Origin of the sequence: Streptomyces coelicoflavus (assembly GCF_003112555.1) — a bacterium.
GTDB lineage: Bacteria > Actinomycetota > Actinomycetes > Streptomycetales > Streptomycetaceae > Streptomyces > Streptomyces coelicoflavus.
Window position 1 is genome coordinate 57502 of record NZ_BEWB01000012.1, and the last position, 230686, is coordinate 288187.

Annotated in this window: 207 protein-coding genes, 3 tRNA genes and 1 riboswitch (1 of these 211 cut by a window edge); of the genes, 118 read left to right on the plus strand and 92 right to left on the minus strand. The window is 72.1% G+C overall.

Annotated elements, in window-relative coordinates; translation table 11 throughout:
- Nucleotides 1-172 precede the first annotated feature (172 nt).
- The gene (locus Sco07f_RS27785; protein WP_003966491.1) at nt 173-340 is read left to right on the plus strand and encodes a DUF3117 domain-containing protein; all 168 of its coding nucleotides are present in this window, start codon (nt 173-175) and stop codon (nt 338-340) included.
- A gap of 96 nt (nt 341-436) precedes the next feature.
- On the opposite strand, the gene Sco07f_RS27790 is transcribed toward Sco07f_RS27785, so the two are convergent.
- Nucleotides 437-1135 (minus strand): O-methyltransferase, encoded by a 699-nt coding sequence (locus Sco07f_RS27790; protein WP_161337139.1) that lies wholly within the window; start codon nt 1133-1135, stop codon nt 437-439.
- 259 nt (nt 1136-1394) lie between these two features.
- On the opposite strand from Sco07f_RS27790, the gene sigE reads away from it, so the two are divergent.
- The 5 genes from sigE (at nt 1395) to Sco07f_RS27815 (ending at nt 6882) form a co-directional block, all read left to right on the plus strand.
- Nucleotides 1395-2105 (plus strand): RNA polymerase sigma factor SigE, encoded by a 711-nt coding sequence (sigE, locus tag Sco07f_RS27795; protein WP_174855424.1) that lies wholly within the window; start codon nt 1395-1397, stop codon nt 2103-2105.
- Nucleotides 2102-3094, plus strand: coding sequence for an anti-sigma factor family protein (locus Sco07f_RS27800; protein WP_087789614.1), 993 nt, complete (start codon nt 2102-2104; stop codon nt 3092-3094). Before sigE ends, Sco07f_RS27800 begins: the two co-directional genes overlap by 4 nt.
- Nucleotides 3095-3188: 94 nt before the next feature.
- The gene (locus tag Sco07f_RS27805) at nt 3189-5333 is read left to right on the plus strand and encodes a trypsin-like peptidase domain-containing protein (RefSeq protein WP_108989525.1); all 2145 of its coding nucleotides are present in this window, start codon (nt 3189-3191) and stop codon (nt 5331-5333) included.
- Nucleotides 5334-5480: 147 nt separating this feature from the next.
- Nucleotides 5481-5972 (plus strand): sec-independent translocase, encoded by a 492-nt coding sequence (locus tag Sco07f_RS27810; RefSeq protein ID WP_108989526.1) that lies wholly within the window; start codon nt 5481-5483, stop codon nt 5970-5972.
- Between the two features lie 238 nt (nt 5973-6210).
- Nucleotides 6211-6882, plus strand: a complete 672-nt coding sequence (locus Sco07f_RS27815) for a hypothetical protein (protein WP_007444416.1) — start codon at nt 6211-6213, stop codon at nt 6880-6882.
- Between the two features lie 93 nt (nt 6883-6975).
- On the opposite strand, the gene Sco07f_RS27820 is transcribed toward Sco07f_RS27815, so the two are convergent.
- The 3 genes from Sco07f_RS27820 to Sco07f_RS27830 are packed head-to-tail and all read right to left on the minus strand — an operon-like array spanning nt 6976 to nt 10044.
- Nucleotides 6976-8109: an Mrp/NBP35 family ATP-binding protein gene (locus Sco07f_RS27820; RefSeq protein ID WP_087789613.1), complete on the minus strand. Its 1134-nt coding sequence runs from the start codon at nt 8107-8109 to the stop codon at nt 6976-6978.
- A 44-nt stretch (nt 8110-8153) separates the two neighbouring features.
- Nucleotides 8154-8753, minus strand: a complete 600-nt coding sequence (locus Sco07f_RS27825) for a DUF1003 domain-containing protein (RefSeq protein WP_007444406.1) — start codon at nt 8751-8753, stop codon at nt 8154-8156.
- Nucleotides 8743-10044 carry a magnesium transporter MgtE N-terminal domain-containing protein gene (locus Sco07f_RS27830; protein ID WP_007444407.1) on the minus strand — a complete coding sequence of 434 codons (1302 nt, stop codon included), beginning with the start codon at nt 10042-10044 and terminating at the stop codon, nt 8743-8745. Before Sco07f_RS27830 ends, Sco07f_RS27825 begins: the two co-directional genes overlap by 11 nt.
- A 291-nt stretch (nt 10045-10335) precedes the next feature.
- Between Sco07f_RS27830 and Sco07f_RS27835 the strand changes: the two genes are divergently transcribed.
- On the plus strand, nt 10336-11073 hold the full coding sequence (locus Sco07f_RS27835; protein WP_007444418.1) for a hypothetical protein: 738 nt from the start codon (nt 10336-10338) through the stop codon (nt 11071-11073).
- Between the two features lie 16 nt (nt 11074-11089).
- On the opposite strand, the gene Sco07f_RS27840 is transcribed toward Sco07f_RS27835, so the two are convergent.
- Nucleotides 11090-11602 (minus strand): hypothetical protein, encoded by a 513-nt coding sequence (locus Sco07f_RS27840; protein WP_108989527.1) that lies wholly within the window; start codon nt 11600-11602, stop codon nt 11090-11092.
- 33 nt (nt 11603-11635) lie between these two features.
- Entirely contained in the window at nt 11636-12751 is a 1116-nt protein-coding gene (locus Sco07f_RS27845; protein ID WP_007444409.1) for a magnesium and cobalt transport protein CorA, read from the minus strand.
- 511 nt (nt 12752-13262) lie between these two features.
- Here Sco07f_RS27845 and Sco07f_RS27850 point away from each other — a divergent pair.
- Nucleotides 13263-13859: a suppressor of fused domain protein gene (locus Sco07f_RS27850; protein WP_108989528.1), complete on the plus strand. Its 597-nt coding sequence runs from the start codon at nt 13263-13265 to the stop codon at nt 13857-13859.
- 52 nt (nt 13860-13911) lie between these two features.
- Here Sco07f_RS27850 and Sco07f_RS27855 read toward each other — a convergent pair whose 3' ends face one another.
- On the minus strand, nt 13912-15135 hold the full coding sequence (locus Sco07f_RS27855; RefSeq protein ID WP_087789611.1) for an MFS transporter: 1224 nt from the start codon (nt 15133-15135) through the stop codon (nt 13912-13914).
- 151 nt (nt 15136-15286) lie between these two features.
- On the opposite strand from Sco07f_RS27855, the gene Sco07f_RS27860 reads away from it, so the two are divergent.
- From Sco07f_RS27860 to Sco07f_RS27870, 3 genes are all read left to right on the plus strand, one after another.
- Nucleotides 15287-15937, plus strand: coding sequence for a DUF6758 family protein (locus Sco07f_RS27860; protein ID WP_007444420.1), 651 nt, complete (start codon nt 15287-15289; stop codon nt 15935-15937).
- A gap of 149 nt (nt 15938-16086) precedes the next feature.
- Entirely contained in the window at nt 16087-16944 is an 858-nt protein-coding gene (locus Sco07f_RS27865; protein ID WP_108989529.1) for a PHP domain-containing protein, read from the plus strand.
- A gap of 87 nt (nt 16945-17031) precedes the next feature.
- A complete protein-coding gene (locus Sco07f_RS27870; RefSeq protein ID WP_087789609.1) occupies nt 17032-17637 on the plus strand; it encodes a MarC family protein in 606 nt (201 codons plus the stop codon).
- A gap of 68 nt (nt 17638-17705) precedes the next feature.
- On the opposite strand, the gene Sco07f_RS27875 is transcribed toward Sco07f_RS27870, so the two are convergent.
- The gene (locus Sco07f_RS27875) at nt 17706-17858 is read right to left on the minus strand and encodes a DUF8834 family protein (protein ID WP_007444413.1); all 153 of its coding nucleotides are present in this window, start codon (nt 17856-17858) and stop codon (nt 17706-17708) included.
- Between the two features lie 262 nt (nt 17859-18120).
- Here Sco07f_RS27875 and Sco07f_RS27880 point away from each other — a divergent pair, with 262 nt between their 5' ends.
- Nucleotides 18121-19017: an NYN domain-containing protein gene (locus tag Sco07f_RS27880; RefSeq protein ID WP_007444424.1), complete on the plus strand. Its 897-nt coding sequence runs from the start codon at nt 18121-18123 to the stop codon at nt 19015-19017.
- Between the two features lie 11 nt (nt 19018-19028).
- Here the strand turns inward: Sco07f_RS27880 and Sco07f_RS27885 are convergent, their stop codons facing one another.
- On the minus strand, nt 19029-19925 hold the full coding sequence (locus tag Sco07f_RS27885; RefSeq protein ID WP_087789608.1) for an alpha/beta fold hydrolase: 897 nt from the start codon (nt 19923-19925) through the stop codon (nt 19029-19031).
- A gap of 115 nt (nt 19926-20040) precedes the next feature.
- Nucleotides 20041-22623 carry a DEAD/DEAH box helicase gene (locus Sco07f_RS27890; protein ID WP_108989611.1) on the minus strand — a complete coding sequence of 861 codons (2583 nt, stop codon included), beginning with the start codon at nt 22621-22623 and terminating at the stop codon, nt 20041-20043.
- A gap of 494 nt (nt 22624-23117) precedes the next feature.
- Here Sco07f_RS27890 and Sco07f_RS27895 point away from each other — a divergent pair, with 494 nt between their 5' ends.
- Entirely contained in the window at nt 23118-23891 is a 774-nt protein-coding gene (locus Sco07f_RS27895) for a ferritin-like domain-containing protein (protein WP_007444439.1), read from the plus strand.
- A gap of 186 nt (nt 23892-24077) precedes the next feature.
- Here the strand turns inward: Sco07f_RS27895 and Sco07f_RS27900 are convergent, their stop codons facing one another.
- From Sco07f_RS27900 to Sco07f_RS27915, 4 genes are all read right to left on the minus strand, one after another.
- A complete protein-coding gene (locus Sco07f_RS27900; RefSeq protein ID WP_108989530.1) occupies nt 24078-24347 on the minus strand; it encodes a hypothetical protein in 270 nt (89 codons plus the stop codon).
- A gap of 188 nt (nt 24348-24535) precedes the next feature.
- Nucleotides 24536-24763 carry a DUF3107 domain-containing protein gene (locus tag Sco07f_RS27905; protein ID WP_007444428.1) on the minus strand — a complete coding sequence of 76 codons (228 nt, stop codon included), beginning with the start codon at nt 24761-24763 and terminating at the stop codon, nt 24536-24538.
- Nucleotides 24764-24905: 142 nt separating this feature from the next.
- A complete protein-coding gene (locus tag Sco07f_RS27910) occupies nt 24906-25547 on the minus strand; it encodes a TetR/AcrR family transcriptional regulator (protein ID WP_042825084.1) in 642 nt (213 codons plus the stop codon).
- Nucleotides 25548-25733: 186 nt separating this feature from the next.
- Nucleotides 25734-25955: a hypothetical protein gene (locus tag Sco07f_RS27915; protein ID WP_007444437.1), complete on the minus strand. Its 222-nt coding sequence runs from the start codon at nt 25953-25955 to the stop codon at nt 25734-25736.
- 289 nt (nt 25956-26244) lie between these two features.
- Here Sco07f_RS27915 and Sco07f_RS27920 point away from each other — a divergent pair, with 289 nt between their 5' ends.
- From Sco07f_RS27920 to moeZ, 7 genes are all read left to right on the plus strand, one after another.
- Complete coding sequence (locus tag Sco07f_RS27920) at nt 26245-27321, plus strand: alpha/beta fold hydrolase (RefSeq protein ID WP_087789607.1); 1077 nt, start codon at nt 26245-26247, stop codon at nt 27319-27321.
- Nucleotides 27322-27329: 8 nt separating this feature from the next.
- Nucleotides 27330-29015, plus strand: a complete 1686-nt coding sequence (locus Sco07f_RS27925) for a DUF3152 domain-containing protein (RefSeq protein WP_108989531.1) — start codon at nt 27330-27332, stop codon at nt 29013-29015.
- A gap of 215 nt (nt 29016-29230) precedes the next feature.
- Complete coding sequence (locus Sco07f_RS27930) at nt 29231-31009, plus strand: DUF3492 domain-containing protein (protein WP_108989532.1); 1779 nt, start codon at nt 29231-29233, stop codon at nt 31007-31009.
- Nucleotides 31010-31401: 392 nt separating this feature from the next.
- Nucleotides 31402-32592, plus strand: coding sequence for a hypothetical protein (locus tag Sco07f_RS27935; protein ID WP_439959699.1), 1191 nt, complete (start codon nt 31402-31404; stop codon nt 32590-32592).
- A 111-nt stretch (nt 32593-32703) separates the two neighbouring features.
- Nucleotides 32704-33762, plus strand: coding sequence for an SDR family oxidoreductase (locus tag Sco07f_RS27940; protein WP_007444458.1), 1059 nt, complete (start codon nt 32704-32706; stop codon nt 33760-33762).
- On the plus strand, nt 33750-34499 hold the full coding sequence (locus Sco07f_RS27945) for a spherulation-specific family 4 protein (RefSeq protein ID WP_087789604.1): 750 nt from the start codon (nt 33750-33752) through the stop codon (nt 34497-34499). The genes Sco07f_RS27940 and Sco07f_RS27945 overlap by 13 nt, the downstream gene beginning before the upstream one ends.
- A gap of 63 nt (nt 34500-34562) precedes the next feature.
- Nucleotides 34563-35741: an adenylyltransferase/sulfurtransferase MoeZ gene (moeZ, locus tag Sco07f_RS27950; protein WP_007444460.1), complete on the plus strand. Its 1179-nt coding sequence runs from the start codon at nt 34563-34565 to the stop codon at nt 35739-35741.
- Nucleotides 35742-35812: 71 nt separating this feature from the next.
- On the opposite strand, the gene Sco07f_RS27955 is transcribed toward moeZ, so the two are convergent.
- From Sco07f_RS27955 to Sco07f_RS27965, 3 genes are all read right to left on the minus strand, one after another.
- Nucleotides 35813-37354: an alpha/beta hydrolase gene (locus Sco07f_RS27955; protein ID WP_108989533.1), complete on the minus strand. Its 1542-nt coding sequence runs from the start codon at nt 37352-37354 to the stop codon at nt 35813-35815.
- A gap of 171 nt (nt 37355-37525) precedes the next feature.
- Entirely contained in the window at nt 37526-39079 is a 1554-nt protein-coding gene (locus Sco07f_RS27960; RefSeq protein ID WP_108989534.1) for an alpha/beta hydrolase, read from the minus strand.
- Between the two features lie 154 nt (nt 39080-39233).
- A complete protein-coding gene (locus Sco07f_RS27965) occupies nt 39234-42011 on the minus strand; it encodes a lysylphosphatidylglycerol synthase transmembrane domain-containing protein (RefSeq protein WP_108989535.1) in 2778 nt (925 codons plus the stop codon).
- 185 nt (nt 42012-42196) lie between these two features.
- On the opposite strand from Sco07f_RS27965, the gene Sco07f_RS27970 reads away from it, so the two are divergent.
- From Sco07f_RS27970 to nudC, 5 genes are all read left to right on the plus strand, one after another.
- Nucleotides 42197-42625: an MGMT family protein gene (locus Sco07f_RS27970; RefSeq protein ID WP_280524573.1), complete on the plus strand. Its 429-nt coding sequence runs from the start codon at nt 42197-42199 to the stop codon at nt 42623-42625.
- A gap of 266 nt (nt 42626-42891) precedes the next feature.
- Entirely contained in the window at nt 42892-46596 is a 3705-nt protein-coding gene (locus Sco07f_RS27975) for an ATP-dependent helicase (RefSeq protein ID WP_108989537.1), read from the plus strand.
- A 177-nt stretch (nt 46597-46773) separates the two neighbouring features.
- Entirely contained in the window at nt 46774-50298 is a 3525-nt protein-coding gene (locus Sco07f_RS27980; RefSeq protein WP_108989538.1) for an ATP-dependent helicase, read from the plus strand.
- A gap of 10 nt (nt 50299-50308) precedes the next feature.
- A complete protein-coding gene (locus Sco07f_RS27985; protein ID WP_108989539.1) occupies nt 50309-51721 on the plus strand; it encodes a dipeptidase in 1413 nt (470 codons plus the stop codon).
- A gap of 160 nt (nt 51722-51881) precedes the next feature.
- Nucleotides 51882-52826, plus strand: a complete 945-nt coding sequence (gene nudC / locus Sco07f_RS27990; protein ID WP_108989540.1) for an NAD(+) diphosphatase — start codon at nt 51882-51884, stop codon at nt 52824-52826.
- Between the two features lie 89 nt (nt 52827-52915).
- Here nudC and Sco07f_RS27995 read toward each other — a convergent pair whose 3' ends face one another.
- Nucleotides 52916-53158: a mycoredoxin gene (locus Sco07f_RS27995; protein WP_007444445.1), complete on the minus strand. Its 243-nt coding sequence runs from the start codon at nt 53156-53158 to the stop codon at nt 52916-52918.
- A 193-nt stretch (nt 53159-53351) separates the two neighbouring features.
- On the opposite strand from Sco07f_RS27995, the gene Sco07f_RS28000 reads away from it, so the two are divergent.
- From Sco07f_RS28000 to Sco07f_RS28015, 4 genes are all read left to right on the plus strand, one after another.
- Nucleotides 53352-55565, plus strand: coding sequence for an ATP-dependent DNA helicase UvrD2 (locus Sco07f_RS28000; RefSeq protein ID WP_167468246.1), 2214 nt, complete (start codon nt 53352-53354; stop codon nt 55563-55565).
- A gap of 164 nt (nt 55566-55729) precedes the next feature.
- Nucleotides 55730-56062, plus strand: coding sequence for a hypothetical protein (locus Sco07f_RS28005; RefSeq protein WP_007444515.1), 333 nt, complete (start codon nt 55730-55732; stop codon nt 56060-56062).
- Between the two features lie 175 nt (nt 56063-56237).
- On the plus strand, nt 56238-56606 hold the full coding sequence (locus Sco07f_RS28010) for a WhiB family transcriptional regulator (RefSeq protein WP_003973786.1): 369 nt from the start codon (nt 56238-56240) through the stop codon (nt 56604-56606).
- Nucleotides 56603-56926 (plus strand): putative WhiB-interacting protein, encoded by a 324-nt coding sequence (locus tag Sco07f_RS28015; RefSeq protein WP_054099084.1) that lies wholly within the window; start codon nt 56603-56605, stop codon nt 56924-56926. Before Sco07f_RS28010 ends, Sco07f_RS28015 begins: the two co-directional genes overlap by 4 nt.
- A 106-nt stretch (nt 56927-57032) precedes the next feature.
- Here the strand turns inward: Sco07f_RS28015 and Sco07f_RS28020 are convergent, their stop codons facing one another.
- Nucleotides 57033-58448, minus strand: coding sequence for an ABC1 kinase family protein (locus Sco07f_RS28020; RefSeq protein ID WP_108989542.1), 1416 nt, complete (start codon nt 58446-58448; stop codon nt 57033-57035).
- Nucleotides 58441-59655, minus strand: a complete 1215-nt coding sequence (locus tag Sco07f_RS28025) for a TOMM precursor leader peptide-binding protein (protein ID WP_087789596.1) — start codon at nt 59653-59655, stop codon at nt 58441-58443. The genes Sco07f_RS28020 and Sco07f_RS28025 overlap by 8 nt, the downstream gene beginning before the upstream one ends.
- 230 nt (nt 59656-59885) lie before the next feature.
- Between Sco07f_RS28025 and Sco07f_RS28030 the strand changes: the two genes are divergently transcribed.
- The 4 genes from Sco07f_RS28030 to Sco07f_RS28045 all read left to right on the plus strand — a co-directional run bounded on the left by Sco07f_RS28030 (nt 59886) and on the right by Sco07f_RS28045 (nt 63857).
- Nucleotides 59886-60482 carry a M48 metallopeptidase family protein gene (locus tag Sco07f_RS28030; RefSeq protein WP_167468247.1) on the plus strand — a complete coding sequence of 199 codons (597 nt, stop codon included), beginning with the start codon at nt 59886-59888 and terminating at the stop codon, nt 60480-60482.
- A gap of 138 nt (nt 60483-60620) precedes the next feature.
- Nucleotides 60621-62390 (plus strand): TerD family protein, encoded by a 1770-nt coding sequence (locus Sco07f_RS28035; protein WP_108989544.1) that lies wholly within the window; start codon nt 60621-60623, stop codon nt 62388-62390.
- A 13-nt stretch (nt 62391-62403) separates the two neighbouring features.
- The gene (locus Sco07f_RS28040; RefSeq protein ID WP_007444540.1) at nt 62404-63084 is read left to right on the plus strand and encodes an AIM24 family protein; all 681 of its coding nucleotides are present in this window, start codon (nt 62404-62406) and stop codon (nt 63082-63084) included.
- A 17-nt stretch (nt 63085-63101) separates the two neighbouring features.
- Complete coding sequence (locus Sco07f_RS28045; RefSeq protein WP_108989545.1) at nt 63102-63857, plus strand: AIM24 family protein; 756 nt, start codon at nt 63102-63104, stop codon at nt 63855-63857.
- Between the two features lie 62 nt (nt 63858-63919).
- Here Sco07f_RS28045 and Sco07f_RS28050 read toward each other — a convergent pair whose 3' ends face one another.
- On the minus strand, nt 63920-64435 hold the full coding sequence (locus Sco07f_RS28050) for an NUDIX hydrolase (RefSeq protein WP_108989546.1): 516 nt from the start codon (nt 64433-64435) through the stop codon (nt 63920-63922).
- Nucleotides 64432-65895, minus strand: coding sequence for a zinc-dependent metalloprotease (locus Sco07f_RS28055; RefSeq protein WP_108989547.1), 1464 nt, complete (start codon nt 65893-65895; stop codon nt 64432-64434). The genes Sco07f_RS28050 and Sco07f_RS28055 overlap by 4 nt, the downstream gene beginning before the upstream one ends.
- A 192-nt stretch (nt 65896-66087) precedes the next feature.
- Here Sco07f_RS28055 and Sco07f_RS28060 point away from each other — a divergent pair, with 192 nt between their 5' ends.
- From Sco07f_RS28060 to Sco07f_RS28070, 4 genes are all read left to right on the plus strand, one after another.
- Nucleotides 66088-67209, plus strand: coding sequence for an SDR family oxidoreductase (locus Sco07f_RS28060; protein ID WP_054099080.1), 1122 nt, complete (start codon nt 66088-66090; stop codon nt 67207-67209).
- Between the two features lie 108 nt (nt 67210-67317).
- Nucleotides 67318-67776 carry a molybdenum cofactor biosynthesis protein MoaE gene (locus tag Sco07f_RS28065; RefSeq protein WP_007444544.1) on the plus strand — a complete coding sequence of 153 codons (459 nt, stop codon included), beginning with the start codon at nt 67318-67320 and terminating at the stop codon, nt 67774-67776.
- Between the two features lie 216 nt (nt 67777-67992).
- Nucleotides 67993-68157 (plus strand): hypothetical protein, encoded by a 165-nt coding sequence (locus tag Sco07f_RS40235; protein ID WP_007444545.1) that lies wholly within the window; start codon nt 67993-67995, stop codon nt 68155-68157.
- 74 nt (nt 68158-68231) lie between these two features.
- Entirely contained in the window at nt 68232-69326 is a 1095-nt protein-coding gene (locus Sco07f_RS28070) for a YlbL family protein (protein WP_054099079.1), read from the plus strand.
- Between the two features lie 39 nt (nt 69327-69365).
- Here Sco07f_RS28070 and Sco07f_RS28075 read toward each other — a convergent pair whose 3' ends face one another.
- A complete protein-coding gene (locus Sco07f_RS28075; protein ID WP_167468248.1) occupies nt 69366-69908 on the minus strand; it encodes a PPA1309 family protein in 543 nt (180 codons plus the stop codon).
- Between the two features lie 164 nt (nt 69909-70072).
- On the opposite strand from Sco07f_RS28075, the gene Sco07f_RS28080 reads away from it, so the two are divergent.
- The 3 genes from Sco07f_RS28080 to Sco07f_RS28090 all read left to right on the plus strand — a co-directional run bounded on the left by Sco07f_RS28080 (nt 70073) and on the right by Sco07f_RS28090 (nt 75318).
- Nucleotides 70073-73090 carry a UPF0182 family membrane protein gene (locus tag Sco07f_RS28080; RefSeq protein WP_054099078.1) on the plus strand — a complete coding sequence of 1006 codons (3018 nt, stop codon included), beginning with the start codon at nt 70073-70075 and terminating at the stop codon, nt 73088-73090.
- An 87-nt stretch (nt 73091-73177) separates the two neighbouring features.
- Nucleotides 73178-73251: transfer RNA gene (locus Sco07f_RS28085), tRNA-Met, on the plus strand.
- A 231-nt stretch (nt 73252-73482) separates the two neighbouring features.
- Complete coding sequence (locus tag Sco07f_RS28090; protein ID WP_174855425.1) at nt 73483-75318, plus strand: tetratricopeptide repeat protein; 1836 nt, start codon at nt 73483-73485, stop codon at nt 75316-75318.
- Between the two features lie 227 nt (nt 75319-75545).
- Here Sco07f_RS28090 and Sco07f_RS28095 read toward each other — a convergent pair.
- From Sco07f_RS28095 to hisN, 4 genes are all read right to left on the minus strand, one after another.
- Nucleotides 75546-75619 (minus strand) — tRNA-Met (locus Sco07f_RS28095).
- A gap of 53 nt (nt 75620-75672) precedes the next feature.
- The gene (locus tag Sco07f_RS28100) at nt 75673-76089 is read right to left on the minus strand and encodes a Fur family transcriptional regulator (protein ID WP_042825116.1); all 417 of its coding nucleotides are present in this window, start codon (nt 76087-76089) and stop codon (nt 75673-75675) included.
- A 148-nt stretch (nt 76090-76237) separates the two neighbouring features.
- Entirely contained in the window at nt 76238-76645 is a 408-nt protein-coding gene (locus Sco07f_RS28105; RefSeq protein WP_007444538.1) for a CBS domain-containing protein, read from the minus strand.
- A gap of 131 nt (nt 76646-76776) precedes the next feature.
- Nucleotides 76777-77577, minus strand: a complete 801-nt coding sequence (hisN, locus tag Sco07f_RS28110; RefSeq protein ID WP_087789586.1) for a histidinol-phosphatase — start codon at nt 77575-77577, stop codon at nt 76777-76779.
- A gap of 391 nt (nt 77578-77968) precedes the next feature.
- On the opposite strand from hisN, the gene Sco07f_RS28115 reads away from it, so the two are divergent.
- Complete coding sequence (locus tag Sco07f_RS28115; RefSeq protein ID WP_108989549.1) at nt 77969-78580, plus strand: TetR/AcrR family transcriptional regulator; 612 nt, start codon at nt 77969-77971, stop codon at nt 78578-78580.
- An 11-nt stretch (nt 78581-78591) separates the two neighbouring features.
- Here the strand turns inward: Sco07f_RS28115 and Sco07f_RS28120 are convergent, their stop codons facing one another.
- The 4 genes from Sco07f_RS28120 to Sco07f_RS28135 form a co-directional block, all read right to left on the minus strand.
- A complete protein-coding gene (locus Sco07f_RS28120; RefSeq protein WP_007444521.1) occupies nt 78592-78915 on the minus strand; it encodes a DMT family transporter in 324 nt (107 codons plus the stop codon).
- A gap of 177 nt (nt 78916-79092) precedes the next feature.
- Nucleotides 79093-80106 (minus strand): ribosome small subunit-dependent GTPase A, encoded by a 1014-nt coding sequence (gene rsgA, locus Sco07f_RS28125; protein ID WP_007444522.1) that lies wholly within the window; start codon nt 80104-80106, stop codon nt 79093-79095.
- Nucleotides 80107-80118: 12 nt separating this feature from the next.
- Nucleotides 80119-81435: a 3-phosphoshikimate 1-carboxyvinyltransferase gene (gene aroA, locus Sco07f_RS28130; RefSeq protein ID WP_007444523.1), complete on the minus strand. Its 1317-nt coding sequence runs from the start codon at nt 81433-81435 to the stop codon at nt 80119-80121.
- Nucleotides 81436-81567: 132 nt separating this feature from the next.
- Nucleotides 81568-82290 carry a M50 family metallopeptidase gene (locus tag Sco07f_RS28135; protein WP_007444524.1) on the minus strand — a complete coding sequence of 241 codons (723 nt, stop codon included), beginning with the start codon at nt 82288-82290 and terminating at the stop codon, nt 81568-81570.
- 50 nt (nt 82291-82340) lie between these two features.
- Here Sco07f_RS28135 and Sco07f_RS28140 point away from each other — a divergent pair, with 50 nt between their 5' ends.
- From Sco07f_RS28140 to Sco07f_RS28185, 10 genes are all read left to right on the plus strand, one after another.
- Nucleotides 82341-83156, plus strand: a complete 816-nt coding sequence (locus Sco07f_RS28140; RefSeq protein ID WP_087789583.1) for an SOS response-associated peptidase — start codon at nt 82341-82343, stop codon at nt 83154-83156.
- Nucleotides 83157-83178: 22 nt separating this feature from the next.
- Nucleotides 83179-83814, plus strand: coding sequence for an alpha/beta hydrolase family protein (locus Sco07f_RS28145; protein WP_087789582.1), 636 nt, complete (start codon nt 83179-83181; stop codon nt 83812-83814).
- Nucleotides 83815-84092: 278 nt separating this feature from the next.
- Complete coding sequence (gene sigR, locus Sco07f_RS28150; RefSeq protein ID WP_003973756.1) at nt 84093-84776, plus strand: RNA polymerase sigma factor SigR; 684 nt, start codon at nt 84093-84095, stop codon at nt 84774-84776.
- Complete coding sequence (rsrA, locus tag Sco07f_RS28155) at nt 84773-85084, plus strand: mycothiol system anti-sigma-R factor (protein ID WP_007444529.1); 312 nt, start codon at nt 84773-84775, stop codon at nt 85082-85084. The genes sigR and rsrA overlap by 4 nt, the downstream gene beginning before the upstream one ends.
- A 125-nt stretch (nt 85085-85209) precedes the next feature.
- On the plus strand, nt 85210-86526 hold the full coding sequence (locus Sco07f_RS28160; RefSeq protein ID WP_108989550.1) for an HD-GYP domain-containing protein: 1317 nt from the start codon (nt 85210-85212) through the stop codon (nt 86524-86526).
- 130 nt (nt 86527-86656) lie between these two features.
- Nucleotides 86657-88009: an HD-GYP domain-containing protein gene (locus Sco07f_RS28165; RefSeq protein WP_244942158.1), complete on the plus strand. Its 1353-nt coding sequence runs from the start codon at nt 86657-86659 to the stop codon at nt 88007-88009.
- A 113-nt stretch (nt 88010-88122) separates the two neighbouring features.
- Nucleotides 88123-89103 (plus strand): tetratricopeptide repeat protein, encoded by a 981-nt coding sequence (locus Sco07f_RS28170; RefSeq protein ID WP_007444570.1) that lies wholly within the window; start codon nt 88123-88125, stop codon nt 89101-89103.
- Between the two features lie 80 nt (nt 89104-89183).
- Entirely contained in the window at nt 89184-89834 is a 651-nt protein-coding gene (def, locus tag Sco07f_RS28175) for a peptide deformylase (protein WP_007444571.1), read from the plus strand.
- Nucleotides 89835-90093: 259 nt separating this feature from the next.
- Nucleotides 90094-91179, plus strand: a complete 1086-nt coding sequence (gene cyc1 / locus Sco07f_RS28180; RefSeq protein WP_108989613.1) for an epi-isozizaene synthase — start codon at nt 90094-90096, stop codon at nt 91177-91179.
- Nucleotides 91176-92561, plus strand: coding sequence for a bifunctional albaflavenone monooxygenase/terpene synthase (locus tag Sco07f_RS28185; protein WP_108989551.1), 1386 nt, complete (start codon nt 91176-91178; stop codon nt 92559-92561). Before cyc1 ends, Sco07f_RS28185 begins: the two co-directional genes overlap by 4 nt.
- A 15-nt stretch (nt 92562-92576) precedes the next feature.
- Here Sco07f_RS28185 and Sco07f_RS28190 read toward each other — a convergent pair whose 3' ends face one another.
- Nucleotides 92577-93545: a GlxA family transcriptional regulator gene (locus tag Sco07f_RS28190; protein ID WP_007444558.1), complete on the minus strand. Its 969-nt coding sequence runs from the start codon at nt 93543-93545 to the stop codon at nt 92577-92579.
- A gap of 92 nt (nt 93546-93637) precedes the next feature.
- On the opposite strand from Sco07f_RS28190, the gene Sco07f_RS28195 reads away from it, so the two are divergent.
- The gene (locus Sco07f_RS28195; protein ID WP_087789579.1) at nt 93638-93895 is read left to right on the plus strand and encodes a hypothetical protein; all 258 of its coding nucleotides are present in this window, start codon (nt 93638-93640) and stop codon (nt 93893-93895) included.
- Here Sco07f_RS28195 and Sco07f_RS28200 read toward each other — a convergent pair.
- The 6 genes from Sco07f_RS28200 to Sco07f_RS28225 form a co-directional block, all read right to left on the minus strand.
- The gene (locus Sco07f_RS28200; protein WP_108989552.1) at nt 93808-94839 is read right to left on the minus strand and encodes a ribonucleotide-diphosphate reductase subunit beta; all 1032 of its coding nucleotides are present in this window, start codon (nt 94837-94839) and stop codon (nt 93808-93810) included. The genes Sco07f_RS28195 and Sco07f_RS28200 overlap by 88 nt on opposite strands.
- A complete protein-coding gene (locus tag Sco07f_RS28205; protein WP_108989553.1) occupies nt 94839-97214 on the minus strand; it encodes a ribonucleoside-diphosphate reductase subunit alpha in 2376 nt (791 codons plus the stop codon). Before Sco07f_RS28205 ends, Sco07f_RS28200 begins: the two co-directional genes overlap by 1 nt.
- A 127-nt stretch (nt 97215-97341) precedes the next feature.
- Nucleotides 97342-97485: riboswitch (cobalamin riboswitch) on the minus strand.
- Between the two features lie 78 nt (nt 97486-97563).
- Nucleotides 97564-98070, minus strand: a complete 507-nt coding sequence (locus Sco07f_RS28210) for a GNAT family N-acetyltransferase (RefSeq protein ID WP_108989614.1) — start codon at nt 98068-98070, stop codon at nt 97564-97566.
- Nucleotides 98071-98142: 72 nt separating this feature from the next.
- Nucleotides 98143-99753 carry a monocarboxylate uptake permease MctP gene (mctP, locus tag Sco07f_RS28215; RefSeq protein WP_164383284.1) on the minus strand — a complete coding sequence of 537 codons (1611 nt, stop codon included), beginning with the start codon at nt 99751-99753 and terminating at the stop codon, nt 98143-98145.
- Complete coding sequence (locus Sco07f_RS28220) at nt 99750-100007, minus strand: DUF3311 domain-containing protein (RefSeq protein WP_167468249.1); 258 nt, start codon at nt 100005-100007, stop codon at nt 99750-99752. The genes mctP and Sco07f_RS28220 overlap by 4 nt, the downstream gene beginning before the upstream one ends.
- 161 nt (nt 100008-100168) lie before the next feature.
- Nucleotides 100169-100933: a GntR family transcriptional regulator gene (locus Sco07f_RS28225; protein WP_003973740.1), complete on the minus strand. Its 765-nt coding sequence runs from the start codon at nt 100931-100933 to the stop codon at nt 100169-100171.
- 452 nt (nt 100934-101385) lie between these two features.
- On the opposite strand from Sco07f_RS28225, the gene Sco07f_RS28230 reads away from it, so the two are divergent.
- The 4 genes from Sco07f_RS28230 to Sco07f_RS28245 all read left to right on the plus strand — a co-directional run bounded on the left by Sco07f_RS28230 (nt 101386) and on the right by Sco07f_RS28245 (nt 106191).
- Nucleotides 101386-102687 carry a sugar ABC transporter substrate-binding protein gene (locus Sco07f_RS28230; protein ID WP_007444577.1) on the plus strand — a complete coding sequence of 434 codons (1302 nt, stop codon included), beginning with the start codon at nt 101386-101388 and terminating at the stop codon, nt 102685-102687.
- Between the two features lie 137 nt (nt 102688-102824).
- The gene (locus Sco07f_RS28235) at nt 102825-103817 is read left to right on the plus strand and encodes a carbohydrate ABC transporter permease (protein ID WP_007444579.1); all 993 of its coding nucleotides are present in this window, start codon (nt 102825-102827) and stop codon (nt 103815-103817) included.
- Entirely contained in the window at nt 103814-104689 is an 876-nt protein-coding gene (locus Sco07f_RS28240) for a carbohydrate ABC transporter permease (RefSeq protein WP_007444580.1), read from the plus strand. The genes Sco07f_RS28235 and Sco07f_RS28240 overlap by 4 nt, the downstream gene beginning before the upstream one ends.
- 8 nt (nt 104690-104697) lie before the next feature.
- On the plus strand, nt 104698-106191 hold the full coding sequence (locus Sco07f_RS28245) for a glycoside hydrolase family 3 protein (protein ID WP_087789576.1): 1494 nt from the start codon (nt 104698-104700) through the stop codon (nt 106189-106191).
- A gap of 216 nt (nt 106192-106407) precedes the next feature.
- Here Sco07f_RS28245 and nagB read toward each other — a convergent pair whose 3' ends face one another.
- Complete coding sequence (nagB, locus tag Sco07f_RS28250; RefSeq protein ID WP_108989555.1) at nt 106408-107193, minus strand: glucosamine-6-phosphate deaminase; 786 nt, start codon at nt 107191-107193, stop codon at nt 106408-106410.
- Between the two features lie 618 nt (nt 107194-107811).
- On the opposite strand from nagB, the gene Sco07f_RS28255 reads away from it, so the two are divergent.
- The gene (locus Sco07f_RS28255; RefSeq protein WP_087789574.1) at nt 107812-109287 is read left to right on the plus strand and encodes a sensor histidine kinase; all 1476 of its coding nucleotides are present in this window, start codon (nt 107812-107814) and stop codon (nt 109285-109287) included.
- Nucleotides 109288-109519: 232 nt separating this feature from the next.
- Here Sco07f_RS28255 and Sco07f_RS28260 read toward each other — a convergent pair whose 3' ends face one another.
- Nucleotides 109520-109777, minus strand: a complete 258-nt coding sequence (locus tag Sco07f_RS28260; RefSeq protein ID WP_003973730.1) for a WhiB family transcriptional regulator — start codon at nt 109775-109777, stop codon at nt 109520-109522.
- A 320-nt stretch (nt 109778-110097) separates the two neighbouring features.
- Entirely contained in the window at nt 110098-111066 is a 969-nt protein-coding gene (locus tag Sco07f_RS28265) for a diacylglycerol/lipid kinase family protein (RefSeq protein WP_087789573.1), read from the minus strand.
- A 134-nt stretch (nt 111067-111200) separates the two neighbouring features.
- Here Sco07f_RS28265 and Sco07f_RS28270 point away from each other — a divergent pair, with 134 nt between their 5' ends.
- Nucleotides 111201-111653 carry a hypothetical protein gene (locus Sco07f_RS28270; protein ID WP_007444616.1) on the plus strand — a complete coding sequence of 151 codons (453 nt, stop codon included), beginning with the start codon at nt 111201-111203 and terminating at the stop codon, nt 111651-111653.
- Nucleotides 111654-111691: 38 nt separating this feature from the next.
- Here the strand turns inward: Sco07f_RS28270 and Sco07f_RS28275 are convergent, their stop codons facing one another.
- The 3 genes from Sco07f_RS28275 to Sco07f_RS28285 form a co-directional block, all read right to left on the minus strand.
- Nucleotides 111692-112756: an RNA polymerase sigma factor SigF gene (locus Sco07f_RS28275; RefSeq protein ID WP_161337078.1), complete on the minus strand. Its 1065-nt coding sequence runs from the start codon at nt 112754-112756 to the stop codon at nt 111692-111694.
- A 17-nt stretch (nt 112757-112773) separates the two neighbouring features.
- Nucleotides 112774-113187, minus strand: coding sequence for an ATP-binding protein (locus Sco07f_RS28280; RefSeq protein WP_003973726.1), 414 nt, complete (start codon nt 113185-113187; stop codon nt 112774-112776).
- A 250-nt stretch (nt 113188-113437) separates the two neighbouring features.
- Nucleotides 113438-113698, minus strand: a complete 261-nt coding sequence (locus tag Sco07f_RS28285; RefSeq protein ID WP_007444602.1) for a UBP-type zinc finger domain-containing protein — start codon at nt 113696-113698, stop codon at nt 113438-113440.
- Between the two features lie 61 nt (nt 113699-113759).
- Between Sco07f_RS28285 and Sco07f_RS28290 the strand changes: the two genes are divergently transcribed.
- Nucleotides 113760-115352, plus strand: coding sequence for a Na+/H+ antiporter (locus Sco07f_RS28290; RefSeq protein WP_042825147.1), 1593 nt, complete (start codon nt 113760-113762; stop codon nt 115350-115352).
- 30 nt (nt 115353-115382) lie between these two features.
- On the opposite strand, the gene Sco07f_RS28295 is transcribed toward Sco07f_RS28290, so the two are convergent.
- Complete coding sequence (locus Sco07f_RS28295) at nt 115383-116291, minus strand: 1-aminocyclopropane-1-carboxylate deaminase/D-cysteine desulfhydrase (RefSeq protein ID WP_108989616.1); 909 nt, start codon at nt 116289-116291, stop codon at nt 115383-115385.
- 107 nt (nt 116292-116398) lie between these two features.
- Nucleotides 116399-116977: an N-acetylmuramoyl-L-alanine amidase gene (locus tag Sco07f_RS28300; protein WP_108989556.1), complete on the minus strand. Its 579-nt coding sequence runs from the start codon at nt 116975-116977 to the stop codon at nt 116399-116401.
- Nucleotides 116978-117315: 338 nt separating this feature from the next.
- Here Sco07f_RS28300 and Sco07f_RS28305 point away from each other — a divergent pair, with 338 nt between their 5' ends.
- From Sco07f_RS28305 to Sco07f_RS28320, 4 genes are all read left to right on the plus strand, one after another.
- Entirely contained in the window at nt 117316-118722 is a 1407-nt protein-coding gene (locus Sco07f_RS28305; RefSeq protein WP_007444618.1) for a family 2B encapsulin nanocompartment shell protein, read from the plus strand.
- Between the two features lie 85 nt (nt 118723-118807).
- Nucleotides 118808-119968 (plus strand): family 2 encapsulin nanocompartment cargo protein polyprenyl transferase, encoded by a 1161-nt coding sequence (locus Sco07f_RS28310; RefSeq protein WP_007444619.1) that lies wholly within the window; start codon nt 118808-118810, stop codon nt 119966-119968.
- A gap of 237 nt (nt 119969-120205) precedes the next feature.
- Nucleotides 120206-120841: a GNAT family N-acetyltransferase gene (locus Sco07f_RS28315; protein ID WP_108989557.1), complete on the plus strand. Its 636-nt coding sequence runs from the start codon at nt 120206-120208 to the stop codon at nt 120839-120841.
- 76 nt (nt 120842-120917) lie between these two features.
- Nucleotides 120918-121502: a dihydrofolate reductase family protein gene (locus Sco07f_RS28320; protein ID WP_108989558.1), complete on the plus strand. Its 585-nt coding sequence runs from the start codon at nt 120918-120920 to the stop codon at nt 121500-121502.
- A 354-nt stretch (nt 121503-121856) separates the two neighbouring features.
- Here the strand turns inward: Sco07f_RS28320 and sodN are convergent, their stop codons facing one another.
- Nucleotides 121857-122252, minus strand: a complete 396-nt coding sequence (gene sodN / locus Sco07f_RS28330; RefSeq protein ID WP_003973716.1) for a superoxide dismutase, Ni — start codon at nt 122250-122252, stop codon at nt 121857-121859.
- A 145-nt stretch (nt 122253-122397) separates the two neighbouring features.
- Here sodN and sodX point away from each other — a divergent pair, with 145 nt between their 5' ends.
- Nucleotides 122398-122835: a nickel-type superoxide dismutase maturation protease gene (sodX, locus tag Sco07f_RS28335; protein ID WP_167468250.1), complete on the plus strand. Its 438-nt coding sequence runs from the start codon at nt 122398-122400 to the stop codon at nt 122833-122835.
- Here sodX and Sco07f_RS28340 read toward each other — a convergent pair.
- Nucleotides 122739-123368, minus strand: a complete 630-nt coding sequence (locus Sco07f_RS28340) for a CGNR zinc finger domain-containing protein (RefSeq protein ID WP_007444606.1) — start codon at nt 123366-123368, stop codon at nt 122739-122741. The genes sodX and Sco07f_RS28340 overlap by 97 nt on opposite strands.
- Nucleotides 123369-123468: 100 nt before the next feature.
- Here Sco07f_RS28340 and Sco07f_RS28345 point away from each other — a divergent pair, with 100 nt between their 5' ends.
- Complete coding sequence (locus tag Sco07f_RS28345) at nt 123469-124272, plus strand: class I SAM-dependent methyltransferase (protein ID WP_054099060.1); 804 nt, start codon at nt 123469-123471, stop codon at nt 124270-124272.
- A 74-nt stretch (nt 124273-124346) separates the two neighbouring features.
- Here Sco07f_RS28345 and Sco07f_RS28350 read toward each other — a convergent pair whose 3' ends face one another.
- Genes Sco07f_RS28350 through Sco07f_RS28360 form a run of 3 tightly spaced genes read right to left on the minus strand, consistent with a single transcriptional unit; the run spans nt 124347 to nt 127048 of the window.
- Nucleotides 124347-125108 (minus strand): amino acid ABC transporter ATP-binding protein, encoded by a 762-nt coding sequence (locus Sco07f_RS28350; protein WP_054099059.1) that lies wholly within the window; start codon nt 125106-125108, stop codon nt 124347-124349.
- A complete protein-coding gene (locus Sco07f_RS28355) occupies nt 125105-126055 on the minus strand; it encodes an amino acid ABC transporter permease (RefSeq protein ID WP_087789566.1) in 951 nt (316 codons plus the stop codon). The genes Sco07f_RS28350 and Sco07f_RS28355 overlap by 4 nt, the downstream gene beginning before the upstream one ends.
- Before the next feature lie 30 nt (nt 126056-126085).
- Nucleotides 126086-127048 (minus strand): ABC transporter substrate-binding protein, encoded by a 963-nt coding sequence (locus Sco07f_RS28360; protein ID WP_087789565.1) that lies wholly within the window; start codon nt 127046-127048, stop codon nt 126086-126088.
- Nucleotides 127049-127686: 638 nt separating this feature from the next.
- On the opposite strand from Sco07f_RS28360, the gene Sco07f_RS28365 reads away from it, so the two are divergent.
- The 4 genes from Sco07f_RS28365 to Sco07f_RS28385 all read left to right on the plus strand — a co-directional run bounded on the left by Sco07f_RS28365 (nt 127687) and on the right by Sco07f_RS28385 (nt 131109).
- On the plus strand, nt 127687-128916 hold the full coding sequence (locus Sco07f_RS28365; RefSeq protein ID WP_007444624.1) for an NAD(P)-dependent malic enzyme: 1230 nt from the start codon (nt 127687-127689) through the stop codon (nt 128914-128916).
- A 317-nt stretch (nt 128917-129233) separates the two neighbouring features.
- The gene (locus Sco07f_RS28375; protein ID WP_108989561.1) at nt 129234-130199 is read left to right on the plus strand and encodes a zinc-binding dehydrogenase; all 966 of its coding nucleotides are present in this window, start codon (nt 129234-129236) and stop codon (nt 130197-130199) included.
- A 134-nt stretch (nt 130200-130333) separates the two neighbouring features.
- Nucleotides 130334-130543 (plus strand): helix-turn-helix domain-containing protein, encoded by a 210-nt coding sequence (locus Sco07f_RS28380; protein WP_042825163.1) that lies wholly within the window; start codon nt 130334-130336, stop codon nt 130541-130543.
- A complete protein-coding gene (locus tag Sco07f_RS28385) occupies nt 130543-131109 on the plus strand; it encodes a Clp protease N-terminal domain-containing protein (protein WP_007444627.1) in 567 nt (188 codons plus the stop codon). Before Sco07f_RS28380 ends, Sco07f_RS28385 begins: the two co-directional genes overlap by 1 nt.
- Nucleotides 131110-131165: 56 nt before the next feature.
- On the opposite strand, the gene Sco07f_RS28390 is transcribed toward Sco07f_RS28385, so the two are convergent.
- On the minus strand, nt 131166-132263 hold the full coding sequence (locus Sco07f_RS28390; RefSeq protein ID WP_087789561.1) for a PadR family transcriptional regulator: 1098 nt from the start codon (nt 132261-132263) through the stop codon (nt 131166-131168).
- A gap of 1 nt (nt 132264) precedes the next feature.
- Entirely contained in the window at nt 132265-133215 is a 951-nt protein-coding gene (locus Sco07f_RS28395) for a DUF4097 family beta strand repeat-containing protein (protein ID WP_159106996.1), read from the minus strand.
- Nucleotides 133216-133352: 137 nt separating this feature from the next.
- On the opposite strand from Sco07f_RS28395, the gene Sco07f_RS28400 reads away from it, so the two are divergent.
- Nucleotides 133353-134204 carry a hypothetical protein gene (locus tag Sco07f_RS28400; RefSeq protein ID WP_108989563.1) on the plus strand — a complete coding sequence of 284 codons (852 nt, stop codon included), beginning with the start codon at nt 133353-133355 and terminating at the stop codon, nt 134202-134204.
- 96 nt (nt 134205-134300) lie between these two features.
- Here the strand turns inward: Sco07f_RS28400 and Sco07f_RS28405 are convergent, their stop codons facing one another.
- On the minus strand, nt 134301-134483 hold the full coding sequence (locus tag Sco07f_RS28405; RefSeq protein WP_003961784.1) for a DUF6104 family protein: 183 nt from the start codon (nt 134481-134483) through the stop codon (nt 134301-134303).
- Between the two features lie 189 nt (nt 134484-134672).
- Between Sco07f_RS28405 and Sco07f_RS28410 the strand changes: the two genes are divergently transcribed.
- The 7 genes from Sco07f_RS28410 to fxsT all read left to right on the plus strand — a co-directional run bounded on the left by Sco07f_RS28410 (nt 134673) and on the right by fxsT (nt 146038).
- Entirely contained in the window at nt 134673-135044 is a 372-nt protein-coding gene (locus Sco07f_RS28410) for a CU044_2847 family protein (RefSeq protein WP_007444586.1), read from the plus strand.
- Nucleotides 135045-135049: 5 nt separating this feature from the next.
- Nucleotides 135050-137008, plus strand: a complete 1959-nt coding sequence (locus Sco07f_RS28415) for a VMAP-C domain-containing protein (protein ID WP_108989564.1) — start codon at nt 135050-135052, stop codon at nt 137006-137008.
- Nucleotides 137009-137222: 214 nt separating this feature from the next.
- Nucleotides 137223-138221: an AAA family ATPase gene (locus tag Sco07f_RS28420; RefSeq protein WP_007444588.1), complete on the plus strand. Its 999-nt coding sequence runs from the start codon at nt 137223-137225 to the stop codon at nt 138219-138221.
- A 3-nt stretch (nt 138222-138224) separates the two neighbouring features.
- The gene (locus tag Sco07f_RS28425) at nt 138225-141608 is read left to right on the plus strand and encodes an SAV_2336 N-terminal domain-related protein (RefSeq protein ID WP_108989565.1); all 3384 of its coding nucleotides are present in this window, start codon (nt 138225-138227) and stop codon (nt 141606-141608) included.
- Complete coding sequence (locus tag Sco07f_RS39840; RefSeq protein ID WP_007452316.1) at nt 141605-141757, plus strand: hypothetical protein; 153 nt, start codon at nt 141605-141607, stop codon at nt 141755-141757. Before Sco07f_RS28425 ends, Sco07f_RS39840 begins: the two co-directional genes overlap by 4 nt.
- Before the next feature lie 68 nt (nt 141758-141825).
- Complete coding sequence (locus Sco07f_RS28430) at nt 141826-142974, plus strand: FxsB family cyclophane-forming radical SAM/SPASM peptide maturase (protein ID WP_228126108.1); 1149 nt, start codon at nt 141826-141828, stop codon at nt 142972-142974.
- A 100-nt stretch (nt 142975-143074) separates the two neighbouring features.
- Entirely contained in the window at nt 143075-146038 is a 2964-nt protein-coding gene (fxsT, locus tag Sco07f_RS28435; RefSeq protein ID WP_108989567.1) for an FxSxx-COOH system tetratricopeptide repeat protein, read from the plus strand.
- A 95-nt stretch (nt 146039-146133) separates the two neighbouring features.
- Here fxsT and Sco07f_RS28440 read toward each other — a convergent pair whose 3' ends face one another.
- The 4 genes from Sco07f_RS28440 to Sco07f_RS28455 form a co-directional block, all read right to left on the minus strand.
- Nucleotides 146134-149952 carry a multifunctional oxoglutarate decarboxylase/oxoglutarate dehydrogenase thiamine pyrophosphate-binding subunit/dihydrolipoyllysine-residue succinyltransferase subunit gene (locus tag Sco07f_RS28440; RefSeq protein WP_054099048.1) on the minus strand — a complete coding sequence of 1273 codons (3819 nt, stop codon included), beginning with the start codon at nt 149950-149952 and terminating at the stop codon, nt 146134-146136.
- 281 nt (nt 149953-150233) lie between these two features.
- Nucleotides 150234-151358, minus strand: a complete 1125-nt coding sequence (locus tag Sco07f_RS28445) for a sensor histidine kinase (protein WP_087789554.1) — start codon at nt 151356-151358, stop codon at nt 150234-150236.
- The gene (locus tag Sco07f_RS28450) at nt 151355-152089 is read right to left on the minus strand and encodes a response regulator transcription factor (RefSeq protein WP_003973686.1); all 735 of its coding nucleotides are present in this window, start codon (nt 152087-152089) and stop codon (nt 151355-151357) included. The genes Sco07f_RS28445 and Sco07f_RS28450 overlap by 4 nt, the downstream gene beginning before the upstream one ends.
- Before the next feature lie 113 nt (nt 152090-152202).
- A complete protein-coding gene (locus tag Sco07f_RS28455; protein ID WP_007444662.1) occupies nt 152203-152901 on the minus strand; it encodes a spermidine synthase family protein in 699 nt (232 codons plus the stop codon).
- 179 nt (nt 152902-153080) lie between these two features.
- Here Sco07f_RS28455 and lon point away from each other — a divergent pair, with 179 nt between their 5' ends.
- Nucleotides 153081-155504: an endopeptidase La gene (lon, locus tag Sco07f_RS28460; protein ID WP_108989568.1), complete on the plus strand. Its 2424-nt coding sequence runs from the start codon at nt 153081-153083 to the stop codon at nt 155502-155504.
- Nucleotides 155505-155579: 75 nt separating this feature from the next.
- Here lon and Sco07f_RS28465 read toward each other — a convergent pair whose 3' ends face one another.
- Entirely contained in the window at nt 155580-156407 is an 828-nt protein-coding gene (locus Sco07f_RS28465; protein WP_108989569.1) for a lysozyme, read from the minus strand.
- Between the two features lie 248 nt (nt 156408-156655).
- Here Sco07f_RS28465 and Sco07f_RS28470 point away from each other — a divergent pair, with 248 nt between their 5' ends.
- The gene (locus tag Sco07f_RS28470) at nt 156656-157150 is read left to right on the plus strand and encodes a MarR family winged helix-turn-helix transcriptional regulator (protein WP_007444668.1); all 495 of its coding nucleotides are present in this window, start codon (nt 156656-156658) and stop codon (nt 157148-157150) included.
- Nucleotides 157151-157197: 47 nt separating this feature from the next.
- Here the strand turns inward: Sco07f_RS28470 and Sco07f_RS28475 are convergent, their stop codons facing one another.
- Nucleotides 157198-157989, minus strand: coding sequence for a protein phosphatase 2C domain-containing protein (locus Sco07f_RS28475; protein WP_108989570.1), 792 nt, complete (start codon nt 157987-157989; stop codon nt 157198-157200).
- Nucleotides 157990-158454: 465 nt separating this feature from the next.
- On the opposite strand from Sco07f_RS28475, the gene Sco07f_RS28480 reads away from it, so the two are divergent.
- The 5 genes from Sco07f_RS28480 to Sco07f_RS28500 are packed head-to-tail and all read left to right on the plus strand — an operon-like array spanning nt 158455 to nt 164613.
- Nucleotides 158455-161721 (plus strand): sensor histidine kinase, encoded by a 3267-nt coding sequence (locus Sco07f_RS28480; RefSeq protein ID WP_108989571.1) that lies wholly within the window; start codon nt 158455-158457, stop codon nt 161719-161721.
- Complete coding sequence (locus tag Sco07f_RS28485; RefSeq protein ID WP_007444649.1) at nt 161718-162221, plus strand: roadblock/LC7 domain-containing protein; 504 nt, start codon at nt 161718-161720, stop codon at nt 162219-162221. The genes Sco07f_RS28480 and Sco07f_RS28485 overlap by 4 nt, the downstream gene beginning before the upstream one ends.
- A complete protein-coding gene (locus Sco07f_RS28490; protein WP_007444650.1) occupies nt 162218-162670 on the plus strand; it encodes a DUF742 domain-containing protein in 453 nt (150 codons plus the stop codon). Before Sco07f_RS28485 ends, Sco07f_RS28490 begins: the two co-directional genes overlap by 4 nt.
- Nucleotides 162651-163292, plus strand: coding sequence for a GTP-binding protein (locus tag Sco07f_RS28495; protein WP_007444651.1), 642 nt, complete (start codon nt 162651-162653; stop codon nt 163290-163292). Before Sco07f_RS28490 ends, Sco07f_RS28495 begins: the two co-directional genes overlap by 20 nt.
- A 58-nt stretch (nt 163293-163350) precedes the next feature.
- Nucleotides 163351-164613 carry a styrene monooxygenase/indole monooxygenase family protein gene (locus Sco07f_RS28500; RefSeq protein ID WP_007444652.1) on the plus strand — a complete coding sequence of 421 codons (1263 nt, stop codon included), beginning with the start codon at nt 163351-163353 and terminating at the stop codon, nt 164611-164613.
- Here the strand turns inward: Sco07f_RS28500 and Sco07f_RS28505 are convergent.
- The 4 genes from Sco07f_RS28505 to Sco07f_RS28520 all read right to left on the minus strand — a co-directional run bounded on the left by Sco07f_RS28505 (nt 164577) and on the right by Sco07f_RS28520 (nt 167854).
- Entirely contained in the window at nt 164577-165734 is a 1158-nt protein-coding gene (locus Sco07f_RS28505) for a C40 family peptidase (RefSeq protein WP_007444639.1), read from the minus strand. The two genes, Sco07f_RS28500 and Sco07f_RS28505, sit on opposite strands and share 37 nt — an antisense overlap.
- A gap of 103 nt (nt 165735-165837) precedes the next feature.
- Nucleotides 165838-166161: a DUF8847 domain-containing protein gene (locus Sco07f_RS28510; protein WP_042825172.1), complete on the minus strand. Its 324-nt coding sequence runs from the start codon at nt 166159-166161 to the stop codon at nt 165838-165840.
- A 52-nt stretch (nt 166162-166213) separates the two neighbouring features.
- On the minus strand, nt 166214-166867 hold the full coding sequence (locus Sco07f_RS28515; RefSeq protein ID WP_007444641.1) for a TetR/AcrR family transcriptional regulator: 654 nt from the start codon (nt 166865-166867) through the stop codon (nt 166214-166216).
- Nucleotides 166868-166915: 48 nt separating this feature from the next.
- The gene (locus Sco07f_RS28520; RefSeq protein ID WP_054099043.1) at nt 166916-167854 is read right to left on the minus strand and encodes an AurF N-oxygenase family protein; all 939 of its coding nucleotides are present in this window, start codon (nt 167852-167854) and stop codon (nt 166916-166918) included.
- A gap of 236 nt (nt 167855-168090) precedes the next feature.
- Between Sco07f_RS28520 and Sco07f_RS28525 the strand changes: the two genes are divergently transcribed.
- Nucleotides 168091-168690, plus strand: coding sequence for a Uma2 family endonuclease (locus Sco07f_RS28525; RefSeq protein ID WP_042825176.1), 600 nt, complete (start codon nt 168091-168093; stop codon nt 168688-168690).
- A gap of 3 nt (nt 168691-168693) precedes the next feature.
- Here Sco07f_RS28525 and Sco07f_RS28530 read toward each other — a convergent pair whose 3' ends face one another.
- From Sco07f_RS28530 to Sco07f_RS28555, 5 genes are all read right to left on the minus strand, one after another.
- Entirely contained in the window at nt 168694-170157 is a 1464-nt protein-coding gene (locus Sco07f_RS28530) for a penicillin-binding transpeptidase domain-containing protein (protein WP_108989572.1), read from the minus strand.
- Between the two features lie 16 nt (nt 170158-170173).
- Nucleotides 170174-171547: an FtsW/RodA/SpoVE family cell cycle protein gene (locus Sco07f_RS28535; protein ID WP_167468251.1), complete on the minus strand. Its 1374-nt coding sequence runs from the start codon at nt 171545-171547 to the stop codon at nt 170174-170176.
- Nucleotides 171548-171590: 43 nt separating this feature from the next.
- Nucleotides 171591-172049, minus strand: a complete 459-nt coding sequence (locus Sco07f_RS28540; protein WP_108989573.1) for an SH3 domain-containing protein — start codon at nt 172047-172049, stop codon at nt 171591-171593.
- 160 nt (nt 172050-172209) lie between these two features.
- On the minus strand, nt 172210-173454 hold the full coding sequence (locus Sco07f_RS28550; protein WP_054099040.1) for an ATP-binding protein: 1245 nt from the start codon (nt 173452-173454) through the stop codon (nt 172210-172212).
- Nucleotides 173451-174245: a hypothetical protein gene (locus Sco07f_RS28555; protein WP_108989574.1), complete on the minus strand. Its 795-nt coding sequence runs from the start codon at nt 174243-174245 to the stop codon at nt 173451-173453. The genes Sco07f_RS28550 and Sco07f_RS28555 overlap by 4 nt, the downstream gene beginning before the upstream one ends.
- Nucleotides 174246-174503: 258 nt before the next feature.
- On the opposite strand from Sco07f_RS28555, the gene Sco07f_RS28560 reads away from it, so the two are divergent.
- Nucleotides 174504-175313: a nuclease-related domain-containing protein gene (locus Sco07f_RS28560; protein WP_108989575.1), complete on the plus strand. Its 810-nt coding sequence runs from the start codon at nt 174504-174506 to the stop codon at nt 175311-175313.
- A 61-nt stretch (nt 175314-175374) separates the two neighbouring features.
- On the opposite strand, the gene ligD is transcribed toward Sco07f_RS28560, so the two are convergent.
- Nucleotides 175375-176256, minus strand: coding sequence for a non-homologous end-joining DNA ligase (ligD, locus tag Sco07f_RS28565; RefSeq protein WP_054099037.1), 882 nt, complete (start codon nt 176254-176256; stop codon nt 175375-175377).
- 65 nt (nt 176257-176321) lie between these two features.
- Here ligD and ku point away from each other — a divergent pair, with 65 nt between their 5' ends.
- Nucleotides 176322-177404, plus strand: coding sequence for a non-homologous end joining protein Ku (gene ku, locus Sco07f_RS28570; protein WP_007444634.1), 1083 nt, complete (start codon nt 176322-176324; stop codon nt 177402-177404).
- A gap of 4 nt (nt 177405-177408) precedes the next feature.
- On the opposite strand, the gene Sco07f_RS28575 is transcribed toward ku, so the two are convergent.
- From Sco07f_RS28575 to Sco07f_RS28625, 11 genes are all read right to left on the minus strand, one after another.
- A complete protein-coding gene (locus Sco07f_RS28575) occupies nt 177409-178005 on the minus strand; it encodes a hypothetical protein (RefSeq protein WP_108989576.1) in 597 nt (198 codons plus the stop codon).
- Nucleotides 178006-178269: 264 nt separating this feature from the next.
- Entirely contained in the window at nt 178270-179016 is a 747-nt protein-coding gene (locus Sco07f_RS28580; protein ID WP_007444678.1) for a DUF4142 domain-containing protein, read from the minus strand.
- A 153-nt stretch (nt 179017-179169) separates the two neighbouring features.
- Nucleotides 179170-179604: a PPOX class F420-dependent oxidoreductase gene (locus Sco07f_RS28585; protein ID WP_087789540.1), complete on the minus strand. Its 435-nt coding sequence runs from the start codon at nt 179602-179604 to the stop codon at nt 179170-179172.
- Between the two features lie 81 nt (nt 179605-179685).
- Complete coding sequence (locus Sco07f_RS28590) at nt 179686-180585, minus strand: DUF3152 domain-containing protein (protein ID WP_007444681.1); 900 nt, start codon at nt 180583-180585, stop codon at nt 179686-179688.
- Between the two features lie 232 nt (nt 180586-180817).
- Nucleotides 180818-181153, minus strand: coding sequence for a TcmI family type II polyketide cyclase (locus Sco07f_RS28595; protein WP_007444682.1), 336 nt, complete (start codon nt 181151-181153; stop codon nt 180818-180820).
- Nucleotides 181154-181250: 97 nt separating this feature from the next.
- Nucleotides 181251-181730: an SRPBCC family protein gene (locus tag Sco07f_RS28600; protein ID WP_003973657.1), complete on the minus strand. Its 480-nt coding sequence runs from the start codon at nt 181728-181730 to the stop codon at nt 181251-181253.
- Between the two features lies 1 nt (nt 181731).
- Complete coding sequence (locus Sco07f_RS28605; RefSeq protein WP_007444685.1) at nt 181732-182001, minus strand: acyl carrier protein; 270 nt, start codon at nt 181999-182001, stop codon at nt 181732-181734.
- 68 nt (nt 182002-182069) lie between these two features.
- Nucleotides 182070-183344, minus strand: a complete 1275-nt coding sequence (locus tag Sco07f_RS28610; RefSeq protein WP_108989577.1) for a ketosynthase chain-length factor — start codon at nt 183342-183344, stop codon at nt 182070-182072.
- Nucleotides 183341-184612, minus strand: coding sequence for a beta-ketoacyl-[acyl-carrier-protein] synthase family protein (locus Sco07f_RS28615; RefSeq protein ID WP_054099032.1), 1272 nt, complete (start codon nt 184610-184612; stop codon nt 183341-183343). Before Sco07f_RS28615 ends, Sco07f_RS28610 begins: the two co-directional genes overlap by 4 nt.
- Entirely contained in the window at nt 184609-185085 is a 477-nt protein-coding gene (locus Sco07f_RS28620) for a cupin domain-containing protein (RefSeq protein ID WP_087789536.1), read from the minus strand. Before Sco07f_RS28620 ends, Sco07f_RS28615 begins: the two co-directional genes overlap by 4 nt.
- Before the next feature lie 121 nt (nt 185086-185206).
- Nucleotides 185207-186424: a SchA/CurD-like domain-containing protein gene (locus Sco07f_RS28625; RefSeq protein ID WP_108989578.1), complete on the minus strand. Its 1218-nt coding sequence runs from the start codon at nt 186422-186424 to the stop codon at nt 185207-185209.
- A 316-nt stretch (nt 186425-186740) separates the two neighbouring features.
- Here Sco07f_RS28625 and Sco07f_RS28630 point away from each other — a divergent pair, with 316 nt between their 5' ends.
- Nucleotides 186741-188702 carry an FAD-dependent oxidoreductase gene (locus Sco07f_RS28630; RefSeq protein WP_108989579.1) on the plus strand — a complete coding sequence of 654 codons (1962 nt, stop codon included), beginning with the start codon at nt 186741-186743 and terminating at the stop codon, nt 188700-188702.
- Between the two features lie 85 nt (nt 188703-188787).
- Here the strand turns inward: Sco07f_RS28630 and Sco07f_RS28635 are convergent, their stop codons facing one another.
- Together Sco07f_RS28635 and Sco07f_RS28640 are read right to left on the minus strand one after the other, a co-directional pair.
- Entirely contained in the window at nt 188788-190695 is a 1908-nt protein-coding gene (locus Sco07f_RS28635; protein WP_167468252.1) for an SMI1/KNR4 family protein, read from the minus strand.
- Between the two features lie 42 nt (nt 190696-190737).
- On the minus strand, nt 190738-191229 hold the full coding sequence (locus Sco07f_RS28640) for an Lrp/AsnC family transcriptional regulator (protein ID WP_007387624.1): 492 nt from the start codon (nt 191227-191229) through the stop codon (nt 190738-190740).
- 137 nt (nt 191230-191366) lie between these two features.
- Between Sco07f_RS28640 and Sco07f_RS28645 the strand changes: the two genes are divergently transcribed.
- A complete protein-coding gene (locus tag Sco07f_RS28645; protein WP_108989581.1) occupies nt 191367-192047 on the plus strand; it encodes a nitroreductase family protein in 681 nt (226 codons plus the stop codon).
- Between the two features lie 94 nt (nt 192048-192141).
- Here the strand turns inward: Sco07f_RS28645 and Sco07f_RS40835 are convergent, their stop codons facing one another.
- Together Sco07f_RS40835 and Sco07f_RS28655 are read right to left on the minus strand one after the other, a co-directional pair.
- Nucleotides 192142-193068 carry a hypothetical protein gene (locus Sco07f_RS40835; protein WP_244942159.1) on the minus strand — a complete coding sequence of 309 codons (927 nt, stop codon included), beginning with the start codon at nt 193066-193068 and terminating at the stop codon, nt 192142-192144.
- Between the two features lie 7 nt (nt 193069-193075).
- Nucleotides 193076-193756 (minus strand): papain-like cysteine protease family protein, encoded by a 681-nt coding sequence (locus Sco07f_RS28655; protein ID WP_108989582.1) that lies wholly within the window; start codon nt 193754-193756, stop codon nt 193076-193078.
- Nucleotides 193757-194063: 307 nt separating this feature from the next.
- Here Sco07f_RS28655 and Sco07f_RS40840 point away from each other — a divergent pair, with 307 nt between their 5' ends.
- Nucleotides 194064-195023: a hypothetical protein gene (locus tag Sco07f_RS40840; protein WP_244942160.1), complete on the plus strand. Its 960-nt coding sequence runs from the start codon at nt 194064-194066 to the stop codon at nt 195021-195023.
- 146 nt (nt 195024-195169) lie between these two features.
- Nucleotides 195170-195685, plus strand: coding sequence for a DinB family protein (locus tag Sco07f_RS28665; protein ID WP_108989583.1), 516 nt, complete (start codon nt 195170-195172; stop codon nt 195683-195685).
- A gap of 154 nt (nt 195686-195839) precedes the next feature.
- Here Sco07f_RS28665 and Sco07f_RS28670 read toward each other — a convergent pair.
- Nucleotides 195840-195911: transfer RNA gene (locus tag Sco07f_RS28670), tRNA-Arg, on the minus strand.
- 178 nt (nt 195912-196089) lie between these two features.
- On the opposite strand from Sco07f_RS28670, the gene Sco07f_RS28675 reads away from it, so the two are divergent.
- The 26 genes from Sco07f_RS28675 (at nt 196090) to Sco07f_RS28800 (ending at nt 224316) form a co-directional block, all read left to right on the plus strand.
- Nucleotides 196090-196566 carry a response regulator gene (locus Sco07f_RS28675; protein WP_108989584.1) on the plus strand — a complete coding sequence of 159 codons (477 nt, stop codon included), beginning with the start codon at nt 196090-196092 and terminating at the stop codon, nt 196564-196566.
- Between the two features lie 105 nt (nt 196567-196671).
- Nucleotides 196672-197829: an ArgS-related anticodon-binding protein NrtL gene (gene nrtL, locus Sco07f_RS28680; RefSeq protein WP_108989585.1), complete on the plus strand. Its 1158-nt coding sequence runs from the start codon at nt 196672-196674 to the stop codon at nt 197827-197829.
- A gap of 18 nt (nt 197830-197847) precedes the next feature.
- Nucleotides 197848-199239, plus strand: coding sequence for a diaminopimelate decarboxylase (gene lysA / locus Sco07f_RS28685; protein ID WP_054099007.1), 1392 nt, complete (start codon nt 197848-197850; stop codon nt 199237-199239).
- A 169-nt stretch (nt 199240-199408) separates the two neighbouring features.
- Nucleotides 199409-200701 (plus strand): homoserine dehydrogenase, encoded by a 1293-nt coding sequence (locus tag Sco07f_RS28690; RefSeq protein ID WP_042821739.1) that lies wholly within the window; start codon nt 199409-199411, stop codon nt 200699-200701.
- Between the two features lie 6 nt (nt 200702-200707).
- The gene (gene thrC, locus Sco07f_RS28695; RefSeq protein ID WP_007387670.1) at nt 200708-201766 is read left to right on the plus strand and encodes a threonine synthase; all 1059 of its coding nucleotides are present in this window, start codon (nt 200708-200710) and stop codon (nt 201764-201766) included.
- Nucleotides 201767-202051: 285 nt separating this feature from the next.
- Nucleotides 202052-202981, plus strand: a complete 930-nt coding sequence (gene thrB / locus Sco07f_RS28700; RefSeq protein WP_042821737.1) for a homoserine kinase — start codon at nt 202052-202054, stop codon at nt 202979-202981.
- A 432-nt stretch (nt 202982-203413) separates the two neighbouring features.
- The gene (gene rho, locus Sco07f_RS28705) at nt 203414-205507 is read left to right on the plus strand and encodes a transcription termination factor Rho (RefSeq protein ID WP_108989586.1); all 2094 of its coding nucleotides are present in this window, start codon (nt 203414-203416) and stop codon (nt 205505-205507) included.
- A 217-nt stretch (nt 205508-205724) separates the two neighbouring features.
- On the plus strand, nt 205725-207515 hold the full coding sequence (locus Sco07f_RS28710) for a trypsin-like serine protease (protein WP_087789526.1): 1791 nt from the start codon (nt 205725-205727) through the stop codon (nt 207513-207515).
- Nucleotides 207516-207863: 348 nt separating this feature from the next.
- Nucleotides 207864-209012, plus strand: coding sequence for an LCP family protein (locus Sco07f_RS28715; protein ID WP_054099002.1), 1149 nt, complete (start codon nt 207864-207866; stop codon nt 209010-209012).
- A gap of 124 nt (nt 209013-209136) precedes the next feature.
- On the plus strand, nt 209137-209361 hold the full coding sequence (gene rpmE / locus Sco07f_RS28720) for a 50S ribosomal protein L31 (RefSeq protein WP_007387665.1): 225 nt from the start codon (nt 209137-209139) through the stop codon (nt 209359-209361).
- A gap of 107 nt (nt 209362-209468) precedes the next feature.
- A complete protein-coding gene (prfA, locus tag Sco07f_RS28725; RefSeq protein WP_007387664.1) occupies nt 209469-210545 on the plus strand; it encodes a peptide chain release factor 1 in 1077 nt (358 codons plus the stop codon).
- A 70-nt stretch (nt 210546-210615) separates the two neighbouring features.
- On the plus strand, nt 210616-211455 hold the full coding sequence (prmC, locus tag Sco07f_RS28730) for a peptide chain release factor N(5)-glutamine methyltransferase (protein ID WP_042821735.1): 840 nt from the start codon (nt 210616-210618) through the stop codon (nt 211453-211455).
- A 50-nt stretch (nt 211456-211505) separates the two neighbouring features.
- Nucleotides 211506-212153, plus strand: a complete 648-nt coding sequence (locus Sco07f_RS28735; protein ID WP_007387662.1) for an L-threonylcarbamoyladenylate synthase — start codon at nt 211506-211508, stop codon at nt 212151-212153.
- A complete protein-coding gene (locus Sco07f_RS28740) occupies nt 212150-212830 on the plus strand; it encodes an arsenate reductase/protein-tyrosine-phosphatase family protein (RefSeq protein WP_007387661.1) in 681 nt (226 codons plus the stop codon). Before Sco07f_RS28735 ends, Sco07f_RS28740 begins: the two co-directional genes overlap by 4 nt.
- A gap of 86 nt (nt 212831-212916) precedes the next feature.
- Nucleotides 212917-214173 (plus strand): serine hydroxymethyltransferase, encoded by a 1257-nt coding sequence (gene glyA, locus Sco07f_RS28745; RefSeq protein ID WP_087792830.1) that lies wholly within the window; start codon nt 212917-212919, stop codon nt 214171-214173.
- 143 nt (nt 214174-214316) lie between these two features.
- On the plus strand, nt 214317-215609 hold the full coding sequence (locus Sco07f_RS28750) for an MraY family glycosyltransferase (protein ID WP_108989587.1): 1293 nt from the start codon (nt 214317-214319) through the stop codon (nt 215607-215609).
- A 262-nt stretch (nt 215610-215871) separates the two neighbouring features.
- Nucleotides 215872-216306: a Cg1360 family ATP-synthase-associated protein gene (locus Sco07f_RS28755; protein ID WP_007387658.1), complete on the plus strand. Its 435-nt coding sequence runs from the start codon at nt 215872-215874 to the stop codon at nt 216304-216306.
- 210 nt (nt 216307-216516) lie between these two features.
- Entirely contained in the window at nt 216517-217356 is an 840-nt protein-coding gene (gene atpB, locus Sco07f_RS28760; protein ID WP_087789525.1) for a F0F1 ATP synthase subunit A, read from the plus strand.
- A gap of 75 nt (nt 217357-217431) precedes the next feature.
- The gene (atpE, locus tag Sco07f_RS28765; protein ID WP_007387656.1) at nt 217432-217656 is read left to right on the plus strand and encodes an ATP synthase F0 subunit C; all 225 of its coding nucleotides are present in this window, start codon (nt 217432-217434) and stop codon (nt 217654-217656) included.
- A 42-nt stretch (nt 217657-217698) separates the two neighbouring features.
- On the plus strand, nt 217699-218259 hold the full coding sequence (locus tag Sco07f_RS28770) for a F0F1 ATP synthase subunit B (protein ID WP_007387655.1): 561 nt from the start codon (nt 217699-217701) through the stop codon (nt 218257-218259).
- Between the two features lie 5 nt (nt 218260-218264).
- Entirely contained in the window at nt 218265-219080 is an 816-nt protein-coding gene (locus Sco07f_RS28775; protein ID WP_042821731.1) for a F0F1 ATP synthase subunit delta, read from the plus strand.
- Nucleotides 219081-219256: 176 nt separating this feature from the next.
- On the plus strand, nt 219257-220846 hold the full coding sequence (gene atpA, locus Sco07f_RS28780; RefSeq protein ID WP_007387653.1) for a F0F1 ATP synthase subunit alpha: 1590 nt from the start codon (nt 219257-219259) through the stop codon (nt 220844-220846).
- 21 nt (nt 220847-220867) lie between these two features.
- The gene (locus Sco07f_RS28785) at nt 220868-221785 is read left to right on the plus strand and encodes a F0F1 ATP synthase subunit gamma (RefSeq protein WP_054098999.1); all 918 of its coding nucleotides are present in this window, start codon (nt 220868-220870) and stop codon (nt 221783-221785) included.
- A complete protein-coding gene (gene atpD / locus Sco07f_RS28790) occupies nt 221785-223221 on the plus strand; it encodes a F0F1 ATP synthase subunit beta (protein ID WP_007387651.1) in 1437 nt (478 codons plus the stop codon). Before Sco07f_RS28785 ends, atpD begins: the two co-directional genes overlap by 1 nt.
- A 131-nt stretch (nt 223222-223352) precedes the next feature.
- Nucleotides 223353-223727 (plus strand): F0F1 ATP synthase subunit epsilon, encoded by a 375-nt coding sequence (locus tag Sco07f_RS28795; RefSeq protein ID WP_007387650.1) that lies wholly within the window; start codon nt 223353-223355, stop codon nt 223725-223727.
- Between the two features lie 142 nt (nt 223728-223869).
- Complete coding sequence (locus Sco07f_RS28800) at nt 223870-224316, plus strand: DUF2550 domain-containing protein (protein WP_108989588.1); 447 nt, start codon at nt 223870-223872, stop codon at nt 224314-224316.
- 18 nt (nt 224317-224334) lie between these two features.
- Here Sco07f_RS28800 and Sco07f_RS28805 read toward each other — a convergent pair whose 3' ends face one another.
- From Sco07f_RS28805 to Sco07f_RS28815, 3 genes are all read right to left on the minus strand, one after another.
- Complete coding sequence (locus Sco07f_RS28805) at nt 224335-226167, minus strand: glycoside hydrolase family 18 chitinase (RefSeq protein ID WP_108989589.1); 1833 nt, start codon at nt 226165-226167, stop codon at nt 224335-224337.
- 147 nt (nt 226168-226314) lie between these two features.
- Entirely contained in the window at nt 226315-226956 is a 642-nt protein-coding gene (locus Sco07f_RS28810; protein ID WP_108989590.1) for a response regulator, read from the minus strand.
- Entirely contained in the window at nt 226953-228149 is a 1197-nt protein-coding gene (locus Sco07f_RS28815) for a sensor histidine kinase (RefSeq protein ID WP_108989591.1), read from the minus strand. Before Sco07f_RS28815 ends, Sco07f_RS28810 begins: the two co-directional genes overlap by 4 nt.
- A gap of 152 nt (nt 228150-228301) precedes the next feature.
- On the opposite strand from Sco07f_RS28815, the gene Sco07f_RS28820 reads away from it, so the two are divergent.
- Nucleotides 228302-228982, plus strand: a complete 681-nt coding sequence (locus Sco07f_RS28820) for a hypothetical protein (protein ID WP_087789521.1) — start codon at nt 228302-228304, stop codon at nt 228980-228982.
- Here Sco07f_RS28820 and Sco07f_RS28825 read toward each other — a convergent pair.
- The 3 genes in view from Sco07f_RS28825 to Sco07f_RS28835 are tightly spaced (at most 17 nt apart) and all read right to left on the minus strand, a layout consistent with a single transcriptional unit that may run on beyond the window.
- On the minus strand, nt 228979-229551 hold the full coding sequence (locus Sco07f_RS28825) for a cob(I)yrinic acid a,c-diamide adenosyltransferase (RefSeq protein ID WP_007387687.1): 573 nt from the start codon (nt 229549-229551) through the stop codon (nt 228979-228981). The genes Sco07f_RS28820 and Sco07f_RS28825 overlap by 4 nt on opposite strands.
- 13 nt (nt 229552-229564) lie before the next feature.
- On the minus strand, nt 229565-230314 hold the full coding sequence (locus tag Sco07f_RS28830) for an ABC transporter permease (RefSeq protein ID WP_108989592.1): 750 nt from the start codon (nt 230312-230314) through the stop codon (nt 229565-229567).
- A 17-nt stretch (nt 230315-230331) separates the two neighbouring features.
- A protein-coding gene (locus Sco07f_RS28835; protein WP_108989593.1) for an ABC transporter ATP-binding protein crosses the window boundary here: on the minus strand, nt 230332-230686 show its final stretch. 428 nt of this gene lie beyond the right edge of the window; 355 of the gene's 783 nt are visible here — the last part of the coding sequence; its start codon lies beyond the right edge, outside the window; it ends in the stop codon at nt 230332-230334.

The window sequence follows — 230686 nt, forward strand, 5'->3', positions numbered from 1 at the left end:
CGCGCGTTGCCCAAGCGATGCCGACTGATGTTGGTCATCGGGTCCTGGGATGCGGGATAATGGCCGGGAAGCAATGTGTTCGATGCCGGTGTCGCGCGTCCCTGCCGGATTGCGCGTGCCCTCAGGGGCCGTCGGCGGTGACGGTGAGCTGGTATCAGGAAGGGGAACGAGCATGGCGGCCATGAAGCCGCGGACGGGCGATGGCCCGCTCGAGGTGACCAAGGAGGGGCGGGGCATCGTCATGCGCGTTCCGCTCGAAGGCGGCGGGCGGCTCGTCGTCGAGCTGACCCCCGATGAGGCCGACGCGCTCGGCGACGCCCTCAAGAAGGTCGTCGGCTGACGCGCGAGCGACCATACCCGTTCAGTCGCCCCGGTACCGCACATGGTGCCGGGGTGATTGTTTTGTAACGGCTTTCCCCGGCGCCGGCGCTTTCCGTCAGCGCTTCACGGCGCACAGCAGTCCGTCGCCCACCGGGAGCAGGGACGGCACCAGCTCCTGGCTCTCGCGCACCGCGCGCAGGAGTTCCCTCACCCGCAGCACCTCGGTGGGCTGCGGTCCCGAGTCGATCGTGCGGCCGGCGCCGAAGACGCCCTCGAAGGCGACGAGACCTCCGGGACGCAGCAGGCGCAACGATTCGGCGAGATAGTCCAGGTACTCCAGGCGGTCGCCGTCGCAGAAGACGAGGTCGTATCCGGCGTCCGCGAGCCGGGGCAGCACGTCCAGGGCGCGGCCGGGGATGAACCGGGCCCGGTTGCTGGCGAACCCCGCGGCCCGGAAGGCCTGGCGGGCGAACTGCTGGTGCTCCGGCTCCGGGTCGACCGTGGTCAGCACGCCGTCGGGCCGCATGCCGTGCAGCAGATGGATCCCGGAGACGCCGCAGCCGGTGCCGATCTCCGCGACCGCCTTGGCGTCCACGGCGGCGGCGAGCAACCCCAGGGCGGAGCCCGTGCCCGGGGTCACCGAGCGCAGACCCGCCTCGCGGGCCCGGTCGCGTGCCCAGAGCAGCGCGTCGTCCTCGGCGACATAGGCGTCGGCGAACGCCCAGCTCGTCTGCCGGTTGCCGGTAATGGCCCTCTCCTGTCCCCGTCGTTGCCTCGGCGTGACTGTATCCGTTGGCGTCGGGAACCCGCAGATGGGACCAGTCGTTCAAAGGGACAAGCAGAGAGACGTGACAAAGGGACGACCGAGCGGCCGGGGCCGGGACGGGGGGCGGCGAATGGACCAGGGCGTCGAGCGGGTTCCGACGCGGCCGGACGAGCCGTACCGGCCCAGATCAAATTCTCGTAAAACCGCTTATCCGGAGCTAACGGGCGAGGTGGCTATGGTAGGGGCTCCACTGGACACCACCAGAGCCGACAGGGGAGGTGCGGCCACACCCGCGGATCGGGGCGGAGTGCTGCGGCGCTTCCTCGGATCGGCAGGCAGGCCGAAATCCGTGAACGACACCGCTGCTGACCACCGCCACGCCGACGGTCCCACGGGACACGGCCAGACCGCGACCTTCACGGGCGACGCGGACGGGCCCGCGTGGACTCCGCCCACCTGGGAGGAGATCGTCAGCACCCACAGCGGTCGGGTCTACCGCCTCGCCTACCGCCTCACGGGCAACCAGCACGACGCGGAGGACCTCACCCAGGAGGTCTTCGTCCGGGTCTTCCGGTCCCTGTCGACCTACACGCCGGGCACGTTCGAGGGCTGGCTGCACCGCATCACCACCAACCTCTTCCTCGACATGGTCCGCCGCAAGCAGCGCATCCGGTTCGACGCGCTCGGCGACGACGCGGCCGAGCGGCTGCCCAGCAGGGAGCCCACCCCGCAGCAGCTCTTCCACGACGCCCACTTCGACGCGGACGTCCAGCAGGCGCTGGACACCCTCGCGCCCGAGTTCCGTGCCGCCGTCGTCCTGTGCGACATCGAGGGCCTCTCGTACGAGGAGATCGCCGCGACCCTCGGCGTCAAGCTCGGCACCGTCCGCTCCCGCATCCACCGCGGCCGTTCCCAGCTGCGCAAGGCGCTCGCGCACCGGTCCCCGAAGGCGCGGGCCGACCGCCGCTCGTTCGCGGCCGGTGTTCCCGCGCTGGGGGGAGGGGGCACGAGCGCGTGAGTGGGTCACGGCCTGAGACCGAGGGACACCTCGCTGAGCAGCATCTGGGAGACCGACTCTCCGCCCTGGTGGACGGAGAGCTCGGTCATGACGCGCGTGAGCGCGTGCTGGCGCACGTGGCGACCTGCCCGAAGTGCAAGGCGGAGGTCGACGCGCAGCGCCGGTTGAAGAACGTCTTCGCCGAAGCGGCCCCGCCGGCCCCGTCCGAGAGCTTCCTGGCCCGCCTCCAAGGGCTTCCCGGGGGCGACACGGACGGCGGCGGCCCGCCGTTCGCCGGGCTGCCCGGAGGGTTCGGTGCCTCCGCGGGCTCCGGCGGCGTCTTCGGCACCGGGCGGGGCGAGCGGTTCGAGTTCGACTACGTACCCGCCCGGCCGCACGCCCCCGTGCTGCCCGCCTCCTCCCAGGGGCGGGGCGGCTTCCGGATCCACGACGTGGGCAAGGCGGAGTCCGAGCGCTCGGCCTCGCGCGGTCTGCGGTTCGCCTTCGCCGCCGCCGGGGCGGTGTCGCTGGCCGCGATCGCACTGGGCGGCGTCACCCTCGGCGCACCGGACACCACCACCGAGGCACGCGGCTCGGGCAGCGGCAGCAACGTGACGCCGATGCGCACCCCGGGTTCGGCGGCGGCCACCGGCTCCGAGAGCCAGCGCCGCCGCACGGGCGGCCCGCTGCTCGGGCAGGGGCAGCGGAGGCTGGGCGACGTCCCCGCCGCGCCCACCACGGCGTCCGCGCCGCTGCTGCCCGGAGTGCCGGCCCCCGCCGGAGGCGACGCACGGCAGCAGGCCGTGCGGGCGCTGACCACCCCGGTGACCGCCGGTGCCGCCGCCATGTCCCCGCTGATACGTCCGCTGGAAGCGGTCCCGCCGCTCTCCCTGAGCTCCTGGCCGGCGGCCGACGAGGTCCGGCCGCCCGGCCTGCTCGCCGCCCCCGAACCGGCTCCGCCCCCCTACCCGACGGCTTCGCCGGCCGCGTCGCTTCCTCCGGTTCGCTGAGGGGATCTGCGCGCCGGTCCGCGAACCTGATTGAATCCGGGGTGGCGCCAGAGCCCTTGGAGCCGACGATCTGCGGCCAGCTGCGGGGGAGAACATGAACGAGGGGAAGTCCACGAAGGCGAAGTGGTGGAGTCGTCCCCGCTCGTCCGAAGACACGCCCGACGGCGACTTCGAACTGGAACGCCCCCGCCCGGCCGGTACCGCGGACACAGGTACGGACACGGGTGCGGCCTCCGACGCCCGCGAGGCCGAGGGGGGCGACTTCGAGCTGGAACGCCCGGTGGTGCCCCGCGCGACCGACGAGGGGGACTACGAACTGGGCCCGCCCCTGTCCGAGCGCGACGAACCGACGGACGCGCGTCCGGGCACCGAGGCCGAGGCCGAGGCCGCCACCGAGCCCGGGTCCAGGGCTGATGCCGAGTCCAGGGCCGACGCCGGCCCAGGGGCGGACGCGGGCCCGCAGCCACCCGACGGGGCCGGCCCCGCCCCGGCCGTCGACGGCGCGTCGTCTGCCGAGCGCCCCAAGCCGCTGCACGAACCCGACCCGTACAGCACCCCGCCGTACGGTGAGCCGGGCCCGTGGGCCCCCGCTCCGCCGGTCCAGCACCCGGCGGCCACACCGGCGCACGGCACGGTGACGGCGGCACCGCACGCCCCGGCCGCGCACGCTCCGGCACCGCACGCCCCGGCCGCGCAGGCCCCGGTCCCGCAGGCCCCGGCAGCGCACGCTCCGGTCCCGCAGACCCCGGCACCGCACCCGCCGACCGCACCCGCGACGACGCCGTCGGCGACCCCGCCCCCGGGCGCGGCGCCCGACCCGGCCTTCGCCCACACCCCGGCGCCGGTACCGCAGGCGGGACAGGGACCGGCACAGCATCCGGCGACATCCGCCCCGACATCCGCCCCGGCGTCGCACGCCGGCGCCCAGCCCGGCGCGACGCCTGGCGCCCCGACTGCCGCCCCGCCGCCCTCCGACCCGTCGCCGGTGCCCGACCCGTGGGCGGGGCCGCTGGCCCCGGCGTCCGGTGCCGACCCCGTCTCCGACCCGTGGGGGCGTTACGACCCCTGGGCCGCCTCCGCCGCCCGGCAGCACGAAGCGGCCGGCCCGACGCCGGGGCGGCGACGCCTGCGGGCGACGAAGACGCTCGTCGGCGGGGCCCTGCTCGTCGCCCTGGTCTCCGGCGGCATCGGCGGCGTCGTGGGCGCGTACCTGGAACGCAACGGCGGCGTGGGGACGGTCGAGCTGCCGCAGGCCGCACCCGAGGACGCGAAGCGGGCCCCGGACAGCGTCGCCGGCATCGCCGCGCGCGCCCTGCCCAGCGTGGTGACCCTGCACGTGAGCGGCAGCGAGGCGGCCGGCACCGGCACCGGGTTCGTCCTCGACGACCGGGGCCACATCCTGACCAACAACCACGTCGTGGAGCCCGCCGGCTCCGACGGCGAGATCACCGTGACCTTCAACAGCGGCGACACCGCCCAGGCCACGGTCGTCGGCAGGGACAGCGGATACGACCTCGCCGTGGTGAAGGTGAAGGGCGTCAGCGGCCTCACCCCGATGCCCCTCGGCAACTCCGACAACGTACGGGTCGGCGACCCCGTCGTCGCCATCGGCGCCCCCTTCGACCTGGCCGGCACGGTCACCTCGGGCATCATCAGCGCCAAGGAACGGCCCATCACCGCGGGCGGCGAGGAGGGCGACGGCAGCGACGTCTCGTACGTCGACGCCCTCCAGACCGACGCGCCCATCAACCCCGGCAACTCCGGCGGCCCCCTCCTGGACGCCCAGGGCCGGGCCATCGGCATCAACTCCGCCATCCGCTCCGCCGACACCGGCAGCGCCGAGTCGGACGGCGGCCAGGCCGGTTCCATAGGCCTCGGTTTCGCCATCCCCATCAACCAGGGCAAGCGCGTCGCCGAGGAACTGATCAACACCGGCAAGGCCACCCACCCGGTCATCGGCATCACCCTCGACATGGGCTACGCGGGTGACGGAGCCCGCGTGGGCGCCAAGAGCGGCGACGGCGGACCCGCGGTCACCAAGGGCGGCCCCGGCGCCAAGGCCGGCATCGAGCCGGGGGACGTGATCACCGCGGTCGACGGACAGCGCGTGCACTCCGGCGAGGAACTCATCGTCAAGACCCGCGCCCACCGCCCCGGCGACCGTCTGGAGCTGACCCTGGAACGCGACGGCAAGGAGACGAAGGTCTCACTGGTGCTCGGCTCGGCCGACGGCGACTGACCGTCGTACAGGTCCCGACAAGGCACCAGGAAGGCAAACAATTCGGAAAGCGGGCACGTACACGCGCTCGGGGCCCGCGGGACGGTACCGGTCGGGCGGGGTCGGCGGGTACCGTGGTGGCGGCCCGGACATTCCAAGGAGCTTCAGGTGTTCAATGACATAGGCGCACTAGAGCTGGTGACGCTCGTCGTCCTCGCCGTGCTCGTCTTCGGTCCGGACAAGCTCCCCAAGGTCATCCAGGACGTGACGCGCACCATCCGGAAGATCCGCGAGTTCTCGGACAGCGCCAAGCAGGACATCCGCCAGGAACTGGGCCCCGAGTTCAAGGACTTCGAGTTCGAGGACCTGAACCCCAAGACGTTCATCCGCAAGCAGCTGGACAACGACGAACTGGGTCTCAAGGAGATCCGCAACGGCTTCGACCTGAAGAAGGAGATGGCCGAGGTCGCGGACGCGGTCCACAGCCGTGACGCGGACGCCTCGTCCTCCGGTTCGTCGTCCTCCGGGTCCGCCGGCTCCTCCGGTTCCGGCAGCGGTCGTATCGACATGTCGAAGAAGCCCGAGACGTCCGGCACCCCCGCGAAGCTCGAGAAGTCCGCCGCGGACGACCGCCCGCCCTTCGACGCGGACGCCACCTGAGCCCGGTCGTCGCGCCGGCCCTCCACGTCCGGCTCGCGCGCCGGGAACGTGACGTGTCTCATACTCCGGACGGGGCGCACAAGCCCTGAACGCGACGCCCGCGCGGCCCACGCGCCGGGCGATTCCCCGGCTGTCGCCGGCGGTGTGGCTATGCTGCCCGAGTTGTTGTGCGGACCGGACGAGTGCGCCCGAAGGGGGGCGGGCACGGTCCGACGAGAGCGAGGAGGCGTCCGGGCACATGGAGACGACGAGTCGGGCAGTCGCGCAGACGCCGGCCGCGGAGGGCGGACCCGAGTCCCCCTTCGCCCGGCGTACGGTCGACGACTACCTGCGTGCGCCCTTCCCGTGGTACGGCCTCGACGAGGCCTTCACGGGACCGCGCCGGCTGATGCAGGTGGGTACGGCGGCCGACGGGGCCGTGGAGCACGGTTCGATCGGCCACGGCGACGAACCGTCGGTGCGCAACGAGCACGTGGCGGGCGACGAGCAGGACGCCAAGGAGAAGTTCGCGGTCGTCGTGACCGTCGCGGCCAACCCCGACCGGCGCAGCGCCGACGGCACCGGCCTGCTGGAGGCCACCTCGGTGTCCTCGGCGGCCTGGCTCGCCGGAGTGGGGCTGCTGTCCTTCACCTGGCCCGGCCAGATGGACCACTCGCTGCGCGACGACTGGCTGGAGCAGCAGACCGAGACGGCCTGGGTCCTCGCGGACGACCTCGAGGGCGAGGACTGGACGAAGCTGTCCCTCCCCGTGGACGGCGTGCCGACGCCCTTCCACTACCGGGAGTCCGAGTTCGGCTGGGTGCTGGCCGGCTCCACCGAGCAGGGTGTCCACCTCGGCGCGTACGGGCGGGGCATGAGCGCCTACGGGCTGGCCTTCGCCGTCGTCAAGGACATCGCCGCGTACGCCTAGCCGGGCCCGCCCCCGGCAGCCGTACGTACGACGAGGGGCGCCGTCCCGGCGGACAGCGCCCCACACCCGTGGCCCGTGGCCCTTACGGGATCGTCAGAACTTGTTCTTCGGCGTGATCCCCAGCGACAGCCCCGAAAGGCCCCGCTGACGGCCCCCGAGCTTGCCCGCGATCGCGCGCAGGGCCGCGCCCGCGGGGGAGTCCGGGTCGGACAGGACGACGGGCCGGCCCTCGTCGCCGCCCTCGCGCAGCCGGACGTCGATCGGGATGGAGCCGAGGACCGGCACCGAGGCGCCCGTCGTGCGGGTCAGGCCGTCGGCGACCGCCTGTCCGCCGCCGGTGCCGAAGACGTCGACCATCTCGCCGCAGTGCGGGCAGGGCAGCCCGGACATGTTCTCGACCACGCCGACGATCTTCTGGTGGGTCTGCACCGCGATGGCGCCGGCCCGCTCCGCCACCTCGGCGGCGGCCTGCTGAGGGGTCGTCACGACCAGGATCTCGGCGTTCGGCACCAGCTGCGCCACCGAGATCGCGATGTCACCGGTGCCCGGCGGCAGGTCGAGCAGCAGGACGTCCAGGTCGCCCCAGTACACGTCCGCGAGGAACTGCTGGAGCGCGCGGTGCAGCATCGGGCCGCGCCAGACCACCGGCGCGTTGCCCGGGGTGAACATGCCGATCGAGATGACCTTCACGCCGTTGGCCGAAGGCGGCATGATCATGTTCTCGACCTGGGTCGGACGCCCGTCGGCGCCCAGCATGCGCGGCACCGAGTGGCCGTAGATGTCGGCGTCGACGACACCGACCTTCAGACCGTCGGCCGCCATCGAGGCCGCCAGGTTCACCGTCACCGACGACTTGCCGACGCCGCCCTTGCCGGACGCCACCGCGTACACCCGGGTCAGGCTGCCCGGCTTGGCGAAGGGCACCTCGCGCTCGGTCTGGCCGCCGCGCAGGGCGGAGGCCAGCTCCTTGCGCTGCTCGTCGCTCATCACGTCCAGCTCGACGTCGACGCGCGTGACACCCTCGACCGCCGCCACCGCGTCCGTCACGCGCTGCGTGATGGTGTCCCGCATGGGGCAGCCGGAGACCGTCAGGTACACGGCGACCGCGACCGCTCCGTCCGCGCCGATGTCCACCGACTTGACCATCCCCAGCTCGGTGATGGGCCGGTTGATCTCGGGGTCGTTCACCGTCGCCAGTGCTTCGCGCACCGCGTCTTCCGTAGCCATAGACACGATGGTACGGCGCCGCCCACGGGGCGCGGAAAGCCCCGTCAGCGGTCGTGTACGTCACGCCCCGGCGACCGATCCGCCGGGAATACCCCACGGTCGGGGTGGTGGCCGTTCTGCCGCTCCTCCAGGTCCTTGACGAGGTCCTGGAGCTCGGAGCGGATCCAGTCCCGCGTCGCGACCTCGCCGAGGCCGATGCGCAGGGCGGCGATCTCCCGGGTCAGGTACTCGGTGTCGGCGATCGACCGCTCGTTCTGCTTGCGGTCCTGCTCCAGGTTGACCCGGTCCCGGTCGTCCTGCCGGTTCTGCGCGAGCAGGATCAGCGGAGCGGCGTAGGACGCCTGAAGGGACAGGGCCAGGGTCAGGAAGATGAACGGGTACTCGTCGAACCGCAGGGCGCTCGGGGCCGCGACGTTCCACAGCACCCACAGGATGATGACGACCGTCATCCAGACGATGAACCGCCCGGTGCCCAGGAAGCGCGCGACGCGCTCCGACAGCCGGCCGAAGGACTCCGGGTCCCACTCGGGCAGCAGCCTGCGGCGCGGCGGGCGGGGCTGGTCGAGGCGGGTCCGGGCCCGGGAGGAAGCGGTCGCTCCGGACACGGCGCGCTCCCGGGCCGTCGTCTCGCGCTCAGGCACCACCCGCGCCCACCTCCCCCGTCGTCCCCGTCGTCTCGTCCAGGTGGTACTCGGTCTCCCGCCAGTCGTCGGGCAGCATGTGGTCCAGTACGTCGTCCACGGTGACCGCGCCGAGCAGCGCCCCCGAGTCGTCGACGACGGGCGCCGCGACCATGTCGTACGCGGCGAAGAACCCGGCCACCACCGGCAGCGCGGCGTCCGGCTCCAGGGGTTGCAGGTCGTCGTCGAGGATCGAGCCGACCAGCGTGTACGGGGGGTCCCGCAGCAGGCGCTGGAAGTGGACCGTGCCCAGGTACTTGCCGGTCGGGGTCTCCTCGGGCGGGCGGCAGACGTAGACCTGGGCGGCGTGCGCCGGGGACAGGTCGGGGTTGCGGATGCGGGCCAGGGCGTCGGCGACGGTCGCGTCGGGCCGCAGCACGATCGGCTCGGTCGTCATCAGACCGCCCGCCGTGTGCTCCTCGTACGCCATCAGGCGCCGCATGTCGGCGGCGTCGGAGGGCTGCATCAGGCTCAGCAGCCGCTCCTTGTCCGCCTCGGGCAGCTCGCCGAGCAGGTCGGCCGCGTCGTCGGGGTCCATGGCCTCCAGGACGTCCGCGGCGCGCTCCTCCTTCAGCTTGCCGAGGATCTCGATCTGGTCGTCCTCCGGCAGCTCCTCCAGCACGTCGGCCAGGCGGTCGTCGTCGAGGGCGGCGGCTACCTCGGCGCGGCGCTTGGCGGACAGGTGGTGCAGGACGTTGGCGAGGTCGGCGGGGCGCAGCTGCTCGAAGGTGGCCAGCAGGTTCTCGGCGCCCTGCCCCTGCTCCTCGACGGAGAAGCCGGTGACGCCGGACCACTCGACGGTGAGCGTCTCGCCCTTGTTGCGGCGGAAGGCGCCGCCCTTCCTGCCCTTGCGGACGAAGACCTTGTCGATCTCCCAGTCCCGGCGGGCGGGCAGCTGCTGCACCGACAGGTCGAGGACCGTCGCCTCCTCGCCCGTCTCGGTGAGCGTGACCCTCCGGTCGAGCAGCTCGCCGAAGACGAGGCGCTCGGTGGGCCGCTGCTCGAAACGCCGGACGTTGAGGACGCCGGTGGTGATCACCTGGCCGGACTCGATGCCGGTGACCCGGGTCATGGGCAGGAAGATCCGGCGGCGGGTGGTGAGTTCGACGACCAGTCCGAGCACGCGCGGGGGTTTGCGGCCGACGCGGAGCATGACGACCAGATCGCGGACGCGCCCCACCTGGTCACCGGCCGGGTCGAAGACGGCGATGCCGGAGAGGTGGGAGACGAAGATCCGGGGGGCGCCCGCTGCCATGGCCGCGGCCTCCTTTCCTCACGCGTGTGCTTCACGGAGCCGAGCGCGAGTGCCTGCGAGTCGAGTGAGAGTGCGGGAAAGCTGATTCGTACAGTGTCTCTTTTCCGAATTGCCCGCTCGGACGCGCTTCAGGCTAGCCCGTCCCGATCGGCCTCGCCCTCGTGGCCGGTCCGGACGGACTGGCTCCGTTCGCCGCGGACGGCCCCGGTACGCTGCGGCCCACGCCCTGTCGGCTCGCCGTCGACGCGCGGCCGCTCCGTGTCACCCCCTGTCAGAAAGGCAGTTCCACCTGTGTCTGTGACTCCCCGGCGCCGAATCCGCAGGGCCGCCTGGCTGGGCCCGGTGTGCGCCCTGGCCGTGACGGGAGCCGGGCTGACGGGATGCGGCGGCGAGGACCCCGACGCGGGCACCAACGGCCTCGGGAAGCTCTCCGCCGACAAGATCCACGCCAAGGCCACCACGGCCGCCGAGGCCGCCGACACGGTCCGTCTGCACGGCACGGTGGAGGCCGGAGGCAGCAGGTACACCCTCGACATGCGGCTGAAGGCCGACGGAGCAACCGGGTCGGTCGCCGCCGAGGGGACGACGTTCGGACTGCTGCGGGTCGGAGAGCAGCTCTTCCTCAAGGCCGACGCCGGGTTCTGGAGCCACGACGACGGCGACGCCAAGGCGGCCGACAAGCTGGCCGGCAAGTACGTGAAGGTGCCGCAGAGCGATCCCGTGTACAAGAAGTTCAGCGGCTTCACGGACAAGGACGTCCTCCTCGACGGGCTGCTGACGCTGCACGGCACGGTGAAGACCGACGGCCGCCACGAGCAGGCGGGTGTGCGCACCATCCGCGTCACCGGCGACGACGGCGCGGGCGGTGCGCTGGACGTCTCCCTGGAGGGCAAGCCCTACCCGCTGCGGCTGGTGCGGGCGGGCAGCGCGGGCACCATCGGCTTCTCGGACTGGAACAAGGACTTCGCCCTCGAGCAGCCGGCGAAGGACGACACCCTGGACTACGGCAAGCAGCTGCCGTCCTCCTGACGCCTCCCGGACGCCGTCAGCGCCGCTTGCGGCGCTTCAGCAGCAGCCGGGGCAGCCCCGCCGGCACCGGCTGCCGGGTCGTCGCCGGGCTCGGCAGCGGTGCCTCGGCCAGGGAGGCGTCGGGCAGCGGCGCCGTGCGCCCCGTCGGCTCCAGGCGCAGCACCCGGCACTCGCGGGCCCAGCGGCCGGTCATCGCCTCGCCGTCCGGGGCGTTCAGCCGCTTGCCCTTGAGGTCGCCGACCGCCGCCCGCCACGCCTCGGAACCGGACGGCAGCTCCACGACCCGCGCGGCCCAGGAGACCAGCCGGCCGCCCTTGTCCTTGCTGCGCACCGTCACCTCGGCCGCCGCTCCGTCGGCCAGGCCCGGCAGCGGCTGCTCGCCCGGCCCGTCGCCGACGACGCAGGCGGCGCCCTCGTGCCAGACGTGCCACAGCGCCCGTGCGGGCACCCCGGGGCCCTTGACCCAGATGAGGCCGGACTTCTTCGTGGCCTCCTCGACGAGGGCCTTCTCGAGCAGCTCGCTTGTCATGCGGTCAGCCTATCCAGCGGCCCGCGGCCGGGTTCAGAGCCAGCCGTTGCGCTTGAGCGTGCGGTGGATGCCCAGGCAGATGACGACGGTGACGGACAGGACCAGCGGATAGCCGAACTTCCAGTGCGTCTCCGGCATGTAGTCGAAGTTCATGCCGTACACCCCGCACACCATCGTCGGGACGGCGATGATCGCGGCCCACGAGGTGATCTTGCGCATGTCCTCGTTCTGGGCGACGGACGCCTGGGCGAGGTTGGCCTGGAGGATGGAGTTCAGCAGCTCGTCGAAGCCGATGACCTGCTCCTGGACCCGTGCCACGTGGTCGGCGACGTCCCGGAAGTACTTCTGGATCTCCGGGTCGACCAGCCGCATCGGCCGCTCGCTGAGCAGCTGCATGGGGCGCAGCAGCGGCGCCACCGCACGCTTGAACTCGAGCACCTCGCGCTTGAGTTGGTAGATCCGGCCGGCGTCGGTGCCGCGCGGGGTGCCCTTGCGGCCCGGCGAGAACACCTCCGTCTCGACCTCGTCGATGTCGTCCTGCACCGCGTCGGCGACGGCGATGTAGCCGTCGACGACGTGGTCGGCGATGGCGTGCAGCACCGCCGAGGGGCCCTTGAGCAGCAGCTCGGGGTCCTCCTGGAGCCGGCACCGCAGGGCGCGCAGCGAGCCCTGGCCGCCGTGCCTGACGGTGATGAAGAAGTCCCGCCCGGTGAAGCACATGACCTCGCCGGTCTCGACGACCTCGCTGTTGGCGGTGAGCTGGTCGTGGTCGACGTAGTGGACGGTCTTGAAGACCGTGAACAGGGAGTCGTCGTAGCGCTCCAGCTTGGGCCGCTGGTGGGCCTGGACCGCGTCCTCCACGGCCAGCGGGTGCAGCCCGAACTCCCGGGCGATACCGGCGAACTCGTCCTCGGTGGGCTCGTGCAGGCCGATCCACACGAAGCCGCCGTCGCGGCGCACCTGGCGCATCGCCGTGTGCGGGGTCAGCGGCACGTCGGTCTCGACGCGCGTGCCGTCGCGGTAGACGGCGCAGTCGACGACGGCGGAGGCCGTCGCCGGGTCGCGGGTGGTGTCGTAGGCGCCGCCGTCCTTGCGCAGAGAGACGCGGGACGGGCGGACCGCGGCGCGCAGGTCACGGATCATCGACATGGCAGGCTCCTTCGCGGCGGGCAGCGAACGAGGCCGGTGACGGATGGAACCGCCCGGAATGAGGACGTCCTGACCACGCGTGCTCGGCGCGTCCACAAAGCGGGGGGCACCGCACCGTCGCGGTGGCCGACTTCGCTGCTGATTCAGCTGCTGACACGGACCGAAGGCCCGGTCAGACAAAACGAGACGAAGTGCTCTTCCTCGCGAGGGCGCGCGTACGGACAGCGGCGACGGGAAGAAAGCCGGTGCGGCTGCGTCAGCGGCCGGAAGAGCGGGTGGTACTGCACGGTCGACTTCGGTCCATGCCAGCCCCACCTCCTCCGGCCGGTCCCTCGTGAGGGACGATCCATTCCCCTGGTTTAGAGGGGTTCCCCGTAGGGGAGATTCCACAGCGTCGGGGGCTTGATCGCGACGCTCTGCGTGCTGCCCCGAACCGCTGGGCCAGAGTACCAGTCACCCGACGTGTCAAGGCGCCGCTTTGCCTCATCCCGACGAGTTCTATGCTCGCCGCATGGCTGATGTTCTTCCTCTGGTCGAGGCCCGGTTGCACAGCGCGCTGGGCGAGCCGGACGCGCGCGCGGCGGTCACCTTCCTCGGCACCGACCGCATCGAGGTGCTGCGCTTCCCCGCCGCCGGCCAGGAGGGCGACGTCGTCCGCTACGCCACCCTCGGCATGTCCGCCCAGCCCATGGCGGACCCCACGGCCGCGCTCGCCGACCCGGTCAAGGGCCCCCGCGCCGAGCTGGTGCTCTCCGTGCGCTCCGGGGTGGCCGACACCGACAAGGTGCTCCGCCCGCTCGCCGTACTGGCTGCGTCCCCGCAGGTCGAGGGCGTGATCGTGGCGCCCGGCGCCTCGCTGGACGTCGGTGAGCCGCTGTGGCCCGGGGCGCCGTTCACCTCGGTCCTGGTCGCCGAGCCGGGGGGCCTGGTCGAGGACCTGGAGCTGTACGCCCCGCTGGACCCGGTGCGGTTCCTGCCGCTGCTGCCGATGACGCCGAACGAGGCCGCCTGGAAGCGCGTGCACGGCGCGCCCGCCCTCCAGGAACGCTGGCTGAACCACGGAACGGACCTGCGCGATCCTTCGCGCAGGTCCGTTCCCCTGGACTGATTCGTCCGGGTGACGTAACTCACCGGAGCGTCCCGCCCGTTGGCGAGGCCGGTCAGTCGGCGAACACCGCGACCGAGTCCTCGGCCGCGTGCTTCGGCTCCAGCTCCTCGGCCTCGTGAGTGAGCGCCCGGCGCCGTACGGCGACCACGACCGCGCCGAGCACGGCGGTCACCGCCGCCACCACGAACGGGATGTGCACGTCGGTCCACTCCTCGATCTTCGGCGCGAAGTAGGGCGCGGCCGCCGCGGCGAACCAGCGCACGAAGTTGTAGCCCGCGCTCGCCACCGGACGCGGCGCGTCCGAGACCCCGAGGGCCAGCTCGGTGTAGACGGTGTTGTTCACGCCGATGAACGCGCCGGACAGGATCGTGCAGACGATCGCCGCGGTGTGGTTGCCGTAGCCGAGGACGAGCACGTCGGCCGCGAGCAGCACCAGTGAGCCGCCGAGCACCTTGAGCGAGCCGAAGCGCTTCTGCATGCGCGGCGCCACCAGGACCGAGAAGACGGCGAGCAGCACGCCCCAGGCGAAGAACACCGCGCCGGACTTGTACGGCGTCATGTTCAGCACGAAGGGCGTGAAGGCCAGCACGGTGAAGAACGTGTAGTTGTAGAAGAACGCCGAGACGGCGGCGGAGGCGAGGCCGCCGTGGCCCAGCGCCCTGAGCGGGTCGAGCAGCGAGGTCTTGCGGGCGGGCTTCGGCTGTTCCTTGAGGAACACCGAGATGCACAGGAAGCCGATCGCCATCAGGAAGGCCGTGCCGAAGAACGGGTAGCGCCAGCTGGCGTCGCCGAGCAGCGCGCCCAGGAGCGGGCCGCAGGCCATGCCGAGGCCGAGGGCGGACTCGTAGAGCAGGATCGCGGCGGCGCTGCCGCCGGCCGCCGCGCCGACGATCACCGCGAGGGCCGTGGAGACGAACAGGGCGTTGCCGAGGCCCCAGCCGGCCCGGTAGCCGACGAGCTGGCCGACGGTGTCGGAGGTGCCGGCCAGGCCCGCGAAGACCACGACGAAGGCCAGGCCGAGCAGCAGGGTCTTGCGGCCGCCGATGCGGCTGGAGACGAAGCCGGTGACCAGCATGGCCAGGGCGGTGATGAGGAAGTACGAGGTGAACAGGAGGGAGACCTGTCCGGCGCTCGCGTCCAGGCCCTTGGCGATGGACGGGAGGATCGGGTCCACGAGCCCGATGCCCATGAAGGCCACGACGGACGCGCCCGCGGTCGCCCACACGGCCTTGGGCTGCCGCAGGATGCCGCCCGCACCCGCGTCGAAGGGATCCATGCTTGCTCTCCAATGCCGACGAGATGGGTGCCAAATGGTTGGCGTATGCACATAGTAAGTTAGCTCTGCTAATTAATGCAACATGCACCTAGTTTCGCGGATGGGTGATCGTCCTTGACGTGGGCGGGTGAGGGTAGGACCGTGGGGCTCTATGAGGGGCGAACCCAGTTGCCCGAAGTGTGGTGGCCGGGTCAGGGCTCCCGGTCTCTTCGCCGATTCCTGGCAGTGCGACCTGCACGGCACCGTGCACCCGCTGCAGCCCGTGCTCCCGCCCAGCGTCGAGGCGCTCGGCGTCGTGGTGCACCGCACGCAGGTGCCGGTGTGGATGCCCTGGCCGCTGCCGGTCGGCTGGCTGTTCACCGGCGTGGCCTGCGCGGGCGACGACCGCAGTGGCGGCAGGGCGACCGCCGTCGCCTGTTCCGGGCCCGGCCCGCTCGGCGGCATCGGTGAGCTGATCCTGGTCGCCGAGGAGCTCGGCGTCGGCCTCGGCGCGCGGTACGCGGGCCTGGACGCCCCGGACCCCGGGCCGTACATGGAGGTCGAGAAGCCGCCCCAGGCCAAGGTCCTGGCCGCGGGCCGGCCCACCCCCCTCTGGCACGTCTCCGGCGGCCCCGTGGACCGCGCCGTCTTCGCCGGGGAGGCCCTCGGCATGTGGCTGTGGGCCGTCGTGTGGCCCGAGCGGTCGGGGCTGCTGATGTACGAGGAACTGGTGCTGACCGACCTGCGGGACGCCGGCGCCGAGGTGGACCTGGTGCCATGCGGGGCGCTGTCGCCGCGGCTGATCGAGCCGACGGCGCCGTAGGTCCTCGTGGGGGCGGTGCCGGGCGGGCAGGTGCCGGGCCGGCAGGGTGCGTAGGGGGCGCAGGGCCGCTGCGGGTGTGACGGTGGGCGGTCCGGATCCGGTTATCCTTGAGTGTCCCCGTCCGTCCCGTCCCGCTTGGAGTCAGCGTCGTGCGCATCGATCTGCACACCCACTCCACCGCGTCCGACGGCACGGACACCCCCGCCCAGCTGGTGCGCAAGGCCGCCGCGACCGGCCTCGACGTCGTCGCGCTGACCGACCACGACACCACCCGGGGGCACGCCGAGGCGGTCGCCGCGCTGCCCGAGGGGCTCACCCTCGTCACCGGCGCCGAACTCTCCTGCCGCCTCGACGGCGTCAGCATGCACATGCTGGCCTACCTCTTCGACCCCGAGGAGCCCGCCCTGCTCGCCGAGCGCGAGCTGGTCCGGGACGACCGGGTGCCGCGCGCGCGGGCCATGGTCGCCAGGCTCAACGAGCTGGGCGTGCCCGTCACCTGGGAGCAGGTCGCCAGGATCGCCGGCGACGGCTCGGTCGGCCGGCCGCACGTGGCCTCCGCCCTCGTGGAACTGGGCGTCGTCCCGACCGTGAACGACGCCTTCACCGCGGACTGGCTGGCCGACGGCGGCCGGGCCCACGTGGACAAGCACGAGACCGACCCCTTCGAGGCGCTCCGGCTGATCAAGGGTGCGGGCGGCGTCGCCGTGTTCGCGCACCCGGCCGCCGCCAAGCGGGGCCGTACCGTGCCCGAGACCGCGATCGCCGACCTGGCGGCCGCCGGGCTCGACGGCATCGAGGTCGACCACATGGACCACGACGCGGAGACCCGGGCGCGGCTGCGCGGGACGGCGAAGGAGCTGGGGCTCCTGGTGACCGGCTCGAGCGACTACCACGGCAGCCGGAAGACCTGTGTGCTCGGCGAGTACACGACCGACCCCGAGGTCTACGGGGAAATCACGCGACGGGCGTTCGGGGCCTTCCCCGTGCCGGGCGCCGGCGGGGCCTGAGCCTCACCTCCTGCGCGCCCCGCACCTCCCGCGCCCGCGCGCCTCCTTCCACCCTTCCCCCTCTTCCGCAAGGCCAGTAGCACACCCATGTTCGACGTCGCCGTCTTCGGCTCCCTCTTCCTGACCCTTTTTGTCATCATGGATCCCCCCGGGATCACACCGATCTTCCTCGCGCTCACCGCAGGGCGCCCCGCCAAGGTGCAGCGCCGGATGGCCTTCCAGGCCGTCTGCGTCGCCGGCGGCGTGATCACCGTGTTCGGTCTGCTCGGGCACCAGATCCTGGGCTACCTGCACGTGTCCGTGCCCGCCCTGATGATCGCGGGCGGGCTGCTGCTCCTGCTGATCGCCCTCGACCTGCTCACCGGCAAGACGGACGAGCCGAAGCAGACCAAGGACGTCAACGTCGCGCTCGTACCGCTGGGCATGCCGCTGCTCGCCGGACCCGGGGCGATCGTGTCGGTCATCCTGGCCGTGCAGAAGGCGGACGGCGTGACCGGGCAGGTCTCGGTGTGGGCCGCGATCCTCGCCATCCACGTGGTGCTGTGGCTGGTGATGCGGTACTCGCTGCTGATCATCCGGGTGATCAAGGACGGCGGCGTGGTCCTGGTGACCCGCCTCGCCGGCATGATGCTCTCCGCGATCGCCGTGCAGCAGATCATCAACGGCGTCACCCAGGTGATCCAGGGCGCCTGAAACGACCGCAGGGCCCCCGCACGGTGTCGTTCCGTACGGGGGCCCTGCGCGTGTGCGAAGGGTCCGCGCTACAAGGCCGAGGTGTCGGCGGGGCGGATCCACAGGCGCTGCCCGATGGCGGCGGCCTGCTGAACGATGCGGTTCACGGAGGCGGCGTCCACGACAGTCGTGTCCACGGGGGTCCCGTCGACGTCGTCGAGTCGCATGACTTCAAAGCGCATGGCCTCTCCCTTGATCTGGTCATCCTCCTGCGGAGAACTACTGGTGTGGCTCCTGGGTCGTCGGTGCCCGGGCTTCCGTAATGGTCAACGGGATGCCCTCTGCAAACATTCCCTACGCTAAGGAAATTTTTCGCTCGGCTAATTACTGACAGGTAAGTCGCTTGTTGCGAGCCGATGTGAGCGGACCTGTCGGCAGGTGTCCGGAACAAGACTGACCGGGACCGGTTGTATTCGTAGCGTGACGACCGGGACAATGGAGGCGATGAACGACGACCTCGCGCCACTGCACGCTCGCATCGATCGCACGAACGAGCTGCTCCAGCGCATGCTCGCCGAGGTGGCGAAGACCCCCTCGACCCACGCGATCTTCGTCGACGCCGGCTACCTCTACGCGGCGGCGGGGCGACTGGTGGCCGGGACCGAGGACCGCCGGGCCTTCGACCTGGACGCCGAGGGGCTGATCGAGGCCCTCATCGACAAGGCCCGCACCATCTTCGCGGACAGCCGCCTGCTGCGCGTGTACTGGTACGACGGCGCCCGGCGCCGCATCCACACCGCCGAGCAGCAGTCCATCGCCGAGCTGCCCGACGTCAAGGTCCGCCTGGGCAACCTCAATGCCAACAACCAGCAGAAGGGCGTCGACTCCCTCATCCGCTCCGACCTGGAGTCCCTCGCCCGGCACCGCGCCATCAGCGACGCGGCCCTGCTCGGCGGCGACGAGGACCTGGTGTCGGCGGTCGAGGCCGCCCAGGGGTACGGCGCCCGCGTCCACCTGTGGGGCATCGAGGCCCCCGAGGGCCGCAACCAGGCCGACCCGCTGCTCTGGGAGGTCGACAGCCAGCGCACCCTCGACCTCGACTTCTTCAAGCCGTACGTCTCCCGGCGCACGACCCACTCCGTCGAGGGGGCGGTCGTCCTGCGTCCCGCCCGCGAGGACGTCCGCTTCGTGGGCGCGCAGATCGCGGCGAAGTGGCTGGCGGCGCGGGGACGTGACGCCCTGCTGGAGCTGCTCCCCGGCCACCCCTACCTGCCCGGCTCCGTGGACCAGGACCTGCTGGTGGAGGCCGAGGGGCTGCTCCAGTACTCGCTGCGCGGCCAGGCCGACCTGCGCCGGGCGCTGCGGGACGGCTTCTGGGAGCACCTGCGGGCGCAGTACTAGCCGGCCTCCCCTCAGGGGGCGCTCGGCCGGGGAGGCGCCGGGTGGTCGTCCCAGAAGTCCGCGAGGGCACGGGCGGTGGGCAGCGGCTGGTCGGTGTTGGGAGAGTGCTCGGCGCCCGCGACGACCGTCCGGCGCGCGTCCAGCCGTACGGCCATGTCGTCCAGGAGCGGCACGGGCCAGGTGTCGTCGTAGGTGCCCGACAGCACGTGGTACGGCAGCGGCACGTCGGCGAGTTCGGCGACACGGTCCGGCTCGGTGCACAACTGACGTCCCGTGGCCAGCAGTTGGGCGGGCCTGGTGCCCAGCCAGCGCTCGCGCAGCCGGGCCGGTTCCGCCGGGCCGTGGGCGGGCGCCGGGGCGCCGGCCTCCTCCGGCGGTTCCATGGTCTGCATCACCGTCCAGACCTGCTCCATCGTCATCGTGTCCAGCGCGTCCCGCAGCAGCTTCACCCGCTGCCGCTGGGACTCGGAGATCCGCGCCGGCCCCGAGGACACCAGCGTGAGGGACAGGAACGGGGCATGGTCGAGCAGGACGGCGGCCCGCGCGATCTGGCCGCCCAGGGAGTGCCCGAGAAGGTGGACCCGCGTCCCGAGGGCGGCGACCTGCGCCAGCACGTCGCGGGCCAGCTCGGGCCGAGCGTACGCGGCCTCGTCGTGCTCGGGTCCGGCCGACTCGTACTGCCCCCGCCCGTCCACGGCGACCGTGCGGTACCCGCGCGCTCCGAGCGGCCGGTGCAGCAGCGTGAAGTCCTCCTTGCTCCCCGTGAACCCGGGCAGCATCATCACCACGCCCCTCGGCGCGACCCCCTCGGCCACGGGTGAGTCGACGACGGCGAACTCTCCGCGCGCGGTGCGCAGCCGGTACGCGCGTGCGTCCGGGGGCGGGCTGAAGGCGGCGTTCCTGCTCACGGGCAGAGGTTATCGGGCAGGGGGTGCCGGGCGGTGGACACGGGTGCGCCAACGCCGCCGGCCCGGCCCCGCGTGGGTCGCGGGACCGGGCCGGCGATCGGGTGCTCGGCGGGGATCAGCTCTCGCCGGCCTCAGCGGGCTGCGTGGCGGCCGCGGCCGCCTTGCGGGTGCGCCGTGCCTTCGGCTTCGCCTCCGCCGTGTCCGCGGCCCCGGCGGGCGCCTCGACGGCGGCCGCGGCCTTACGGGTCCGGCGCCGCGGAGCGGCTTCCGGCTCCTGCGAGGCCTGAGCCGGGATCTCGGCGGCGGCCTCTGCCTTGGCGGCGGCGGTCTTCCGGGTGCGGCGGACCTTGGGCTTGGCCTCCGCGGCCTCGGCGGTGTCGGCGGCGGTTTCCGCGGTGGCCTCCGCCTTGGCGGCGGCGGTCTTGCGGGTGCGGCGCGGCTTGGTCTCGGCCACGGTCTCGGCCTCGGCCTCGGTGGCCTGCGTGGCCGGCTCGGCGGCCTTGCGGGTGCGGCGGACCTTGGGCTTGGCCTCCGCGGCCTCGGCGGTGTCGGCGGCGGTTTCCGCGGTGGCCTCCGCCTTGGCGGCGGCGGTCTTGCGGGTGCGGCGCGGCTTGCTCTCGGCCACGGTCTCGGCCTCGGCCTCGGTGGCCTGCGTGGCCGGCTCGGCGGCCTTGCGGGTGCGGCGGACCTTGGGCTTGGCCTCCGTGCCCTCGGCGGTGTCGGCGGCGGTTTCCGCGGTGGCCTCCGCCTTGGCGGCGGCGGTCTTGCGGGTGCGGCGCGGCTTGCTCTCGGCCTCGGCCACGGCCTCCGGGGCCTCTACGGCGGCCTCGACGGCCTTGCGGGTCCGGCGGCGCGGCTTGGTCTCGGCCGGCTCGGCCGCGGCCTCGGTCGCTCCCTCGGCCGTGTCGACCGCCGCCTCGGCGGCCGTGGCCTTGCGCGTGCGGCGGCGCGGCTTCTCGGCCGGGGCCTCGGCAACCGGGGCCTCCACGACCGCCGGGGCCTCCACGACGGCCTGGGGAGCCGCTTCCACGGCCACCGCCTCGGCGGCTGCCGGAGCCTCCGCCGACTTGCGGGTGCGGCGGCGGCGCGGCTTCGCCGGGGTCTCGACGACCTCGGCGGCCTCCGCGGTGCCGACGACCGCGGCGTCGGAGGGGGCGAGCGCGGTGTCCTCGGCGGCCTGCGCCACGGGAGTGTCGGGCGTCGCGGCGGCCTCCGGACGGCGCGACGGCTCACCGCTGCGCGTACGGCGCCGGCGGCGCAGCGTGCGGGGAGCCTTGGCGGCGTCGGTGCCCGCGTCGGCGGCGCTGTCCGCACCGCCGGTCACGGCCTCGGCCACGGGGCTCGCGGCGGCCTCCGCGTCCACCGGAGCACCGCCGCGCATCCGACGGCGGCGGCGCGGCGTCGTACGGGACGAACGGTCGCGCTCGCGCTCGCGGTCGGCGGAACGCGCGTCGTCGCGGCCACCCCGGCCGCTCCGGTCGCCACGCCCGCGGCCACCGCGTCCGCCCGGCTCGCCCAGGTCCTCGAGCTCCTCCGCGTCGAGCCCGGCGCGGGTGCGCTCCGAGCGCGGCAGGACGCCCTTGGTGCCCTCGGGGATGCCGAGGTCGGTGTAGAAGTGCGGGGAGGTGGAGTAGGTCTCCGCCGGGTCGTTGAAACCGAGGTCCAGCGCCTTGTTGATCAGCTGCCAGCGCGGGATGTCGTCCCAGTCGACCAGCGTGATCGCCGTACCCTTCGCGCCCGCGCGGCCGGTGCGGCCGATGCGGTGCAGGTACGTCTTCTCCTCTTCCGGCGACTGGTAGTTGATGACGTGCGTCACGCCCTCGACGTCGATGCCGCGGGCGGCGACGTCGGTGCAGACGAGCACGTCCACCTTGCCGTTGCGGAAGGCGCGCAGGGCCTGCTCGCGGGCGCCCTGGCCGAGGTCGCCGTGGACCGCGCCGGAGGCGAACCCGCGCTGCTTGAGCTGGTCGGCCAGGTCGGCCGCGGTGCGCTTGGTGCGGCAGAAGACCATGGCCAGACCGCGGCCGTCGGCCTGCAGTATGCGGGCCACCATCTCGGGCTTGTCCATGTTGTGCGCGCGGTAGACGAACTGCTTGGTGTTCGCCACCGTCGCACCCGCGTCGTCCGGCGAGGTGGCGCGGATGTGCGTGGGCTGCGACATGTAACGGCGGGCGAGTCCGATGACCGCGCCCGGCATGGTCGCCGAGAACAGCATCGTCTGGCGCCGGGCCGGAAGCAGGTTGATGATCTTCTCGACGTCGGGCAGGAAGCCCAGGTCGAGCATCTCGTCGGCCTCGTCCAGGACCAGGCTCTTGATGTGCTTCAGGCTCAGCTTCTTCTGGCCCGCGAGGTCCAGCAGGCGGCCCGGGGTGCCGACGATCACGTCGACGCCCTTCTTCAGGGCCTCGACCTGCGGCTCGTAGGCGCGGCCGCCGTAGATGGCGAGGACGCGCACGTTACGGACCTTGCCGGCGGTCAGGAGGTCGTTGGTGACCTGCTGGCACAGCTCGCGCGTCGGGACGACGACGAGGGCCTGCGGGGCGTCGGTCAGGGACTCGGGCGCGGCCCGGCCCGCCTCGACGTCGGCGGGGACGGTGACGCGCTCGAGGAGCGGGAGGCCGAAGCCCAGCGTCTTGCCGGTGCCGGTCTTGGCCTGGCCGATCACGTCCGTGCCCGACAGGGCCACGGGGAGCGTCAGCTCCTGGATCGGGAAGGGAGTGGTGATGCCGACGGCCTCGAGGGCTTCGGCGGTCTCGGGGAGGATCCCGAGGGATCGGAACGTCGTAGTCAGGGTGCTGCCTCTTCTGTGTACGTGGTGCGAGGCGAGCGCGCGGGTCGTGCCGGACCGTGTCGGGGACGTCGGCTGCCTTACGGATCGAGCCGTAGGACACGGGACCTCTGTCGACGCTCCAGCGCTCGTACCACTGAGGGTCCCCCTCCGGATTCCCGTACGCAGTGTGGCGTACGGCAGGGAGGGCTGTCGGGTCGGAGCCGATCGGGCCACCGACCGGGCATCCTCATGCGTGCGGCCCGACGACGATGTCACGTACCCGTACGTCACATACTCGGCAGGCGCATTACCACCATACCCCGGATTCGCGCACATGCGATGGCCGATTTGCTCACGTAGTCGTCGTCACACTGACTGACCAGGGCCTTACCACCGCCGAAGAGCGGACTATTGTGCGCTGCATGACGAGCTCTGACAAGCCTGGCACCGCCGCAGAGGCACCCACCGAGACCGCCGGAACCGCAGCCACCGGCGAGGCCACCCCGGTCGCCGCCCGGGACTGGGAGTCGGCCGCCGCCGACCCGCAGTACCGCGCCGCGGTCGTGGACCTGCTGGGCGCGCTGGCGTACGGCGAGCTGGCGGCGTTCGAGCGGCTCGCGGAGGACGCCAAGCTGGCGCCCACGCTGGCGGACAAGGCGGAGCTGGCGAAGATGGCGTCCGCGGAGTTCCACCACTTCGAGCGGCTGCGCGACCGGCTGGCCGAGATCGGCGAGGAACCGACCGGGGCCATGGAGCCGTTCGTGGCCGCCTACGACGGCTTCCACAAGCAGACCGACCCCTCCGACTGGCTCGAGGGCCTCGTCAAGGCCTACGTCGGCGACTCCATCGCCAGCGACTTCTACCGGGAGGTCGCCGCCCGGCTCGACACGGACACCCGCGAGCTGGTCCTCGCCGTGCTCGACGACACCGGACACGCCGGTTTCGCCGTGGAGAAGGTGCGCGCGGCGATCGACGCCGACCCGCGTGTGGGCGGGCGGCTCGCGCTGTGGGCACGGCGGCTGATGGGGGAGGCGCTCTCGCAGTCCCAGCGGGTGGTGGCCGACCGGGACGCGCTGTCGACGATGCTCGTGGGCGGGGTCGCGGACGGGTTCGACCTGGCCGAGGTCGGCAAGATGTTCTCGCGGATCACCGAGGCACACACGAAGCGGATGGCGGCGCTGGGGCTGGCCGCCTGATCTCTGCCGGGTCTGCCGGGTCTGCCGAGTCTGTCGTTTCGGCCGTCGCCGTCGCCGTCGCCGGGTCTGCCGGATCTGTCGTTTCGGCCGTCGCCGTCACCGTCGCCGGGTCTGTCGTTTCGGCCGTCGCCTTCGCCTCTGCCGATTTTGCGGAGGCGGGGCCTCGCTCCGGTGCGGCAGCTGCCGTCAGACGGTCGCCGAGCTGCGCCGGAGTCCTACCGCGGGGCGCAGCAGCAGCGACAACGAGGCCGCGGAGAGCGTCGCCGAGCCGAGGAGCACCAGCAGGAATCCTCCGGCGCCCAGCGCGGTGTGCGTGACGAACGCCCCGAAAAGGGCCCCGGCGATCCCGGTCGGCAGGACCAGGAGGCGGGCGGGCAGGCGGTGGGGCAGGCTGCGCGCGGCCACCCATGCCAGGGTGAGGCCGAGGATTGCGGCGCTGAGCGCTTCCAAGAGCATGTCGGGGTCCCTCCCACATGGCCGGCCTGCCCCAAACGGTCACAGCCGACATACCCCTGACCTGCGGAACACAATCCTCCTCCTGTGGGTGAACTGTGCTCCGTCCGTGACCGCGAAGACGGGTGGGTCCCGGCGGAGATCTCCGCCGGGACCCACCCGTCTTCGCGGTCCGTCGTCCGCGTCGCCGACTACAGCGCGCCGAAGCCCACCTTGCGCGGAGCCGGCTCACCGATCTCGACGTAGGCGAGCCGGTCGGCCGGCACGAGGACCTTGCGGCCGTGCTCGTCCACGAGGCTCAGCAGCTGCGACTTGCCGGCCAGTGCCTCGCCCACCACGCGCTCGACCTCCTCGGCGCTCTGACCGCTCTCCAGAACGATCTCGCGGGGCGCGTGCTGCACGCCGATCTTGACCTCCACGGCTATGTCCCTCCGACGGTCAGTAAGTGCGCGATCTTCCGCGCCGTACCAGCACACATTAGCCCGGTGAGGGGACGTACACGCTGCGTCGGAGAACGCCACGAGCGAACAGCCGACGGGAACAGAACCCGTGCCGCGGCGGTCAGTGCTGGTCGGTGCCGTGCAGCGGGAAGCCCGCGATACCCCGCCAGGCCAGCGAGGTCAGCAGCTGGACCGCCTGGTCGCGCGGGACGCTGCGGTCGCTGTGCAGCCAGGAACGCGCCACCACCTGCGCGAGGCCGCCCAGACCGGAGGCGAGCAGCATCGACTCCGCACGCGAGAGGCCGGTGTCCTCGGCGATGACGTCGCAGATCGCCTCCGCGCACTCGTTCGTCACCTTGTCCACGCGCTCGCGCACGGCGGGCTCGTTGGTCAGGTCCGACTCGAACACCAGACGGAAGGCGCCGCCGTCGTCCTCCACGTAGGCGAAGTACGCGTCCATCGTCGCCCGGACGCGCTGCTTGTTGTCGGAGGTCGACGCGAGCGCGCTGCGCACGGACTGGATCAGTGCCTCGCAGTGCTGGTCCAGCAGGGCGAGGTAGAGGTCGAGCTTGCCGGGGAAGTGCTGGTAGAGCACCGGCTTGCTGACCCCGGCGCGCTCGGCGATGTCGTCCATCGCGGCCGCGTGGTAGCCCTGGGCCACGAACACTTCCTGGGCGGCGCCCAGCAGCTGGTTGCGTCGGGCTCGGCGGGGAAGGCGTGTGCCCCGCGGGCGTACCGCCTCTGTCTGCTCGATGGCTGTCACGCCGCCTCCCATAGTCGTCCTCGTGCGGTGTGCGCCGCGTCGACATCGTACTTTTCGGTAACCGTGGTGTGGGTGCTGCGAGCGCAGAATTTCACGGACCGGACGGTGGCGAAACCCGCACAACAGGTTTGAAATGGGTTCAGGACGGGCAAAGATCGGCCTCTTTTCCGTCCGGCGAGGCGCGATTCAGCGGTAGTCGTCCTCGTCGTGCGAGACGACGCGGGCCTGTTCGGCCAGGTCGGCTTCGTTGGCGCGGTCCGGTTCGACGCCCGTCAGCGGCTCGTCGCGCTCCTGCCCGACATCCGCCCGCTGCTCGGCCGTGTCGGCGTCGGGTGCCTCCACGTCGCGTTCCTCCGCTTCCGGTGCCTCGTCGTCGAAGGTCTCGGGGTCGGTCGGGTCGACGGTCATGCTGGGCTCCCTTCCTACGAACGCTCCCGGGTTGCGGGGCTCACACGCGGGTGCCCACTTCACGAGCGTAGGAGACACCCGATCCGGACGCCACGTGTCACCTGTCGCGGCGCCGCACGTGAGTGTGAATGCGGCACCGGACGTGGCCGTGATTGCAGCGCCGCACGTGGCCGTGATCGCGGCACCGGACGTGACTGTGAGCGCGGCACCGCACGTGACGGGCGATCGCGACACTGCCTGTGATGGCGAACACATGAACCACTGCGTGATCGTCTCGTAACATTGCCGCATGCCTTCGACCGAGCCGCCGTCCGTGCCGCCCGCCAACGTGCTGCCGAAGGTCGCGGCCGTCAGGGTCGCGGACGGGGAACGGCTCAGGTCGGTCCACCTTCCCGGTATGACCCTCACCGTGCGTTCGAGACCGCCCGCCCGCGAGGGACTGCCACCCGCTCTCCATGTGCACGGTCTCGGCGGCTCCTCGCAGAACTGGTCCGCGCTCATGCCGCTGCTGGACGGCGTCGTCCACAGCGAGGCCCTCGACCTGCCCGGCTTCGGCGACTCCCCGCCGCCGGACGACGGCGACTACTCGATCACGGGCCACGCGCGCGCGGTCGTCCGTTACCTCGACGCCGCCGGGCGCGGCCCCGTGCACCTCTTCGGGAACTCGCTCGGCGGCGCCGTCGTCACCCGCGTCGCCGCGGCGCGGCCCGACCTGGTGCGGACGCTGACCCTCGTCTCGCCCGCGCTGCCGGAGATCCGCGTGCAGCGCAGCGCCGTGCCGACGGGGCTGTTGGCACTGCCGGGCGTGGTGGCGCTGTTCAACCGGCTCACCCGGGAGTGGACCGCCGAGCAGCGGGTCCGCGGCGTGACGGCACTGTGCTACGGCGACCCGGGGCGGGTGACGCCGGAAGGCTTCCGCAACGCCGTGGAGGAGATGGAGCGGCGGTTGCGGCTGCCGTACTTCTGGGACGCGATGGCGCGTTCGGCCCGGGGAATCGTCAACGCGTACACGGTGGGCGGCCAGTACGGACTGTGGCGACAGGCCGAGCGGGTTCTCGCACCCACGCTCCTGGTCTACGGTGGACGGGACCAACTCGTCGGCTACCGCATGGCCCAGCGGGCTGCCCGTGCCTTCCGCGACTCCCGGCTGCTGACCCTGCCGGACGCGGGGCACGTGGCGATGATGGAGTACCCGGAGACCGTGGCCACGGCGTTCCGTGAACTCCTCGCGGACACCCGGGGCGCCGTGGACACCGCGGGCGCCGCGGCCGGCCCGGACGCCGTGGACAGCGGAGATCCGGCGGGTGGCGAGAGGACCGACGGGGCCGTCGACGGCGAGCCCGCCAACCAGACCACAGGAGGCTGAGGCGCGACGTGGGACGCCACAGCCGCCGCGGGCCCGCCCCCAGGGCCGACGCCGCGGACAACGCCGCAACACGCGACGACCGGACCGCCGGGCGGGCACCCGACCCGCCGCGCCGGGAGAACGGGAACGCGCAGGGGCCACACGGGTCGCGTGGGTCGCATGGGTCACACGAGTCGTATGGGCCACACGAGTTGCATGGGCCACACGGGTCGTACGGGCCACACGGGTCGTACGGGTCGGACTGGCCGCCGCAGGGGGCGCAGGGCACGCAGGGGGCCCAGGGGTCGCAGGGCGTGCCTCGTCAGGCGGCGTGGGGCGAGGCCCCGGGCGGCCGCCAGGGATACGCGGCCCCCGGGCCCGGCCGTGTCGGAGGCCCGGGACCGGGGTTCCCGGACGGGACGCCGGCCCACGGGTTTCCCCGGCCGGCGGCGGACGGTACCCCCGCGCGGGGTGTGCCGAGGGTCCGGGGCGGTCACCCCGAGCAGCGGGAACCGGGTGGCGGCTGGGGCGAGCCGAACGGCTGGCGCGGTGCCGGGCACGGACCCCCGGCGGGACCGCACGCAGGCGCTGCCCCCGACTCCTTCGCACCGGCGCCGTCGCCCTCCGGGCCGTCCGGACCGTCCGCGCCTTTTCCGCGGCAGCGGCGGGCGCCCCAGGATGGGCCGCGGCAGGACTACCTGGACGCCTTCGGCGAGGACGACGACGTTTTCGCGGCCCGCCCCGCGCGCCGTGCCCCCGGCCCGGCAGGGCCCGCCGATCCGTACGCCGCCGTCACCGACTGGAGCGCCGCGGACGGGGGTGCCGTCGGGGACGGCGGCGCCGGTGGGGGCGGTGTCGCCGACGACGGTGACGACCAGCCGCCCACGGGTGAACCCGCGCCGGGCAAGGGCGCCAAGGGCCGGACCTTCACCGGGATCGCGGCGGCCGCCGTCACCACGGTGCTGGCCGTCGTCGTGGCCGGTCAGGTGGCCGACGGCTCGGACGGGGACGACATGCGCTCCCAGTCGGCCGCCGAACAGGCCCGGGGTGCCCACGACCCCGCGTCACGGGACGACGAACGGCCGACGCCCCCCGCGTCCGAGGCCGCGAAGCCCCTGACGTACGAGCAGAAGATGGGCAAGACGTACCCGCTCAGCACCACGCTCAAGGGCTCGGGGAAGTTCGACGCGATCCCGGGCATCGCCAAGGGGACCGGGAAGGGGGAGAAGTACACCTACCGCGTGGACGTGGAGCAGGGGCTCGGCCTCGACGGGCAGCTCTTCGCCGACGCCGTGCAGAAGACGCTCAACGACGACCGGAGCTGGTCCCACAACGGCGCCCGCACCTTCGAGCGCATCGAGTCGGGGCAGCCGAACTTCGTCATCACTCTGGCCAGCCCCGGGACCACCGCCGAGTGGTGCGCCAAGTCCGGCCTTGACACCACCGAGGACAACGTGTCCTGCGACTCGGCCGCCACCGAACGCGTGATGATCAACGCCTACCGGTGGGCGCAGGGTGCCGAGCCGTACGGCGACGCGATCCACGCGTACCGGCAGATGCTGATCAACCACGAGATCGGCCACCGCATCGGCTTCAACCACGTCACGTGCGACAAGGACGGCGAACTCGCCCCCGTCATGCAGCAGCAGACGAAGTTCATCGACCACGACGGAATCGACTGCCGCCCGAACCCCTGGGCCTACCCGAACAGCTGACCGAAGAGTTCGGGCCCGAGGCTCGCGTGTGGTGACCGAGTGATCTCTTAGCGCTACCGAACGCGCCTCGCACGGGAAAGTTACGACCGTTCACCCCTTTTGGTGGCGCGATGGACAACCGTCCATCGCGCCACCTCCTTGTCCGCATACGTTCGTCCCGCTGCGAGCCGCCGGGTCAACGGCGGCTCCCCAAACGGGAGATCGGGGGTGCGCGCGTGCGCATCGGACTGCTTACGGAGGGTGGCTATCCGTATGTGAGCGGTGAGGCCGGGCTCTGGTGCGACCGGCTTGTGCGCGGGCTGGAGCAGCACGAGTTCGACGTCTACGCCCTCAGCCGCACCGAGCGGGAGGAGGCCGAGGGCTGGGTTCCGCTGCCGCCGCAGGTCGGCCGGGTGCGCACCGCCCCGTTGTGGGAGACCACGGACGACGGCGCCGTCCACGGACGGCGTGCGCGCCGGCGTTTCGCCGAGTGCTACGGCGAGTTGGCCACGGCCCTGTGCACCGCCGCCCCCGGCGGCCCGGCCGGGAGTCCGGAAGGCCTGGCGGAAGGGCAGTCGGCCCTTGAGGCGGACCGTTTCGCCAATGCGCTGTACGGCCTCGCCGAACTCGCCCGCGACGAGGGCGGGCTGCCCGCCGCACTCCGCTCGGAGACCGCCGTGCGCGCCCTGGAACGCGCCTGTCGTGCGCCCGGCGCCCACCGCTCCGCACGCGAGGCGCGCGTTCCCGACCTGCTGACCGTCGCCGCGCGCCTCGAACGCGCCCTGCGCCCCCTGTCGCTGGACTGGTACGAGGACGACGACCTCGGCTCGGTGGACCTGTGCCACGCCGCCTCCGGCGGTACCGCCGCCCTGCCCGGCCTGCTCGCCCGGCACTTCTGCGACGTCCCCCTGCTCGTGACCGAGTACGGGGTGCGGCTGCGGGCGCACTACCTGACGGAACCCGATTCCTCGCCCGCGATACGGTCCCTGCTCGCCTCCTTCCACGGCCGGCTGGCCGCCGAGACCTACCGGCGCGCGGCCGTGATCACGCCCGGCAACACGCACGCCCGCCGCTGGCAGGAGCGCTGCGGGGCCGACCGGGCCAAGCTGCGCACGGTCCATCCGGGCATGGACGCCGCTCCCTTCGCGGAGGCGGGGGAGTCCCCGGAGTGCGCCGATCCGCGGACCCTCGTCTGGGTCGGACGCGTCGAGCCGGCCAAGGACCTGGTCTCGCTGCTGCACGCCTTCGCGGAGATCCGCAGGGCGGAGCCCGCGGCGCGCCTCAGGATCGTCGGCTCGCCCTTCGGGACCGAAGGCGCCGCGTACCTCGCGCACTGCAAGGGACTGGCCGCGCAGCTCTTCCCCGACGAGGCCGACGGCCCGCACGCCGTCGGCCGCAACCCGGTCTCCTTCGAGGAGACCGGCGGACCCGAACTGCCCACCCGCGCCGACGCGTACGCCTCGGGCGCCCTGGTGGTGCTCTCCAGCGTCGTCGAAGGGTTCCCGTCTGGGCTCGTCGAGGCCATGTTCTGCGGCCGCGCGACGGTGTCCACGGACGTCGGCGCGGTGGTGGAGGCCATCGGCGGCACCGGACTCGTCGTGCCCCCGCGCAATCCGCGGGCGCTCGCCGAGGCGTGCGTCGCGCTGTTGCGCGACCCGGAGCGCCGTGAGCGCCTGGGCGCCGCCGCACGCGCCCGTGCGCTGGAGCTGTTCACCGTCGAGCAGAACATCACGGCATTTCACAGCATTTACCTGGAGATCCTGTCGCGTACACCGGTACGTCGCGTCGTCCTCGACGACACCGGCGCACCCCTGCCCTTCGCCGTCCCCGCCGAGGCCCATGTGCCCGGCCGCTGGAGCGACCCCACGGCCCGTATCGCGGCCAGGGGCGGCCCCAGCCCCGGTCCCAGCCCCAGTCCCGGTCCCGGCGCGGTCCGGAGCGGTCCGGGCTGGGCGACGGACGGTCCCGTCCGGGCCGCGGCTCCGGTGTCGGCCACCGAGGGAGCGGCCCGATGAGCGGCATCGGCGAACTGGACCGGCCCGAGACCCCGCGCAGCCCGGGCGCCTGGGACGAACGCTCACGGACCTGCCTCACCGACGGGGGCCACGGAACGGACGCGGCCCCCACGGCCGGTGACGCCGGTGCAGCCGCCTCCTCCCTCGGCACCGAGATGGACGAGGGGGGAGAGGGCGTGCGTTCGGCGGAGGACCGGCAGTACGCGAAGGACCGGCAGTACGCGAAGGACCGGCTGCACGCGGAGGACCGACGGCACACGGATCACTCGGATCGCATCGGCGGGTCTCGCGCCGCCGACGGCCGTGACGATCGCGCCGATCGCGGGGACGACGAGCGGGACGGTGCGGGGCGTGTGGACGGCCCTCGTGAATCCGGCATTCGTACAGGCGGCATTCGTGAAGGCGGCCTTCGTGAGGGCGGTGGTCGTGAAGACGGCGGCCGCGAGGGGGGTGCCGCCGGTGGGGAGGCCCGAGACGTGAGGCAGTCGCCGTCCGCGTCCACCGCGCGCCGTGCCGCCGCCGACCCCGTGAAGGGGCTGCTCCACCGCCACCGCGACCTGTGCGAACGCGCCGTGGACCCACTGGAGATCGCGGCGGGCCTGGAGGCGCACGGCGTCACCGACCGGACCGCGGCACGCTTCCGCCACCGGGACGTCTTCTCCCTCGCCGAAGAGATGTACGCCCGGGTCCCGCGCGACGGCGACACCCCGGCCCGCCCCGACGAGACGCCGACGCCCCGGCCACGTACCGCCGGAGTCCTCCTCGCTCTGCTGCCCGGCGTACTGTGCGCCGCCACCGTGGCCGTACTGCACCTCACCGAGGGCCGGCCGCGCCTGATCGCCGCCGCCGTCGGCCTCCTCGCGGTGACCCTGGCCCTGGGCGCGGCCCTTCGCCGCGGGCCGCTGAGCGCCTCGACACGCACCACCAGCACCTGGACCTGCTGGCTCGTCGGCTACGCCCTGCTCGGCGACGGACTCCTCCGCAACGCCGTCACCGGTGGCCCGGACGGCCTCCCCGACGGCACCGCCGACGGCCCTTGGCCCGTCACCGTCGCCCCCGTCCTGGCGCTCGCACTGTCCTACGCGCCCGCGGTCGGATGCGCTCACCTCTTCGCCGCGGGCGCCCGCCGCAAACTGTCGTCCAGCCGGGGCCTGGCCGACTTCTCCGCCTCCGTACGCCCCCTGCTGCTCGGCACCTTCGCCCTGTACCTGGGTGCCCTCGCCGCCCTGCTCGCGCTGACCGGAGCCGTGCTCGGCGAGCCCGCCGCCCATCCCCAGACCCTCACCCTGGGCGCCCTGCTGCTGCTCGCCCGGCTGCTCACCGTGCACGGCCACGCGCACGCCTCCACGCTCGTCCTCACCACCACGGCCGCCGTCGAGGCCGCCGCCCTGGCCACGCTCTTCGCCGGACGCCTCCCCGGCTGCGGGTTCCTCACCGCCCCCGTGGAGGCCCTGGTCGCCGTCTGCGGCCCGGCCGGTGTCCCGACGGCCGCCTGCGGGATCGGTGCCCTGACCCTCCTGATCCACGCGTCCCGCCGTCTGACCAGGGCCTCGGCCCACGCGTCGACGGAGCGAACCCGGTGAACGCGCGCACGGTCAGCCCCCCACTCGTCCTCTCCACCCTCGCATCACCCCTTGAAGGAGCCCCCAGATGACCACCTCCCGACCCGACGCCTCGGCACCGGGAGCCGCCCGATGAGAGTCCTGCTGATCGGAGCCAACGGCTACATCGGCCGCTTCGTCGCCGACCGTCTGCTCGCCGACCCCGCCGTCCAGCTCACCGCCCTCGGCCGCGGCGACGACGCCGACGTCCGCTTCGACCTCGCCACGGGCAGCCCCGGCGCCCTCACCCGCTTCCTCGACGCGGTCCATCCCGGCGTGGTCGTCAACTGCGCGGGCGCCACCCGGGGCGGGGCCCGCGAACTCACCCGGCACAACACCGTCGCCGTCGCGACCGTCTGCGAGGCCCTGCGCCGCAGCGGCTGCGGAGCCCGCCTGGTGCAGGTCGGGTGCAGCGCGGAGTACGGCCCCAGCCAGCCCGGCTCCTCCACCGCGGAGGACGCCGTGCCCCGCCCCGGCGGCCCCTACGGCGTCAGCAAACTCGCCGCGACCGAACTCGTCCTCGGCTCCGGTCTGGACGCCGTCGTCCTGCGCGTCTTCTCGCCCGCGGGGCCCGGCACGCCCGCAGGCTCCCCGCTCGGCCGCCTCGCCGAGGCCATGCGGCGTGCGATGCAGTCCGGGGACGGCGAGCTGCGCCTGGGCGGCCTCGGTGCCCAGCGCGACTTCATCGACGTCCGCGACGTCGCCCGCGCGGTGCACGCCGCCTCCCTCTCCGCAGCACAGGGCGTTATCAACATCGGCTCCGGCCGCGCCGTCCGCCTGCGCGACGCGGCCGCCACCCTCGCCCGGGTCGCCGGCTACGGCGGCGCCCTGCACGAACTCGACGGTCCTCCCGGCGCCCTGCGGCCCACCATCGGCCACCCCCGCACCGAGTCCGTCGCCCACCGCGTCGACGCCCTCGGCCACCACCGGACCGATGCCCTCGGCCACCACCGCCCGGATCCCCTCGGAAGCCGCGGCGAGCGCACCGACTCCGAGCACGCGGCACCGGCCCCCCATCCCTACCCCGACGGCTGCGGCAGCTGGCAGCAGGCCGATGTGCGCACCGCACGCGACCGGCTCGGCTGGCGTCCCCGGATCGCCCTCGAAGAGTCCCTCGCCGACATCTGGATGGAGGCGGCATGCCGTATCTGACCAGCACCAGGGCGGGCACCGCGGGCACCGGCGTCCGCACCGGGTTCGGAGTCCCGGGACTGGCGCACCCCCTCGTCGCCCCCGACGAGTGGGCCGGCCTCACCTGCCCCGGCACCCCGCTGCACTGGGTCGTCCTCAACATCGCCGACGGTCCTGGCGCCCACCCCGACCCGCGGTGCCTGGAGGCCGTCGGCCGCCTGCGCAACGCGGGCGTCCGCGTCCTCGGCCATCTCGACGCCGCGTACGGGGCCCGCAGCCTCGGCGAACAGATCTCCGACGCCCACCGACACCTCGACTGGTACCAGGTCGACGGCTTCCTCCTCGACCACTGCCCGTCGGAACGGGCCGCCCTGCCCGAGGTCCGCCGCATCGTCACCACCCTCCGGGCGATCAGTGACGATGCCCACATCGTCCTCGGTCACGGCACCCACCCCTACCCCGGCTACGCCGAGAACGCCGACCAACTCGTCACGTTCTCCGGCACCTGGGCCGACTACCGCTGGTCCCAGGCGGCCGAGTGGAGCGCGGACTATCCGCCCGACCGCTTCTGCCACTTCGTCCACGGCGTACCGCGCGGGCACCTGGAGGAAGCGCTGCGCATAGCCCGCTGGCAGGGAGCAGCGACGATCTACTTCACCGACCGCACGGACAGCGGTGGCCGCGCCGACCCGTGGGAGACGATGCCCGGCTACTGGGACGAAATCGTCTCGCGGGTCGGGACGGGTGTCTCGGAATGAAAAAGGCCGTGGCAGTGTTACTGGCAGAACAACCGTAATTACTGACCGACCAACGGAGTCCCCGTGTCGCTGCCACCCCTGGTCGAGCCGGCTGCCGAGCTCACCGTAGACGAGGTCCGCAGGTACTCCCGCCACCTGATCATCCCCGATGTGGGGATGGACGGGCAGAAGCGGCTGAAGAACGCCAAGGTGCTCGCCGTCGGCGCGGGCGGCCTCGGCTCGCCGACCCTGATGTACCTGGCGGCAGCCGGTGTCGGCACGCTCGGCATCATCGAGTTCGACGAGGTCGACGAGTCGAACCTGCAGCGTCAGGTCATCCACAGCCAGGCCGACATCGGCCGGCCCAAGGCCGAGTCCGCCCGCGACACCATCAAGGGCATCAACCCGCTGGTGGACGTGGTCCTTCACCAGGAGCGGCTCGAGGCCGACAACGTGATGGACATCTTCAGCCAGTACGACCTGATCGTCGACGGTACGGACAACTTCGCGACCCGCTACCTGGTCAATGACGCCTGCGTCCTGCTGAACAAGCCCTACGTCTGGGGCTCGATCTACCGTTTCGACGGTCAGGCCTCCGTCTTCTGGTCCGAGCACGGGCCCTGCTACCGCTGCCTCTACCCGGAGCCCCCGCCCCCCGGCATGGTCCCCTCCTGCGCCGAGGGCGGCGTGCTGGGCGTGCTGTGCGCGTCCATCGGCTCCATCCAGACCAACGAGGCCATCAAGCTCCTCCAGGGCATCGGCGAACCGCTGGTCGGCCGCCTGATGATCTACGACGCCCTGGAGATGACCTACCGGCAGGTCAAGGTCCGCAAGGACCCCGACTGCGCGGTCTGCGGCGAGAACCCGACCGTCACCGAGCTCATCGACTACGAGGCCTTCTGCGGCGTCGTGTCCGAGGAGGCCCAGGCGGCGGCCGCCGACTCCACGATCACTCCCAAGCAGCTCAAGGAGTGGATCGACGACGGTGAGAACATCGAGCTCATCGACGTCCGCGAGCCGAACGAGTTCGAGATCGTCTCGATCCCGGGCGCCCGGCTGATCCCGAAGAACGAGTTCCTCATGGGCTCCGCCCTCGAGAGCCTCCCGCAGGACAAGAAGATCGTCTTGAACTGCAAGACGGGTGTCCGCAGTGCGGAAGTCCTCGCGGTCCTCAAGTCCGCCGGCTTCGCGGACGCCGTCCACGTCGGCGGCGGCGTGATCGGCTGGGTCAACCAGATCGAGCCGGAGAAGCCCGTCTACTGACCGGCTGCCGGACCCGCTTCCCGGACGGCGGGGGTTTCGCGCACCGCAGGTGCCCGAAGCCCCCGCCGTCGTCATGAGCAGACCTTGCCGTCCTCCGGCACCGTCCCCTTCAACAGGTAGGCGTCCACCGTGGAGTCGACACAGTCGCTCCCGCTCCCGTACGCGCCGTGGCCCTCGCCCTTCCAGGTCAGCACCACGCCGACGTCCTCGCCCAGCTCGTCCGCCATCCTGCGGGCGCCCTCGTAGGGAGTGGCGGGGTCGCCCGTGTTGCCGACCACCAGGACAGGGGCCGCGCCGGGTGCGCTCACCTCCGGGGTCTCGTGCTGACCGGCCACCGGCCAGTCGTGGCACCAACCGGCCGTGTCCCAGCCGAGGAAGGCGCCGAAGACGGGCGAGACCTTCTCGAACTTCGGCAGCAGCTTCTTCGTCTCCGCGACGGTCGGCCGCTGCTTGTCGTCCAGGCACGATATGACCCGCTGCGAGTGGGTCGTCGTGCCGTAGTGTCCCGAGGGATCGCGCTCGTTGTAGCCGTCGGCGAGCGCCAGCAGTTCCGAGCCGTCGCCCTGCTCGGCCGCCTCGAGCGCGCTGGTCAGGGCCGGCCAGCCGCTCTCGCTGTACAGCGGCAGCACGATCCCGGTGAGCGCGAGCGTCTGCGTCAGCTCGCGATCCGGCGAGGACGTGGGCAGCGGGTTCGCATCCAGCCGCTTCAGCAGGCCGGCGATCTTCCGCGACCCCTGCTCGGGATCCTGGCCGGTCGACTTCAGGTAGTCGTCCAGGGCGCGTTGGAAGCCCCTGGCCTGGTTCTCGGCGTGGCCCATCGTGTCGGCGCTCGGGTCCACCACGGCGTCGAGGACCAGGCGTCCCACGTGCTCCGGGAAGAGGTGGGCGTAGACGCCGCCGAGTTCGGTGCCGTACGAGATGCCGAAGTAGTGCGTCTTCCCGTCGCCCAGGACGTGTCGCATCAGGTCCATGTCGCGGGCGGTGTCCGTGGTCGAGACGTGCTCCATGAGCTTGCCGGCGGCCTTCTCGCAGCCCTCGCCGAAGTCGGCGGCGTCCTTCAGATACGCCTGCTCCTCGGACGGGGTGTCAGGAGTGGAGTCCACCGACTCGGCGGCCTCGATCGCCTCGTCGGAGCGGCAGCGGACGCCCTCACTGGCGGCCACCCCGCGCGGGTCCCAGCTCACCAGGTCGTACCGCTCATGCAGGGAGGAGACGGTGTCGGCGTAGGACGGCATCATGGAGATGCCGGAACCGCCGGGGCCGCCGAAGTTGAACAGCAGGGAGCCGATGCGGTCGTCCCCGGTCGCCCTGGACCGGATCAGCGCGAGATCGATCGTCTCGCCGTCCGGATCGGACCAGTCCAGCGGCGCCTCGAGCGTGGCGCACCGCCAGTCGTCGTCCGGCGCCGGGGCGTCGTCGGTGCCCTCGCAGCGGGCCCAGTCGAGCGTCTGGGACGCCAGCGCCTCGGGCACCCCGGACGGTGCCGCCGCCGAAGGCCCCGCGCTGCTCCTGCCCCCGTCGTCCTTGTCCTCGTCGGACGAGCCGCCGCTGCAACCCGCGGTCAGCAGTGCGGCGGCGGCCGTCAGGGCCGTCCACCTCACGAGACGAGCCATGTCCTCTCCCCCCTGGCAAGCCGTCCGCGCCGTGCGGCGGATGGCGTTCCTGCCATGGTAGGTGGAGCCGGCAGCGCCTGCGGAAGCCTGTGGATAACGCTCTGACCTGGGCATTAGGCCCGCTCGCTGCCGCAGTCCGCAGTCCGCGGGCAGGACACACGGTCCCGGCCGTCAGGAGCACACGGTCCCGGCCGCCGGCACCTTGCCGTCGAGCAGATAGCCGTGCACCGCGTCCTGCACGCACCGGTTCTTGCTGTCGTAGGCGCCGTGGCCCTGCCCCTTGTAGGTCAGTTCCACGCCGACGTCCTTGCCCAGCGCGTCCACCATCCGGCCGGCGCCCTCGTAGGGCGTAGCGGGGTCGCCGGTGTTGCCGATCACCAGGATCGGCGGCGCGCCGGGGGCACTGACGTCGGGGTGGTCGGCGGCCCCGGCGACCGGCCAGTCGGTGCAGCTGAGCATGGACCAGGCGAGGTAGTCGCCGAACAGCGGGGACGCGTCCCGGAACTCGGGCAGCTTGCGTTCCACGTACGCGGTGTCGTACCGCGGCTTGTCGTCGGCGCAGTTGATGGCGACGTTGGCCGCGGTGATGTTGCTGTACTGGCCGTCCTCGTTGCGTCCGTTCAACGCGTCCGACAGCACCATGAGGACCCGTCCGTCGCCGTCGTACGCCTGCTCCAGACCCTCGGTGAGGTACTCCCAGAAGTCCTTCGAGTACAGCGCCTGCGCGATGCCGCCGGTCGCGGCGGTCTGGGTGAGTTCACGGGGGAAGACGCCGGGGATCGGTTTGCGGTCGAGGTCCTTCAGCAAGCGGGCGATGCGCGCCTCGACGTCGTCCGCCGTGTCCCCGATCGGGCACTCCTCGGTCTTCGACACACAGTCCTCGGCGAAGTTGTCCAGCGCCAGCTGGAACCCCTTCGCCTGGCCCAACGAGCTCTGTTCTGCCGTCTGCGTCGGGTCGACGACCGCGTCGAAGACGGCACGTCCCACGTGCCGGGGGAAGAGGTGGGCGTAGACGCCGCCGAGTTCGGTGCCGTAGGAGATGCCGAAGTAGTGCAGCTTCTCGTCGCCGAGTACCTGGCGCATCAGGTCCATGTCGCGGGCGGCGTCGGTCGTGCGCACATGCGGAATGATCTCCTTCGAGTTCTTTTCGCAGGCCGCGTTGAACTTCTCCGTGTTGTCCACCAGCTCGGTGCGCTCGGCCCGGTCGTCGGGGGTGGCGTCCTGCTGGAAGTAGGTGTCGAGCTGGTCGTCGTCCAGGCACTCCACGGGGTCGCTGCGGCCGACGCCGCGCGGATCGAAGCTGACCAGGTCGTAGCGGGTGCGCAGTTTCGCGTAGTCCTGGCCGAACGCGGGCAGCGTGGTCACGCCCGATCCGCCCGGCCCGCCGAAGTTGAAGACGAGCGAGCCGATCCGCCGGTCCGCCTCGCCGCTGGCCCTGGCCCGGATCAGCGCGAGGCCGATCGTGTCGCCCTCGGGGTCGTCCCAGTCGAGGGGCGCCTTCATGGTGGCGCACTGCCACTCGTCCCCGTCCGGCAGCGGAGAAGGAGCGGCGCCGCCGCCCTCGGCCTCGGACGGTGCCGGGCAGTCCTTCCAGCTCAGCTTCTGGTCCGTCAGGTCCGTGTCGTCCTCCTGGGACCCGCCGCCACAGCCCGTCAGCAGGACGGACAGCGTCGTGAGAGCAGTGACGGTCAGGGCGGCGGCGCGCAGCCGGGAGGGATTCGGCATGCGTCCATCGTGCGGTCGCGCGGGAGCACCCGCTCGGGACGAGGGCCGTACGAGGGACGACGCCGAGAGACCGTGGTACGAGGGACACGAGGGACGAAGGGCGTGCCGGGGTGGAGGGAGCGTGCCGAGGCACGGAGAGCGCATCCGTGTCCGGTTACAGCGCCTCTTTGCGCGTGAGGTGGTTGAAGACCAGCCAGCCCGGCAGCACCGGCAGCCACAGGGTGAGCAGCCGGTAGAGCAGCACCGCGGGCGCCGCGACCTCCTTGGGGAGGCCGACGGCGATCAGACCGACCGTCAGCGTCGCCTCCACCGCGCCCACGCCGCCCGGCGTCGGCGCGGCGGAGCCCAGGGCGTTGCCCGCGAGGAAGACGACCGCGACGCTCGCGAGACTGATCGACGCGGAGTCGTCGCCGAAGGCGCGGATCGAGGCGTCCAGGCACATCACGAAGCAGGCGGTGAGCAATAGCATGCCGCCGATGCCGGTGACCAGCTTCTGCGGGCGTTGCAGCACGTCCAGCATGCGCGGCACGACCCCGGCGAAGAGCGACCGCACGCGCGTGACGACGAATTTGCGCAGGAACGGCACGGACGTCACGACGAGCACCAGCACCGCCACGGTCAGCAGGCCGGCGATGACCGTCCGGGACGGCGACAGCGACGGTGTCTTCTCGGTGCCGGTCAGATAGCCGAAGGACAGCAGCATCAGGATGTGGCAGCCGAGCCCGAACAACTGGGACGCGCCGACGCTCGCCACCGCGAGCCCGGGGCGCACGCCCGCACGTTGCAGGAACCGGGTGTTCAGGGCGACGCCACCGACCGCCGCGGGGGCGACGATCTTCACGAAGGACCCGGCGACCTGTGCGGCCACGGTCCGCAGGAAGGGCACCCTCTCGGGTACGAAGCCCAGCAGCGCCATCGCGGCCGCGACGTAACTCGCCGCCGAGAAGAGCACGGCCGCGGCCACCCAGCCCCACTGGGCGTTCGAGATCAGCGGGCCGAACTCGATGTGGGTGAGCTGCGTCAGCAGGAAGTAGGCGCCGATCGCGCCGGCGATGAAGCTGATCAGCGTGCGCGGCCGCACCCGCTCCAGACGGGCCGGTTCGACGGGTGCCTGCGGCCTGATGCGCAGCACCGCGTGGCGGATCAGGGTGAGCAGGTCCTCCTCGCGCGCTTCCTCGACGGCCTCGTCCACGGCCCGCTTCTCGGCCCGCTGCTCGGCACGTACGGCCTTCTTGTCCGGTCTGTCGGCCTGGGCCGGCTGGTCGGCCTTCCCGGACGCGGGGCTCGTGGCGTCGTGGCCGGCCGCCTCCGCGCGGGCCAGCTTGGCCTGGCGGGACGACTCCAGGACCGCCTCGCGCTCGCGCTGGGCCCGTTCCCGCGCCAGCTTGCGCAGGGTCGCGCGTGTGGAGCGGCTGAGTGCGATGGGCTGGAGCATCGGCAGGCAGTCCGCCACCGTGTCGGGGCCGAGCACACCGACCGCCGACGCGACCGCGCGTTCGGCACCGACCCGCAGGCCGAACGTCACCAGGAGCTGGGAGATGTCCATGCGCAGCAGCAGGTCGCCGGCGGCGATCTCGCCGATGCGCAGGTCGGTGAGGATCACCGTGCCGGAACGATCCACCAGGATCGCGTCGCCCACCAGCCTGCGGTGCGCGATGCGCCGGGACTGGAGGGCCCGTACCTGCTCCCAGGTGTCGCGCAGGAGGTCGTCGGTGATCTCCTCGTCCGTCAGCGAGTCCAGGGAGCGCCCGCCGGTGTGCTCGTAGACGAGCATCACGGCGTCCGGACCCAGCTCCGACGTGGCGATCAGCTTGGGAGCGTTGGCACCGGCCGCGATGGCCGCGTAGGCGAGCAGCGCCTCCTGCTCCAGGGCCTGCCGCAGCGAGGGAAGGCTGCTGCGGGTGGCGAAGCCGCGCAGTGTCAGGTTGCGCCACGCCCGGTAGAAGAAGCCCTGGGCCTGCTGTTCCCGGTCCACCACCGTCACGTCGAGCGGCCGGCCGTCCTCCAGGGTGACGAAGTAGCGGCGGCCGCGGTCACCGGTCTCGACGCTGTCCGACGGCGCCTCCTGCCGGGCGGCGGTCACCGGCCGGAAGCCGACGTGCCGCAGGCCCGCCATCAGCGTCCGGCCGGTGGGGCGCACGTTGGGGGAGCCGACGGCGTACAGGGTGCCGTAGGCGACGGTCCAGCCGATGAGGACGGTCAGGATGATCGAGAACGGCGTCGTGTAGCCCGTGACGAGCATCGAGAAGGCGTCGAGGAGCAGCACGATCCACAGCACCGCGCGCCAGCGGGGTCTGCGGGACATGCCGACGGCCGTCATGTACGCGATGACCGGCGCGAGGTAGCCGTGCACGGGGTCGGTCAGCGCGTGGATGTCGCCCGGTGACGGCTGGGTGAGCGCCTCCTGGATCGAGCCGGGAGCGGCCTTGGCGACCCACAGGTCGGTGGCGAGGGTCACTCCGTGCGCGAGGACCGCCGCCAGCACGCCGTCTGCGATGCGCAGCCCGTCCCGTTTGATCAGCCGCTCGATGGCGAACGCGACCGGCACCAGGAGGATCGCGATGCTGGAGGCCAGTCCCGCGATCTTGATGAGCAGGTCGGGTGCCTGTCCCGTGCCCTTGTTGATGTCCTGCTCGAGGCCCGAGGTGGTGCCGTGCGCGAACGCGGCGATGGCGAGGAGTACGGCGACGGCGAGCACGCCCACCAGGAGGCGTACCAGGTCGGAGGGGCGGTGCACGCGCGCGGGGAGCAGCGGTTCGTCGCCCTCGACCTCGTCGATGTGGGCCACGTCGTCGGGGTCGGCGGCCGTGGCCGACGGGCCTTCGGCCGCCCGCTCGCCGGCCTTCCCGCCGCCCTCGTCCGCGGTGTCCGGGCGCGACGAAGAGTCAGAGGTGCCCTCGGCGTCCTCGGGGTGCACACCCTGCTGCTTCATCGCCTCTTCTTGCTCTCGTATCACTGGTCACTGCCCGCACGATGGTGGCATGCCGTGTCGGTCTCGGCAGGCATCAGGGTGCCCGTGCGGGCCGCACAGTCTGCCCGAAGCGCCGCTTGCGGGCGAGGGAGGCGGGCTCCCGGGAGTGCGTCGCGTTGTCGGCGGAGTGCGGCACCATGGGGCGGATGAGCGAGCAGAGCCTTCCGGACGGCGTCCGTCCGGAGAACGCGGACGCGCTGCCCGAGTACGCCGAGCGGGTCCTCGACGTGACCGAACTGATCCCGCCGGGCCGCGTCATGACGTACGGAGACGTGGCCGAGTACCTGGAGGAGGGCGGGCCCCGCCAGGTCGGCCGCGTCATGTCCCTCTACGGGGGAGGTGTCCCCTGGTGGCGTGTCGTCCGCGCGGACGGGGTCCTGCTCGCGGGGCACGAGCTGGAGGCGATCGACCGCTACCGGGAAGAGGGCACCCCCCTGAAGGAGGCGAGCAGAGCTGCCGAGGGCCACCTGCCGCGCCTCGACCTGAAGCGGGCGCGGTGGGACGGCGGCGGACGCGCACAAGGGGACGGCGGACGCACACAAGGGGACGGCGGACGCACACAGGGTCACACCTGACAGCTTCCGCCATGCGACCGGCCGATGCGGGACCCGTGATCCGTACGAGGTAAACGGGACACTTCGGGCATGTCCGTGGCATGACGTACGTTCGTGGGGCAGGGGGTGCTTGCGCCAGGAGTGACGCGAGGGATGAAGAGGAAGCGCTGCTTCCGCCTCTTCCGTCGGCGTAGCGTCGGCCGCACGCGTCCCCCTCATCCCGCGGCCACCGCCCCGCCCGCGACGCGGACGGCCCACCAGCACACCCACCAGGACCGGCGAACCACGTGAGCTCCTCTTCCTCCAGCGGACACCCGCCGCACCCCCAGGTGCGGCGGGGGAGCCGTGGCGCTTACCGACTGGTGCGTACCCCGCCGGCACGCATGGACCCCCCTCGTCTTGACGCCGCACAGCGCGCCGTGGTTGACCACCGGTCCGGACCGCTGCTCGTCCTGGCGGGCCCGGGCACCGGCAAGACCACCACCCTCGTCGAGTCGGTCGCGGACCGGATCGCCCAGGGCGGCGACCCCGAGCGCATCCTGGTGCTGACCTTCAGCCGCAAGGCGGCCGTGGAACTGCGCGACCGGATGGCGCTGCGCATCGGCGCCGCACGTGCCCCCCGGGCGACGACCTTTCACTCCTTCGGGTACGCCCTCGTCCGCGCCCACCAGGACAGCGAGCTGTTCGTGGAGCCCCTGCGGCTGTTGTCGGGGCCGGAGCAGGACGTGACGGTGCGCGAGCTGCTCGCCGGGCAGGTGGACCTGGAGCGGCTCGGGCTCGCCCATGTGCGCTGGCCCGACGAACTGCGCGCCTGCCTCACCACCCGCGGCTTCGCCGACGAGGTCCGCGCGGTGCTCGCCCGCAGCCGTGAACTGGGGCTAGGCCCGGACGCGCTCGGCGCCTTCGCCCGGCGCATCGGCCGTCCCGACTGGCGTGCCGCCGCCGTCTTCCTCGCCGAGTACCTCGACGTCCTCGACCTCCAGGGCGTGCTCGACTACGCGGAACTCGTCCACCGTGCGGTGCTCCTCGCCCGCCGCCCCGAGGTCGCCGCGCACCTGACCGCCCAGTACGACGCGGTGTACGTCGACGAGTACCAGGACACCGACCCGGCCCAGGTACGGCTGCTGCACGCCCTGGCGGGCGGTGGGCGCTCCCTCGTCGCCTTCGGCGACCCCGACCAGTCGATCTACGCCTTCCGGGGCGCCGACGTGAACGGCATCCTGGACTTCCCGACCGCCTTCCCGCGCGCGGACGGCCGACCGGCGCCGGTCGCGGTGCTGCGGACCTCACGCCGGTCCGGAGCCGCCCTGCTGGCCGCCACCCGGCTGCTCACCCAGCGCATGCCGCTGACCCGGCTTCCCGCCGACAAGGTCCGCGCCCACCGCGAGCTGGCCCCGGTACGGGACGGCGGGCGGGTCGAGGCGTACACGTACCCGACCTCGGGCACCGAGCTGGACAACGTCGCCGACATCCTGCGCCGGGCACACCTGGAGGACGGCGTCCCGTGGCGCGACATGGCCGTCCTGGTGCGCGCCGGATCGCGCACCATCCCCACGCTCCGCCGCGCCCTCACCGCGGCCGGCGTCCCCCTGGACATCGACGGCGACGACCTCCCGCTGCGCCACGAGCCGGCGGTGGCGCCCCTGCTGACGGCACTGCGGGCCGTGGCGGAGGCGGAGACGGGCACGGGGGAGCAGCGCACGGGGGAACGGGGCGGGGCGGGCGCGGCGGAGGACGCGCTGCCCGACACGGTCGCGAGCACGCACGACGTCGGCGCAGCCGCGCCGGCCGAGCGTGCCGACGACACGCCGCGCACGGCCGATGCGGACGACACGCGGCATACGGCGGACGTGGACGACACGCCGGGTACGGCCGACGCGGACGACACGGCGCACACGACGGACGCGGACGACACGCCGCACACGGCCGTTGCCGACGACGCCCCCGACCCAGCGGCGGAGGCCGAAACCGCCCCCACCCCCGACGCAGGCGCAGCCACAGACGCAGCCTCAGGCACCGACGCAGCCACAGGCACCGACGCGGACGCAGACACCGGCACGGAAGCGAGGCCCCCGCGCGGTGAGCGCGCCCCCCGTGCGGACGCTCCGTGCTGGCTCCCCACCGAGACCGCGCTCACCCTGCTCACCTCGCCCCTCGCCGGTATGGACGCCGCGGACCTGCGACGCCTCGGCCGAGCCCTGCGAGAAGAGCAGCGCGCCGCAGGCATCCCGCTGCCGCCGCCCTCGGACGAGCTGCTCGCCCGGGCGCTGGCCGAACCGGAGCGGCTCGCCGTGCACGACCCCGCGTACGCGCGCGGCGCCCAGCGACTCGGCGCGCTGCTGCGCAGGGCACGCGAGCGCCTGGCGGGAGGGGGCAGCGCCGAGGAGGCGCTGTGGGACCTGTGGAACGGCACTCCGTGGCCCGCCCGCCTGGAGCGCTCCGCCCGGCGCGGCGGCGCGGCCGGACGCAACGCCGACCGCGACCTGGACGCCGTGTGCGCGCTGTTCGCGACGGCAGCCCGCGCGGAGGAGCGCACCGGCGGCCGGGGCGCCCTGAACTTCCTGGAGCAGATCGACGCCGAGGACATCGCGGCCGACACCCTCACACGGCGTGCCGTACGCCCCGACGCCGTCCGTCTGATGACCGCGCACCGTGCCAAGGGGCTGGAGTGGCGGCTGGTGGTCGTCGCGGGCGTCCAGGAGGGGCTGTGGCCGGACCTGCGCCGCCGCGGCTCCCTGCTGGAGGCCGACCGGATCGGTCGTGACGGACTCGCCGAACCCCTCACCCCGGGAGCCCTGCTCGCCGAGGAGCGCCGCCTGTTCTACGTGGCCGCCACCCGCGCGCGTGAACGGCTCGTCGTGACGGCGGTGAAGGCACCGGCCGACGACGGGGACCAGCCCTCCCGGTTCCTGGCCGAACTCGGCGTCGAGCCCGCCGACGTCACCGGCCGCCCGCGCCGCCCCCTCGCCGTCGCGGCGCTCGTCGCCGAACTGCGCGCCACCACCGTCGACCCCCGGGTCTCCGCCCCCCTGCGGGAGGCCGCCGCGCGCCGCCTGGCCCGCCTCGCCGCCCTGACCGACGAGGACGGCCGGCCCCTGGTGCCCGCCGCCCACCCCTACCGCTGGTGGGGCATGTGGGACCCGACCGAGAGCAAGGTGCCGCTGCGCGACCGCGACCAGCCCGTCACGCTCTCCGGCAGTGCCCTGGACCAGCTGGCCAACACCTGCGCCCTTCAGTGGTTCCTCGGCCGTGAGGTGAAGGCCGACGCCCCGGCGACCACCGCCCAGGGCTTCGGCAACGTGGTGCACGTGCTCGCCGACGAGGTGGCCTCCGGGCACACACCCGCCGACCTCGCCGTCCTCATGGAGCGCCTGGAATCCGTGTGGAACGCCCTGGCCTTCGACGCGCCGTGGAAGTCGGCGCAGGAGAAGGCCAACGCGCGCGTGGCGCTCGAGCGCTTCCTCAAGTGGCACGTCATGGACCGTGCGGGGCGCACCCCGGTGGCGAGCGAGCACGACTTCGACGTGACCCTGGCGGCGGGCGACTACGAGGTCCGCATCCGCGGCCAGATGGACCGGGTGGAGGCCGACGGCGACGGCCGTGCCTACGTCGTCGACTTCAAGACCGGCAAACAGGCACCCACGTCCGCGGAGGTGGCCCGCCACCCCCAGCTCGCCGTGTACCAGCTCGCCGTCCGCGAGGGCGCCGTCGACGACGCCTTCGACGGCGTACGCCCGGAACCGGGCGGCGCCGAACTCGTCCACCTGCGCCAGGGCGCGCCCAAGCGGGACGGCGGCGAGACCCTGCCGAAGGTCCAGGCGCAGGAGTCGCAGGAGGGACCCGCGGGCGAGTGGGTGGGCGACCTGCTGGCCACGGCGGCCGGCAAGGTCCTCGACGAACGGTTCACCCCGACCACGGGCCAGCACTGCAGCCACTGCGCCTTCCGCGCGTCGTGCAGCGCGCGGCCCGAGGGGCGGCAGGTCGTGGAGTGAGCGACGCGAACAGCCGGTGCACGGCGACGGGACTCCGGACCGAAGGGCGGCCGAGCCGGAGCCACCCGCGCCAGCGGCCGGTGTGACAAGTCGCACCACACCGGCTGACCTGCGCTTACCCCACCCCTCGGGGACACCGGGCACCCGCTGTCAGCGGCCGCCGCTAGCCTCTCTGACGTGCCCGCCCACATCACCGATCCCGAGCAGCTCAAGGAGCTCCTCGGCATCCCCTTCACCCCGGAGCAGACGGCCTGCATCGTCGCGCCGCCCGCCCCGCAGGTGATCGTGGCCGGAGCCGGGTCCGGCAAGACGACGGTGATGGCCGCACGCGTGGTGTGGCTGGTCGGCACCGGCCAGGTCGCCCCGGAACAGGTCCTCGGGCTCACCTTCACGAACAAGGCGGCCGGCGAACTCGCCGAACGCGTCCGTACGGCCCTGGTCAGAGCGGGCGTGACCGACCCGGACCTGATCGACCCGGACCACCCGCCGGGCGAGCCCGCGATCTCGACGTACCACGCCTTCGCGGGCCGCCTCCTGACCGACCACGGCCTGCGCCTCGGCCTCGAGCCGACCTCCCGCCTGCTCGCCGACGCCACCCGCTACCAGCTCGCCGCGCGGGTCCTGCGCGAGGCCCCCGGCCCCTACCCGGCGCTCACCCGGTCCTTCGCCGACCTGGTCAGCGACCTCCTCGCCCTCGACGCCGAACTCGCCGAGCATCTGGTGCGTCCCGAGGACCTGCTCGCCTGGGACGCCGGCCTGCTGGACGCCCTGGAGGACGTCCGGCTCGGCAACGCCGACCTGCGCAAGGTCCCCGAGGCCGCCGCCGCCCGCCGCGAACTGGCCGACCTGGTGATCCGCTACCGGGCCGCCAAACGCCGGCAGGACCTGCTCGACTTCGGCGACCAGATCGCCCTGTCCGCCCAGCTCGCCGGGCTCCCCGAGGTCGGACGCATCCTGCGCGACGAGTACCGGGTGGTGCTGCTCGACGAGTACCAGGACACGTCGGTGGCCCAGCGCATCCTCCTGGCGGGCCTCTTCGGCGGCGGCACCGGCCACCCCGTGACCGCCGTGGGCGACCCCTGCCAGGCGATCTACGGCTGGCGCGGCGCCTCCGTCGCCAACCTCGACGACTTCCCCGAACACTTCGCCCACGCGGACGGCCGTCCCGCCGTCCGTCAGGCGCTCAGCGAGAACCGCCGCAGCGGCGGCCGCCTCCTCGACCTCGCCAACGGCCTCGCCGAGCCCCTGCGCGCCATGCACGCGGGCGTGGAGGCCCTGCGACCCGCCCCGGGTGCCGAACGCGACGGCATCGTCCGCTGCGCCCTGCTGCGCACCCACGCCGAGGAGATCGACTGGATCGCCGACTCCGTCGCCCACCTCGTGCGCACCGGCAAGGCGCCCGGTGAGATCGCCGTCCTGTGCCGCACCGCGACCGACTTCGCCGAGATCCAGGGCGCGCTGGTGGCCCGCGACGTCCCCGTGGAGGTCGTCGGCCTCTCCGGGCTGCTGCATCTGCCCGAGGTGGCCGACCTGGTCGCCGTCTGCGAGGTCCTCCAGGACCCGGGCGCCAACGCCTCCCTGGTCCGGCTGCTCTCCGGCCCGCGCTGGCGCATCGGCCCGCGCGACCTCGCCCTCCTGGGACGCCGCGCCCGGCTGCTCGTGAGCCACGCGCGCGTGGAGGGCGATGACGACCCGGACCGGAGGCTGGCCGAGGCCGTCGAGGGGGTGGACCCGTCCGAGGTGATATCGCTCGCGGACGCCCTGGACACCTTCCTGGAGACGCCGCTGGACGGCACCGGCGGCGACGACGGGCTGCCGTTCTCACCGGACGCGCGCGTGCGGTTCGCGCGGCTCGCCACCGAACTGCGCGAGCTGCGCCGAGCCCTGTCCGACCCGCTCATGGACGTCCTGCACCGCGTCCTCGCCGTCACCGGCCTGGAGGTCGAGCTGTCGGCGTCCCCGCACGCCCTGGCGGCCCGCCGTCGCGAGACCCTGTCCAACTTCCTCGACGTCGCCGCGTCCTTCGCCGCCGGCGACGGCGAGGCCACCCTGCTGGCCTTCCTCGGCTTCCTGCGTACCGCCGCCCAGTACGAGAAGGGCCTGGACAACGCGCTGCCCGGCGGAGAGAACACCGTCAAGGTGCTCACCGCGCACAAGTCCAAGGGCCTCGAGTGGGACGTCGTCGCCGTGCCCGGCCTCGTCACCGGCACCTTCCCCAGCGGCCAGGGCCGCGAGAAGTGGACCGCCCAGGGCAAGGTGCTGCCGCACGCCCTGCGCGGCGACGCCGACACCCTGCCCGACGTCGAAGCCTGGGACTCCCGAGGCCTGAAGGCCTTCCAGGAGGCCATGAAGGACCACCAGCACACCGAGGAGCTCCGCCTCGGCTACGTCACCTTCACCCGGCCGCGCTCCCTGCTCCTCGGCTCCGGCCACTGGTGGGGGCCCAGCCAGAAGAGACCCCGCGGACCGTCCGACTTCCTCACGGCCCTCTACGAGCACTGCGCGGCCGGACACGGCGAGATCGAGGTCTGGGCGGACGCACCGGCCGAGGACGAGGAGAACCCGGCCCTGCACCGGGCGACCGCCGACGAGGTCTGGCCCCTGCCCCTGGACGACGCGGCACTCGCCCGGCGCCGGGCCGCCGCCGAGACGGTCCTCGCCCACCTGGACGCCCTCGCCACCAGGGAGGACGGCTCTCCCACCGTCCCCGACACCTACGACGACCCGGACTGGCCGCCACCTCCCGAGTACGACGAGGCGTTCCCGGAGGAGGCGGACGACGCCGACCCGGCCGCCGGGGACCCCGCCGACTGGGACACCTGGACCACGGACCGCCCCGGCGACACCTGGACCACGGACCGCCCCGACGCCGCGCGGAGCCGGCCCGGGGCCCCGCAGGGCAGCCCCACCGTCCCGCACCAGGCGTCGCCCCCCGAGCCGCATCGGGGCGACGCCCCCGCACCCGCCCGCCTCACCCCGGAAGAGGCCCGTACCGTCGCCTCCTGGGACCGCGACCTCGAGGCGCTCACCGGCGAGCTGCTGCGCGCGCGTGAGAGCGTCACGGAGGTTCCCCTCCCGGCTTCCCTGACCGCCACCCAGCTGCTGAGCCTGGCCGCCGACCCGGACGGGTTCGCCCAGGAGCTGGCCCGCCCCATGCCCCGTCCGCCCCAGCCCGCCGCCCGCCGCGGCACCCGTTTCCACGCCTGGGTGGAGGCCCGGTTCGAACCGCTGACGCTGCCCCTGCTGGAACCGGAGGAGCTCCCGGGCGGTGACGCCGAGATCGCCGACGAACAGGACCTGGAGTTCCTGAAGGACGCCTTCGAGCGCACCGAGTACGCCCGCCGCACACCGTTCCGCGTCGAGGCGCCCTTCCAGCTCTCGCTGGCCGGCCGGGTCGTACGCGGCCGCATAGACGCCGTCTACAAGGAGGGCGACGGAGACACGGCGACGTACGAGATCGTCGACTGGAAGACCAACCGCGCCGCGACCGCGGACCCGCTCCAGCTCGCGCTCTACCGCATCGCCTGGGCCGAGCAGCAGGGCGTGCCGCCCACCTCGGTGACGGCCGCCTTCCTGTACGTACGCACCGGCGAGGTCGTGCGGCCCGAGGGACTGCCGGACCGCGCGGCGCTGGAGAAACTGCTGCTGGCCGATCCGGTCGGTGACGAACCGCACGATCGGGGGGTGCCTGCGGGCCGATAGGCTCGTAAGCATGAGCCACCCCGTTGACAATGCTGTCAGCGCTGTCCGCACGTACATCGAACAGCACCGCGCCGCCTTCCTCGACGACCTCGTCGACTGGCTGCGCATCCCGTCCGTGTCGGCCCAGCCCGACCACGCGCCCGATGTCCGCCGCAGCGCCGACTGGCTCGCCGCCAAACTGAAGGAGACCGGCTTCCCGACCGCCGAGGTCTGGCCCACTCCCGGGGCCCCCGCGGTCTTCGCCGAGTGGCCCTCCGGGGACCCGCGGGCACCGACGGTCCTCGTCTACGGCCACCACGACGTACAGCCCGCCGCCCGCGAGGACGGCTGGGACAGCGAGCCCTTCGAGCCCGTCTTCCGCGAGAACCGTCTCTACGCGCGCGGGGCGGCCGACGACAAGGGGCAGGTCTTCTTCCACACGCTCGGCGTCCGCGCCCATCTCGCAGCGACCGGCCGCACCGCCCCCGCGGTGAACCTCAAGCTGCTGATCGAGGGCGAGGAGGAATCCGGCTCCCCGCACTTCCGCGCCCTCGTCGAGGAGCGCGCCGAGCGGCTCACCGCCGACGCGGTGATCGTCTCCGACACCGGCATGTGGTCCGAGGACACCCCCACGGTCTGCACCGGCATGCGGGGCCTCGCCGAGTGCGAGATACGGCTGCACGGGCCCGACCAGGACATCCACTCGGGCTCCTTCGGCGGCGCGGTCCCCAACCCGGCCACCGCCGTCGCCCGCCTCGTCGCCGCCCTGCACGACGAGCACGCGCGCGTGGCGATCCCGGGCTTCTACGACGGCGTGATCGAACTCACCGGCCGCGAACGCGAACTCTTCGCCGAGCTGCCCTTCGACGAACCGCAGTGGCTGCGCACGGCCAAGTCGTACGCCGCCCACGGCGAGGCCGGGCACACCACCCTGGAGCGCGTCTGGGCCCGCCCCACCGCCGAGGTCAACGGCATCGGCGGCGGCTACCAGGGCCCCGGCAGCAAGACGATCATCCCGTCGTCCGCCATGGTGAAGCTCTCCTTCCGCCTCGTCGCGGGCCAGGACCCGGACCACGTGGAGAAGGCCGTCCGCGCCTGGGCCGCCGAGCAGGTGCCCCCGGGCATCCGCTGCGAGATCACCTTCGGCTCCGCCACCCGCCCCTGCCTGACGCCGTTGGACCACCCGGCGCTGCGGTCCGTGGTCCGCGCGATGGGCCGGGCCTTCGAGACACCGGTCCGCTTCACCCGGGAGGGCGGCTCGGGACCGGCCGCCGACCTTCAGGAGGTCCTCGGCGCGCCGGTGCTGTTCCTCGGCATCTCCGTCCCGTCGGACGGCTGGCACGCCCCCGACGAGAAGGTGGAACTGGATCTGCTCCTCAAGGGCGTCGAAACCTCGGCCCATCTCTGGGGCGACCTGGCGGAGTACTGGCGTCACGCGCCCTGAGCGTCGCGAACGGTCCGGGACCGACCGGCAGCGCGCGCGGCACACTGGAAAGGCCGCCCCGCACCGCCGAGCCCTCCCGGACCCCGGTCACCATCCGCCGTACGAACCACTGCACCCGCCTGCCGAACCGAACCGCTCACCGGGGGAGTTGGAACCACTCGTGACCACCTGGACCGACCACACCGCCGACCGTCCCATCTCGCTCACCGCCCCGAGCGGCATCGACCGCGCCGCCCACCACCGCCTCGACGAGGCCTGGCTCGCGGCGGCGTGGAGCCACCCCTCGACCCGCTGCTTCGTGGTCTCCGGCGGCCAGGTCCTCATCGACGAGACACCCGACGGGGCCACCGAACTCGTCATGACGCCCTCCTTCGAGGCCCCGCTCACCGAGGCACACCGGTACTTCCTGGGCACCGACGAGGAGGGGACCAGCTTCTTCGCCCTCCAGAAGGACTCCCTGCCCGGCCGCATGGACCAGTCCGCGCGCCCGGCGGGCCTGCGCGAGGCCGGCCTGCTCCTGTCGGACCGCGACGCCGGACTGATGGCCCACGCGGTCGCCCTGGAGAACTGGCAGCGCCTGCACCGGTTCTGCTCCCGCTGCGGCGAGCGCACCGTGATCGCCGCGGCCGGCCACATCCGCCGGTGCCCCGCCTGCGGCGCCGAGCACTACCCGCGCACGGACCCCGCGGTGATCATGGCGGTCACGGACGGTGAGGACCGCATCCTGCTCGGCCGCCAGGTGCACTGGCCCGAGGGCCGCTTCTCGACCCTCGCCGGTTTCGTGGAACCCGGGGAGTCCATCGAGCAGTCGGTGCGCCGCGAGGTCCAGGAGGAGGTCGGCGTCACCGTCGGTCCGGTCGAGTACGTCGCGAGCCAGCCGTGGCCCTTCCCGTCCAGCCTGATGCTGGGCTTCATGGCCCACGCCACCTCGACCGCGATCAACGTCGACGGCGACGAGATCCACGAAGCCCGCTGGTTCTCCCGCGACGAACTGGGCGCCGCCTTCGAGTCCGGCGAGGTGCTGCCGCCCTACGGCATCTCGATCGCGGCCCGCCTCATCGAGCTCTGGTACGGCAAGCCGCTGCCGACACGCGGCGGCTTCTGAACCCGGCACCACAAGAGGGGCGGCCCTCCCGTCGCGGGGAGGGCCGCCCCTCTGAGCCTTCTGCGGCCGGCTGAGTCCCGGCCTGCCGGCTACGCGCCGACCTTCTGCTTCACCTGCGCCAGCGACGGGTTCGTCAGCGTCGAGCCGTCGGGGAAGAGCACGGTCGGCACCGTCTGGTTTCCGCCATTCGCCTTCTCCACGAACGCGGCGGACTCCGGGTCCTGCTCGATGTTGACCTCGGTGTACGCGATGCCCTCGCGGTCCATCTGGCTCTTCAGCCGACGGCAGTAGCCGCACCACGTGGTGCTGTACATCGTCACAGTGCCCGACATGTCTCTCGTGCTCCTTCGGCGACTCGGGAAAGCTGCGGCCCGGGGATGAGGTCGCAGGAGGTGAACGTCCGCGGCGGCGCCACCATTCCCGCCTCGTGAACGCCGTGTGACGCCTGTCGCATTGGTACGACTATCGGTGCGTGCCTGTGGACAACCGAACCACCCGTCTCGCGAGACCTGGCAGCATGGCGGTGTGACAGCAGCAACGCACTCCACCCTCTTCCCGCAGGTACCGGACTCGGCCGACGCGGTGCTCGAAGGGCTCGACCCCGAGCAGCGCGAGGTGGCGACCGCCCTGCGCGGCCCGGTGTGCGTGCTGGCGGGAGCCGGTACGGGCAAGACCCGGGCGATCACCCACCGCATCGCCTACGGGGTGCGCGCCGGGATCCTCCAGCCCTCCAGTGTCCTCGCCGTCACCTTCACCAACCGCGCGGCCGGGGAGATGCGCGGCCGGCTGCGCCAGCTCGGCGCCTCCGGTGTACAGGCCCGCACCTTCCACTCGGCGGCGCTGCGGCAGCTCCAGTACTTCTGGCCGAAAGCGATCGGTGGCTCCCTGCCCAGGCTCGTCGACCGCAAGATCCAGCTCGTCGCCGACGCGGCCGCCGCCTGCCGCATCCGCCTCGACCGGGGCGAGCTGCGCGACGCCACCGCGGAGATCGAGTGGTCGAAGGTGACCCAGACGGTCCCCGCCGACTACGCCCCGGCGGCCGCCAAGGCCGGCCGTGAGACTCCCCGTGACCCGGCGGAGATCGCCCAGCTGTACGCCGCCTACGAGGACCTCAAGCGGGCACGCTCCGTGATCGACTTCGAGGACGTCCTGCTGCTGACGGTGGCCGTCCTCCAGGACCGGCACGACGTCGCCCAGCAGGTCCGTGCCCAGTACCAGCACTTCGTCGTCGACGAGTACCAGGACGTCAGCCCCCTCCAGCAGCGACTGCTCGAACTGTGGCTCGGAGACCGCGACGACCTGTGCGTGGTCGGCGACGCCAGCCAGACGATCTATTCGTTCACGGGAGCAACCCCCGACCACCTGCTCGACTTCCGTGGCCGCCATCCCGGTGCCACCGTCGTCAAGCTGGTCCGCGACTACCGTTCCACCCCCCAGGTCGTCCACCTCGCCAACGGCCTGCTCGCCCAGGCCCGGGGCCGGGCCGCCGACCACCGTCTGGAGCTGGTCTCCCAGCGCCCCGCGGGTCCCGAGCCCGTCTACACCGAGTACACCGACGAACCGGCCGAGGCCGAGGGCGCGGCCCGCCGCATCCGCGAGCTCATCGATGCGGGCGTTCCGGCCGCCGAGATCGCGGTCCTGTTCCGTACCAATTCCCAGTCCGAGACCTACGAGCAGGCGCTCGCCGACATCGGGGTCCCCTACCAGCTGCGGGGCGCGGAGCGCTTCTTCGACCGGCCCGAGGTGCGCAAGGCCGGCAGTGCCCTGCGGGCCGCGGCGCGCTTCGGCGGCAACGACTCCCTCCTCGACGAGGCCGTCGACCTGCCCTCGCAGGTGCGCGCGGTGCTGTCGGGGGAGGGCTGGACCACCCAGCCGCCGGCCGGGTCGGGCGCCGTCCGGGAGCGCTGGGAGTCGCTGGCCGCCCTGGTCAGCCTGGCCCAGGACTTCGCCGCCGCCAGGACGGGAGCCACACTGAGCGACCTCGTCGTGGAACTGGACGAGCGGGCGGGCGCCCAGCACGCCCCGACGGTGCAGGGCGTCACCCTCGCCTCCCTGCACTCGGCCAAGGGCCTGGAGTGGGACGTCGTGTTCCTGGTGGGTGTGGCCGAGGGCATGATGCCGATCACCTACGCAAAGACCGACGAGCAGATCGAGGAGGAACGCCGCCTCCTCTACGTCGGTGTCACCCGCGCGCGTGAACACCTGCACCTCTCCTGGGCGCTGGCCCGCTCGCCCGGCGGCCGTCCGAGCCGCAGGCCCAGCCGCTTCCTGAAGGGGCTGCGCCCCGGCTCCGGCACGGCGGCAGCGGGGCGAACGGCCGCCGGGGGTGCCGGAGGCGGCGTGGAGCGCGGGTTCCGGGGAGGCGGCGGTGGTGCCGCGGTCACCGTCCCCAGACGGGCCCGGCGGACGCCGGCCCGCTGCCGGGTCTGCGGGCGCACGCTCACCGACGCCGGCGAGATGAAGCTGATGCGCTGCGAGGGCTGCCCGTCCGACATGGACGAGGGCGTCTACGAGCGGCTGTGCGAGTGGCGGGCGGTGCAGGCGGAACGCAGCGGACAGCCCGCGTTCTGCGTCTTCACCGACAAGACGCTGGTGGCGATCGCCGAGTCCGTCCCGGAGGACGAGCGGGATCTCGCCCGGATCCCGGGGGTCGGCGCGCGCAAGCTCAACCGTTACGGAACCGAGGTGCTGGCCATCTGCGCAGGCCAGGAGGGAGTGGGGCTTGACGAGGACGGCTGATACCAACTCGTCGAAAAAATAGTTTGCGCATGCCCCGGGAATCCCCATAGGTTCTTGGTCACGGGAACAGCGGCCTTCCCGGAGGCCCTGAATCCGTGTTGTACTTGCATATCCGCGGACTGGTTCGTCCCAGTCCCCCGAGACGCCGAGAGGAGGCGAGTCCAGTGATCAGCATCAACAGCAGCTTCGTCGCCAGCTCCACCGCCAAAATGACCGATCGCTCGGCCGTCTCCCTGTGCATCCTCGGCGCTTCCCACGCGGGCACCGGTCTGTCCGGCATTCGTGCCGTGCGTCCGGCTGCCGCCGCCGTTGCCCCCGCGGGCCTTCCCGTCCGTGAGCGCAATGAGCGACCGACCAAGGCACTGGAAGCAGCAGTAGCGGCACAGGCGCAGGCCTATGCCTTTACCGCGACCGGTGCCGGATTCCGGAAGCAGACGACGCAGCACCACCTGATGTGGGCCTTCCGTGGGCCAGAACCCTGGAGTGATCCAGCCTGATCGCCGATCAGGCCGGCGCCTTCAGGGCCGCGGAACCCCACCCGGGATCCGCGGCCCTTCTGTTTGTCCCCGAACGGGGATGACAGCACGAAGGAGCCTCGGGACAAGAAAAGAACCCGGTACCAAGCCGACCCCCGGCCAACCGGCCGGAACGACCAGACGAGGAAGACCACCCGTGCAACTCGAAGCGCACGCCCCGTCCGTACCGCCTTCCGACACGATCCCCAAGCCCTGTTCCACGGAGGACTCCACCTTGACCCCGCTCACCGCGCTCACCGCGCTCGACGACGCCATCGAGAACCTGGGCGTGCCCGTCCCCTGCCGTTCCTACGACCCGGAGGTCTTCTTCGCCGAGTCGCCGGCGGACGTCGAGTACGCCAAGTCCCTCTGCCGCACCTGCCCGCTGATCGAGGCCTGCCTCGCCGGTGCCAAGGAGCGGCGTGAGCCCTGGGGCGTCTGGGGCGGAGAGCTGTTCGTCCAGGGTGTCGTCGTCGCCCGCAAGCGGCCCCGTGGCCGCCCGCGCAAGAACCCGGTTTCGGCATGAACACCGCAGGCACGATCGACCGTCCCCTCACGTACGACCCCCAGAAGCAGGCCCCGATGAAGCCGTCCACCCACGACATCGCAGGCACCGCGCCTGAAGACTTCACCAGCAGCGGCGCGAAGGACTCGCGTCAGAACAGGACCCGTGAAATGCAACTCATCCCAGAAGCCCTGGCGCGTGCGCATATGCACGACCGCCTGCATGAGGCCGAGCGGGAACGCCGGGCGCTGCGCCTGGCGACCGCTCGCCGGATGCAGCGCCGGGCGGAGCGCGCCTCGATGCGTGCTCGGCGTGCGCTGGCCATGGCGGTCATGCAGTAACCGACACACCTGAAGCGGCGGTCTCCCCGCGGGAGACGAGGCTTCGCGCGTGGGGGCCGGTCCGGCCGAACGGACCGGCCCCCACGGCGCGTTCGGCCGCAGAGAATCAGGCCTGAGCGGCCGTCTCCTCCACCTCGCAGGCGTCCTCGTCCTCTCCGTCGACGCCCTGGTCCGCCGGCTCGGTCTCCTCCTCGGTGAGGAAGCCCACCAGCCACTCCTCCAGCTCGTCGCGCAGCCGAACCGTGGCCCCCAGCTGACACAGCACACCGATGGTGCTCAGGGTCACCCGGTGGATCAGCAGGTAGGCCGGCGGCAGGTTGAGCTGCTTGGCCAGCTGGTACGCGGGGGAGCGGGGGTCGCCGATGCGGGCCGCCTGGCTCCGCATCCAGCCGCGGGAGAAGGCGAACGCGTCGACCCTGGCCGGCTCGATGATCGGCAGGAGGTAGTCGAGAACGGCGTCGGGGTCCAGCTCTATCGACTCCTTGACGAAGCCCTCCGCGCAGAGCATCTCGTAGACGGCCTCCGCCTCGCCGTCCAGCGTCATGCGCAGGGCCTGACCGATGGGCTCGGGCAGGCCGCCCGGCAGACGGTCGACCGTGCCGAAGTCCAGGACGCCCAGACGCCAGTCGTCCTCGCCCTCCGGTCCGCCGGGCAGCAGACGGAAGTTGCCCGGATGCGGGTCGGCGTGCAGAAGCCCGGTGCGCGCCGGACCGGAGAAGAGGAAGTGGGCCAGCAACTGGCCGGCCCGGTCCCGCTGCTCCTGCGTGCCGCTCGTAATGATCTCCGACATCGGGATGCCGTCGATCCACTCGGTGATCAGCACCTGCTCGCACTGGTGGACCACGTCCGGCACCACGATGTCCGGGTCGTCCGCGAACACCTCGGCGTGCGTCCGCTGGGCCTCGGCCTCCAGGTCGTAGTCCAGCTCCTCCGAGACCCGGTCCTTCAGCTCGGTGATCAGCGGCTTGATGTCCATGCCGGGGACCAGCGGGCCGAGCAGCCGGGCGAAGCGGCTGAGCTGGTTCAGGTCGGACAGCAGCGCCTCGCCGGCGCCCGGGTACTGCACCTTGACCGCCACCTCGCGGCCGTCGTGCCACACTCCCCGGTGTACCTGGCCGATCGACGCGGCCGCGGCGGGCTTGTCCTCGAACTCGAGGAACAGCTCCTGCCAGTCCTCTCCGAGCCGCTCCGTGAGCACGGCGTGCACCGTGCGCGTCGGCATCGGCGGTGCCGCCTCCTGCAGTTTGGTCAGCGCTGCCCGGTAGGGGCCGGCGACCTCCTCGGGCAGCGCGGACTCGAAGACGGACAGGGCCTGCCCGAACTTCATCGCCCCGCCCTTGAGCTCACCCAGCACCTTGAACAGCTGCTCCGCGGTGCGCTGCTGAAGTTGCTGGCCGACGATCTCCGCGGACTCGCCCACGATTCGCTTGCCCAGCCCCCAGGTGGCCCGCCCGGCGAAGCCGAGCGGGAGCGCGGCGAGCTTGGCGGTCCGGGTGACCGCCTTGCGCGGAAGATCAGACATGCGCCCTCCAAGTCCCAGCCGGCCGCGCCGGTTCCGCCTCGTGGCGTACTTCCGCTGACGGCCCTTGCCCAGCCATTGTCGCGCGCCTCCCCCCGTCCTCGGGGATGTGTTCCTGCTTACCTTTCCCGGCCGCCCCGCACGGGCACGCCGGATGCGCCCGGACCGGCCGTGCGTGCCAGCGCAGACCGGGCAGCGAGACCTCCCAGCGCGCACCGGTGCTCGAGGGCGTCCGGCCGTCCAGGAAGGCGAGCGCGTGCGCCGCCGCGCATCCGGCGACGGTCGCCGCGAGGGTGAGGTCGCAGGGCGGTACCCGGCGCTGCCGCCCGGAGCGCCACTGCGCCACCAGTCGCGGCCAGGCCGGGTCCCGGTCGGTGCGGTCGGCGTGCAGGCAGCCGGCGCACCCCGTCTCGCCGGGCAGCACCAGGGGGCCGACGACCCCGGTCCCCTCCACGACGCCGGCATAGAGGTGGGGCGTGCCGGAGGACATGAGGGACTCCGCGGCGGCCGGGTCGGGCGTGTGCACCGCGACGTCGTCACGCGGGGCGACGATCACCAGGGAGAAGCCCGGGTCGCCCTCCTCGCGCGGTGTCGTCGTGCCTCGGCGCGGCGGCCGGTCTGGGGCGGCCCGGCGGACGACACGGCGGGCCGCCTCGTCCCGGCGGTCGCCGGTCGACTCGGCGGGCAGACCACCCGGAGCGACGTCCCACGGCTCGACGCGTCCGCCGTCGCGCACGTCGATCTCGCCGACGCCCGAGCCCGACAGCAGGCCGGCCAGCACCGCGCCCACCCGTCCGGCACCCCGTACGCCCACCCGCAGAGCGCGTCGGGCGGCCAGGTGTCTCATCGCGTCACCCGGTTCGGCGGTGGTCAGGGACAGCGAGGCCAGGTCGGGGCGGAGCCGGTCGAGGACCCCCTTCTTCTCCCGCAGGGCGTCGGCGGCCGGCCCGCCGCCGCGGGAGTCGTCGAGCAGACCGGCCCGCGCCAGCCGCTCCACCACTCGGTCCACGTGCCCGTCCGGCAGGTCCATGCGGTGCCCCGCCTCACGCAGGAGCGCCGGGCCACGCGTGCCGTTGAGCAGTTCCAGGAAGCTGCCCGTCGCCGTGTCCACCGGTGCCAAGGTCAGCGCGTGCGCCGGTGTCATCCCGAACTGCACGGTGTTCAGGTCGCGCCAGCCGCGCCTCAGCGCGGGCTTCACCATCGGATGCATGCCAGATCCCCCGTATGTCTTCCAGTGCCGTGTTCGCGGCTCCGTGGTCGGTCGCGGATCCGCCGGCGAGTGCCAGCATGCCCGGATGCGCGCAGGGACGTCGGAAGTTGTCCACAGGTGGGGGGTATTCGTCGTACGAATCAGCCGCACGTCTCCCAGGACGAGTGGCGGATCGGACCGAAGCGCCCCGGAGCCGGGACTTCCCCGTGTGCAGCGGGTAACGTCGTGGCGTGTCCGCCGACCCACTGCACCGCGCCGGGGCACCCCCGCGCACACCGACGAATCCGCCGCCGAGCGGCTCGGGTACGAGCGCGATCGAGGTGCGCAGGAGCACCCGGCGGCGCCGGACGGTATCCGCGTACCGCGAGGGCGACCGCACCGTCGTGCTGATCCCCGCCCGGATGTCCGAGGCCGAGGAGCAACGCTGGGTGAGGGTCATGCTCGACAAGCTGGCCGCCCAGGAGAGCAAGCGCGTCCTCGGCGACGCCGAGCTGGCCGAGCGCGCGGAGCGTCTGTCGGGGCAGTACTTCGACGGCCGGGCCAGGCCGGCCTCGGTCCGCTGGGTCACCAACCAGAACACCCGCTGGGGCTCGTGCACCCCGTCCGAGGGAAGCATCCGGCTGTCGCACCGCCTCCAGGGCATGCCCGAGTACGTCGTCGACTACGTCCTCCTGCACGAACTGGCGCACCTGCTGGTTCCCGGGCACGGACCGCGGTTCTGGCGGCTGCTCGAGGCCTATCCGCGGACCGAGCGCGCCAGGGGTTACCTCGAGGGCGTGGTCGCCGCGGACCGGCTGCCGCGCGTGCCCGGCGCCCGCAGCGAGTAGCGTGGACGGGCCGGACCGGTGTCCGCCACGGCCCCGCACGGGTTTCGTACCGGGTCTGTACCGACTTCCTCCGGTGTCGGTGTTTGCCGTTAGCCTGTCGCGACGCACTCGCATTCGGATGGGGGACGGTCGTAACGCATGGCCAGGGAATTTCAACGCGGCCACAAGGCCAGGATCAGTGACCTCACCTCGGGCACGGATCTGTACGTAGGCGTGCAGATCTCCGGCCCCGGGCTGAGCTTCGACATCAGCTGTTTCGGACTCGACGCCGACGAGCGGTTGTCGGACGACCGGTACTTCGTGTTCTTCAACCAACCGAAGACCCCCGAGGAGTCCATTCAGCTCCTGGGTGCGCAGGCGGGTGACACGGAGTCCTTCCGGGTCACCCTCGACAGCATCCCCCAGCAGATCCAGAAGCTCTCCTTCACCGCGACGATCGACGGCGCCGGCCAGATGTCACAGGTCGGCCCCGGGTACATCCGGATCGTCGCGGGTGGCGAGGAAGTGGCCCGGTACCCGTTCAGCGGGTCGGAGTTCTCCACCGAGCGCGCCGTCATGCTGGGCGACTTCTATCTGAAGGACGTGTGGCGGTTCGCCGCCGTCGGTCAGGGCTTCGACGGCGGTCTCGACGCGCTGCTGAGGAACTTCGGCGGTGAGGTGGCCGAGGACGAGGCACCCGCGCCGGAGCAGACGCAGCAGCCGCAGTCCGGCGCCGCCCCGGGCTTCGCCCCGCCCGCCCAGGCCTCGGCGCCGCCGGCCTTCGGCGCACCCGCCGCCTCCGCACCGCCGGCGGCCCCCGCGCCGCAGTCCGCCCAGCAGGGTTTCGCGCCGCCGCCCGCGGCCGCCCCGCCCGCCGCCACGCCGCCACCGGCTCCCGCCCCGGCGCCCGGCCCGGACGTGCACGCCGCGCAGACCATCGTCGCGCCCATGAACACGCCGCCCGGCGGCGCCCCCGTGCCGCCCCCCGCCCCGGCGCCCGCGCCGTACGGGCAGCCGGGCCAGCCCGGTCAGCAGCCGCCGTACGGCCAGGTCCCCGGCCAGACCGCGCCGCCGCCCCCCGGCTACGGCCAGCCCCAGGCGCCCCAGGCCCCGCCCCCGCCGCCCGGTTACGGCCAGCCGCCCGCGCCTGCCGGCTACGGGCAGCCCACCCCGCCCCCGGGCTACGGCCAGCCGACGCCGCCTCCCGGCTACGGCCAGCAGCCTCCCCAGGGCGCACCGCAGGGCATCCCCCAGGGGGCGCCGCAGGGTGCCGGTGTGACCGCGGCGCTCCAGCAGTTCCGGGAGACCGCGACCGGGCAGCGCTGGACGCAGCAGAACAAGAAGCTGGTCCGGGTCGACCTCGGAGCCGAGGGCCAGCCCGTGCTCGCCCGGCAGGGCAGCATGGTGCTCTACCAGGGCAAGGTCGACTTTGGCTACAAGGGCGCCGGATTCGCCGGCCGGGTCGTGGGCAATGCCACCGGCCAGGAGATGCAGCTGATGCGCTGCACCGGCAAGGGACAGGTGTTCCTCGCGGACAACTCCGCGATGCTCCACCCCATCGAGCTCCAGGGCGACGCCGTCTGCGTCTCCGCGGAGAACGTCCTCGCCTTCGACGAGAGCCTCCAGTACGAGGTGCGTCGCATCGAGGGGCACGGCATCCCGGGTGGCGCGCTGTTCACGATGCAGTTCCAGGGCACCGGCACGATCGTCGTCAAGACGCGCGGCGTGCCCGTGGTGCTGCCGGTCACGCCGACGACGTTCGCCGACTGCAACGCCGTGGTCGCCTGGTCCGCCGCCGCCCAGGTGGTCGTCTCCAGCCAGGTGCGGATGCGCCGCAACTCCTACGCGGGCGACACGGGCGAGAGCGTCAACCTGCAGTTCCGGGCCGCGCCCGGCAGCTTCGTCGTCGTCCAGCCGTACGAGATCTGAGGGAGAGCCCGAGATGAACCAGCCGCTCGCGGGCTACGCCCCCGCACCCGTCGCCGCCCGCATGGAGAACCACGGCAACCACATGTTGAAGGTCGCCATGCAGACCGGAAACGACCTCCTCGCGCGCGTGGGCTCGATGACCGCCTACGAGGGCTTCGTCCAGTACGAGCCCAACCCGCCGGCCGTCCGCCAGATCGCCAAGGACTGGATGACCGGCGAGGGCGCGCCCCTGATGAAGTGCTCCGGCGACGGACTGCTCTACCTCGCCGACTACGGCGCCAACGTCGTCGTCATCAACCTCAACGGCGACGGGATCTCCGTCAACGCCACCAACCTGCTGGCCTTCGACGCCCACCTGACGTGGGGCGTGGAGCGGGTCAAGGGCCTGGCGAAGTTCGCCGGGCAGGGCCTGTGGAACACCAAGATCTCCGGACAGGGCTGGGTCGCCCTCACCTCCCGGGGCAAGCCGATCGTGGTCGACTGCGGCGGCGGCGAGGACGAGACCTACGTCGACCCGGACGCGCTCGTCGCCTGGTCCCCGAACCTGAAGGTGAAGGGCAAGCGCAGCTTCAAGGCGCAGTCACTGATCGGCCGCGGCAGCGGCGAGGCCTTCCAGATGGCCTTCTCCGGTCAGGGCATCGTCGTCGTCCAGCCCAGCGAGGACAGTACCGACCGCCTCCGGGTCCGGGGCTGAGGGGGAGCAGGAACACCATGCAGAGCCCGATTTTCGCCTACAACGACCAGCAGACGCAGGAAGCCTGGAGCCCCCAGAACAAGCACATGCTCCGCGTCGCCCTGACGGGTCACGACGACGTGCTCGCCCGCAAGGGCACGATGGTCGCCTACCAGGGTCTCGTCGAGTTCGACGCCGAGTACCAGAGCAACAACCAGTCGCGCGCGCGGGCGCGCACCGGTGAGGGCCTGGACCTGATGCGCTGCCACGGGCAGGGCACGGTCTACTTCGCCAACCTCGCCCAGTGCGTCCACGTGGTGGACGTCGACCAGGACGGCCTCACCGTCGACAGCAGCTACGTGCTCGCGATGGACTCGAACCTGCACCACGAGGTCATCGCGGTGGACAGCCTCTACGGCATCTCCGGTTCGGGGAAGTACCAGCTCAACATCACGGGCCGCGGCAAGGTCGCCCTGATGACGTCGGGCTCGCCCCTGTTCATGCAGGTGACGCCCGACAAGTACGTCAACTGCGACGCCGACGCGATCGTCGCCTGGTCCACCGGCCTGCGCGTGCAGATGCAGGCCCAGACGCACTCCTCCGGGGTGTGGCGGCGCCGTGGCAACACGGGTGAGGGCTGGGAGCTGAGCTTCATGGGCAGCGGCTTCGCGCTCGTCCAGCCGAGCGAGCTGCTGCCGCCGCAGAACGCGCAGGTCGGCTCGGGCGTCGCCGCCCAGTACGGCATGGGCCAGCAGGGCGCCCGCGGCCAGAACCAGGGCAACGTCTGGAGCTGAGCACGGGACACGGTGCCACCGTTCGGTAAGGGGTGATCGCCATGGCGGTCACCCCTTACCGGTCACAGGCGGGCGCGGGTCGCCTCCAGCAGGCGTACGACCGACTCGTCGGCCACGTCCGCGACCTCGGCGTACGGGAACCAGCGCAGGTCGAGGGACTCGTCGCTGATCGCCTCCACGGCCCCCTCGGGAGCCAGGGCCGCGTACTGGACGTCCAGGTGCCAGGCGCAGGGCGTGCCGTGGCGGTCCAGCCGCACGGGACCGCCGGGCAGCAGCGCGAGTCCGGCGATGCCCGACTCCTCCGTGCCCTCGCGCAGGGCAGCCCGGGCCAGCGTCTCGTCGACCGGCTCGCAGTGACCGCCCATCTGCAGCCACTTGCGGATCTTCTTGTGCAGGGTGAGCAGGACCCGCTCGCGCGACGGGTCGATCACCATGGCGCTCGCGGTGATGTGCCCGTCGGCGCAGGCCTTCCACATCCCGTCGGGGTGCGCCGCGAGATGGTCCAGGTAGACCTGACGCAGCTCGTCCTGGCCCTCGTACGCCTTCAGGACCAGGACCGCGTCGTCGTGGAGGCTCACTCGCCGTCGTCGCCCTTGGGCTCGTCCCGGTCGGCGGACCGGTTCCCGTCCCGGTCGCCCTCGTCCTTCTTCTTCAGGTCGGGCTTGCCCGCCGCCTCGCCGAGCATCTTGTCCAGCTCGGAGAAGTCGAGCTGCTCACGGTGCACGAAGCCGTCCGGGTCGTCCAGGTCGGTCGCGGTCGGCAGCATGTCCGGGTGGGCCCACAGGCCGTCCCGGCCGTCGACACCGTGGGCGTCCGTCAGGGACGCCCACAGGCGGGAGGCGTCGCGCAGCCGGCGCGGGCGCAGCTCCAGGCCGATCAGCGTGGCGAAGGTCTGCTCCGCGGGCCCGCCCGAGGCGCGACGGCGGCGCAGCGTCTCGCGCAGCGCGTCGGCGGAGGACAGCCGCGGCTTGGCGGCGGTGTGCACCACCGCGTCCACCCAGCCCTCGACGAGCGCCAGGGCCGTCTCCAGACGGGCCAGGGCCGCCTTCTGCTCCGGGGTGTCCTCCGGCTGGAACATGCCCTGCTGGAGAGCCTCCTGCAGCTGCTCGGGGTTCTGCGGGTCGAACTGGCCGACCACGTCCTCCAGCTTGGCCGTGTCCACCTTGATGCCACGGGCGTAGCCGTCGACGGCGCCGAACAGGTGCGAGCGCAGCCACGGCACGTGCGCGAAGAGGCGCTGGTGGGCGGCCTCGCGCAGCGCCAGGTACAGCCGCACCTCCTCCTGGGGCACGCCGAGGTCCTTGCCGAACGACTCGATGTTCGCCGGGAGCAGCGCGGCCTTGCCCGCCGGGCCGAGCGGCAGACCGACGTCGGTCGAGCCGACGACCTCGCCGGCGAGTACGCCGACGGCCTGCCCGATCTGGGTGCCGAACATGGCGCCGCCCATGGACCGCATCATGCCGATCAGCGGGCCCGCCATGGCCTGCATCTCCTCCGGCAGCACGTCACCCATGGCGTTGCCGACGCGCTCGGCGACCGGGTCGACCAGCTCGCGCCAGGCGGGCAGGGTCGCCTCGACCCACTCCGCCCTGCTCCAGGCCACGGCGGTGCCCGCGCCCGAGGGCAGGGCGGTCGCGTCGTCCAGCCACAGGTCGGCCAGCCGCACGGCCTCCTGGACGGCATTGCGCTCGGCGGGGCCGACGCTGGCGTCCTTGCGGCCGTCCGGGGTGCCCTGGGAGACCGTCTGGCGGGCGATCTGCTTGGCCATGTCCCAGTTCACCGGGCCGCCCTCGTAGGAGAGCATCTGGCCCAGCTGCTGGAACGCGGCGCCCAGGTCGTTGGGGTTCATGGAACCGAACATGGCAGCGAACGGGTTGTCCGCACCGGGGCCGCCCAGGCCTCCGGCTCCAGGCGTTCCGAAACCGAACGGGTTGGCCGGTCCCTGACCACCGCCGCTCTGCTGGTCCTTCTTCTTGCCCTCGTCGCCGTCGTCCGGCTCCTCCGGCGGAAGGCCGAATCCGAATGGGGTGTCACTCACGGGGTTCCTCGGCTGGTAGGGCCGCCGGTTCTTTCCGGCGGCACGGCTGCCCGACTTCACCACCCAGCGTAGACACCCGAAGCCGATCGGGCCTCGGTGCTTCGCCGACTGACGGCCTGCGGCAGGATGGATGCCACCTGGTACGCACGCGTCGCTCGCGCTCGTACTGAAGACAACCTCTGGAGACGCCCGGTGAGTTCCCCAGATCCGCAGGTTCGCGCAGCGCGAAACCAGTCAACCAGTTCCGCACGCCCAGGCGCGCGCGGACCCGTCGTAGCGGTCACCGGTGCCGCGTCCGGGGTCGGGGCGCTGCTCACCGAGCGGCTCGCCGCGTCCGACGAGGTCAGGCGGGTCGTGGCCATCGACGAACGGCGCGGCGGGTGCGAGGCGGCCGAGTGGCACATTCTGGACGTACGGGACCCGGCCATCGCCGAGAAACTGCGTGGTGCGGACGTTGTGGTGCACCTGGCGCTCGACCTCGACCTGGAGACCGACGCGGCCGCCCGTACGGCTTACAACGTCCGGGGGACGCAGACCGTTCTGACCGCCGCCGCGGCGGCCGGTGTGCACCGCGTCGTGCTGTGCACCTCCTCGATGGTCTACGGCGCACTCCCGGACAACGAGCTGCCGCTGTCCGAGGACGCCGAGCTGCGTGCCACGGCCGAGGCCACCGGCGTCGGAGACCTGCTGGAGATCGAGCGGCTCGCGCGGCGCGCGCCGCGGGCGCACCCCGGCCTCAATGTGACGGTCGTCCGGCCCGCCGTACTGGTCGGCGGCATGGACACCGCGCTGACCAGGTACTTCGAGTCGCCCCGGCTGCTGGTCGTGGCCGGATCGCGGCCGGCCTGGCAGTTCTGCCACGTCGACGACCTGTGCAGCGCCCTGGAGTACGCCGTCCTGGAGAAGGCCGACGGCGAGCTGGCCGTCGGGTGCGACGGCTGGCTGGAGCAGGAGGAGGTCGAGGAGCTCAGCGGCATCCGGCGCATGGAGCTGCCCTCGGCGGTCGCGCTCGGCGCGGCGGCCCGGCTGCACCGGATCGGACTGACGCCCTCCCCGGCCGGGGACCTGGCGTACACGATGTACCCCTGGGTCGTGAGCGGCAGCCGCCTGCACGATGCCGGATGGCGTCCGAAGCACACCAACGAGGAGGTGCTGGCGGAGCTGCTCGAGGAGGTCGCGGGGCGGCACACGGTCGCCGGGCGGCGCCTCGGGCGCAAGGACGCGACGGCGGCGGGGGCCGCGGGTGCGACGGTGGCGCTGCTGGGCGCGGCCGCCGTGGTGCGCCGCGCGCGGAAGGCACGGCGCCGCATCTGAGGGTCCGGGGGTGCCGGCTGCCTCTGTAGGAGGCTCCAACGCGGCACGCGCGCGTGCGGGGCGATCACGCTATTCCGCGTCGCCGGCGGCGTGGGGCACGATGGGCGTATGGCAACCACGAACGACCACCCCGGTGAGCGGGCCGCAGCGGACCCCGTGAAGCTGATCGGCATCCGTGAGACGCCCCTGTCCGTGGACGAGGTCTTCCGCGCGGTCGGCGACGACGCGTCCGGCGGCACCGCGCTGTTCGTGGGGACCGTGCGCAACCACGACGGAGGCACCGACGTCGACCGGCTCGGGTACTCGTGCCACCCGAGCGCCGAGGCCGAGATGCGGCGGATCGCCGAGAAGGTCGTCGCGGAGTACCCCGTACGGGCGCTCGCGGCGTTGCACCGTGTGGGTGACCTGGAGGTCGGGGACCTCGCGGTGGTCGTCGCGGTGTCCTGCCCGCACCGGGGCGAGGCATTCGAGGCCTGCCGCAAGCTGATCGACGACCTCAAGCACGAGGTGCCCATCTGGAAGCACCAGACGTTCTCCGACGGCACCGAAGAATGGGTGGGCGCATAGCGCCCTCGGTGAGGGGTGGTGGTCGGGCGACGGGAGGGCGGGTGGGCGCGTAGCGCCCTCGGTGAGGGGCGGTGGCGGGCGGGAGCCTGTTGAGTACGGGGCTTCACCTGCGCGGCTCCGGTTGCGTAACCCGCCCCCCGGCGTGAGCGTTGTCACTGCGAATGGTTAATCTGCTGATCAGTCAGTCGCGGACGCTCAAGGGGTTGGGAGGTCGGCATGGCGGCACTCGCCTGGTTGCTGATTCCACTGGTGGCCGCTGTCGGCGCGGGCCTGTGGGGCAGTTGGGCCAACCGGACCCGCAAGGCACGGAGCGACGGTCCCGAGCTGGACGGGTACGCCCGGTTCCGTGAGGCGATGGAGAAGCCCCGCACGGGTGCTTGACGGTTGCCCGACGGCCGTTCTGGCGACCGCCGCCCTGACGGTGTTCCGACAGCCGCGTCCCGTACTGTCGTGCCATGCCACGCCGCACCGCGACGATGCTCGCCTCCACCCTGATGCTGATCGCGCTCCTGTGCGCGGGTGTTTTCATCCCCGTGCCCTACTCGGAGATGTCTCCCGGGCCGACGGTGAACACCCTCGGGGACCACGACGGCGAGCCGGTGCTTCAGATCTCGGGTCACAAGACCTATGAGGCGAGCGGCCACCTGAACATGACGACCGTCCGGGTCACCAGTGCCGAGTACAAGATGAACCTGGTGGAGGCCGTCTACGGCTGGCTCGCCCACGACAACAGCGTGGTGCCGCACGAGACCCTCTACCCGGACGGCAAGACCGAGGAAGAGGCCACGCAGGAGAACGCGGAGGAGTTCAGCCACTCCCAGGAGACCGCGAAGGTCGCCGCCCTGAAGGCGCTCGACATCCCGGTGAAGGCCTGGGTGGTCGTCTCCGCGGTGGTCAAGGACTCCCCGGCACAGGGCAAGCTGCACGCCGGTGACGTGATCAGGGCCGTGGACGGTACGGCCGTCAAGAAGCCCGCGGACGTCGCCGAGCTGGTGACCGAGCACGAGCCCGGTCAGGACACCGTCTTCACGATCGTGCCCGCCAAGGAGCAGGCCGCCGCGGAGAAGGAGGGCCGGACGGCCACGAAGACGGAGAAGGTCACGATCACCACCGAGACGTCCGACGACGGCGGTGAGAAGCGCGCCGTCGTCGGGATCTCGGCCGGGACCGATCACACGTTCCCGTTCGAGATCGACATCAAGCTGGCCGACGTCGGCGGTCCCAGCGCCGGCCTCATGTTCGCCCTCGGCATCTACGACAAGCTCACCCCGGGCGACCTCACCGGCGGCAAGTTCGTCGCCGGCACCGGGACGATCGACGACAACGGCAAGGTCGGCCCGATCGGCGGCATCGGGATGAAGACCATCGGCGCGCACGACAAGGGCGCCCGGTACTTCCTGACCCCCGCGGACAACTGCGCGGCTGCGGCCGAGGACACCCCCGACGGGCTCACCCTCGTGAAGGTCGACACCATCGACGACGCCCTCGGCGCGCTGAAGGACATCCGTTCCGGGAAGACCGCCGACCTGCCGAAGTGCACGGAGGGATAGCCCCCGCACCGGCGTCCGGCGGCCCGGCGTCCCGGGGGCCTACTCGGCGAAGGTGGCCGTCAGCGCCTCGGCCAGCCCCGGCACCAGGTCGGACCCCGTGAGGACATCCGTGGCCGCGTCCTTCTCCCGCAGCCGCAGGGCCGAGTCGCGGGTGCCGTCCCGCAGGACCGCGACCGTCATGCGGACCTCCTGACGGTCCGGGTGCTGCGCGACCCACTGGGCGAGCTTCTTCTCGCTCAGGCCCTGCGGCACCTGGGCCTCGGCGGAGGGCGGCAGCATGAGGCGTTCCACGGCGAGCGCGCAGCCGACCACGGCGTCGGGCCAGGCGATGGTGCCCAGGAACTCGTCGAGCGCCTGGTCCGTTGGAACTTCGTCCTGCTCGATCGGGGTGAGGCCGGAGCTCTCCGGCTCGTCCTGCAGACCGAGCCGGTCCGCGAGGGAGGGCTGGTCGGCCCTCAGTCGTGCGGTGTCGACAAGTGCGAAGAGGCGTGCGGGCTGGTCCCAGCCGAGGCCGGAGACGTACTCGTCGATCTCGAGCACGGCCCGGGTGAGGGGGCTCGCTGCCATGGGGGTGTTGGACATGGTCACAATCCTGCCTCGTTCATGGCCCGAATCGGGAACCGAGTAAACGATGAGTAAGTTGCATAAGTGTGGGCCCACGATCACGGGGGCGCACGGGGGGCCCGCGAACCCGAGGGCCTGACGGATCAACAGCGAACTTCGAGGTGCGCACCTTGGCTTTCCAGATGCCGGACCGCGGCGGAGGCCCCCCGTCGGGGCCGCGGATCAGAGTGGGCCGCCCGTCCCGGCGTGTCCGAACCCTGCTGCTGACACTTGGTGTCCTAGCCGTGCTCCTCATGGCGTTCACCATGTTCGCGGGATTCTGGACGGACTGGCTCTGGTACCGGTCGGTCCACTACTCGTCGGTGTTCACGACGACCCTGTGGACCAAGATCGGTCTCTTCTTCGTCTTCGGCCTGCTGATGGCGCTCGCCGTGGGGTTCAACATCTGGTTGGCCCACCGCCTGCGTCCGCCGCTGAGCGCCATGTCGATGGAGCAGCAGAACCTCGACCGGTACCGGATGGGCATCGCCCCGTACAAGAAGTGGCTGCTGCTCGGCATCACCGCCCTGGTCGGCCTGATCGCCGGCGCCTCGGCCTCCGGGCAGTGGCGGACCTGGCTGATGTGGGTCAACGGCGTGCCCTTCGGGCAGAAGGACCCCCAGTTCAAGCTGGACGTCTCCTTCTACGCCTTCGACCTGCCCTGGTACCGGTTCCTGCTCGGCTTCGGCTTCGCAGCCGTGATCATCTCGGTGATCGCCGCCGCGCTCACCCACTACCTGTACGGCGGGCTCCGCGTCACCAGCCCGGGCGCGCGCGCCACGGCCGCGGCCACCGGGCACCTGTCCGTGCTCATCGGCGTCTTCGTCGCCCTGAAGGCGGTCGCCTACTGGCTCGACCGGTACGGTCTCGCGGTGAAGTCCAGCGACTTCAAGGCGACCGACAACTGGACGGGCCTCAGGTACGTCGACGCCAACGCCTACCTGCCGGCCAAGACGATCCTGTTCTGCATCGCGGTCATCTGCGCCCTGCTGTTCTTCGCCACCCTGTGGCGGCGCACCTGGCAGCTGCCCGTGATCGGCTTCGGCCTGATGGTGCTCTCCGCCATCCTCATCGGCGGCCTGTACCCGGCGCTGGTCCAGAAGTTCCAGGTCCAGCCGAACGAGCAGGCCAAGGAGGCGCCGTACGTCGAGAAGAACCTCGCGGCCACGCGCGACGCGTACGGCATCGAGGGCACCCAGGTCAGCGAGTACCCGGGCAAGAGCGAGACCAAGGACAAGACGAAGCTCCGTGACGACGTGGACGCCGCGGCGTCCATCCGCATCATGGACCCGAACGTCATCTCGCCGACGTTCCAGCAGCTCCAGCAGATGCGTAACTACTACGCGTTCCCGACCAACCTGGACGTCGACCGGTACGCCAAGGACGGCAAGGACCAGGACACGGTCATCGGTCTGCGCGAGCTGAACCTGGCGGGCATCCCGAAGAAGAACTGGATCAACAGCCACTTCCGCTACACCCACGGCTACGGCGTGGTCGCGGCGAAGGGCACCCAGGTCGACTCCGAGGGACGCCCGGTCTTCACCGAGTCCAACCTGCCGTCCGAGGGCGACCTCGGAAAGTACGAGCAGCGGATCTACTACGGCGAGAAGACCACCACCTACTCGATCGTCGGCGGTCCCCAGAAGGAGATCGACTACTCCGACGACACCGGGGAGAAGACGTTCAGCTACAAGGGCGACGGCGGCGTCGACCTGTCCAACCCGGTCAACCGGGCGGCGTACGCGGCGGCGTTCAGCGAGCCGCAGATCCTCTACTCCGGTGCCATCGGCGACGGGTCGCGGATCCTGTACAACCGCACTCCCAAGGAGCGCGTCGAGGCGGTCGCCCCCTGGCTGACCATCGACGGCGACGCCTACCCGGCGGTGGTGGACGGCCGTATCCAGTGGATCGTCGACGCCTACACGACGACGAACGGCTATCCGTACGCCTCGCGCACCACGCTCGGCGACACCACGGCCGACTCGCTGACCGCCAACAACAACTCGCGCGCGGTGGTGGCCCAGCAGAACCAGGTCAACTACATCCGCAACTCCGTGAAGGCGACCGTCGACGCGTACAGCGGTGACGTGAAGCTGTACCAGTGGGACACCCAGGACCCGATCCTGAAGACCTGGATGAAGGCGTTCCCGGACACGGTGAAGGACAAGAGCGAGATCTCCAAGGAGCTGATGGCGCATCTGCGCTATCCGCAGGACCTGTTCAAGGTCCAGCGCGAGCTGCTCACCCGCTACCACGTGAAGGACGCCAACACGTTCCTCAGCGGCAGCGAGGTGTGGCAGGTGCCGGACGACCCGACCAACAAGTCGGGCGACGCCGTACCGCCGTACTACCTGAGCATGAAGATGCCCGACCAGAAGGCGCAGGCCTTCTCGCTGACGACGACCTTCACACCCAACGGTCGTGACAACCTCAGCGCGTTCATGGCGGTCGACGCCGAGGCGGGCACCAGTGACTACGGCAAGATCAGAATCCTGAAACTGCCGACGAGCACGACCGTCGACGGCCCCAAACAGGTGCAGAGTCAGTTCAACTCCGAACAGGACATCGCCGAGTCCATCAGGCTGCTGAGAGGCGGCGACTCGGAGGTGGAGTACGGCAACCTGCTGACGGTGCCGCTGGACGGCGGGCTGTTGTACGTCGAACCCGTCTATGTGCGCGGTGGCGACCTCAAGTACCCGCTGTTGCGCAAGGTCCTGGTGAGCTACGGGGGCAACACCGCCTTCGAGAACACGCTCGACGCGGCCCTCAACAAGGTCTTCGGGGCCCAGGCCGCCGAGAACGAAGAGCCACCACCGGCGGACGAGGGCGACGACACCACCCAGCCGCCGCCGTCGTCCACCAACCCGACGGTCCGGGAAGCGCTGAGCGATGCGCAGAAGGCCTTCGACGCCGGGCAGAAGGCCCTGGAGCAGAAGGACCTGGCCGCGTACGCCAAGGCGCAGAAGGACCTGGAGGAGGCGCTCCAGCGGGCCGAGGACGCACAGGCCAAGGCGGACCAGAGCGCCGGTGACAAGAACGGTGACAAGAACGGCGACAAGGACGCCGGAGACAAGAGCAGCGGGGACGAGGCCGGGGGCGACAAGGCCAGTCCGGACGCGACCCCGACCGGCGACGCAGGCGGAGGGTCGGACACCGGCTGACCGCCGGCCCCGCGCCGGGCGCTCGCGTCAGGCGTTCGAGCTGGTCAAAGCCCATCCCGCGCCGTGCTAGGGTTGTGAACACAACGGCGCGGGGTGGAGCAGCTCGGTAGCTCGCTGGGCTCATAACCCAGAGGTCGCAGGTTCAAATCCTGTCCCCGCTACTGACGTCGTGAGCTGGTTGCGAACGACCACGAAGGCCCGGATTCCCACAAGGAGTCCGGGCCTTCGTGATGTGCGAACGCATGTACCGGCGGGCTCGACGGCCGCGCCGCCAAGGAGAGTTGGGCCGATCTGTGTTTGACTTGTCTCCCTGTGGGCATGTCGACAAAACGCTGAAGTGACCTCACCGACTGCGGTATACCGGATGTGCCGAGGTTGCGGATGGTGCGACGATGAACGTTATGGGGGACATGGCAAATCTGTTCGGGACAGGGCGTTTTGCGCAGCCGTCCGGCCAGTTGTCCGGTCAGGAGGCTGCGGACGAGGCTCAGGAAGCCGCCGACGAAGCCGCAGAGGAAGTGCGTCTGCGGCTCGCCGTCGACGGCGGTGACGTCGAGGCGATGAGCGTGCTCGGCGCGCTGCTGCTGCGCCGCGGCGACTTCGACGGAGCCGAGTCCCACCTGCGCGCCGCCACAGCGGCCGGTGACCGCGCCGCCGCGAACAATCTGGGCGTCCTGCTGCACCAGCGGGGATACGCCGACGAGGCCGCCGGATGGTGGCGCATCGCCGCCGTCGCCGGATCCGCCGCCGCCGCGCACGCGCTGGGCCGGCACTTCCGCGAGCGCGGGGACGAGCCCGCCGCCGAGTACTGGCTGTGCCAGTCCGCCGAGCAGGGCCACGTACTGGCCGCCTACGCGCTCGCCGACCTGCTGGAGCACCGCGGCGACGACACCGGGTCCGAGCGGTGGATGCGGGCCGCCGCCGAGCGCGGGCACCGGGAGGCGGCGTACCGGCTGGCGCGGACGCTGGACCGGCGCGCCGGGGGGTGCGACGGCGGCGACGACAAGGCGGCGGCGCTCGCGGCCGACGAGGCCGAGCAGTGGTACCGGCAGGCCGCCGCACGCGGTCACCGGCGGGGCGCGCTGCACCTCGGGACGATCCTGGAGAAGCGCGGCGAGCTCAAGGAGGCCGGCCGCTGGTACCTCACGTCCGCCAAGGACGGCGAGGCCCGCGCCGCCTGCGCGCTCGGCTTCCTGCTGCGGGACGCCGGAGACACCGAGAGCGCCGCCGTGTGGTGGCTGCGCGCCGCCCAGGACGGCGACGGCAACGCCGCCAACGCCCTCGGCGCGCTGCACGCCGAGCGCGGCGAGACCCAGACCGCGGAGCGCTGGTACCGCGCCGCGATGGACGCCGGCGACGACAACGGGGCGTACAACCTGGGGCTGCTCTGCGCCGAGCAGGGGCGCACCGCGCAGGCCGAGCAGTGGTACCGGCGGGCCGCGTACGCCGGGCACCGTGAGGCATCCAACGCGCTGGCCATCCTGCTGCTGCGGGCCGGTGACGAGACCGGCGCGGAGCCCTGGTTCTCCAAGGCCGCCGAGGCGGGCAGCGTCGACGCCGCCTTCAACCTCGGGATCCTGCACGCGGGGCGGAGCGAGGAGCGGGCGGCGCTGCGCTGGTACGAGCGGGCCGCCGCGGCCGGGCACACCGAGGCGGCTCTTCAGGTCGGCATGGCGCGGCTGCGCGGCGGTGACGAGCGTGAGGCGGAGCGGTTCCTGCGCTGTGCGGCGGGGGGCGGCAGTGCGGAGGCGGCGTACCGGCTGGCGTCGGTGCTCGACGCGCGTCGGCCGCCCGCGCCCGCGCACGAGCTGGGGGAGCCGGCGCAGGAGAAGTCCGAGTGCGAGGAGTGGTACGAGCGGGCGGCCTCCCAGGGGCACCGTCGGGCCCAGGTGCGGGTCGGGATGCTCGCCGCGGCGCGGGGCGACGTGGTGGAGGCGGCTCGGTGGTACCGGGAGGCGGCCGAGGCCGGGTCGCGCAACGGCGCGTTCAACTTGGGGCTGTTGCTGGCCCGCGAGGGGAGTGAGCCGGAGGCCGTGGTGTGGTGGCGCCGGGCGGCCGATGCCGGGCACGGACGGGCGGCGCTGCGGCTGGCTCTGGTGTTCGCGCGGCGGGGAGAGCTGGCGGAGGGCCAGCGGTGGGCCGACCTGGCGGTGTCGCTGGGGCCGGTGGAGGTGGGGGAGCGGGCGGCGCGGTTGCGGGACGCGTTGCGGCAGGAGCTGTCGGCGTGACGCTGCGCTGAGCTTGCGGCGCGTTTTGCAGGTGCCGGCGCTGGAGGGCCCGGGGGTGGGGTGCCCGGGGGTGGTGTGCGCGGCCCGGCACCGGCCGGGTGCCTCCCCCAGTGTCTGCATGGCCGGGGAGGTACCCCCAGCGCCCACCCGTGCCGCCCCAGCGGCACGACTGCCCGCAGCTACGCCTAGGGCCGGAATCCATTTGGATTCCGGCCCTAGGTCTTCAGTAGCGGGGACAGGATTTGAACCTGCGACCTCTGGGTTATGAGCCCAGCGAGCTACCGAGCTGCTCCACCCCGCGTCGGTGAATGGAACACTACGTCAACGCGAAGACGAGAAGCAAATCCGTGCTTCTCACGCCGCCGCGCAGTTCGGGCAGGTGCCGCGGTAGGTCACCTCGACCTCCGACACCGCGAAGCCGAAGCGCTCCGAGTCGGGGAGGTCGGCCAGCGGGTTGCCGGTCGGGTGGACGTCGCGGATCGCGCCGCACTGGGCGCAGACCAGGTGGTGATGCGGCCGGTGCGCGTTCGGGTCGTAGCGCTTGGCGCGCTTGTCCGTCGCGACCTCCAGCACCTCGCCGAGCGAGACCAGCTCGCCCAGGGTGTTGTAGACCGTCGCCCGGGAGATCTCCGGGAGCTTGTCCACGGCCCGGGAGTGCACCTCGTCGGCCGTCAGGTGGACGTGTTCGCCGTCGAGGACCTCGGCCACCACGCGCCGCTGCGCGGTCATGCGCCAACCGCGACCACGCAGCCGTTCCAGAAGGTCACTCATACCGACCAGCTTAACAGCAAGGGGACCAGGTTCCGAACGGGTGTGATTTTGGAGCGCAGCTTGATTTAGACATTGTCTACTCTAGGGATCACGGGTGGAGGCGCCATCGCGCGCCCGGCATCGTCGAGCGCGCGACCGGTGACTTCCGTCAGGCGGTCACCACCGGTGCGTGGTGCGGGGCCCGTGCCGGCGCCCAGCGACGGATGATGTCGCGCACCGAGACGATGCCGACGGGTTCGCCGCCGTCCAGGACGATGAGGTGGCGGAAGCCGCCGTGCGCCATCGCGCCCGCCGCCTCCTCCACGGTCCAGGTCGGGGCGGCGAAGACGACGTCGGTGGTGGTGTGGCCGTGGGCGCGCTCGGTGTCCGGGTCCTGGCCCCGGCCGACGGAGACCAGGACGTCGCGTTCGGTGAGGATGCCGATGCCGCCGGCGTCCGGGTCGTACACCACGGCCGCGCCGACGCGGCGGGCGGACATCAGGGCGGCGGCCTGGCGGAGGGTGTGGGCGGGGCCGATGGTGAGGACGACCGTGCTCATGACTTCGCGGACGAGCATGGGTGGAGCCACCTCCTGCCGGTGATCCATGAGTTGTTCATGGATTCACAAGTTCACAAGTAGAGGAACTCTCAGAGTGGCAGGCAAAGCACCGGTCAACAAGGGGGCGCGGAGGGTGAGTCGGCGGGCGCTCAGTAGCGCTGGTTGAGATACCCGAGCAGTTCGTCGTGGAGCCGGCCGTTCGACGCCGCCGCGTTGCCGCTGTGCGGGCCGGGGCGGCCGTCGAGGCCGGTGAAGGTGCCGCCGGCCTCGGTGACGATGATCGCGTTCGCGGCCATGTCCCAGAGGGAGAGCTCGGGTTCGGCGCAGATGTCCACCGAGCCCTCGGCGACCATCATGTACGGCCAGAAGTCGCCGTACGCGCGCGTGCGCCACACTTCGCGGGTCAGGTCGAGGAAGCCGTCGAGGCGGCCCTGCTCCTCCCAGCCGCTCAGCGAGGAGTACGCGAAGGAGGCGTCGGGGAGCGACGAGACCTGGGAGACCCGGAGCCGGGAGGCCGAGGTCAGGCTGCGGCCGGTGAACGCGCCGTGGTCCTGCACAGCCCACCAGCGGCGGCCGAGTGCGGGTGCCGAGACGAGGCCGACCACCGGCTGGTAGCCGCCTTCTCCCGCCTCCATGAGGGAGATCAGGGTGGCCCAGACCGGGACGCCGCGCACGTAGTTCTTGGTGCCGTCGATCGGGTCGATGACCCAGCGCCGGGGCCCGGTGCCCGCGACGCCGAACTCCTCCCCGTGCACCGAGTCGCGGGGGCGGGCGCGGGCGAGGTGGCCGCGGATGAGTTCCTCGGCGGCCTTGTCCGCCTCGCTCACCGGGGTCATGTCCGGCTTCGTCTCGACCTTCAGGTCGAGGGCCTTGAAGCGGTCCATCGTCGCGGCGTCGGCGGCGTCGGCGAGCACGTGGGCGAGGCGGAGGTCGTCGAGGTAATCGGGCATGCCGTCACGCTATCTGCCGCGGCCGGGCCGGGGCCACCACGGGTTCGGCGGGCGTGGCGGCGCGCGGGGAGGCGGAGCCGGGGCCCGGCGCGGTGCTGCGACGGCCGGGCGCGGTGCTGCGACGGCCGGGCGCGGTGCTGCCACGGCCCGGCGTGGCGGGTGCGGGCCCGAGCGAGCGGTGGTGAGAGGGCCCGGCGTGGTGGGTGCGCGGGTCCGGGTGAGCGGTGGGTGAGAGGGCGCGGAGGGGTGGGTGAGAGGGCGTTAAGCGGTGGGTGAGAGGACCCGCGTGGTGGGTGCGAGGACCCTTGACAGTGCCCCCATACCCGTCAAATCTGGCAGGAAGTCGCTCGGCACGTCTGGCAGCAAGTCGCTCGGCCCGAGGGAGGCGAGGGTGCCTGCAGCCCGGGAGTCCCTGCTCGACGCCGCGTACACGGCGCTGGCCCGCCGGCCGTGGTACGCCGTGCGGATGGTGGACGTGGCGGCCGCCGCCGGGGTGTCCCGGCAGACCCTCTACAACGAGTTCGGCAGCAAGGAAGGGCTGGCCCGGGCGCTCGTGAGACGTGAGGCCGACGGTTATCTCGCCGGCGTCGAGCGCGCGCTGTCCGGGGCCGGCGACCCCTGCGAGCGCCTCGCCGCCACCGCCGAGTGGATGCTGACGGCGGCTCACGACAACGCGCTGGTCCGGGCCATGCTCACCGGGTGCTGGAGCGAGCGGCTGCCCTCACCGGCCCTGACGGCGGTGCCCTCCTCCTCCGCCGTGCCGGCCCAGCGGCGGGCCGACGGTCCGCTGCCCTCGCCCGGTGACTTCGTGCGCCTCGTCCGCGACCGTGCCGTGGCCGTCCTCCACGGCTCCGGAACGCCTCCGCCACCGGACGCCGCCGAGTTGGTCCGCTCCTGCGAACTGGCCGTACGGCTCGCCCTGTCCTGTGTCGCGGCGCCGCCCGCCGAGGGCGGAGTGGCCGACCTCCTGCGCACCGCACTGCCGCGCCCGTCGAGCGCGTAGCGGCGCCCGGCTCAGTGGGCCGAGCCCGACAGCTGCAGTCCGATCACGCCGATGATGACGAGGCTGATCGAGACGATCTTCAGGGTCGAGACCAGGTCGCCCAGGAAGATCATGCCGTAGATGGCCGTGCCCGCCGCGCCGATGCCGGTCCACACCGCGTAGGCGGGTCCGACGTCGAGCTTCTTCAGCGACATGGTCAGCAGGCCGAAACTGCCCAGCGCGAAGGCGCAGAAGGCGACGGTGGGCCAGAGCCGTGTGAAACCGTGCGACAGCTTCAGACAGACGGCGAAGCCGGTTTCGAGCACCCCGGCCACTATGACCAGCAGCCACGCCATGTCTCGTCCTCCCGTAGTCCCGTACCGTGACCGCCGTGTCGACCGGTGCCGGTCAGTGGCTCGCGTTGGGCGTTCACCTCGTCCTGCGACGACTTCGTCGGGCTTTGCTCGGACTTGGTTCCGGCTTGGTGCGATTATGCACTTACCGGTTGCACGGCACGGCAAACAACGCGGTGGTCAGTCGCCTTCCTTGCGTTCGCGTGTCGACAGCAGCCGGCGCAGCGAGTACAGCCGGGCGGGGTCGGCGTGCCCCTCCGCGACCCAGGCGTCCAGCGCGCAGTCGGGCTCGTCGTGACTGCACGCGCGCGGGCAGCCCTCCGTGCCGGGCACCAGGTCGGGGAAGGCGTTGATCACCCGCGACGGGTCGATGTGCGCCAGCCCGAACGACCGCACGCCCGGGGTGTCGACGACCCAGCCGCCCTCCGCCGAGGACAGCGGCAGGGCGAGCGCCGAGGTCGTGGTGTGCCGGCCGCGGCCCGTCACCGCGTTGACGTGCCCCGTCACCCGGCGGCGGTCCTCGGGCACCAGGGTGTTGACCAGGGTCGTCTTGCCGACGCCGGAGTGGCCGACGAACGCCGTGATCTTCCCGTCCAGATGCTCGCGCACCAGGTCGGCGGCGGCGCCGTTCTCCAGCTCCTCGCGGCTGGTGACGACGTACGGGATGTCCAACGCGCCGTACAGCTCGAGGAGTTCGTCCGGGGGTGCCAGGTCCGACTTGGTCATCACCAGCAGGGGAGTGAGGCCGCCGTCGAACGCCGCGACCAGGCAGCGGTCGATGAGGCGGGGGCGCGGCTCGGGGTCGGCGAGGGCGGTGACGACGGCGAGCTGGTCGGCGTTGGCGACGACGACCCGCTCGTAGGGGTCGTCGTCGTCGGCCGTGCGTCGCAGGACGGAGGCCCGCTCCTCGATGCGGACGATGCGCGCGAGCGTGTCCTTCTTGCCGGACAGGTCGCCGACCAGGGCCACCCGGTCGCCGACCACGGCGGCCTTGCGGCCCAGTTCACGGGCCTTCATCGCCATGACGACCCGGTCCTCGACCAGGCAGGTCAGCCGGCCGCGGTCGACCGTGAGGACCAGGCCCCCGGCGGCGTCCTCGTGCTTGGGCCGGATGTGGGTGCGCGGCCGGTTGCCCTTGCGGTTCGGGCGGGTGCGGATGTCGTCCTCGTCGGTGTGCTTGCCGTAGCGACGCATGGCGAACCGTCCCTACGCCCCGAGCATCCCGGTCCACAGGTCGGGGAAGTCGGGCAGCGTCTTGGCGGTGGTCGCGACGTTCTCGATCTGCACCCCCTCGACCGCGAGGCCGAGGACGGCGCCGGCGGTGGCCATGCGGTGGTCCTCGTAGGTGTGGAAGACGCCGCCGTGCAGCCGGCGCGGGCGGATGTGCAGACCGTCGGCGGTCTCGGTGACGTCACCGCCGAGTTCGTTGATCTCCTTGGTGAGCGCGGCCAGCCGGTCCGTCTCGTGCAGCCGCAGGTGGGCAACGCCGCGCAGGGTCGACGGGGAGTCCGCGAGGGCGGCGACGGCCGCGATGCCCGGGGTCAGCTCGCCGACCTCGCTCAGGTCGACGTCGATGCCGTGGATCGTGCCCGACCCGGTGAACACGAGCCCGAAGTCCGTCAGTTCGCAGGAACCGCCCATGTCGGTGAAGATCTCGCGCAGCCGGTCGCCGGGCTGGGTGGTGCGGGACGGCCAGTCGGGGATCACGACCTTGCCGCCGGTCACCAGGGCCGCCGCCAGGAACGGCTGGGCGTTGGACAGGTCGGGCTCGACGGTCAGGTCCCGGCCGAGCAGCGCGCCCGGCGTCACCCGCCACACGTTCGGCTCGCCGCCGGACTCGGGGGTGTCGACCTGGGCGCCGACCGCGCGCAGCATGTCGACGGTCATGCGGATGTGCGGCATGGACGGCAGCGCGGAGCCGGTGTGCCGCACCTCGACGCCCTGGTTGAAGCGCGGTCCGGACAGCAGCAGGGCGCTGACGAACTGCGACGAGGACGACGCGTCGATCTCGACCGGCCCGCCCTCCAGGGCACCGCCGCCCTGCACGGTCAGCGGCAGGGCGCCGCGCCCGTCGTCGTCGACACGGGCGCCCAGCACGCGCAGCGCGTCGATCACGCCGTGCAGGGGACGCTCGTAGGACCGGGGGTCGCCGTCGAAGCGGACGGGGCCGTCGGCGAGCGTGGCGACCGGCGGCAGGAAGCGCATGACCGTGCCGGCGTTGCCGACGTCGACCGTGGCCGGGCCGCGCAGACCCGCCGGGATGACCCGCCAGAACTCGCCCGTGCCGTCCGGGCCCACGCCCTCCTCGATCTCGACGCCCATCGCGCGCAGCGCCTCGGCCATCAGCACGGTGTCGCGGGAGCGCAGCGGGCGGCGCAGCCAGCCGGGCTCGGAGGCGAGGGCGGCCAGGACCAGGGCGCGGTTGGTGACCGACTTGGATCCGGGCACGTGGACGGTCGCGTCGACGGCTCCGCTCGCGTGCGGGGCGGACCAGAGGGCGGTGTGCGCGGGGTTCACGGTCATGGGCCCCACTTTAATGGCTGAGGGCGATCGGAGATCTTGATCAAAAGCGGCGAAACCTGACCGAAACCGCAACAGTGCACTTGCCGTGCATATATGCGCAGCCATGGGACGCGGGTGGGCGCACGCCGGGCCTCACAGCTCCAGCAGCCAGCGCCCCCCGCCGATCAGCGAGCACAGCGACACCGCGTGGAAGAGGAAGAACCACACCCCCGCCGGCGCGTGGGTCAGCCGCGCCAGCTGGTCCGCGTCCGAGTCCCCGGCGCCGCCCCGCGACCGCTTGGCCTGCAACTCGAACGCCGGGCGGACCCCGCCGAGGAGGAGGAACCAGACCACCGCGTACGCGAACGCCGCCTGCACCTGCGGCCCGGCCAGCCATGACACCAGGACGAACGTGCCGCCGGTGACCACGACCGTCAGCACCCCGTACGCATTGCGGACCATCACCAGCAGGGCCACCAGCAGCGCCGTCGCCAGCCACAGCAGCAGCGTGATGCGTCCCGCCGCCAGCAGTGCGGCGCCGCCGAGGCCGAGCAGCGGGGGAGCGGTGTAGCCGGCGACCGCCGTCAGGATCATCCCGACGCCGTGCGGCTTGCCCCGGCTCACCGTCAGACCGCTGGTGTCCGAGTGCAGGGTGATCCCGGTCAGGGTGCGGCCGGTGAGCAGGGCCACCAGGCCGTGGCCGCCCTCGTGGGCGATGGTGATCGCGTTGCGCGCTATCCGCCACGATCCGCGCGTCGCGACGACGGCGAGCGCGGCCACCAGGGTCGCGACCACCACCCACAGGTCGGGGTCGGGCTGGATGCCGGAGACCTCGTCCCACAGAGAGGTGGGCGAGGCCGTTGCGAGGTGGTCCATGTTCGGGGAGGGCTCCTCGTAGAAACGCGGGGTCTGGCAGTGTGGCACGTATGTGCGGACGGTATGCGGCGAGTCGTCGACCCGAGGATCTCGCGGGAATCTTCGAGATCGAGAAGTGGGAGCCCAAGGAGAGCTTGGAACCCGACTACAACGTGGCCCCCACCAAGGAGGTCTACGCCGTCCTGGACCGTCCCCTGAAAGACGTCGAGGACCCGAAGCCGGTTCGCCAGCTGCGGAAGCTGAAGTGGGGCCTCGTTCCCTCCTGGTCCAAGACGCCCGAGGGCGGCGCCCGGATGATCAACGCCCGTGCGGAGACCGTCCACGAGAAGCCCTCCTACCGCCGCGCCTTCAGCACCCGGCGCTGCATCCTGCCCGCCGACGGCTACTACGAGTGGGTCACCGGCACGCAGGAGCGGGACCTGGAGGTCGAGGGGCGCAAGAAGCGGCCCCGCAAGCAGCCGTACTTCGTGACGCCCGCCGACGGCTCCGTGTTCGCCATGGCCGGGCTGTACGAGTTCTGGCGGGACCGGACGCTGCCGGACGACCACCCGCAGGCCTGGTGGGTGACCTGCTCGGTGATCACCACCGAGGCCGAGACCGCGCCGCTCGCGGTCGCCCCGGCCGACGGCCCGCACGCCCTGGCCGACATCCACCCCCGGATGCCGCTGATGCTCACGCCGGACCGCTGGGACGACTGGCTCGACCCGGCGCGCACCGACCCCGACGGGCTGACCTCCCTGCTGGCACCCCCGCCCACCGGGCTGATGCGGGCCTTCCCCGTCTCCACGGCCGTGAGCAACGTCCGCAACAACGGGCCGGAGCTGCTCAAGGAGCTGGAGGCGCCGGAAGAGGGCACACTCTTCTGACGTGACGGATACGACAGAGGTTGTGACAGAGGCGGTCGAGACGGATGCCGGCGCCGCCCGCATCACCTGGCACCGGGCGAGGGACCCCCGCCTCGTCCTCGCCGTGAGCCACGGCGCCGGCGGCGGCATCGAGGCGCGCGACCTGAAGGCCCTGGCGGCCGCACTGCCCGCCCACGGGGTGAGCGTCGCCCTCGTGGAGCAGCCCTGGCGGGTGGCCGGCAAGAAGCTGGCGCCCGCGCCGAAGACCCTGGACACCGGCTGGCGGGGCGTCTGGCCCGCGCTCACCGCGCCCGGCCCGCCGGTGATCTCGGGAGGCCGCAGCGCCGGCGCCCGCGTCGCCTGCCGCACCGCCGGTGAACTGGGCGCCCACGCCGTCCTCGCGCTCAGCTTCCCCCTGCACCCGCCGGGCAAGCCGGAGAAGTCCCGCGCCGCCGAGCTGCTCGGGGCCGGGGTGCCCACCCTCGTCGTCCAGGGCGGCAACGACCCCTTCGGCAAACCGGCGGAGTTCCCGGCGGCCCCCGAGGGCACCTACGACCTGATCGAGGTGCCGTACGGCGACCACGGCTTCGCCGTGCCCAAGCGGGCGGAGACCACCCAGGAGCAGGCGCTGGAGACGATCACCGACGGCGTCCTGAAGTGGATCGGCGCACTCGGCTGAACGCCCGGGAATGACCGGCGGGCGGCCACTGTTGTGCGGTGCATACGTTGCTGAGAATCAGCACCGACGCCGTAGGAGAGGAAGTCCGCCGCATGGGTTCAGCCTTCTGCCCGAGTCGCAGCAGCCGCGCCGACCTGGACTGGACCGTGCTGCACGCTGCCAAGACCGCCCCTATTCGGGCGGCGGGCGGACCGGATCGGCAAGCGTCCCCGACCGCAGGTCGTCTATCCTCCGATTCGAGTGAGACCGGTCTCGGTTTCACGACGACATCGGAGGAGGTGGGTCCGGTCACTGGGACCGACGCAGGGACCGAACACGGCCAGGCGGAGCAGCCCGAGGGCCGGGGTACGGGCGCGGAGTCGACCGCGGAGCGCAGCGCGCGCTTCGAGCGGGACGCGCTGGAGTTCCTCGACCAGATGTACTCGGCCGCGCTGCGCATGACGCGTAATCCGGCCGACGCCGAGGACCTGGTGCAGGAGACCTACGCCAAGGCGTACGCGTCCTTCCACCAGTTCCGCGAGGGCACCAACCTCAAGGCGTGGCTGTACCGCATCCTCACGAACACCTTCATCAACTCGTACCGCAAGAAGCAGCGCGAACCCCAGCGCAGCGCGGCCGAGGAGATCGAGGACTGGCAGCTCGCCCGTGCCGAGTCGCACATGTCGACGGGTCTGCGCTCCGCGGAGTCGCAGGCGCTCGACCACCTGCCCGACTCGGACGTGAAGCAGGCGCTCCAGGCGATCCCCGAGGAATTCCGTATCGCCGTGTATCTGGCGGACGTCGAGGGCTTTGCCTACAAGGAGATCGCGGACATCATGGGGACACCCATCGGTACGGTGATGTCCCGGCTGCACCGTGGACGCCGTCAGCTGCGCGGCATGCTGGAGGACTACGCCCGCGACCGCGGCCTGGTCCCGGCCGGCGCCGGAGAGTCGAACGAAGCGAAAGGCTCGGGGTCATGAGCTGCGGAGAGCCGCACGAGACGGATTGCAGCGAAATCCTCGATCATCTCTACGAGTTCCTCGACAAGGAGATGCCGGACTCGGACTGCGTGAAGTTCGAGCACCACTTCGAGGAGTGCTCGCCCTGCCTGGAGAAGTACGGGCTGGAGCAGGCCGTGAAGAAGCTGGTCAAGCGCTGCTGCGGGCAGGACGACGTGCCGGGTGACCTGCGCGCCAAGGTCATGGGACGGCTGGACCTCATCCGGTCCGGGCAGTCCGTGCCCGAGCACGACGTGACGGCCGCACCGTCGGCACCCCAGGAGTCCTGAGCCGCGCCGAGCCGCTCAAGCCGTTCCGAGTCACTCGTACGTGCTAATCCGCGGGTTATCTGCCCGCGGCCTCCCCGTCGCCGTCCTAGGCTCCGAGCCTTACAGGGTGGCCGGGGAGGGGGCTCATGGACGCGGTGCCGGCACGCGCGCGTGCGTACGTCGTTTGCGTCGCCCTCGTCGCCCTGCTCTGCCTGCGGCCGCTGCCGTCGGTGCACGCGCCCTGGTGGGCGGTGCTGCTGCTGGCCGGGCTGTACGCGGGCTCCGAGCTGGTCGCGCGGTCCCGGTTCGTCGGGACCTGCTACCCCGTCCTGCTCGCCGGTGCCTTCCTGCTGCCGCCGCCCGCCGCCGCGCTCGTGGCGCTGCCCGGGGCGCTGCTGTCCCCGGTGCCCCGGCGGCCGTTCGGCCTGCGGCGCGTCTGGCGGGCCGCACAGCTGACCCTCGCCGTGTGGGCCGCCGCCTGCGTCCACTGGCGGCTGGGCGGCCGGGACGCGGTCGTCGAACCCGCCTTCCCGTACGCCCTTCTGCCGGCCGGGGCCGCCGTACTCGCGTTCTGCCTCGTGCTCACCGTCCTGGACGGCGGCATCCTCACCCTCGCCGACCGCGTACCGCCGAGCCGGGCGTGGCGGGGGCTGTTCTCCCGGTCCCTCGCGCCGATCGCCGTGCACGGGCTCGCCGGACTGATGATGGCGGTCCTGTGGCGCAGCCCCTACGGTCCGGTGGCCGCGCTGCTCGTGCTGCTGCCGATGTGCGTGGCGTGGTGGGCCTTCGCCCAGTACCACCGTGAGCGGGCCGCGCACCAGGCGACCATCCGGGCGCTGGTGCAGGCCGTCGACATCAAGGACGGCTACACCCGCGGCCACAGTGAACGCGTCGGGCAGGCCTCCATGATGATCGCCCGCGAGCTGGGCATGGACGACGAACGCGTCGAGACCCTCCGCTTCGCCGGGATCCTGCACGACGTCGGCAAGCTCGGTGTGCCCACCCGGCTGCTGCGCAAGGACGGTCCGCTGACGCCCGAGGAGCGGCGGGTGATCGAACTGCACCCCGAGTACGGGCACGAGATGGTGCGCGGCATCCGCTTCCTCGGAGAGGCCCGCGCCGCCGTGCTCCACCACCACGAACGGCTGGACGGCAGCGGCTACCCCTACGGACTGGTCGGCGACCGGATCCCCGAGTCGGCCCGGGTGGTCGCGGTGGCCGACGCCTTCGACGCGATGACGTCCACGCGCTCCTACAGCAGGGCCCGTCCCGTCGCGGCGGCGCTGGAGGAGCTCAGGCGGTGTGCCGGTGCGCAGTTCGATCCGCGGATGGTGCGGGCGCTGGACCACGCCCTGGGCCGCCACGGCTGGCGCCCGGCGGTGACGGCGGACGGCACACCGGCCCGCGCCGACCCGGTGCCGGGCGGGGGCGCGCGGGACCGGGTCGGCAAGGGGGTCACGTGAGGAATCCGGAGCCTTCGGTGCGGGGTGTCCGTACGGGTACGGGGCACACGGGGCGGCGGCTCCGGGTGGTGGGGCGCGGCGCGGGGAGCGGGGACGCGGGGCGCGCCGGCCACGTGGGCGGGAGCAGACCATGAGGCCCTTCCCGTCGCGGGTTCCGCCCCCTTCCCCGCCCCCTTCCCCGCCCCGGTACGGGCGGGGGCGCCCGGACACGTCCCCGGGGAGGGCGGCGACGGGCCGGTCTCCGTCCTCGGCCCCGGCGGCGCTGCTTCTCGTACCCGGCGGTGCCGGACTCCTCGCGCTCGGGTGCCTCGCCTCCGTACTGGTCGCGGAGCCCGTGCAGCGGCCGGTGGCGCTCGCCTTCGGCGGCCTGGTCACCCTCGGCGAGCTGACCCGGCGGGCCGGTGCCGAGGCCCGGGAGGCGGCTCCGCTCGGGGCGGCCGGCGCGCTGGCGTACGCGCTGCTCGGAGACGTGGCCGGGCAGCCCGCGCACCACGGCGTCGCGCAGACCGTCACCGTCGTGCTTGCCGCCTCACTGCTGGGCAGCGTGCCCCACGTCGCCCGCGGCGGCGGACCCGTCCTCCACCCCCTGGCGCGGCGCGTGCTCACCGTCGGCTTCGCCGCCGTCTGCTTCCGGCCGCTGTCCAACCAGGGCGTCTTCGACGACTGGAGCGGCCCCGCCTACGCGCTGCTGCTGCTCGGGCTGCTCGCCCTGACCACGCTGTGCGACGCGGTGCTCGCCGTGGCACCCGCGCACGCGCGCACCGGCTGGCCCTTCGGACCCCTGCTGCGCGAAGAGCTGCGCGGCATGGTCGGGATCACGTCGGCGGTGTGCGCGACCGGCGCGGTGATGGCGCTGGCGGTGAGCGTCGCGGGACTGTGGGCGCTCCCCGTCTTCTCCGTGCCCCTGCTGCTCGCCCAGCTCTCCTACCGGCGGTACGCGGCCGTCCGGGCCACCTACCGGCAGACCATCGCCTCCCTGGCCCGCGCCACCGAGATCGCCGGGTACACCCCGGCCGGGCACGCCCGCCGCGTCGCCGGGCTCGGGGTGGCCGTCGGCCGGGACCTGGGACTGTCGGGGGCCGAGCTGACCGTGCTGGAGTACGCGGCCCTCATGCACGACATCGGCCAGCTCAGCCTGGTCGACCCGGTCCCGGCGGGCGCCACCGCCGGCCTGCCCGTCGCCGAGCAGCGGCGGATCGCGCTGCTCGGCGGGGCGGTCGTCCGCCAGACCGGCGTCGACGCGGCGGTCGCGGTGGTGGTGGAGCGGCAGGCCGACCCCTGCCGGGAGCAGCCGGTCGCCGCGCGGATCGTGCGGGTCGTGAACGCCTACGAGGAGAAGGTGCGGGACGCCGGCCCCGGCGGCGTCCTGACGGCGCTGGAGGAGCTGCGCCTGGCCACCGCCGGCGACTACGCTCCCGAGGTGGTGGAAGCGCTGGCCCGGGTCCTGTCCCGGGGCAGCCTTACCGAGCCCGCGGCTGGGTAACCCATGGGTAATGAGCGCCTCCGCAGCCGTACGTGGTTTGATGCCCGGGAGAGGGTGTCCGGGGGCGCGAAAGGCACAGCCAGCCCACTGAACGGAACTGGCAGGCGGGAATCGTGAGGATCTTCGGCAAGGCACGGCACCGGCCCTCCGCCTCCTGGCGGCAGGCCACCGACCGCGCGTTCACGCTGATCGGCGACGGTCGCTACGAGGACGCGGGGGCGCTGCTGACACGGGCGGCGGACCTGGAGCCCTGGCTGTCGGAGTCCTGGTTCAACCTGGCGCTGCTGCACAAGTTCCGGCACGACTGGGAGCAGGCCAGGGCGGCCGGCCTCAGGGCCGTCGCGCTGCTCGACCGGGACGGCGGAGCCCCCGACTGGTGGAACGTCGGCATCGCCGCGACCGCCCTCCAGGACTGGCCGCTGGCCCGCCGCGCCTGGCAGGCCTACGGCCTGCGCACCCCGGGGGACGCCACGGACGCGAGTGAGCCGCTCGGCATGGACCTCGGCAGCGCGGCCGTACGGCTGTCCCCGGAGGGCGAGGCCGAGGTGGTGTGGGGCCGGCGGCTCGACCCCGCCCGTGTCGAGGTGCTGTCCATCCCGCTGCCGTCGTCCGGGCGCCGGTGGGGCGAGGTCGTCCTGCACGACGGCGTGCCGCACGGGGAGCGGACGACCAGCGCCGGGCACTCCTACCCCGTCTTCGACGAGATCGAGCTGTGGGCGCCCTCGCCCGTGCCCACCTGGGTGGTCCTCCTGGAGGCCGCCACCGAGGCCGACCGGGACGCCCTGGAGCAGCTGGCCGCCGACGCCGGGTTCGCGGCCGAGGACTGGTCGTCGTCCGTCCGGCTGCTGTGCCGGATGTGCTCGGAGTCCCGGATGCCGTCCGACGAGGGCGAGGGCGAGCACCTCGACCCGCACGACCACAGCGAACCCGGCCACCCCGGTCCGCTGGGGCACCGCACCGACGGGCAGCTGTGGGTGCCGGAGCGGGAGTGCGGGGTGGCCGCGCCGGCGGGGCTGGTGAAGGGGTTGCTGGACGGGTGGGTGGCGGACAGCCCGGACTCGCGTGACTGGCGGGACCTGGAAGAGGTCTGCTGAGCGGCCCCGTAGTCTTTGCCAGGACACTTCAGCAGCGTCAGCAGCACCCTTTGGTTGTACGAGGAAGGCATACGTCGGTCATGGCCCAGCAGGACACCGATCAGCAGCACCCGGGCGTGCTCCCCGTGGACGACGACGGGTTCGTCGTCGACACCCAGGACTGCGAGGAGCGTGAGGCCGACTGGCGCGGGCGCGGCACCTCGCGTCCGATCACGGTGGTCGGCAACCCGGTGCTGCACAAGGAGTGCGAGGACGTCACCGACTTCGGCGAGGAGTTCCAGCAGCTGGTGGCCGACATGTTCGCCAGCCAGCGCACCGCCGAGGGCGTGGGCCTGGCCGCCAACCAGATCGGCGTCTCCAAGAAGGTCTTCGTCTACGACTGCCCCGACGACGAGGGCGTCCGCCACGTCGGCGTGGTCTGCAACCCCAAGCTGGTCGAACTGCCCGCCGACCGCCGCAGCCTGGACGACAGCAACGAGGGCTGCCTGTCCGTGCCGACCGCCTACGCGCCGCTCGCCCGCCCCGACTACGCCGAGGTGACCGGGCAGGACGAGAAGGGCAACCCCGTCAAGGTGCGCGGCACCGGGTACTTCGCACGGTGTTTGCAGCACGAGACGGACCACCTGTACGGGTACCTGTACATCGACCGGCTCTCCAAGCGCGAACGCAAGGACGCGCTGCGGCAGATGGCCGAGAACGAGCCGCGCTACCCGGTCGTCGCGAACGACTGACACCGCCCCACCCGCCCCACAACTCCCTTGCGCACGGCGCCTGTTCGGGTCTCCCCCGAGCGGGCGCCGTTCGTCTGTGCGCGTCCACGGAAAGCCGCCACACAACAGGAGAATTCCGGCATCGGGGGGTAGTGAATGAAGCAAATCCGTTCCCAGAACGGTCAGTTGTAGTGCTGAATGGGAAGTGCGGGGATACGCAACGGCGCACGCCCCGCTCAGGGAGAGGGGTGCGCCACCGGCGGCTGAGAGGGGTTTGTTCGTGCATGCTTTCTCACACGGCACCACAGCGACACCGACCGCGATCGCAGTACCGTCATCGCTCCGTCTTCCGGTGATCGAGGCGGCATTTCCCCGGCAACTGCATCCGTATTGGCCGAAGCTCCAGGAGACCACCCGCGCCTGGCTGCTCGAAAAGCGGCTCATGCCGGCGGACAAGGTCCATGAATATGCCGATGGCCTGTGCTACACGGACCTCATGGCGGGGTACTACCTCGGCGCACCCGACGAGGTCATGCAGGCGATAGCGGACTACAGCGCGTGGTTCTTCGTCTGGGACGACCGGCACGACCGCGACATCGTCCACGGCCGTCCCGGCGCCTGGCGGCGGCTGCGCGGCCGGCTGCACACGGCACTCGACTCACCCGGGGACCACCTGCACCACGAGGACACGCTGGTGGCCGGGTTCGCCGACAGCGTGCGCCGGCTCTACGCCTTCCTGCCGGACACCTGGAACGCCCGGTTCGCCCGGCACTTCCACGCGGTGATCGAGGCGTACGACAGGGAATTCCACAACCGCACGCGCGGAATCGTGCCCGGCGTCGAGGACTACCTCGAACTGCGCCGGCTCACCTTCGCGCACTGGATCTGGACCGACCTGCTGGAGCCGAGTTCGGGATGCGAACTCCCCGACGCCGTACGGAAACACCCGGCATACCGCCGGGCGGCGTTGCTGAGTCAGGAATTCGCCGCCTGGTACAACGACCTCTGCTCGCTGCCGAAGGAAATAGCGGGAGACGAGGTGCACAATCTCGGAATCAGTCTCATCACCCATCATTCACTCACGCTCGAAGAAGCCGTCGGAGAAGTCAGGCGACGCGTCGAGGAATGCATCACCGAATTCCTCGCAGTGGAGCAGGACGCCTTACGGTTCGCCGACGGACTCGCCGACGGAACCGTACGCGGAAAGGAACTGAGCGGCGCCGTGCGGGTCAACGTCGGCAATATGCGGAACTGGTTCAGTTCCGTCTACTGGTTCCACCACGAGTCCGGCCGTTACACGGTCGACAGCTGGGACGACCGGTCCACGCCCCCGTACGTCAACAACGAAGCGGCAGGTGAGAAATGACCGTCGAGTCCGTCAACCCCGAAACCCGTGCACCAGGCGCACCGGGAGCACCGGAGCTGCGCGAACCGCCCGTCGCGGGCGGCGGCGTGCCGCTGCTCGGCCACGGCTGGCGGCTGGCCCGCGACCCGCTGGCCTTCATGTCCCAGCTGCGCGACCACGGTGACGTCGTGCGCATCAAGCTCGGCCCCAAGACCGTCTACGCGGTCACGGACCCCGAGCTGACCGGCGCCCTCGCCCTGAACCCCGACTACCACATAGCGGGCCCGCTGTGGGAGTCGCTGGAGGGGCTGCTCGGCAAGGAGGGCGTGGCCACCGCCAACGGTCCGGTCCACCGGCGCCAGCGGCGCACCATCCAGCCGGCGTTCCGGCTCGACGCCATCCCCGCCTACGGGCCGATCATGGAGGAGGAGGCCCACGCGCTCACCGAACGCTGGCAGGCCGGCCGGACGATCGACGCCACCTCGGAGTCCTTCCGGGTCGCCGTGCGCGTCGCGGCCCGCTGCCTGCTGCGCGGGCAGTACATGGACGAGCGGGCCGAGCGGCTGTGCGTCGCGCTCGCCACCGTCTTCCGGGGCATGTACCGGCGCATGGTGGTCCCGCTCGGACCGCTCTACCGGCTGCCGCTTCCGGCCAACCGCCGATTCAACGACGCATTGGCCGATCTGCACCTGCTCGTCGACGAGATCATCGCCGAACGCCGGGCATCCGGTCAAAAGCCGGACGATTTGCTCACGGCATTGCTGGAGGCGAAGGACGACAATGGCGACCCGATCGGGGAACAGGAGATCCACGACCAGGTGGTCGCGATACTCACCCCGGGCAGTGAAACCATCGCGTCCACGATCATGTGGTTGCTCCAGGCACTTGCCGACCATCCGGAACATGCCGACCGCATACGCGACGAAGTCGAGACGGTCACCGGCGGGCGTCCCGTGGCATTCGAGGACGTCCGGAAGCTCACGCACACCGGCAATGTCATCGTGGAGGCCATGCGTTTGCGTCCCGCCGTATGGGTATTGACGCGGCGCACCGTGGCCGAGAGCGAACTCGGTGGCTATCGCATTCCGGCCGGTGCGGACATCATCTACAGTCCGTACGCAATCCAACGCGATCCGAAGTCGTACGACGACAACCTGGAGTTCGACCCGGACCGGTGGCTGCCGGAACGCGCGAAGAATGTGCCGAAATACGCCATGAAGCCGTTCAGTGCGGGCAAGCGGAAGTGCCCCAGTGACCACTTCTCGATGGCACAGCTCACGCTGATCACGGCCGCGCTCGCCACGAAGTACCGCTTCGAACAGGTGGCGGGTTCGAACGACGCGGTCCGGGTCGGCATCACGCTGCGCCCGCACGACCTGCTGGTCAGGCCGGTGGCGCGGTGACACGGCCGTAAGGAATCAGGCGGCGGCCTCCGGGCCCCGGAAGGTGCGCCGGTAGGCGTGCGGGGTGGTGCCCAGGGTCCGGACGAACTGGTGCCTCAGGGCCGCCGCCGTGCCGAAACCGGCGCGCCAGGCGATCGCGTCCATCGTCTCGTCCGTCGCCTCGAGGAGCCGCTGGGCCAGCAGCACCCGCTGGCGCAGGATCCAGCGGTAGGGGGTCGTCCCCGTCTCCTGCTGGAAGCGGCGGGCGAAGGTGCGCGGGGACATGTGCGCCCGGGCCGCCAGCTGCTCGACCGTGACCTCCTCGTCGAGGTGCTGTTCCATCCAGGCCAGCACCTCGCCGACGGTGTCGCAGGAGGAGCGCGGCAGCGGCCGCTCGATGTACTGCGCCTGCCCGCCGTCCCGGTGCGGCGGCACCACCATGCGCCGGGCGATCCGGTTGGCGACCTCCGTGCCCTGCTCCTTGCGCACGATGTGCAGGCAGGCGTCGATGCCGGCAGCCGTCCCGGCGGAGGTGATCACCGGGTCCTCGTCGACGTAGAGCACGTCCGGCGCGACCCGGGCCCGCGGGTACTGCCGGCTCAGCTCGGCCGCGTGGTGCCAGTGCACCGCGCACCGCCGCCCGTCCAGCAGGCCGGCCGCGCCCAGCACGAAGGCGCCGGAGCACACGCTCAGTACGCGGGTGCCCCGGTCCGTCGCCCTGCGCAGGGCGTCCAGCAGGTCGGGCGGGTACTCCCGGCGGACGAAGTCGCTGCCCGCCGGCACCGCGATCAGGTCGGCCTCCTCCAGCCGCTCGAGACCGTACGGCGTCGAGACGGTCAGTCCGCCGACGTGGGTGCTCAGCTCGGGGCCCTCCGCGGAGACCACCGCGAAGTCGTACCCCGGCAGGCCCTCGTCGCTCCGGTCGATGCCGAAGACCTCGCAGATGACGCCGAGTTCGAAGGGATGCGCGCCGTCCAGCAGAACGGCGGCCACGTTGCGCAGCATGCCGCCAGTGTGCCTCGCCGGTGGCAGGAAATCGAGGTCTTACGGCAGTCCTGCCACTGACGGTAAGGAGCATCCGGCGCGACAGTGGTGTCATGACCGGAAACCAGATAGAAGGCCTTGTCGGAATGCTCGCGACCTTCGGGCTCCTCGTCCTCATGGTCCTGCCCTCGGTGATCGGCATCGTGCGCGACAGGCGCATCGACCGCCAGATCAGGGAGGCCCAGGAGGACGGGGAGAGCCGGGTCCGCCACGAGAAGGAGACTCAGAAGTCCTCGTCCAGGTCGACGGTGCCTTCCACCGCCACCTGGTACGCCGAGGGGCGCCGCTCGAAGAAGTTGGTCAACTCCTGAACGCCCTGCAACTCCATGAAGGAGAAGGGGTTCTCGGAGCCGTACACCGGGGCGAAGCCGAGCCGCGTCAGACGCTGGTCGGCCACGCACTCCAGGTACTGCCGCATCGAGTCGGTGTTCATGCCCGGGAGGCCGTCACCGCACAGGTCGCGCGCGAACTGCAGCTCGGCCTCGACGGCCTCCCTCAGCATGTCGGTGACCTCCTGCCGGAGCGCGTCGTCGAACAGCTCCGGCTCCTCCTTGCGCACGGTGTCGACGACGTCGAACGCGAAGGACATGTGCATGGTCTCGTCGCGGAACACCCAGTTGGTGCCGGTGGCCAGGCCGTGCAGCAGGCCCCGACTGCGGAACCAGTAGACGTAGGCGAAGGCGCCGTAGAAGAACAGGCCCTCGATGCACGCGGCGAAGCAGATCAGGTTCAGCAGGAAGCGGCGGCGGTCGGCCTTGGTCTCCAGGCGGTCGATCGACTCGACCGAGTCCATCCACCGGAAGCAGAACTCGGCCTTCTCCCGGATGGACGGGATGTTCTCCACGGCCGCGAAGGCGGCGGCGCGGTCGTCCGGGTCGGGCAGGTAGGTGTCCAGGAGCGTCAGGTAGAACTGGACGTGGACGGCCTCCTCGAAGAGCTGGCGGGACAGGTACAGCCGTGCCTCGGGGGAGTTGATGTGCTTGTAGAGCGTCAGCACCAGGTTGTTCGCGACGATCGAGTCGCCGGTGGCGAAGAAGGCCACGAGCCGGCCGATCAGGTGCTGCTCCATCGGGCTGAGCTTCGCGAGGTCGGCGACGTCCGAGTGGAGGTCGACCTCCTCGACGTGCCAGGTGTTCTTGATCGCGTCCCGGTAGCGCTCGTAGAAGTCCGGGTAGCGCATGGGGCGCAGGGTCAGCTCGAAGCCCGGGTCGAGCAGGTTCTTCGTGGTGGGCTGTGCGGGGGTCTCGGTGGTCATTACTGGCAGGCCTCGCAGGACTCGGGGTTTTCCAGGGAGCAGGCGACCGCTTCGGGGTCGGGGCCGGCCTGCACGGGGACGGTGGTGGCGCGGGCCGCGGCGCGGGCGATCCGGGTCGCCGGGCGCGAGCGCAGGTAGTAGGTGGTCTTCAGACCCTGCTTCCAGGCGTACGCGTACATCGAGGAGAGCTTCCCGATGGTCGGCGTCTCCAGGAACAGGTTCAGCGACTGGGCCTGGTCGAGGTACGGGGTACGGGCGGCGGCCATGTCGATCAGGCCGCGCTGCGGGATCTCCCAGGCGGTGCGGTACAGCGCGCGCACGTCCTCGGGGATCCAGGAGAAGCCCTGCACGGAGCCGTTGGCCTCGCGCAGCGCCTCACGGGTGCGGGCGTCCCACACGCCGAGCCGCTTGAGGTCGTCCACCAGGTAGGAGTTGACCTGGAGGAACTCGCCCGACAGCGTCTCGCGCTTGAACAGGTTGGACACCTGCGGCTCGATGCACTCGTAGACCCCGGCGATGGAGGCGATGGTCGCGGTCGGCGCGATGGCCAGGAGCAGCGAGTTGCGCAGCCCGGTGGTCGCCATGCGCGCGCGCAGCGCGGTCCAGCGCTCTGGCCAGGCGGGCTCGACGCCGTAGTGGTCGGGGTGCAGCACCCCCTGGGCCGTACGGGTCTTCTCCCAGGCCGGCAGCGGGCCGTTGCGTTCGGCGAGGTCGGCGGAGGTCTCGTACGCGGCGAGCATGATCCGCTCGGCGATACGGGTGGACAGCGCCTTCGCCTCGGGGGAGTCGAAGGGCAGCCGGAGCTGGAAGAAGACGTCCTGGAGACCCATCGCGCCGAGGCCCACCGGGCGCCAGCGGGCGTTGGAGCGGCCCGCCTGCTCGGTCGGGTAGAAGTTGATGTCGACGACCCGGTCCAGGAAGGTGACCGCGGTGCGGACGGTGGCGTCCAGGCGCTCCCAGTCCATGTCGCCCTGCGCCGCGTCGACGAACGCGCCGAGGTTGACCGAGCCCAGGTTGCAGACCGCCGTCTCCCCGTCGTCGGTGACCTCCAGGATCTCCGTGCAGAGGTTGGAGGAGTGGACGACGTGACCGGGGGTCGCGGTCTGGTTCGCCGTGCGGTTGGCGGTGTCCTTGAAGGTCATCCAGCCGTTGCCGGTCTGCGCGAGGGTGCGCATCATGCGGCCGTACAGCTCACGGGCGGGCAGCGTCCTGCGGGCGAGCCCCGCCTCCTCCGCCCTGCGGTACGCGGCGTCGAACTCCTCGCCCCACAGGTCGGTCAGCTCCGGCACGTCGGCGGGGGAGAACAGCGACCAGGTCCCGTCGGCGTCCACGCGGCGCATGAACTCGTCCGGGATCCAGTGCGCCAGGTTCAGGTTGTGCGTACGGCGGGCGTCCTCACCGGTGTTGTCCCGCAGCTCCAGGAACTCCTCGACGTCCGCGTGCCAGGTCTCCAGATAGACCGCCGCCGCGCCCTTGCGCCGGCCGCCCTGGTTCACGGCGGCCACCGAGGCGTCCAGCGTCTTCAGGAACGGGACGATGCCGTTGGAGTGCCCGTTGGTGCCGCGGATCAGCGAACCCCGGGCGCGGACGCGGGAGTAGGCGATGCCGATGCCGCCGGCGTGCTTGGACAGGCGGGCCACCTGGTGGAGGCGGTCGTAGAGGGAGTCCAGCTCGTCCTTGGGGGAGTCCAGGAGGTAGCAGGACGACATCTGGGCGTGCCGGGTGCCGGAGTTGAAGAGGGTGGGGGAGGAGGGCAGATAGTCCAGGCGGCTCATCAGCCCGTACAGCGCGGCGACCTCGTCCACCGCGCGCACCGTGTCGTCCTCGGCGAGTCCGGCGGCGACCCGCAGCAGGAAGTGCTGGGGCGTCTCGACGGTCTTGCGGGTGATCGGGTGGCGGAGCAGGTAGCGGCTGTAGAGGGTACGCAGGCCGAAGTAGCCGAAGCGGTCGTCGGCGCCCGGGTCGACCAGCGCGTCGAGCCGGGCCGCGTGCATCCGGACGAAGGCGGCGGTGCGGTCGGCGATCAGGCCCTCGCGGTGGCCCGTGGCGACGGAGTCGGTGAAGGCGACGACACCCTGGGAGGCGGCCTCGGCGCGGATGCCGATGGTCAGCAGCCGGGCGGCCAGCCGGGAGTAGACCGGGTCCTCGGAGATCAGGCCGGCGGCCGCCTCGGTGGCCAGCTCCCGCAGCTCGGCCTCGTCGGCGTGGGCGGACCGGCCGCGCAGTGCGGCGGCGGCCACCCGGCCGGGGTCGGCGCCGGGGAGGTCGGCGGTCAGCCCGGTCAGGGTCCGCAGCAGGGCGGCACCGGGTCCGTCGGGTTCCCCGGTCGCCGTCACCGGGGCCGCTGAAGCCGGATCGGCTGGCGCGATGGTCACGTGGAGCACTCCCTCGCTCGGCACGGGGCCTGGTGGAGGGAGGGCGGGGGCAGCTCACGAGCGCACGCGGCGTCGCGTCCACCGGCCCACTCCACGAGGCCCGGACGTCATGGCACCCGGGCCAGGGCGGCCGGGCGCACCGTCGGCAGGTCCTCGGACTGGACAGGCGTGCGCGTACGTGCGAAGACGTACGGATGCACGCAAGTACACCGTTGCGGGACAGTTCCGGATTCGCACCGGATTCCCCTGCGGCGACAGCGAGCACGAGCATACATCTTGTGCCCGGCGACGCGAGCACCCCCAGATGTTGTGTCCTGGTGGGGTGTTGTGACGGGGTGCCGCAACCGTGTCAGAGCGTCAGTGCGTAGGCGAGCAGCATGATGTCGTCCAGCTCCGGCAGGGGGTTCCAGTCGCGGTCGGGCGTGCGGACGAAGCCCAGGCGCTCGTAGAGGCGGTGCGCGGTGCGCATGGCGGCCTGGGTCGACAGCACGATGCCGGTGCACCCCGGCACGGCCCGGGCGCGGTCGACGCAGGCCCGCACGAGGGCCTCGCCGGCCCCGCGGCCGCGTGCCTCCCGGGCGACGGCGAGCATGCGTATCTCGGCCTCGCCGGGGCGCGCGATGTCCGCCATGGGGCCGCCGGACGGCACGAAGGTCACGCCGCCGAGCACCCGGCCGTCGGCCACGGCGACCAGCACCTCGGCGGCCGCCGCCCGCTTGGCCACGTCGCGCAGCTCGTCCAGGTACGAATCGCTCTCCCCGAAGTCGAGGAGGCCGTCGCGCAGGTAGGCCTGCGCGGTGATCTCGCCGAGGGTGTCGTACTCCTCGGCCGTCGCCCGCCGGATCACGAAGTCCATGACGCCGAGTGTGCCCGACGGGTACGACAACGGGCCGCCGGATTTCTCCGACGGCCCGCCTCGAACCGGGGATCAGTGCGAGCTGCCCGCCGTGGCCGGCGGCAGTTCCACCTCGACGCCCGGATCGCCGGCGTCCGCCGTGTAGTCGCTCGGCTGGGTCTCGTCGACGCCGTCGGGCGCCTTGACCGCCCTCAGGACGAAGGTCAGGACCACGGTGACCAGGACGTTCAACACGAAGGCGGTGAGGCCGATGTAGCCGATCTCGCCGATGCCGGGGATCTCGTCGGAGGAGCCGCCGAAGTGCTTCTGCGTCGGCGAGGCGACACCGTAGGCGGCGACCGTGCCGTAGACCATGCCGACCGCCCAGCCGCCGAGCAGCGCCCAGCGGTGGAACCAGCGGGTGAACAGGCCGCCGACCAGGGCCGGGAAGGTCTGCAGGATCCAGATGCCGCCCAGCAGCTGGAAGTTGATCGCGACGGTCTTGTCCATGCCCAGGACGAAGATCAGCGCGCCCACCTTCACCAGCAGCGACACCAGCTTGGAGACCTTGGTCTCCTGCTGCGGCGTGGCGTCCGGCTTGATGAAGTCCTTGTAGATGTTGCGGGTGAAGAGGTTCGCGGCCGCGATCGACATGATCGCCGCCGGGACCAGCGCGCCGATGCCGATCGCCGCGAAGGCCACGCCCGCGAACCAGTCCGGGAACATGTTCTCGAACAGCTGCGGGATCGCCAGCTGGCCGTTCTCCACCTTGACCCCGGCCGCGATCGCCATGAAGCCGAGCAGCGCGAGCAGGCCCAGCATCAGCGAGTACAGCGGCAGGATCGTGGTGTTGCGCCGGATCACGTTACGGCTGCGCGAGGACAGCGTCGCGGTGATCGAGTGCGGGTACATGAACAGCGCCAGGGCCGAGCCGAGCGCGAGCGTCGCGTACGTCCACTGGCCCCCGGAGTCGGGCACCACTCCACCCTTGCCCGACTCGGTGAACTTGTCGCTCGCCGACGCGAAGATGTCGTCGAAGCCGCCCAGCTTGATCGGGATGTAGATGATCGCCACCGCGATGACGATGTAGATCAGCGTGTCCTTCACGAACGCGATCAGCGCGGGCGCGCGCAGCCCCGACGAGTACGTGTACGCCGCCAGCACACCGAAGGCGATCAGCAGCGGCAGGTCCTTGACGAACCAGTTGGTGTCCTCGCCGCCACCGACGCCCATCACGTCGAGCACGGCCTGGATGCCGACCAGCTGGAGCGCGATGTACGGCATGGTCGCCAGGATGCCCGTGACGGCGACCGCCAGCGACAGGCCCTTGGAGCCGAACCGTCCGCGCACGAAGTCCGAGGTCGTCACGTACCCGTGCTTGTGGGAGACCGACCACAGGCGGGGCAGGAAGGTGAAGATCAGCGGGTAGACCAGGATCGTGTACGGCACCGCGAAGAAGCCGGCCGCGCCCGCCGCGTAGATCGCCGCCGGGACGGCCACGAAGGTGTACGCGGTGTACAGGTCGCCGCCCAGCAGGAACCAGGTGACCCAGGTGCCGAACGAGCGGCCGCCGAGGCCCCACTCGTCGAGGCTGTGCTCGTTCTCGGCCTTGCGCCAGCGCGCGGCCAGGAAGCCCATGGCGGTGACGAGCACGAAGAAGAAGATGAAGACGGCGAGTGCGACGCCGTTCACGCCGTCGTTCACTTGGTCCCGCCTTCCCGGCGCCCGCGCTGGTCGCGCTGCCACAGCTTGTACGCGGTCACCGTCAGCAGGGTGGAGATCAGCACCCAGGCCATCTGGTACCAGTAGAAGAACGGGATGCCGATGAAGTCCGGGTCCGTCTTCGTGTACGAACCGACCCAGAGCATGGCCACGAACGGTGCGACGAGACAGAACCCGATGACGACGCGCACCGGCGTCACCACCGGCTCTCTGCTCACTTCTGTGTCTTCTGACATGCGCGGCTCCGTCCCCTCGCTGATCACCTCGTGCAGTGCGCACGAAATGTAGGTGACGGTGTCAAGACAGCGGAAGACCTCGTCCGTATATCGGTCCTCAACCGCAACTTCGCGCCCGCGCGCGTGGAGGTATGCCGGTTATGCACCGGAGACGGGCAGGTCTAGTCCTGGGGCCGCTTGAGGCGGGCCACGAACTTGTAGCGGTCGCCCCGGTAGACCGAGCGCACCCACTCCACCGGCTGACCGGTGCGGTCCTGCGAGTGCCGGGAGAGCATCAGCATGGGCAGGCCCACGTCGGTGCCGAGCAGGCCGGCCTCGCGCGGGGTGGCCAGGGAGGTCTCGATGGTCTCCTCGGCCTCCGCGAGATGGACGTCGTACACCTCGGCGAGCGCGGTGTAGAGGGACGTGTACTTCACCAGGGAGCGGCGCAGCGCCGGGAAGCGCTTCGCGCTGAGGTGGGTGGTCTCGATGGCCATCGGTTCGCCGTTGGCCATGCGCAGCCGCTCGATGCGCAGCACCCGGCCGCCGGCCGTGATGTCCAGCAGTCCGGCGAGCCGGTCGTCGGCGGTGATGTAGCCGATGTCCAGCAGCTGAGAGGTCGGTTCCAGGCCCTGGGCCCGCATGTCCTCGGTGTACGAGGTGAGTTGCAGCGCCTGCGACACCTTGGGCTTGGCGACGAAGGTGCCCTTGCCCTGGATGCGCTCCAGGCGGCCCTCGACGACCAGCTCCTGGAGGGCCTGGCGCACCGTCGTGCGCGAGGTGTCGAACTCGGCGGCCAGGGTGCGCTCGGGCGGGACCGGTGTGCCCGGCGTCTGGGTCCGGGTCATGTCGAGCAGATGCTTCTTCAGACGGTAGTACTTGGGCACGCGCGCGGTACGGACGGTCGCCCCACCCTCGTTCTCCGCACTGCTGACGTCGGTGCTCATGCTCTGCCTTCCCGGCTCCGGGTGCCGAAGCGACCGCTTCCCTGTCGGCCACGGCTCACATCGTGGCACGGCTTCGCGCCGGGATGGCCCCCGCACGCTCCGTGATCCCCTCTGTATACCCGGGGGAACACCCTTGGTCTAGTCCACAGGGGGGTCAGGCGTCGCTGGTACGCGCGTTCGGGGCCCGGCCGGCACGTCATTCGGTGGGGGGTGGTACACCCGGTCCCGGTCCGCCCGAACTGTCGCTTGCGCAATGAAAGGTCCCTGCATATCTCGGTCCCATCACGGAGGCAACGCCTGGGTTTGAACACCCTTGACAGGCCTATTGGTCTGGGCCAAGCTCCCCGTACTGGTCTACACCATTGGTCCAGGTCCCGGCCCCAGGAGCGGTACGCGTTCACGTAGAACCGCAGGGAGGCAGGGGGGTTTGTGGCATCCCTGAGGAGGGTGGCGTGAAGCGCAAGCTGATAGCCGCGATCGGTATCGCGGGCATGATGGCAAGCATCGCGGCGTGCGGAGGCTCGGACGACGAAGCGTCCAATCAGGACCCGAAGGACCGCAAGGGCGAACTCACCGTCTGGCTGATGGTGGACGCCCAGAGTAGCTGGCCCGAGCTGGTCAAGCAGGCGAACACCGAGTTCAACAAGAAGTACCCCGGGGTCAAGGTCAACGTCCAGTACCAGCAGTGGGGCGACAAGACCAAGAAGCTCGACGCCGCCCTGTCCGGCGACTCCTTCCCCGACGTGGTCGAACTCGGCAACACCGAGACCATGACGTACATCCTCAACGGCGCGCTCGGCGAGATCGACGCCAAGAAGTACGACAACTCGGACACCTGGATCGAGGGCCTCAAGGACACCTGTTCCTACGAGGGCAAGCTCTACTGCGTCCCGTACTACGCGGGTGCCCGCGTGGCCATCTACAACAAGGACATGTTCAAGGCCGGCACGGGCTCCGACCAGCTGCCGACCACCGAGGCCGACCTGCTCAAGGCGCTCGACAAGGTCCAGGACAAGTACAAGAAGGACAACGCGTTCTCCGCGCTGTACCTGCCGGGCCGCTACTGGTACGCCGCCATGTCCTACGTGGCCGCCTACGGCGGCGAGATCGCCACCTACGACGAGGGCAGCAAGGAGTGGAAGGCCGCCCTGTCCACGCCCGAGGCGCAGAAGGGCATCCAGCACTTCATCGACCTGGTCAAGAAGTACAACCACGGCGACCAGACGAAGGACGAGCAGGACCACGCCAACGTCATGGCCAACGAGAAGACCGCCCTTCTCTACGGCAACGCCTGGGAAGCCGGCAGCGTCGTCGACTCCAAGACGAACGGCAACCCCAAGCTGAAGGACAAGATCGCCACGGCCGGCATGCCCGGTCCGGAGGGCAAGGCGCTTCCGTCCTTCATCGGAGGCTCCGACCTCGCGACCATCTCCAAGTCCGACCAGCAGGACCTGGGCCAGGAATGGATCTCGTTGTTCACCAACGAGAAGTCCCAGGCCGCCCTGGCCGAGAAGAACATCCTGCCGAACAACACCAAGCAGCTCGAGCCGCTGAAGGCGAAGCCCGAGACGGCGCCGATCGCCAACGCGGTCCCCGACGCCTGGTTCACCCCGATCGCCCCGGGCTGGTCCGCGATCGAGAAGAAGGAAACGCTCGAGACGATGCTCCTCGACATCCTCAAGGGCAAGTCGGTCGCCGAGGCCACCAAGGCGGCCGACGCGGAGATCAACTCCCTGATCAACGAGACCGCCTGAGCCTCCCGCTCGAACCTCGTTGACCTCCGGTGCCTTGTCCGGCCGCACCGCCGGGCAAGGCCGGTTCGGCGGCCGGCCGCAGCGGGTGCGCCGGCCGCCGACTCGATGCAGAACCCTTCGAACGGAAGGCCAGCACAGTGAGTGCCGCCGACATCAAGACAGCCGGCCCGGAGGTGTCCGCCCCGCGGCCGCCTCACGGTGACGGCCCGGCGCCGTCCGCACCCCGGCGGAGCCGGTGGACGAACGGGCCGTTGCTGCCCTATCTGCTGATCGCGCCGGCTGTCGTGGCCCTCGCCGCGGTGTTCGTCTGGCCGTTGATCAAGACCGTGATCATGTCCTTCCAGGACGTGGGCCGACGGGAACTGTGGACCGGCCAGGCCGCCGACTGGGTCGGTTTCGACCAGTTCACCAACATCCTCGGTGACAGCGAGTTCTACGACGTCGTGTGGCGCACCGTGCTGTTCATGGTGGTCTGCGTCGTCACCACACTGGCCATCGGCCTCTTCCTCGCGCACTCCATGCAGCGCATGACCAAGGCGGTGCGCCTGCTGCTGACCGGCGCCCTGATCGCGGCCTGGTCGCTGCCCCTGCTGGTCGCCACCTCGATCTTCCGCTGGTTCGCCGACTCCGACTACGGCGTCGCCAACATGGTGCTCACCGAGTACCTGGGCCTCGACTTCCAGGGCCACAACTGGTGGCTCGACCCGAAGCAGGGCTTCCTCATGATCGGCGCCGTGGTGGTCTGGGGGGCCGTGCCGTTCGTCGCCGTCACCCTGTACGCCGCCTTCACCCAGGTGCCGAGCGAGCTGGAGGAGGCCGCGGAGCTGGACGGCGCCGGCCGCATCGGCGTGTTCCGCTACGTGACCTGGCCCGTGATCAAGCCCGTCTTCCAGATGGTGGCCACGCTCTCGGTGATCTGGGACTTCAACGTCTTCGGACAGGTCTTCCTGATGCGCGGCAACAAGCCGGAGGAGGAGTACAACCTGCTCGGCCTCTACTCGTACGAGAAGGCCTTCGAGTCGAACAGCTTCAGCCAGGGCGCGGCCATCGCCCTGATCACCGTGCTGCTCCTCTCCGGTGTCGCCGTCTACTACCTGCGCCAGCTGCTCAAGATCGGAGAGGTCGAGTGACCGACACGACAGCCCCCGGCGCCACGGCGCCCGACTACCGGCCCGACCGCAAGAAGCGCAGCCGGCACTTCTACAACCTCGTCGGTCTCGTCACCTTCGTGGTGATGGCCTTCCCGGTCTACTGGCTCGTGGTGAGCGCGCTGCGCCCCAACAACGAGATCCGCTCCTACGACCAGAAGCTCTGGCCGAACTCCATCACGTTCGACAACTTCAGCCGGGCGATCGACGCGCCGAACTTCGGCACCGCCATCCAGTCCAGCCTCATCATCTGCGTGACCGCCGTCCTCGGCGCCATGGTGCTGTCCACGGTCGCGGCCTTCGCGATCGGCCGGTTCCGGTTCGCCGGCCGCAAGGTCTTCATGATCGTGCTGCTCGTGGTGCAGCTGCTGCCGCCCACGGCCATGCTGATCCCCCTCTACATCCAGCTGAACGACCTGGGGGCGATCAACGAGTACTGGGGCGTCATCGTCATCTACCTCGTCACCACGCTGCCGTTCGCCACCTGGATGATCCGCGGCTTCGTGGTGAACATCCCGCTGGAGCTGGAGGAGGCCGCGATGGTCGACGGCTGCTCCCGGATGGGCGCCTTCTGGCGCGTCGTGTTCCCCCTGCTCGCCCCCGGCCTCGCCGCCGCGTCGATCTTCTCCCTGATCAACGCCTGGAACGAATACCTGCTCGCCTACATCGTGCTGCAGGACAACGACAAGTACACGCTCAACGTCTGGCTCATGAATTTCACCACCTCGCACGGCACCGACTACGGCGCCCTGATGGCTGCCTCGACGATGATCGCGATACCCGTCGTGGCCTTCTTCATGATCGTGCAGAAGAAGATGGCCGCCGGCCTCACCTCCGGCGCCGTGAAGGGATAGCGCCACCGATGACGACCCTCGCCAGGGCCACCGACACCCTCACCCGCGACGCGCTCACCGTCCTCCAGCCCGGCTTCGCCGGCACCACCGCCCCCGACTGGCTGCTGCGCCGGCTCGGCGAAGGGCTGGCCTCCGTCGCCCTGTTCGGGCGGAACGTCACCTCGCCCGAGCAGGTGGCCGCCCTGACCGCACAGCTGCGCGCCGAGCGCGAGGACGTGCTGGTCGCGATCGACGAGGAAGGCGGTGACGTCACCCGCCTGGAGGTGCGCACCGGCTCCTCCTTCCCCGGCAACCACGCCCTCGGCGCCGTGGACGACGTCGGGCTCACCCGCGCCGTGGCCGCGGAACTGGGCCGCCGGCTCGCCGCCGCGGGCGTCGACTTCAACTGGGCCCCGTCCGCCGACGTGAACTCCAACCCGGACAACCCGGTCATCGGCGTACGCTCCTTCGGCGCCGACACCGACCTGGTCGCCCGGCACACCGCGGCCTACGTCACCGGCATGCAGTCCGCGGGCGTGGCCACCTGCACCAAGCACTTCCCGGGCCACGGCGACACGGGCATCGACTCCCACCACGCCATGCCGCGCATCGACGTGGACGCCGGCGTGCTCGCCGAGCGCGACCTGGTCCCCTTCCGCGCCGCCGTCGCGGCCGGCACCCGCGCCGTGATGAGCGCCCACATCCTGGTCCCGGCCCTGGACCCGGACCTTCCGGCAACGTTGTCCCGGCGCATCCTGACCGACCTGCTCCGGGGCGAGATGGGCTACGACGGGCTCATCGTCACCGACGGCATCGAGATGCGGGCCATCGCCGGCACCTACGGCATCGAACGCGGCACCGCCATGGCCATCGCGGCCGGTGCCGACGCGATCTGCGTGGGCGGCGGCCTGTCCGACGAGGGCACCGTACGGCGGCTGAGTGACGCGCTGGTCGCGGCCGTCCGCGCGGGCGAACTGCCCGAGGAGCGCCTGGCCGACGCGGCGGAACGGGTCAGGGCCCTGGCCCGCTGGACCGCGGCGAACCGTCCGGACGGCGGCCGGTCCGAGGACACCGCCGACGGCGACGTGGGCCTGCGCGCCGCGCGCCGTGCCGTGCGCGTCACCGTCGCCGAGGAGTTCACCCCGCTCACCGAGCCGCCCTACGTCGCCGCGTTCACCCCCGTGGCCAACATCGCGGTCGGTGACGAGACGCCCTGGGGTGTCGCCGCCGAGCTCCGCCGCCTGCTGCCGGGCACCGAGACCGGCGCCTTCAACGGCGCCGACGCCGGAAGCGAGGCGCTGGCCGCGGCGGGCTCCCGCCGTATCGTCGCCGTCGTCCGCGACGAGCACCGCCACCCGTGGATGGCCTCCGCCCTGGACGTCCTGCTGGCGGCCCGCCCGGACACGGTCGTCGTCGAGATGGGCGTCCCGCGCGCGGAGGCCCGCGGCGCCCTCCACCTGGCCACCCACGGCGCCGCCCGCGTCTGCGGCCGAGCGGCCGCGGAGGCCATCGCGGGCGTCTGACCAGCACCCGGCCGCCGTACCGAAGGCGCCGGTCCCGTGACGGGGCCGGCGCCTTCGGCGTGTGCGGCCGAGGGGGCCGGATCCCGCACGGACCCGGTCGGTCCGCCGGGCGCCGGGACGGGCGGGCGCGGGCACGGCGAAGGCGCCGGGCCCCGTGACGGGATCCGGCGCCTCTCGCGCGTGGGTGTCCGGCCCGGCGGGCCCGGACCGGGTGGGTCAGATGCCCTGCCAGTCCGGCTTGTGGGCGTAGGTGTGCCGGAAGTAGTCGGCGAGCTTCAGCTTCGACGCGGCGGCCTCGTCGACGACGACCGTCGCGTGCGGGTGCAGTTGCAGCGCGGAGGCCGGGCACACCGCCGCGACCGGACCCTCGACGCTGGCGGCGACCGCGTCGGCCTTGCCCTCGCCGGTGGCGAGCAGCACCACGTGCCGCGCCTCCAGGATCGTGCCGATGCCCTGCGTGATCACGTGGTGCGGCACCTGCTCGATGTCGCCGTCGAAGAAGCGCGCGTTGTCGACGCGGGTCTGCTCGGTCAGGGTCTTGATCCGTGTCCGCGAGGCGAGCGAGGAACACGGCTCGTTGAAGCCGATGTGGCCGTCGGTGCCGATGCCCAGCAGCTGGAGGTCGACGCCACCGGCCCCGCCCAGCGCCCGGTCGTAGGCCTCGCACGCGCCCTGCACGTCCGTGGCCGTGCCGTCCGGGCCCATGAAGGCGTCCATGCCGATGCCCAGCGGTTCGAGCACCTCGCGCCGCAGCACCGAGCGGTACGACTCCGGGTGCTCAGCGGGCAGCCCCACGTACTCGTCGAGCTGGGCGATCCGTGCCCGCGCGGTCTCCACGGCACCCGAGCGCACCCTGGCCGCCAGCGCCTCGTACACGGGAAGCGGCGTCGAGCCGGTGGCCACCCCGAGCAGGGCGTCGGGCTTGCGCCGGAGCAGCTGTGCCATGGCTTCGGCTATGAGTTCGCCGCCCGCCTTGGCATCGGGAACGATGACAACTTCCACGCTGGCCTGCCGTTTCGAAGAGAGGACTCACCCGGGGCCCGGGACTGGCTATGTGGTTTAGACCAATCTAACAGAGCAGGGCCTCGCGGGCGCGCCGAAACGGCCGGCCGCACGGCCGCCACGGCGTCCGCACGGCCGCGGAACCGGAGGCGCTCCGCGGAAATTGCCCCGGCGGTCCGGCCCCGAGGCTGAGCCAACGGGGTTAGGCTTCTGATGCTGCCGGACGGGGGCGCGGTCGGCACGAGTCACCAACAACAAACAACGTCCACCGCATGGACACGGTTAGTGGTCTAGTCCACAATGGTCGCTGAGGCACTGACCGTGTCGCTCACGCAAGGTGATCGCCAGGCTTCCGTCCTCCCCGCACAGGAGGACGGACCGAGGAACCGGGTCTCTCTGCCCTGACTGCCCCGGCTCCTCATCCTTCGGCCGACCGGGACCGCACACCCCACGGCCGATGTTGCTCCGGGCTGCGGTGCCGGGAGGGTTGAGGGTCCCTCTCAGGCGCCGCGGCCCGCGGGTGTTTCCGGGGCCCGTCCGGGCCGCGTCGGGGGCGGGGGAGCAGTGGCCGGCGGCTGGTTTCGATCGCTGTCCGTACCGCCAGGTACGCTCAGCCCCGTGCCCTCCATGAACGAACTGGTACGCCAGCACACCGCGCTCGACGACTCCGACCTCGAGTGGCTCCATCTGCTGGTCTCGGAGTGGCAGCTGCTGTCCGACCTCTCCTTCGCCGACCTGGTCCTGTGGGTCCCCACCCGCGACGGCACGCGCTACGTCTCCGTCGCCCAGATGCGGCCCAACACCGGCCCCACCTCGTACCAGGACGACATGGTCGGCCACCTGGTCCCGCGCGGCAGGCGCCCCATGCTGGACGCCGCCCTGGACGAGGGCCGCATCGTGCGCGAGGGCGACCCCGAGTGGCGCGAGGAGGTCCCGGTCCGCGTCGAGTCCATTCCCGTACGCCGCCAGGGACGGGTCCTCGGGGTCATCGCCCGCAACACCAACCTGCTCACCGTGCGCACGCCGAGCCGCCTGGAGCTCACCTACCTGCAGAGCGCCTCCGACCTCGCCCAGATGATCGCGGCCGGCGCCTTCCCGTTCGAGAACCAGCAGGTCGACATGGACGCCTCGCCCCGCGTCGGCGACGGCCTCATCCGGGTCGACGGGGACGGCATCGTCCAGTACGCCTCCCCGAACGCACTGTCGGCGTACCACCGCATGGGGCTCGCGGCCGACCTGGTCGGCCACCACCTGGGCCGGACCACCGCCGAACTCGCCCCGTCCCGCGGGCCGGTGGACGAGGCGCTCGCCAAGGTGGCCAGCGGCTGGGCGCCGCGCGAGTTCGAGATCGAGGCGCACGACGGAGTGATCCAGTTCCGCGCCATCCCGCTCAAGCCCAAGGGCACCCGCATCGGTTCGCTGGTACTCCTGCGCGACGTGACGGAACTGCGCCGCCGCGAACGCGAGTTGATCACCAAGGACGCCACCATCCGGGAGATCCACCACCGGGTGAAGAACAACCTCCAGACGGTGGCCGCTCTGCTGCGTCTACAGGCCCGGCGCATCGAGTCCGACCGGGGCCGCGAGGCACTGGAGGAGGCCGTGCGCCGGGTGGGCTCGATCGCGATCGTGCACGAGACGCTCTCCCAGAACCTGGACGAGCGCGTGGAGTTCGACGAGATCGCCGACCGGGTGCTGGCGATGGTGGCCGAGATCTCCCCGGGCAGGGTCGCCGGCCGGCGCACCGGCCGCTTCGGCATCCTCGACGCCGAGGTCGCCACCCCGCTGTCCATGGTGCTGACCGAGGTGCTCCAGAACGCCCTGGAGCACGGCTTCCGGGACAGCGACACCGGCACGGTCGAGGTCTCGGCCGTCCGTGGCGGTACGACCAAGGAGGCCCGGCTGCTCGTCACCGTCCAGGACGACGGCGTCGGCCTGCCCGAGGACTTCGACCCGCACCGCTCCGGCAATCTCGGCCTCCAGATCGTCCGCACCCTGGTGGAGGGCGAGTTGGGCGGCAGCTTCGACATGGTCCCGGCCGCGGAGCGCGGCACCCGGGTGATCCTCGACATCCCGGTGCCCGCCGAGAAGTAGAGCGAGCGGCCGAAGTAGAACGAGCGGCCGAAGGGGTCCCGGCCCTGCGCACAGCAAAAAGCCCCGGACCGGTGAAGGTCCGAGGCCAGTGCTCGTGCGCTGTGTCGTCCGATGCGCATCGGGGGTACTGCGCGCTGCGGCTCGGGAGCGGGGGATGCGTACTCGCTGTCTACGGAGTAATGCCGTCAGGCACACGCGCCGCCAAGCTGAGGCTGTCAGTAGGGGTGGGGTGTCAGGCGGAGGCCTGACGAGCCCGGTTGCGGGCGGCACGGCGCTTCATTGCGCGGCGCTCGTCCTCGCTGAGACCACCCCAGACGCCGGAGTCCTGGCCGGACTCGAGCGCCCACTGCAGGCACTGCTCCATGACGGGGCAGCGACGGCAGACGGCCTTGGCTTCCTCGATCTGCAGCAGCGCGGGACCGGTGTTGCCGATGGGGAAGAAGAGCTCGGGGTCTTCTTCGCGGCAAACGGCGCGGTGACGCCAGTCCATGGCTGCTACCTCTCCTTGGTATTACATGCTGGGATGCTTGTGAATGTGAACGCTTTCACGAATCCCTCAACAAGGGAAGGGCCTACCGCCAGGTTCCCTGGCGTGGTCCTGTGGTTTGAAGAGGGGTTCCGGTGATCTGTGGATGCCGGTCCTGCGGGCTGTCCCGATCGCCAAGAAGAGACTCGCAAACCTCGGCGGCGGATACAACCCCTTCCGGAAAGTTTTTTTTGATTCTTCGGTGTCGACTAGGTCACAGCCGTACTTCCATGGGGTGGATGCTGGTCTAAACGTTCGAGTGAAAGGACTTTCGCCCCTTCTGCTCACACAATCACACGCAGTGCACGGCGTACGCCTGTGAACGTCACGCTGGTGCGCAACCCCAGGTGGTCACCGTCCATCTGAAGGGGCAGAGGCACCTTCGAATGCAAGGTGAACTCGGTCAGATCGTGCAGGGCGACCGCGTGCCGGCCGCGCGGTCCGCGCTCGGGGGACGAAGTGAGCAACTGGGTGCCATACCGGGCGACCGCGGCGGTCGACAGCCGCTTGAGGCCGAAGACGTCGAGCGCGGTGTCGAACGAGGCCTGGGGGGAGGCGTAGATCGGACGGTTGCCGAGGAACGTCCACGGGCAGGTGTTCGAAACTATGGACAGCACCAGATCGGTGACCGGGTCCTCGCCCGCCCGCTCCAGAGTGATCGTCCCGCTGCGGCGGTGCGGCTCACCGATGAGCTGGCGCACCACCTGGCGGACGTAGAGGGCGTGGGTCGACTTCTTGCCGCGCTCACGGTGCTGCTCGACGCGGCCGACCACGCCGGCGTCGAAGCCCAGGCCGGCGTTGAAGGTGAACCAGCGGGCCGGGACCGCCTCGTCCTCCGTGCCCGGCGTACCCGACGCCAGGCCCAGGCCGACGGTCCGTTCGCTGCCCTCGCGCAGGGCGTCCAGCAGGGCCCCGGTGGCCTCCACCGGTTGGTTGGGCAGGCCGAGGGCGCGGGCGAAGACGTTGGTGGAACCACCGGGGACGACCGCGAGGCCGGGCAGGTGGTCGGGGTCGGGGCCCGCGTGCAGCAGGCCGTTGACGACCTCGTTCACCGTGCCGTCGCCGCCGAGGGCCACCACCAGGTCGACGTCGTCGCTCTGCGCCGCCTGCCGGCCGAGGTCGCGTGCGTGGCCGCGGTACTCGGTGGTGACCGCCTCCAGCTTCATCTCGCTCGCGAGCGCGTGGATCAGCACGTCGCGCGTACGCGCACTCGTGGTGGTTGCCGCCGGATTGACCACGAGAAGTGCACGCATGCTGTGCAGGGTACCTACTGGGCGGTACTCGGCCCAGGCCGATGTGAAGATCGCCACCGGGGGCCCGCGCCGCGTGATACGCCCGACACCCGGGCGGCCGGGGACGCGGGTGCGCCGACGGCTACCCTGCAGGGGTGAGCAGCGAGCAGACCCCCGACCCCGCCTCCCCGGCCGCCGAAGAGGCAGAGCCCCGCCCCGCCCGAGTGACCGCCGCGGCAGCGATCGCCGCGCTGGAGGGCCTGGCGCTCGTCGTCGGCGGCGCCTGGATGCTCGTGGAGGGCCTCACCGGGCACCCCGACGACCGGACCGCGGCCGTCACCGGCGGCATCACCCTGATCGTCCTCGCCCTGCTGCCGCTGCTCGCCGCCCGCGGGCTGCTCCGCCTGCGGGGGTGGAGCCGGGGGCCCGCCGTGATCACGCAGATCGTGGCGCTGCCCGTCGCCTACAACATGGCGGGGGCCGACAGCCTGGCCGTCCCCGCCGGCGTCGTGCTCGGTGTCGCGGCGCTCACCGCTCTGTACCTGCTCATCAACCCCGAGACCACCCTGGCCCTCGGAATCCGGGGACCGGGCAACGCCGGGAAGTAGCCTGCGGACGCCCCGCCCGCTGCCGGGCGGCCGCGCGGCTACTCCTCGACCAGCAGCTTCTCCCGCAGCTGCGCCAGCGTGCGGGCGAGCAGCCGCGACACGTGCATCTGCGAGATCCCGACCTCCTGCGCGATCTGGGACTGCGTCATGTTGCCGAAGAAGCGCAGCAGCAGGATGCGCTTCTCCCGCGGCGGAAGGTCTTCGAGCAGCGGCTTGAGCGACTCCCGGTACTCGACCCCCTCGAGGGCCTCGTCCTCGGCGCCGAGGGTGTCGGCGACGGCCGGGGACTCGTCGTCGGTGTCCGGGACGTCCAGGGACAGCGTGGAGTACGCGTTGGCCGACTCCAGGCCCTCCAGGACCTCCTCCTCCGAGATCGACAGCTTCTCGGCGAGCTCGTGGACCGTGGGGGAGCGGCCGTGCAGCTGGGAGAGCTCCGCCGTGGCCGTCGTCAGGGCCAGCCGCAGCTCCTGGAGCCGGCGCGGGACGCGCACCGCCCAGCCCTTGTCCCGGAAGTGCCGCTTGATCTCGCCGACGACCGTGGGTGTCGCGTACGTGGAGAACTCCACCCCGCGGTCCGGGTCGAAGCGGTCGACCGACTTGATCAGCCCGATTGTGGCGACCTGGGTGAGGTCGTCCAGGGGCTCGCCGCGGTTGCGGAAGCGGCGCGCGAGATGCTCGACGAGCGGCAGGTGCATGCGGACCAGCCGGTTGCGCAGCTCCGCGTACTCCGGGCTTTCCTTCGTCAGCGTGCGCAGCTCGGCGAACAGGAGGCGCGCACCGCTGCGGTCGTGCGGGTCGTGCCGTGTGCCCTGCGTGCCCCGTGCACCCGGCGCGTGGCCGTCGGAGTGTCGCTCGTGCTCGCTCATCGTCCCGCCCGTCGCCCTTTCCCGAGCCCGCTCCTCCGGTCGGACGGGCGGGACGGGGGTCTCCCCGGTCCGCTGCCCGTCGACCGGAGCGACGGCCTCGGGCGAGGTCTCGTCCTCCGGATGCGGCCGGGCCTGCTCGGGGATGCCGTCGATGCCGTCCGCCGTGCGTCGCGCCTCGTTCGGAGAACGTGTGCCCTCGGCCGGCAGCTCCCGTGTACCGCGCTCTTCGTCCCGCACCGGCCCGTCCCCGTCCCTCACGTCGGCCCGGGTCCCGCGCCGCGCTGTTTGTAGAGGCTGATCGAAACGGTTTTGTCCTCGTCCACGGCGGAGGAGACCTTGCCCGCGAGGGCGGAGAGCACCGTCCACGCGAAGGTGTCCCGCGACGGGGCATGGCCGTCCGTGGTCGGCGCCGAGACGGTGACCTCGAGCGAGTCGTCGACGAGGCGGAAGACGCAACTGAGCACCGAGCCGGGCACGGCCTGCTGAAGCAGGATCGCGCAGGCCTCGTCGACTGCGATGCGCAGGTCCTCGATCTCGTCGAGGGTGAAGTCCAAACGAGCTGCGAGGCCGGCCGTCGCCGTACGCAGCACCGACAGGTAGGCACCCGCGGCCGGCAGCCGGACTTCGACGAAGTCCTGGGTCGCGGGCTCGCCTGCGATCTGGGACACCCTCACCTCCAAGGTGGTACAAGCGTTACAGGGCCGAGGGACGCCCCTCGGGATAACGCGACACGTGGTTCAGCGGTGACGTTATCGCGCTCCGAAGTTTCCTGTCCCCGAGACCCCAACCCCGTGCTGTCACTCATAGTAAACACGTGAACACGCACAGTGGCTAGGGGGTCGGCGGGCTCAAATCGGAAGAGCGTGCGCCGGGTTGACGTACCCAGACGTCAGACGGTCGAACCGTCCCGGGCAGAGGTCACACGAGGACGTGGTCGACGAAGCACCAGCGCCAGCTCTCCCCGGGCTCGAAGGTCCGCATCACCGGATGACCGGTCTTCGCGTGATGCGCCGTCGCGTGCCGCCTCGGCGAGGAGTCGCAGCAGCCGACGTGACCGCAGCTGAGGCAGAGCCTCAACTGCACCGGGTCCGTGCCCTCGGCCAGGCACTCCGGGCAGGTCTCGCCGCACGGCTCGGGTTCCGGGTGCGGCAGCGCGTCGGCGTGCGTGCACTGTTTCATGATTGCCAGGTTACGACGGGCGTGCGGATGACCGCGCGGAGAACGAGGGCGGGCGAGGACGATGGACGTGATGCCGCTGCTGTTGCTGGTGGCGGGCAGTGCCGCGGTCGCCGGGGCGGGACGGCGCGTGCCGGTGCCGGTACCACTGCTGCTGGTCGCGGCGGGCCTGGTGGTGAGCTACGTCCCCGGCGTGCCCGACTACACCCTCGACCCGCACGTCGTCCTGCCCCTGCTGCTGCCCCCGCTGCTCTACACGGCGGCCATCGACAGCTCCTACCTGGACCTGCGGGCACAGGCCCGGCCCGTGGCCCTGCTGTCCGTGGGCTACGTCCTGTTCGCCACCTTCGTCGTCGGCGGTGCGGCCTACTTCATCGTGCCGGGCCTGCCGCTGACCGCGGCGCTGGTGCTCGGCGCGGTCGTGGCGCCGCCGGACGCCGTCGCGGCCACGGCGGTCGCCCGGCGCGTGGGGCTGCCCTCCCGGGTCACCACGATCCTCCAGGGCGAGTCCCTGGTGAACGACGCCACCGCGATCACCGCCTTCAAGGTGGCGCTCGCGGCGGCCGTCGGCGAGGGCGCCACCTGGGCCGGCGGGATCGGCGAGTTCCTGATCGCCGCGGTGGGCGGCGTCGGTGTCGGGCTGGTCCTGATGGTGCCGCTGCACTGGCTGCGCACCCACCTGACGGAGGCGCTGCTGCAGAACACGCTCTCCCTGCTGATCCCGTTCGTCGCCTACGCGGTCGCCGAGCAGGTGCACGCCTCGGGAGTGCTCGCGGTGGTCGTCGTCGCCCTCTACCTGGGCCACCGCGCGTGGGAGGTCGACTTCGCCACCCGGCTCCAGGAGGAGGCGGTCTGGAAGATGGTCGCGTTCGTCCTGGAGTCGGCCGTGTTCGCCCTCATCGGACTCCAGCTGCCCGTCGTCCTCAAGGGCCTGGGGGAGTACGAGGGCGCCGAAGCCGCCGGGTACGCCCTCGCCGTCTTCCTGGTGGTCGCCGTGGCGAGGTTCGTGTGGGTGTACCCGGCGACCTTCCTGCCCCGGCTGTCGGCACGCGTACGCGCGCGCGAGGGCGAGCTCTCCTGGAAGGGGCCGTTCGTGATCGGCTGGGCCGGGATGCGCGGCGTGGTCTCCCTGGCCATCGCCTTCTCCATCCCGCTCACCGTGCACGGCGGCGAGCCCTTCCCCGAGCGCAACCTCATCCTGTTCCTGACCTTCACGACGGTCATCGGCACGCTGGTCGTCCAGGGCGTCAGCCTGCCGCCGCTGATCCGCCTGCTGAAGTTCCCGGCGCGCGACACGCGGGCCGAGACACTGGCGGAGGCGAACGCCCAGGCGCAGGCCTCGCGGGTCGCGGACGAGCGCCTGGACGCCCTGCTCGCCGACGAGCGCAACGCCCTGCCGGCCCCGCTCGCCGACCGCCTGCGCACGGTCCTGGAGCGCCGCCGCAACGCGGTCTGGGAACGGCTGGGCCAGGTCAATCCCGTCACCGGCGAGACCGTCGACGACACCTACCGGCGGCTCTCCCGGGAGATGATCGGCGCCGAGCGCGAGGTCTTCGTCCGGTTGCGGGACGGCCGCTACATCGACGACGAGATGCTCCGGACACTGCTGCGCCGGCTGGACCTGGAGGAGGCGGCGGCGTACCGGGAGACCACCTGAGCGGCGCACGGGTGCGGCGCCGGGGACCGCTCAGGGGAAGGGCCGGCCGGTGACGACCGCCGCCAGGGTCGTCCCGCGCGGGAAGGCGCCCTCCTCGGCGAGCGCGAGCAGGGCGTAGAGCAGCTTGGCGACGTAGACGCGCTCCAGGGGCAGGCCGTGGCGGTCCTCGAAGTCCTCGGCGAAGGCGTCGAGGCCGGGCGTCGTGCGGGCGTAGCCGCCGTGGTGGAAGCGCTCCTCCAGGCTCCAGATGCCGCGCGGCCCGCCGAACGCGTGCTCCTGGAGCCGCCGTATGTCGCGCTCCAGGAAGCCGCCCTTGAGCACGGGTATGCCGAGGGCCCGCCGCCCCGCAGGGAGCCCGGCGGCCAGCCCGGCCAGCGTGCCACCGGTACCGCAGGCGACGGCGGCCACGTCGGCGTGTTCGCCCAGCTCCTCGCCCAGCGCGCGGCAGCCGCGGACGGCCTGTGGGCTGCTGCCCCCCTCGGGGACGACGACGGCGTCCTCGGCGTCCACCGCGCGCAGCAGCGCGGCCAGGGTCTCCGGTTCGCTCTTGCGGCGGTACGTCGAGCGGTCGACGAAGTGCAGCCGCATGCCGTCGGCGGCGCACCGCGCCAGCGAGGGGTTGAGCGGCAGGCCTGCCAGTTCCTGACCGCGGACGACACCCACCGTGGGCAGCCCGAGCAGCCGTCCCGCGGCGGCCGCGGCCCGCAGGTGGTTGGAGTAGGCGCCGCCGAACGTGACGACCGTACGGCCGTCCGCCGTGGCGAGGTTCGGCGCCAGTTTCCGCCATTTGTTGCCCACCAGGTCGGGGTGGATCAGGTCGTCCCGCTTGAGCAGCAGCCGGACACCGCGCCGTTCGAAGCGCTCGTCGGCCACCTCCTGCAAGGGGGAGGGGAGACGGGGCCGCAGGGCGGCGAGGCCGAGGGAGTCGGTGCCGGTCACCCCGCCATTGTCGCGCCGTCGCCCGCGCCGGACACCTCGCCTCGGCCGGTCCCGGACCTCGTCGGCCGGGTCCGGCCCCGTCAGGGACCGGTTCGGCCGGTCCGGGGTCATTTGAGCCGGTCGCGGATCCGCTCCCGCATCGATGTCATCGTGAAGCCGCGCGGATCCACCTTCCCCGGCTGCCACTCCAGGTGACCGAGGACGGACCGCTCGTTCCAGCCGTGGTGGCGGCACACCGCCGCGGCGGCCCGCTCGATCGCGTCCAGCTGCGCCGCCGGCCAGGGGTCGTCGCCGTCCCCGAGGTTCTCGCACTCGAAGCCGTAGAAGTGCCGGTTGCCGTCGGTGTCGGCCTCGTTGTCCGGGGGCGGCGCCTTCTCCGCGACGACGGCCCGCAGGACGTCGTCGTCGCCGGGACCGGCGTGGTTGGCGCGGCCGTAGCCGACCAGATGGACCGTGCCGTCCTTGGTGATGACGCCGTGGCACAGCGGGCCGGGCAGGTCGTCGTGGCCCTTGCGGCAGATCTCCACCGTCCGGGCGCTGCCCCTGGTGACCGTGTGGTGCAGCAGCACACCGTGCACGGGGCCCCATGGGCCCTTGTGGTCGCGGTTGTGCTCCCGCCAGTCGCCCACCTCGACGACGGTGAGGCCCTCCGCCTTCAGGGCCTTGAGGAAACTGCTCGCGGACATGGGTGAGGCCACGGCCGGCTCCTTCCCGCTGCGCGACGACCGCCCGACGCGGCCGCCTCGTACGGGGCTTGTACCGAAACGGAGCGGCTCCTATTACTTGTTCGGTCCGTGTGCGAGCCGTTTCGGACAATCTCGTCCCGGCCGTCGGCGCCGAACCGGGCCGCCCCGAGTCGGACATGTCGCCGAGATGCCGAACAAGCCCTCATGTCTGCCCCGGCGGCACGTGATCCATTCCCGCTCTTTCGTGTAATAGCACCGGCACGCTCCGTGAGGAAGGCTGGTCCACGCACATCGATGCCGGGCCCAGCCGTCCGGCATGACCGGGAGGGCAATTCCTTATGTCGGTAGGCGAAGAGGTCCGCACCGAGCAGACCAGGCCGCAGCAGAGCCTCGGCACGGCGGCCGCGCGGAACCTGGCCACCACCACCAAGTCCGTTCCCCAGATGCAGGAGATCAGCTCGCGCTGGCTGCTGCGCACGCTCCCCTGGGTGGACATTCAGGGCGGCACGTACCGCGTGAACCGGCGGATGACCTTCGCCGTCGGCGACGGCCGCGTGACGTTCGTGAAGACCGGGGACCGGGTCGAGGTCATCCCCGCGGAGCTGGGCGAACTGCCGGCCCTGCGCTCGTACGAGGACGACGAGGTCCTGTCGGAGCTCGCGCAGCGCTGTGAGCAGCGGGAGTTCGGCCCCGGTGAGGTCATCGCCTCGTTCGGCGGCCGGACCGACGAGGTGTACCTGCTGGCGCACGGCAAGGTCGAGAAGATCGGCACCGGTCCCTACGGCGACGACGCGGTGCTCGGCGTCCTCGCCGACGGCGCCTACTTCGGCGACCAGGCGCTCCTGGACGGGGACGCCATCTGGGAGTACACCGCCCGCACGGTCACCGCCTGCACGGTGCTCGTGCTGCCCCGCCAGGAGGTGGAGCAGGTCGCGGAGCGGGCCGACTCCCTGCGCGAGCACCTGGAGCAGCGACGCGCGATCCCGGAGCAGCGCACCAACAAGCACGGCGAGAAGGAGATCGACCTCGCCGCCGGCCACAGCGGCGAGCCGGACATCCCGCACACCTTCGTCGACTACGAGGCCCGGCCCCGTGAGTACGAACTGAGCGTCGCCCAGACCGTGCTGCGCATCCACTCCCGCGTGGCCGACCTGTACAACCAGCCGATGAACCAGACCGAGCAGCAGATCCGGCTGACGGTCGAGGCGCTGAAGGAGCGCCAGGAGCACGAGCTCATCAACAACCGCGAGTTCGGCCTGCTGCACAACTGCGAGTACGACCAGCGCATCCAGCCGCACGAAGGCGTGCCCGGTCCGGACGACCTCGACGAGTTGCTGAGCCGCCGGCGCGGCACCAAGCTGCTCCTCGCCCACCCGCGGGCCATCGCCGCCATCGGCCGAGAGTTCAACAGGCGCGGACTCGTCCCGGAGACCATCGACGTCGCCGGGAACCGCATCCCGACCTGGCGCGGTGTGCCGATCTACCCGTGCAACAAGATCCCGGTCACCGAGGCCCGTACGTCCTCGATCATCGCGATGCGTACCGGCGAGCAGGACCAGGGCGTCATCGGCCTGCGGGCCACCGGCATCCCCGACGAGATCGAGCCGAGTCTGTCGGTGCGCTTCATGGGCATCAACGAACAGGCCATCATCAAGTACCTGGTCACGGCCTACTACTCGGCCGCGGTCCTCGTGCCGGACGCGCTCGGCGTCCTGGAGAACGTCGAGATCGGCCGCTGGCAGTGACGTCACTGTCCCGGACGCCGTGTCCCCGCCCTCCCGGGCGGGTACACCCCCGGGGTACGGACGGCCCCAGGGGGAAGGTGAGTCCATGACGGAGATCCGGCGCGGCGCCACCGCGACGCGCCGTTCCACCGGAACGCCGGAGACGCACGGGTTCATCGGCACACAGCGGGACGAGGAGCCGGCGGAGTCGTCCGGGGGACAGGGGCCGGTGATGGCCGAAGGGCACGAGGCAGCCACGCTCCTCAGGGAGTCACGGGCGTCGGTCGACCCGGAACTGCGCTCCGCCATCGCATCGCTGCCCGATTCGATGCGCCGGATCGCGCTCTACCACTTCGGCTGGCAGCACGCGGACGGTACGCCCGCGACGGGCAACGCGGGCAAGGCGATCCGCCCCGCGCTCGTCCTCACGGCGGCGACCGCGCTCGGCGGGCCGACGGCCCGTGCGGCGGCCGGCCGGGCCGCGGCGGCGGTGGAACTGGCTCACAACTTCACCCTGCTGCACGACGACGTGATGGACCGGGACGTCACCCGGCGTCATCGGCCGACCGCCTGGACCGTGTTCGGCGACGCCGACGCGATTCTCGCCGGGGACGCCCTTCAGGCGCTCGCCCTGCGGCTGCTCGCCGCGGACCCGCACCCCGCGTCCGCGGCGGCGGCCGCCCGGCTCTCCGACTGCGTCATGGAGCTGTGCGAGGGCCAGCACGTGGACACGGCGCTGGAGGGGCGCCCGCCGGGCGAGGTCACCCTCGACGAGACGCTCGCCATGGCCGAGGCCAAGACGGGCGCCCTGCTGGGCTGTGCCTGTGCCCTCGGCGCGCTGTACGCGGGCGCCGCCCCGGAGGACGTCGAGGCCCTGGACGCCTTCGGCCGTGAGGCGGGGCTGGCCTTCCAGCTGATCGACGACGTCATCGGCATATGGGGCGACCCGCGCCACACCGGCAAGCCGGCCGGTGCGGACCTGGCCGCCCGCAAGAAGTCACTGCCGGTGGTCGCCGCCCTCACCTCCGGCACTCCGGCCGCCGCCGAACTCGCCGAGTTGTACGCGGCACCGTACGACGAGGACAAGGAGGACCTGGAGCGCACCGCCCTGGTGGTGGAGCGGGCCGGCGGCCGGGACTGGGCGCAGGCCCAGGCGGCCGACCGGATGGCCAGGGCCATGCAGGAGCTGGCCCGTGCCGTGCCCGCCCCGGAGGCGGCGGGCGGACTGCTCGCGCTGGCCGAGTTCGTGACCCGGCGCAGCACCTGACGGCCGCCCGGCGGGCGTGAACCGCCGGGGCGGCCGGCGCAAGACCCCGGAGCCCGTGCAGGGCCGTACGGCACCTGACCGACGTACGGCCGCACCGCCGACGGCTCCGGTCCGGCGGGTCCCGCACTTCCCCACGGTGTGCGGGGCCCGCCTCCCCGTCTCTCCCGCTGGGCGTGGGGCCCACCGGTAGGCTCAACCGCCGTACGTACGAGCGGTGTTGAGTCGAAGGGGCGAAGCATGGGTGTGGCGATCCGGACGGCGGGGGAGGACGACCGGGATCTGGTCGTCCGGCTGCTGGACGAGGCCTTCCAGGACGATCCGGTGAGCAGCTGGGTCTTCCCCGGCGAGGAGTACCGGCGACGGACGCACCACCGGCTCATGGCCGCCTTCACCGACGCCGTCCTCGCCGACGGACGCATCGACGTCACCGAGGACGGTGCCGCCTGCGCGCTGTGGCTGCCCGTCCCGGCGGACGAGCATCCCGGTGCCGAGCCGGACAGCGGGTCCGAGGCGGACGTCGAGGACGTACCCGTCCGGATCCGCGAGGCCGTCGACCCGGACAACGAGCGGGTGGAGGCGATAGCCCGGCTCACCGACGGCATCCACCCCACCGGCCGGGCCCACGCGTATCTGTGGATGATCGGCGTGGTCCCCGGGCGACAGGGCGAGGGGCTGGGCACCGCCCTGATCGAGAGCGTGCTCGACCGCTGCGACCGCGAGGGGCTGCCCGCCTATCTGGAGGCGAGCAGCGCCCGGGGCAGGGTGCTGTACGAACGCCTCGGTTTCGAGTTCACCGGGCGGGCCCTGGATCTGCCGGACGGCCCCCGCATGTGGCCCATGTGGCGCGAGCCCCGGACCCGGACGAACGCATAATCCGCTCCTCATACAACTACACATGGAGTACTGTGAACGTAGTGGTCAACGTGCTCGACCTGTAGGGGAGACCGGTTTGCGCAAGCTCACGTACTTCATCGCCTGTTCGATCGACGGCTTCATCGGCGGGCCGGACGGCGACGCGTCGTTCATGTATCCGTTCGTCGACGAGGAGTTCCTCGAGTTCCTGAAGGAGGAGTACCCGGAGACGATCCCCACCCAGGGCCGCCGGGCGCTCGGCATCGACGACCTGCCCAACAAGCGGTTCGACACGGTCGTCCAGGGGAGGGCCAGCTACGACCTGGCCCTGAAGGAGGGCAACAGCAGTCCGTACGCACACCTGCGCGAGTTCGTCGCCTCGCGCACGCTCGCCGAGTCGCCCGACCCTAACGTCGAGATCGTCTCGGCGGACCTGGCCGGCCGGGTCCGGGAGCTGAAGGCGGAGGACACTGCCCTGGACATCTACCTGTGCGGCGGGTCGGTCGTCGCCGGGGAGCTGGTCGACGAGATCGACGAGCTGGTCATCAAGACGTACCCCGTGATCCTCGGCACGGGCATGCCGATGTTCGCCTCCGGGTTCGAGGTCTCCGAGTTCGCCACGGACTCGGTGCGGAGCTTCGGCAACGGCGCCGTGGTGCGCACGTACCACCGGAAGCGCTGAGCCGCAGCCCGTTCTACCCTGGGGACATGGACAGCGACACGTACGTCTGTCCCGAGTGCGGACAGCCAGTCGAAGCGGTCGCCAGGCGCCACAAGACCCTGGGCGCGTGGGTTCCGACCTGGGGACCCGGCCCGTGCCGCAACCCGGAGTGCGGGGCAGGTCCCGAGCCGGACACCCGCACCGCGGGCCCCGGCACGCGGCCCGGGACGAAGCGGCACCGCCGAGGGGCGACCGCGGAGAAACCCTGACCACGGCAACGCCGAAGGGGCCCGGCCGGGATGGCGGCCGGGCCCCTTCGGGCTCCGCTGCGGCCTGCGATGGTGCACCGATCGCCGGCCCGGGGCGCTGACTCCGTCAGGCCTTCTTGGTCTCCCAGAAGATCTTGTCGATCTGGGCGATGTAGTCCAGGGCCTTCTGGCCGGTCGCCGGGTCCTTCGAGCCCTTGGCGGCCGACAGGGCCTTCAGGGTGTCGTTGACCAGCTGGTGCAGCTCCGGGTACTTCTCGAAGTGCGGCGGCTTGAAGTAGTCGCTCCACAGCACGGAGACGTGGTGCTTCGCGAGCTCGGCGCGCTGCTCCTTGATGACCGTGGCGCGCGTCTGGAAGTGCGGGTCGTCGTTGCCGGCCATCTTCTCCTGGACGGCCTTCACCGACTCCGCCTCGATGCGGGCCTGGGCCGGGTCGTACACGCCGCAGGGCAGGTCGCAGTGGGCGCTGACCGTGACCTTGGGGGCAAACAGGCGGGAAAGCATGGAGCGTTCCTTCCTCGTGATCGTCTTCTCATGGGGGACATTACTCCCTGGGAAGCCCGTTTTCGCGGGTGCCCCCGTGGGCTTAGGACAAAAGTCCGGGGTGAGACTGAGACTGGTGGAGGAAAGACCGGGGAGGTGCCGGGTGATGCCGGAGCAACTGTCGCAGGAGACCAAGCGCGCCAGAGGGGCGCTGCCCTTCGGCCCGGCCGAGGTGACCGGGCCGTCGATGGTGCCCACGCTGCACCACGGTGACGTGCTGCTCGTGCACTGGGGGGCGCGGGTCCGGCCGGGTGACGTGGTCGTGCTGCGGCACCCCTTCCAGCAGGACCTGCTGGTGGTCAAGCGGGCGGCCGAACGACGCGGGTCCGGCTGGTGGGTGCTCGGGGACAACGCGTTCGCGGGCGGGGACAGCACCGATTACGGGGTGGTCCCGCAGGACCTCGTACTGGGCCGGGTCCGGTTCAGGTACCGGCCGCCGCGGCCGGGTCAGCGTTCGCCGTTCGCCGCGGTCCGCTGGGCGCTGTCGGCGGTCAGGCCGGTGCCGGCCGACCGGTCCGCCTCCAGGCGCTTGCGGGCGCGGTAGGCCGCCACGTTGGCGCGGGTGGCGCAGCGGTCGGAGCAGTAGCGGCGGGAGCGGTTGGTGGAGGTGTCCAGGTAGGCGTTGCGGCAGGGGGCCGCCTCGCACAGGCCCAGCCGGTCGACGCCGTACTCGGTGAGGTGGAAGGCCAGGCCCATCGCCGCGATGGCCGCGAAACCGGCGGTCGCGTTGGAGGGGTGGTCGGCGAGGTGCATGTGCCACAGCGGGCTGCCGTCCTCCGCGCGGTGGTCGTGTCCGGAGATCTGCGGGCTCACCGGGAACTCCAGGAGCAGCGAGTTCAGCAGGTCCACGGCGAGGGTCTCGTCGCCGCCGTCGGCCGCCTCGAAGACCGCGCGCAGCCGGCCCCGGACCGAGCGGAACCGCGTCACGTCGGCGTCGGACGCGCGCCGTGCCGCGGACTGGTTGGCGCCGAAGAGCTCTCGGACGGCCTCCACCGAGGTCAGTGCGTCCTGACCCCGCGACGGTTCCTCGGTGTTGACGAGACGTACGGCGTAATCCGAGTAATAGGCCAGTTCCACTTGTAGTCCTTACGAAGGGGCTCTAGGGTCGTGCCTGCGGTCAGGTAATGGCTGACTGTGCTTCCAGGGTATTACAGTGACGCAGGCACGGAGGGGCTCGATGACGGACGCGGACGCCACCACGACGACGGCCACCACGATCAGCACGACCGCCGCGGCGGGAGCCGACTGGCAGGCGTGGCAGCAGAGCTGGGACCGGCAGCAGGAGTGGTACATGCCGGACCGGGAGGAACGGTTCCGGATCATGCTCGACATGGTCGAGGCGCTCGTGGGCCCCGCGCCGCGCGTGCTCGACCTGGCCTGCGGCACCGGCACCATCACGGCCCGGCTGCTCGCCCGGTTCCCGCAGGCCACGAGCACGGGCGTGGACCTCGACCCCGCGCTCCTCGCCATCGCGGAGGGCACCTTCGCGGGCGACGAGCGGGTCGAGTTCGTCACCGCCGACCTCAAGGACCCCGACTGGCCGGCCCGGCTGCCGCACGACACGTACGACGCCGTGCTGACCGCCACGGCCCTGCACTGGTTGCACGCCGAACCCCTCGCGGATCTCTACGGCCGGGTCGCGGAGCTGGTCCGCGACGGTGGTCTCTTCATGAACGCGGACCACATGATCGACGACACGACGCCCCGGATCAACGCGGCCGAGCGCGCGCAGCGGCACACGCGCATGGACGCCGCGAAGGGCGAGGGCGCGCTGGACTGGTCGCAGTGGTGGCAGCTCGCCGCCAAGGACCCGGTGCTCGCCGGGCCCACCGCACGTCGTTTCGAGATCTACGGCGAACACGCGGACGGTGATATGCCCTCGGCGGCGTGGCACGCGCGCGTGCTGCGCGAGAAGGGCTTCGGCGAGGCGCGCCCGGTGTGGTGCTCGCCGTCGGACACCCTGCTGCTGGCGCTCAAGTAGGACCACGCGCCGGACCGCACGCCGAGGGGCGGTACGGATCTCCGTACCGCCCCTCGGCGTGGTCGTGCGGACGGTCAGAGGACCTTGGACAGGAACGCCTTCGTCCGGTCGTGCTGCGGATCGGTCAGGACGTCGCGCGGGTTGCCCGACTCGACGACCACGCCGTTGTCCATGAAGACGAGGCTGTCGCCGACCTCGCGGGCGAAGCCCATCTCGTGGGTGACGACGACCATCGTCATGCCGGACTCCGCGAGGTCGCGCATGACGTCGAGGACGTCGCCCACCAGCTCGGGGTCGAGCGCCGAGGTCGGCTCGTCGAACAGCATCAGCTTCGGGTCCATCGCCAGGGCCCGCGCGATGGCCACGCGCTGCTGCTGGCCGCCGGAGAGCTGCGAGGGGTAGTTGCCGGCCTTGTCGCCCAGGCCCACGCGCTCCAGAAGCCCGCGCGCGCGGTCCCTGGCCTGGCTCCTGCTCATGCCCTTGACCTGGACCGGTGCCTCCATGACGTTCTCCACGGCCGTCATGTGCGGGAACAGGTTGAAGCGCTGGAAGACCATGCCGATGTCGCGGCGCTTGAGGGCGACCTCGCTGTCCTTCAGTTCGTAGAGCTTGTCACCCTTCTGGCGGTAGCCGACCAGCTCGCCGTCGACGTAGAGGCGCCCGGCGTTGATCTTCTCCAGGTGGTTGATGCAGCGCAGGAACGTCGACTTGCCGGAGCCGGAGGGGCCGATGAGGCAGAACACCTCGCCCTGCTTGACCTCCAGGTCGATGCCCTTGAGGACCTCGACGGCACCGAAGGACTTGTGGACGCCCTCGGCCTTGACCATGGCGGTCATGCCGCACCTCCCGTCGTGCTGGAGCGGTTCGACAGGGAGAACAGGTTCGCCCTGATCTTCTGCATCGGGGTCGGCGGCAGACTGCGGCTGGAGCCACGGGCGTAGTGCCGCTCGAGGTAGTACTGGCCGATGCTGAAGACCGAGGTCAGCAGCAGGTACCAGGCCGCGGCGAGGAACAGCATCTCGGCCGGGGCGCCCGAGGTCTGGCCGATGTCCTGGGCGACCCGGAACAACTCGGCGTACTGGACGACCGACACCAGGGAGGTCGTCTTCAGCATGTTGATGACCTCGTTGCCCGTCGGCGGCACGATCACGCGCATCGCCTGCGGGACCACGATCCGGCGCAGCGTCTTGGTGTGGCTCATGCCGAGCGCGTGCGCCGCCTCGGTCTGGCCCTCGTCGACCGCGAGCAGACCGGCGCGGCAGATCTCCGCCATGTACGCCGCCTCGTTCAGACCGAGGCCGAGCAGCGCCGTCAGGAACGGCGTCATGAAGTCCGACCACTCGTCGCGGTAGAACGGGCCGAGGTTGATGTACTCGAAGACCAGGCCGAGGTTGAACCAGACGACCAGCTGCACCAGGACCGGCGTGCCGCGGAAGAACCAGATGTAGAACCACGCGATGGACGAGGTCACCGGGTTCTTCGACAGCCGCATCACGGCGAGCAGGATGCCGCCGAAGACGCCGATCAGCATCGCGAGGACGGTGATCAGGAGCGTCTTGCCCATGCCGGTCAGGACACGGTCGTCGAAGAAGTAGTCCGGGATCGCACCCCAGTTGATCTTGCCCTGGGAGAACGCGTACACGACCGCGGCCAGCAGCGCGATCGCGACGACCGCGGAGACGTACCGCCCGTAGTGCCGGACCGGGATGGCCTTGATGGCCTCCGGCGGGGTCGGCGGGGTGCCCGCCGGGCCGCCCGCCGTCTTGTCGATGTCAACAGTCACGGATGTTGCCTTTCAGCGCCCGCCGCGCGGTCACTTGCCGCCGTTGACGGTGGCCTCGGTGACGGCGCCTTCCGCCACACCCCACTTGTCCATGATCTTCTTGTACTCGCCGTTGGCGATCACCGCGTCCAGCGCCGCCTTGAGGGCGTCGCGCAGCTGCGTGTTGTCCTTGGCGACCGCGATGCCGTACGGGGCGGCCTCGACCTGCTCGCCGACGATCTGGAAGTCCTTGCCGCCGCCGGAGGTCTTCACCGCGTAGGCCGCGACCGGGAAGTCGGAGGAGCCGGCGTCCGCGCCGCCCGCGCGCAGGCGGGTCTGGGCCTGCTGGTCGTTGTCGAAGGCCTCCATGGAGATCTTCTTGCCGGCCGGGCACTTCTCGTTCTCGGCCTTGGCGAGGTCCTCGGAGACCGTGCCGCGCTGGAGCACGAGCTTCTTGCCGCACAGGTCGGACCAGGTCTTGATGCCCTGGTCGTCGCCCTTCTTGGTGTAGATCGAGACACCGGCGGTGAAGTAGTCGACGAAGTCGACGCCCTGGCCGACCTTCTTGCCGGTGTCGGCGTCGATGCCCTCCTGGCGGTCCTTGGTGTCGGTCATCGCGGACATGGCGATGTCGTACCGCTTGGAGCGCAGGCCGGTGATCAGGGTGTCGAAGGTGCCGTTCTCGAACTCGAACTTCACCCCGAGCTGCTTGCCCAGTGCGTCCGCGAGGTCGGGGTCGATACCGACGGTCTTTCCGGAGTCGTCCTTGAACTCGACCGGTGCGTAGGCGATGTCGGAGCCGACCTTGATGGTGCCCTTGTCGCGGATCGACTGGGGCAGCTTGTCGGCCAGCGGGGCGCCGCCCGAGGACTGGTTGTCGCTGCTGCCGGAGTCGCCGTTCTCGGTCTGGTCACCGCATCCGGTGAGCAGCAGGGCGCCTGCGACCGCGATCGCACCGACCGCTGCTAGCCGGGAGTGCGCGGCGGTCGTACGACGGGTGGAGCGTGCGGTCATGGTGGTTCCTCCGGCGGATGAGGGAGTACCCGATGGGGACGGTGGAGTTCCGGTGGGACGGACGCCGGCCGGGGGCCGGACGGCGCCGCGGGTCGTCGCGAGCACACATCTTCGAGCGCCGCGACCTCGTGCGATTACGGCATCTTGCCATTCGGACTCGGCCATTCAGGGGGGACGTCATGTCAAAATCGGATAACGGGTCACCCCCCGAACCGCACCAGGTCGGTACATCACGACCGAACCTTTGCGGGAATCTGCCCTTCCGGCCGGAAGATCTACGGAATTTCTCGTTATCCGAAGCTGTATCGCGGGTGAGCCGGGCCGTCGAAGGCGGAGTTCGCGGGTATGTCAAGGGGTGCCGGGAAGTTGTCCGGAACCCCGGCTATGAGCCATGTCACCGACATGCGGGGTGCGGGGTCCGGCATGTGAGCTTGCGCTTATCGGACTCGTCGCGGGGGCCGTCCGTCGGGTAAGAAGGTTCTTTACACCCCTCATCAGGGGCTCAGGGCGCGTGTGCGGCGCGCCCGTCGCGCAGGGGCCTCGTGGCCCAGACAGCCATCTCCCTGTGCGGTGCCCGCCCATTCCTCACCAGGAGTGGACAAACCCTCAATCCATGAACTCTTAAGGGGTAAGACAAAGTGGCAGCGGAGATCGTCAATCCTCGCAGCGACAGCGACGCCAGTGCGGAGCAGGAGACGGGCGCCGAGCCGCTCGACTCCTTCGACCCCGCGTTCGCGCTGCACCGCGGCGGCAAGATGGCCGTGCAGGCCACCGTGCCGGTCCGCGACACGGAAGACCTGTCCCTGGCGTACACGCCCGGCGTCGCGAAAGTGTGCAGCGCGATCGCCGAGCAGCCCGACCTCGTGCACGACTACACCTGGAAGTCGTCGGTCGTCGCGGTCGTGACGGACGGGACGGCGGTGCTGGGGCTCGGGGACATCGGGCCCGAGGCCTCCCTTCCCGTGATGGAGGGCAAGGCCATCCTCTTCAAGCAGTTCGGCGGCGTGGACGCGGTCCCGATCGCTCTGAACTGCACCGACGCCGACGAGATCGTCGAGACCGTGGTCCGGCTCGCGCCCTCCTTCGGCGGCGTCAACCTCGAGGACATCTCGGCGCCGCGGTGCTTCGAGATCGAGCGCAAGCTCCAGGAGCGCCTGGACATCCCGGTCTTCCACGACGACCAGCACGGCACGGCCGTCGTGACGCTGGCGGCACTGCGGAACGCGGCGCGGCTGAGCGGGCGGACGCTGGGCGAACTGCGGGCGGTGATCTCGGGCGCGGGTGCGGCCGGGGTCGCCATCGCCAAGATGCTGGTGGAGGCCGGTATCGGGGACGTCGCGGTCGCCGACCGCAAGGGTGTCGTCTCGGCGGACCGGGACGACCTGACGCCGGTGAAGCGGGAGCTGGCCGGCTTCACCAACAAGGCCGGGCTCTCGGGTTCGCTGGACGCGGCCCTGTCGGGCGCCGACGTCTTCATCGGGGTCTCCGGCGGTACGGTGCCGGAGCCGGCGGTGGCCTCGATGGCGAAGGGCGCGTTCGTCTTCGCGATGGCCAACCCGAACCCCGAGGTGCATCCGGAGGTCGCCCACAAGTACGCGGCGGTCGTGGCGACGGGGCGCTCGGACTTCCCGAACCAGATCAACAACGTGCTGGCGTTCCCGGGCATCTTCGCGGGCGCTCTCCAGGTGCGGGCTTCGCGGATCACCGAGGGCATGAAGCTCGCGGCGGCCGAGGCGCTGGCGTCCGTGGTGGGGGACGACCTCGCCGCGGACTACGTCATTCCGTCGCCCTTCGACGAGCGGGTGGCGCCGGCCGTGACGGCGGCGGTGGCCGCGGCGGCCCGGGCGGAGGGGGTTGCGCGCCGGTGACGGTGTGAACTCCTGCGGTGTGGTGAGCGGTCTCGTCCCTGGTGGGCGGGGCCGCTCGCTTGTTTTGGGTGCGGGTGCGGGTGCGGGTGCGGGTGCGGGTGCGGGTGCGGCTGCGGCTGCCGGTGCCGGTGCCGGTGCCGGTGTGCTTGGGCTGGGCGGGGGTGGGGGCGGTGGCCGGCGTTGGCCGGGTGCCGCTGCGCCCACCCGTGCCGCCCCAGCGGCACGACTGCCCGCAGTTGGGGCGGCGGGTGCAAGAGGGGGTGTGTCACATGGCTGTGTGGTTTCGGTTGGGCGGTGGGGAACCTATCGTCAAGGTCATGTTCGCTGTCTACGCCGCCCGAATCGACCGCGACCAGCCGCTGGCCGGCCTGGAGTTGGGAGAGCTTCCGGCTCCCGAGGCCCGCCCCGGCTGGAGTGTCGTCGATGTCAGGGCCGCCTCCCTCAACCACCACGACCTGTGGTCCCTGCGCGGCGTCGGCCTCCCCGAGGACCGGCTGCCGATGATCCTCGGCTGCGACGCCGCCGGGGTCGACGCGGACGGCAACGAGGTCGTCCTGCACTCCGTGATCGGCCAGACCGGTCACGGGGTCGGCCCCAAGGAGCCCCGCTCCATCCTCACCGAGCGCTACCCGGGGACGTTCGCCGAGCAGGTCGCCGTGCCGACCTGGAACATCCTGCCCAAGCCCAAGGAGCTCTCCTTCGAGGAGGCCGCCTGTCTGCCGACGGCCTGGCTGACGGCGTACCGGATGCTGTTCACCAACGCCGGGGTGCGTCCCGGTGACTCCGTGCTGGTGCAGGGCGCCGGCGGTGGTGTCGCCACGGCCGCGATCGTGCTCGGCAAGGCGGCGGGGCTGCGGGTCTTCGCCACCAGCCGGGACGAGGCCAAGCGCAAGCGGGCCCTGGAGCTGGGTGCCGTGGAGGCCGTCGAGACCGGGGCGCGGCTGCCGCAGCGGGTCGACGCCGTCATCGAGACCGTGGGCGCCGCCACCTGGTCGCACTCCATCAAGTCGCTGCGGCCCGGCGGCACGCTGGTCATCTCCGGGGCCACCAGCGGCGACCGGCCCTCGCACGCCGAACTGACCCGGATCTTCTTCCTGGAGCTCAAGGTCGTCGGCTCCACGATGGGTTCCAAGGACGAGCTGGAGGACCTGCTGTCCTTCTGCGCCGCCACCGGTGTGCGTCCCGTCATCGACGAGGTGCTCCCGATGGACCGGGCCCGAGAGGGGTTCGAGCGGATGGCTTCCGGAGGGCAGTTCGGCAAGATCGTGCTCAGCAACTCCTGAAGTTCTTACTTCTGGCATCCCCCCAGGTGCGGCGGGTCCGGTTCTCCGGGCCCGCCGTTGGCGTTCGCCGTCCCGGCGCCGCTCCCATGTCAACTGGGGTTGACGCCGGTGTCATGTCAACCTATGTTGACATCATGAGCGAAGCAACGGATCTCGCCACGCGTGCGGGTGACCGTGATCCCCGGATCGGGCTGCGGGCGGTTGCCGCCCTGCGCAAGCTGGTGGAGCAGCTGGAGGCCGTACAGGTGCGCAGCGCGCGTCAGCGGGGGTGGTCGTGGCAGGAGATCGCCACGGAACTCGGGGTCAGCAGGCAGGCCGTGCACAAGAAGTACGGGAGGCATTGATGTTCGAGCGATTCACCAAGGACGCCCGCACGGTCGTGCAGGGGGCCGTCGAACACGCAGAGGAGGCGCGGGCGGGGACCGTGGAACCCGAGCACCTGCTGCTCGCGCTGCTGGACCGGGAGAGCAGCCGCGCCTCCTTCGCGCTGGCGGCGCTCGGTGTCGATGAGCACCGGGACGCGGTACGGCGGGAGCTGCGGGAGGTGAGGCGCCGTGCCGGTCTGTCGCAGGCCGAGACGGAGGCCCTCGCCGGGCTGGGGATCGACGTCTCCGAGATCGTCGCCCGGGTGGAGGAGGCCCACGGAGCGGGTGCGATGTCCGTCGGCGACCGGAAGAGCGGGCGCCGCTGGTCCGGGCACCGCAGCTTCAGCCGGGGTGCCAAGGAGGTGCTGGAGAAGGCGCTGCGGGTCGCCGTCGCCCGGCGTGAACGGCACATCGGGGACGAGCACATCCTCCTCGCCCTGGCCGTCCGCCCCGGTGTCCCGGCCGAGGTGCTCGCCGACCACGGGGTGACCCACGAGTCGCTGACCAGGGTGCTGGGTGACGGGGGCGGGCAGGCCTGCGCCTGAGCGGCGCCCCTGCGGCGGACGGCGCCCCTGCGGGGGCGGGGCGCCGTCCGCCGGACTCAGCCCTTCGGGGTCCGCAGGATCACCCCGATGTGCGCCGCAGCCTCCGACAGCCGGCGGCGGGTGTCGCGCACCTGGTCGGCCGTCACGCCGTGGTCCCGGGCGGCGTCGCGGATGTCGTCCCGGAAGCGGTCGAGCAGCCGGTCCAGATCGCGGGCCGGGTCGCCGGTGGACTCCGCCGCGTCCTCGTGGGCCCAGCTCGGGGCGTACCCGGCGGGGAAGTCCTCCGGCGTGACGGAGTACTCGGCGCCGGGGGAGCGGTCGGTCCGCGGGCCGGTGCTCCCGGTGTCGGTGCGGCCGAAGCCCCAGTCCCTGCCGAACTCCTTCCCGAGGTCCTTCCCGAAGTCCTTCCCGAAGTCACCGACCTCCTTGGCCAGTTCGCTCAGGCCCTCGCGCAGTCCGGTCGGCCAGTCGCCCCGTGAGAAGTGGTCCTGCACCTGCTCCTGCACGCGCTGGGCGATGCGCTGGACCTCCTCCTGCGCCTGGGCCCGGGCGCGCTCCTGGGCCTCCTTGGCCTGGCGCCTGGCCCGCTGCGCCTCGTCGCGGGCGCGGCGGCTCTCGTCCTTGGCGCGACGGGCCTGCTCCTTCCACTCCTGCTTGACCCGCCGCATCTCCTCCTTGGCGGCCCGCCACGCCTCCTTCTCGTCGGCGTCCCCGGCACCGCCCGCGGCGCCGCTCCACTCGTCGTGCGCGCCGGTGCCGGTGCCCCGCCGGGCCGCGGTGGCCGCGGCCCGCATCTCCCGGCGCAGATCGCCGGCCGCGCCCCGCACGTCGGCCCGGATCTCGGCGGCCAGCTCGGCCACCGACTCCCGGATCTCCAGCTCCAGGTCGGCCAGCTCCCCGCTGCGGTCGGCCAGCTCGGCGCGGCCGGCGTCCGTGATGGCGTACACCTTGCGGCCGCCCTCGGTGGTGTGGGTGACCAGGCCCTCCGCCTCCAGCTTGGCCAGGCGCGGGTACACCGTGCCCGCGGACGGCGCGTAGAGGCCCTGGAAGCGCTCCTCGAGCAGCCGGATCACCTCGTAACCGTGGCGCGGGGCCTCGTCCAGGAGCTTGAGGAGATAGAGGCGGAGGCGGCCGTGGGCGAAGACGGGGGGCATGTCAGAGCACCTTCTTGTCGGTCGTGCCGTCGGAAGGGGTGCCGGTGGCGCCCTGGTCCCGGACGGAAGCGGAATTGTCCCCCGAGTCGCCCCGCGCGTGGTCCGCCGGGCCGGTGTCCTCTGGCTCCCCCTCCCACGGTGCGTCCTCCGCGGCCGGACGGCGGAGCAGGGCGATCGAGCCGGAGACCGTGGTGGCCTTCAGCCGGCCGTTGCCCGCGCCGAGCCGGCCGGTGATGCGCTTGGCCCCCCACTGGCCGCCCACCCGGAGGTCCTCGAAGGCGCTGCTGACCGTGCCGCTGGCCGTGTTCGCCTCGACCCGGGCGTCGGCCGGCTGGGGCAGCCGGATGGCGATCTCGCCCGAGACGCTGTTCAGGTTGATGTCGGTGGGTCCGCCGGCCGGGTCCAGGTCGACGATCATCGAACCGCTCACCGAGTCGGCCCGCACGGAGGAGCCCGCCTCCACCACCGTCAGATCGCCGGAGACGGAGTTGAAACGCAGGTCGCCGGTGAGGGCCTGCGCCTCCACGCTCCCCGAGACGGTGTCGGAGCGGACCGGGCCCGCGAGGCTCACCAGCGTGGTGTCGCCGGACACGCCCTTCACGTCGGCGGGGCCCTCCAGGCCGGAGACCACGGCCGCGGCGCTGACGGCGCCGACCTCCACGCGGGTGCCCGTCGGCACCGCCAGGGAGACCACGGCGCTGCGCCGCCAGCCCTTGCGGTCCAGCCATTTGAGGAAGCCCTTCCAGGGAAGGTCCTCGTACGCCACCGTGAGCACGCCGTCCCGGTGGGTCACGATCAGGGGTGGCCCCTCGATCTCGGAGACCTCCAGGCGGGCGGAACCTTCTTCGGTGCCCACCACGTTCACCGTTCCACCGACGACGCGTACGTGCAGCCGGCTCACGGGCTCGTCGAAGGTGAGCTTCCTGGGCTCGGCGACGGACCACTCGGACATGGTGACGACCTCCTCGACCGAACGCGCCATATCGCGTCCTCCGCAATTCACGATATATCGCGGTGGTCGAAAGTCAAGACACCCGTTCTGGTGATCAATGATCGGCCGGCCGGAGTGACTTGCCATAACTTGTCCCTATGTCGACGGAAGAGTCCGTTCCCGCCCCCGCTCCGGCTCCCGGGGCCCTGCTGCTCTGCCGCGCGGAGCCGGACCCCGTCGCCGCCGTCGCCCCGCTGCTGGGCGAACGCATGCCTCTGGTGGGGGCGGGTGAGGGATGGAGCGCCCTCGTGCCGCGGGGCGGGCCCTGGCGCGACGGCGGGGAGCCCGTCGACCGCGTCGCCGCCGGCTGGGCCGCCGCGCTCGCCGTCGGCGCCCCCTGGCCCGTACTCGCCCTGTGGTGGGACGCGGACCGGGCCGGATACACCCTCGCCTCCGGCTTCCGCCGCCCCGTCGGTTACGTGTGGCTCGCGGACGGCACCCCGGCGGGCGAGGACGAGGCCATGCGCACCTTCGCCGCCCGTATCGGCCTCGACCCCGTTCTGGACGTCCAGTCACTGGACCGGCTGACCCGACCGGATCCGGACGCCGGCCAGGGTGCTGCTGCCGGTGCCGGTGCCGGTGTCGACGCGCGCGCCAGATTGCGCGGACTGCTGGCGGTGCTCACCCGCGCGGGGATCACCCTCCCCGCCGGACTGGCCCCCGGTGAGGACGCCGACCGCCTGGGCAGGGCCGCGCGTGCCCTGCCCGGCGTGCGGTGGACCGAGGCCGCCGGGCGCCGCCCGACCGTCGACGAGAGCCGCCTCGCCCCCTGGATGCCCTGGGTGGGTGGCCCCGGAGCCCGCGCACTGGCGCTGGCACAGACGGCGGCCGGCCTCACGCTCACCGCCTGGGGGCTGCGGCGGCACAGCGGCGGATGGACCACGGCGGGCGCGCTGCTGATCGCGCACGGCGCGCTCGGGACGGCGTACGGCCTCACCAAGCGCGCCTGAGGGCACCCACCCGGCGAGCCCGCCCGAAACCACCTATCGGCGAGCGCGCCCGACGGCGCTCCGGGATGCCCGGGCGCACCCTGCGCGCCCGCGCGCCTACTCGTCCTCGTCCTCGTCGTCCAGCCGTGCCAGCCACGTCGCCAGCCGCTCCACCGGCACCTCGAAGTCAGGATTCAGGTCGACGAAGGTCCGCAGCTGCTCGGCGAGCCACTCGAAGGTGACCTCCTCCTCGCCGCGCCGCTTCTCCAGTTCCTCGATGCCTCGGTCGGTGAAGTACAACTCATGCTCCTGATGCGGGTGGGACGGGCCCCACGGCGTACCCGTCCAGGGTAGTCCGTACGCCCCGCCCGCTCCTCCCCGCTCGCGGGCGGGGGTCGCGGCCCGCCGGGCTGGGTATTAACCTCGTCGGGATCAAGTGACCGGTGCCCGTGCCCGGTTGGGGCGGGGCGGGCTCGACGGGGGAGCGCAATGAGCCACATCCAGGACGTGCTGTTGCCGGACGGGACGGTGGTCACCGCCCGGATCAGCGAGGCGGACGGGTACGACGACCAGGAGGACGTCGGTTTCACCGAGGCCGCGGTGGCCAAGGTCGAGCGGCTCCAGGAGCTGATCACCGGGGTCGGCTCCTCGGTGCTGAGCGCGGCCCGCGCGGCCGGGCCCAGCGAGGCCGCCATCACCTTCGGGGTGGAGCTGACCGCCAAGGAGGGACTGGCTTTGGCCGTGCTCGCCCGGGGCGAGACCAAGGCGTCGCTGGAGGTCACGCTCACCTGGCAGTTCGACCGGCCCGGCGGGCAGGCGGACGGACAGGCGGGCCCGCCGGTACCGGCCCCGCACGAGTGACGGGCATGAGCGAGGGCAACGACCGCCTCTACGAACTCGCCCGCGCCGCCACCGTCCACCTGCTGCCCGCCCGGGGCGACGGCGCGCCGCTGTGGGGGAGCGGCTTCTTCGTCGCGCCGGGCCTGGTCCTCACCGCCGCCCACGTACTGCGCCCGCACCTCGCGGCGAACCCGGACACCCCCTTCAGGGTGCGCGGTGACGGGGTCGACGCCGAGGCCTGCCTGGAGCAGTGGCTGCTGACCGACCCGCGCCGCCAGACGGTGCCCCTGGAGGAGGACCTGGCCCTGGTCCGGCTGGCCGGGGAACCCGGGGAGCACCAGCACGAGTGCGTGTGGCTCGCCGACCGGGCCGTGCTCCACTCCGGCGCCCTCAAGGTGTGCGGCTACCACCCAGGACCGCCCGAGACGCACTTCCGGATCGTCGACGCCGAGATCAACGGGCACGAGGACCGGCACGGGCTGATCATCAAGCCCGACATCGACTTCCCCGCCGGTGTCTCCGGCGGCCCGCTCCTCGACCCGGAGACGGGAGCCGTGATCGGGCTGGTCAAGTCGCGCCGCAAGCAGCAGGACGGCGGCAAGGCCGTCGCCGTCTCGGCCCTGCGGAACTTCGGACCGGCGTACCGCACGCTGCTGGCCGCGCACGACCGCTGGCACGGCGACGAGCCGCAGTCCCCCGCCGGGGACAACTGGATAGACCTCCAGGGCGGCCCCCCGGCCGGCGCGGGCGAGCAGTGGACCCCCGCCGACCGCCGGGAGGCGCTGCGCCTGCTCGCCGAACTGCCCCCGCCGCCGGACGCGCCCACCGTCGAACTGCTCGCGAAGAAGGCGCGCAGCCGCAACACCTGGCCGGGCGCCACCCCCGAACTGCTCACCTGGCGGGACGGCACCGGACTGCTCTACGAGGGCGCCCGCCCGCTGCAGGCGCTGACGTTCCTGCGCTACCTCAGGTTCGTCGAGCTGTACACGGAATCCCGGGGCGGCGACGCGGCCGCCCTCGGCCGGTGGATCGAACGGCGGCTGCGCCGCGAACCGAGCCGGCCCCTGCACGACCTCGTCCACGACGCCGGCCTCCCGGAAGGACTGCGACCGGCCCCCGACACCGGGCCGGAACGCATCGTGATCCCCTACCCGGGGCCCGGTGAGGGGGTGACCGTGGCCGTTCTGCTCGACCCGGTGATAGGGGCGCGGCCCACCCGGTTCTTCTGGCAGATCTGGTACGACGACGGCCACGGCGATCCCGAACTCCACGAGGTGGACGGCTCCGTCCACGGGCACGACCCCGCCGACCTCGTCCAGGCCCTGCGCACGCCGCTGGGCCGGCTGCTGCGGGCCAAGGACCAGGAGGGCCGGCCGGTGCCCCTAGAAGTCGCCCTCCCGGTCGAGCACTTCGACACCGCCGTGCACCGCTGGCGCTTCGACGACATGGCCGAGCTCAACGACGCCGGTCACCTGGGGGCGCGTCGCAGAGTGGTGCTGCGCGCCCTCGAGCGCCGGGGAGATCCGGACAAACTCTGGACCGAGCGCTGGCAGGCCATGGCCGCCCAGCAGCGCTTCAGCGGCTGGCGCACCCCGGGGCAGGGCGGCTTCCCCGGTGCCCACGGCTACCGCGACGCCGCCTTCGACCGCATACCGGTGATGTGCCGCCCGGTAGGCCGTGACCCCGGACGCACCGCCATGCGGCTCGCCCTGGAGAGCGGGCACGGCATCGCCCTGTGGCACGTCGACGGCCACTCCTCCCGGGTGTGCCCCGAGTCGTGCGACACCCTCTACGCCCGGGCCGAGGAACTCCTCGCCACGCTGGGCTCCCTCGCCGAACTGCCGGACCGGATACGCCAGGTCCGCCAGGAGATCAGCGAGCTGCGGGACGGCCACGCCTGGGCCGAGCCGATGGCCCTCCTGTACGACGACCCGCGCCGCCCCCTGCCCTCGGAAGAGGGCGGGACGCTGGACGCTCCCCTGTGAACGCCGGACGCGCACCCGCATCCGCACCCCGGCGCGCACCCGCATTTGCACCCCGGCGTGCACCCGGCGGGCGCCGCGCGGGAGGCCGCGAATGGCCGGAACGCGCCGGTTCCCGGGTGGGGTACGGGTACATTCCCAGGGGCCCGTTGTGGGTGCACGACGCCCTCGTCGGCCAGGCCGTGGACAACCGCCGACCGTCGACGAGGAGCACCGCATGAGCGAGTGGTTCATCTACCGGGGCACCGGGCAGCCGGATCCCGAGCGGATCGGGCAGTTGCCCGCCCCGCCCCCGTGGCGGGCCTTCGACACCCCGGCCGTGGACTACGACGTACCGGCACTCGGGTCCTCCTCCCGGCGCCGGCTCGGCGCGCGCACCGTCCCGCTGTCCATCCAGGACACCGGCACCCTCGAACTGGTCAACGCCGCCCTCTACTTGCGCCGCCCGCTGCTCGTCACCGGCGAACCGGGCGTCGGCAAGTCGACGCTGGCGCACTCCGTCGCCTACGAACTCGGCCTCGGCCGGGTCCTGGAGTGGCCGGTCGTCAGCCGCAGCGAACTGCGGGACGGGCTCTACACCTACGACGCCATCGGCCGCCTCCAGGACGCCCAGTTGCCCGACGGACAGGGCGCCCCGGACATCGGCCGGTACATCAAGCTCGGCCCGCTCGGCACCGCGCTCCTGGCCGCCGACCGGCCCCGCGTCCTGCTCATCGACGAGCTGGACAAGAGCGACATCGACCTGCCCAACGACCTGCTGAACGTGCTGGAGGAAGGCGCGTTCGCCATCCCCGAGCTGGAGCGGATCGCCGACCGCACCCCGGTCGTCGAGGTCCTCACCGACGACGGCAGGCGGGTCGCGGTCACGGAGGGCAGGGTGCGGTGCCGGGCCTTCCCCGTCGTCGTGATGACCAGCAACCGGGAGCGCGAGTTCCCCGCCCCGCTGCTGCGCCGCTGCATCCCGCTCGACCTCAGGGCCCCGCGCGACGAACGCCTCGCCGCCTTGGTGCAGGCCCATTTCGGCCAGGGGTCCTACGACGGCAACCGCGACATCGTGGACCAGTTCGCCCGCGCCGAGACCGACGGGGCACTGCGGCCCACCGACCAGCTGCTCAACGCGATCTTCCTCGCCCAGTACGCCGCCCGCGACGCCGCGCACCGGCGCGAGGAGATCTCGGACCTCCTGATGCAGCCCCTGGACCGCGGGCCCCGGTAGCCGATGGCCGCCCAGGACTCCCCGACCCCGGCCGACGGCGCGGCGCCCGTGCTCGCCGCGCTGGTCGCGCGTATGCGGGACGCGGGGATCGGTCCGGGCGTCGAGGAACTCGCCGACGCGCTGTGGCTGGCGCGCTGGCTGCCCGCCCCCTCCTCCGCGGCGGCCGGGAGGGGCGCACGCCCCGGAGGCACCGCCGGGGCACCGTCCGGCGGACCGTCCGCGGCGGCCCCGCCGCCCCCGGGGTCCGGGCAGCCCGCGGACCGCGGCGAGACCCCCGCCGCCGAGGGCGCCTGGCTGTTCGCCCCCGGCGGCGACAACCCGCCGAGCGGCGAGAGCGGTACCGGCGACGGCCCGTCACCCGTGCGGGTCCCGGCCGCCCCCGTCCTGCCCGAACCCCTCGCCCTTCAGCGCGGCCTGCGTCCGCTCCAGCGCTACCGCGCCCCCGTGCGTCCGGTCCCGCGCACCCTGGACGAACGGGCCACCGCCGAACGGGCCGCGGAGTCCGGGCTGGTCCTGCCGGTACTGCGCACCGACCGGCGTCGCGAGGCCCGGCTGCTGCTCCTCATGGACGTGTCCACCTCCACCGTGGTCTGGCAGCAGGGCCTGGACGAACTGCGCCAGGTCTGCGCGCGGGCCGGCGCCTTCCGCGAGTTGCAGGTGCAGTACCTGCACGAAGGACCCGGCGGCCGGCCCGGCTGCTCCTCCCGCCCGGAGACGGGCGGCCCGCTGCACGCGCCCGAACAGCTCAGCGATCCGACCGGCCGCCGAGTCACCCTGGTGCTCAGCGACTGCGCCGGACCGATGTGGCGCGGCGGCCGCATGCAGCGGCTGCTGCACCGCTGGGCGGCGACGGCCCCCGTCGCCGTCGCCCAGCCCCTGCCGCAGCGGATGTGGGCCCGTACCCACCTGCCGGCCCGGCGCGGGACGCTGCACCGGCGCGAGGGCCCGGCCGGCGCGCTGGAGTTCCGCCCCGACCGGGGAGCGGCCGAGCCGGGCGCGCTGCCCGTGCCCGTGCTGGCGCTGCGCCGCCCCTCGGTGGAGGGCTGGGCGCGGCTGGTGTCCGGTGCCACCGGGCAGTCCCTGGTCGCCGCCGCGGGCTGGGTGCGCGCCGACCACCCCGCCTCCTCGGTGCCCGTGCGCGCGGCCGAGGACGTCGACGGGGCCGAGCGGGTCCGGGCCTTCCTGCGCCCCGCCTCCCCGGAGGCGCGCCGCCTGGCCGTGTACCTGTCGGCGGTGCCGCTCCAACTGCCGGTGATGCAGCTGGTCCAGCACGCGATGCTCGCCGGGAGCGGGCCCGACGTCCTGTCCGAGGTGCTCCTCGGCGGGCTGCTGCGCCGCGCGTCGGACACGGACGACCCGCAGGGGGTGCGGTACCGCTTCCTGCCCGGCGTCGCCACGGAGCTGCGGGCCCGGCTGACCGTCGAGGACGCGGAGCTGCTGTTCAAGCACTGCTCCGAGTACGTGGAGCGGCGCTTCGGCCGCAGCGTGCGTAACTTCCCCGCCCTGGCGGGGGCGTTCCTGCGCGGCGCGGTCAGCCCGGGGGAGCAGCTCGTCCCCGCGAGCGACCCCCTCGTGGGCCCCGTCGGCGGTCCGGTCACCGGCCCCGGCACCGCGGAGCCGCCCGGTCTGCGTGCGTTCGCCGAGGTGTCGGCGGAGGTGCTGCGCGAGCTGGGTGCCCGGATGCCGAGGGCGGCCGTCGGCCGGGCGGCCGACGCGGGGGTGCTGCTGGAGCGGGCCCGTGACGCCCACGCCCGCTACCGGGCGGAGGGGCAGACCCGTGATCTCGACGCCGCGGTCGGCGGGCTGCGTCGGGTGCTCACGGTGGCCCGCCCGGGGGAGCGGCGCACCCAGGCCGCCGAGCTGCTGGCGGAGTGCCTGATGGACCGGTGGCGCGTGGGCGCGGACGGCGACGATCTGCGGGAGGCCTGGGAGGCGGTCGCGGACCTGCGGGGCGTCAGCGGGCACGGGAGGTTCGTCCGTGCCATGATCTGCTCGGACCAGGCTTCCGCGCTCCAGGACGAGGGCATGGGCTTCCCCGGGATCCCCGACGACCTGCGGGACTGGGCGGCCGGCGCCGCCCCGCGGAACGAGCGTGCCGCCGTCGAGTTCGCCCGGGCGGTCCTGCTGTACCTCGCCGACCGCGACTTCGCCGCCGTCCTGGCCACGGAGACCGAGAGCGCCCGCCTGCGGCGCTACGCCGGGACCGCCCTGCTGCACCTGCGCCGCCTCATCGGGCTGGCGGGCGCGAGCCGGCCGGGGCCCGACGGCCCCCATGCGGCCGCCGCGGACCCGCAGGAGTGGTACGTCGCCCACCTGTACCGTGCGCTCGACGCCGCCACCACGACGGTCGAGGTGGACGGCTCCGAGCGGGTCCGCGTCGAACGGGGACGGCTCTGGCTGGAACTGGCGCGGCAGTTCGCCGGACAGGGCGCCGTCGCCTCCGCCGCCGGCGACACGGACCGCAGCCGTGACGCGGCCGCTTCGGCCATCGAGGACTTCATGGCGGTGCTGCGGGAGGAGAACGCCCTTCCGGACACCGAGCGCTGCCGGGCCTGGCTGGACGTGTCGTCCGCCGTGGACCTCGCCGGGACGCAGGGCGACCGCGACCACTCTTTGATCGTCCACGCGCTGGAACGGGCCGAGGAAGCCGCCGGGGACGACGACGACCTGCGCGTCGAGTGCCGCACCCGAGCCGCCCACGTGCACTGGGAGAGCTACGAACGCACCGGCGCCCCCGCCTCGCTCGACGTGGCCGTCGACACGTGGGAGTCGGTGGTACGGCTGCTGCGCGAGGACGACCCGCGGCTGCCTGCCGTACTCACCGACTGCGGTGTGGCGCTGCGCGAGCGGGCCGACCGCCGGGACGGGACGCAGGACGCCCACCGGGCCGTGAACCTGCTGCGACGGGCCGTCGACGGAACCCTCCCCGACGACCCCGAACTGCCCCACCGCCGGTACAAGCTCGCCGACGCCCACATCGGGCGCTTCGAGGCCGCGCACGTACTGTCCGACCTGTACGAGGCGGACTGGCTGCTGGGCGAGGCGGTCCGCGGTGCCGAGGACCCCCAGTACCGGGCGCTGTTCCTGATGCACCGCGGCATCGTCGCCGAACTGCTGCACGCACGCCTCGGCACCGTCGACCACGCCGAGAAGGCAGTGGAGTACTACACGCGCAGCAGCGAGCACGCCCGGGAGGAGGGCCCCGCCGCCCGGGAGGCCCTGGCCCTGGCCCTTCAGGGCCGCGCCCGCGCCCGGGAACTGCTCGGCCGCTCACGCACCGCCCTCGCCGACTACCGCGAGGCGCTCCGCCTGACCCCCGACGCGGAGTTCGCCGAGCGGCTCCGCGCGGACATCGCCCGCCTCACCTCCGGAACGGCCGACGCGTGACCCACCCCACCGACGAGACGGAGACACCCCTGCCCGAACTCCACCGGCCCGTCCGCTCCGACCACCCGGTGCTCGCCGCGGTCCTCGCCGAACTCCGCACCCGCGACGGCGAGACCACCGTCGTCGCCTACTACGAGGACGCCCCGTGACGGCCCGCCCCCGGCCGCCCGCGTGCCGGCCCGCGACGCGGCCCGACGCCCGGAAGACCCCGGAACATGTGCCCACGCCCCTGCGGCAGTTCGTGCTCAAGGTCCACGGCCGCTGCAACCTCGACTGCACCTACTGCTACCTCTACCGCGGCCAGGACGACGGCTGGCGGGACCGCCCGGCCCGGGCCGGCGCCCGCGTCGTGGAGCACACCGCGGCCCGGATCGCCGAGCACGTCGCCGCCCACGGCCTCGACCGCATCCGCGTCGAACTGCACGGCGGCGAACCCCTCCTAGCCGGCCCCGCGCCCGTGCGGGAGTACGTCCGCGCCGTCCGCCGGGCCGTCCCCGACGGCTGCCGGATCACCGCCACCGTGCAGACCAACGGCACCCGCCTCACCGACCGCGGCCTGGAGCAGCTCACCGAGGACGGCATCCGGGTCGGCCTCAGCCTCGACGGCGGACGCGCGGCCCACAACGCCCGCCGGGTCGACCACGCGGGCCGGCCCGCCTGGCCCGCCGCCCTCGCGGCCGCCCGCCGGCTCGCCGCGCACCCGGAGGCCTACGCCGGGATCCTGTGCACCGTCGACCTGGCCGCCGAACCACTGGACGTCTACCACTCCCTGCTGGAGCTGGCCCCTCCCCGCCTGGACCTCCTCCTGCCGCACGCCAACTGGGGAAACCCGCCGCCGGGCCTGGACGGCGGGCCGCCCGGCCGGCACCGGCCCGGGGCCACGCCCTACGGGGACTGGCTGGTCACGGTCTTCGACGCCTGGTGGGACGCGGGACGGCTGCGCACCCGGGTGCGGCTCTTCCAGGAGATCGTCGCCCTGCTCCTCGGGGCACCCAGCCGGGCCGAGGCGGTGGGGCTGTCCCCGGTGGCCGCCGTCGTCGTCGAGACGGACGGCGCGATCGAGCAGGTCGACTCGCTCAGGTCCGCCTACCGGGGCGCCGCCGAGACCGGGCTCGACGTGTTCCGGCACTCCTTCGACACGGTCCTGCGCCACCCGGGCATCGCGGCACGCCAGTCGGGCGAGCGGGCCCTGGGCGAGGAGTGCCGGGCCTGCCCCGTCGGCAGGGTCTGCGGGGGCGGCAACTACGTGCACCGGTACGCGCCCGGCTCGGGGTTCGGCCACGCGAGCGTGTACTGCGCCGACCTGGAGCGGCTCATACGGCATGTCGCGCACCGCCTTGAAGGCACCGTCCGTATCGCCACATGAGCCGAACGTCACGTCCAACTCGGCGCGAACCAGGCCGCATTGACGCACAATTGACTAACCTGTGCTCAGTCGTGACCAGGTCGGCCGAGGGGACAGCGAGATGGTGACGGAGCCGGTACACGTCACGGTGGTCTTCGCCGGGCAGAGCGAATCCTGGGCGAAGTGGATCGACCACCAGGTCCGCGCCGCCGGACGCACCACCACCCTGGTGCGGTGGAACCCGCTGCGCCGGCCGCCCGCCGCACATGCCCTGACCGACCTGCTCGGCGCGCCGGGCCGCATCCTGCTCGTCATCGACGACTGGTACGAGCGGCTGGGAGCCGAGCGGTTCGAGGCCTGGGCGTCGGTGCTGCGCCAGGTGCTGCCCGGCTTCCGCGAACGCATCGCCGCCGTGAGCGTCACCGCCCAGCCGCTGCCCGCGGAGGTCGCCCCGCTCGCCCCGGTCGAGTTGCGCGGCCTGCGCCCCGAGCTGGCCCGCGTCCGCGTCCTGGAGTGCGCGGCGGTCCCGGCCCCCAACACCCTGATCGACCTGCGCCGCGGCCCCCGCTTCCCGGACGACCCCCCGGAGGTCTGGCGCGTCCCGCGCCGCAACCGCCGGTTCATCGGCCGTACCGAGCTGCTGGAGCAGATGTACGCGGGGCTCGCCGGCACCGGGTCCGAGGGAGCCACCCTGGCCCTGCGGGGGCCCAGCGGCGTGGGCAAGACACAGCTGGCGCTGGAGTACGCCCACCGGTTCGCCGGCGAGTACGACGTCGTCTGGTGGATCACCGCCGTGCAGCGCGTCACCGCCCGCCAGCAGTTCGCCGACCTGGCCCCCGAACTGGGCGTCCGGGACGGCGGGGACCTGGCGGCCACCATCAAGGCCGTACGCCGGGAACTCGGCGACACCAGCCGCCCCTGGCTGCTGGTCCTCGACGGAGCCGGCGACCCGGACAAGGTGATCGACCTGATCCCCGACGAGGGACGCGGACACGTCCTGGTCACCACGCACCGCGGCGAATGGGCGGCGCAGGGGGAGATCCTCCCGGTCGCGGGCTTCGCCCGCCGGGAGAGCGTCGCGTTCGTCGGCCGGCGCACCGAGCGGCTCGACGCGGGCCAGGCCGACCGGCTCGCCGACGCCGTCGAGGACGTGCCGCTGCTGCTCGACCAGACCGCCGCGTGGCTCGACACCAACCCCACCATGTCCGTCGACGAGTACGTGCGGGACATCCGCGACGGCCGTCCCGACCGCTTCGGCGTGATGCCGTCCCGGGAGTACCCGGAGAGCTTCCAGGTCGCCTGGGCCAAGCTCCTCAACACCCTGCGCGAGGGCTCCGAGCCCGCCTGGCACCTGCTCAACCTGCTGGTCTGCTTCTCGCCCGAGGTGGTTCCGGTACGGCTGCTCCAGACCGCCCGCCCCACCGACCTGCCGCCCGAGCTGGCGGACCTGGTCGCCGAGCCCAGCAGCTGGAACTCGGCGCTGCGCAAGCTCTCCGAGATCACCTCGATGCGCATCGAGTACGAGCAGGGGCCCCGACTCGACACCCAGACCGTCGGCACGCTGCGCATGCACCGGCTCTTCCACCGCTTCGTGCGCTACGTCCAGTCGCCCGAGGACGCCGCCCGCCACTTCGCCGCCGCCCGCCGCCTCCTGGTCTCCACCGACCCCCGCGACTCCTCCACCCCGGGCAACTGGGCCCGCTACGCCGCCCTCATCCCGCACCTGGAGCCGTCCGGCGCCCTCGACTCGGACGACTACGACGTCCGGGACCTCGTCCTCAACTGCATCGAGTACCTGCGGATGCGCGGCGAGTACGACGAGGGCCGGCGGCTGAGCCGGCACGCCGTGGACCGCTGGCGGCAGAACTCCGCGGACACCGACCGGGCCGTCCTGGTCGCCGTCCACCAGCTCGCCAACATGCAGCGCAGGCTGGGCCGGTACACCGAGGCGGAGGCGACCGGACGCGAGACGGTGCGGCGGCTGAGGGCCGCGAGCGGCGTACGTCCCATCGAGATGATCCGGGCCAAGGACGGACTGGGCGGCACGCTCATGGCCCTCGGCCGGTACGCGGAGGCCCGCGCCCTGTTCGAGGAGGCGGCCGAGACCGCGGCCGTCGAGCTGGGCGGCGAGCAGGTACCGCGCACCCTCACCGTCCGCAGCAACCTGGCCATGGCCCTCGGCCTCCAGGGCCACTACGCCGAGTCGCTCGCCCTGCACCGCAGGATCTTCGAGGCCCGGGTGGAACTCCTCGGCGGCAAGGACGCGCTGACCCTCAACTCGGCCCTGCGCACCGCCTGGATGCTGCGCCTGCTCGGCAACTACCGCGAGGCGCTGGAGATCCAGGGCCACAACTCCCGGCTGCACAGCCAGGTCCTCGACCGCAACCACAGCCAGACCCTGCACGCCGAACACAATCTCGCCCTGTGCTCCCGCCGGGTCGGCGACCTTCAGTTCGCCCACGCCATGATGCGCGGCGTGCGGCGCAAACTGGTGCGCCGCCGCGGCTCCCTGCACCCCGAGACGCTCCTGGTCTCCTGCGACTACGCGATGCTGCTGCGCCAGCTGGGAGAGACGGAGGAGGCCCGGGACCTGGCCGAGGCCACCGCCGTGCACTACGCGGCACAGCTCGGCGAGGACCACCCGTACACCGTCGGAGCCAGGGACAACGTGGCGGTCATCATGCGCGAGACGGGTGACGCGCGCGGCGCCCTGGAGCTGTCCCGGCAGTGCACGGCGCAGATGGAGAAGGCGGTGGGCCGGGACCATCCGTGGTCCGTGGGCTCCGCCAAGAACGAGGTGGCCGCGCTGGTCGGCGCCGGTGAGAAGGAGGCCGCGGCCGCCCTGGGCCGGGACGCCTGCGCCCGCTCCGCCCGCGCCCTGGGCGAGAACCACATCCTCACCGTCAGTCTCCGCGCCGGGCTCGCCCTCGATCTCGCCGACACGGGAGAGCGCGAGGAGGCCGAGGCCCTGCGGCGGGACGTGGCCGCCCGGCTCACCGCGCTGTTCGGCGCGGATCATCCGCAGCTCCGGGAGATTCAGGAGCGGCGGCACCCCTACTGGGACTTCGAACCCCAGCCGATCTGACCCGCGACATGCCGAGGGGCCGGCCCCGTCGCCGGGACCGGCCCCTCGGTCGGGCCTGTGTGCTCAGACTCGTGCGGTCGGGCTCCTCCGAGGACTCAGGCCTCGAACACCTCGCGCACCAGCTGCTCCTGCTCGGCCTGGTGCCGCTTGGCGGAACCGACGGCCGGCGACGAGCCGTGCGGGCGCGAGATGCGCCGCAGCCGCTCGCCGTGCGGGACGTCGGCGCCGACCGCCAGGTCCAGGTGGTCGATCAGGTTGAGCGCGATGAACGGCCAGGCACCCTGGTTCGCCGGCTCCTCCTGGGTCCACAGGTACTTCTCGGCGTTCGGGTACTTGGCGATCTCCGCCTGGAGCTCGGCACCCGGCAGCGGGTACAGGCGCTCGATGCGGATGATGGCCGTGTCCGTGATGCCGCGCTTCTTCCGCTCGGCGTCGAGGTCGTAGTAGACCTTGCCGGCGCAGAAGACGACCTTCTTGACCGCGGCCGCGTCGACCGAGTCGTCGCCGATGACCGGGCGGAACTGGCCCGTCGTGAACTCCTCCGCCTTCGACGCCGCCGCCTTCAGGCGCAGCATCGACTTCGGGGTGAAGACCACCAGCGGCTTGTGGTGCGGGTTGTGCACCTGCCACCGCAGGAGGTGGAAGTAGTTCGACGGCAGGGTCGGCATCGCGACCGTCATGTTGTTCTGCGCGCACAGCTGGAGGAAGCGCTCCGGGCGGGCCGAGGAGTGGTCCGGGCCCTGGCCCTCGTAGCCGTGCGGGAGCAGGAGCGTCACGCCGCTCGTCTGGTTCCACTTCTGCTCGGCCGACGAGATGAACTCGTCCACGACCGTCTGCGCGCCGTTGACGAAGTCGCCGAACTGCGCCTCCCACATCACCAGCGCGTCCGGGCGGGCCAGCGAGTAGCCGTACTCGAAGCCCATCACCGCGTACTCGGAGAGCAGGGAGTTGTAGACGTTGTACCGGGCCTGGTCCTCGGACAGGTACAGCAGCGGCGTGAACTCGTCGCCCGTCTCACGGTCGATGACGACCGCGTGGCGCTGGCCGAAGGTGCCGCGCTGCGAGTCCTGGCCGGTCAGCCGGACCGGCACGCCGTCCAGCAGGAGGGAGCCGACGGCGAGGGTCTCGCCCATGCCCCAGTCGATCGTGCCGTCCTCGACCATCGCCGCGCGGCGCTGGAGCTGCGGCAGCAGCCGCGGGTGCACGGTGACGTGGTCGGGGATGTTGACCTGGGACTCGGCGATCCGCTTGACGGTCTCGGCGGTGATCGCGGTGTTCACGGCGACCGGGAACTCCGCCTGCGGCTCCGAGGGCTCCGCGGACGCCGGCTGGGAGACGGCCTCGCGGACCTCGGTGAAGACCTTCTCCAGCTGGCCCTGGTAGTCCTGGAGCGCCTGCTCGGCCTCCTCCAGCGTGATGTCGCCGCGACCGATGAGGGACTCGGTGTACAGCTTGCGCACCGAGCGCTTCTTGTCGATCAGGTCGTACATCAGCGGCTGGGTGAAGGCCGGGTTGTCGGTCTCGTTGTGACCGCGGCGGCGGTAGCACAGGAGGTCGATCACCACGTCCTTGTTGAACGCCTGGCGGAACTCGAAGGCCAGCCGCGCCACGCGGACGCACGCCTCCGGGTCGTCGCCGTTCACGTGGAAGATCGGGGCCTCGATCATGCGGGCCACGTCGGTGGCGTACATGGAGGAGCGCGAGGACTCCGGGGCGGCGGTGAAGCCGACCTGGTTGTTGATGACCACGTGGACCGTGCCGCCGGTGCGGTAGCCGCGCAGCTGCGACATGTTCAGGGTCTCGGCCACCACGCCCTGGCCCGCGAAGGCCGCGTCGCCGTGGATCGCCACCGGCAGGACGGTGAAGTCCGTGCCGCCCTTGTTGATGATGTCCTGCTTGGCGCGGGAGACGCCCTCCAGGACCGGGTCGACCGCCTCCAGGTGCGAGGGGTTGGCGACCAGCGAGACGTTGATCTGCTCGCCGTCCAGGCCGGTGAAGGTGCCCTCGGCGCCCAGGTGGTACTTCACGTCGCCGGAGCCGTGCATCGACTTCGGGTCGAGATTGCCCTCGAACTCGCGGAAGATCTGCGCGTACGACTTGCCGACCACGTTGGCCAGCACGTTCAGCCGGCCGCGGTGGGCCATGCCGATGACGACCTCGTCCAGGCGGGACTCGGCCGCCGAGTCGATGACCGCGTCGAGCAGCGGGATGACGGACTCGCCGCCCTCCAGGGAGAACCGCTTCTGGCCGACGTACTTGGTCTGGAGGAAGGTCTCGAAGGCCTCCGCCGCGTTCAGCCGGCGCAGGATGCGCAGCTGCTCCTCGCGCTCCGGCTTGGTGTGCGAGCGCTCGATGCGGTCCTGGATCCACTTGCGCTGCTTGGGGTCCTGGATGTGCATGAACTCGACGCCCGTGGTGCGGCAGTACGAGTCGCGCAGCACGCCGAGGATGTCGCGCAGCTTCATCAGGGACTTGCCGGCGAAGCCGCCGACCGCGAACTCGCGCTCCAGGTCCCACAGGGTGAGCCCGTGCTCGGTGATGTCCAGGTCGGGGTGCTTGCGCTGCTGGTACTCCAGCGGGTCGGTGTCGGCCATGACGTGGCCGCGGACCCGGTAGGAGTGGATCAGCTCGAAGACGCGGGCGGCCTTGGTGACGTCGTCGTCGTGCGAGGCGTCGATGTCCTTGAGCCAGCGGACCGGCTCGTAGGGGATGCGCAGCGCCTTGAAGATCTCGTCGTAGAAGCCGCTCTCGCCCAGGAGCAGGTTGGCGACCTGGCGCAGGAACTCGCCGGAGGCGGCGCCCTGGATCACCCGGTGGTCGTAGGTCGACGTGAGCGTCATGACCTTCGAGATGCCGAGCTTGTTCAGGGTGTCCTGGCTGGTGCCCTGGAACTCCGCCGGGTAGTCCATGGAGCCGACGCCCAGGATGACCGACTGGCCGGGCATCAGGCGCGGCACGGAGTGGACGGTGCCGAGGCCGCCGGGGTTGGTCAGGGAGACCGTGACGCCGGTGAAGTCGTCCATCGTCAGCTTGTTGTCGCGGGCGCGACGGACGATGTCCTCGTAGGCCTGCCAGAACTCGAAGAAGTTCAGCGTCTCGGCCTTCTTGATCGCCGCGACGACCAGCTGGCGGTCGCCGTTGGGCTTGACCAGGTCGATGGCGAGGCCGAGGTTGATGTGGGCCGGCTTGACCAGGGTCGGCTTGCCGTCCTTCTCGCCGAACGAGTGGTTCATCGCCGGCATGGCCTTGATGGCCTGCACCATCGCGTAGCCGATCAGGTGCGTGAAGGAGATCTTCCCGCCCCGGGCGCGCTTGAGGTGGTTGTTGATGACGATGCGGTTGTCGAACAGCAGCTTCACCGGGACCGCGCGCACGGACGTGGCCGTGGGCAGCTCCAGCGAGGCGTTCATGTTCTTCGCGACCGCGGCGGCCGGGCCGCGCAGCGTCACCAGCTCGGGGCCCTCGGGGGCGGCGTCGGCGTCCTTGGCGGGCGCGGCGGCCTTCGCCTGCGGCTTGGCGGCGGGCTTGGCCGGGGCGGCGGCGGGCTTGGCGGCCGGAGCGGCCGGGGCCGCGGCGGCGGGCTGCGCGGCCGGCTTCGCGGGCGCGGGCGCCGGGGTGGCGGCCTTCGGCTGGGCGGGGGCCGGTGCCTGCGGGGCGGGCGCGGCCTGCGGCGTGCTGCCGGGGGCCGCGGTCGCCGTGCCGGCGGCCGGCTGGGCCGCCGCTCCGGGCTTGTAGTCGGCGAAGAAGTCCCACCAGGCTCGGTCCACGGAGTTCGGGTCCTGGAGGTACTGCTGATAAATCTCGTCGACGAGCCACTCATTGGCACCGAAGGCGGCCGCGGGGTTCTTACCCGCGGTGCCCGCTTGGTCGGTGTCGGTCGAGATGCTCGAGTTACTGGGGGACTGTGGCGACACGGCGAGAACCGCCCTCTTCCGCTTCACAAGGATGGTGGACAGCGGGAATCAAGGCTACGCCTACCGGCACCGGAAGGTCAGGCTGGGCCCGTTCATCGTCGCGTAAGTCACATCGCAGACCGCGTTTCAGTGCTGGAAATGGCGGGAAACAAGCGAGGTTCCGCTGCGTGAGGGATGGGGAGACCGAGGCCCGGCGCCCCGAGGACGCGGTCCTGTGCCTGATCACACGTGTCCGCCAGCGCGGATGCAGTGGATCTTGACGCTCCGCTTCGAACCCTACGTCAACCGGACCGTGACGGCAGGCCCGGAAGAGTGATGAGAATCCGGCAGCCCCGCTCGGATTCGGCCACTCCGATCCGGCCGCCGTGCAGATCCACCGCCCAGCGTGCGATCGCGAGCCCCAGACCGGTGCCTCCGTCGCTGCCCGGACCGTGCGGCCGCGACACCGAACCCCGGTTGAACCGCTCGAACACCCGGCGCCACTCCGAGCGCGGAATGCCGGGCCCTTCGTCGAGCACCTCCAGCTCCAGGGACTCCGGCAGCTCCCCGCACCGCGCCCGGACCGTCACCCGGCCGTGCGGCGGGCTGTGCTTGACGGCATTGTCGATGAGGTTGGCGACGACCTGGTGGATGCGCTCGGGGTCGGCGTGCGCGGTCAGGTCCCCGGGGAAGACGTCGAGGGCCAGATGGACGTCGGTGCGGGTGTGGCTGCCGGACCCCGAGGCGATGCCCGCCCGTGCCGAGGCGAGCATGTTGGCCTCCTTCAGCACGCCCGCGAGGTAGGGCCACACCTCGAAGCGCCGCTTGCGCAGCGGTATGACGCCGTTGTCCAGGCGGGAGAGGTCGAGGAGCGTCTCCACCAGCCGGCCGAGCCGCTCGGTCTGCCCGAGCGCCGTGCGCATGGTCTCGGGGTCGGCCTCGGTGACCCCGTCGACGATGTTCTCCAGCACCGCGCGCAGGCCCGCGATGGGGGTGCGCAGCTCGTGCGAGACGTTCGCCACCAGCTCCTTGCGCTGGAGGTCCTGGGCCTCCAGGTCGTCGGCCATGCGGTTGATGGTGACGGCCAGGTCGCCCAGTTCGTCGCGGCGGTTCTCACTCACCCGGCGGGTGTAGTCGCCGTGCGAGATGGACCGGGCGACGGCGTTCATCTCGTCCAGCGGAGCGGTCAGCGAGTGCGCCACGAACTGCGTGATCAGCAGCGTGGCGATCATCGAGAACACCGTGATGAAGCGCAGCTCCGTCTTGGTGTGCACCGCTATCACCGACAGGCCGGTGGTGATCAGCACCGACGTGACGACCAGCGCGCCCAGCTTGGTCTTGATCGAGAACGGGCGTACGCCACCCCAGGGATCCCCGGCTCTCCGGGGGCCGGGGCTCCTCCGTGCGGCTTCCCGTCCCCGGCTCATGGCGTCGGTGTCTCCAACGCGTAGCCCACGCCGTGCACGGTGCGGATGCGCTCGGCGCCGATCTTCCGGCGCAGCGCCTTGATGTGGCTGTCCACGGTCCGGGTGCCCGAGGCGTCGGCCCAGTCCCAGACCTCGGCGAGCAGCTGCTCGCGGGAGAGCACCGCGCGCGGCGTGTTCGCCAGGCAGACCAGCAGGTCGAACTCGGTCGGAGTGAGGTGGACGTCCTCGCTGCGCACCCGCACCCGGCGCTGCGCGTGGTCGATCTCCAGCTCGCCCAGGCGCAGGATGCCGCTGCGCGGCGTCGAGGCGGCCACCACGGCCCGCTCGACCCGCCGCAGCAGCACGTGCACGCGGGCGGCCAGCTCGCGCATCGAGAACGGCTTGGTCATGTAGTCGTCGGCGCCGACGCCGAGGCCGACCAGCATGTCCGTCTCGTCGTCGCGCGCGGTGAGCATCAGCACCGGCACCGGCCGCTGGGCCTGCACGCGGCGGCAGACCTCCAGGCCGTCGAAGCCGGGCAGCATGATGTCGAGGATCAGCAGGTCGGGCTGCCAAGCCTCGGCCGTGTCGACGGCGGACGGACCGTCGCCCGCCGTTTGCACCAGGAACCCTTCGGCGCGCAGGCGGGTCGCGATGGCGTCCACGATCGTCTGATCGTCCTCGACCACCAGCACCCGGCGCTGGGCGCCCTGGGTGGCCGTGCCGTTGTGGGAGGTCTGTGTCTGCTCCATCGCCCGCCCCTGAGGTGTGCTTTCCGGAATCCGTGGGGTGATCCCATGACTGCGCCTGACGCTTGAATGATCCGCGTCAGGGCAGCAGCGTACGGGGAGTCACCGCGCCTTTGCTATCCAGGCCCGACGCCGATGTGCACGACGTCCGGAACGCCCCGGGCAACGGGGATCTCTTCGGTACGCACCTGCTGGAAACCGGCATTACGCAAGGTTTCTTCGAATTCCGGAGAGGGCTGCGCGGACCAGACGGCGAGCACCCCGCCGGGCCTCAACAGCCGCGCGCAGCCCGCCAGTCCGGAGGGCGCGTACAGCCCGTCGTTGCCCTCGGTGACGGTCCAGCCGGGGCCGTTGTCGATGTCGAGGCAGAGGGCGTCGTACGTGTCGGATGTCTCATTGACGTACGCGACCAGGTCCGCCTCGACGATCTCCGCGCGCGGATCGGCCAGCGCGTCGGCGGAGAGCGCCGCCAGCGGCCCGGTGCGGTGCCAGTCGATGATGGCGGGCTCGCGTTCGACGACCGCGATCCGGCCCCAGCGGGGATCGGCGGCCGCGTGGACGAGGGAGAAGCCGACACCGAGGCCGCCGACGAGCAGGTGCGGCGCGGTGCGTCCGCCGGAGGCGGCGAGCGCGTCGGCCGCCGCGTCGACCAGGCGCCGCTCCGAACGGCCGTCGGAGGTGTCCATCAGGAAGCAGCCGTTCGCGATGATCTGGAGCAACGTCCCGTGCCGGCGCAGGACCACCTCGCCGTACGGACCCTCGCGGCGGTCCAGCACCTCGGGGGCGTCGGAAGAGTCGTGGGTAGTGAGGGGCATCGGCCCATCCTGGCACCCGTCCCGGCGAAGGAATGCGGGCCGGTGCGGCGGTGCTGTCCCGAGAGACCGGAACCGCCCCGTGGCGCTTGATCGCTCACAGCGAACAACCCTTGGGGAACAATCCGGGACTCCCTTTCATTGAGTCGATGTAACTCAACTTGACTGCCGAAGGGGAGATCATGGCTGCTGAGTCCGCTGCCTTCACACCGCTCACCCTGCCCGTGCTGCCGCTCGACGACGAAGTGGTCCTGCCCGGCATGGTCGTCCCCCTGGACCTGAGCGACGCCGAGGTCCGGGCCGCGGTGGAGGCCGCCCAGGCCGCCGCCAGGTCCGAGCCCGGCAAGCCCCGCGTCCTCCTCGTCCCGCGCATCGACGGCACCCACGCCGCCACCGGCGTCCTCGGCACGGTCGAACAGGTCGGCCGCCTGGCCGACGGCGACCCCGGCGCCCTGATCCGCGGCCGGGGCCGGGTGCGCATCGGCGCCGGCACCACCGGCCCGGGCGCCGCGCTCTGGGTCGAGGGCACCCGGGTCGACGAGACCGTCCCCGATCCGCTGCCCGGCCAGGTCGCCGAGCTGGTGAAGGAGTACAAGGCGCTCGCCACCGCCTGGCTGCGCAAGCGCGGCGCCTGGCAGGTCGTCGACCGGGTCCAGGCCATCGACGACGTGTCCGCGCTCGCCGACAACTCCGGCTACTCGCCGTTCCTGACCACCGAGCAGAAGGTCGAGCTGCTCGAGACCACCGACCCGGTCGCCCGTCTCAAGCTCGCCACCCAGCAGCTGCGCGACCACCTCGCCGAGCAGGACGTCGCCGAGACCATCGCCAAGGACGTCCAGGAGGGCGTCGACAAGCAGCAGCGCGAGTTCCTGCTGCGCCGCCAGCTCGAAGCCGTCCGCAAGGAGCTGCGCGAGATCAACGGCGAGCAGGACGGGGAGGAGTCCGACGACTACCGCGCCCGGGTCGAGGCCGCCGACCTGCCCGAGAAGGTCCGCGAGGCCGCGCTCAAGGAGGTCGACAAGCTCGAGCGCTCCTCCGACCAGTCGCCCGAGGGCTCCTGGATCCGCACCTGGCTCGACACGGTCCTGGAGATGCCGTGGAGCGAGCGCACCGAGGACGCCTACGACATCCAGGGCGCCCAGGCGGTGCTCGACGCCGAGCACGCGGGCCTGGAGGACGTGAAGGAGCGCATCACCGAGTACCTGGCCGTGCGCAAGCGGCGCGGCGACCGGGGCCTCGGCGTGGTCGGCGGCCGGCGCGGCGGTGCCGTGCTGGCCCTGGTCGGCCCGCCCGGCGTCGGCAAGACCAGCCTCGGCGAGTCCGTCGCCCACGCGATGGGGCGCAAGTTCGTCCGCGTCGCCCTCGGCGGCGTCCGCGACGAGGCCGAGATCCGCGGCCACCGGCGTACCTACGTCGGCGCGCTGCCCGGCCGGATCGTGCGGGCGATCAAGGAGGCGGGGTCCATGAACCCGGTCGTCCTGCTCGACGAGATCGACAAGGTGGGCTCCGACTTCCGGGGCGACCCGGCGGCCGCCCTCCTCGAAGTGCTCGACCCGGCCCAGAACCACACCTTCCGGGACCACTACCTGGAGGTCGAGCTGGACCTGTCCGACGTGGTCTTCCTCGCCACCGCCAACGTCCTGGAGGCCATCCCGGAGGCCCTGCTCGACCGCATGGAGCTGGTCCGCCTCGACGGCTACACCGAGGACGAGAAGGTCGTCATCGCCCGGGACCACCTGCTCCCGCGCCAGCTGGAGCGGGCCGGACTGGACGCCGACGAGGTCACCGTCGACGAGGGCGCGCTGCGCAAGCTGGCGGGCGAGTACACCCGCGAGGCGGGCGTGCGCACCCTGGAGCGGTCGATCGCGCGGCTGCTGCGCAAGGTGGCGGCCCAGCACGAGCTGGGCGAGCGGGAGCTGCCGTTCACCGTCACCGAGGCCGACCTGCGCGGCCTGATCGGGCGGCCGCACCACGTGCCCGAGTCCGCCCAGGACCCGGGCGAGCGGCGCACCGCGGTGCCCGGCGTCGCCACCGGCCTCGCGGTCACCGGCGCGGGCGGCGACGTCCTCTACGTCGAGGCGTCGCTGGCCGACCCGGAGACCGGCGCGGCGGGGCTGACCCTGACCGGTCAGCTGGGCGACGTGATGAAGGAGTCGGCGCAGATCGCGCTGAGCTTCCTGCGCAGCCACGGCGCCGAGCTGGAACTGCCGGTGGGCGACCTGAAGGACCGGGGAGCGCACATCCACTTCCCGGCGGGCGCGGTCCCCAAGGACGGCCCGAGCGCCGGCGTCACCATGACCACGGCCCTCGCCTCGCTGCTCTCGGGCCGGCTGGTCCGCACCGACGTGGCGATGACCGGCGAGGTCTCGCTGACCGGGCGGGTGCTGCCGATCGGCGGGGTCAAGCAGAAGCTGCTCGCCGCGCACCGGGCGGGGATCACCACGGTGATCATCCCCAAGCGCAACGAGCCCGACCTGGACGACGTCCCGGCCCAGGTGCTGGACAAGCTCGACGTCCACGCCGTCACCGACGTCCGCCAGGTGCTGGAACTGGCGCTCGCACCGGCGACGAACGGTGCGGAGTCGGAGGTTCCGGTCGCGGCGTGACGACGTGGCCGGGTGAGTGAAGGGGAAGGCCCGGACTCCGCGGAGTCCGGGCCTTCGCACGTACCGGCGGGGCCGTCAGCCGTTGGCGAGTGCCTGGACGCGGTCCAGTGCGCCGTTGAACTTGTTGTGGTCGCCGACCGTCGGACCGGACGACGTGTACTGCCACATCGTGTAGTAGCCCCAGCCGGCCGGCAGCGTGCCCACGGTCGAGGCGTACCGCGCGACCCACAGCGGGTTGTTCGCCGCGAAACCGCCGTAGTTGCCGGTGCACTGGGTCCACCAGCTGGTGGCCGTGTAGATCACGGCGTCCCGGCCGGTACGGGCCTTGTAGGTGTTCAGGAAGTCGCGGATCCAGGAGACCATCCCGCTTTGCGACTTGCCGTAGCAGGTGGCGCCGTAGGGGTTCCACTCGATGTCGAGCGCGCCCGGCAGCGTCTTGCCGTCCCTGGACCAGCCGCCGCCGTGGTCGACGAAGTAGTTGGCCTGGGTGGCGCCGCTCGTCGTGTCCGGGGTGGCGAAGTGGTACGCGCCGCGGATCATGCCGACGTTGTAGGAGCCGTTGTACTGCTGGGCGAAGTAGGGGTTGGTGTAGTACGTCCCCTCGGTGGCCTTGGCGTAGGCCCACTTGACTCCGCTGTTCCACAGGGTCGACCAGGCCACGTTGCCCTGGTGGCTGGAGACGTCGACGCCCTCGGTCTGGGCCGCGCGGCCCGGGACGGGGGTGCCGTGTTCGCCGTCGTGGGCCGCGACGCCCATGCCCATGTGGGCGGAGCCGCGCGGGGGGACGTCGGCGGAGGTCGACGCGTCGGCGGGAAGGGTGAACACGAGGGAGAACGCGGCGAGCAGGATCCCGGTGACGGCGAATCGCCGTCCGCGGGCCGATCCGGGTCTGTGCACGAGCATGACGTGCCCTCCGATGGCTCGGTGGTGCTCGGTGGGGGATGCGCGAGTGGGGAGGACCTGTGGACGACATAGATGGCGTGCGCATGCCAGCCGGGGGTCCGGTAAAGACGCTACGCACGTAGAACGGGGGTGGGAAGAGGCACCGGAAGCCGCCGTTGGTCTAAGCCTGCGAAATACTTGGCGAGCTGCGGTGATGGCGGCCGGTGGCGGAAACTTTCAGGACCGGAAAAATCGAGGCAGGGGCTGACGTGCACGAAGACGGGAACGGCGGCGGTCGCGGGAGTGAATCCCACCCGTCCGGCAGTGGTGTGAACCAGCCCGAGTTCCTCGCCCTGGAGCGGGAGATGACGGTGCTGCTGCGGCGGGCCCGGGCCAACCAGGGCGAGATGGCCCGGGAGGTCCACCCCGACCTCGAGTCGTCGGCGTACGGCCTGCTGGTCCGGCTCGGCGAGTGCGGCGGCCAGCGCGCCACCGAACTCGCCGCCTTCATCGGCGTCGGCAAGGCCACCATGTCCCGCCAGCTGCGCGCCCTGGAGGAACTCGGGCTCGTCGCCCGCGAGCCCGACCCCGCCGACGGCCGGGCCTGGCTGGTCACCCTCACGGCCGAGGGGCAGGAACGCGTCGGCCGGGTCCGGGACGCCCGCCGCGCCCGGTACGCCCGCCGGCTCGCCGACTGGAATCCGCGCGAGGTGTCCGAACTGGCCCGGCTGCTGCACGAACTCAACCGGGGGATGGAGAAGTAGCGCCGGGCACCGCCCCTTTCACCGCCCCCGTACCGCGACCCGGCGTGTCACAGCTCGGCGTAGACCACGGTCGCGTCGTCGTGCGTCTTGCTGCGGCCCAGGAACGCCCGCTCGCCCGCCGCGTCCAGGAGTTCCAGCTCCCGCACCCGGTCCACCAGCGCCCGCGCACCCTGCTTGCGCACCAGCGCCAGGCACTCCGTCCAGTCGCCCTCACCGAACTTCTCCACCCAGCGCGCGGCTCCGTCCGTCAGCGCCGCCACCGTCCGCACCTCCTCGCGCGGCAGCGTGCCCGTCACCGCCCGCGCCGCCACCCCGGGGTCGGCCGCGGCCGTGAAGAAGCCGCCCTCCTTGTTGCGCAGGGTGGCGTCGACCATCGCGTCGGTGGCGAGGGCCGAGCGGGGCAGCCGGGACAGCCGGTCGTCCAGGACGGGCGTGAGGGTGCCGTCGGGGGCCTCCAGGAGCAGCGCCGAGTCGGACAGGACCAGGTACTCGACCGCGGCCGGGGACCAGCGGGCGAGGACCACGGTTGCCTGCGGGGTGCGCGGGTGAGAAAGGTCACAGGTTTCCACGTGGGCTCCCGCGGTACGAGCGATGGCGCGGGACAGGGCCTCGGCGAGGGGGAGATCCGGGAGTGAAACGGTCAGTTCGGTCAGCGCCCCACCGAGGCGCGCCGTGAACCAGGGCACCGAATGCAGACAACCCGTCGCGGTCCGTGGCGGTGTCACACCGTCAAGGACGACGAGTGAACCGCCCCGTCCGGAGGCCGGTAGTCCGACGCTCGCGAAGTCCTCGTTGGGCTGGTCGGCGAGGCCTGGTTCCGAGACGAGTTCCGTACGCATCCGGCCAGTCTGCACGAGCCCTTCACAGCGTCCGCAAAAGGCCGGCACCTTCCCCGGATTCTTCCCGAACCGACGCGGCGACGCAGGTCAGGCGCCGGATTTGGGCTGGAATTCCAACCTCCGGCGGCACGTGGCGGCACATAGTGCCACCGCCCGTCGCAGACGTCCAACCGGCTCGCCGGACAACCGTGCGGCACGAGCCAGGGGAACTTGCTCCTCAACTCCCCTCCGGGGTTCACTCCTTCGGGTGGCGGGTCGGATGATGCGCGCTCACCGCCCACCGGCACTGGGAGGGTCGGGAACCGGTGGGGGGCCTGCCCCGCTCACGCGGTCTCCCCGCCCGACGCGCTGCCGGCGGCCGGGGGACGGCCCAGCGTCCGGCGGAGGGTGCACGCGCCCCCGACCGGCCAGTTGACGGAGCGCCACCCGGGCCCACGGGTACACGAGTCAGGAATGCGAGCACCGGTGCAGAAGACGCGGCCTCGTCGCACAGGCAAGCAGACGGCCCCCGCGGGGAGCGCGGAGCAGATCCCCGGCACCCCCGGAACCTCCACCCCTCCGCAGCCGGAGACACCCGTCGGCAAGGGCCGTCCCACCCACGTACGCAACCGGCTGATCGTCGCCGTGGCGGTCGTGGCAGCCGCCGTCGCCGGGGCCGGAGCGCCGTCGGTCGTGGACGCCTCCGGCCAACTGAACGACTCCCAGGAACTGGTGACGCTCGCCGAGCAGACCCAGGGCGCGCTGACCCTCGCCCACTCCCTGGCCGACGAGCGCGACGAGGTCACCCCGTACATCGCGGCCGGCCGGCCCAAGTCCAAGGCGCCCTCCGAACAGCGCAGCGCCCGCGTCGACCGACAGGTCGAGGAACTGCGCGCCGACCCGGACACGCCCGCCTCCCTGCGCGAGGACCTCGACGCCGTCGCCGCGCTGCGCCGGGCCGCGCTCACCGGCAAGAGCACCGCCCTCGAGGCCCACGAGGCGTACTCCGAGGCGATCACCGAACTCCACGCCCTGGCCGAGCGGCTGGGCGAGCAGATGCCGCCCCGCGCGGGCGCCGGCGCGTACGCCCTCGCCGAGCTGGACACCGCCGTACAGCAGGCCGCCGCCACCCGCGGTCTGCTGCTCGCGGCCCTCAACGTGCCCAGCACCACCCAGACCGTCATCGACCCGATCACCGGCCTGCCGACCGAGACGACCACCACCTCGGACGCCGACGCCGAGCAGCGCGACGCGCTCTCCGCCGCCGCCCAGCAGGCCCGGGTCCGCTCCGACGCCGCCCTCGCCGACTTCCGCGACGGCGCCCCCAAGGAGGCACGGAGCAGCTTCGACGCCACGGTCGCCGGACCCGACGTCAACTCCGCCGAGAAGTACCTCGCCGGTCTCACCGACGAGCCGACGCTCTCCGACGGCGACCTCCGCACCAGCACCAAGAAGCTGAGCGCCGCGCTCTCCGCCCGCGTCGACGCGATGCGCGGCGCCGAGTCCGCCCTGTACGAGAAGCGCGTCAAGTCCCTGGAGCAGCTGCGCGACGACGACGTCACCGCGCTGGAGATCCGGATCGCCGTCCTCGGCGCCCTGATCCTGCTCACGATCGGCATCGCCACCGCCCTGGCCCGCACCCTCACCCGCCCGCTGTCGGTGCTGCGCCGCGGCTCGGCCCGGCTGGCCGGCGCGGAGGACCCGACGGCCGAGGGCCCGGTCGCCTTCACCGGCCGCAACGACGAGTTCGCGCAGGTCGTCCGCTCCGTCAACGCCCTGCACACGCACGCCGCCACGCTCGCCGAGCGGGTCGCCACGCTCGAGTCCGACCGCAAGCACCTCGTCGGCCAGCGGCAGAAGATGGCCGACGCCCGCGAGGGGCTGCGCACCGAACTCGCCAAGTCCGCCGCCCAGCTGGAGGTGGTGCGCAAGAGCATCGGCTCCACCTTCGTCAACCTCGCGCTGCGCACCCTCGGCCTGGTCGAGCGGCAACTCGCCGTCATCGAGAGCCTGGAGGAGCGCGAGCAGGACCCGGACCGCCTCGCCACCCTGTTCAAGCTCGACCACTTCGCCACGGTGATGCGCCGGCACAGCGAGAACCTCCTCGTCCTCGCCGGCACCGAGCACGTCCAGCACAGCGCCTCGCCGGTGCCGCTGGTCGACGTGGTCCGCGCCGCGGTCAGCGAGATCGAGCGGTACGAGCGGGTGCGCATCGCCGCGCTGCCGCCGCACGCCCACGTGGCCGGCTTCGCCGCCGACGACCTCTCCCACCTGCTGGCCGAACTGCTGGAGAACGCCACCTCCTTCTCGCCGCCGGACCTGCCCGTCGAGGTCTCCGGCTGGCTCCTGGAGAACGGCGAGGTGATGCTCTCCGTCCAGGACGAGGGCATCGGCATGGACACCGAACGCCTCCAGCGGCTCAACGCCCGCCTCACCGACTTCGACCCGGAGGCGCCGTTCGACCAGGAGGGCGAGGACGGTCTCGGGCTCGGCCTCTACGTCGTCGCCCGGCTCGCCCACCGGCACGGGGCGCGGGTACGGCTGCGGGAGCAGAAGCAGGGCGGCGTCGCGGCCGTCGTCGTGCTCCCGAGCCCCCTGCTCGCGGCGGCCCCGCCGGCCGCGCTGGCCCCGACCGTGCCGGTGTCCGACGGCACCGGCTCCTTCTCCCTGCCCGGCGCCGACGCGGAGGCCAACTCCAACGTCCTGCACGGGCGGGCGGAGAAGGCCGAGCGGGCGGAGCCGCACGCCGGGACGGAAGCCGGCCCGGCCCCGGAGCCCGGCACCGACCCGCTGGTCGCCTCGGCGGAGGAAGCCGTCCGCCGGGCCGAGGCGGACGCGGACGCGCCCTCGGGCGCGTCGGACCCGGACGCTGCCGTGTCCTCGGTCGCATCGGCCCCGGACGCTGCCGTGTCCCCCGGCGCGTCGGGCCCCGCCGCGGAGGTGGCCGAGGCACCGGAGACGGCGTCGCCCGAAACCCCGAGCCGGGAGATCGCCGGCCCGGACACCGCGGGCCGGGAGAGCCACGCCCGCGAGACCCCGGACCCGGAGCCCGCGCGCGCCGGGACGCCGGAGGGCACGGGCACCGCCCGCCCGACGGCCCCCGGCGACTCCCACGACCCCGCCGCGGACCGGCACGCGGCACCGGCGGACGGGCCCGCCCCGGAGCAGCCCGGCCAGGACGCAACGGCCCCCGGCGACGGCGCCGCCCCCGGCAGCGACCTCCCCGACGACGCCACGATGGCCCTCTTCCTCCCGGCCCTGGCGGACCCGGAGACCCGGACCGAGCCCGTCACCGACCCGTACGCCATCGGCCCCGACGCCCACGACCGCACGCCGGACGAGGGCGCGGCCCGTACGCCGGACGCGACGGACGTACCGGATGCACCGGATACGACGGACGCACCGGACGCGCCGGTCGTTCCCGACGCGGTGGCCGACCCGGAACCGACCCGCGCCGACGACCCCGCACCGGACCGGGCCGAAGCGCCCGAACCGGTCACCGACAAGGGGCTGCCCAAGCGGACCCCGAAGCTCACCACCCCCGCCGCGGTGCCGCGCCCGCGCACCTCGGGTTCCGTCGACGCCGACGCGCTCCGCCGGCGCCTGGGCGGATTCCGCCGCGGGGCGGAGGCCGGCCGCCGGGACGTCGAGGCGGAGATCGCCGACGGCACCGGACGCAACCGGCTGCCGGACGCCGCGGCGGACACAACCGAAGAAGCCACGGGGGGCACTGTCGAGGAGGCAAGCAGTTGACCGCGCCCAGTACCTTCGGACTGAGCAGTGAAGCCCGCAATCTCCACTGGCTGCTGACCAACCTCGTCGAGGAGGTGCCCGGCATCCGGTCGGTCGCCGTGGTCTCCTCCGACGGGCTCCTGCTCCTGTCCTCCGACCCCGGTCGCAACGAAGAGGCCCGGCAGGTCCGCGAGACACCCCGGGCGGGCCCGCGCGGCTCCGCCGCCGACCTCGCCACCGTCGTCTCCGGCGTGGGCAGCCTGACCGTCGGCGCCGCCCGGCTGATGGACTTCGGCACGGTCAAGCACACGATGGTCGCCATGGACGAGGGCAGCCTGTTCGTCATGTCGATCAGCGACGGCTCGCTGCTCGGCGTGCACGGCTCCGCGGAGTGCGACATGAGCGTCGTGGCGTACCACATGGCGCTCTTCGTCGGCCGCGCCGGCCACGTCCTGACCCCCGAACTCCGCACCGAGTTGCGGCAGTCCCTGGAGTCCGAGCCCACGGGGAGCACCCGATGAGCAGCAGTCCCGGAAAACCCGGAAAGAACGGCCGGGGCAACCTCCCGGTGCGCGGCGCCGACCGCAAACCGGCGCGCGTCCGCCCCTACTCGCTCACCGGCGGCCGGACCCGCTTCGGCCACGTCCTGCTCGTCGAGACGTTCGTCGGCGCCACCGCGGGAACCGCCGCGCTCGAGGCCGCCGAGGAGCGCAGGGAACTGACGAACGGCGGCCTGACCTCCCGGGTGATGCCGGAGATGCGGGCCATCGTCGAACTGTGCCGCCGTATGCGTACGGTGGCCGAGATCGCCGCGCTGCTGAAGATGCCGCTCGGCGTGGTCCGCGTCCTCATCAGCGACCTGGCGGACCAGGGAAAGATCCGTGTGTACGGCACCGGGACCGGCCACGGCACGGGCCGCCCGGACCGCGCTCTGCTCGAAAGGGTGCTCAGTGGACTCCGTCGTCTCTGACGCCGCCGCGTTCGGCGTCCCCCCGCTCGTCGACACCGACGGGCCCGTGCAGCCCTGGCAGACGGATCCCACCCGCGCGCCGGTCGCCACGAAGATCGTCGTCGCGGGAGGGTTCGGCGTGGGCAAGACCACGCTGGTCACCGCCGTCTCGGAGATCACGCCCCTCCAGACCGAGGCGCTGATGACCGAGGCGAGCGAGGAGACCGACGACCTCACCGCCACGCCGGGCAAGCTCACCACCACCGTGGCCATGGACTTCGGCCGTCTCACGCTCGACGACGACCTGGTGCTCTACCTGTTCGGCACCCCGGGCCAGCAGCGGTTCTGGTTCATGTGGGACGACCTGGTGCGCGGCGCGATCGGCGCCGTCGTCCTCGCCGACACCCGGCGCCTGAAGGACTGCTGGCCGGCGCTCGACTACTTCGAGAGCTGCGGACTGCCGTACGTCGTCGCGGTCAACCACTTCGACGGCAGCGAGGTGTTCGAGGCGGAGGACGTGCGGGAGGCGTTGACGATCCCGGCGCACATACCTGTCATGATCATGGATGCGCGCCGTCGGATCTCGGCCATCGAGACCCTTCTGTCCCTCGTGGGCCACGCGCTCGACGAAACACCCGAGTAGACGAACTCTCGACCAGACGCCCTCGACCAGACGCCCTCGACCAGGAGACGGAAACCGCATGCGGAAGATACTCGTCGTCGGAGCCGGCCAGTCCGGCCTCCAGCTTGCCCTCGGCCTTCAGTCGCACGGCTACGAGGTCACCCTGATGTCCAACCGGACCGCGGACGAGATCCGCACCGGCCGGGTCATGTCGACGCAGTGCATGTTCCACACGGCACTCCAGCACGAGCGCGATCTCCAGCTGAACTTCTGGGAGTCCCAGGCCCCGAAGATCGAGGGTCTCGGCGTCTCGGTGGCGGCCCCCGGCTCCTTCGACCCCGGCCCCTCGCAGCGCGCGATCGACTGGCTCGGGCGCCTCGACGGCTTCGCGCAGTCGGTCGACCAGCGGGTGAAGATGGCCGGCTGGATGGAGACCTTCGCCCAGCGCGGCGGCCAGCTGGTCATCCACGGCGCGGCCGTCGGCGACCTGGACTACTTCTCCCGCGCCTACGACCTGGTCCTGGTCTCGGCGGGCAAGGGCGAGCTGGTCCAGATGTTCGGCCGCGACGCCTCCCGCTCCCCGTACAGCGAGCCGCAGCGCGCCCTCGCCGTCGCCTACGTCCACGGGATGGGCCCGCGCCCCGAGCACCCGGAGACGGAGGCCGTGCGCTGCAACCTGGTGCCGGGCGTCGGCGAGATGTTCATCATGCCGACGTTCACCACCTCGGGCCGTGCCGACATCCTGTTCTGGGAGGGCATACCCGGCGGCCCGCTGGACGCCTTCAAGGACGTCAAGGACCCCTCGGAGCACCTCTCCCTGACCCTGGAACTCATGGAGAAGTTCCTCCCCTGGGAGTACGCGCGGGCCACCAAGGTCGAACTGACCGACGCCGGCGGCACCCTGGCCGGCCGCTACGCCCCCACCGTCCGCAACCCGATCGGCCGCCTCCCCGGCGGCGGACTCGTCCTCGGCGTGGCCGACGTGGTCGTCGCCAACGACCCGATCACCGGCCAGGGCTCCAACTCCGCCTCCAAGTGCGCCGCCTCCTACCTCGCCTCGATCATCGAGCACGGCGACCAGGAGTTCGACGCGGCCTGGATGCAGCAGGCCTTCGACCGCTACTGGGAGACCGCCCAGCACGTCACCAAGTGGACGAACACCATGCTCGCCCCGCCCCCGGAGCACATCCTCAACCTGTTCGGCGCGGCGACCGGGCTCCAGCCCATCGCCGACCGCTTCGCCAACGGCTTCAACGACCCGGGCGACTTCGAGAACTTCTTCTACGACCCGGCGAAGACCGAGGCCTACCTGACGGAGGTCTCCGGCGCCGCGGGCGCGTAGGAGGCCGCGTACCCCTCGTCCGACCCGTCCGTCGCCCCCGCGGGCAGCCTCGGCGGCGTGTAGTGCCGCAGGGGCTGCCCGCCGGGGTCGGGACGTACGGCGCCCAGGACCGGGTTGGCGGCGATCGGCGACACCTTGACCTCGGCGCCGGGGCGCGGTGCCTGGACGACCATGCCGTCCCCGAGGTAGAGCGCCACGTGGGTCGCCTCGGGGAAGTACACGACCAGGTCACCGGGGCGCAGTTCGTCCAGCGCCACGTGTTCGAGGCGCGCCCACTGCTCCTGGCTGGTCCGCGGGATCGGCGTCCCGGCCCGCTCCCAGGCGACCGAGGTCAGCCCCGAGCAGTCGTACGACACCGGTCCCTCGGCGCCCCACTCGTACGGCTTGCCGAGCTGCTCCACCGCGAAGCGCACCGCGCGGTCGCCCCCGTCGGAGGGCTTGGCGTCGTCGCCGAGCGCCCCGGACGCCAGGAACCGCTCCTGCTCCTCGGCGATGCCGCTCTTCTCCAGCTCCGCCAGTGCGGCCAGTTGCTCGGGGGTGAGGGAGGCGAGCAGCTCCTCGACGGCGCGCAGGCGTTCGCGCACGGCGTCCCGGTCCTTCTCCTGCGCCCCGGCGAGGGCGGCCTGCCGGGCCAGGGCCTCGCGCGAGCGCCGGGCCAGCTCCTCGGCCTTCTTCTCGGCACCGGTCAGGCGGCCCACGGTCTCGACCCGCTCCCGGGCCAGCCGGCCGATCACATGGCCCTGGTCGATCGCGTGCTGCGGGTCGCGGGCCAGCAGCAGCCGCAGATAGGGGGAGAGGCCGCTGCTGCTCTGGTACTGCTGCCGGGCCAGCCGCCCGGCCGCGCCCCGGCTGTCGTGCAGGGACGTACGGGTCCGCGCCAGCTCGGCGTCCAGCCGCCGGACCTCCGCGCGCTGCCGCCGGAGGCGTTCCTCGGTGCCGTTGTAGGTCTCGGTGGCCTTCTCCGCCTCCCGGTACAGCCGCTGAAGGTCCGTCAGCAGGCCGCTCACCGTGCGGTCGTCGGCGGCGCCGGGTGCGGGTTCGGCCGCCGCGGGCACGGGCGCGAGGACGATCCCGGCCGCGAGCGCCGCCGTACACGCCAGCCGCAGGAGCCTTCCCGACATGCCATCACCTCCGGTGCGGGGCGGCGGGTCCGCTCCGCACGGTGAGCATGCGGGGGGCCCGCGGGCTTCGCGCGCCGAGTGTGCGCGGACCGGCGCAACCGGGTCACCCGTCCGCGTCGTCCGGCTTGCTTCGCGGCGTGGCGTCTGGATCGGCGGCCGCCGGGCGGTCCGGCTTCGACCAGGGCCACTTCCGGTCGGAGCCCGTCCGGCCGGTGGGGTCGTACGTGTACTTCCACCGGGCGAACCGCAGCCCGCCCCGGGCGTCCCGGGGCTCCCTGCGGTACACCAGCACGGTGGGCGGGCCGCCGTCCGGGTCCGGTACGGGGATGCGGTACGTCTTCGGCGGGTGCCCGGTCATCCCGACCAGGACGGGCAGCACGCGTCCGTCCATCGGGCCGCCCTCGAAGGGGGTGTCTTCGCTCTTCACGGCACCAGTGTCGGTGATCGGCGCAGCGGGTGCCGGAGACCGGCGCCCGGGGTCAGAGGTCCGCCGCCAGCGCCTCGACCAGGGTCGCGGTCTGCGGGTCGCGGCGGGCGGTGACCGTCAGCACGGCGAGGAACTGCTCGACCAGCCAGTCCCGCAGCTCGTCGAGGGGCGGCTGCTTGTCCTCGTCCAGCCAGATCAGCGAGGCCGCCTCCACGGCCGTGATCCACATCCGGACCGTCATCCGCAGCCGGGGGCCGGGATCGGTGACGTCCAGGTGGCCCATGATGTGGTCGGCGGCGGCCCGGCGTACGCCGTCCACGATGCCCGAGGTCTGCGAGGTCTCGACGACGCTGCCGCCGCGCAGCAGGGCACTGAAGCCGGTGTCGTGCTCGTCGACGAAGGTGAGGTAGCGGTCCAGGGCGCGGGAGAGCCGGGCCAGCAGCGGGCCCACGCGGGGCTCGTCGAAGCACAGGCGCAGTTCGTCGGCGGCGGAGCCGAGCGCGGCCTCGTACAACTGCTGCTTGCCGCCGGGGAAGTACCGGTACACCAGCGGCCGCGAGACCCCGGCCTGCTCGGCCACGTCGTCCAGGGAGACCTCCTCCGGCGGCCGGTGCGCGAAGAGGGCGAGCGCCGCGTCCAGCAACTGGAGGCGGCGCTCTTCGACGCTCAGGCGGCGGTAGGCGGGGGTGGAGGCCTGCGGATTCATGTCCGCAGGGTAACTGGGCGGCCCCGCGTCACGGGGCCGCCGAGGGGCTTACGCCAGCAGCCCCGAGGACCGCCACAGCTTGCGGCCCGCGCCGCGCAGGACGCCGATGTCGTCCAGGAAGTCCGTGAGGCGCTTCGCGCCGGTCTGCATGATCTCCTTGCGGTGGCCGCTGGCCTGGACCTGGGCCAGGGCCTCCCGCTTGTCCAGGCCGACGTTCGTGTAGACCTCGGGGTTGATGAAGGCCTTGGAGAAGACGCGGGCGAACTCGCCCGAGGTGACCCGGGTGAACTCCTGCGACCACTTCGGGGCCGTCACCATCTGCCGCCGCAGCTCCTCACGGGCGTACCGCACGTGCCGGGCCTCCTCCACGACGTGGATGCGCGTGACGCCCCGGATCAGCGGCTGGACCCGCTCGTCCGGGAAGGTCAGCCGCTGCATCCAGTCCAGGACCTCCTCGCCGAGCAGCGTGGCGGTGAAGGAGCCGGGCGTGGTGGAGATCGTCTTGAAGAGGCGGCCGAGGTGCTGGTGGACCGGGCTCACCGGGTACCACGGGGTCTCGCCGCGCGATATCAGCCGGGCGAACATCTTCGAGTGCCGGCACTCGTCCTCGATCTCGGTCAGCGCGTAGCGCACGTGGGCGCTCGTCGCCGCCTTGTCGTACACGTGCCGGACCAGCAGCTGCATCAGGATCAGCTCGAACCAGATGCCGAGCGAGGCCAGCGCGGCGGCCTCGTGCTGCGAGAGCGCGATCCGCTGCTCCTCGCTCATCCGCTGCCACATCGGGGTGTCGTACAGCGACACCAGCTCCGGCGGCCAGAACCACTTGCCGTCCTCGAACGGCGCGTCCCAGTCCAGCTCCTTGTCCGGGTCGAACGAGTGCTTGGCGGACGAGTCGAGCAGCCGTTCGGCCACCTGCTCCCGGTCCTTGAGCAGGCCGAGCGCGTCGCGCAGGCCCTCGAGCGCGTCGGCTTCCGTCAGGGTCGTCATGGCTGTGTCCCACCTCGTCGAACGGATCGTGTTACCCGCGGTCACTCCAGCGTGCCGAGTCTTATGAGACTGCGTGTCAGTAAGCTCGTCAATCCCCTGCGCGGAAGTTGTTGACTGCGAGTAAAGGTGGGGCGCCGTCAGTGTCCCGGCGTGGGACCACCCAATGGAGGGCTCCGGCGGCGTTCGTGCTGGGTACGCTGGCCGTGTCCGTCAGACTCCGGTACATGGGAGCGATCATGAGCGCCGCGCGTGACTACGGGCTGGACGACGACTACGAGTGGCCCCGTCCGCCGGAGGGCGGCTGGACGGCGGACGACCTCGACGAGCTTCCCAACCTGCCTCCGCACACGGAGCTGATCGACGGGAGCCTCGTCTTCGTGAGTCCGCAGACCAATTTCCACTCACGTGTCATCCGGCTGTTGGACAACGCCCTGCTGGCGCAGGCGCCGGAAGAGCTGGACGTCATCCGCGAGATGACCATCAAGCTCAACAAGCGCAACCGGCCCGAGCCCGACGTCCTCGTGTTCCATGCGGATGCCGACACCGGTCCGAAGCAGACTTGGTACCGGCCGGAAGACGTGGTGATTGCCGTCGAGGTCGTGTCCGAGGAATCGGAGGACCGGGACCGAGAGGTGAAGCCGCCGAAATACGCGCGGGCGGGCATTCCTTACTACTGGCGTGTTGAGGAGAATCAGGGACTTCCGGTCGTCTACGTCTACGAGGTCGACCCTGCCACGCAGGCCTACGCTCTGACCGGCATCTTCCACAACCGTCTCAAACTCACCGTCCCCTTCCTCATCGACATCGACCTCACCGCCGTGAACCGTCGCCGCTAGCCCTCACCCTCCCCCTCCAAGAACCGCCTCCATCACCGCCCGGGCGACCGGTGCCGCCAGCCCGCCCCCGCTGATGCGGTCCCGGTCCGCCGCCGAGCCCTCGACCACCACCGCGACCGCGACCTTCGGCTCCACGTCCCCGTCGCCCCGCGCCCAGGAGATGAACCACGCGTACGGCGTGCCCGAGTTGCCGACGCCGTGCTGTGCGGTGCCGGTCTTGCCGCCGACCGTGGCACCCGGGATCGCCGCCTTCGCGCCGGTGCCCTGGTCCACCACGCCGGTCATCAGCTCCTTGAGCCGCGCCGCCGTCGAGGGACGCATCACCTCGCGGGACGGCCGCGACCCGGCCGCCGCCACCAGGCTGCCGCCCGCCCGCAGCGTCCGTTCCACCAGGTACGGCGAGCGCACCTGCCCGCCGCCCGCCACCGCCGCCGCCACCATCGCCATCTGCAACGGCGTCGCCCGGGTGTTGTACTGCCCGATCGACGACAGGCCGAGCTGCGCCCGGTCCACCGAGGTGTCGAAGGTGCTGCGCGCGACGGGGAAGGGAACCCGCAGCCCGTCGTCGTTGAAGCCGAAGGCCTCCGCCGTCGCCGTCATGCCGCGCACGCCCACGTCGATGCCCAGCTTGGCGAACACCGTGTTGCAGGACCACTCGAACGCCTCCCGCAGCGAGGCGTCCCGGCAGCCGTCGGCCTCGTTCGTGAGCTTCGTCCGCGTCCCTGGCAGCGTGTACGGGTCGGGGGAGCGGGTCGGCGCGTCCAGGTCGCGGACCACCCCCGCGTCCAGCGCCGCCGCCGCGGTGACCACCTTGAAGGTCGAACCCGGCGGATAGGTCCGGCTCACCGCCCGGTTGAGCATCGGCTTGTCCGGGTCGGCGTTCAGGCGGTTCCAGGTACGGGTGGCGGCCGTGCTGTTCCCGGACAGCAGCTGGGGATCGTAGGACGGGGTGGAGACCAGGGCCAGGATGCGGCCCGTGGCCGGCTCGACGGCGGCCACCGCCCCCTTGCGCCCGCCGAGCCCCTCGAACGCCGCCCGCTGTGCGGCCCCGTCGATCGTCGTCACCACGTCGCCGCCCGGGTTGTGGGCGCCCGTGACGTCGTTCCACAGCGGCAGCGGCGCGAGCATCGGGTCGGCCCCGGACAGCAGGCCGTCCTCGGCGTGCTCGAGCAGCGTCGTCCCGTACGCCTGCGAGGCGAAGCCCGTGATCGGCGCGTACATCGGCCCGTCGGCGTAGGTGCGCTCGTAGCGCAGGTGCTCGCCGGTGTCACGGGAGCCGGTGACCGCCCTGCCGCCGACCAGGATGTCGCCGCGCGGCTGCTGGTAGCGGGCGATGTCGGGGCGGCGGTTGGCCGGGTTGCCGTCGTACTCCGGCTTCTGGACGATCTGCACGCGGGCCGCGTTGACCACCAGGGCGACCAGCAGCAGGGCGCAGAAGACGGCGGCGTGCCGGATGTTCCGGGTCACCGGGCCCGCTCCCCGCTCACGGCTCCGCCCGCCCGCCGGCCTGGCTGCGGGCCGCATGGCTCACCCGGATCAGCAGCGCCACGATCGCCCAGTTGGTGACGACCGAGGACCCGCCCTGCGCCAGGAACGGCATCGCCATGCCGGTCAGCGGGATCAGCCCGGTCACCCCGCCCGCGATGACGAACACCTGGAGCGCCACGATCGAGGAGAGCCCGACCGCCAGCAGCCGCCCGAAGGGGTCGCGTGCGCCGAGGCCCGCCCGGTAACCGCGCTCCACCAGCAGCCCGTACAGCAGGAAGACGGCGGTCAGCCCGAGGAAGCCCAGCTCCTCCCCGGCGGTCGCCAGGATGAAGTCCGACTTGACGGCGAAGCCGATCAGGACCGAGTGGCCGAGGCCGAGCCCCGTGCCGGTCACCCCGCCCGCCGCGAAGGCGAAGAGGGACTGGGCCAGCTGGTTCGGCCCGTCGCCCGCCTCGATGGACGCGAAGGGGTGCAGCCAGTCCTCCACCCGGCTGTGCACGTGCGGCTCCAGCCAGCCCACGGCGACCGCGCCCAGCGAGGCCAGCACCAGGCCGACGGCGATCCATCCGGTGCGGCCGGTGGCGACGTAGAGCAGGACCACGAACAGGCCGAAGAAGAGCAGCGAGGTGCCGAGGTCGCGTTCCAGGACCAGGACGCCGACGCTGACCAGCCACACCGCCAGGATGGGGCCCAGCACCCGGCCGGTGGGCAGTTGCAGCCGCCACACCCTGCGGCCCGCGTACGCCAGCGCGCTGCGGTTGGCGGCCAGGTACGCGGCGAAGAACACCGCGAGCAGCACCTTCGCGAACTCGCCGGGCTGGATGGAGAAGTCCCCGATCCGGATCCAGATGCGGGCGCCGTTCACCGCGGGGAAGAAGATCGGCACGGTGAGCAGGGCGAGCGCGGCGGCGACGCAGACGTAGGCGTAGCGCTGGAGGACCCGGTGGTCGCGCAGGAGCAGCACGACCACGATGAACAGGGCGACCCCCAGCGTCGACCACACCAGCTGGGCCGGGGCCGCCCGGTCGCCCGGCGTCTCCAGGTCGAGCCGGTAGATCAGCACCAGGCCCAGGCCGTTGAGCAGCACCCCGATGGGCAGCAACAGCGGGTCCGCGTACGGGGCCCGCAGCCGCACCGCCAGATGGGCGAGGAGTGCCAGCACCCCGAGCCCGGCGCCGTAGCCGGCGGCGTCGGGCGGGAGGGCGTCGTGCTGCGCGAGGCCGACGTTGCAGTAGCCGAACACCGACAGCAGGACGGCCATCAGGATCAGCGCGAGTTCGATGCCCCGGCGCCGGGGAAGTCGGGCGACGGGAACGGGTGTGTCCGCCTGTGCCACGGTGAGTCCGGTTCCGGTTCCGGCCTTGGTCATGTCCGGAACTTACCCAAATGGTGTGGTCTGCGCGTCGTCCGGCTCAGCACCAGCGCGGCGCGGGGCCGATGTTGTCGATGTAACGGGCCGCGCCCCAGGCCCAGGTGCCGTCCGTGAGGAGGTACCACAGGGGGTTGCCCTTGACCTTGGAGCCGGGCGTCTTGCAGTAGATGGAGACGACCTCGCCCCGGCGGGCGTAGCGGATGACGTCCGCGCCGCGGCTCGGGGAGGTGCGCAGGGCGAGCCGGTCGGCCGTCACGACGCCCCGGTAACGGCCCTGCTCCTGGCGGCCGTCGTTCCCGCCCCACTCGTCGCCGCTGCCGCCCCCGCCGCCGTTTCCGTCCCGGGCGGCACCGGACGTGGAGCCCTGGTCACCGCCCCACCCGTCGTTCGCGACGGCGGGCGTGACGGCGACGGCGGTGGCGAGCACCCCGGCCGCGAGGGCGGTGGCGAGGCCGCGGACGAGGGGGAAGCGCGAGGCGGGTGCGGACAGTGGCGACATGGGAGTACCTCCCGGGAGCGAACGGGTCTTCAGGTGACTAACCGCCACATTAGGAGCGCCCCGTACGCGCCGCCCGCCGCACTGAGCCATCGGCGCAGCCACCCTGGTCACGGGCACGGGCACGGGCACGGGCACGGGCACGGACGGGGGCGGGGCCGGGTCAGGACTGCTGAGGCAGCGTCAGCCGGGCCAGCGCCCCGCCGTCCGGCGGGTTGGCGAACTCGAGCCGCGCCCCGAGCACCTCGGCCTGCCCCAGCGCGATGGTCAGCCCCAGTCCGTGCCCCTTGGTCCCGCCCTCGGTGCGAAAGCGCTGCGGCCCGTGCGCGAGCAGGTACTCCGGATAGCCGTCCCCGTGGTCCCGTACGGTGATCACCGCACCGTCCACGGTCAGTACCACCGGCCCCCGCCCGTGCCGGTGCGCGTTCGCGACCAGATTGCCCAGCACCCGCTCCAGGCGCCGCCGGTCGGTCTCCACCCGAGCGTCCCGTACGACGTCCACGCGCGTGGCGGTGCCCGAGCCCCGCACCACCCGCCGGGCCAGCGCGCCCAGCTCCTCCGGCTCCGTCTCCAGCCGCTCCCGCCCGCTCTCCAGCCGGGAGATCTCCAGCAGGTCCTCGGTGAGGGTGCGCAGCGCCGCCACCCGGTCCCGCACCAGCTCGGTGGGGCGGCCCGGCGGCAGCAGCTCGGCCGCCGCGTGCAGGCCGGTGAGCGGGGTGCGCAGCTCGTGCGCCACGTCGGCGGTGAAGCGCTGCTCGGCCAGCAGCTTGCCCTGGAGCGACGACGCCATCGAGTCCAGCGCGGCGGCGACCGACGCCACCTCGTCCTGCGCGCGCGTCGGATCCTGCGCGCGCGGATCGCCGACCCGGGCGTCGAGGTCGCCGGCGCTGATCCGCCGCGCCACCCGCGCCGTCGTGTGCAGCCGCCGCGTCACCCGCGTCACCGCGAACGCGCCGACCAGCAGCGTCGCCCCGATCGCCAGCCCCGACGACCACACGATGGCGCCGTCCAGACCGTCGATGGTGGCCTGGCCCTGGGAGTGGTCGACCCGCACCGCCAGCGCCCGGCCGTCCGCGGCGGGACCCGCCGCCCACATCGTGGGGTGCCCCTCGTAGTCGGCGGCCATCGTGCCGCGCCGGCCCGACACGGCCAGCTCGCGCAGCCGCGGCGGCAGCCCCGGCGGATCGATGCCGGCCCCGCGCCGCAGCGGGTCCCCCGCCTCGTAGGACTCCGTCGCCTCCCGCAGCCGGGACAGGGCGACGTCCCGGGCCTGGCCGACGGTCTGGTCGGTGACCGAGACGTGCACCAGGACGCCGAGCAGCGCGGCGAGTCCGCAGCACATCACGGCGATGAAGACGGCCGACCTCACCGCGAGCGGCCCGGCCCACCGGGGGAGCGCGAGCCTCACCGATCGCTCGCCCGGGACGACGGGGAGGACGGGGAGGCGGCGGCCGACGGCGACGCGGAGGGGCGCCTCGTGTGCCGCCCGCCGTCGGCGGTGCGGAGCATCTCGTCGCTGGTCAGCAGCATCGCCCGCTGATCGGCGTCCCAGGTCCACTGCAAGCGGTACTCGTAGCCGGCCACCTCCGAGGGCGAACGGACGATGACCGTCCGCCCGGCCAGCTCCACCGCGCTCACGGCGTCCTCGTAGGACATGACCCGCACCAGCCGGTCCTTCTCGACGGTGTAGACGCGCACGGCGGTCAGCTTCTCCGGCAGCAGCCGGAAGCCCAGCGTCATCTCGGGGCGCCCGTCACCGGTCAGGTCGCGGTAGTACGGCCGCAGCACCGGGCAGCCGGCGGCGCCGGCCCCGTCGCCGGTCCCGTCCGTGCCGCAGTCCGCCATCCGCACGGACGTCTCGTGGTACGGCGCCTTCGCGCCCGCGTAGTCGTCCGGGCGCGCGGCGATCTCGGCCCGCACCGCGGCCACCGGATCCACCCTGCGGACGTCGCCACCGGGCACGGCGACGCCCTCGACCACCGCGTGCTCCACCTCTCCGATGTCGTACGCCGGACTCGACGCGGGGGTCAGACCGGGCCACAGCCGGGCCGGACTGCGCGCGGCGGGCGTCGCCCCGGCGCCCCGCAGCCCGCCGGTGTCCCCGCAGGCGGCCAGCGCGCCGGCGGCGGCCGCGGTCGCCAGGAGCAGCGCGAGGGCGGCGGGGACACGGGCTGGGCGCCCGCGGCGGCTCGGGAGCACTGCACTCCTGGGGTCTGGGGACGGTGAACGGCGTCGGCGGTCCCGCACGGCGGGCGCGTGCCCTGGGACGTACGGAAGGCCATTTTGCGTGGGCGCGGGCCCGCCGGGCTACTCGGCGGAACAGGGCGAGGTGCGGCGCCCCCGGCGGACGCCGGGCCCGGACCGGCCGGACCGCGTCCGCGGGTCTGCCCAACCCCACCCGGAGGCAACCCGGTTCTTGCCCCGGCAGCACCCCGCCTGGTCCCATGGAGGGGGGTGATGTCGTGGAAGGGACTGCGCGTCATACCGACCTGGCGGCATGGCCGGGAACGGCTCTACGTCTGCCTTCCGGACGGCGGAAACGTCGCCTGGTACGACCGTGAGGCGGCCCGGGTCAACGTGCTGAGCGACGACCGCAGGGACGAGGTCCTGCACGCGCTGGCCCCCTTCCTCGCCGGACCGGTGGCCGTCGGCCCGCCCCCGGTCCCGACCCCGGCCGAACTGGCCCGGCTCGCCCTCCACCCGGACGACGACCTGGCCCCCAACCGCCCCGGCGAGGCGCTCCTGGTCGCCCTGGAACGCGAACCCGGACCCGCGCACCGGCTGCGCCCCGACCCCCGCCGCCGGGCACTCGCCGCCGAGCAGGCGACGGGCACGGCCCTGGACCGCCTCGACGGCGCCGGCTGGCACACCCTGCACTCCCTCCCGCTGCCCGGCGGCGACCGCGTCCACCACCTGCTGATCGGGCCCGGCGGCCTCTTCGCCCTCCACGTGCTGCCCGCCCGCAGACAGCGGGTCCGGATCGGCGACCCCCTGGTGACGCTGGGCCGCCGGACGCCGCAGCCCCTGCTGCGCCGGGTCCGCGCGGACGCCGACCGGGCCTCCCACGCCCTGACGGCCCAGGTCCACCCCGTCCTCGTCCTCGTCGAGCCGGCGCACGTGACCGTGACCGCCCCGCCCCGTTCGGTGCGCGTCCTCACGGACGGGGAACTGCCCGGCCTGGCCCGGACGGGCGGGACGCTGAAACCGGCGGACGTGGAGGCCCTGCACGCCACGGCCCGGGACCGCGCCACCTGGGCCCGCCTCTGACCGGCGCTCGGCATCCGGTGCCCGGCGTGTCCGGCGCGTCCGGAGTGTCCGGCGTCCGGTGTCAGGGCAGCTTCGCGGCCCGTCTCCGGTCGAACAGCGGCGCCAGCAGGTCGCCGTAGTCCTCCACCCGGGGCCCGAGGTCTCCGGTACGGAAGACGAACTGCTCCGCCCGCCCGCACCCGGCGACCTCGTCCCACGTCACCGGGGTGGACACCGCGGGCACCGAGCGGGCCCGCACGGTGTAGGGGGCGGCCGTGGTCTTGCGGGCGGCGTTCTGGCTCCAGTCCACGAACACCTTCCCCGGCCGCAGGCTGCGCGTCATCCGGTGCACCACCAGTGCGGGCAGCGCCTTCTCCGCCTCCACCGCCAGCGCCTTCGCGTACTCCGACACCCGCTCCGAGGACGACCCGCGCACCCCCGCCAGCAGGTGCAGCCCCTTGGCCCCGGACGTCTTGGCATACGCCTCGATCCCGTCCGCCGCCAGCCGCTCCCGCAGCCACAGCGCGACCTCGCAGCACTGCACCACGGTCGCGGGCGGCCCGGGGTCCAGGTCGAACACCAGCCGGTCGGCCTCGTCGGGGTCGTCCGCGGTCCACTGGTGGGTGTGGAACTCGGTCACCAGGTTCGCCGCCCACATGAGGCTCGCCAGGTCCTGCACCAGCACCATCCGGGCCGGGCCCTCCGAACGGGGCACCTCGGCCGTGGTGACCCAGTCGGGCGTACCCGGCGGCACGTTCTTGGTGAAGAACAGCTGCCCGTCCGGGCCGTCCGGGTACCGCAGGAAGGAGACCGGGCGGTCCCGCAGGTGCGGCAGCAGCACCCGCGCGGTCGTCGCGTAGTAGTGCAGCAGCTCGCCCTTGGTGAGGCCGGCCGCGGGATACAGCACCTTGTCCAGGTTGCTGAGGGCCACCCGCCGCCCCTCCACTTCCGTCATCGGCGCCATACCATGAGAATCTCATGAAACAGGGACAAAACGCCTGAGAGGCCCCGAAAGGAAGGGTGCTGCACGTGCGATCCATCTGGAACGGCGCCATCTCCTTCGGCCTGGTCAGCATCCCGATCAAGCTGGTCAACGCGACCGAGAGCCACGCGGTCTCCTTCCGCCAGATCCACACGGAGGACGGCGGCCGGATCCGCTACCGCAAGGTCTGCGAACTGGAGGACCGCGAGGTCACCCAGGCCGAGATCGGCAAGGCCTACGAGGACGCCGACGGCTCGATGATCCCGATCACCGACGAGGACCTGTCCCAGCTGCCGATCCCGACGGCCCGCACGATCGAGATCGTGGCGTTCGTGCCCGAGGACCGCATCGACCCGCTCCAGATGGGCTCGGCCTACTACCTCGCGGCGAGCGGCGCCCCCGCGGCCAAGCCGTACACCCTGCTGCGCGAGGCGCTCAAGCGCAGCAACCGCGTCGCGATCGCCAAGTTCGCGCTGCGCGGCAGGGAGCGCCTGGGCATGCTCCGGGTCGTCGGCGACGCCATCGCGATGCACGGCCTGCTGTGGCCGGACGAGGTGCGGGCCCCCGAGGGAGTCGCCCCGGAGGGCGGCGTCACCGTGCGCGACCAGGAACTGGACCTCGCGGACGCCCTCATGGACACCCTCGGCGAGATCGACCTGGACGACCTGCACGACGAGTACCGGGAGGCCGTCGAGGAGGTCGTCGCCGCCAAGGCCTCCGGCGAGCGGCCCCCGGAGGCCCGCGAGGAGGCGGCACCCGGCAAGGTGCTCGACCTGATGGCCGCGCTGGAGAGCAGTGTGCGGGCGGCCCGGGAGTCCCGGGACGGCGAGGGTGCCGGCCCCGCCGAGGAGGCCGAGGTCAGGTCCCTGCCGCAGCGCAAGACCTCGTCGCGCCGCACCCCCAAGGAGACCGGCGGCAAGAAGTCCGCCTCGACGGCCGCGAAGAAGACGGCGGCGAAGAAGGCGGAGCCCAGGAAGTCGACGGCGAAGTCCACGTCGACGGCGGCGAAGAAGACGGCGGCCAAGGGCACCGCCAAGAAGACCGCGGCCAAGAGCACGGCCGGGAGCGGCGACAAGGGCGGGGCCAGGAACACCCCCAGGAAGACGGCGTCCCGCAGGCGCAGCGCCTGACGAGTCAGTCGAACGTCCGGGAAGGGGTGGACGCCCGGGGTATCGCGGACGGGGCGGGCTCGAAGACGGCGGGGCTCGCGGCGCCGGACTCCGCCGGAGCGAGGGACTCCGCGAGCTGATCGGTGGGGGAGCCCGCCCCGGAGTCCGCCCCGGAGTCCGCCGTGGGCAGGGTGGGGCTCTCCTCCAGGCGCTGCCCGATCGTTTCGGCGGGCCCGCCGCCCGGCGTGGCCGGGCCGCTGGACAGCTGCGACCACGCGGTCAGGGCGACGGCGAGCGCGGCGGCCGTGCCGAGCACCCGGCCGACCCGCCGCACCCGGGACCGGCCGTCCAGCTCGCGCCAGGCGGTCCCCGCCCACGTGTCCTGCGGGCGCCACGCCTCGCCGACCGTGTCGGCGGGGCGGACCGAGCGGCCGGGCCGGCCCGCGGGGGGTTCCGGCCGCCAGCCGGGGAGGCGGTCCCGTGCGGCGGGCTCCCTGGGGGCGGAGGCGCGGATGGCGCGTTCGTCGTCCTCCAGGAACAGCCGCCAGACGTGCTCGGGCACCGACGGCGTACCGTCCGGCTCGCCCGGGGTGTCGCCGCTGCCCGGCCCGGAAGCGGTCATGGTCCCGCTCTTCCTGTCGTCGGTCCCCGGTCGGCGGGGGCAGGAGGAAGGGAACGGCCCGCCCACCACCGGTACCGGCGCCGGATGGTCATGGCCGGCGGACTCCGTCGGCCGCCAACCCCTAAGAACGAGCGGGGCCCGGGGCCCGTTCCCCCGGCCGCGGGTCGTGACTCGGTCGTAATGGTGCCCGAGGAGGGGCGGGGCGGGGCGGGACATGCTGCGCGGGCCGGGGCGGTCCATGGTGCCCGGCCGGGGCGGTCCGGCTCAGGAGCCCGCCGGGGACGGAGTGGGCGTCGGGGAGGCGGTGTTCACGTTCAGGTCGGGACGCGGCTTGAGCACGAGCACCTGCTCGCCCGGCTGCGGCGGGGGCGGGGTGACCTTCTCCCGGGGCAGCTTCGCCGGGCCGGTCTGGTTGAAGGTGACCTGGTCGTACTCGACCAGCCCGGTCTTCTCCAGCACCGTGATGTGGTCCAGGACGGTGTCGTTGGCCAGGTCCGCCAGCTGCCGCACGAGCGTGTTCTTGGTGGACGCCCGGATCTTGGCGATCGCCGGGAAGATCTGGCCGTGGGTCACCCGCATGATGTTGACCGCCGAAGAGTCGAACTCCTTGCCGGTCTTGGCGTCCACCGTCGCCACGAAGCCCTCCTGCTGCGGCGAGGCCCGGTTGGGGAGGGTGATGCCCAGCTCGGGGGCGATCTCGCGGCACATCGCGTCGAGACCGGCGTGCCCGACGACCAGGTGCTCGCCGGCCGTCTTCATCGCCTTCGTCGTCCCGCGCTCCATCACCATCTCGCCCAGCGGGTACTCCCACAGCCCGGCGGCCCGGACCTTGACCACGAAGTCCCGGTCCGCCTCGGTGAGCGGACCGGACTTCGTACTGGCCACCACCCGGTCCTGGTTGCCGTCGGGCTTGTCCAGACCGAGCACGGCCGGGAAGGCCAGCGCGGTGAGGGTCAGGGTCATCGCACCGAACAGGACGACGACTCCGATCCTGCTGCGGGACAGGCGCATGGTGCCTCCAGGGGCGACGCGACACGGGTACGCCAGGAGGTACGGAAGCGGCGGGCGGATCCTTCACCGCTCCGGCACAAAACTTGCGGGGCCGGTGCGGGACCCGCTCCCGGCCCGCCGCCACGCCGGCCCCGGCCCTGGCCCCGGCCCCGGTCAGCCGAGGTCGGCGCCGTACACGCGCTCGACCGTGATGGTGAGCAGCACCCGCCGGTCCGACACCATCACCGCCCGGTACTCGTCCCAGTCCGGGTGCTCCCCGGACACGGCGCGGTAGTACTCCACCAGCGCCTCCACCTCCGGCCCGTGCGGGTCGGTGCCCGGCCCGGTGAGGGTGGCGACGCCCTCGGCGCTGGCCCAGGACCTGCCGTCCGCGGCGGTCACCTCCAGCACGGCCCGCGGGTCCCGGCGCAGGTTCGCCGTCTTGGCCAGCCCCTCCCGCGTCGACACGCGGATGACGCCGGCCTCCGGGTCGTAGGCGGGCATGACGGGCGAGAGCTGCGGGCGGCCGTCCGACTTGATCGTCGCCAGGACGCCGAGCCGGCTCCCGGCCAGCAGGGTGCGGGGGTCGAAGCGCTCCGTGGTGGTCATGGAGCGATCATCGCCCCCCGCCCCGCGGCCTGTCCCGCGAACCGTCCGCCGAATGCGCCCCGCGGGCCGTGGGGGGGCGACTCAGGGCACCGAGGGGCCGCCCAGGTAGTCGCCGGCCTCGTCGTAGGGCCAGGCGTTGGCCACGCATCCCTTGAGGCCCTTGATCTGCTGCATCATCGCCGGCGCGGGCCGGCCGGCGCCGGGGCAGGTCTCGTGGCCGTGGCCGATGCGGTGGCCGACCTCGTGGTTGACGATCAGCGCCCGGTACTCGTGGATCGGGCCGTCGAACTCCGGCGAACCCAGCACCCAGCGCTTCAGGTTCACCACGACGTCCGTGCCGACGCTGCAATTGACCTCGCCCCGGGTGAGCAGGCCCGCGGCGCCGCAGATCTTGTCCACCGTGCCCGGCGTGGCGATCTTCACCACGAAGTCGTAGGAACCGCTGCTGACCAGCCGGAAGGAGTTGGTGCCGTCCTGGGTCCAGCCGCGGTCGTCGGCGAGCACCTCGGATATCTCGTCGGCGGCGGCGCTCGGCCGGATGTCGACGCCGTCCTCGACGAGGACCTTGTAGCGGCGTACGCGGCTGCCGGTGCCCACGGTCGTGCCGTCGGCCTGGGCGGTGACGAAGGTGCCGGGGCCGGTCGCCGGAATGGCGATGGTGGAGGGGGACGGCGAGACCGACGGCGACGGCGAGGCCTTCAGGGACGGGGACGGCGAGGGGGAGGAGGAGGCCGACGGCTTCGCGGTCGAGGCGTCCAGGGCGTCCGTGACGTCGGCCACCTGGTCGTCCGTCACCGGCGGCCGGGTCTCCCGCCAGTAGGCGACGGCTGCACCCGCGGTGAGCAGGACGGCCCCGAGGGCGAGGCAGGCCAGGATCGCGCGGGCCGGCCCCCTGCGTCTGCGTCTGCGGGCGCGGGATCTGTGCCCGGCGCCGTCCGGCCCGGTTCTCCGGCTGCTCCGGCGGGCGGTGGATCGGCCCACGGCGTGCGTCCTCTCTGCTGGTCGTCGGGGCACGCACAGCCATCTCCGGTGTGCTGTTGTACCCCCAAGATCCAAGCGGACGCACGTGCGAAATCGTCACCGTTTCCGACGTGTCCCTTCTCACGCGGACATTCGGTCCGTGGACGCAACCGTTCGATGCCCCGGAACGTCTTCGTCGGAGCCGCCCGGAGGACATCCGGGCGACCCCGACGCATGCGGGGACGGAGTGCCGTCAGTGGGCGGGGGTCCGCTCCCAGCGGTAGAAGCAGCGCGCCATCGCGTCCTTGGGACCGCGCCAGGTCGCCGGGTCGTACGCCGAGACGTACGGCTCGAGCCGCTCGCTGACCTGGCGGAACTCCGGGTGCCCGGTCAGCCTGCCGATGGTGGGGGCCGGGTCCTCGTCGCTCTCGATGAGGTGCAGGTACACGCCGTCACCGAACTCGAAGAGGCTGCGCCGGTTGACGCCCACCAGGTGCGGCAGTTCGCCGCCGTCGGACTCCGCGAACACCTTCGCGATGTCCGGTGCCGCGCCGGGTGCCATCCGGGCGACGATCAGTGTGTGGTGCATGGGGGTGCTGCCCTTCGCCGCTGTCGGTCGGGGTCGGTCCGTGCCGGCCGGGGTGCCGGACGCCCGGTGCGGGACGCCCGGTGTCGGTCTCCCGGTGTCAGTCGGCGAGCACCGACGCGGTGCGCCGCTCGCCCGCCGCCTGCTCGATCCGGTCCCGGATCAGGGCCATCTGCGTACGGGAGTTGCGGTTGATGTTGTCCGTCATCCAGGCGTCGTCCACGGGCGCGTCCGGCTTCATCGCGAAGTCCTGCGTCCAGCGCATGACGGTGCCCTCGGCGGTCTCCGCGTACTCCCAGACGATGTTCATGTACTGGAAGGGGCCGGTCTCCACGCGCTGGGCGCGGACGGTGCGGGTGACGGGGTCGGCGACCCGCTCGGAGACCCAGCTCCACACCTTGCCGTCGGCGTCCGGGTGCATGGTGAGCCGGAAGGTGACCTTGTCGTCGTCGCGCCCGAGCACCTCCACGGAGGCGTACTCGCTGAACAGTCCGGGCCACTTCTCGATGTCGTTGGTCATGTTCCAGACCAGCTCCATCGGGGCGGCGATGGTGATCTCGTTGTCGGTGTGCCCTGCCATGTCACACTCCCGTCTTGAGGGCGCCGTTGATCAGCGCGAGGAAATCCGCGGGCGTCTTGCAGCGCTCGGCCTGCTCGGGCAGGCCCAGGCCGTACCGCTTCTCCAGCTCGGCCACGATGCCCAGCAGGCCGAGGGAGTCCAGGCCGAAGGTGTCGAAACCGTCGTCGGCCTGCTGCCGGAGGGTGACCGGGTCGACGTGCACGCCGGCGGTGCGCTTCATCAGCGCCGACAGCTCCTCGACGGTCACCTGGTAGTCCAGTTGGTCGGTCATGGTGTCCTCCTTGACTCGGGTTGGCCGGCCACGGGCACCGCCCGTGGCCGTTGGTCGTCGTCCGGCCGTCAGCGGCCCCCGGGCGGTACCGCGCCCCGGCGCAGGACGAGCGCCGAGTTGGACCCCATGAGGCCCCGCGCCAGGACCAGGGCCGTGCGCGGCTCGGCGGGGCGGGCCCGGCCGGTCACCAGGTCCAGGTCGTGGCACACGTCCAGCACGTGCGGGGTCGGCGGGATCAGCCCGTGCTCCATCGCGAGCACCGCCGTCGCCACGTCGAGGACCGGCGCCGCGCAGTACGCCCGCCCGGTCCCGGTCTTGGGCGCGGTGACCGGCACCCGGGCCGCGTGCGGGCCGAGCGCGTCGGCCAGCGCCAGCGCCTCGGCCCGGTCGGCCTCCGGGACCCCGAGCGCGTCCGCGAAGACGACGTCGACGTCCTCGGGCCGGCAGCCCGCCTCGGCCAGGGCTCCCCGGATCGCGCGGGCCAGCCCCTCCCGGGACCGCTCCCAGTGGCCGGGGCCGGTGAAGGTCGCCGCGTGCCCGGCCACCGTCGCCCGTACGTCCGCGCCGCGCTCCCGGGCCGCCGCCTCCTCCTCCACGAGGAGTACGGCCCCGCCCTCGGCCGGTGCGAACCCGCAGGCGGCACCGGTGAACGGGCGGTAGGCGCGGTCGGGTTCGACGGCCCGGCTCAGCTCGGGGTAGCCCAGCTGGCAGACGATCGAGTACGGGGCCAGCGGCGCCTCCGTCGCGCCGCAGACCACCGTGTCGGTGCCGTTGCGCACGGCCAGCGCGGCGTGCGCCAGGGCGTCCAGGCCGCCCGCCTCGTCGGCGGCGACGACCCCGCAGGGGCCCTTGAAGTCGTTGCGTATGGAGACCTGGCCGGTGCTGGCCGCGTAGAACCAGGCGATCGACTGGTACGGGCCGACGTGGCGCGAGCCGTGCCCCCACAGGTTCTGCAACTCCCGCTGCCCGAACTCGCCGCCGCCCGAACCCGCCGCGGTGACGACGCCGACCGAGAACGGCGAGTCCGCGTCGGCCCGGGCGAACCGGGCGTCGGCCAGCGCGTGCTGGGTGGCGGCCAGCGCGAAGTGCGTGAACCGGTCGGTCTGGACGAGGAAGCGGTCCTCGACCGTCTCGGCCGCGTCGAAGCCGGGCACCTCGCCCGCGACCCGCAGCGGCAGGTCCGCGCAGCCCTCCCGGGTGACGGGGCCGAGGCTGCTGACGCCGTCGGCGACCGCCTTCCAGTGCGCCTCGACACCGGTGCCGTGCGGCGACACCACGCCGAGTCCGGTGACGACCGCCCGCCGGCTCCCACCGCCGGTGCCGGTCCGTTGTGGTCCGCTCATCGCAGCCCTCCTTCACTGCCGCTCAGTACGACCGCCGACTGGAAGCCGCCGAAGCCGCTGCCCACCGACAGGACGTGCCGCAGCGTCCGCTCCCGTGCCTCGCGCGGCACGTAGTCCAGGTCGCACTCGGGGTCGGGGGTCGTGTAGTTGGCCGTGGGCGGCACCACCTGGTGGGCCATCGCCAGGACGCACGCGGCCAGTTCGATGGAGCCGATCGCGCCGAGCGAGTGACCCACCATCGACTTGATGGAGCTCATCGGCGTCGCGTAGGCGTGCTCGCCCAGCGAGCGCTTGACGGCCGCGGTCTCGTGCCGGTCGTTCTGCTGGGTGCCGGAGCCGTGCGCGTTGACGTAGTCGATCGCCGAGCCGTCGATGCCGGCCATGTCCAGGGCCGTGTCGATGGCCCGCGCCATCTCCAGGCCCTCCTTGGTGAGCCCGGTCATGTGGTACGCGTTGCCGAAGGTGGCGTAGCCGGATATCTCGCAGTACACGTCCGCGCCCCGGGCCCGCGCGTGCTCCAGGTCCTCCAGGACGAGCACCGCCGCGCCCTCGCCCATCACGAAGCCGTTGCGGTCGGCGTCGAAGGGGCGGGAGGCGTGCGCCGGGTCGTCGTTGTTCGGCGAGGTCGCCTTGATGGCGTCGAAGCAGGCCATGGTGATCGGCGATATCGGCGAGTCCGCCGCGCCCGCCAGGCACACGTCGACCCGCCCCTCGGCGACCGCGTGATAGGCGTACCCGACCGCGTCGAGACCGGACGTGCACCCGGTGGAGACGGTCTGCACCGGCCCGCGCACCCCGAACTCCTCGGCGACCGCGGAGGAGAGGGTGGCGGGGGTGAACGCGCGCTCCAGGTGCGGCTCGGCCCGCCGGTCGTCGACGTCCCAGCGCGAGCCGCGCTCGCTGACGAGGACGTAGTCGTGCTCCAGCCGGGTGGTGCCGCCGACCGCGGTGCCGAGGGTGGCACCGGCCCGCCAGGGGTCCTCGCGGTCCATGTCGAGGTTCGCGTCCCGGACCGCCTCCGAGGCGGCCACCAGCGCGAACTGCACGTACCGGTCGCAGCGCTGGGCGGTGGCGAGGCCGAGCCCGTGGTCGGACGGCTCGAAGTCGCACTCGGCGGCGATCTGCGAACGCAGCCCGGCCGGGTCGAACAGGGAGATGCGGCGCGTCGCCGTACGGCCTTCGGACAGCAGCCCCCAGAACTGGGGCACGCCGATCCCGCCCGGGGCGACGACGCCTATGCCCGTGACGGCGACCCGGCGCCGGGTCATGACACCACCTCGGCCGCCGGTGCGGGCCGCTCGTGCCCGGCGCCGCCCGCGTGCGCGTGCGCCCCGTCGCAGGGGAGGGCGTTGCCCTCGGCGTCCTCCGTGTCGACGTGGCCCAGCTCCGGCCGCGGGGCCAGCGGCCCCAGGTGGAACACGAGCCGCGCCTCGACGTCCCCCGCGTTGCGGAAGCGGTGGCGCATGTCCTGCGGGATCAGCAGCCCCTGCCCGGTGGCGAGCGAGTGCGGCACCCCGTCCAGGTCGACCTCGAGGGTGCCCTCCGTGACGTACACGAACTCCTCGGAGTACGGGTGGTAGTGCTCGGCGATGCGGTCGCCGGGCTGCACGATGGCCACCCCCATGAAGCCGCTGGTCGACCCGGCGGTGGTGGGGGTGAGAAGGGCGCGGAGGTCTCCGCCGCGGCGGCGGTTCGGCGCGATGTCGCCGAGGGAGACGATGCGTACCTGCTGGTCTGTCATGTCGTTCACTCCGGGGTGACGGGAGGACGGGGGAGGAGAAGCGGGGGGGGGGAGGGGTTCGCGCGGTCCGGCGGCCGGGCACGCCGTCGGACCCGGCCGGCCGCGCGGTGGGGGGTCTGGTTCAGCTGCCGGCCGAACGCCGGTCGGTCAGGGGCGTCATACGGATCCGGGTCAGCAGCCGGGACAGCGTCGCCGCCTCGGCCGGCGGCCCGTCGACGCCCACCGCGGCGGTGTCCAGCAGCCGCTCGGCGGCCGCGGCGCCCTCGGACCCGTGCAGGCCCAGGACGGCGGCGGGCGCGGCCCCGGGGTCACCGGCCACGTCGACGAGCCGTACGACGAGGTCGTCGCGGTGGAAGACGGTGGCCGCCCGCACGGGGCCCGCCGGGTCCTGCGCGGCGGACGCGTCCTGGCGGGCCAGCAGCCGGGCCAGCTCACCACCGGCGCCGGCGCGCACCGGGTAGAGCAGCGCGAGCCGCTCGGTGCGGGCGCCGGGACGGTCGCCCGTCGCCGCGTGGTGGACGGCCGGCATGGCGGCGCGGGTGAAGAACCGCCGGGCGGACTGCGGGTCACCGAGGTCCCGGTCCTGCTCCAGATACGGGTTCAGGGCCTCCTCGACCGCCCGCACCCCGGGCTGCCGTGCCACGTGACGCAGCGCGGTCTGAAGATCGCCCCGCACCTCCACGGCCCGCACGATCCGGTTGCCGGACATGAAGAGCGAGGTGCGCAGCAGCCGCGTGGAGCCGTCTACGTGGGCGTCGGGGGACACGTACTCGGACAGCAGCCGGGCGGTCTCGGCCTCGGTGCCGGGCCGGACGGTGAAGGTCAGGGCGTGCCGGACGACGTTGCCGCCGATCCGGGGCGCGGAGCGCGGCTCACCGGGCGCCGGTCGTCCGCCGTCGGTCTCCCGCAGGACGCTGTAGCGCAGCGAGTGGGTGTCACGGACGCAGGTCGCCAGCGGTTCGACGGTGTCCAGGTGCTCGTCGCTGTTGACCCAGGCCAGGAAGGGCGCGGCGCTCTCCCACTCGCTGGTCAGCAGCCACTGGGTCGGGTTCTCCAGGGACTGGCACAGCTGGTCGCTGACGTGTCCCGGAACGGCGGCGACCCGGTCGCGGATGCGCTCGTAGGCGTCCAGGAACTCCTGCTGCATGCCGTCGTGGACGTCCAGCATCAGGACGACCCGTACGCGGGAACCGTCGAACGCGGATATCGACACGCCGCCCGCGTCCGGAGCAACGGCCCTGGTGCGCGCGGCGGCGGACGCGTCCTTCGCGTCCTTCGCGTCCGTCGCGGTCGCGTCCGTGGTCGGGGCATCCGTCGCTACGACGGGAGAGACCGTCATCCGGCCCACCTCTTCTCCGGGGAACTTCTCGTGGACTGGGGGCGATCGTCACTGGCGCACGCCAGGCCGGCGGGGTGCGACGGTCGCGTAAGCACGATCGTGGGCCGTGCCCGCGAGGTCCGCGAACCAGGAGGGTTAAGCGGGTGAAGCCTGCGCCGCCGCGGGCGCCGACGGGCCGTACGGGGCATGCATGAAGGCCCCGGCGCACCCCTGTCGCGGGGCGCGTCCGTCACCCACGTCCCTCACCCACGTCCCTCACCCACGTATGTCACTCACGCATGTCACTCACATCTGTCGCAACGGAGGACGAGCAACCATGAACGAAAGAGCCGACCGGTCCGGCGGAGCCGCCCCTGGGGCCGGCCGGACCCACCGCGTCCCGGTGCTCGTCGTCGGCGGGTCCCTGGTGGGCCTGTCGACCTCGGTGTTCCTGGGACGGCTGGGCGTCCGGCACACCCTGGTGGAGCGCCACGCCGGCACCTCCATCCACCCCCGGGGGCGCGGCAACAACGTCCGCACCATGGAGATCTTCCGAGTGGCCGGCACCGAGCCCGACATCCGCCGGGCCGCCGCCACCCTGGCCGACAACCACGGCATCCTCCAGGCGCCGACCCTGGCCGGCGACGCCGGGGAGTGGCTGTTCAAGCAGATCGACCCCGGCAACGGACTCGCCCGCTTCAGCCCCAGCTCCTGGTGCCTGTGCAGCCAGAACGACCTGGAACCCGAACTCCTCACCCACGCCGCCAACCTCGGCGGCGACCTGCGCTTCGGTACGGAGCTGCTCTCCTTCGAGACGGACGCCGAGGGCGTGACGGCGATCGTGAAGAGCCGGGAGACCGGCGAGCACACCACGATCCGCGCGGACTACCTGGTCGCCGCCGACGGCCCCCGCAGCCCCGTCCGCGAACAGCTCGGCATCGGCCAGAGCGGACCCGGCGACCTGTTCCACAACGTCAGCATCACCTTCCGCTCCCGCCGTCTCGCCGACGTCGTGGGCGACCGCCGGTTCATCGTCTGCTACCTGACGGACGAGAACGCCGACGGCGCCCTCCTGCCCGTCGACAACCGCGAGAACTGGGTCTTCCACGCCCCCTGGCACCCCGAACAGGGCGAAACCGTAGAGGACTTCACCGACGAGCGCTGCGCCGCCCACATCCGCCGCGCGATCGGCGACCCGGACCTGGACGTCGAGATCACCGGCAAGGCCCCCTGGCACGCCGCCCAGCGCGTCGCCCGCAGCTACCGCTCCGGCCGCGTCCTGCTGGCCGGCGACTCGGCCCACGAGATGTCCCCCACCGGCGCCTTCGGCTCCAACACCGGTATCCAGGACGCCCACAACCTCGCCTGGAAGCTGGCGGCGGTGCTGGAGGGCTGGGCGGGCGAGGCCCTGCTGGACACCTACGACACGGAACGCCGCCCGGTCGCGGAGGCCACCAGCGCCCGCGCGGCCCACCGCTCGGTGGAGCACAGCCACCCGGGGTTCGCGCCGTCGGGGGTTGTGGGGGACGGGGGGCCGGGCGGCGTGCCCGGCGGGAGCGGTGCGTCCGGTGGGGCCGGCGGTGCTTCCGGCGGTGCGGCCCGTGGTGGTCCCGGCGGTGCTCCCGGTGCCGCCGGGGGTGTCGCCGGCGGGTCGGGCGGTCCCGGCAGTGCTTCCGGTGGTGGTCCTGGCGGTCCCGGCAGTGCGCCCGGTGGGGCGGCCAGTGGTGGTCCCGGCGGGGCGGCCCGTGGTGGTCCGGGAGGCGCACCCGGGGGTGGCGCACCCGGTGGTGCCCCTGCCGGTGGCCCCGGCGGCGGCCCGCAGCGCGGCATCCTCAACGTCGCCCTCGGCTACCGCTACCCCCAGGGCGCGGTGGTCGGCGCCGACCCGGCGACGCCGGTGGTCCCGGAGGGCCTCGACCTCACCGGCGCCCCGGGCAGCCGGGCCCCCCACCTCTGGCTCCGCCGGGGCGAGGAGCGCCTGTCCACCCTGGACCTCTACGAGGACTCCCTCGTCCTGCTCAGCGACGCGGCCCAGCCCGCCGGCTGGCACGAGGCGGCGACCGAGGTGGCCGCGGCGCTGCGCGTCCCGCTGAAGCCGTACCGCGTCGGCGGCACACCCGACGCCGACCTGGTCCCGGACGACGAGGAGACCGACTGGGCCCGGGCCCACGGAGTCACCCGGGGCGGCGCGGTCCTGGTCCGCCCCGACGGCTTCGTGGCCTGGCGTTCCCCGGGCCCCGCCCCCGACCCGGAGGCGATGCTGCGTCAGGTGGTGGGGACGGTACTGGCGCGCGACTGAGCCCTCGTGATCCGAACCGGCGAGGCACGACACCCCGGCCGGCCGGCGCCCCCGCCGGCCGGGGTCTCCACGGCGCTCCGCCCCGTCACCGCCGCATCCTGCCGAAGTAGAGGTAGGCGAACCCTTCGCCCTCGCGGGGCGCCCGTGTCCATGACCGGGTGGTGAAGGTGGCGAGCCGGCCCCGGGTGAGCGCGAAGCGGGGCAGCGAGAGCCCGAGCTCGCCGTGCAGCGCATGAAGGGCCCGCAGCTGCCCTTCCTTCCCGGAGTCCCCCGGGCGGAACAGCCGGTCCGGATCCAGGGCCTCGGGCAGGGCACCGGAGCGCTCGACATCCTCTCCCCGCAGGGTGAACCCGTACAGCTCCACGCCCCCTTCGGCCACCGACAGGTGGAACGCGTCCGGCCGGTCCCCGGCGGTCCCGTCCCCCTGCTCGCACCACACCACCACGGCCCGCCCGGCCGAGGAGGCGTCCGTGACCGGCGACCGGAACAGATGACTCATGCGGTGCAGGCCGTACCCGTCGAAGGCGAAGGCCCACGCCCCCTCGGCGCGCCCGGCGGCGACCACCGCGCGGTCCTCCCACAGCTCCACGCCCTCGTCCTCCCGCTCGTGCGGCCTGCGCGCCAGCCGGGCCGCGTCGTACGGCCGCAGGGGATCGCTCAGCACCGCCCCCTCCTCCCCGATCAGCTCGGGCAGCCGCTCGGGTCCGACCCCCTCGACCCACACACACCGGTACCCACCACCGAACGACCCACGGAATCCGCCGGGTTCCGCCAGCCACGCGAGCCCCGGCGGATCAAGATCCGGCACCGCCTCCGGGACCGGGCCCGTCTGCCCGCCCCGAGGCGTCGCCAGAACCTCCCGTCCCCGCTCCGGCGTGACCAGCGGCCCCAGCACCGGATCGGCGAGCAGCCCCAGCGGAACGACCAGCAGCGGCCCGGGCTGTTCCCACCGCGGGAGCGCGTTCCGCAACACCCGCCACGCCGCGTCGCACGCACCCCAACGGGCAGCCTTCCGAGCCTCGCCGACGGCCCGCCCCCAGGCGCCGGCGGGCGCGTAGCGGTAGGTCCCGTCCCGCACTGCCGCCAGCACCGCCTCGGCCGCCTCCCGACCGGCACCGCGGGCAACCATCATCCCCAGCCAGTAATCGTTACCGCCCGGCCCGCCCTGCCCCGCACCTGCGGCTTCCACGGGAAGCACCTCCGGCAGATAGCGGGCGTCGGCCACCAGGCTGCCGTATCCCTCGGAACGGCTCGGAGTCAGAAAGTGCCGGATCTGGCTCAACAGAACGGCGCTGTGCGGCCGCCCGAACTCGGACGCCTCCTCCAGCAGCGGCACGGCCTCCTCGTACCGCCCGCGCAGGGCCAGCAGCCGCGCCCGCTCCACCCGGGCGTCCTGCTCACGCGTGGTTGCGTTGACGAAGTCGGACCGCTCGGCCCGGGTGTCGTGGAAGTGGCGGTACATGGCCTCCATGTACGCCCGGAACGACGGGTACCGGTCCGGGAACTCACCGCCCCATCCCTTGTACACGTAGAGCGCCCACTCACCGTTCCCGTCGCGGTCCCCCGGGTCGAGCAGCGCGTACGACGCGTCGGAGTCCGTCTCCAGCCGAAGCGCGCGCTTCCACATCCCGGCCAGCAGCACCGCCTCCGGCGACGGGTCGTCGTCCAGGAACCCCTCGTACGCAGACGTCATGTCGTACGGATCCCCGAACCAGTCGATCTCCGCGACACCGCCGAGCTGGTAGACGCCGGCCATCTGATCCACGTACCACCCGTCGCTCACGGCCAGGAACTCCCGGTACGAAGGCGGCAGCCGCCGCCCCAGCCGCTTCTCCGCCGCGACGATCGCCGCCTCACCGGCCCCGTCCCGCCCCAGGACGACGGACCCGGGCCCGCCGTCCTCCTCCTGGTCGAGCCGGGGCATCCACTCCACCTGCCAACGCCCCAGAAAATCGGGCCAGTTGAAGGTCCCGTTGGAAGAATCGCCACTCATGCCCACATGCTGTCACCCGGCACCGACAACGGCGCCGTGGCGTCATCCTCGGGGTTCCGACAGACCGGACACCTCGTCGACCAGAGGCTGGACCCGGTACGGAACGACCGCACTCAGCGCGACGACCGTCGTACTGCGCCGCACGCCAGGCACCGCGAGCACGTGGTCGATCACTTGTTGGACGTGCTGGTTGCTGGTCCCGGCGATACGGCACCAGATATCACCGGGCCCCGTCACGATGTGCGCCTCGAGAATCTGCGGAACGGCCCGCAGCCGCGCCGCGATGGCCGCACGGGCAGGCTGGTCCACCTCGAACGTCGTGAACGCCTGCACCCCGTGCCCGAGCGCGGCGACGTCCACGTCAGGCCCGTACCCGGTCACCACACCGGCGCCGGCCAGCCGATCGAGCCGTGCCTGCAACGTGCCGCGGGCGACCCCGAGTTGCCGGGCGACCTCGAGCAGCCCGTCCCGCGGACGCTCCCGCAGAAGCCGCAGCATCCGCCCGTCAAGCAGGTCGAGCCCGCGCCGTGCCACCGTACGACCTGCCGATCTGCCACCGAAGAGGCACTCAGAATCCACTTCCCCTGCCGAATAAGCACTGGATCCGAACTCCTGTTGCCCATCCGACACCCGGTGTCTCACCCTAAGTGCTCCCGTCCACGAGGAGACCCGTGAGGCAGCACACGCACCCGTTCATCCCGTACCGGCCGAAGCGCTACGACGAAGCCGAAATGCTCCGCCGGGGCAGGGACTTCGTCTCCTTCGTCGACCGCCGACGCAGCGTGCGCTTCTTCAGCGACGAACCGGTCCCGCGCGAGTGCGTCGACCTCGCGATCGCCGCGGCGAACACCGCACCCTCCGGCGCCCACTTCCAGCCGTGGAAGTTCGCCGTGATCGGCGACGCCGGGACCAAGCACCGCATCCGGGTCGCCGCCGAGGAGGAGGAACGGGTGAACTACGAGGGCGGCCGCATCCCGCCCGAGTGGCGCGCCGCACTCGTCCGCCTCGAAACGGACTCCGACAAGAGCTTCCTCGACGTCGTGCCGTGGATCGTGGTCTGCTTCGCCGAGAAGAGCACCGCGATGCCGGACGGCTCGCTGCGCAAGAACTACTACGTGAACGAGAGCGTGGGCATCGCCTGCGGCCTCTTCATCACCGCTCTGCACGCGATGGGCCTGAGCACCCTCACCCACACCCCCAACCCGATGGCCTTCCTCACCAGGATCTGCGAACGCCCCGGCAACGAACGCCCCTACATCCTCTTCCCCGTCGGCTACGCGTCCCCCGACTGCGAGGTCCCGGACCTGGCCCGGAAGCCGTTGGCGGAGGCGATCACCGAGCCCCCGCGCTGACGGCCCCCGACCGCCGTGGGCGTCGCCGTGGGCGTCGTCGGGGGCAATCGGGGGGCCGTCGGGGGCCGTCGGGGGCCGTCGGCTCAGGTCCGGCTCACCTCCCGGCGAGCCGTCGCCGGCGGATCCACAGCCCACCGGCGACCCCGGCGGCGGCGGCGAGGGCACCCGCCCCGACCCCGGCGGCGACCGGCACGGTGTCCGCCGGCCCCGAGTCCGCGTGGGCGTCCGGGGCGGGTACCCGCGCCCGCCCGGCCCCGGTGCCGTACCCGCCGGCGTAGCCGTCCTCGTCGTACGTGGACCCCGGCATCTTGTCGGCGTACCGCTGATGCACCAGGCGCTGGTAGCGCGCCAGACCGGTGCCGCCGGCGCCGACGGAGGTACGGGCCTCCTCGTTCAGCGGGACGACCCGCCCGTCGGTCACCCGGTACCAGGCGTTCAGCTGGGGCTCGCGGAAGACCACCGAGCCGGCGTCGGCCCGGGCCGCGTAGTCGGTCTCGTCGCTCCCGGTGGCGATGTTGACCACCTGCCACTGTCCGGACACCCGGGCCGTCCACACCGAGGCGGTGTCACCGTCCGCGTCGACCGCCTTGGACGCGGCGAACTCCATCGTGGCCACCGGGGTCCGACCGGCCGAGGCCGCGGTGACGAACTCCGGGTTGAGCGAGTACACCGGCACGGTCTCGCCGACCAGGCGCGGGTCGGCGGCCTCGGCGGCCGCGGCCTCCTGGGCGGGGCCGAGCCGTCCCTTCCGCCCCGGCGGGAGGCCGTCGCGGGCGAAGAAGGTCTCCAGGACCCGCAGGGTGGCTGCGGACCCGGCGGCCCGGTGGGCGCCGTCCAGTTGGGCCGGGGTGGGGGCACCGGCCACCACGGACGGGGCGGAACCTCCCGCCCGGTCGGCGGCGACGGCGGGTACGGCGGTGGCGGGCAGACCGATCCCGACCAGTGCGAGGCCGGGCAGCACGGTCAGCGGCACGGCGCGGCGTCGGGCCGGGCGGGCGGTGTGTCGACGATGTGGTCGCATGCCGGTCTCACGCTCCGATGCCGTAGAGGGAGTGGGTCCAGAAGAAGGAGCCGTTGTTGACGTAGTAGCTGTAGGTGGCCCAGTTGTAGCGGTTGCTCGACGGCCAGGGGTCGCCCCAGTACACCCAGTTCCTGCTGACGTCGTAGCCGTACACGGTCAGCATGTGACCGCCGCCCGACTGCCACTGGATGCGCGACATCACCGGCCGGTCGGCGTCTATCTCCCGGGTGAGCGTGTCGTAGTTCAGGTAGCCGTCGACGTAACGGCCCGGGTTGATGCCCATCGAGTCGAACGCCCGCTGGTCGTTGCCGAGGGTGGCCTGCCAGTTGGGGCAGGAGCCGTTCACGGCCCGGCCGAAGGCGAGGTTGCAGAACTGGTTCTGCGAGTAGTCGCGGCCGTAGTACTCCGCGACGGTGTCGCCGGCCGCGGCCCAGCACCAGTTGCTCATCTGCTGGGCCTGCATGGAGATGTTCAGCCGACGCCAGGTCCACTCGGCCTGGGCGGTGCTGCCGCTCCACTCGGCCCGGGTGGTGCCGCCGCTCGACTCGGCCGCGGTGGTGCCGCCGCCGACCGCGGAACCGGTGGTGGCGGCGGACGCGGTCGAGGGGGCGAACAGCCCGAGGCTCGCGGAGAGGGCGAGCGCCACGGCCCACCGTCGCCGTGTCCGTGGGGAGGGGGACAAGCGCATGGACGGCCTCCTTGTGGGGTGGGGGAGTGGGTCGAGAATCGGGTCGGACGCCCGGCCGTTCAAGGTCGTTGAAGATCAAGCCGGTTGGGCGGTGAACCGGTTGTGAACACCTGTGAACACGACCGAACGGCGCCCGGCCCCGCCCCCGCCCGGTCCGCCCAGCCCCGCTGCCCTCTGCCCCACCACCCCACGAACCCACCGGGGAACGACCGGGGAACGATCCCGTCCGACCCGATGCCTTCGGCCACCGGCTGTGTGAACATCCACCCCAGACACGCACGCCCGGGCAAGACGGAGGTGAAGAGTGATGCGTACCGATACGCGCCCCGGCGGCGCGGTGCACGGCGACTCACCGGACGAGGCCCTGACCGAGGCGCTGCGCAGCGGCCCCTTCCACCTGGCGCTGCGGACGGCCGTCCGCCGGCGCGGCCTCGCCCTGCACCGCATCCGGCACCACCTGGCCGAGCAGGGCCTCCAGGTCAGCGTGACCAGCCTCAGCTACTGGCAGCGCGGGGAGAGGGTGCCCGCCAGGACCGAGTCCGTGCAGGTGGTCAGAGCACTGGAGCACATCCTGGACGTCACCCCCGGCGCCCTGGTCCGCCTGCTGGAGCCGGCCCACGGCGGAGCCACGGCCCACACCCGCGCGGCCCGCCGCTACCAGGAACTGTTCGGCCAGGACTCAGCCGTCCCCCAGCTCCTCGACCAACTCGACTGCCCCACCGAGGACCGCCTGCACACGGTGAGCCAGTCCGAGCAGGTACACATCGGCCCGCGACGCGAACTGCGCCGCCGGGAGATCCAGCAACTGGTCCGGGCCCACCGGGGCAACGTCGACCGCTACGTCTCCCTCTACGAGGGCGACCCCGGCTGCGACATCACCCGCGTACGCGTCGACCCCCTGGACAACTGCCGCCTGGGCCGCGTCCGCACCGACCGGGCGGCCGCCCTCCTCGCCGTGGAGCTGGTCTTCGACCGCCCCCTTGCCCTGGGCGAGACCCAGCCCTTCCGCTACCGCGTCACCGACGGCACGGGCGGCGAGAGCACCGAGTACACCCGGGGCTTCCGCTACCCGGTGAGCCACTACGTCCTCCAGGTCTACTTCACCCCGCCGACCCTCCCGGTCCGCTGCTACCGCTTCGGCCGCCGCGCCGCCAACGCCCCTCGCCACGGCGTCACCCAGCTCCCCCTCAACGGCTACCACAGCGCCCACCTGGCAGAACAGAACGCGAGCCCCGGCATCGTGGGCCTGGCCTGGGAATGGGACTGACCTCGTCGCCCCACACCGCCACGAGAAGGGCGACGCGGACCAGCGCGCAGTGCGGGGCCCCTCGAGCTCGCCCGGACAAGCCACCCCGACACACAGCGGCAATTAATCACTCGACCGCCTCCCCATGCCGCGAGAAACTCCCCGCAATGACGCAACGAACCGATACGCCCCCCACCTGGGACGAGCGCACGCAGCTGATCACCTTCCTGGACTACGCCCGTGACACGGCGCGGACCAAGTGCGAGGGCGTATCCGCGGAAGACGCCCGCAGAGCCCTCCTTCCGGACTCGCCGCTGATGACGCTGTGCGGGCTGATCAGCCATCTGCGGTGGGTGGAGTACCACTGGATCCAGGTGATGTTCCTGGGCGAGGAACCCGAGGGCCCGCTCACGCGGGCGAGCGACGACGACCCCGACCCCGAGATGCGGACAGCGCTCGACATCCCGTTGCCCCAACTGCTCGCCGAATACGAGCAACAGAGCGACCGCTACCGCCGCCTGCTGTCCGACCACGACTTGGACTCAAGGGCCAAGCGCCCCATCAGCGACGGCCGCCACGTCGACCTCCGCTGGGTGATCCTCCACCTCATCGAAGAGATCTCCCGCCACAACGGCCATCTCGACATCCTCCGAGAACTAGTCGACGGCCGAACCGGCGTCTAGGCCCCCCTCGACGTCCCCACGACGGATAGCCCCGGCGTGATCGGCAAGCCCACCGCAGGCAGATCCCGCCCGGGCGGCACACACCCGCGTATACGCAAAGACCCCGTCTCAGCGAAAGCGCTGATGGCGGGGTCTTTGGGCACCTCATACAGGGTGCCCCCGGCAGGATTCGAACCTGCGCACACGGCTCCGGAGGCCGTTGCTCTATCCCCTGAGCTACGGGGGCGTGTTCGTCGCGGTCGGTGTTGCTCGCGGCGACGGGTAGAACACTACCAGCTCGCCCGGGGTGGTCATGAACGGGTTTTCGCGGGTCGTGGGGCGTCCCGTCGGGGTGTTGTCCCCCGCGCGAGGTTGAAGTGGGGAAAACCCGGACGCGGTGGCCGGTGTCGACCTACTCTCGAGTTGTGCCTAGGGCGTCCGGCCGGATTCTTGTTGTGGACGACAACAAGGTCATCCGGCAGCTGATCAGGGTCAACCTCGAGCTGGAGGGCTTCGAGGTCGTGACCGCGGGCGATGGTGCCGAATGTCTGGAAGTCGTCCATCAGGTGCGGCCCGACGTCGTCACGCTCGACGTGGTCATGCCTCGGCTGGACGGGCTCCGCACCGCTGCCCGGCTGCGTGCCGATCCGCGGACCCGGGATCTTCCGATCGCGATCGTCAGCGCCTCCACGCAGTACGAGGTCGACGCCGGGTTCGCCGTGGGGGTCGACGCCTTCCTGTCCAAGCCGTTCGAGCCCGCCGAGCTCATCGGTCTCGTACGGCAGTTGGCCGAGCGGGAGGTCGGTGGGACCGCCGGCGACGCGTCGGGGGCGGGTTCGCCGGCCTCCCTGCCGCGTGTTCGCCGGCATACCGGGGAGAGCGAGACGCCCGCCCAGGCGTGAACCGGAGCGGCGGGCGCGTCCACGGCATCACGGCGTCCGTCCACATCCCGGGACTCCCGGGAAACGGTTCGCCCGGCCACCCCCCTCCTCCCATACGCTTGTCCCGTGACCCCCGTCGAGCTCTCCCGCACCGTGCTGCACGCCGTGCGTCGCGCCGTGGACGCCGGGGAGCTGAGCGTGGCCGTGCCGACGCGGGCCGTGGTCGCGCCGCCGGGGCCCGGAGGGTGCGGGGACTACGCCAGCAGCATCGCCCTCCAGCTGGCCCGGCCGGCCGGGCAGACGCCGTTCCAGGTCGCCGAGGTGTTGCGGCCCTACCTGGTCGGAACAGACGGGATCACCGACGTCGTCCTCACCGGGCCCGGGTTCCTCAACATCAGCCTCGACCGCGACGCCTCCGACGCAGGCCTGGTCCGCGAGATCCTGCGCCGCGGGGACCGGTACGGGTACGCCGACCAGCCGGACGGGCGCGTCGTGCAGCTGCACTGCCCGCACGACCTGCGTGCCGTCGTCGTCGCCGAAGCCTCCGCACGGCTGCTCCGTTCCCAGGGCGCCCTCGTCCGCGTGACCGCCGAGGGGTTCGAGGACGTCTGGACCTCCGTCCTCGGGGTCAGGGTCGACGCCGTCGGACACGCCCCCGCCGAGCTGCCCGTCAACGTCCGGCCCGTGCCCGTCCCCGCCCACGGGGCCGCCGACCCGCTGTCCCTCGGTCGCGACGCCGGACGCTGGGCCCTCCTCCACCCCGCGGCCCACGACCGCCCCCGCACCGGCGACGAGCACCTCGCCCAGCGGGAGAGCAACCCCCTCTTCCGCGTGCGGTACGCCCACGCCCGCGCCCGCGCCGCCACGCGCAACGCCGCCGAACTCGGTTTCACCGCCGCCCCCGGCCCCGTCGCCATCACCGGTAGCGACACCGGCACCCCGACCGACACCGGCACCCCGACGGGCTCTGGCACCCCGACCGGCACCGGCACCCCGACCGGCACCGGCACCCTCACAGACGCAGCGCCGGAGCTCCTCGCCGCCCTCGCCGACCACCCCCGCGTCCTCGCCGCCGCCGCGGACCACCGCGCTCCCGACCGGCTCGCCCGGCATCTCGTCGCCGTCGCCGATGCGGCGCTGCCCTTCCTGCTCACCGTGCTGCCGCGCGGCGGGGAGAAACCCTCGGCCGCCCACCGTGCCCGGCTGGCCGTTGCCGAAGCCGTCGGGGCGGTGCTGGCCGGCGGCCTGGACCTCCTCGGCATCGACGCACCCGACCACCTCTGAGAGAGCGCAGAAGACGCCATGAGCCGTTCCGCACACCCCGCCGGGCCCCGTCACGCCGATGTCCTGCCCGAGGGGCACTACACCGCCCCGGCCGAGGACCTGAACGCCCTCGACCCCAAGGTCTGGGCCCACACCGTCGGACGGGACGCGGACGGGGTCGTCACCGTCGGCGGGATCGCCGTCACGCAGCTCGCCGAGGAGTACGGCACCCCCGCCTACATCCTCGACGAGGCCGACTTCCGGGACCGGGCGCGGGCCTGGCGCACCGCCTTCGGCAACGACGCCGACGTGTTCTACGCCGGGAAGGCCTTCCTGTCGCGCGCCGTCGTGCGGTGGCTGCACGAAGAAGGGCTCAACCTCGACGTCTGCTCCGGTGGCGAGCTCGCCACCGCGCTCTCCGCCGGGATGCCCGCGGAGCGGATCGCCTTCCACGGGAACAACAAGTCGCCTGAGGAGATCGAGCGGGCCGTGCGCGCCGGGGTGGGGCGGATCGTGCTCGACTCCTTCCAGGAGATCGTGCGGGTCGCGCACATCGCGCAGTCGCTGGGCACGCGGCAGCGGGTGCAGATCCGGATCACCGTCGGCGTCGAGGCGCACACGCACGAGTTCATCGCCACCGCGCACGAGGACCAGAAGTTCGGGATTCCGCTGGCCGGCGGTCAGGCGGCGGAGGCGGTGCGGCGGGCGCTGCAGCTCGACGGGCTGGAGGTCATCGGGATCCACTCGCACATCGGGTCGCAGATCTTCGACATGTCGGGGTTCGAGGTCGCCGCGCACCGGGTGGTCGGGCTGCTCAAGGACATCCGGGACGAGCACGGCGTCGAGCTGCCCGAGATCGACCTCGGCGGCGGGCTCGGCATCGCGTACACCAGTGACGACGACCCCCGCGAGCCGCACGAGATCGCCAAGGCGCTGACCGAGATCGTGACGCGGGAGTGCGAGGCCGCCCGGCTCGCCACCCCCCGCATCTCCGTCGAGCCGGGGCGGGCCATCGTCGGGCCGACCGCCTTCACGCTCTACGAGGTCGGCACCGTCAAGCCCCTCGACGGGCTGCGGACCTACGTCTCCGTCGACGGCGGGATGTCGGACAACATCCGCACCGCGCTGTACGACGCCGAGTACAGCGTCGCCCTCGCCTCCCGCACCTCTGACGCCGAGCCGATGCTCGTACGCGTCGTCGGCAAGCACTGCGAGAGCGGGGACATCGTGGTCAAGGACGCCTTCCTGCCGGGGGACCTGGCGCCCGGTGACCTCATCGCCGTACCGGCGACGGGGGCTTACTGCCGTTCCATGGCCAGCAACTACAACCACGTGCTGCGCCCGCCGGTCGTCGCCGTGCGGGACGGCGCGGCACGGGTGATCGTGCGGCGGGAGACCGAGGAGGACCTGCTGCGTCTCGACGTCGGATGACGTACGTGGCGCGCCCCTGGGGGAGCGGGAGAGGTGCGGGTGAAGATCTTTCGGCCCGTACCCCCTCCGAAAATGAAATAAACGTCTCACGATCCGGACGAAAGGCAGAAAATCCCGTCCGGTGCGTGAGACTGGTCCAACCGTAGACGGTAAGAGGAAACGAGGTCGGATGATGCGTACGCGTCCGCTGAAGGTGGCGCTGCTGGGCTGTGGAGTGGTCGGCTCAGAGGTGGCGCGCATCATGACGACGCACGCCGCCGACCTCGCCGCCCGGATCGGGGCCCCGGTGGAGCTCGCGGGCGTCGCCGTACGGCGGCCCGACAAGGTGCGCGAGGGCATCGACCCGGCCCTCGTCACCACCGACGCCACCGCCCTCGTCAAGCGCGGGGACATCGACGTCGTCGTCGAGGTCATCGGGGGGATCGAGCCCGCGCGGACGCTCATCACCACCGCCTTCGCGCACGGCGCCTCCGTCGTCTCCGCCAACAAGGCGCTCATCGCCCAGGACGGCGCCGCCCTGCACGCCGCCGCCGACGAGCACGGCAAGGACCTGTACTACGAGGCCGCCGTCGCCGGTGCCATCCCGCTGATCCGGCCGCTGCGCGAGTCCCTCGCCGGCGACAAGGTCAACCGGGTGCTCGGCATCGTGAACGGGACGACCAACTTCATCCTCGACGCCATGGACACGACCGGCGCCGGATACCAGGAGGCGCTCGACGAGGCCACCGCGCTCGGGTACGCCGAGGCCGACCCGACCGCCGACGTCGAGGGCTTCGACGCCGCCGCCAAGGCCGCCATCCTCGCCGGGATCGCCTTCCACACGCGCGTGCGCCTCGACGACGTCTACCGCGAGGGCATGACCGAGGTCACCGCCGCGGACTTCGCCTCCGCCAAGGAGATGGGCTGCACCATCAAGCTGCTCGCCATCTGCGAGCGGGCGGCGGACGGGGGATCGGTCACCGCGCGCGTGCATCCCGCGATGATCCCGCTCAGCCATCCGCTGGCCGGCGTGCGCGAGGCGTACAACGCCGTGTTCGTGGAGTCCGAGGCCGCCGGGCAGCTCATGTTCTACGGGCCCGGTGCCGGCGGTTCGCCGACCGCGTCCGCCGTGCTCGGCGACCTGGTGGCCGTGTGCCGCAACCGGCTGGGCGGAGCGACCGGGCCCGGTGAGTCCGCGTACGCCGCCCTGCCCGTCTCCCCGATGGGCGACGTCGTCACGCGCTACCACATCAGCCTCGACGTGGCCGACAAACCGGGCGTGCTCGCCCAGGTGGCGACCGTGTTCGCGGAGCACGGTGTCTCCATCGACACCGTGCGGCAGTCCGGCAAGGACGGCGAGGCATCCCTCGTCGTCGTCACCCACCGCGCGTCCGACGCCGCCCTCGGCGGTACGGTCGAGGCGCTGCGCAAGCTCGACACCGTGCGGGGTGTCGCCAGCATCATGCGGGTTGAAGGAGAGTAACCAGCAATGACCCACCAGTGGCGCGGAATCATCGAGGAGTACCGGGACCGGCTGCCCGTCTCCGACAGCACGCCCGTCGTGACGCTCCGTGAGGGCGGCACCCCGCTCGTGCCCGCGCAGGTGCTCTCCGAGCGCACGGGCTGCGAGGTCCACCTCAAGGTCGAGGGGGCGAACCCGACCGGGTCCTTCAAGGACCGCGGCATGACCATGGCCATCAGCAAGGCGAAGGAGGAGGGTGCGCAGGCCGTCATCTGCGCGTCCACCGGCAACACGTCCGCCTCCGCCGCCGCCTACGGTGTGCGCGCGGGCATGGTCTCCGCCGTGCTCGTGCCGCAGGGCAAGATCGCGCTGGGCAAGATGGGCCAGGCCCTCGTGCACGGCGCGAAGATCCTCCAGGTCGACGGCAACTTCGACGACTGCCTCACGCTGGCCCGCGCGCTCAGCGACAACTACCCCGTGGCGCTGGTCAATTCGGTCAACCCGGTGCGTATCGAGGGGCAGAAGACGGCCGCCTTCGAGATCGTGGACATGCTCGGCGACGCGCCCGACGTACACGTCCTCCCGGTGGGCAACGCGGGCAACATCACCGCGTACTGGAAGGGGTACCAGGAGTACGCCGCCGACGGGGTCAGCACCCGCAAGCCCCGCATGTGGGGGTTCCAGGCCTCCGGCTCCGCCCCGATCGTGCGCGGCGAGGTCGTCAAGGACCCGTCGACCATCGCCACCGCCATCCGGATCGGCAACCCCGCTTCGTGGGACTTCGCGCTCGCCGCGCGGGACGAGTCGGGCGGCGCCATCGACGAGGTGACGGACCGTGAGATCCTGCGCGCCTACCGGCTGTTGGCCTCCCAGGAGGGCGTCTTCGTGGAGCCCGCGTCCGCCGCGTCGGTGGCCGGTCTGCTGAAGGCCGCAGAGCAGGGCAGGGTCGACCCGGGGCAGCGCATCGTGTGCACCGTCACCGGCAACGGGCTCAAGGACCCGGACTGGGCCGTCGCCGGTGCGCCGCAGCCGGTCACCGTTCCGGTCGACGCGGCGACGGCGGCCGAGCGGCTCGGTCTGGTCTGAGCCCCGCGCCGGTGAAAGGCGCCCGGCGCAGGAGGGCGTAGGCGACGCCCGGCCGGGAAAGTCACTGACAGGGGGTGCACAGGGGGCTTACGACACGCATCGTGCGCCTCCTGTGCGCCCTATGTCGCCACAGAACCTTCCTTCGATAGGCTGTACCTAACCCGCCTGCCGCATATGCCGCGGTGCCGCGCCGTCTCCGCGGTCGCGCACAGGGTTCCGTACGTCATCGTCGTCGTCATCGAATGTCATTCGACAGTCCCGCAGCTCAAGGAGAGTCATCTAGCGATGGCCGGTCCAGCGTTCCGCGCCGCCGCCGTCAGGGTGCGCGTCCCCGCCACCAGCGCCAACCTCGGTCCGGGCTTCGACGCCCTGGGCCTCGCGCTGGGTCTGTACGACGACGTGGTCGTCCGGGTGGCCGACTCCGGGCTGCACATCGACATCGCGGGCGAGGGCAGCGAGACCCTCCCGCGCGACGAGAAGCACCTCCTCGTCCGCTCCCTGCGCACCGCCTTCGACCTGCTCGGCGGACAGCCGCGCGGCCTGGAGATCGTCTGCGCCAACCGCATCCCGCACGGCCGCGGCCTCGGCTCCTCCTCCGCCGCCATCTGCGCCGGCCTCGTCGCCGCGCGCGCGGTGACCATAGGCGGCGAGGCCCGCCTCGACGACGCCGCGCTGCTCGACCTCGCCACCGAGATCGAGGGGCACCCGGACAACGTGGCGGCCTGCCTGCTGGGCGGTTTCACCCTGTCCTGGATGGAGTCCGGCGCCGCCCGGGCGATCAGGATGGAGCCCTGCGAATCCATCGTTCCGGTGGTTTTCGTACCCGGAAAGCCGGTACTGACCCAGACGGCGCGCGGACTGCTCCCGCGCAACGTCCCGCACGTCGACGCCGCCGCCAACGCGGGCCGCGCCGCGCTGCTCGTCGAGGCCCTCACCAGGCGCCCCGAGCTGCTGCTGCCGGCCACCGAGGACCGCCTGCACCAGGAGTACCGCGCACCGGCCATGCCGGAGAGCGCGGCACTGGTGGAACGGCTGCGCGGCGACGGCATCCCTGCGGTGATCTCGGGTGCCGGACCCACGGTGATGGCCCTGGCCGACGCCGACACGGCCGACAAGGTCGAGGCGCTGGCCGGAACGGACTGGGCGGCCAACCGGCTCAGCCTGGACGGGCAGGGCGCAGGCGTCCTGCCGCTGGCGACATCCGGCGACATTTAGACGCGCAAGCGGTTGCCGGATTGTGAGAGGGGGAATGTTTGTTGGATCCGGTAGTGTTAACCTCAAGTCTGCACCCGACCCCACCATGGCGAGGTGCCTCGTGTCCCCGTCAGGGACAGACATTCTTCCGGGAGCCCCCCAAGCCGCATCGTGCAGTGGATGTCGTACGTGATCAGTACGGCCGACACGGGCATTGAGCGGCCCGCCGGTGGGGGTCACCCCCTCTGGGGGAGTTTCGGAACCGGTGCGACCACGCCGCATGACACAGACACCGGGTGCCACGGCTAGGGGAAGCGCCATCACCAGATATCTCTTCCGCCGTTCAGGCGGACCACCGCCCCGGCACGGTTCGCACAGCAAGGACCGAAGCCGGACAGCACAACCGGTCGCCGAGCCAGACAGGCCGACGTCCGCTCCAGGGAAGGACCCTTCGTGAGCGACACCACCGATCTGATGGGCGCACGTGTCGAGGAGACCGCTGCCGCGCCCGCCACGGACGCCTCCGCGCCTGCCACCGGTGCCGGCTCCCGGCGGCGCCGCGGTACCGGCCTCGAGGGCATGGTGCTGGCCGAGCTGCAACAGGTCGCATCCGGTCTCGGCATCAGGGGCACCGCGCGTATGCGCAAGAGCCAGCTGATCGAGGTCATCAAGGAGGCGCAGGCCGCGGGGGGCGCCCCCGCCAAGGCCGCGCCCGCCGCCGCGGACGCCGTCGGCGAGACCAAGCCGAAGCGCCGCAGCACCTCCCGGACCCGTACGGGCGACGAGGCTCCCGCCGCGAAGGCGGGGAGCGCGGAGAAGGCCGGCAAGGCCGACAAGAAGGCGGACAAGGCGGCCGCCGACCAGCAGCAGATCGACATTCCCGGTCAGCCGTCCCCCAAGGTCAACGCCTCGGCCGAGCAGGCCGCGCCCGCCGCCGACGCCCCCTCCGAGCGTCGTCGTCGCCGGGCCACCGCCGACGCGGGCAGCCCGTCCGGCACCGAGACGGTCGCCGTCGAGACCCGCGGTGAGACGAAGGCCGACGCGTCGGCCCAGCAGCAGTCGCAGCAGCAGGGCCAGGGGCAGCAGCAGGGCCAGGGCGACGCGCGTTCCGACGGCGAGGGCGGCGAGGGCCGCCGTCGCGACCGCCGTGACCGGGGCGACCGCGGTGACCGGAACGACCGCGGTGACCGCGGCGGCCGGGACCGGCGCAACAAGGGCGACGACCAGAGCCAGGGCGGCGGTCGCCAGGACCGTCAGCAGCAGGGCGGCGGACGTCAGGACCGTCAGCAGCACGACGACGGCTACGACGACGACGGCGGCGGCCGCCGCGGCCGCCGGGGCCGCTACCGCGACCGCCGGGGCCGTCGCGGACGCGACGAGATCCAGGAGCCGCAGATCAACGAGGACGACGTCCTCATCCCGGTCGCCGGCATCCTCGACATCCTCGACAACTACGCGTTCATCCGGACCTCCGGCTACCTGCCCGGCCCCAACGACGTGTACGTCTCCCTCGCCCAGGTCCGCAAGAACGGCCTGCGCAAGGGCGACCACATCACCGGTGCCGTGCGCCAGCCCAAGGACGGCGAGCGTCGCGAGAAGTTCAACGCGCTGGTCCGCCTGGACTCGCAGAACGGCATGGCGCCCGAATCCGGGCGCGGGCGCCCGGAGTTCAACAAGCTGACGCCGCTGTACCCGCAGGACCGCCTCCGCCTGGAGACGGACCCCGGCGTCCTCACCACCCGCATCATCGACCTCGTCGCGCCGATCGGTAAGGGCCAGCGCGGTCTGATCGTGGCCCCGCCGAAGACCGGCAAGACCATGATCATGCAGGCGATCGCCAACGCGATCACGCACAACAACCCCGAGTGCCACCTGATGGTCGTCCTGGTCGACGAGCGTCCGGAAGAGGTCACCGACATGCAGCGGTCGGTGAAGGGCGAGGTCATCTCCTCGACCTTCGACCGCCCGGCCGAGGACCACACCACGGTCGCCGAGCTGGCCATCGAGCGCGCCAAGCGCCTGGTGGAGCTGGGTCACGACGTCGTCGTACTGCTCGACTCGATCACGCGTCTGGGCCGTGCGTACAACCTCGCCGCCCCGGCCTCCGGCCGCATCCTGTCCGGTGGTGTCGACTCGACCGCCCTGTACCCGCCGAAGCGCTTCTTCGGTGCGGCCCGCAACATCGAGGACGGCGGCTCGCTGACCATCCTCGCCACCGCCCTGGTGGACACCGGGTCCCGCATGGACGAGGTCATTTTCGAGGAGTTCAAGGGCACCGGCAACGCCGAGCTCAAGCTCGACCGGAAGCTCGCCGACAAGCGCATCTTCCCCGCGGTGGACGTCGACGCGTCCGGCACCCGCAAGGAGGAGATCCTGCTCGGCAGCGAGGAGCTCGCCGTCACCTGGAAGCTGCGCCGGGTGCTGCACGCCCTCGACCAGCAGCAGGCGATCGAGCTGCTCCTGGACAAGATGAAGCAGACCAAGTCGAACGTCGAGTTCCTGATGCAGATCCAGAAGACGACGCCGACGCCCGGCAACGGCGACTGAGCCACCGCCGACGGGTCCGCACCACGGAAGTCCCGCTTCGTCACTCGGGTGACGGGGCGGGACTTCCGGCTTGCCGGGCTTGTAGGATCAGCGCACTTGCAGTGGGGGGGGGGAACGTATTTTCGGATGCGCCCACAGGGTGATCAGTGCTGCCTTCACCGGCCCGCGCCCGGGGGCGGTTCTCTCCTGCCTGCGTCTACAGCGACAGGAGATCTGAGTGACGTCCACTCCTCGAAGAGCCCGGCTGGCTCTTCCCGCGGCCGGTGCCGCACTCGCCCTGTCGGGCGCGGTCCTCGCGGCCGCCCCCGCCCAGGCCTCCGGCGGGGCCCCCGTCCCGCCCCGGCCGGCCGTCACCGAACGGCCCGCCACCGCGTCCCCCGCCGAGCTGGCGCACCGTGTCCGGGAATCCGGGGCCGCCCTCAAGAGCGACACCCCGGCCGCCCCCGGCGCGGAGCCGGAGGCCGGTCCGAGCACCGAGGCCCCGTCCGGCAGGATCGACCCGAAGATCATCGGCGGCACGAACGCGTCGATCTCCGAGGCGCCGTGGATGGTGCAGCTGCACTACTACGACGACAAGGGCACCACCGACACCGCCGACGACGAGGGCTACTTCTGCGGCGGCACCCTGGTGGCCCCGGCGAAGGTCCTCACCGCCGCGCACTGCGTGTACGGCCTGGACTGGGCGCAGAACGGAGCCGTCCTCGCCGGCACCGCCCAACTGCCCGAAGGCAACGACCTGCACGGCGGCCGGGTGGCCGGCGTATGGCGCCAGTGGGTCAACCCCACGTACCGGCCGAGCAGCATCTCGGGCGGCGACCTGGCGGTGCTCACGCTGGGCGAGGCACTGCCGTACAAGACGCTGCGGCCGACGACGAGCGGCGACACCGCCTCCTACGCCAACGGGACTCCGGCGACCGTGTACGGCTGGGGGCGCACCAGCTCCACCAGCCAGGACATCTCGCCGACGCTGAAGAAGGCGACCGTGCCGATGCGCTCGGACGCCTCCTGCACGTCGTACTGGGGCTCCGACTTCGTGCCCGGCCAGATGGCCTGCGCCGGCACCCCGGCCTCCGGCCAGGACGCCGGTACGGTCTCCCCGTGCAACGGCGACTCCGGCGGTCCGCTCGTGGTCAACGGCAGGATCGCCGGCGTGGTCTCCTGGGGCGTCGAGGACTGCGTCGCCTCGGGTGCCTACGGCGTCTACGCCAAGGTCAGCTCCTACGTCGGCGAGGTCAACTCCCGCGTCGACGACACCGACCTGGACTTCGACGGCCTCGCGGACCTCTTCGCCCGCACCCCCGGCGGCGACGCGTACGAGTACTACTCCCTCGGCGACAGGTGGCCGTACCTGGACAACCGCCTCTCGCTCGGCGACTGGGGCGGGGTGAGCCTGGTGCGCCAGGGCGACCTGGACCGCGACTTCTACCAGGACTACGTGTACCGCGCCTCGGACGGCGTGCTGTACACCCTCGCCTTCAACGGGGTCGACGCCTACGACTCGATCCGCGTCGGCGGCGGCTGGAACGTGATGAAGGACCTCCGCGTCCCGGGCGACCTCTCCGGCGACGCCCTGCCCGACCTGGTCGCCAAGGACAAGTACGGCGTCCTGTGGCTCTACCCCGGCAAGGGCGACGGCACCTTCGGCAGCCGGGTCCGCATCGGCGGCGGCTGGGCCAAGTACACGATCACCGGCAAGGGCGACTACAACCGCGACGGCAGGCCCGACCTGCTGGCGCGGGACGGCTCGGGCGTCCTGTGGCTGTACCCGGGCACCGGGAAGGCCGCGCCGGCGCTCGGCAGCCGGGTGAGGGTCGGCGGCGGCTGGTCCGTCTACAGCGCCTTCGCCACCGCGGGCGACGTCACCGGTGACGGCAGGCCCGACCTGCTGGCCCGCGACGGCTCCGGTGTGATGTGGCTCTACAAGGGCACCGGCAAGTCCGGCACGGCGACGTTCAAGACCCGTGTGCGGGTCGGGGGCGGCTGGAACGCGTTCAACCTCTTCGGCTGAGCGAACGAGCCCCACGGGGCCGCCTCCACCCCGGAGGCGGCCCCTTCGCCGTTCACCGGGAGCGCGGCTGCGACCTTCGCCACACGGGACGCCCCGGGCGGCGTCCCGGCGGGACGGGGCCGGTGCTCGTGGATGCCCAGGTCAGCGCCGCGGACCCGCGCACCGCGAACACGCTCCGTCACCGTTTTTGCACCGGTTCGCCACAGTCCGTTGTGCAACCCTGTCCCGAGTTCCGCCGTCTGAGCTACGGAGGGACCATGGTGAGGACCGGCGCCGAACCCGCCGCCGGACCGACCGCCCCGACCCTGAGCGCAGGGGGTAACCGACCGGACGAACACCGAGGAGCCCATGTCCGCCGAGAGCACGCCGGATCCCGCGATACCCGGCCCCGGCCAGTCCCGCCCCACCGGACCCGGCCACCGGGGCAAGGGGCGCCGCCGCAGGCCCAGATCGGGCCGGCGCAAGGCCCTGCTCGTCGCGGCCTGGAGCGCGGCCGGCATCGTGGTCCTGGGCGGCACCGGAGCGGGAGTCCTGTACTTCAAGCTCAACGGCAACCTCACGAGCGTCGACATCGACGCGGCACTCGGCGCCGACCGGCCCGAGAAGGCCGACAACGGCTCCGAGAACATCCTGGTCCTCGGCTCCGACACCCGTTCCGGCGGCAACAAGAAGCTCGGCGGCGGCACCGACGACGGCACCGCCCGCTCGGACACGGCGATGATCGTGCACGTCTACAAGGGCCACAAGAAGGCCAGCGTGGTCTCCATCCCGCGCGACACCCTCATCGACCGCCCCGACTGCACCGACACCGACGGCAACGAGCACCCCGCCGCCGAGGGCGTGATGTTCAACTCCGCCTACTCCACCGGCGGCGCCGCCTGCGCCGTGAAGACCGTCGAGTCGGTCAGCGGCCTGCGCATGGACCACTACCTGGAGGTCGACTTCAGCGGCTTCCAGAACCTCATCGACGACCTCGGCGGCGTACGGGTCACCACCACCGAGGACATCAAGGACCCCGACAGCCACCTCGACCTCCCGGCCGGCACCCACCGGCTCGACGGCGAGCAGGCCCTCGGACTGGTCCGCACCCGGCACGGCGTCGGCGACGGCTCCGACCTCGGCCGCATCCAGCTCCAGCAGGCCTTCGTCAAGGCCCTGGTCCACCAGGTCAAGGACATCGGCCTGCTCGGCAACCCCAAGAAGCTGTACGACATCGCCGACACCGCCACCAAGACCGTGACCACCGACTCCGACCTGGGCTCGGTGAACTCCCTGATGTCCTTCGCGACCGGGCTGAAGGGCATCGGCCCGGACAAGATGCACATGGTCACCATGCCGGTGGTCTACGACCCCGCCGACGCCAACCGCGTCCTGGTCGAGAAGGACAAGGCCCAGCAGGTCTGGACGGCCCTGAAGAACGACCGCCCGATCCCGGAGTCGGCCACCAAGGGCACGGCCACGGGTGAGGCCAAGGGCGTCGTGAACGCCGGGGAATAGTTCACCCCCGCCCCCGGTTTTGGGGGATGGCCCCAGTCCTGGCAGACTGGTACGTCGGCTCCGGTTCACGCTCCCGCATCCCGCGGCTGCGACCCGGCGCCCTCCCGGAACAGTAGGAGACACCTTGAAGCGCGACATCCACCCCGAGTACGTCGAGACGCAGGTCAGCTGCACCTGTGGCGCGTCGTTCACCACCCGCAGCACCATTCAGTCCGGCACCATCCGGGCCGAGGTCTGCTCCGAGTGCCACCCGTTCTACACGGGCAAGCAGAAGATCCTCGACACCGGTGGCCGCGTGGCCCGCTTCGAGGCCCGCTTCGGCAAGGCTTCCGCCGGCTCCAAGAAGTAGCGAGCCTCCAACCGCCGGTCCACGGCCGCATCCCCTGCCCGGGGAGCGCCGGGACCGGCGTTTTTGGTCGCCCGTCTTCCCTTCCCACGCAGTAGCAGGAGCCCAAGATGTTCGAGGCCGTCGAGGAACTCGTCGCCGAGCACGCCGACCTGGAGAAGAAGCTCGCCGACCCGTCGGTCCACTCCGACCAGGCGAACGCGCGCAAGCTGAACAAGCGGTACGCCGAGCTGACCCCGATCGTCGCCACGTTCCGCTCCTGGAAGCAGACCGGCGACGACATGGAGACCGCGCGCGAGTTCGCGGCCGACGACCCCGACTTCGCCGCCGAGGTCAAGGAGCTGGACAAGCAGCGCGACGAGCTGACCGAGAAGCTGCGCCTGCTGCTCGTCCCGCGCGACCCCAGCGACGACAAGGACGTCATTCTCGAGATCAAGGCCGGAGCCGGCGGCGACGAGTCGGCGCTCTTCGCCGGCGACCTGCTGCGCATGTACCTGCGCTACGCCGAGCGGGTCGGCTGGAAGACCGAGATCATCGACTCCACCGAGTCCGAGCTGGGCGGCTACAAGGACGTCCAGGTCGCCGTGAAGACCAAGGGCGGCCAGGGCGCCACCGAGCCCGGCCAGGGCGTCTGGGCGCGGCTCAAGTACGAGGGCGGCGTGCACCGCGTGCAGCGCGTGCCCGCGACCGAGTCCCAGGGCCGGATCCACACCTCCGCGGCGGGCGTCCTCGTGACCCCCGAGGCCGAGGAGATCGACGTCGAGATCAACCCGAACGACCTCCGCATCGACGTCTACCGGTCCTCCGGGCCCGGCGGCCAGTCCGTCAACACCACCGACTCCGCGGTGCGCATCACGCACATCCCGACCGGAGTCGTCGCCTCCTGCCAGAACGAGAAGAGCCAGCTGCAGAACAAGGAGCAGGCCATGCGTATCCTGCGCTCCAGGCTGCTCGCGGCGGCGCAGGAGGAGGCGGAGAAGGAGGCCGCCGACGCCCGGCGCAGCCAGGTCCGCACCGTCGACCGCTCCGAGAAGATCCGCACGTACAACTTCCCGGAGAACCGCATCTCGGACCACCGTGTCGGTTTCAAGGCGTACAACCTGGACCAGGTCCTGGACGGCGACCTCGACTCGGTGATCCAGGCCTGCGTCGACGCGGACTCGGCGGCCAAGCTCGCCGCCGCGTAAGCCCCGTACGACAGCCCGGAGGACCAGCGTGCCGCTACATCACGGGGGGCGACCCCCGAACCCCCGCAGTGTGCTGCTCACGGAGGTGGCCCAGGCCACCCAGCGGCTGGCCGATGCCGGCGTGCCCTCGCCGCGCACCGACGCGGAAGAACTCGCCGCGTACCTGCACGGCGTCAAGCGGGGCGAGCTGCACACCGTGCAGGACGCGGACTTCGACGCCCGGTACTGGGAGGTCGTCGCCCGCCGGGAGGCGCGCGAGCCGCTCCAGCACATCACCGGCCGCGCCTACTTCCGCTACCTGGAGCTCCAGGTCGGCCCCGGCGTCTTCGTGCCCCGCCCCGAGACCGAGTCGGTCGTCGGCTGGGCCATAGACGCGGTGCGGGCGATGGACGTCGTCGAGCCCTGCATCGTCGACCTGTGCACCGGCTCGGGCGCCATCGCGCTCGCCCTCGCCCAGGAGGTGCCGCGCTCGCGCGTGCACGCCGTGGAGCTGTCCGAGGACGCCCTGAAGTGGACGCGCAGGAACATGGAGGGGTCCAGGGTCGACCTCCGCCAGGGAGACGCCCTGACGGCCTTCCCGGACCTCGACGGCCAGGTCGACCTGGTGGTCTCCAACCCGCCGTACATCCCGCTCACCGAGTGGGAGTACGTCGCCCCCGAGGCCCGCGACCACGATCCGGAGCTGGCCCTGTTCTCCGGCGAGGACGGCCTCGACCTGATCCGCGGCCTGGAACGCACCGCGCACCGCCTGCTGCGCCCCGGCGGCGTGGTCGTCGTCGAGCACGCCGACACCCAGGGCGGCCAGGTGCCCTGGATCTTCACCGAGGAGCGGGGCTGGGCCGACGCGGCCGACCACCCCGACCTCAACAACCGGCCCAGGTTCGCGACCGCCCGCAAGGCACTGCCGTGAACATCCCGACGACCCCCACCCCGCAGTACGTGTACGAGGAGGCCAGCTAAATGGCACGGCGTTACGACACCAACGACGCGACCGACCGAGTGACCGGTCTGCGCGAGGCCGCGTCCGCCGTCCGCCGTGGCGAGCTCGTGGTGCTGCCGACGGACACCGTGTACGGCATCGGCGCCGACGCCTTCACCGCGGAGGCCGTCGGCGACCTGCTGGAGGCCAAGGGACGCGGCCGAACCATGCCCTCCCCGGTCCTCATCGGCTCGCCCAACACCCTGCACGGCCTCGTCACGGACTTCTCCGAGATGGCCTGGGAACTCGTCGACGCCTTCTGGCCCGGCGCGCTGACCCTGGTCGCCAAGCACCAGCCGTCCCTCCAGTGGGACCTGGGCGAGACCCGCGGCACGGTCGCCGTCCGGATGCCTCTGCACCCCGTGGCCATCGAGCTGCTCACCGAGGTCGGCCCCATGGCCGTCTCCTCCGCCAACCTGACCGGCCACCCGGCCCCCGAGGACTGCGACGCCGCCCAGCAGATGCTCGGCGACTCCGTATCCGTCTACCTCGACGGCGGCCCCACCCCCGGCAACGTCCCGTCGTCCATCGTCGACGTCACCCGCGAGGTGCCCGTGCTGCTGCGCGCGGGCGCGCTGTCCGCGGAGGAACTGCGCAAGGTGGTACCCGACCTCGAGGTGGCGAATTGACGGCCCCTGAGACGGGGCGTGGCATAGGCAACGGGGAACGCGCCGCGGAGATCACGACCACGTTCGTCGGACTTCCGCGCGACAGCTTCCGCATCCTCCACGTCAGCACCGGAAACGTCTGCCGCTCGCCCATCACCGAGCGGCTGACCCGGCACGCGGTGCAGGAGCGGCTCGGTGTGCTGGGCGGCGGCCTGATCGTGGAGAGCGCCGGCACCTGGGGCCACGAGGGCGCCCCCATGGAAGCGAACGCCGAGACGGTCCTCACGGACTTCGGCGCCGACCCGGCCGGGTTCACCGGCCGCGAGCTGCTCGACGAGCACGTGATCCGCGCCGACCTGGTCCTCACCGCCACCCGCGACCACCGGGCCCAGGTCATCTCCATGGGCCACTCGGCGGGCCTGCGCACCTTCACCCTCAAGGAGTTCACCCGCCTGGTGAACGCCATCGACCCGGCCACGCTCCCTCCCCTGGAGGACGGCGTGGTCACCCGCGCACGCGCCCTGGTCCGCGCCGCCGCCGCTCTACGCGGGTGGCTCCTGGCACCCACGGCCGAGGCGGACGAGGTGTACGACCCGTACGGCGCCCCGCTGACGTTCTTCCGGTCGGTCGGCGACGAGATACACCAGGCACTGGACCCGGTCGTGACCGCGCTGACGGGGGTCCCCGCGCGCGCGTAGGACCCGTCGTGCGCACGCCGGGCGGCTTCGCCGTGCCGGGCCTACATTGGTCGTACGTCACCGTCGACGCACGCCCGGAGCGCACCATGTCGGTCACCCACGACATCCTCGAGGCCGATGCCGGCCCGCTCGGAGTCCTGGCGCGCCAGGATCCCGAGCTGGGCGAGATCCTGTACGCCGAAGGCCGCCGGCAGGCGACGACACTCCAGCTGATCGCCGCCGAGAACTTCACGTCCCCCGCCGTGCTGGCCGCCCTCGGCTCCCCCCTGGCCAACAAGTACGCCGAGGGCTACCCGGGCGCCCGCCACCACGGCGGCTGCGAGATCGTCGACGTGGCCGAGCGGCTGGCCGTCGAGCGCGCCAAGAGCCTCTTCGGCGCCGAGCACGCCAACGTGCAGCCCCACTCCGGCTCCTCCGCCGTACTGGCCGCCTACGCCGCCCTGCTGCGCCCCGGCGACACCGTCCTCGCCCTCGGCCTGCCCTACGGCGGCCACCTCACCCACGGCTCGCCCGCCAACTTCTCCGGCCGCTGGTTCGACTTCGTCGGCTACGGCGTGGACGCGGAGACCGGGCTGATCGACTACGACCAGGTGCGCGCCCTGGCCCGCGCCCGCCGTCCCAAGGCGATCGTCTGCGGCTCCATCGCCTACCCCCGCCACATCGACCACGCCGTCTTCCGCGACATCGCCGACGAGGTGGGCGCCTACCTCATCGCGGACGCCGCGCACCCGATCGGCCTGGTCGCCGGGGGAGCGGCGCCCAGCCCGGTGCCGTACGCCGACATCGTGTGCGCCACCACGCACAAGGTGCTGCGCGGGCCGCGCGGCGGCATGATCCTGTGCGGAAGCGAACTGGCGGAGCGGGTCGACCGGGCCGTCTTCCCCTTCACGCAGGGCGGCGCCCAGATGCACACCATCGCCGCCAAGGCCGTCGCCTTCGGCGAGGCGGCCACCCCCGCGTACGCCGCCTACGCCCACCAGGCGGTCGCCAACGCCCGGGCGCTTGCCGCCCACCTGACCGCCGAGGGCCTGGTCGTCACCACCGGCGGCACGGACACCCACCTGCTCACCGCCGACCCCGCCCCGCTCGGCGTCGACGGGAAGGCCGCACGGGGGCTGCTCGCGGCGGCCGGGATCGTCCTGGACTGCTGCGCACTCCCGCACGGCGACGCCCGCGGCCTGCGCCTGGGCACGGCGGCGATGACCACGCAGGGCATGGGGGAGCGGGAGACGCGGGCCGTGGCGACACTGCTCGCCGGGGTGCTGCGCGGGACGACGGACCCGGCCGCGGCCCGGGCGGACGTACGGGACCTGACCGCGGAATTCCCCCCGTACCCGGACTGAGGGCGGGTAGGCGTACCGGCGTGCACGGCCACACGTGCAACCATCGTCGATACCCGGAAGTCCTCAACCGTATGCGCCGCATCGCCAAGCGCATCGCTAGGGTGTGGGGTTGAGGATGGCCAGCGAGACCTGTGGGGAAGCCCGTGCGTGAATACCTGCTGACGCTCTGCATCACGGCCGCGGTGACGTATCTGCTGACAGGGCCGGTACGGAAGTTCGCGATCGTGGCGGGGGCGATGCCGGAGATCCGGGCACGTGACGTGCACCGGGAACCCACTCCGCGGCTCGGCGGGATCGCGATGTTCTTCGGGCTGTGCGCCGGCCTGCTGGTCGCCGACCACCTCACCAACCTCAGCGAGGTCTTCGAGAAGTCCAACGAGCCGCGCGCCCTGCTCTCCGGGGCCGCCCTGATCTGGCTGATCGGTGTCCTGGACGACAAGTTCGAGATCGACGCCCTGATCAAGCTGGGCGGGCAGATGATCGCCGCCGGTGTGATGGTGGTCCAGGGTCTGACCATCCTGTGGATCCCGCTGCCGGGCGTCGGCACGGTGGCGCTCACCCAGTGGCAGGGCACCCTGCTGACGGTGGCCCTCGTCGTCATCACCATCAACGCGGTCAACTTCGTGGACGGCCTGGACGGCCTCGCGGCGGGGATGGTGTGCATCGCGGCGGCGGCGTTCTTCATGTACGCCTACCGGATCTGGTACTCGTACGGCATCGAGGCGGCGGCGCCCGCGTCGCTCTTCGCGGCCATCCTCATGGGCATGTGCCTCGGCTTCCTGCCGCACAACATGCACCCCGCCCGGATCTTCATGGGCGACTCCGGATCGATGCTCATCGGCCTGGTGCTGGCGGCCGGCGCGATCTCGGTCACGGGGCAGGTGGACCCCGACCTGATGAACCTGTTCTCCGGGTCCGAGCGCAACTCGGTGCACCAGATGGTGCCGGTCTACATCCCGCTGGTGATGCCGCTGACCATCATCGCCATCCCGGCCGCCGACCTGATCCTGGCGATCGTCCGGCGCACCTGGAAGGGCCAGTCGCCGTTCGCCGCGGACCGGGGGCACCTGCACCACCGGCTGCTGGAAATCGGCCACTCGCACAGCCGCGCGGTGCTGATCATGTACTTCTTCTCGGCGTTGATCGCCTTCGGTGCGCTCGCCTACTCCGTGAACGCGGCGTCGATGTGGATCGTGCTGAGCGTCGTCTTCCTCAGCGCGATCGGCCTGGTCCTGCTCCTGCTGCCGCGCTTCACCCCGCGCGCGCCCCGCTGGGCGGAGGGCTTCGTCCCGCCGCGCTACCGGCGCCGCAGGGCGGCCGTCATGGCGAGCGAGGAAGAGACCGCGGCCCCCGCGGACGAGGACGAGGAGCGGGTTCCGGTCGGCGTGGGCGTCAACGGAGCGACCGCCATCGGATCCCGTACGCGCACCAGGTGACCACGGCTAAATGCCGCATTACCAGACAAGTTGGCGCGCTAATTGCACAAACGCGCACCGTCACTCTCACGTGTGACAGCAAGCACACCCAGAGGTAAAGACCTCATCAAATAGTTTGTGATACGGTTCACGAGTATCCCCCGGGTAGAGCCCAAGGACCGTAGTGCGACGGTCTCTTGTAAGTGAGGACCTCGTCCGGCTCGGGGCTACGCTCGTCCATGACGACACCTGCCCCCTGTGTGTTGAAAGCGGAGTTGCCGCCATGCCGTCCAATGACGTCCGGATCCTGCTTCAGGCTGCCGTGCCCACGGCTGCCGTCGGCGCTGTAGCCGCCGTCGTCAGCGCCGTGGTGGCCGGCGGCAAGGGCGCGGTCGGAGCCGTCGTCGCGACCGTGGTGGCGATGCTCTTCATGGGAATCGGGCTCTACGTCCTGCAGCGCACCGCCAAATCGCTTCCGCACCTTTTCCAGGCGATGGGCCTGATGCTCTACGCGGCACAGATCCTGCTGCTGTTCGTCTTCCTCGCCGCGTTCAAGAACACGACGCTGTTCAACCCCCGGTCCTTCGCGATCACTTTGGTCGCCGTCACGCTCGCGTGGATCGCCGCGCAGACGCGGGCGCACATGAAGGCCAAGATTCTCTACGTCGAACCCGAGTCGTCGAGCGAGAAGCCCGAGAAGACGGGCCACTCGTCGTGAGGGGTAGGGCCGGGATAAAGAGGCATGTGAAGTCCTGCTATCGTCCGGTGCCAACTGCGGCATCGCGGGCGCGGGCATCCGAGCTGACGCCTGCACGAGCGCGAGGCAAGATGCCCCACAGCCGCCCCCACATCCGTAACACCAGTCCCGTGCCGAACTGCGGCCCCGCGCCGCGCCGACACAACGAGGTTGCCGTACCCATGCGCCACGATGAAGGAGCCCGCGGTGAGTGCTGACCCGACGCAGGTGCTCGCCTTCGAGACCGACTGCCACATTTTCGACGGGTGTGGCTTCCCGGCTCCCGGCCTGCACTCGTTCCTCTTCGAGCCGCTCTGGGGCAACGCAGACGGCAACGGCCTGTACTTCAACAAGCCGATGCTGCTGGCTCTGCTCGGCTCGTTCATCATCGTGGGCTTCTTCTGGGCCGCCTTCAACAAGCCGAAGGTCGTCCCGGGCAAGCTCCAGATGGTCGCCGAGTCCGGCTACGACTTCATCCGCCGTGGCGTGGTCTACGAGACGATCGGCAAGAAGGAAGGCGAGAAGTACGTCCCGCTCGTCGTGACGCTCTTCTTCTTCGTCTGGATGATGAACCTCTGGTCGATCATCCCGGTCGCCCAGTTCCCGGTCACCTCGATCATCGCCTACCCGATGGTCCTGGCCCTCATCGTCTACGTCCTGTGGGTCTCGCTCACCTTCAAGCGCCACGGCTTCGTCGGCTTCTTCAAGAACGTCACCGGCTACGACAAGTCCCTCGGCGCGGTCCTGCCGCTGTCGATGACCATCGAGTTCTTCTCGAACCTGCTGGTCCGCCCCTTCACGCACGCCGTCCGGCTCTTCGCCAACATGTTCGCCGGCCACACGCTGCTGCTGCTCTTCACGATCGCCAGCTGGTACCTGCTGAACGGCATCGGCTTCGCCTACGCGGGCGTCTCGTTCGTGATGACGATCATCATGACGGCCTTCGAGCTCTTCATCCAGGCCGTGCAGGCGTACGTGTTCGTTCTGCTGACCTGCACCTACATCCAGGGCGCGCTCGCCGAGAACCACTGAGTCCCCGCCCGGCCTCACCCCCCAGCCGTCCGGTGGCCAACCCCCACCGGTCCGTAAAGAAAAGGAAGAACCGGCATGTCCCAGACCCTTGCTGCCGTTGATGGTTCGCTCAGCTCCGTCGGGTACGGCCTGGCCGCCATTGGCCCCGGCGTCGGCGTCGGCATCATCTTCGGTAACGGCACCCAGGCCCTCGCCCGCCAGCCCGAGGCGGCCGGCCTGATCCGCGCCAACCAGATCCTCGGCTTCGCCTTCTGTGAGGCGCTCGCCCTCATCGGTCTCGTCATGCCCTTCGTCTACTAAGACGAAGACCGACGACCGACCCTTTCGACGAAAGGCATTGATGTGACTTCCGCCCTGGTTTTCCTGGCGGCTGAGGGTGAGAAGGAGAACCCCCTCATCCCGCCGTGGCCGGAGCTCGTCATCGGCCTGATCGCCTTCGTCATCGTCTTCGGCTTCCTCGCCAAGAAGCTCCTCCCGAACATCAACAAGGTTCTGGAAGAGCGCCGCGAGGCCATCGAGGGCGGTATCGAGAAGGCCGAGGCCGCGCAGACCGAGGCCCAGAGCGTCCTCGAGCAGTACAAGGCGCAGCTCGCCGAGGCCCGGCACGAGGCCGCGCGCCTGCGTCAGGAGGCGCAGGAGCAGGGCGCCACGCTCATCGCCGAGATGCGCGCGGAAGGCCAGCGGCAGCGTGAGGAGATCATCGCCGCCGGTCACGCCCAGATCCAGGCCGACCGCAAGGCCGCCGCGTCCGCGCTGCGCCAGGACGTCGGACAGCTGGCCACTCAGCTGGCCGGCAAGCTGGTCGGGGAGTCCCTCGAGGACCACGCTCGCCAGAGCCGTGTGATCGACCGCTTCCTGGACGAGCTGGACGACAAGGCGACGACGGCAGAGGCAACCCGATGAGTGGGATGCACGGAGCGAGCCGCGAGGCTCTTGCCGCCGCACGTGAGCGTCTCGACGCGCTGACGGACTCCACGTCCGTGGACGCCGGCTCGCTCGCCGACGAGCTGGCCGCCGTCACCGCGCTGCTCCACCGCGAGGTGTCGCTGCGTCGGGTCCTCACCGACCCGGCGCAGTCCGGCGAGGCCAAGGCCGAGCTCGCCCAGCGCCTCCTCGGCAACCAGGTCAGCGGCACCGCCGTCGACGTGGTGGCCGGCATGGTGCGCTCCCGCTGGTCGCAGTCCCGCGACCTGGTGGACGCGCTGGAGGAGCTGGCGAACACCGCCGACCTCACCGCCGCGCAGAAGCGGGGCCGGCTCGACAACGTGGAGGACGAGCTGTTCCGGTTCGGCCGGATCGTCTCCTCCAGCACCGAGCTGCGCGCCGCGCTCACCAGCCGGTCGGCCGGCACCGCGGCCAAGGGCGAGCTGCTGAGCGGCCTGCTCGGCGGCCGGGCGGAGCGGACCACCGAGCGTCTGGTGACGCGCCTTGTCACCGCGCCGCGGGGACGTAGCCTGGAGTCGGGACTCGAGTCCCTGTCCAAGCTCGCCGCCGACCGGCGCGACCGGATGGTCGCCGTGGTCACCTCGGCGGTGCCGCTGAGCGACACGCAGAAGCAGCGCCTCGGCGCGGCCCTCGCGAAGGTCTACGGCCGTCCGATGCACCTCAACCTCGACGTGGACCCCGAGGTCCTCGGCGGGATCCGGGTGCAGGTCGGTGACGAGGTCATCAACGGCTCCATCGCGGACCGCCTGGAGGACGCCGGCCGCCGTCTGGCGAGCTGACGCTCCCGCGACGGCGGTCGCGACAACAGCACAGCAACAACAGCAGTAGCAGTACGTACTTACGACGGCCCTGGTTGGGCCGTGCAGAGGATTCACCTCTCATTGGGGGGAGTCCCGACTCGTGGAATACCCCCCAAGTGAAACTTCGGGCCCAACAAGGAGAGCAGGGAACTCAGATGGCGGAGCTCACGATCCGGCCGGAGGAGATCCGGGACGCACTGGAGAACTTCGTCCAGTCGTACAAGCCGGACGCGGCCTCGCGCGAGGAGGTCGGTACGGTCACCCTTGCCGGCGACGGCATCGCGAAGGTCGAGGGCCTGCCCTCGGCCATGGCCAACGAACTGCTGAAGTTCGAGGACGGCACCCTCGGCCTCGCCCTCAACCTCGAGGAGCGCGAGATCGGTTGCGTCGTCCTCGGTGAGTTCAGCGGCATCGAGGAGGGACAGCCGGTCTCGCGTACCGGTGAGGTCCTCTCCGTGGCCGTCGGCGAGGGCTACCTCGGCCGCGTCGTCGACCCCCTCGGCAACCCGATCGACGGCCTCGGCGAGATCGAGACCAGCGGTCGCCGCGCCCTGGAGCTGCAGGCCCCCACGGTCATGCAGCGCAAGTCGGTGCACGAGCCGATGGAGACCGGCTACAAGGCCGTCGACGCCATGACCCCGATCGGCCGCGGTCAGCGTCAGCTGATCATCGGCGACCGCCAGACCGGCAAGACCGCCCTGGCCGTCGACACGATCATCAACCAGCGCGACAACTGGCGCACCGGCGACCCGAACAAGCAGGTCCGCTGCATCTACGTCGCCATCGGCCAGAAGGGCTCCACCATCGCGTCCGTGCGCGGTGCGCTGGAGGAGAACGGCGCGCTGGAGTACACGACCATCGTGGCCGCCCCGGCGTCCGACCCGGCCGGCTACAAGTACCTGGCGCCGTACACCGGCTCGGCCATCGGCCAGCAGTGGATGTACGAGGGCAAGCACGTCCTGATCATCTTCGACGACCTGTCGAAGCAGGCCGACGCCTACCGCGCCGTGTCGCTGCTGCTGCGCCGCCCGCCGGGCCGCGAGGCCTACCCGGGTGACGTCTTCTACCTGCACTCCCGTCTGCTGGAGCGCTGCGCGAAGCTCTCCGACGCCGAGGGCGCCGGCTCGATGACCGGTCTGCCGATCGTCGAGACCAAGGCCAACGACGTGTCGGCGTTCATCCCGACCAACGTCATCTCCATCACCGACGGCCAGTGCTTCCTGGAGTCCGACCTGTTCAACGCCGGCCAGCGTCCGGCCCTGAACGTCGGTATCTCGGTCTCCCGCGTCGGTGGCTCCGCCCAGCACAAGGCGATGCGCCAGGTCTCCGGCCGACTGCGCGTGGACCTCGCCCAGTTCCGTGAGCTGGAGGCGTTCGCCGCCTTCGGTTCCGACCTGGACGCCGCGTCGAAGGCGCAGCTGGAGCGCGGTCAGCGCATGGTCGAGCTGCTGAAGCAGAACCAGTACCAGCCGATGGCCACCGAGGACCAGGTCGTCTCCGTCTGGGCCGGTACCAACGGCAAGATGGACGAGGTGCCGGTCGCCGACATCAGCCGCTTCGAGAAGGAGCTGCTCGAGTACCTGCACCGCCAGGAGCAGGGCCTGATGACCTCCATCAAGGAGGGCGCCAAGATGTCGAACGACACCATCCAGGCCATCGACGACGCCGTCGCCGCGTTCAAGAAGCAGTTCGAGACCTCGGACGGCAAGCTGCTCGGCGAGGACGCCCCGTCCGCCGCCAAGTGACGTAAGGAAGGGACCTGACTCATGGGAGCCCAGCTCCGGGTCTACAAGCGTCGCATCCGATCCGTCACCGCGACCAAGAAGATCACCAAGGCGATGGAGATGATCGCCGCCTCGCGCGTCGTCAAGGCGCAGCGCAAGGTGGCGGCCTCCACGCCGTACGCGCGGGAGCTCACCCGCGCGGTCACGGCGGTCGGTAACGGGTCGAACACGAAGCACCCGCTCACCACGGAGGCGGAGAACCCGACCCGTGCCGCGGTCCTGCTCTGCACGAGCGACCGCGGTCTGGCCGGCGCCTTCAACTCCAACGCCATCAAGGCGGCGGAGCAGCTGACCGAGCGCCTCGAGCGCGAGGGCCGGCAGGTCGACACGTACATCGTCGGCCGGCGCGGTCTGGCCCACTACAACTTCCGCGAGCGCAAGGTCGCGGAGTCGTTCTCGGGCTTCACCGACGAGCCGGCGTACGCGGACGCCAAGAAGGTCGCGGCGCCGCTGATCGAGGCCATCGAGAAGGACACGGCCGAGGGCGGCGTGGACGAGCTCCACATCGTCTACACCGAGTTCGTCTCGATGATGACGCAGACGGCGGTCGACTCGCGGCTGCTGCCGCTGAGCCTCGACGAGGTGGCGGAAGAGTCGGGCACGAAGGACGAGATCCTTCCGCTGTACGACTTCGAGCCGTCGGCGGAGGACGTCCTCGACGCCCTGCTGCCGCGCTACGTCGAAAGCCGCATCTACAACGCGCTGCTGCAGTCGGCTGCCTCCAAGCACGCCGCCACCCGGCGCGCGATGAAGTCGGCCACCGACAACGCGGGCGAGCTGATCAACACGCTCTCCCGTCTTGCCAACGCGGCCCGCCAGGCCGAAATCACCCAGGAAATCAGCGAGATCGTCGGTGGCGCCAGTGCCCTGGCCGACGCGAACGCGGGGAGTGACAACTAATGACCACCACTGTTGAGACCGCGACGGCCACGGGCCGCGTCGCCCGGGTCATCGGCCCGGTCGTCGACGTGGAGTTCCCCGTCGACGCGATGCCGGACATCTACAACGCGCTGCACGTCGAGGTGGCCGACCCGGCCAAGGAGGGTGAGCTCAAGACGCTGACCCTCGAGGTCGCCCAGCACCTCGGTGACGGCCTGGTCCGCACCATCTCCATGCAGCCCACCGACGGCCTGGTCCGCCAGGCCCAGGTGACCGACACGGGCGCGGCCATCTCCGTCCCCGTCGGTGACTTCACCAAGGGCAAGGTGTTCAACACCCTCGGCGAGGTCCTCAACGTCGACGAGCAGTACGACGGCGAGCGCTGGCCGATCCACCGCAAGGCCCCGAACTTCGACGAGCTCGAGTCGAAGACCGAGATGTTCGAGACCGGCGTCAAGGTCATCGACCTGCTGACCCCGTACGTCAAGGGCGGCAAGATCGGTCTGTTCGGCGGTGCCGGCGTCGGCAAGACGGTGCTCATCCAGGAGATGATCTACCGCGTCGCCAACAACCACGACGGTGTCTCCGTGTTCGCCGGTGTCGGTGAGCGCACCCGTGAGGGCAACGACCTCATCGACGAGATGAGCGAGTCGGGCGTCATCGACAAGACCGCGCTGGTCTTCGGTCAGATGGACGAGCCGCCGGGCACCCGTCTGCGCGTCGCGCTGGCCGGCCTGACCATGGCCGAGTACTTCCGTGACGTCCAGAAGCAGGACGTGCTGTTCTTCATCGACAACATCTTCCGCTTCACCCAGGCGGGTTCCGAGGTGTCGACCCTGCTCGGCCGCATGCCCTCCGCGGTGGGCTACCAGCCGAACCTGGCCGACGAGATGGGTCTCCTCCAGGAGCGCATCACCTCGACCCGTGGTCACTCGATCACCTCGATGCAGGCGATCTACGTCCCCGCGGACGACCTGACCGACCCGGCCCCGGCCACCACCTTCGCCCACCTCGACGCGACGACGGTGCTCTCCCGTCCGATCTCCGAGAAGGGCATCTACCCGGCCGTGGACCCGCTGGACTCGACGTCCCGCATCCTCGACCCGCGGTACATCGCGGCGGACCACTACCAGGCCGCGATGCGCGTGAAGAACATCCTGCAGAAGTACAAGGACCTGCAGGACATCATCGCGATCCTCGGTATCGACGAGCTGGGCGAAGAGGACAAGCTCGTCGTCCACCGCGCCCGTCGCGTGGAGCGCTTCCTGTCCCAGAACACCCACGTCGCCAAGCAGTTCACCGGCGTCGACGGGTCGGACGTCCCGCTGGACGAGTCGATCGCGGCCTTCAACGCGATCTGCGACGGCGAGTACGACCACTTCCCGGAGCAGGCGTTCTTCATGTGCGGTGGCATCGAGGACCTGAAGAACAACGCCAAGGAGCTGGGCGTCTCCTGAGCCTCGGCTCACGGTGAGCCGCACGGTTCACCATCCGGAGGGGACGGGCGCGTCCCGTCCCCTCCGGCACGCCCTTTAGACTTGTAACCAACACCCGGCTCTCCCGCCGGGTGGTGACCCGAGGAGCCACCTTGGCTGCTGAGCTGCACGTCGCGCTGGTCGCGGCCGACCGAGAGGTCTGGTCCGGCGAGGCCACCCTGGTCGTCGCGCGCACCACGTCCGGCGACATCGGCGTCATGCCCGGTCACCAGCCGCTGCTCGGTGTGCTGGAGTCGGGCCCGGTGACCATCCGTACGAGTGACGGCGGGACGGTCGTCGCCGCGGTGCACGGCGGTTTCATCTCGTTCGCCGACAACAAGCTGTCGCTGCTGGCCGAGACCGCCGAGCTGGCGGACGAGATCGACGTCCACCGCGCCGAGCGGGAGCTCGAGCGCGCGAAGACGGAGGGCGACGCCCACGCCGAGCGTCGCGCGGACGTCCGCCTGCGCGCTGCGGCGGGACGCTGATCCACAGCACTGTGCGATAGCGTCGTGCCATGACGTCACTCAGCCGCGGCTGGGACCGGAGTCATCCGGACCCGGCCGCGGCTGAGGCAGATCCGGGTGTTTTTTCCGTTCCGTTACCTAGGAGACGAGGAGGTCGGTGTCGATGGCCCTCACTCTGACTGTGTGCGGAATCGTGGTCGCCCTGGTGGTGATCGGGCTCTTCGTCTTCGGTCTGCGGCGCCGGCTGATCCAGCGCTCGGGCGGCACCTTCGACTGCTCGCTGCGGTGGGACGCCCCCAAGGAGGGTGACACCGGCGGCAAGGGCTGGGCGTACGGGGTGGCCCGCTACAACGGTGACCGGGTCGAGTGGTACCGCGTGTTCTCGTACTCCCCCCGCCCGCGCCGCGTGCTCGAACGCTCCGCGATCGAGGTGGCCGGCCGCCGGGTGCCGGACGGCGAGGAGGAACTCGCTTTGCTCTCCGACGCCGTGGTCCTGGCCTGTCTGCACCGGGGCACACGGCTCGAACTGGCGATGAGCGAAGACGCGCTGACCGGATTTCTCGCGTGGCTGGAAGCAGCCCCGCCCGGTCAGCGCGTCAACGTCGCTTAGAGAGCTTTTCTACGCGGTCTACTTCAGGCCGCTGTCGATGGCGCTCACCAGTTCGCCGTTCGTGGTGTCGCCGCTGAACTCCCAGAAGAAGGCGCCGCCGAGACCCTGCTGCTCGGCCCAGTCCATCTTCGACTTGATGGTGGCCGGGGTGTCGTAGGACCACCAGTTGGTGCCGCAGTGGGCGTACGCGGTGCCCGCGACGGTGCCGGTGGCCGGGCAGCTGTTCTTGAGGACCTTGTAGTCCTCGATGCCGGCCTCGTAGGTGCCGGCCGCCGGGCCGGTGGCGGTGCCGCCGGGCGCGGACTGCGTGACGCCGGTCCAGCCGCGGCCGTAGAAGCCGATGCCGATCAGGAGCTTGTCGGCCGGGACGCCCTTGGACTTGAACTTCGCCATCGCGTCGGCGGTGGTGAAGCCCTGCTGCGGGATGCCGTCGTACGCGTTGAGCGGCGAGTGCGGGGCGGTCGGGCCGTTCTTCGCCCAGGCGCCGAAGAAGTCGTACGTCATCACGTTGTACCAGTCGATGTACTTCGAGGCCTCGCCGTAGTCGGCGGCGTCGATCTTGCCGCCGTCCGAGCCGTCGGCGGTGACGGCCGCGGTGATCAGGTAGTCCTGGCCGAACTCGGCGCGCATGGCCTTCATCATGCTGCTGAAGGCGTTGGGGGCGCTGGTCTCGTCACAGCTGAGACCGCAGGCGTTGGGGTACTCCCAGTCCAGGTCGATGCCGTCGAAGACGTCGGCCCAGCGCGGGTCCTCGACCAGGTCGTGGCAGGACTGCGCGAACGCGGCCGGGTTCTTCACGGCGTCGGGGAAGCCGCCGGACCAGGTCCAGCCGCCGAAGGAGTAGAGGATCTTGATGTGCGGGTACTCCGCCTTCAGCTTGCGCAGCTGGTTGAAGTTGCCGCGCAGCGGCTGGTCCCAGGTGTCCGCGACGCCGTCGACGGACTGGTCGGCGGTGTACGCCTTGTCGTAGTCGGCGTAGGCGTCGCCGATGGTGCACTTGCCGCCCTGGACGTTGCCGAAGGCGTAGTTGATGTGCGTGATCTTCTCGGCGGAGCCGGAGGTGACCAGGTTCTTCACGTGGTAGTTGCGCCCGTAGACGCCCCAGTTGGTGAAGTAGCCCATCTTGACCTCGGCACCCGGGTTCGGGTTCGGCTCGCCGCCGTCCCCGCCGGTGGTCGTGACCTTCACGGAGCCGCTGGCCGGACCGGTCTGGTCGCCGGTGTCGCGGGCCTTGACGCTGTAGGAGTAGTCGGTGCCCTTGGTAAGGCCGTTGTCCGTGTAGGTGGTGCCGGTGACGGTGGCGACCGTCGCGCCGTCGCGTAGGACGTCGTAGTTCTTGACGCCCTTGTCGTCGGTGGCCGCAGACCAGGACAGTTTCACCGAGGTGTCGGTGATGTTCGAGGCGGTGGGCGTGCCGGGCGCGGAGGGGGCCTCGTCACCGGGGACCGAGGAGCCGTCGCAGCTGCCGCCGTTGATCTTGCAGCCGGACGGGGAGCCCGGGCCGCTGCCGTTGAAGCCGAAGGAGACCGAGGCGCCGGGGGCGAGCGTCCCGTTCCAGCCGACGTTCTTGGCGGTCCAGTGGTCGGCGGAGTTGGTGACGGTGGCGTCCCAGGCGGAGGTGACCTTGGTGCCGGAGGGGAAGTCCCACTCGACGGTCCAGGAGCTGAGGGAGGTGGTGCCGGTGTTCTTCACCGTCCACTTGCCGCCGAAGCCCGTGCCCCAGTCCGAGGTCTTCTGGAAGGTGGCCGTCGCGCTGGTGGCCGCCTGGGCCGGGCTCGCGAGGCCGACCAGGCCGGCGAGGGGAAGCGCCAGGGTCGCTGCGAGTGCCGCGGCTTTGTGTCTGAAGCGCATGTGCGCCTCCTTTTATGGGGATGTTGTCGAGGGCATGACTGAGCCTCATGCCCGCAGTGCGGCGAGAATAGAAAGGTCTGGACCACAGGTCAATAGGTCTGGACCAATGTGGCGGCCAGTGGTTGAACCTGTGACTGACAGGGAAAACTAGATCCCCAACTCCTGCGCCAGCACCGCCGCTTGCACCCGGCTGCGCAGCCCCAGCTTCCCCAGCATCCGGCTGACGTGCGTCTTCACCGTGGCCTCGGCCATCTCCAGCCGCTCGGCGATCGCGGCGTTGGACAGCCCCTCGCCGAGACAGGACAGCACCTCGCGCTCCCGCCGCGTCAGCTCCCGCAGCACCGCGGGATCGGCGGTGGGCTCCCGCACCGGCGTCGCGGCGAACTCGGCGATCAGCCGCCGGGTGACGGCCGGCGCCACGATGCCCTCGCCGCCCGCCACCGTGCGCACGGCCGCGATCAGGTCCTTGGCGTCGGTGTTCTTCAGCAGGAACCCGGACGCCCCCGCCCGCAGCGCGCCGAAGACGTACTCGTCCAGGTCGAAGGTGGTCAGCACCAGCACGTCGGCGAGACCCTCCCCGACCACGATCCGGGTCGCCGACACCCCGTCCAGACGCGGCATCTGTACGTCCATCAGCACCAGGTCGGGACGCAGTTCGCGGGCCAGCGCCACCGCCTGCTCGCCGTCCGCGGCCTCCCCGGCCACCTCGATGTCCGGAGCGCTGCCCAGGATCAGCACCAGCCCCGCGCGGACGGCGGACTGGTCCTCGGCGACGAGGACGCGGATCATGCGAGGTCTCCTTCGGTCAGGGGCAGGGTGGCCCGTACGGCCCAGATCTTGTCGCCCGCCGCACCGGGGCCCGCCACCGGCCCCGCCTCGAAGGTGCCGTGCAGCAGCGCGGCCCGCTCCCGCATCCCGACCAGACCGGCACCGGAGCCCGGGGCGAGCGGGGTGTCCCGGTCGCCGTACGGGCTGGTCACCCGGATGCGCAGGGCGCCGTCGTGCCGGTCGAGGCGGACCCGGACGGCGCCCTTGGAGCCGTGCTTCAGCGCGTTGGTGAGCGACTCCTGCACGATCCGGTACGCGGCCAGCTCGACCGGGGCGGGGAGGTTCTCGCCGGCGTCCGCGTCCAGGGTGACGTCGAGGCCGTTGGAGCGGGCGGCGTCGATCAGTGCGTTGAGCCCGTCGAGGGTGGGCGCGGCGGCCGGTTCCGTGTCCCCGCCGTCGTCCCGCAGGATGCCGATCAGGCGTCGCATCTCGGCCAGTCCCGCCACGCTGTTCTCCCGGATCACGCCGAGCGCCTGCCGGGTGGTCGCCGCGTCGTCGAGGGAGAGCGCGGCCGTGGAGTGGATGGCGATCGCGGAGAGGTGGTTGGCGACCATGTCGTGCAGCTCGCGGGCCATCCGGGCGCGCTCGGCGGTCACCGCCTGCGTCCGGTCCATCTCCGCGAGCAGCGCGGTCTGTTCGGCCCGCAGCAGGGCGGCGTCGGCGGCCTCGCGGTGGTTGCGCACGATGAGGCCGGTGGAGGCGGGCGTGAACGTCACGGCGCCCGTGACGACCCCGATCAGCAGCGCCTCCGGCACCCGCAGCACGGCGAAGGGCACCAGCGTCGCCGCGATCGACAGCATCCCGGTGATCCACGGCAGACGGCGTGCCGTGGTGGGCGGTCCGTAGAGGACTGCGGCGTACATCAGGTCGGTGTACATCACGATCGTGGCGATGCTGCCCTGGGTCGTGAGGTCCGCGGCCAGCGCGAGCGTGCCGGTCAGCAGGGCGGTGCGCGGTGCGGTGCGGCGCAGCAGTTCGCAGCCGGACATCAGGGCGAGCGGCACGAGGAGCGGTCCGCCGCCGTCGAAGAGGACCTGGGGATCACCCGCCTTCCGGAGGCCCAGCCCGGATCCCCACAGCAGCAGTCCGCCGACGAGTCCGGCGAGCGCGGCCCACAGGTCGAAGCGGGGCGGGCGGGGGAGTCGTGCGGCCATGCCACCATCCAACACGCCCCGCGCCCCGCCCGCCTGATCCCGGGGAAGGGTCCCGCACTGCATCTTTCGATGTACCGGAGGTTCGTCACCGCCGACGACGAACCCGGCGGATTCCGACGGGAGCCTGGAAGGGTGAACGAAGGGAGTGCGTCGTGGTCGTCGCGTTGATCATCGCCTGCGAGGTCGGCTTCTGGGTCCTGCTGGCCCTCGGCCTGGGCGCCCGCTACCTGCTGAAGTGGCGGCGCACGAGTGTGGTCCTGCTGCTGTGCGAGCCCGTCCTGGAACTGGTCCTGTTCGCCGTGACGGCGTACGACCTGAAGAACGGCGCCGAGCCCGGCTGGGAGCACGGCCTGGCCGCGCTGTACATCGGCTACACCGTCGCCTACGGCCACTACACGATCCGCTGGCTCGACGGCCACGCCGCCCACCGCCTGGCCGGCGGCCCGCCCCCGCGGAAGCCGCCGCGTCACGGGCTGCCCCGGGCCGCCCACGAGGGCCGGATGTGGCTGCGGACGCTGGTGGGTGGCGCCGTCGCCTCGACGCTGCTCCTGGTAGCCATCTGGTACGTCGGTGACGACGGGGACACCTCCGCCCTGGAGGCGACCCAGGGCGCGGTGCTGAAGGTCGTCGGCATCCACGGCCTGATCGCCCTCACCTACCTGGTCTGGCCGAAGAGGGGCCCGGCCGGCATGACGGTGCCAGGGGCAGGCGGCTCCAGTCAGGCGCCGGCTGGGAAAGCCCCTGAAGGGGCGCGGGGAACTGCGCGACCAGCCACGACGGAGCAGCAGACGAAAGACGGCACCGGTCCCCGGCACCACCAGCGGAGCGCCTAGCGTTCCCCGCCCGGCACCCACAGCACGTCCCCGACCTCCTTGTTGGCCACCCGGGCCAGGATGAAGAGCAGGTCGGAGAGGCGGTTGAGGTAGGTCGCGGTGAGCGGGTTCATCGTGTCGCCGTGGGCCTCCAGCGCCGCCCAGGTGGAGCGCTCGGCCCGGCGGACCACGGTGCACGCCTGGTGCAGCAGGGCCGCGCCGGGGGTGCCGCCGGGCAGGATGAAGGAGCGGAGCTTCTCCACCTCGGCCAGGTAGCGGTCGCAGTCCGCCTCCAGCTTGTCGACGTAGAACTGCTCGACCCGCAGCGGCGGGTACTCGGGGTTCTCCACCACCGGCGTGGACAGGTCCGCGCCCACGTCGAACAGGTCGTTCTGGACGCGGACGAGGACCTTCACGACCTCCTCGGACAGGCCGCCCAGGGCGATGGCGCTGCCGATCACCGCGTTCGCCTCGTTGGCGTCCGCATACGCGGAGATCCTGAGGTCGGTCTTGGGGACCCGGCTCATGTCGCCGAGGGCGGTGGTGCCCTTGTCGCCGGTGCGGGTGTAGATGCGCGTCAGGTTGACCATGGGGCCAGCGTAGTTACGCCCCGGCGGTCCGGAAGACGCGTGTGCCCACCGTCACGGCCAGTGCGGTGAAGGCCAGGGCGACGAGCACGCCGTACAGCATGTGCGCCGTCGCGTAGGAGCCGACGTAGGCGTCCCGCACCGCGTCCACCAGATAGCGGAACGGCATCAGGTGCGAGAGCACGTCCAGCCACGCCGGCCCCAGCGTCATCGGCAGCATCAGGCCGGACAGCAGCATCGACGGCATGGTGAGGGCGTTGACGGTGGGCCCGAACTCCTGCGGGGTGCGGACCTTCATCGCCAGCGCATACGACAGCGAGGCCAGCGACGCCGTGAGCAGCGCGACGAACGCGAAGCCGATCAGCACGCCGGGCAGCGGCGCGCGCAGGCCCATCACCAGCGCCGCCAGGACCAGCAGCACCGCCTGGAAGGCGAAGACGGTGGCGTCCCGCAGGACCCGCCCGAGGAGCAGCGCCAGGCGGCTGACGGGCGTGACCCGCATCCGCTCGACCACTCCCTGGCCGTTCTCGATGATGATCGAGAAGCCGGCGAAGGAGGCGCCGAACAGGCCGAGTTGGAGCAGCAGGCCGGGGACCAGCACCTGCCAGGAGCTGCCCTGCCCGCCGAGTGGCAGGTCGGTCAGCAGCGGGCCGAAGAAGAGCAGGTACAGCAGGGGCATCAGCACGCCGAACAGCAGCGCGAAGCGGGAGCGCAGGGACTGGCGCAGATAGCGGCCGTAGATGAGGCCGGTGTCGTGGAGCAGCATCGGAAGTCCTCGAAGGGTCAGACGGCTACGGGGGTGGCGTCGGCCGGAGCCGTGCTGCGGCCGGTGACGGCCAGGAAGGTGTCCTGGAGGGAGGCGTCGGGCGAGCCGCCGTACTCCCGCTTCAGGGCGGCGGGAGTGCCCTCGGCGACGACCACGCCGCCGTCCACGACCACCAGGCGGTCGGAGAGGGCGTCGGCCTCGTCGAGGTAGTGGGTGGTCAGGAAGACCGTGGTGCCGTGCTCGTCGCGCAGCCCGCGGACCAGGGCCCACAGGTCGGCGCGGCTGCCCGGGTCCAGGCCGGTCGTCGGCTCGTCCAGGAAGAGCACCTTCGGGCGGTGCGTGAGGGCCATCGCGATGTCCAGCCGCCGCCGC

Bases quoted from the DNA above. Each gene is read 5' to 3' on its own strand.
- Sco07f_RS27820 (WP_087789613.1), bottom strand. From the start codon at position 8,109: ATGGCTACGGAAGACGCGGTGCGCGAAGCACTGGCGACGGTGAACGAC.
- Sco07f_RS27985 (WP_108989539.1), top strand. From the start codon at position 50,309: ATGAGCCACCCCGTTGACAATGCTGTCAGCGCTGTCCGCACGTACATC.
- Sco07f_RS28415 (WP_108989564.1), top strand. From the start codon at position 135,050: ATGAGCGAGGGCAACGACCGCCTCTACGAACTCGCCCGCGCCGCCACC.
- Sco07f_RS28075 (WP_167468248.1), bottom strand. From the start codon at position 69,908: ATGTCCAACACCCCCATGGCAGCGAGCCCCCTCACCCGGGCCGTGCTC.
- Sco07f_RS27845 (WP_007444409.1), bottom strand. From the start codon at position 12,751: ATGTCGATGATCCGTGACCTGCGCGCCGCGGTCCGCCCGTCCCGCGTC.
- Sco07f_RS28655 (WP_108989582.1), bottom strand. From the start codon at position 193,756: ATGCGCTTGTCCCCCTCCCCACGGACACGGCGACGGTGGGCCGTGGCG.
- Sco07f_RS27840 (WP_108989527.1), bottom strand. From the start codon at position 11,602: ATGACAAGCGAGCTGCTCGAGAAGGCCCTCGTCGAGGAGGCCACGAAG.
- Sco07f_RS27815 (WP_007444416.1), top strand. From the start codon at position 6,211: ATGGAGACGACGAGTCGGGCAGTCGCGCAGACGCCGGCCGCGGAGGGC.
- Sco07f_RS28080 (WP_054099078.1), top strand. From the start codon at position 70,073: ATGCCGGACCGCGGCGGAGGCCCCCCGTCGGGGCCGCGGATCAGAGTG.
- Sco07f_RS27860 (WP_007444420.1), top strand. From the start codon at position 15,287: ATGAGGGGCGAACCCAGTTGCCCGAAGTGTGGTGGCCGGGTCAGGGCT.
- Sco07f_RS28190 (WP_007444558.1), bottom strand. From the start codon at position 93,545: ATGCTGCGCAACGTGGCCGCCGTTCTGCTGGACGGCGCGCATCCCTTC.
- Sco07f_RS28600 (WP_003973657.1), bottom strand. From the start codon at position 181,730: ATGGCAGGGCACACCGACAACGAGATCACCATCGCCGCCCCGATGGAG.
- Sco07f_RS28605 (WP_007444685.1), bottom strand. From the start codon at position 182,001: ATGACCGACCAACTGGACTACCAGGTGACCGTCGAGGAGCTGTCGGCG.
- Sco07f_RS28135 (WP_007444524.1), bottom strand. From the start codon at position 82,290: ATGGACCACCTCGCAACGGCCTCGCCCACCTCTCTGTGGGACGAGGTC.
- atpE (WP_007387656.1), top strand. From the start codon at position 217,432: ATGTCCCAGACCCTTGCTGCCGTTGATGGTTCGCTCAGCTCCGTCGGG.
- Sco07f_RS28305 (WP_007444618.1), top strand. From the start codon at position 117,316: ATGTCGGTAGGCGAAGAGGTCCGCACCGAGCAGACCAGGCCGCAGCAG.
- Sco07f_RS28625 (WP_108989578.1), bottom strand. From the start codon at position 186,424: ATGACGGTCTCTCCCGTCGTAGCGACGGATGCCCCGACCACGGACGCG.
- Sco07f_RS28225 (WP_003973740.1), bottom strand. From the start codon at position 100,933: ATGAGCACCGACGTCAGCAGTGCGGAGAACGAGGGTGGGGCGACCGTC.
- Sco07f_RS28475 (WP_108989570.1), bottom strand. From the start codon at position 157,989: ATGCGTACGGAACTCGTCTCGGAACCAGGCCTCGCCGACCAGCCCAAC.
- Sco07f_RS28410 (WP_007444586.1), top strand. From the start codon at position 134,673: ATGAGCCACATCCAGGACGTGCTGTTGCCGGACGGGACGGTGGTCACC.
- Sco07f_RS28810 (WP_108989590.1), bottom strand. From the start codon at position 226,956: ATGATCCGCGTCCTCGTCGCCGAGGACCAGTCCGCCGTCCGCGCGGGG.
- Sco07f_RS28160 (WP_108989550.1), top strand. From the start codon at position 85,210: ATGGACGCGGTGCCGGCACGCGCGCGTGCGTACGTCGTTTGCGTCGCC.
- Sco07f_RS28345 (WP_054099060.1), top strand. From the start codon at position 123,469: ATGACGGACGCGGACGCCACCACGACGACGGCCACCACGATCAGCACG.
- Sco07f_RS28385 (WP_007444627.1), top strand. From the start codon at position 130,543: ATGTTCGAGCGATTCACCAAGGACGCCCGCACGGTCGTGCAGGGGGCC.
- Sco07f_RS28020 (WP_108989542.1), bottom strand. From the start codon at position 58,448: ATGTCTGATCTTCCGCGCAAGGCGGTCACCCGGACCGCCAAGCTCGCC.
- Sco07f_RS27875 (WP_007444413.1), bottom strand. From the start codon at position 17,858: ATGCGCTTTGAAGTCATGCGACTCGACGACGTCGACGGGACCCCCGTG.
- Sco07f_RS40840 (WP_244942160.1), top strand. From the start codon at position 194,064: ATGCGTACCGATACGCGCCCCGGCGGCGCGGTGCACGGCGACTCACCG.
- Sco07f_RS28245 (WP_087789576.1), top strand. From the start codon at position 104,698: ATGACGACCCTCGCCAGGGCCACCGACACCCTCACCCGCGACGCGCTC.
- Sco07f_RS28585 (WP_087789540.1), bottom strand. From the start codon at position 179,604: ATGACCACCACGGAGCGCTTCGACCCCCGCACCCTGCTGGCCGGGAGC.
- thrC (WP_007387670.1), top strand. From the start codon at position 200,708: ATGACCCACCAGTGGCGCGGAATCATCGAGGAGTACCGGGACCGGCTG.
- Sco07f_RS27805 (WP_108989525.1), top strand. From the start codon at position 3,189: ATGAACGAGGGGAAGTCCACGAAGGCGAAGTGGTGGAGTCGTCCCCGC.
- Sco07f_RS28735 (WP_007387662.1), top strand. From the start codon at position 211,506: ATGGCACGGCGTTACGACACCAACGACGCGACCGACCGAGTGACCGGT.
- Sco07f_RS28220 (WP_167468249.1), bottom strand. From the start codon at position 100,007: ATGTCAGAAGACACAGAAGTGAGCAGAGAGCCGGTGGTGACGCCGGTG.
- Sco07f_RS28580 (WP_007444678.1), bottom strand. From the start codon at position 179,016: ATGCGCCTGTCCCGCAGCAGGATCGGAGTCGTCGTCCTGTTCGGTGCG.
- Sco07f_RS28140 (WP_087789583.1), top strand. From the start codon at position 82,341: ATGTGCGGACGGTATGCGGCGAGTCGTCGACCCGAGGATCTCGCGGGA.
- Sco07f_RS28260 (WP_003973730.1), bottom strand. From the start codon at position 109,777: ATGGACTGGCGTCACCGCGCCGTTTGCCGCGAAGAAGACCCCGAGCTC.
- Sco07f_RS28715 (WP_054099002.1), top strand. From the start codon at position 207,864: ATGTCCGCCGAGAGCACGCCGGATCCCGCGATACCCGGCCCCGGCCAG.
- Sco07f_RS28535 (WP_167468251.1), bottom strand. From the start codon at position 171,547: ATGACCAAGGCCGGAACCGGAACCGGACTCACCGTGGCACAGGCGGAC.
- Sco07f_RS27965 (WP_108989535.1), bottom strand. From the start codon at position 42,011: ATGAAGCAGCAGGGTGTGCACCCCGAGGACGCCGAGGGCACCTCTGAC.
- Sco07f_RS28635 (WP_167468252.1), bottom strand. From the start codon at position 190,695: ATGAGTGGCGATTCTTCCAACGGGACCTTCAACTGGCCCGATTTTCTG.
- Sco07f_RS27830 (WP_007444407.1), bottom strand. From the start codon at position 10,044: ATGGCAGCGGGCGCCCCCCGGATCTTCGTCTCCCACCTCTCCGGCATC.
- Sco07f_RS28630 (WP_108989579.1), top strand. From the start codon at position 186,741: ATGAACGAAAGAGCCGACCGGTCCGGCGGAGCCGCCCCTGGGGCCGGC.
- Sco07f_RS28390 (WP_087789561.1), bottom strand. From the start codon at position 132,263: ATGCCCCCCGTCTTCGCCCACGGCCGCCTCCGCCTCTATCTCCTCAAG.
- Sco07f_RS28350 (WP_054099059.1), bottom strand. From the start codon at position 125,108: ATGACCGCCATGGTCAAGGCCGAGGGCGTCCACAAGTCCTTCGGTGCC.
- Sco07f_RS28505 (WP_007444639.1), bottom strand. From the start codon at position 165,734: ATGTCGGGAAGGCTCCTGCGGCTGGCGTGTACGGCGGCGCTCGCGGCC.
- Sco07f_RS28065 (WP_007444544.1), top strand. From the start codon at position 67,318: ATGGCAACCACGAACGACCACCCCGGTGAGCGGGCCGCAGCGGACCCC.
- Sco07f_RS28560 (WP_108989575.1), top strand. From the start codon at position 174,504: ATGTCGTGGAAGGGACTGCGCGTCATACCGACCTGGCGGCATGGCCGG.
- Sco07f_RS28785 (WP_054098999.1), top strand. From the start codon at position 220,868: ATGGGAGCCCAGCTCCGGGTCTACAAGCGTCGCATCCGATCCGTCACC.
- def (WP_007444571.1), top strand. From the start codon at position 89,184: ATGGCCCAGCAGGACACCGATCAGCAGCACCCGGGCGTGCTCCCCGTG.
- Sco07f_RS28815 (WP_108989591.1), bottom strand. From the start codon at position 228,149: ATGGCCGCACGACTCCCCCGCCCGCCCCGCTTCGACCTGTGGGCCGCG.
- Sco07f_RS28040 (WP_007444540.1), top strand. From the start codon at position 62,404: ATGAACCAGCCGCTCGCGGGCTACGCCCCCGCACCCGTCGCCGCCCGC.
- Sco07f_RS28465 (WP_108989569.1), bottom strand. From the start codon at position 156,407: ATGCTCGTGCACAGACCCGGATCGGCCCGCGGACGGCGATTCGCCGTC.
- Sco07f_RS28400 (WP_108989563.1), top strand. From the start codon at position 133,353: ATGTCGACGGAAGAGTCCGTTCCCGCCCCCGCTCCGGCTCCCGGGGCC.
- Sco07f_RS28690 (WP_042821739.1), top strand. From the start codon at position 199,409: ATGATGCGTACGCGTCCGCTGAAGGTGGCGCTGCTGGGCTGTGGAGTG.
- aroA (WP_007444523.1), bottom strand. From the start codon at position 81,435: ATGACCGTGAACCCCGCGCACACCGCCCTCTGGTCCGCCCCGCACGCG.
- Sco07f_RS28610 (WP_108989577.1), bottom strand. From the start codon at position 183,344: ATGAGCGGACCACAACGGACCGGCACCGGCGGTGGGAGCCGGCGGGCG.
- Sco07f_RS28360 (WP_087789565.1), bottom strand. From the start codon at position 127,048: ATGACCGCACGCTCCACCCGTCGTACGACCGCCGCGCACTCCCGGCTA.
- glyA (WP_087792830.1), top strand. From the start codon at position 212,917: ATGTCGGTCACCCACGACATCCTCGAGGCCGATGCCGGCCCGCTCGGA.
- Sco07f_RS28200 (WP_108989552.1), bottom strand. From the start codon at position 94,839: ATGACCACCGAGACCCCCGCACAGCCCACCACGAAGAACCTGCTCGAC.
- Sco07f_RS28100 (WP_042825116.1), bottom strand. From the start codon at position 76,089: ATGAGTGACCTTCTGGAACGGCTGCGTGGTCGCGGTTGGCGCATGACC.
- Sco07f_RS27915 (WP_007444437.1), bottom strand. From the start codon at position 25,955: ATGACCGTCGACCCGACCGACCCCGAGACCTTCGACGACGAGGCACCG.
- Sco07f_RS28395 (WP_159106996.1), bottom strand. From the start codon at position 133,215: ATGTCCGAGTGGTCCGTCGCCGAGCCCAGGAAGCTCACCTTCGACGAG.
- sodN (WP_003973716.1), bottom strand. From the start codon at position 122,252: ATGCTTTCCCGCCTGTTTGCCCCCAAGGTCACGGTCAGCGCCCACTGC.
- Sco07f_RS28105 (WP_007444538.1), bottom strand. From the start codon at position 76,645: ATGCTCGTCCGCGAAGTCATGAGCACGGTCGTCCTCACCATCGGCCCC.
- Sco07f_RS28025 (WP_087789596.1), bottom strand. From the start codon at position 59,655: ATGCATCCGATGGTGAAGCCCGCGCTGAGGCGCGGCTGGCGCGACCTG.
- Sco07f_RS28825 (WP_007387687.1), bottom strand. From the start codon at position 229,551: ATGGTCAACCTGACGCGCATCTACACCCGCACCGGCGACAAGGGCACC.
- Sco07f_RS27855 (WP_087789611.1), bottom strand. From the start codon at position 15,135: ATGGATCCCTTCGACGCGGGTGCGGGCGGCATCCTGCGGCAGCCCAAG.
- hisN (WP_087789586.1), bottom strand. From the start codon at position 77,577: ATGCCCGATTACCTCGACGACCTCCGCCTCGCCCACGTGCTCGCCGAC.
- Sco07f_RS27850 (WP_108989528.1), top strand. From the start codon at position 13,263: ATGGCTGATGTTCTTCCTCTGGTCGAGGCCCGGTTGCACAGCGCGCTG.
- prfA (WP_007387664.1), top strand. From the start codon at position 209,469: ATGTTCGAGGCCGTCGAGGAACTCGTCGCCGAGCACGCCGACCTGGAG.
- Sco07f_RS28265 (WP_087789573.1), bottom strand. From the start codon at position 111,066: ATGCGTGCACTTCTCGTGGTCAATCCGGCGGCAACCACCACGAGTGCG.
- Sco07f_RS28420 (WP_007444588.1), top strand. From the start codon at position 137,223: ATGAGCGAGTGGTTCATCTACCGGGGCACCGGGCAGCCGGATCCCGAG.
- Sco07f_RS28620 (WP_087789536.1), bottom strand. From the start codon at position 185,085: ATGACAGACCAGCAGGTACGCATCGTCTCCCTCGGCGACATCGCGCCG.
- ligD (WP_054099037.1), bottom strand. From the start codon at position 176,256: ATGGCGCCGATGACGGAAGTGGAGGGGCGGCGGGTGGCCCTCAGCAAC.
- Sco07f_RS28195 (WP_087789579.1), top strand. From the start codon at position 93,638: ATGACCGGAAACCAGATAGAAGGCCTTGTCGGAATGCTCGCGACCTTC.
- Sco07f_RS28575 (WP_108989576.1), bottom strand. From the start codon at position 178,005: ATGACCGCTTCCGGGCCGGGCAGCGGCGACACCCCGGGCGAGCCGGAC.
- fxsT (WP_108989567.1), top strand. From the start codon at position 143,075: ATGGTGACGGAGCCGGTACACGTCACGGTGGTCTTCGCCGGGCAGAGC.
- lon (WP_108989568.1), top strand. From the start codon at position 153,081: ATGGCTGCTGAGTCCGCTGCCTTCACACCGCTCACCCTGCCCGTGCTG.
- Sco07f_RS28540 (WP_108989573.1), bottom strand. From the start codon at position 172,049: ATGTCGCCACTGTCCGCACCCGCCTCGCGCTTCCCCCTCGTCCGCGGC.
- Sco07f_RS28310 (WP_007444619.1), top strand. From the start codon at position 118,808: ATGACGGAGATCCGGCGCGGCGCCACCGCGACGCGCCGTTCCACCGGA.
- Sco07f_RS27970 (WP_280524573.1), top strand. From the start codon at position 42,197: ATGAGCGAGCAGAGCCTTCCGGACGGCGTCCGTCCGGAGAACGCGGAC.
- Sco07f_RS28290 (WP_042825147.1), top strand. From the start codon at position 113,760: ATGGACGTGATGCCGCTGCTGTTGCTGGTGGCGGGCAGTGCCGCGGTC.
- Sco07f_RS28375 (WP_108989561.1), top strand. From the start codon at position 129,234: ATGTTCGCTGTCTACGCCGCCCGAATCGACCGCGACCAGCCGCTGGCC.
- Sco07f_RS28450 (WP_003973686.1), bottom strand. From the start codon at position 152,089: ATGGAGCAGACACAGACCTCCCACAACGGCACGGCCACCCAGGGCGCC.
- atpA (WP_007387653.1), top strand. From the start codon at position 219,257: ATGGCGGAGCTCACGATCCGGCCGGAGGAGATCCGGGACGCACTGGAG.
- Sco07f_RS27945 (WP_087789604.1), top strand. From the start codon at position 33,750: ATGCCGTATCTGACCAGCACCAGGGCGGGCACCGCGGGCACCGGCGTC.
- sodX (WP_167468250.1), top strand. From the start codon at position 122,398: ATGCCGGAGCAACTGTCGCAGGAGACCAAGCGCGCCAGAGGGGCGCTG.
- Sco07f_RS27870 (WP_087789609.1), top strand. From the start codon at position 17,032: ATGTTCGACGTCGCCGTCTTCGGCTCCCTCTTCCTGACCCTTTTTGTC.
- Sco07f_RS27995 (WP_007444445.1), bottom strand. From the start codon at position 53,158: ATGTCGGGCACTGTGACGATGTACAGCACCACGTGGTGCGGCTACTGC.
- rsrA (WP_007444529.1), top strand. From the start codon at position 84,773: ATGAGCTGCGGAGAGCCGCACGAGACGGATTGCAGCGAAATCCTCGAT.
- Sco07f_RS27920 (WP_087789607.1), top strand. From the start codon at position 26,245: ATGCCTTCGACCGAGCCGCCGTCCGTGCCGCCCGCCAACGTGCTGCCG.
- Sco07f_RS40835 (WP_244942159.1), bottom strand. From the start codon at position 193,068: ATGCGACCACATCGTCGACACACCGCCCGCCCGGCCCGACGCCGCGCC.
- Sco07f_RS28800 (WP_108989588.1), top strand. From the start codon at position 223,870: ATGGCCCTCACTCTGACTGTGTGCGGAATCGTGGTCGCCCTGGTGGTG.
- Sco07f_RS28490 (WP_007444650.1), top strand. From the start codon at position 162,218: ATGAGCAGCAGTCCCGGAAAACCCGGAAAGAACGGCCGGGGCAACCTC.
- Sco07f_RS27785 (WP_003966491.1), top strand. From the start codon at position 173: ATGGCGGCCATGAAGCCGCGGACGGGCGATGGCCCGCTCGAGGTGACC.
- Sco07f_RS28520 (WP_054099043.1), bottom strand. From the start codon at position 167,854: ATGACGACCCTGACGGAAGCCGACGCGCTCGAGGGCCTGCGCGACGCG.
- Sco07f_RS28755 (WP_007387658.1), top strand. From the start codon at position 215,872: ATGCCGTCCAATGACGTCCGGATCCTGCTTCAGGCTGCCGTGCCCACG.
- thrB (WP_042821737.1), top strand. From the start codon at position 202,052: ATGGCCGGTCCAGCGTTCCGCGCCGCCGCCGTCAGGGTGCGCGTCCCC.
- Sco07f_RS28515 (WP_007444641.1), bottom strand. From the start codon at position 166,867: ATGAATCCGCAGGCCTCCACCCCCGCCTACCGCCGCCTGAGCGTCGAA.
- Sco07f_RS27900 (WP_108989530.1), bottom strand. From the start codon at position 24,347: ATGCTCTTGGAAGCGCTCAGCGCCGCAATCCTCGGCCTCACCCTGGCA.
- Sco07f_RS28445 (WP_087789554.1), bottom strand. From the start codon at position 151,358: ATGAGCCGGGGACGGGAAGCCGCACGGAGGAGCCCCGGCCCCCGGAGA.
- Sco07f_RS28315 (WP_108989557.1), top strand. From the start codon at position 120,206: ATGGGTGTGGCGATCCGGACGGCGGGGGAGGACGACCGGGATCTGGTC.
- Sco07f_RS27895 (WP_007444439.1), top strand. From the start codon at position 23,118: ATGACGAGCTCTGACAAGCCTGGCACCGCCGCAGAGGCACCCACCGAG.
- Sco07f_RS28185 (WP_108989551.1), top strand. From the start codon at position 91,176: ATGACCGTCGAGTCCGTCAACCCCGAAACCCGTGCACCAGGCGCACCG.
- atpD (WP_007387651.1), top strand. From the start codon at position 221,785: ATGACCACCACTGTTGAGACCGCGACGGCCACGGGCCGCGTCGCCCGG.
- Sco07f_RS27955 (WP_108989533.1), bottom strand. From the start codon at position 37,354: ATGGCTCGTCTCGTGAGGTGGACGGCCCTGACGGCCGCCGCCGCACTG.
- atpB (WP_087789525.1), top strand. From the start codon at position 216,517: ATGAAGGAGCCCGCGGTGAGTGCTGACCCGACGCAGGTGCTCGCCTTC.
- Sco07f_RS40235 (WP_007444545.1), top strand. From the start codon at position 67,993: ATGGCGGCACTCGCCTGGTTGCTGATTCCACTGGTGGCCGCTGTCGGC.
- Sco07f_RS28165 (WP_244942158.1), top strand. From the start codon at position 86,657: ATGAGGCCCTTCCCGTCGCGGGTTCCGCCCCCTTCCCCGCCCCCTTCC.
- Sco07f_RS28285 (WP_007444602.1), bottom strand. From the start codon at position 113,698: ATGAAACAGTGCACGCACGCCGACGCGCTGCCGCACCCGGAACCCGAG.
- Sco07f_RS28595 (WP_007444682.1), bottom strand. From the start codon at position 181,153: ATGCACCACACACTGATCGTCGCCCGGATGGCACCCGGCGCGGCACCG.
- Sco07f_RS28455 (WP_007444662.1), bottom strand. From the start codon at position 152,901: ATGCCCCTCACTACCCACGACTCTTCCGACGCCCCCGAGGTGCTGGAC.
- Sco07f_RS28210 (WP_108989614.1), bottom strand. From the start codon at position 98,070: ATGGACTTCGTGATCCGGCGGGCGACGGCCGAGGAGTACGACACCCTC.
- Sco07f_RS28500 (WP_007444652.1), top strand. From the start codon at position 163,351: ATGCGGAAGATACTCGTCGTCGGAGCCGGCCAGTCCGGCCTCCAGCTT.
- Sco07f_RS27940 (WP_007444458.1), top strand. From the start codon at position 32,704: ATGAGAGTCCTGCTGATCGGAGCCAACGGCTACATCGGCCGCTTCGTC.
- Sco07f_RS28380 (WP_042825163.1), top strand. From the start codon at position 130,334: ATGAGCGAAGCAACGGATCTCGCCACGCGTGCGGGTGACCGTGATCCC.
- Sco07f_RS28120 (WP_007444521.1), bottom strand. From the start codon at position 78,915: ATGGCGTGGCTGCTGGTCATAGTGGCCGGGGTGCTCGAAACCGGCTTC.
- Sco07f_RS27880 (WP_007444424.1), top strand. From the start codon at position 18,121: ATGAACGACGACCTCGCGCCACTGCACGCTCGCATCGATCGCACGAAC.
- Sco07f_RS28045 (WP_108989545.1), top strand. From the start codon at position 63,102: ATGCAGAGCCCGATTTTCGCCTACAACGACCAGCAGACGCAGGAAGCC.
- Sco07f_RS28070 (WP_054099079.1), top strand. From the start codon at position 68,232: ATGCCACGCCGCACCGCGACGATGCTCGCCTCCACCCTGATGCTGATC.
- Sco07f_RS28425 (WP_108989565.1), top strand. From the start codon at position 138,225: ATGGCCGCCCAGGACTCCCCGACCCCGGCCGACGGCGCGGCGCCCGTG.
- Sco07f_RS28615 (WP_054099032.1), bottom strand. From the start codon at position 184,612: ATGACCCGGCGCCGGGTCGCCGTCACGGGCATAGGCGTCGTCGCCCCG.
- Sco07f_RS28805 (WP_108989589.1), bottom strand. From the start codon at position 226,167: ATGCGCTTCAGACACAAAGCCGCGGCACTCGCAGCGACCCTGGCGCTT.
- lysA (WP_054099007.1), top strand. From the start codon at position 197,848: ATGAGCCGTTCCGCACACCCCGCCGGGCCCCGTCACGCCGATGTCCTG.
- Sco07f_RS28525 (WP_042825176.1), top strand. From the start codon at position 168,091: ATGAGCGCCGCGCGTGACTACGGGCTGGACGACGACTACGAGTGGCCC.
- Sco07f_RS28665 (WP_108989583.1), top strand. From the start codon at position 195,170: ATGACGCAACGAACCGATACGCCCCCCACCTGGGACGAGCGCACGCAG.
- rsgA (WP_007444522.1), bottom strand. From the start codon at position 80,106: ATGCGTCGCTACGGCAAGCACACCGACGAGGACGACATCCGCACCCGC.
- Sco07f_RS28035 (WP_108989544.1), top strand. From the start codon at position 60,621: ATGGCCAGGGAATTTCAACGCGGCCACAAGGCCAGGATCAGTGACCTC.
- Sco07f_RS28090 (WP_174855425.1), top strand. From the start codon at position 73,483: ATGAACGTTATGGGGGACATGGCAAATCTGTTCGGGACAGGGCGTTTT.
- Sco07f_RS28300 (WP_108989556.1), bottom strand. From the start codon at position 116,977: ATGTCCGCGAGCAGTTTCCTCAAGGCCCTGAAGGCGGAGGGCCTCACC.
- Sco07f_RS28775 (WP_042821731.1), top strand. From the start codon at position 218,265: ATGCACGGAGCGAGCCGCGAGGCTCTTGCCGCCGCACGTGAGCGTCTC.
- Sco07f_RS28015 (WP_054099084.1), top strand. From the start codon at position 56,603: ATGAACACCGCAGGCACGATCGACCGTCCCCTCACGTACGACCCCCAG.
- Sco07f_RS27960 (WP_108989534.1), bottom strand. From the start codon at position 39,079: ATGCCGAATCCCTCCCGGCTGCGCGCCGCCGCCCTGACCGTCACTGCT.
- Sco07f_RS28830 (WP_108989592.1), bottom strand. From the start codon at position 230,314: ATGCTGCTCCACGACACCGGCCTCATCTACGGCCGCTATCTGCGCCAG.